We start from the raw sequence: 230,686 nt of genomic DNA, 5'->3' as shown, positions 1-230,686 counted from the left end.
CGTAGTGGACCTTGAACTTTGTCTTGCTTGGCTGATTGGCTGCGAGTGCGGGCGTAGATCGTTGCTGTACTAAAAGTGCGCCAAGTACGAGTGCCACGATGGTCGCGCAAGCGGCGATGGTCCAGGGCAACTTGGCGGTGTTTTTGCGAAGGGTGAAGCCGTGAACGTGGCCATTGGGTGAAGTTGTCATGATCTTCTCGTTTGTTTGAGGGCGCTTAGGGGCGTGCCAGCGCACGGGCGATACGGTCGCCGAGGAATTGGACTATTTGCACGGTCACGATCAGTGCGAGGATGGTCGCAATCATGACGTTCATATCAAAACGCTGGTATCCGTAGGTCACCGCAAGATATCCGATACCACCGGCTCCGATAGTTCCGGCGATCGCCGAGTACTCGACCATGGAGATGGTGTTCAGTGTGATCGCTGAGGCAAGTGCTGGCAACGCCTCGCGTACTTGAGTGGAGCCAATGATTTGCAACGGGGATCCACCGGTCACCAAACCGACTGCAAGGTTTTCCTTGGGCAGGTCGTTCAACGCGTTTTGTACTAAACGGGCGAAGAATGGAATACCCGCAATAGTCATGGGTACAATGGCAGCCCAGATGCCGATGGTAGTTCCCGTGATCCATTTGGTGAAAGGAATAATGGCAGCCATCAAGACTAGGAAGGGCAGCGAGCGGCCCATATTCACGATCCAGCTCAATGTGGCATGGCTCTGCGTGTGCGGGAAGAGGCCTCGCCTGTCGGTGTTGAACAGAGCCAGTCCCATGATGCCGCCAAAAATGATCACTAAGACCATCACGATTCCTACCATGGCCCAGGTCTCTGCGTAGGCAGGGAGCATCAGGGAACCCAGCTCACTCCACGGGGTATCTGTACCCACAGTGACGCTTTCGGTTGGAAGACTCATACCGTCACCTCGATTCGTGTTTCACCATTGATCTTGTCTGTGCGCAACGCCTGCGAATGGGCGGTGGCGTGTAGTCCCCAACCGTCGAGTACCTCGATGGCTCGTGCTTCGCCGATACCAGATAGCCCTATTTCAACGCGGCCCAGCGTGCCTTCTTGGTGGGCTTCTACGGATCCGCCAAGCAGTGCCACCGTGGCACCATATTCGCTGCCTAATTTGGAAATCCATGAAGGATCAATCTGCGTCCCGCGGTAAGCGACGGTCAAGGCAAAGTCGTAACCGGCTGGCACCAGGTCTGGGTGCAAGGGCAAAAGCTTGGAACCAGTTACCGATTCCGGGTTTGCCACCAGTGCGCGCAGTTCGCCGTATTCGGCGATTCGGCCACCATCTAGCTGTGCCACGCGGTCGGCGATATGACGTACCACATCCATCTCGTGGGTAATCAAGATGATTGCCAGCCCGAGGTCGGTACGTAAGGAAGCGAGCAGTTCGAGGATCTGCGCAGTTGCTTCCGGGTCGAGGCCCGAGGTTGCCTCGTCGGAGAGCAGCAGTCGCGGGCGCAGGGCCAGAGCCCTAGCTATACCCACGCGTTGGCGCTGCCCACCGGAGAGTTCGCCCGGATAGGAATTGGCGCGGTCGGCCAACCCGACTCGTTCTAAAAGCTCGGCAACTCGATGTTCCATCTCATGATGGACTACTCCGAGGTTGCGCAGCGGCAACGCCACATTTTCGGCGACTGTCATGCGGCGCAGCAGAGCCGAATTCTGGAAGATCGTGCCAATGGCACGGCGTTCGGCACGCAAGGCCTTGCCTGAGAGGATCGAAAGGTCTTTGCCATCGACCAAGATCTGCCCACTGCTGGGCTTCTCCAAGAGGGAGATGCAGTGGGACAGCGTGGATTTCCCTGCGCCCGAGGGACCAACCACGGCGGTGATGCTGCCCGCTTGGACCTCCAGATCAATTCCTTTGAGGACCTGTACCCGACCCTGGGCCGTGTCGTAGTGCTTGTGTAGCTGACGGATCTCAATCATTTGAGGGCCCGAAGAAAGTTGTTTGCATTTGTTCTCCCTGGTGCTGGCGCCGCGCAGAGCCCGAGTCAAGTTTGAGCTGCAGACTCGCAATGTAGCGGCGTGAGGCAGCTACGGAATCTTGCAGAACAGTGTTGTATCTACGGACCGCTCCATCGGTCCTGGCGGTAGCACCGGCCCCTCTCGGGGTGGTTGCTGCGACGTCTACGAGCCAGGTCTCTCAGTCGCTCTGGATGGTTACCATTCGATGTCTGAATCGAACAGTTTCAGTCTGTCCTCGAGCAGCTTCCATGAACAACCATGACGTTATAAATGCGTCATGTAGTCACCATCGGTGCTCAGCTAGCAGTAAAACGGGCCATAAATGCGGTACTCACTCGTCATATTTCGCTGAGTGACGGCGCAAGGCGTACATCTTGACTTAAGAACTTAATTCAAACGCCATGATGATCCCCTTCAAGGGCGCAAGGCAAAAATCCTGAACAGCAAGGTAGAGAAAATTATGAGCCTTAAATCTGCTTGCGCGGCCAGACTACCTCGAAGCTTTCGCATACGATGCGTTCACCGGGGATGCTGGTGATTGCCGGTTCCCACTGCTTGGCAAAATCTGCTTGCTGCGTCCGCTTCCAGAACTTCTCGTGCTCCCGGCGCCAGCTAGCCAAGCTACGGTCGTCCTCGCCCTCGGCATAGGCGAATTCGGCATCCACCTGGTCGAATGATCTCAGCGTCACCTCGCTGGTCCGCAGGATAACTTGTGGCGTCCCGGTGCCGTCGCAAGCAATCCAGTGCGAGCCGACCTGCGGGAGGGGTTCGTTCTCGGCAAGGTACTCGTTTTCGAGGCTTGAGGTGGCATGTTTCTGCCCGTGGGTTACTTCTCGCAATAACGAGTCGGCCAGCGCAGGGCTGTCTCCGAAGTATTCCACCACGTAGTCACCCGGGTCGCTGGCGCAGCTTTGCCGGTAGTCATCCCACATCTGTGCGGCTGAGGCGAGATCTAGCGGTGGCATCTCGGCGGCGTGTTCGTTGCTCATGCTCTTAGCCTAAGCGCAGTCCGGCCACCGCAGTTGTTGACCTCGGCGATTGTTTGAATGTTCCCGTGTTGGCGTGAGCTTGGGTAGCCAGTCTCATGGCGATCGCGGGGTGATCCGTTGGCCTCTTCGGCCATGCAAACGCAACGCGCCCTCAGCTTGGAAAGCGCAAAGCCCTCGCCGGCTAGAAAGGTTTCCGATAGTGGCAGTAACCGACGAATCAGATGAACTTGATGACTACGCATTCGCGCCGAGAGCGCCCGGCCGTGTTGGCGAAACCTAAGTTAAAGTATGTCCCGACCTGCGCGAAATTGCGGACAAGCTTGCACAGTGACGCGTGTCACGGAACTCGTCTCGGGGGTTTCTCCCGTAAATTGGCGCATACTTCATCCCCACCTTTTCAGGAGATCAAAGAATGTCACGAGCATGTACGAGAGCTATTGCCAGCGTCGCGGCACTCGCACTGGGACTGGGTACTTTCACCGCCCTTCCGGCCAACGCCGATCCCAGGGCAACCGACAAAACTCCAACAGCCAAAGGCAGCGGCGGCGCTGTCTCATCCGTGGACCCCGAAGCGACCGCCGCCGGCATTGAAATCCTACGCAAAGGCGGCAACGCAGTTGATGCGGCTGTCGCAACCGCGGCAGCGCTGGGCGTGACCGAACCTTATAGCGCGGGTATCGGTGGCGGCGGCTATTTCATGTACTACGACTCAAAAACCGGAAAGATCAGCACCATTGACGGCCGCGAGACAGCACCGGCAGCAATACCCCACGATGCCTTTGTCGACCCGGAAACCGGCAAACCCTACAATTTCACGCCCGAACTGGTGACTAGCGGCGTGGCGGTAGGAGTACCGGGAACTCTAGCCACCTGGCAGCGTGCATTGGATAATTGGGGTTCCCAAAGCTTGAAGAAAGTTTTGCGCCCGGCCACCCAGGTGGCCTCACGCGGTTTTGTCGTCGATGAAAACTTCCGTGAACAGACCCTTGATAACAAGGAACGCTTCGCTGCCTTCAGCTCGACGAGCGAACTTTTCCTGCCCGATGGCGATGCACCCCAGGTTGGCAGCATCTTCAAGAACCCGGATCTTGCCCAAACCTACCGGTTACTTGCCAAGCAGGGCCCCTCAGCGTTCTACCAGGGCGAGATGGCCGAGGAAATATCCCAGACGGTGCAAGCTCCACCCAAGGTTGAAGACACCGAGCTCCCGGTTCCAGCCGGGTATGTGAGCACCGCCGACCTGGCAGACTACGAGGTTGCGGAGCAGCAGCCAACCAAGGTGACCTACCGTGGACTGGATGTCTTTGGCATGGCACCATCGTCCAGCGGAGGAACCACCATCGGAGAATCGCTGAACATTCTTGGCGAATTCGACCTCACAGGCATGGAGCGGCCCTCCGCGCTTCACCACTACTTTGAAGCGACGGCCTTGGCTTATGCCGATCGTGGCAAGTTTGTGGGCGACCCGGCATTTGTGGATGTTCCCACCGCAACCCTGACCGACAAGCTGTTCGGCGTCGACCGGGCGTGCGCGATAAACCCCGAACGGGCCGCGGTGAAGCCGGTAGCGCCGGGCGACATTGAGGGCTACGACGGAACGTGCCCGGCGGCAACCAGCGAACCGGTGATTGAGCAGGATACCGAGAATATTTCCACCACCCATCTTTCGGTGGTGGACCGCTGGGGCAACGTCGTTTCCTACACACTAACCATTGAGCAGACCGGCGGTTCGGGAATGGTGGTGCCGGAGCGCGGCTTCCTGCTGAATAACGAGCTGACCGACTTCTCCACGGCGTATGACCCGCAAGACCCAAACCGTATCGAACCTGGCAAGCGTCCGCGCTCGTCGATGGCGCCAACGATTGTGCTGCGCGACGGCGAACCGATGCTCGCCATCGGCTCCCCTGGCGGCTCCACCATCATCACAACGGTGCTGCAGACCTTGGTGAACCGCATCGATTTGGGCATGGACCTCAGCCAGGCAATCGCGGCGCCTCGCGCCTCGCAGCGCAATACCGCGGCAGTGACGGCAGAACCCGAATTCATCGAGGCCTACGGCTCAGCGCTTGAGGCTTTCGGCCACAAGCTCACCGCCGCTGGTGATTCCTTCACTCCACAGGCCGAGATCGGCGCGGTTGAGGCGGTGGAAATCGCCGCTGATGGGTCTCTGATCGCGGCGGCCGAACCAAGCCGCCGCGGCGGTGGTTCGGCCATGGTGGTCACGCCGGCTAAATAGCCGCTAAAACCAGCAAGTCCCCGCGAAATTCAACGTTTCGCGGGGACTTGCTGGTTTTGCGCCACTACTTGATTTTTAAGACCTTAGGCCTTGGCGACCAAGCGGTTGGAGATCTTGTACTGTGCGGCGCGGTGGGTATCCTTCACCCGGTCGCCCTCGCCGAACAGCTTGTGGCGCAGCGAACCTTCGGTGTATTCGGTCTTGTATGCGCCGCGTGTCTGCAACTCTGGGACCACGTACTCGACGATGTCTTCAAAAGTTGCCGGAGTAACCGCGTAGGCCAGGTTGAAGCCGTCTACGTCGGTGTAGTCCACCCAGTCGATGAGCTTCTCGGCAACTTCAGCACCGGAACCGACGGTGATTGGACCGAACCCGCCAACGCCGACCCACTCGGCCAACTGGCGGATGGTCCATGGCTTGCCGGAATCGCCGCTGGCCTTCTGGAAGGTCTCCACGGTGGACTGGATGGCGTTGGACTTTACGTTCTCGCCAATGACGTCATCTGGACCGTATTCGGAGAGGTCAATGCCCATCCAGCCAGACATCAGCACCTGAGCGCCTTCGATATCCGCGTAAGACTTGTAGTCCTGGTACTTGGCTTCCGCCAGCTCGGCGGTCTCATCGGTGATGATGGTCTGCATTGCGAAGATCTTCACGTCGTAGCGGTCACGACCGGCTGCCTGGACCGCATCGCGGATCTTGGCTACGGCAACTTTGAGGGTCTCACGGGTTGGGCAGGTGACGAAGACCGATTCGGCGTTTCCGGCGGCAAATTTGATGCCGCGGCTAGAAGCACCGGCCTGGTAGATCACCGGGGTACGCTGCGTGCTTGGCTCGGTGATGGCGATGCCCGGAACCTTGAAGTACTTTCCTTCATGGTTGATCGAGTGCACCTTAGCCGGGTCGGCATAAACGCCGGTTTCCTTGTTGGCCTGTACTGCGTCGTCTTCCCACGAACCTTCAAGAAGCTTGTAAACAACCTCTAGGTACTCGTCTGCGTGATTGTAACGCTCATCGTGTTCCATCTGGTCTTCCTGGCCCATGTTCCGGGCAGCGGACGGCAGATAACCGGTGACTACGTTCCAGCCCACACGGCCTTCGGTCAGGTGGTCCAGGGTGGCCAAACGGCGGGCGAAAGCATATGGGTGCTCATAGGCGGTGCCAGCGGTGACACCAAAACCGAGGTTCTCGGTGACTGCGGCCATCGCTGAAACCAGCATCATCGGATCGTTGACCGGAGCCTGCGCGCCGGTGCGTAGTGGGCTTTCGTTGGAGCCCTTGTACACGTCGTAGGTGCCCAGCACATCGGCGAGGAACAGTCCGTCGAACTTGCCCTTTTCCAGCACCTTGGCCAGGTGTGTCCAGTAACCCAGGGTCTTGTAGGTCGAGGCCTTGTCAGCCGGGTGACGCCACAGTCCTGGTGACTGGTGAGCCACGCAGTTCATGTCGAAGGCGTTAAAAAGGATTTCGCGCTTGTTCTCGCTCATTGGTGTACCCCTATCCATGGAAATGAAATCTTGTAAATCTAACGGTGCGTTCAAAAAACTTGTTTAGCTTCCAGAAAATTGTGGTGTTCCAGAAACCGTTCCGGTGACCGAGAGCCGTTGGGGTTGCACCCCATTGATCTCGTAGTCCCCTACGATGCGTGCCTTATAAATTGCCGGGTTATGCGTTGCGATGGTGCGTGCGTTGCGCCAATGCCGGTCCATGTTGCAGCTGTTGCGTGTAGCCGATGCCCCGAGCCCGTCAAAGAGTTTGCTCGTCGCCCCGATCACCAAGGGCTGCACAATGGTCTGGGCGCGGTTTGCCGCCAGCTCGCACACGGCGAAGCGTTCCTCGGAGTTCAGGTTCGCATCGGCCATCGCCGATTCGACTTCCAGCACCGCCCCCATGACCACGGAGTCGGCGGCAAAAACTTCGGCGGATACCTCACCGACCAGCTGCAGTACCTGTGGTTCGCGGTGTACCGGAACCCCTGTTCCGGTACTGAAGCTGCGGGTACGTGCCTGAACCGAAGATCGCAGGTCGTTTAGTGCGGCCCGACCAATTCCGGCTTGCACCGCCATGAGTACCAGCTGGAAGATTGCGGCCTCCGGGTCGGTGGGATCTTCGGGCATGAAGGTATCCACCGGAACATTGTGGAATTCGGTACTGCCGGTACCGGTCAGCTGCTGACCAAACCCGTCCCAGTCATCAAGGATCTTCACACCACTGTGTTGCGTTGAAACCACGGCGATCTGGCGACCAGGGATCTCTGGGTGGGCTACCGCAACGGTGGTCCAGTCCGCAAAAATGGTACCGGTGCAATAAAATTTGCGGCCGTTGACCAACCACCGCGAGTCTTGCTCAGTTACCTTCGTGTTCAGTACGCCCAGCGCGTTTCCGCCCTCTTCGGTATAAGCATTGCCAACGATCTGGCCGGCGCTGATTCGCGTAGTCCACTTGCTGCGTAGCACTTGGTCTTCTAAGCGCACCACATTTTCTACGAAGGCAATATGGGCTCTCCAGAGTTGTGCCACGTGCGAATCAGCTTCGGCTAGCTCAATAAGCAACCGAAACACATCGCTTAGCCGTGCGCCATGACCACCTTCGGCAATGGATAGTCGCAACGCGCCGAAGCGTTCACGATTAAGCAGCCCGACCTGTTCGAAGGGGAGTATCCGTTGCCGGTCACGCTCACTAGACCCGGCGGCAATCTGTGCGAAGACGGGACGGAAGATATCTGCAAGTCGTTCATACTGTTCATCTGCGCCAGAACCTGGAGTTATTTTGAGCAATTGTCGTGTGGGTAGCTCTACAGGCAGCTCATCAAGCTCCGCAGCGTTACCGGCCACAGACGGATCGCTAAGCGCATTAAAGTCGCCAGCTAAATCGCCAAATGACATCAAAAGTCCTCTATTCTTTCCATCGGTTCTGGCTGTAGCACCGTCCCGGGCCAAAAAATGGTGGGTGGTTGCTGCGACGTCTTCGAGCCAAATCTCTCGGTCGCTCTGGATGGTTCGTAATCATTTGTAGCCTGAGAATTACGTTGCCTTCAACCCGGCAAGTCATATTTCTTCGTGCTGGCATGACCCTTGAATTGCATCAAGGACTCCACTTATCCGGCATAGTCGAACGCCACACCCAGCGTTTCGCGATTTTTCAGCCAAATACGTTGTTGATGAAATAAAAATCGAAACATCTTGATGATGTGACGTAGTTATCGAATATTTTTCATATTACGACGGATTTGCATTGAATTCGTTCGAAAGCCTGTAATGGTCATATAACCATCCCGAGCGGCCAAGAGATCTGGCTCTGTGACGCCGCAGCAACCACCACACACGATTTGTAAATAGATGTGTGGCCGGTGCTACCGCCAGGAACGATGGAGATGAATCATGGTTTTCATATTGCCCTGCCCCAGCTGGCTTACTCGAAGAAGTTGCTCGATGATGTGCCAGCAACTGGACACCCGCTAGCTAAACAACGCGCACGTAAGCACCGCAGGAACAGCAGCCCCAAACTTTTCAAGGAAACGCAATGACTATCACCAAGTTGCCCACTACAACCTCACCTGCTGGCACCGAGAACCGTCAGGAGTTCTGGGACGAAGCAGCAAACTTGCTCGACTGGGACACCAAATGGCACACCACTAGCCAGATCATTGCCGCGGACCCACAAGCAAAGCGTGGACCACAGATCTCTTGGTACCTCGGTGGCAAGCTCAACGCCGCCGTGAACTGCGCGGACCGCCACGTGGAATCCGGAAATGGCGACAAGGTCGCGCTCTACTTTGAGGGCGAGCCTGGCGATCGCATTGCGGTGACCTACCAAAACCTGCAAGATCGCGTTAGCCAAGCGGCCAACGCGCTATTGGAACTCGGTATTACCAAGGGTGACCGCGTGGTCATCTACCTACCGGTGCTCATCGAAACAATTGTGATCACCCTGGCCTGCGCCCGTATCGGCGCGATCCATTCACTGGTCTTCGGAGGTTTCTCCGCGGAGGCACTCAAATTTCGTGTGGAAGACACCAAAGCGAAGCTGCTGGTGACCACCGACGGTCAATTCCGTCGTGGGATCTCGGTTCCCGTCAAAACCAATGCCGATATTGCGGTCTCCGGAGAAAATGACATTGAAAAGGTGCTGGTTATTCAGCGCACCGGGGACGACATTCCTTGGACCGAAGGACGCGACCTGTGGTGGCACGAAACGGTAGAGAACCAGCCCACGCACCACAAAGCCGAAGCCTTCGACTCTGAGACGCCGCTGTTCATCATGTACACCTCGGGAACTACCGGACAGCCTAAGGGGCTGGTGCACACCACCGGCGGTTACCTCACTCAGGCTGCTTATAGCCACAATCTTTTGTTCGGCAATCCTGATGAGTCTCAGCGCTCCGATGACGTGCACTGGTGCACCGCGGATTTGGCTTGGGTTACCGCACATACTTATGAAATTTATGGGCCACTAGCCAACGGTGTCACCCAGGTGATCTACGAGGGTGTGCCTAACGCACCGCATCCCGGACGCCACTTTGAAATTATCGAGCGCTACAAGGTCACCAGTTACTACACTGCACCCACACTGGTCCGCTCGCTGATGGGTTGGTTCCCCGACGGCATTCCGGACAATTACGATTTGTCCTCACTTCGTGTGGGCGGCACCGTGGGCGAAGCGGTCAATCCCGAAGCGTGGCGTTGGCTACGCGCCCAGGTGGGACGAGACACCGAGCACGGGATCCCGATGGTTGACACCTGGTGGCAGTCCGAGTCAGGAGCTACAGTACTTTCGCCGTTGCCTACCGATGCGCACTTCAAGCCAGGCTGTGCCTCGCGCGCCCTACCGGGTGTATCGGTGGACATTGTTGATGCTGCGGGAAATACCGTGGCTGCAAACGAACAAGGAAATATCGTAATTACCCAGACCGGCCCATCGATGGCCCGGACGGTCTGGGGAAATCCGGAACGTTATTACACCAGCTACTGGGAGCAATATGTTGCTCAGGGTTGGTTCCTTGCCGGTGATGGTGCCCGCTTTGATGAGGACGGGGATATCTATATCCTGGGCCGCACCGATGACGTAATCAATATTTCCGGGCACCGGCTGTCAACCATTGAGATTGAGTCGGCTTTAGTGACCCATGCAGGTGTCGTCGAGGCCGGAGTCTGCCCCACCCCGGATGCGAAGACCGGCCACGCGGCCACCGCCTTTGTGGTTCCGCTGGATAAGACACTGATCTCAGCAAACCCTGATGCGCAAACGCTTGCACGTCAGCAAGAGTTCATCACCATCCTGCGCGCAACGGTCACCGAGCAGATCGGCCCAATCGCTAAACCACGCGATATCGTATTGGTCCCAGATGTTCCTAAGACCCGTTCGGGCAAGATCATGCGCCGCCTGCTGACCCAGCTCTTCGAAGGAACCAAGCTCGGCGACACCACCAGCTTGCAAAATGAGCCGTGCATCGCCGAGCTAGAGGAGATTTGCCGGGCACGGAGCTAAACAGTTTCAGCTACAAATCTGCCCCGCAGTTCGTTGAACTGCGGGGCAGATTTGTAGCGTTTTACATCATTACTCGTCGATACGCTCAGGCTTGGCCGACCCAGTTGAGCCGGAGTCTTCCGTCGCGGAGGACGAATCGGCTGCCTTCGTCTTGAGCACAAATTCTTTGCCCTCTATCAACGGGATTTCCGTGGTCATCAAGCTGAACTGGCTTCCATCGTGGCGTTCTACGCCCTCGGTGACCGATTGCTCCAAGACCTGACGAGCTACCTTGTCGCTTAGCACCAGAGGGTCCTTACTCAGATCCTTCCAGATGGCCACGCAGAGCAGGAGCATCACTAGGACAAACGGCAGCGCGGAAACGATTGTAATATTCTTCAGACCGTTCAACGCTTCGGCTGGCTTGTCGCCACCGGCAAGTAGCATCACCGCAGCTACCGCGCCTACGGCAACGCCCCAGAAGATAATGGACTTCTTTGATGGTTCCGCGGCTCCGCGTTCGCTGAGCGCACCCATCACGATGGATGCAGAGTCAGCGCCGGTGACGAAGAAGATCGCAATCAGCAACACAGTCACGATCATGAGCAGCACCGCAATCCAACCCGGCAATGGTAGCGCTTCAAGCAGATCAAAGAGGATCAAGTCAAAGTTGAGGTCCGGGACTCCGTCCACCATGTTCACCAGGGCAGCACCGGTATCCCCAGATTGTTCGGCACGTTCCTGCAAGCCTATGGCGCCGCCGCCAAAGATCGAGAACCAGATGAGGGTAACGCTCGAAGGTACCAGCAGGACACCGGTCACGAACTGACGAATGGTGCGACCACGCGAAATTCGGGCGATAAACAAGCCAACGAATGGGGCCCATGAAACCCACCAAGCCCAGTAGAACACGGTCCAGGAGGACAGCCAAGCAGACATTGCTTCGCCGCCGGAACCGGCGGTACGCGATGCCATCTGCGGAAGGTCACCAATGAAGGCACCCACGGCATTTGGAATTACGTTAAGAATGAACAGCGTTGGTCCGCCGATGAAGACGATCAATGCAATGACGAGAGCCAAGACCATGTTGATATTTGAAAGCCACTGAATTCCGCGTTCAATGCCGGATACGGCCGAAGCGACGAACAGCGCAGTCAAAATGGCAATGATAACAACCAAGACACCGGACCCAACCTTGGCCATTACACCGCTGGCCTGTATGCCGCCACCGATCTGCAGCGCACCAAGACCCAAAGAACACGCGGAGCCGAACAGCGTGGCCAAAATGGCCAAGATGTTAATGGTGCGGCCACCCCAACTATGGGTGACCCGTTCGCCGAAGATTGAGGAGAACATCGCGGAGAACAGCTGTGGGCGTCCGAGCCGGAAGCTACCGTAAGCCATTCCTAGACCAACAATTGCGTACATGGCCCATGGGAACAAGGTCCAGTGGAAGAGCGTCGTGCCCATCGCGGTGCTCAATGCAGCAGGAGTTTGCCCGTCTACGGTTCCTGGTGGAGGTGACATGTAGAAGTACAGCGGCTCGCCGACACCGTAGAACACCAACCCGATGCCCATACCGGTAGCAAACATCATGGAGATCCAAGAGACGGTGCTAAATTGTGGCTTCTCACCGTCTTTCCCGAGTGGGATGCGACCGAAATTTTTGGCAGCAACAACGAGGACAAATACGGTAAATACCGAGGCTGCGATCACAAATAGCCAGCCGGTATTCGTTATCACCCAGTTGAGTGCGGCATCAGAAGCGACGCCTAGCCCTTTGGGAGTAACGAATCCCCACACGATAAACGCCAAGGCCAAGCATCCGGCAATGCCGAACACCCAGTAATCCATTCCGGACTTGTCATATTTTTTAGGTCGTCGTTGACGAGCCGTATGCAGCTCGCCGACTAAATCTTCGAATGATTGTTCATTCTGCGTCATTTGTTCTTCCTTCACCAGCGGAATTCATTTCGCCTAAACGTCATGAGTTCCGGCGGCAACCATCCCGGTGAAGGGTCGGTTGCCAGATCGTGGACTCGGTTGAGCATTGCTTTGAGGGCATCGTGCACTGGCTTCTTTTTCAACAGCGGAAGGCGCTGAAATAATAGCCCTCGGGTGCCAGCTTCTGCGGAGGTTGACTAAATCAACTCAGTAGAGCGGGGAAACATATTTGCTCCTTGACCTCTTCAAAGGCCTTATCCATCATGGTCCCACCCCGAATAAGGGTCAAACCTAGCAGGATTTGACCTGCTGTTTTAAGTGCCGCCTCGGGGCTTACGTCCCTTGTGAGACACAGTTAACGGTGGGCTCATGTGAATTTCCTCGCCAAGCAAGATTTTCTGCATTAGTCAGCAAAACCGACCAGATCAGAGGTTCTTTTCCCAGTTCAAAAAAATTTGAGCAGAAAAATTTAGGACAAACCTCGCGCTTTATCTTGACCGATTCAAAATAAATAGGGCAAGCTAGTGTTATGACAACATCCGGGGGAATCGAGAAGGTGCTACGCGAAGCATCCATGCGGGTCACTCGTCCGCGCGTTGCGGTGCTTGCAGCGGTCACCGCTCACCCCCATGCGGATACCGAGACAATTATTGACGCGGTCCGCCAAGAACACCCTACGATTTCCCATCAAGCGGTGTACGACTCATTAAAACTCCTCACCAGCCTGGGGCTGCTCCGTCAGATTCAACCCCACGGACATATCGCCCGCTACGAGGCCCGCGTGGGAGATAACCATCACCACGTGGTCTGTCGTAGCTGCGGAGCATTGGCCGATGTTGACTGCGCTATTGGAGCCTCACCGTGTCTACACGCCTCCGATGATCACGGTTTCAGCATCGATGAGGCCGAAGTTATCTACTGGGGGCTCTGCCCAGAGTGCCAGTCAGCCAAAACAGCCTAACCAGCTAAACATTTTATTTAAAAAGAAGTACCGCAAGGAACTAACCTTCATCTTCGCGGGCCATTGCCCTGCGGACGTGAAAAATCACGCCCAATTCAGTACCAGAAGGAAAACTATATGTCAGAAACGACTGCAGGCCAGTGCCCAGTAGTAGGAGCCGGACGCGTTCACCCTACCCGGGGCAATGCGAACACCGAATGGTGGCCAAATAAGCTCAATCTGAAGGTTCTATCCAAGAACCAGGAAGCCACCAACCCGCTTGATGCCGACTTCGACTACCCAGCAGCATTCGAAGCACTGGATTTCGCAGCCGTTAAGGCCGATATCGCCGAGCTGATGACCAAGTCCTACGACTGGTGGCCGGCAGACTTCGGTCACTACGGTCCATTCTTCATCCGCATGGCCTGGCACGCGGCAGGCACCTACCGCTCCCACGACGGTCGCGGTGGCGCAGGCGCCGGTCAGCAGCGTTTTGCACCGCTGAACTCCTGGCCGGATAACGTGAACCTGGATAAGGCACGTCGTCTGCTCTGGCCAGTAAAGAAGAAGTACGGCCAGTCGCTGTCCTGGGCCGACCTCATCATCTTGGCCGGTAACGTTTCCCTCGAAGACATGGGATTCGAAACCTTCGGTTACGGTGGCGGCCGCAAGGACGTCTGGGAAGCGGATGATGACGTGTACTGGGGCCCGGAAAAGGTCTGGCTGGAAAGCGAACGCTATACCGGCGCACGCAACCTCGAAGCTCCGCTGGCAGCCGTCCAGATGGGCCTGATCTACGTGAACCCTGAGGGTCCAGATGGTGTTGCAGATCCTTTGGCCTCGGCCATCGACATCCGCGAAACCTTCCGCCGCATGGGCATGAACGACGAAGAAACCGTCGCACTGATCGCCGGTGGCCACACCTTCGGCAAGACCCACGGCGCCAGCGCCGAAACCCACAAGGGCGAAGACCCGGAGTCCGCTCCGCTGGAAATGCAGGGACTGGGCTGGAAGTCCGGCCACGGTACCGGCCACGGCGATGACACCATCGGCTCAGGTCTGGAAGTGACCTGGACCTACCACCCAACCCGTTGGGACAACGAGTTCTTCCACATCCTCTTCGCGTACGAGTGGGAACTGTTCCACTCCGAGGCCGGAGCACAGCAGTGGCGTCCAAAGAACGGCGCCGGCGCCGATATGGTGCCGATGGCTCATGACCCAGCCGTGCGTCGCGAACCACGCATGCTGACCAGTGACCTGGCCCTGCGTTTTGACCCGGTTTACGGTCCAATCTCGGAGGACTTCAAGAACAACCCAGAGAAGTTCGCGGACGCTTTCGGGCGTGCGTGGTTCAAACTGACCCACCGCGACATGGGCCCGAAGTCCCGTTACTTCGGACCAGAAATCCCGGCAGAAGACCTAGCTTGGCAAGATCCCCTACCGGCAGCCCCTGCAGTAACCTTGGGCGCTACCGAGGTTGCGGCATTGAAGGCTCTCATCGCGCAGTCCGGCCTTTCGGTACAGCAGTTGGTTTCTACCGCATGGAAGGCAGCTGCAAGCTTCCGTTCCTCTGATAAGCGTGGTGGCGTTAACGGTGGCCGTATCCGTTTGGAACCACAGGTCTCCTGGAGTGTGAACCAGCCTGAACAGCTCAAGGTAGTAATCACAGTTCTTGAGCAGATCGTGGAAGAGTTTAACGCTACTTCTGCCATCAAGGCTTCCTTCGCAGACGTTGTAGTTTTGGCTGGCAACGTCGGTGTTGAGCAGGCAGCATTGGCTGCTGGCCAGCAGATTGAGGTTCCATTCACTCCGGGTCGCGTTGACGCTACCCAGGAACAGACCGACGTGGAGCAGTTCGCTTGGTTGGAGCCAGTGTCCGACGGTTTCCGCAACTACGATTCCGAGTTCTTGAATTTGCCTCCGGAATACCTGCTCATTGACCGCGCTAACCTATTGGGCCTCAACGCACCGGAGATGACCGTATTGCTCGGTGGTCTACGTGTATTAGGCAACAACTGGGATGGTTCGAACCACGGTGTCTTCACCGACACCCCGGGCGCATTGACCAATGACTTCTTCGCGAACCTGATGGAATTGGGCCTTGAGTGGACCCCTGACGCCGAAGAGAAGACCTATGCAACCACCGACGGCCGCTGGGTTGGTAGCCGTGTGGACTTGGTCTTCGGCTCAAACTCCGAGCTACGTGCATTGGCCGAGGTTTACGCCGCGGATGATGCGAAGGAGACATTTGCTACGGACTTCGCCGCAGCCTGGGCCAAGCTCATGGATGCTGACCGGTTCGACCTGCTTAAGTAAGTAGTTTCTTCGCTCATAGTTGTGGCTGTCACCCCCATGGGGTGACAGCCACATCTATGTGTTTCTACAACTTAAAACAGCACTGGGTCCGACTGCGTCTGTCGTTGCGGGTTTTCAAGTTCTAGTAGCTGCAGCTTGGTGGGTAATCCGCCAAGGTATCCGCCGAGCGCACCATCGGTGCGCAGGACTCTGTGGCATGGCAAGACAATCGGTAGTGGATTGGTCGCGCAGGCGGTGCCCACCGCGCGTACTGCTTTTGGTTTACCAATCTTCGCTGCCACCTGTGCGTAGCTCAGGGTCTGCCCGTAGCCGATCTGTCCCAGTTCTAATTGCACGGTTCGGCGAAATTCTGTAGATAGTCTTAGATCCAGCGGGAGCTGGAATTCGTGCCGTGTGCCAGCAAAGTATTCATCGAGCTGACGCGCTACCCCATCGAGTTTCGCAGGTGCTTGAAGGATTCGTGGGCTCACCTTAGTCGCAAGACTTTCAAGGATATGGTCATAGCCTTCGCTTTCAAAAGCAACTCTGACCAGTCCGGCCTCGGTGCTCGCCAGCAGCAGTTTTCCAATCGGCGTATCAAACACACGGTAGGAAATGTCGGTCAGCTGTGACTTATCAGCTTCTGTTTCCAGACGCGAATGCAGTTGGGCCAGCATTGTTGTTTCCTCGGTGGTGGGGCCGGAATTCACCTTGTCAATATTCATCTTTTGGCTCCCGGGGTTTGTGCCTCATTCAGCTTGCTTCGTAAGTTTTTGATGCCGTCGGCCGCAGCTCTCCGGGCGGCTTCCGGCGTACCCGACAGCACCTCGGCAATTTGCGCATAACTTAATCCGCCAAGATACCTGTAGGCGATTACTAGCCGTTGTTTTTCTGGCAGCGTTTTGACCACTTGCCAAAGTTCCAGATTTTCAAGGTTCTGTGCCGGAGTTGAAGCATGGACGCCGTCGCCATTTTCGACCTCGGCTTGCACGGTTTCGGGGCGATGCTTGCGCAGTTCGTCGATTGCTTTGCGGTGGGCAATGCGTACCAGCCAGGCCTGCACATTGGCTTCCTGGTCTAACTGCGGATAGGCCTTGAGCGCCGAGAGGAAGGTTTCGGACCAAGCATCTTGAGCGCGATGCTCATCGAGTAGCGCGCGGCACACTCGCAGGACACTGAGCCCATGGGTCTGCACGACCCGTTCGAATGGTTGCTTCATGTGGCTCCTCGTTGGCGGCTGTCACTAGGTAAACGTACCGTGTGGCCATTATGTGAGGTGCGTGAGCTAACTATTTCAAAAACTTTTTACGTCGTTGCATTTTAGTGAGCGGTGACGAGGCCTAGTTCTTCGCGCAGTTCATGCATCCGCTCAAGATCAATTTTCAGTAGCTCCCCGTTAGTCACGCCGTCGTGGATACGTACCCCGGCGAGCGCGTCACGCACAATCCGCATGGCAGCTCCATGACTAATGACCAAGATCTTTCGTCCAGGGTTTTCCTGCACTAAAACAGACAAGGCACCAAGCATGCGGTGTAAGACGGTTTCTCTGTCTTCAGTCTCAGCAGCAAGCGTCGCTGCTTCGGCTTCGCTGACTTCAGCCATAATCCGGCCTTCAAGTGGGCCAAAACCTCGCTCAATCACGTCCGCCACCGGCGCTGCATGTTCAACGTCAAGTTCTGCTGCGATCAGCAAGGCTGTTTCTTGAGCCCGCGACAGCGGAGAAGCGACAACCAGATCCCAATTCTGGCCGTTCAGTTCCCTACCAAGCTCCCGCGCTTGCGCTCGACCGGTGTCATTCAAATCGATATCGGTACGTCCTTGCATGCGCCCGGCAAGGTTCCAATCGGTCTGCCCATGCCTGACCAAAGCTAACGCTGTATCCATAGCTCGAGCATAAGCTAACCCCTGAACCACGCCCGAATCGGATTCCTCCTTCAAGAACCGAAACTTTAGGACTCATAGTTGGGTCATTCAAGGACATATTGACAGACTGTTACTAACCATCCCGAGCGGCCGAGAGATCTGGTTTGATGACGCCGCAGCAACCTGCCACAGCCGGTGGACTAGGTGCTACCGCCAGAACCGATGGAGCTGCTTTCCACTGAATTCCAGGGGTTAAGCGACATTGATCCGGGATTCCTGCCGAAGCATCAATCGACAAGGAGTCGTACGCCACCATGGCTGACCACAAGTTTGGATTTCGCACCCGCGCTCTACACGCCGGCGGCACACCCGACGCGGAGCACGGCGCACGCGCCGTGCCGATCTACCAGAGCACTTCATTTGTTTTTAAAGACACCGATGACGCGGCTAATCTCTTCGCACTGCAAAAGTACGGGAACATTTATTCGCGCATTGGTAACCCCACGGTGGCAGCTTTCGAGGAGCGCATGGCGTCACTCGAAGGCGGCATCGGTGCGGTAGCTACCGCCTCAGGCATGGCAGCTGAGTTCGTCACCTTCGCGGCACTGGCTCAGGCCGGGGACCACATTGTTGCTTCCTCCAAACTCTATGGAGGCACCATCACCCAGCTGGACGTGTCCTTGCGCCGTTTCGGGATCGAGACTACCTTCATCGATTCTAATGACGCCGCAGATTTTGAAGCAGCAATCCAAGAGAACACCAAGGCCGTTTACACCGAGATCGTGGCAAACCCTTCGGGCGACATCGCTGACCTCAAGGGTCTGGCAGAGGTCGCCCACCGCCACAACATCCCGCTGGTGGTTGACTCGACGCTGACCCCGCCGTATCTGTTGCGCCCCATTGAACATGGCGCGGACATCGTGATCCACTCAGCCACCAAGTTCATCGGAGGGCACGGCACCACCTTGGGCGGTGTAGTCATCGAGGCTGGCACGTTCAACTGGGGCAACGGCAAGTTCCCCACCATGACTGAACCCGTACCAAGCTACGGCAACGTGTCTTGGTGGGATAACTTCGGCGAATACGGATTCCTGACCAAATTGCGTAGCGAACAGCTACGAGACTTTGGCCCCTCCCTGCCTGCGCAGTCTGCATTCCAGTTGTTGCAGGGCTTGGAAACCCTGCCACAGCGCATGGATAACCACCTGACCAATGCGAAGCAGGTCGCCGCGTGGCTCGAAGCCGATGACCGCGTCACCTACGTCAATTACGCGGGTCTCGAATCCCACCCACAATATGCCCGTGCCGCCGAGTTACTGCCAATGGGCGTTGGTTCGGTCTTCAGTTTCGGAGTAAAGGGTGGACGCGAGGCTGGCACCAAGTTCATCGAAGCTTTGCAGCTGGCAAGCCACTTGGCCAATATTGGTGATGCTCGCACCTTGGTACTACATCCTGGGTCTACCACCCACCAGCAACTGAACGCCGAACAGATGGTTGCCGCAGGAGTTCCTGAAGATCTGATCCGTCTCTCCGTCGGTTTGGAAGATGTTGAAGATATTCTCTGGGATCTAGATCAGGCACTGACTGCTTCCCAGAAAATCGCAGCCAAGCTGGATGAGGCTCCCACCTATGACGGCGCTGCCTGCGCCGTGCCAGCAGCTTCGAAGGGAGCAAACTAATGAGCACTCAGCAACGTACTTGGCAGGGCCCTGGCGCCGCAGAGCGCCTGAATATTCTGCATGAAACAAAGTCTATTGCTATCGTTGGTGCCTCAAATAAGCCATCCCGCGCCAGCTACTTTGTTGCCACTTATCTCTTGTCTTCCTCGAAGTACAAGGTATATTTCATCAACCCCGTGCTGGACGAGATTCTCGGGCAGCCGGTCTACAAGTCATTGGCTGATCTGCCGGAGACCCCTGATCTGGTCGAGGTTTTCCGTAAACATGATGACCTTCCCACCGTGCTAGATGAAGCGCTGGCCGTGGGCGCGAAAACCCTATGGTTGCAGCTTGGTTCGTGGCACGAGGAGGTTGCCGCGCGCGCCGAGGCTGCCGGGATGAATGTGGTCATGGACCGCTGCGTCAAGATTGAGCATGCCCGCTTCCATGGTGGATTGCGTCTTGCCGGGTTCAACACCGGAGTGATCTCCTCTAAGCGCCAGCTACTGGCATAAAGTTCTGCATCTTTTCATTCTCGCCGGAGCCTATGGTGACCTCACCACAGGCTCCGGCCATTTGAGCTTGCATCCTCACCATTCCAATCCCCCGGCCTGAAACATCACATGATGCTAGGGTGTGAAATCACGTTTTACATAACGATTCAGCCGATTTTTCCTGCCTATCGGATGGTCGAATTGATTTCAGCCGGTGAAGGCGAAATGGTAAATACATGCCTTCCCGTTCCCGCGTCAACGCGGTTATTTCCGTACTTTGCTGTGTCCTTTTCCTCACCAGCTGCGGTTCTCCAATAACCCAACAGGCCTCCCGGGCGGGCCATGCAGTTGCAGGTTTCTTTGCCAATACATCCTCTACCCGAAGCGAAGGCTCTATGCAGGTCGCACGGGTTGCTGATTACGGTGCAGTTCCTGCAGTCCAGGCTCCTGTCACCGCGATGGTGCTCAAACCACAACCTCGCGTTAATTGCGAAAAGACCAAATGCGTAGCCTTGACCTTTGATGATGGTCCAGGGAAGTACACCGCATCATTACTGGACATGTTGGCCAGGGAAAACGTCCCCGCAACTTTCTACATGCTCGGGCAGAACGTTGCCAATTTTCATGGCGCGGTAAATCGCATGGCGTACGAGGGACACCAGCTGGGCAATCATACTTTTGACCACCGAAGTCTGACCGGTTTGTCCGCAGAAGAAATCAAGAATGAAATCTCCGCAACCGAATCGGCCATCCGCAAGGCGACCGGATTGACGCCGGATACTTTACGCCCGCCGTATGGGGCTCATAATTCTGCCGTTGACCAACTGGTGAATACACCGATGGTGCTCTGGGATGTTGACACCTTAGATTGGCAGCATCATGATCCGAAGAAAACCGTAGATCTTGCGTTGGCGCAGGCACACCCCGGGTCGATCATCTTGATGCACGACATCCATGACAGCTCGGTCAAAGCAGTGCCGGAACTGGTCAAGCGGCTCAAACATGAAAACTACACCTTGGTGACGGTCAATGAACTATTCGAGGGAACGAATTTTGGCGGCAAAACCGCCTACACTCGGCGCTAGCGTTTTACACATTCAGCGCCATCTTACGTAAAAAAACCCACTCAAAAACAGATAAACCCAAAAGTTCTTCACAAATTCGCTTGACGACCCCACACAATCGGACATAAAGTCATGGAAACACAGATTCGTGTGTTGCATGTCATGACTTTATGGAGGCGTAGATGTTTGCCGAGGAAAGACATCGGCTAATCACCGATCAGCTTGCCGCCGAGGGGAAAGTAACCGTCGCGCAACTGGCTGAACGCTTTGAGATTACTGCGGAGACCGTTCGCCGTGATCTAGCCCAGCTAGAGTCTGAAAATCTCTTGCGTCGTGTACATGGTGGAGCGGTCTCCATCAGTGAGGCAAGCACCCGCGAAGAAAGCTATATGGCACGCACCGCCATCCATGCCGAAGCCAAGGCGCGTATCGCGCAACGTGCACTCAGCCTGCTACCGGTCTCCGACGCTTCGGTCATCTTAGATGCCGGAACCACCACAGAATTCCTCGCCGAACGCATGGTCAAAACCAATGCAGGGTCCGGACTCGTGGTGATCACCCACGCACTGCCCATCGCCACGGCACTGGTGCAAAGCCCAGAGATTGCCTTGGAACTGATTGGCGGACGAGTTCGCGGAATTACCGGTGCCACCAGTGGTGCACGCACTGCGCAGGAATACTCCAACTATCGCGCCGACATTGCTTTTATAGGAACCAATGCCCTGCATGCCGATTTTGCCTTGAGCACGCCTGACCCCTTGGAAGCCGCCGTTAAAACTGCCTTGATCGCGAGCGCACGCCGTGTTGTGCTCCTCGCCGACAGCTCAAAATTTGACCAAGAAACCCTGGTTCGCTTCGCCCGCCTGGATGCCATAGACACCCTAGTGACCGACAGTGCACCGCAAGACGATCTCGCTGCTGCCTTGGAACTGGCCGAAGTGGAGGTAGTTGTCGCATGATCATCACACTGACCTGCAACCCGGCCTTGGATAAGACCATTGAATTACAAGAGCCTCTGGCTCACGGAGCTGTCCAACGCGCCGCAACCAGTCATACTCAGGCCGCCGGCAAAGGAGTAAACGTGAGCCGGGCGCTTTCCGTGGCTGGAGCCAAGACTCACGCGCTGCTACCCGGCGGAACTAATGATCCGCTCATCGCCGCGCTACGTGGTGACGGACTGAATTTCACTTCACTGCCCATCGATGAATCGTTGCGCACCAACATCACCTTGACCGACCCGGATGGCACCACCACCAAAATCAACGAGTTAGGCCCGACGTTGAGCGCCGAGGCAGTGTCTGCATTGAGTGCGTTAGTACTTGAGGCAAGCGCCGAAGCCACTTGGCTGGTGATGGCCGGATCCCTGCCCCCAGGAGTACCTGCAGACTTCTATGCGCAGCTCACCGCCACGCTTCGCGATTCGCTGGGCACCAAATGTCCGAAGATCGCAGTGGACACCTCCGGAGAACCGTTGCGCCAGCTTTACGCCCACACCGCACACCACATCCCAGACCTCATCAAGCCAAACGCCGAGGAGTTGGCAGATCTTGTCGGTGCCAGACTCAGCGAAAAACAGCTTGAAACTTCCGCGCAGCTGACCGCAGAGACCTGCCAAGCTCTGCTTGAGCGCGGGACCGGTGCCGTGTTGGCAACGCTCGGAGCCCACGGTGCGGTGCTGGCCACAAGCCAAGGGGCATGGCATGGCTGGCATGAACCCATCGCCGCCCGGAGCACCGTGGGAGCTGGAGATTCTTCGCTGGCAGGATTCCTGTTGGCAGCCATTTCTCAGGGCTCATCAGAACAATGTCTTAAGTCAGCCATCGCCTACGGGGCGGCGGCAACTTCGCTCCCCGGTTCGACTATCCCCTCACCATCTGACCTCACCGCGGACGCCGTCACCGTCGTCTCACTCAACCCAAGGCAAGGATCATAGCAATGAGCGACCTGATCACCACCCAGCTCGTCACCCTCGACGCACACTTGGGCACCTCAACCACCGAGGTGATCAATCACCTGGCGAACCTGGTGGCCAAGGCCTCCCGCGCTACCGATGCATCGGCCCTCGCCGAACACGCATTGGCCCGTGAAGCAAAAACCGCCACGGGAGTACCCGGCGGCATCGCGATTCCGCACTGTCGCTCGGCCGCCGTCACCACCCCCACCCTGGCCATGGCACGACTGGCTACCCCGGTAGATTTCGGGGCCAAAGATGGTCCAGCAGATCTGATCTTCTTTATCGCTGCCCCAGAGGGCGCCGATAAAGAGCATTTGAAGCTGCTCTCCAAATTGGCTCGCGCGTTGGTGAAGAAGACCTTCACCGCAGCACTTCGCGAGGCAACCAGCGCCAGTGAAATCGTCGCGTTAGTCTCCGCGGTTATCTCCGATAATCCAACGGTTCCTGCCGCCGCCCCGGTAGCCGCGCCGGCACCAACCACCGACCCCTCACGCGCAAGGGTCTCCAAGATCGTGGCGGTCACCGCCTGCCCCACCGGCATTGCCCACACCTATATGGCAGCCGACTCGTTGGCACAAACCGCCGAAGAGCTTGGCATTGATTTTGCGGTGGAAACTCAGGGCTCTTCCGGTTCCACCGCGTTGGATCCTGCAATTATTGAAGCTGCCGACGCGGTGATCTTCGCCGTCGACGTTGATGTGCGTGACCGTGCACGTTTTGCCGGCAAGCCGTTGATTCAGGTTCCGGTTAAACGCGGTATCGACGAGCCTGAGAAACTTCTCAAGGATGCCATCGCGGCAGCGAGCGATCCGCAAGCGCGCCGGGTGCCTTCCGCTACGGCATCGGCCGAATCGGAACAGACCAGTGACAAGCAAGGCTTCGGCGCACAGCTCAAGCGCGCGCTGCTGACCGGTGTTTCCTACATGATTCCGTTCGTGGCCGGCGGCGGCTTGCTGATTGCATTGGGCTTCCTGCTCGGCGGTTACGCGATCACCGACGTGGCAGACAAGTATTTGACCGATAACACGCTGTTCAACCTGCCAGATGCAGGACTCATGGCCTACCTTGGAGCCGTCGCATATAAGATCGGTGGCCTCTCCATGGGCTTCCTGGTTCCCGCTTTGGCCGGTTACATCGCTTATGCGTACGCAGACCGCCCAGGTATTGCCCCGGGCTTCACCGCAGGTGCGGTGGCGGGCTTCATGGGTGCCGGGTTCCTTGGCGGTATCGTCGGTGGTTTGATTGCCGGTTTGGCCGCTCGCTGGGTCAGCTCCTGGAAGGTTCCACGCTGGTTGCGTGGTCTGATGCCAGTGGTGATCGTGCCGCTGCTCGCGTCCATCATCGCCTCGGGTCTGATGATCCTCTTCTTGGGCGGACCGATTGCGAAACTCACCGAAGCACTCAATTCATGGCTCTCGGGTATGTCTGGTACCGCTGCTGCGATTCTTGGTTTGATCCTTGGACTCATGATGGCCATCGACTTGGGCGGTCCGGTTAATAAGGTCGCCTACGCATTCGCGGTGGCAGGACTGGGCGCAGGTTCACTTACGGAAAACCCTGCCCCACTGATGATCATGGCAGCTGTCATGGCCGCGGGCATGGTGCCACCATTGGCTATGGCCTTGGCTACGACGGTTTCCCCGAAGCTATTCACCGGAGCCGAACGCGAAAACGGCAAGGCTGCCTGGTTGCTCGGTGCCGCGTTCATCTCCGAAGGTGCTATCCCCTTCGCCGCGGCGGACCCACTGCGTGTCATCCCTGCCTCGATGGTGGGCGCCGGAGTGACCGGTTCGTTGATTATGACCTTTGATGTGGTCAGTCAGGCACCGCACGGCGGAGCTTTTGTCTTCTTCGCGATGAATAACACCTGGCCAATGTTCCTGTTAGCCACCGTCATTGGTACGCTCATCTCCGCTGCACTGGTGATTATTCTGAAGAAGTTTGTTCGTAAGGCTGCAGCGCCAAACGTTGAAAGCGTCAAGGTTGCAGCATGAGTACGCACAAGGTAGAAAAGTTTTCCGGGGTAGGCGTCAGTGCAGGCCGGGTCATCGGTACCGTACGTCGCATGCCCGATGCGATCCAAGCCCCCGCCGACGGTGCGCCGCTTCCTGCCGGTGCCACTATCGACAGTGAAACCGCCCGTTTGGCCGAGGCCACCCAAGCGGTTGCCGCGCAGCTCAAGGCACGCGCCGCACTGGCTACCGGAGACGCGCAAGCGGTGCTCAAGGCCACCGCACTCATGGCCAGCGACAAAAGCTTACTGAAGTCGGCGACGAAGCTGGTGTCCTCGGGCACCTGTGCGGAGTCGGCTCTCTGGGAAGCCGCCGATGCGGTAGCCACCCAGCTGTCCGCACTCGGTGGCTACATGGCCGAACGCGCGGGAGACGTACTTGATGTTCGCGCCCGTATCGTGGCCGAGCTACGTGGGGTTCCTGCCCCGGGTATCCCCGATTCGGAAACCCCCTTTGTACTCGTGGCCGTTGACCTGGCCCCGGCAGATACCGCTACCCTGGATCCGGCGAAGGTCTTGGCCCTGGTAACCAGCGATGGCGGGCCACAGTCCCACACCGCGATTATTGCCCGCTCCTTGGGATTGCCTGCCATCGTGGCGGCCAGTGATACCACCGCCCTAGCTGATGGCGACGTAGTCTACGTGGACGGAATCGACGGCCTCGTGGTGCGCAACCCAACCGAGGTTGAGTCCGCGACCGCACGTACCTACGCAAATCGTGAGCAGCTTCCGGAATTTGATGGCCGTGGAGTACTGGCTGATGGTCACCGCGTTCCTCTGCTAGCCAATGTGGGTAGCGGCACCGACGCGCAGGCTGCGGCCAAGGCAGGCGCCGAAGGTGTAGGCCTATTGCGCACCGAGTTCTGTTTCTTAGGACGAGAGAAGGAACCGTCCCATGAGGAACAGGTAGCCGCCTATGGTGCGGTCTTTGAGGCCTTCGCGCAGAAGAAGGTCGTGGTCCGCACGCTGGATGCCGGGGCTGACAAGCCGTTGCCGTTCCTCAGTGATTCGACGGAGCCGAATCCGGCGCTCGGTGTTCGCGGCTACCGCACGGACACCACTAGCCCCGGAGTCCTCGCCCGTCAGCTCACGGCGATCTCCGAGGCCGCCGCTGACCACCAGGCCGAGGTCTGGACCATGGCACCAATGATCTCTACGCCTGCTGAGGCCCAAGATTTTGCGGCACTGGTCAGCACGGCGAACCTCGCAACCGCTGGAGTGATGATTGAGGTTCCCTCGGCCGCACTGATGGCCGAGCGGATCTTGGAACGCTGCGATTTTGTGTCTATTGGAACCAACGATCTCACGCAATACACGATGGCCGCGGATAGGCAGCTGGGGTCATTGGCTGAACTGAATGACCCTTGGCAGCCGGCCGTGTTGCACATGATCGCGGCCACCAGTGCCGGGGCACAGGGCGCCGGCGCTAAACCGGTGGGAGTATGCGGTGAAGCCGCGGCAGATCCTGCGCTCGCGGTGGTGCTGGTAGGACTGGGTGTCAATACCTTGTCCATGAATAAGCGCGCGCTTTCACCGGTCGCCGCGGTGCTGCGCACCGTGGACTTGGCTACCGCTCAAAAATTGGCGCAGCTTGCCTTGCGGGCAGCATCAGCAGAGGAAGCCCGAAGCTTGGTGCGCGCCCAGCTGCCCGAATTGGATCGCTTCGGACTCTAACAACTCCAAGGTCATCTGCCTTAGGATTTTGAATTACCACCTATGTTAAAAGGAGCCGTCATGGCAGAACGTACAGCAATCATTGGAAGTCGAGTTGGCCTTCACGCCCGTCCGGCTGCAATCTTCGCCGAAGCCGCCGGCGAGCTTCCGGTTGAGGTCACCATCGCGTTGGAAACAGAACCCGCCGAGGACGCATTGGATGCTTCAAGCATTCTGTCGCTCATGGGCTTGGGTGCCGAATACGGCACCAAGGTTGTGTTGCGCGCCGAGGGCGAAGGCGCCGAAGAGGCGCTGGATCAACTGGTGAAAATTCTGGAGATTGACCACGACTCCGAGTAAACAATGTGTTCCATGCTGCCCCGCGCTTGACCCTTAAGGGTGAAGCGCGGGTTTTGCATTAAATCCCGAATTACTGATTGACAAAATTCAATCAGTAGATGGATGATTGATTCTACGCGCAAGTTGTAGGAGCTTCTCATGAGTAGGTTGCAGGACTCAATGCTGCGCCTCGTTAAGCCATTCACCCACAGGGACTATGCGCTACTAGCGAGCGCATTAATTATTTCTACCTTCGCCGCAGGCATGTGGGCGGTGGCAATGGTTTATCAGGTACGTCGCTTAGGCGGCGGGCCCTTAGAGCTATCCATGGTGGCCACCTCAAACGCCGTGGGGCTACTTGCCCTAGTGTTGCTCGGCGGCATCATGGCCGACAGGTACTCCTGTCGAAAAATAGTCATCTTGGTACAGCTGCTATCGGTGCTCATCATGAGCGCCACGGCCATACTCGCGCTGACTGGTGCCATCACGCTGTGGCATCTCATCCTCACCAGTTTCCTTGCAGGTGCCGGATCAGCATTCTTCTTCCCCGCATATTCCGCACTGCTGCCTCGCATCTTGCCGCCGAAGGATCTACTAGCCGCCAACGGGCTGGAAGGCACGGTCCGGCCGGTAGTGCACACTGCACTGGGACCGATGGTGGCAGGTTTTCTTGTCGCCGCGATTTCCCCGGCACACGCAATTGCCGCAATCGCACTGTGCCATTTCATCGCCATTTTTGTCCTGCGCCGCATAACGCACCGCAAAGAATACGACGCACCAGGACATGATGACTCGGCGACTGTTGCGCCGAGCGTACTGCGCCAATTACGTGAAGGCGTGGGCTATACGATGCGTACCAGCTGGTTGCGTTGGACGTTGTTCTTTTCGGTGATTTCCGTATTCACCTTTATCGGACCTTTTGAGGTATTGCTGCCATTTATCGTCAGCGATCATTTGGGCGGGGATGCAAAGCTCTTTGGCTACACGCTAGCCTTCTTCGGAGCCGGCTCGGCGATCGGTTCGCTGCTGATCGCCTCGGCGAAATTCCCACGTCGATATTTGACTCTCATGACCGCTTGCTGGTGTTTAGGCACGTTGCCGCTGGCAATGGTGGGATACGTGGATGCCGCGTGGATGTTGTTCGCGATTCTCTTACTTTTCGGGATCACCGATTCAGCGGGAATGGTCATCTGGGGAACGTTGTTACAGCGCCGGGTGCCGAAACATTTATTAGGTCGTATCTCCAGCCTTGATTTCTTCGTTTCCTTGGCATTGATGCCCTTGTCCATGGCTGTCGCCGGGCCGCTAAGCCAGGTGTTGAGCCTGCAGAGTATTTTTATAATCGCAGGAACCGCCTCGCCAATATTCGGGCTTCTGGCTTGGTGGGCTGGACGCTTTGCTCGTGATGAAATTGAGCATCCGTTGCACTCACCATCGGAAACCCCAGCTAGTTTATAGCCAGCCCATTGGCTCTCACCGCGCTCCCTATGCACTGGCTACGAAATCACTGAGCGAAGGCGTGGCAGTTTTGCGCTGCCACCGAATGGGCGAGAAGCTGAAGAGATGAGAATGTCTTTCCGCCTCACCCCTCGGCTAAGCGCACTGCTTCTTGGCATTCTCTTGCTCGGAGGTTGCGCCTCCCAGACCACCGAACCGCAGCCAGAGACCGTTGCGACACCACCAGCAGTGGACTGCGCAACAACCAAATGTGTTGCGCTAACCTTCGACGATGGTCCCGGAGAATACACAAATCGATTACTCGATGAATTGTCTAAGCAGCGGGCGCCTGCCACATTTTTTGTACTGGGTAAGAACGTGAAGAAATACCCCCAGACGCTACAGCGCATGGTCGCCGAGGGGCACCAGATCGGCAGTCACACCTTTGATCACAAAGACATCACTAAGTTAACCGCGGAGGGTATCCAACACGAAGTGCAGTGGACCGACGAGGCGATTGAGGAAGCCTCCGGCGTTCGACCGCAGATTCTTCGGCCACCCTATGGTTCCCATGGTGCGGTGTACGACCGGCTTATTCCGTACCCACTGGTGCTGTGGAACGTTGACACGCTGGATTGGAAACACCACGACCCTCAAAAGACCGTGAAGATCGCCTTAGAAGAAGCCAAGCCCGGCTCGATCATTTTGATGCATGACATCCATGAAAGCTCGGTCAAGGCGGTACCCCAACTGGTGAGCAAACTTCACGACGCCGGATACACCTTGGTGACCGTGGATCAGCTATTTGCCGGAACAGATTTCAAGGCGTCCAAGGCCTACGCTCATCGGAGCCAATCTTCGACGAACTAAGACGATCCCCTAGGGGGCCTGCTCGGCATAAAACCTAAGTTGATCAAGCATGTCCCCTTCGGCTTCACGCACCGAATTCGCGAGCTGTTCGCACTCTCGAACGCTTAAATCAGGGTTGATCACCGCGACTTGAAGCACCACTTCGGTGTACCCTGCATCGTCTTTGAGATCAAAACGATAAGACAATCCATCCGGGTTTTCGGAGGTGTGTGCAATTAGCAAACGATTCTCGATCAGATCATGGATTTCATAACGTCGCTCGTGTCCACCCACCCGATAGATCAGGTTTGTCCCCACGCGCAGCTGCACGTCATCCGAATGCATGGTGGCGATACCCGGCATCCACAAGGGGGTCGCGGTCCAATCGGTCAACAACTCCCAGACACGGTGCACCGGCAGGTGAATCACCGCGGTGCTTTCAAAAACACTGAACTGGCTCATATTCGAATCGTCCCACTCCCGTGGAAATAAAGGAATAGCAAGGCCTATTTAGCTTCGACTTCGCCCCTTCAAAAACCAAAAACCGACCCTCCCACGGTTTCGCGGATAGGTCGGTTTTGCAGGTGGGAGGCTGGGTTTACCAGTCTTCTTCGTCGTCGGCCTCGGAGGTACCCAATTCGGGTTCCTGCTCCTGATCGAAGTTGTACCAAGCTTCGGTGAAGCCAACCATCTCATCCAGTGCTTCTTGCTGATCTTCGTCGAGGGCTTCTAGCGCCTCGGCATTGTTCAGGATTGCGCTGATTGCCACAAAAGGGTGACGTTCAAAGTAGTCCAGTGGAGTCGCTTCACGAGTGAAGGTCAGGTTTTCACTTTGCGCAAAGAGATCAATGTATTGCGCAACGGCAGCCGGCATACGGGTCAGACTAATACCGGAAAGGGACTCGTTGTAAATTTCGGCAGTGGCATCAGCCCACTGCTCAATGAGCTCTTCGCTCATTTGTGCCATCAGATTCTCCGCCTTGGTGCGTAGGTTTGGGAATGCTCACATCTTGGGTAAGAATTCAGCTTAAACCTTCAGAACGAGCATGCCAAGACGATCAAGGTGTGATTTATCCTTGGTCGGCCTACTACCATCGGCGAACAGCGAGTCGCTACTGGCCGACGGTAGTACGACGCAGCAGGCCTTAGTAGGCTTTCACTCCTTGCTCAACGATCAGGTGGATCAGGGCAAAGGTCTTGTCATTGTCGATTGCGGCGAGCGCCGCGTCCACGGCGGCAGGAACATCAGCATCGTTCTCCACGCGCACTCCGTAGCCACCAAAGGACTGTGCCATCAAAGCGAAGTCCGGGTTTTTCAGCTGGGTACCGGAGACGCGATCCGGGTACTGGCGTTCCTGGTGGGTACGGATAGTGCCGTACTGCTGATTATCCATGACAACCACCAGCGGGGTGGCACCGTACTGGGCTGCGGTAGCTAGCTCTTGGCCGTTCATCATGAACTCACCATCACCGGCAATACTCACCACGCGGCGCTGTGGGTAGGACAATGACGCGGCCACCGCCGAAGGGATCGAGTAACCCATCGAGCCGTTACGTGCCGAAAGCATCGAGGCGTAGCCATTGGTTGGGAAATAGCGGTGCGCCCAGTTGGTGTGTTCGCCGGCGCCGAAGGTGACCATGGCATCTTCGGGAAGCGCGGTAACCAGATTCGCCATCAAGGTATCCATCTTTGCTTGGCCTGTTGTAGGCGTTGCTGGAGGCAACTGGGCAAACTTTTCTTGTTCGCCGCGCATGCGCCCGGTCCATTCACGCCATGAATCTTTCACCGGCAGGTCCATCAGCAACAGGTCACGAACGAAGACGTCAGGTTTAGCCACGATCTGATGAGAGACCGGACCGGAACGGCCCCGTAGTGAAGGGTCGATGGTGACCAGGAAGTTCTTCTTGTCCCAGTTTTGACGGACGTTAAATCCATCGGTGATCACGTCTCCCGGCACGGTACCGACGAAGATCAATAGGTCTGTTTCTTCCAGCAGGTCGTAGGTTGGCTTGGGCCGGCCGTACCCAATTGGCCCAACATAGGACGGGGAGTTAAACGGTACGGTGCCTTCGCAACGCCACTCGGCTGCCGCCGGCAGGTCATGCTCTTCGAGCCAGCGGGTAAAGTCAGCGGCACCTTCGTGGGTCCAGTCATTACCGCCGAAGATAAACAGTGGCTTATCCGCTTCCTGCAGTGCGCCGTGCAGCGCCTTCCAATCGGTGACGGTCATGCCACCGGTGGCCACCGGAATTTCCGGGTGCACCGCGGCAGAAACCTCGCGGGTGATGATGTCTTCGGGCAGACCAACAACTACCGGACCAGGACGGCCGGACATCGCAGCGAACATTGCTTCGGCGACGACTTCGGAGGCTCGATCTGGGTGATCCAAAACCATCACACGTTTAGCCCCGGTACCGAACCAGGCCCGCGGATCAAATTCCTGGAAGGCTTCCTTGCCTCGGTGCTCAAAAGGAATCAGACCTACAAACAGCACCAACGGAGTGGAGTCCTGCCATGCGGTGTGCAATCCTACGTGGGCATTGGCGGCGCCTGGACCACGGGTGACCATCGCAATGCCCGGGCGCTGGTGCATTTTTCCTTCAGCCTCGGCCATATAGGTGGCTCCGCCTTCGTGGCGGCAAACAACTGTGTCAATAGTCGAATTATGCAGCCCATCAAGGACGTCCAGGTAGCTTTCCCCTGGGACAACGTAGGCGCGCTCCACGCCATGGGCTACAAGGGTGTCAACAATGACGTGCCCGGCCGACTTCTTTGTCGACGGCTGACCATTTTCACTCATCTTTTTGGCGTCTTTCTATCGAATAAAAGTCTTGGTTCACAGATACGAAAAAAGGTGCCACAAGGCACCAGATGCAACGTTGCGTCGTCGTGAAACAGTACTAGAGGCCGGTGAGCAATGCACGAAGTTACGCATTTACTACGTAAATATGACATCTTGCCTAGAAACAATGCATATCGTCAGGCAAATTGTCCATGAATTTCCCACAAGCAAGTCAGTGTGTTGCATCACAGGAAAAATCGCGGTCAGCTCTGGCACGAAACGTTCCGCGTTGCGTTGGGGTCGCGCGACACCGGATCCCTTCATGAAAGCGGCAATGTGCGTTACGTGTTTGACGACACATCTACCCAGCTAATAGCCTATTGAACAACTAAAGTTTCCTTCCGGTAATCTTCGGCTTTCCGACCTCATAGAACACGGGCCCAATTCATGGAATACATCAACGGAGTAATCGTTGCAGCGTATCTGGCGGCAATGCTGCTGTTCGGCTGGTGGGGCAAGTCCCGCACCAAAAACAGTAGTGACTACCTCGTCGCCGGACGCCGGCTCGGCCCGTTCCTCTACACCGGCACCATGGCGGCAGTAGTATTGGGCGGCGCTTCGACAGTGGGTGGCGTAGGGCTGGGATATAAATGGGGCATCTCAGGCATGTGGCTAGTAGTTGCCATCGGGGCCGGAGTGATCTTATTGTCCCTGGCTTTTGCCCCTACCTTGCAGCGGCTCAAGGTCTTCACCGTTTCGCAAATGCTCACGCTACGCTATGGCAGCAAGTCCGCCACCAACACTTCGGGCATTGTCATGCTCGCTTACACCTTGATGCTCTGCGCGACATCAACCAGCGCGTATGCGACGATCTTTGTGGTTCTCTTCGGCTGGGAGAAGTGGCTTGCCATCGCTATTGGCGGCGCCATTGTGGTGGTCTATTCCACCATCGGCGGCATGTGGTCCATTACCCTGGCAGATCAGGTGCAGTTCGTCATTAAAACGGTAGGCATCTTCTGCCTCATGCTGCCTTTTGCATTAAACGCCGCAGGTGGCATGGACGGCATCCGTGAGCGCGTGGATGCCGAGTTCTTCAGCTTCACCGGCATCGGACTGCAATCCATCATCACGTACTTTGTCGTTTACACTCTGGGCCTGCTGATCGGTCAGGATATCTGGCAGCGCGTATTCACTGCGAAGAGCCCCAAGGTCGCCCGCTGGGGCGGAACTACCGCCGGGTTTTACTGCATCATCTATGGTGCTGCGGGAGCCGTTATCGGTATGGCCGCCAAGGTCGCACTGCCAGACATTATCGGGGCAGATATGAATAAGGACGTCGTCTACGCGGAGGTCGCCACCGAGCTGCTACCCGTAGCCGTCGGTGGCTTGGTGATGGCTGCGGCGGTGGCCGCAATGATGTCCACCGCCTCCGGAGCATTGATCGCTGCGGCCACGGTGGCTCGCACCGATGTCACTCCATTTGTTGCCAGCTGGTTTGGCAAGTCCATCAGCGTCAATTCCGATGAGAACCCAGAACATGATGTGCGGGCGAACCGCATCTGGGTACTGGTACTTGGAATCGTGACCGTATCACTGGCAATCCTTGTTGATGATGTGGTCGCCGCGCTCACGATCGCCTATGACATCTTGGTCGGTGGCCTGCTGGTGGCCATCATTGGCGGATTGCTGTGGAAGCGTGGCAATGGCATTGGCGCAGCAGCGTCAATGGCCGCCGGTACGCTCGTCACATTGGGCACCATGATCATTCTAGAGATCCAGGCCGAACAAAAGTTCGACGGCGTGTACGCCAACGAACCGATTTACTTTGGTCTCATTGCCTCCGCGGTCACCTTCATTGTCATTTCATCGCTCACCAGGCCCACCCCCACGCAGGTCATTGAACATTGGAATCAACGTGTCGCAGGTACCGCCGCAGTTGAAGGCGTCGAAGCAGGCGTCAAGTAATAACTAGTCTCGACCCGTAGGTGAGAAGACAATGCAGGCCCGGCGAAATATTCCGCCGGGCCTGCATTGTTCTTCCCAGAAATTCTCTGGGACGAAAGAGTTAGTCGTTGATCAGATCGTGGCGCACAATGGTCTGATCGCGGTCTGGACCTACGCCAATGGCGGAGATCCGGGTGCCGCTAATCTTCTCGAGAGCCAGAATGTAGTTACGTGCATTTTCTGGCAAATCTTCCATGGTCCGCGCCGCGGAGATATCCTCGGTCCAGCCCGGGAAGTACTCGAAGATCGGCTTCGCGTGGTGGAACTCGGTCTGCGTCATCGGCATCTCGTCGTGGCGCACACCGTCAACGTCGTAGGCCACGCACACTGGGATCTGCTCAATGTTGGTCAACACATCGAGCTTGGTTACGAAGTAATCGGTGAAACCGTTCACGCGCGAGGCGTGGCGGGCCAGCACCGCGTCGTACCAACCACAACGACGTGGGCGTCCGGTGTTCACACCGAATTCTCCGCCGGTGGTCTGCAGGTAGATACCCATATCGTCGAACAGTTCGGTAGGGAACGGTCCGGCACCCACACGGGTGGTGTAAGCCTTGATGATACCGATCGAACGGCTGATCCGGGTCGGGCCAATGCCAGAACCGACCGAGGCGCCGCCGGCGGTAGGGTTCGAGGAAGTCACAAACGGGTAAGTGCCGTGATCAACGTCCAGGAAGGTTGCTTGGCCGCCCTCCATGAGGACCACCTTGCCCTCATCCAAGGCGTTGTTCAGTTCGAAGGTGGAATCAATCATCAACGGGCGCAACCGGTCCGCATAGGACAGGAAGTACTGCACAATGTCCTCGACGATTACGGTGCGACGGTTGTAGATCTTCACCAGTAGTTCGTTCTTCTGGCGCAGTGCACCTTCAACCTTCTGGCGCAGGATTGATTCGTCAAAGACGTCCTGTACGCGGATGCCTAGGCGTCCCACCTTGTCCATGTAGGCCGGGCCGATGCCGCGTCCGGTGGTGCCAATGGCACGCTTACCCAAGAAACGTTCGGTGACCTTGTCCATGGTCTGGTGGTACGGAGCTACCAGGTGAGCGTTAGCCGAGACGCGCAGTTTCGAGGTGTCGGCGCCGCGAGCTTCCAACCCTTCGATTTCTTCGAAGAGGGCCTCAAGGTTCACCACACAACCGTTACCGATAATCGGAATGGCGTTGGGCGACAGAATGCCGGCCGGAAGGAGCTTTAGCTCGTACTTCTCACCGCCGACAACCACGGTGTGCCCGGCGTTGTTACCGCCGTTTGGCTTGACTACATAGTCGACCTGCCCACCGAGTAGATCGGTAGCCTTGCCTTTACCTTCATCGCCCCACTGGGCTCCGACGATCACGATTGCTGGCATGGGATCCTCCCCCTTGCATAAAGCAGCGGTTGCGGCGCTCTTCACGCCGTCCCGGCACGGTGCCGGGCAAAAAATATGCCCCTGTACTTCTCACTTGGCCCAAAGGGCGCAATGTAAGAGTTAGGGGCTCTTACGACCAAAGTTTACCGAAACGATTAGTGAATCTCGAGTTGCACGTCACGGTGTCGCCCACGCAGGCCATAAGCGACAACCAGAAACGCTATTCCGGCGAAGACCACGGCAATGGAAACAACGTACAGGGCAATGACTCGGTATCCCTGATCCGGATTGAGGAACGGGTACGGAACCCATCCATCGGACGCTCCGCGAACCAGCACGACTCCGGTCCAGAGCATTGGATAAATCAGCAGCAGCGGCACCGCCCGGTAAGACAAAAAAGTACGGTCCCTGGCCAAGAGCCAATCGGCCAGAACTAGCAGTGGCCCAAAAATATGCATAACCCAGTTCGCCCATGGAAGGGGCACCCCTCCTGCAGCGCCTAAGGGGGCCAGCAAGGTGATGTAGATCAGTCCGACGACAACCATGCATACGCTCGCCAAAGCACGCAGGCCCACAACCCAGCGAGGCGTCGAAGCACCTTTGGCAAGGCCCAGCAACCCTGCGATGAGCCCGACAATGACCACCACCAGATTCGACTGGATGGTGAAGTAGCCAAAGAAATTCAGCGGTAGCACCGGGCCCCGTGAGGCAGTGTCGGCGTAGGTCGCCACGATAGCGCTTAGGGTGACCAGTGCCCACAGTATTCGAGCCAGGTTGAGATAGCGCATGGTGATTTGAGGGGTCTTCACCCTCAAAGACTATAACCAGCGGCTACCGCATCCAATGGTTTATTCGTAGCGGCCCGGAGATTCCTGAACATTGCCGGTCATCAAAAACCGCCCAGGAGAACCCTCACAATGCAATAATTGTCCCAAAATCAGTCAAGAACTTGACTCTGACACAGTGTGAGAGCGGAGAACTAAAGCATGTTATCCATCGGGGCGTTTGCACAGATCGGTCAGGTAACCCACCGCATGCTGCGGCATTGGGACACCGCCGGCCTGCTCAGACCCGCCCATGTAGACCCGTTCAGCAACTACCGCTCCTATGACCCCTCCCAGCTTCAGCGCTTGCATCAGATTGTTGCGCTGCGTGATTTGGGATTCGGGCTCGAAGAAATTTCTTTGATCTTGGATCAGGGAGCAAGCGCAGGAAAAATAGCCGAACTTCTACACATTCGCCAGGCTCAGGTTGAGGCCGAGCACCATCTAGCCACGCAGCGCTTGGCCGATGTGCAGCGGCGTCTGCAACTGATCTCCAAGGAGAAGCTCATGTCACGCATTGAAATCATCCACAAGCCACTGCCCGCGGTGCGCTTGGCAGCAGGCCGCTTCACGGTGGCCGAGCAACCTGAAATCGCCGGTCGAGTCGGCCCGCTCTTCGACAAAATCGCGCAATCCCTTCACGGCCAAAGCCTTTCCACGCCGATTGCGCAGTACAACGGAACCGAGGATGGAGTAGAGGTCATTGCTGGATACGCCACGAGCGCTCCGAGCCTGACCGGTGTCGAGATCGTCGAGCTTCCTGCTGTGCCCGAGGCCATCTGCGGGGTGCACCTCGGAGCCATGGACAGCATCCATGAAAGCTGGCAGGCCGTGCACGAAGAAGTCTTGGCCCGCGGCTTGGTTCCGACCGGTCCGTGCCGCGAAGTCTACGTGCGTGCTGTGTCCGAAGACCAAGGCGATTGGGTGACCGAACTGCAGCAGCCGGTCAGCGTAGCTTAGCCAACCAGCTGGTGCGGTGATTCTAGTAAATCACCCACCACGCTGTGCGCGGCACCGATCAGGGCCCCGGTCTGCCCCAGCGGAGAAAATCTCAGCTTTGCTTGGCCGGCAATGCTTGGTGCATAGGTTCTGAGGCTGCTCGTCGTAGCCGGCAGTAGCCACCGCTCTAGCGCGGCGAAATGCCCGCCGAAGACCACGGTGGATACGTTGAATAGGCGCATCGCCGATGCCACGGCAACCCCCAGTGACTTACCGGCGTCTGCCACGGCAATGTTGGCCGGCTCCTGCCCGGATTCCAACGCTTGGTAGAGACGCTCAATGCGCTGCTGACGCGAGACGCCACGGGCAGCCACCCCAAGGTTTGCCGCGGTCAGGATGGCTTCCTGTCCGGCAACCGTTTCTAGGCATCCGCGGCCACCGCAGCTGCATGACTTGCCTTCTGGTTGGACCACCACGTGTCCCAGCTCGCCGGCATGGCCCTGCGGGCCGGCAAAGAGTTCGGCATCGATAATCAGACCGCCGCCAATGCCCACCTCGCCGGAGACGAAGAGGAAATCGCGTTCGGCTGGTTCCATCAGCTGTTGCTGGGCCAGCGCCGAGGCGTTGGCCTCGTTAAAGAGGCGGAAGCGGGTCTTCGTTTCGCTCAGTAGTTTTCGGACGTCCAAGGTTTGAGCTTCCCAGCCAAGGTTTGGCGCCTGGAGCACAGTGTAGCTCTTCTCATCGACCAGACCTGGCACTGCGAGCCCACCGCCAAGGATCTTCAGATCCTGGGCCTCGGCCGCCTGCTGCATTTGGCTGCTTAGCTCACTCAGTGCATCGATGACTTGTTCAGCGTTAACCGCACGGTTCAAGCGCGGAACAATCTGGTGTGTCAGCAGTTTTCCAGATAAATCTACTAGCCCGGCGGAGATGTAGTCGACGTTGATTTCCATGCCGATCACACAGCGTGCGGGGTTTAATATCAGGCCCACCGAGGGCCGTCCACGTTCTCCGTCTCGGTGCACTCCGATTTCAATGATCAATCCGCTTTCCAGCAGGTCAGCGACCAGACTGGAGACTGAGGCCTTGGTGAGTTTACTGCGCGTTGCAATGTCCGCACGAGAGAGTCGATGCTCGCTGTGGGCACCGGCAATGACCGCTAAAACCCTTGCCAGGTTCGCCTTGCGCACATCCCCCACATTTCCGGGCGCATTCGAAGGTGCAGGCTGGGCTTCAGCCGTTGTTCTGCGCATGCCTGCTCCTTAGAAAATCTTGGCCGGCTTGTTGCCGTTTCCTATTGACTCTAACTCATCGCTAACCATATAGTTCAGGATATAAACTAAATAGTGAAAGCCACACTCTCTCGATCCAAGGATGTATCTAATGACTCTCCAACCAACCGCCGCCGACCGCTTCACTTTTGGTCTGTGGACCGTGGGATGGACCGGCGCCGATCCATTCGGTGTCGCCACCCGCAAGAACCTGGATCCAATCGAAGCCGTCCACCGGCTCGCCGAATTCGGCGCCTACGGCGTCACCTTCCACGACAATGACCTGATTCCTTTTGACGCCACCGCTTCCCAGCGCGAGCAAATCTTGACCGACTTCCGTGCAGCGCTAAAGGAAACCGGCCTGAAGGTCCCCATGGTGACCACCAACCTGTTCAGCCACCCGGTATTCAAGGACGGCGGATTCACCTCGAACGACCGCTCGATCCGCCGTTTCGCGCTGGCCAAGGTGTTGCACAACATTGATCTGGCTGCAGAGATGGGCGCCGAGACCTTCGTCATGTGGGGCGGCCGTGAAGGTTCCGAGTACGACGGTTCCAAGGACCTGGCTGCGGCACTGGATCGTATGCGCGAAGGCGTAGACACCACTGCTAGCTACATCAAGGAAAAGGGCTACAACATGCGTCTCGCGTTGGAGCCAAAGCCAAACGAACCACGCGGCGACATCTTCTTGCCAACCGTCGGTCACGGCCTGGCCTTCATCGAAAAGCTGGAACACGGCGACATCGTTGGGCTTAACCCTGAGACCGGCCACGAGCAGATGGCTGGCCTGAACTTCACCCACGGCATCGCTCAGGCACTCTGGGCAGGCAAACTGTTCCACATTGACCTCAACGGCCAGCGTGGCATCAAGTACGACCAGGACCTGGTCTTCGGTCACGGCGATCTGACCAGCGCATTCTTCACCGTTGACCTGCTGGAAAATGGCTTCCCAACCGGTGGCCCGAAGTACGACGGCCCGCGCCACTTCGACTACAAGCCATCACGCACCGACGGCTACGACGGCGTGTGGGACTCGGCGAAGGCCAATATGTCCATGTACCTGATGCTCAAGGAACGTACCCAGGCCTTCCGCGCAGACCCAGAAGTCCAGGAAGCTATGAAGCTCTCCGGCGTCTTCGAGTTGGGCGAGAGCACCCTGAACGCTGGCGAAACCGCGGCGCAGCTGATGAGCGACGCAGCAAGCTTCGCTGACTTCGACGCCAATGCGGCCGCGCAGCGTAACTTCGCGTTCATCCGCCTGAACCAGCTGGCTATCGAGCACCTGCTCAACGCCCGCTAAATCACTCACCCCACCCACCGCAGAAAGCAGCCGAAAATAATGACGCTCGTTGCCGGCATCGACTCGTCCACTCAATCATGCAAGGTGGTCATTCGCGACGCCGCAACGGGCGCTCTAATCCGCTCTGGACGCGCCTCACACCCCGAGGGCACCGAAATTGACCCGGAGTTCTGGTTCAGCGCACTGCAAGAAGCGATCGCTCAGGCCGGTGGCCTGGACGACGTGGAGGCGGTCTCGGTGGGTGGGCAACAGCATGGCATGGTGGTACTCGATGAGTCTGCCACCGTGATCCGTCCTGCGCTGCTGTGGAATGATACCCGCAGCGCGCAGGCGGCTATCAACATCATTAATGACGCGGGCCAGGGCGATGTGGAAGCGGGCGCCAAATACTGGGCGCAGCGCACCGGCACCGTTCCGGTCTCCTCCATCACGCTGACCAAGTTGCGCTGGCTGAAGGATCACGAACCAGAAAATGCGGCGAAGGTCGCCGCCGTCTGTCTGCCACATGATTGGCTGTCCTGGCGTCTGGCCGGTTACGGTCCGGGTAGCGGAGCCGAAGGTCTGGCCGCCCTGCGCACCGACCGTTCGGATGCCTCGGGCACCGGTTACTACCGTGCCGCCGAAAACACTTATGACCAACAAGCGCTAGAGCAGCATCTGGGCCACGCCCCAATCCTGCCTAGCGTTGTGGGACCACTAGATTCCATCGGCCGCACCGAGACAGGCACCCTTATCGGCCCGGGCGCTGGCGATAACGCCGCCGCTGGACTGGGCGTCGGCGCCAAGCTAGGAGACGTAGTCATGTCGCTGGGCACCTCCGGTACGGTGTTCGCCGTGACCGATGCTCCGTCGGCAGATGCCTCCGGGCTGGTGGCCGGCTTCGCCGATGCCACCGGAAACTACCTACCTTTGGTATGCACGCTCAATGCCACCCGCATCTTCGATGCCACCGCCAACCTATTGCAGGTGACTCTGGAAGAAGTCAACGACCTGGCCCTAGCCGCCAGCCCTGGGGCGGACGGGCTAACCTTGCTGCCGTACTTTGACGGCGAGCGCACCCCCAACCTGCCAGAGGCCACAGGTTCCTTGCACGGAATTACCCGCGCCAACTACACCGCGGCCAACTTGGCCCGCAGTGCCGTGGAGGCAGTGATCTGCTCACTGGCCGACGGCCTGCATGCTTTAGAAGCCCAGGGGGTGCGCGCACAGCGCATCATCCTGATCGGTGGTGGCGCGCAGTCCCGAGCCGTGCAGCAGATCGCTTCGCAGGTCCTAGGATTGCCCATCATGGTTCCGACCCCGGGCGAATATGTGGCAGATGGCGCTGCGCGCCAGGCCGCCGGTGTACTGGCCGGAGCATTCCCGAAGTGGACTCAGGACACCGTCCAGGTAGCGGCGTTAGAACCAACACCGCAGGTACTTGAACGCTACCGCGCACTGGTTTCCAGCCAGTGGCTGAATAAGTAAGGACTAACTGTGCAGTTACGTGAGAAGGAACGGAACTGGGCAGGGAATCTTGCATACGGGGCCAAGGAACTGCTCTACCCCACCAGCATCGAACAGTTGCGGGAGCACGTGCATGTAGCAAAATCTGTGAAGGTTTTGGGCTCGCGTCATTCTTTTAATGACATCGTCGATACCGGGGAGCTGATGATTTCTCTGGCCAAGATGCCAGCAGAGATCAAAATTGATCCGCAGGCAATGTCCGTGCGAGTCAGTGCCGGCATCACCTATGGCGCGCTGGCCGACGTGTTGCAGGAAGCAGGTTTCGCCCTGCATAATCTCGCCTCACTGCCACATATCTCGGTGGCTGGCGCGGTGTCTACCGGCACCCACGGTTCCGGAGAAACCCACGGTAACCTCGCGACCGCCGTCAGCGCAGTAGAACTGGTACTGGCCGATGGTTCGCTGATGACCGTGCAGCGTGGCGACGAAGATTTCAATGGCATGGTTGTCGGATTAGGTGCGCTGGGCGTATTGACCCACCTCACCTTGGATATCCTGCCAGCCTTCGAAGTGCAACAGACCGTCTTTGAGGATTTGTCATGGGACAAGGTCCTCAACGACTTCGATGCCGTCCAGGCTTCGGCCTATAGCGTCAGCCTGTTCACCGATTGGAGCGGGGACCATGTAGGACAGACCTGGCTCAAGCGACGCGTGGGTGATGCACTGGTTGACGATATTGATCAAGGCAAATTTGATGGCCTGCCGGCAATTGCTGCAGTGCACCCGCTGCCTGGAGCCGATGGGGCGATCTGCAGCATCCAGTTGGGTGAGACAGGGCCTTGGTCGGACCGACTAGCCCATTTCCGCATGGATTTTATGCCCAGTGCCGGTGATGAACTACAGAGCGAATATTTGGTTCCGCGCGAACACGCGGTGGCAGCCATACAAACAATTCGTAAGCTCTCACCGGTCATCACGCCCCTACTGCTGATCTCCGAGGTGCGTACCATTGCCGCCGATGAGCTCTGGCTCAGTGGAAACTACGACCGTGATGGCATCGCCCTGCACTTTACCTGGAAGCCGCAACAGAAAGCTGTCGAGGCGATCCTTCCGCAGATCGAAGAAGCCCTGGCGTCGTTTGCTGCTCGACCGCACTGGGGCAAGCTCTTTGCTGCCCAAGTTTCCGAGCTCGGCAGCCTGTATCCGAAGTTTAATAACTTCATTGCGCTGGCTGACCGGCTAGATCCTGCGGGCAAGTTCCGCAACGAATACCTGCGTCGTACGGTGTTCGGAACCTAAGCGCACGCTGGTCTTGCCCGGCTCTTGAAAGTGGTCATGTGGCGCTGGGCAGGCTCACCGGTTTTTGCTTTAGATCCATCCACGTTCTTCGGCGAGCAACACCGCTTGTTGGCGGGTAGCAACGTTCAACTTGGCCAGAATTGCGGAGATGTAATTGCGTACGGTTCCGGGGGCAAGGCTCAGCGAGCGAGCGATTTGGCTTGTGGATTCACCACGTCTCCCCGCGCGCAATACGTCCAGTTCCCGCTCGGTCAGCGGGCTTCGTTCATCACTGAGCGCATCGGCGGCAATCTCGGGGTCTACGTAGCGTGCCCCCGCCATGACACGGCGGATAACCTCGGCTATCTCGTTGGCGCTTCGCGACTTTGGCAAGAACCCACTAACCCCGGAAGCCAGAGCCCTGCGCAACACTCCGGGGCGGGCATGCCTGGTCACCACAACACAGCGTGTGGCGGTCAGCGTGGTGCGCAGCCGGTCGGCCACCTGAACACCGTCAAGTTCTGGCATCTCCAAATCAAGCAGACAGATATCTGGCTTTAGTTTCTCTGCCATGACAACAGCTTGCGCACCGTCGGCGCATTCGGCAACCACCTCGATGTCGTCCTCTAAAGACAACAGGGCCGCCACCGCCGAACGAATCATTACTTCGTCATCTGCGATTAAAACTCGGATCATTATTGTTCTTCCTTAGAGTTCAAAGCTGGCACCAGCACCACGATCGAGAACTCATGTTTTCCACGGTGTACCTGAACCGAACCATTAGCCTCGGCCACACGGCGGCCGATCCCTTGTAAACCGGACCCCTCAACGTTGCCTGCAGTCTCGGCGGCCCGATCATTAGTGATCTCGTAGCGCCACTGTTCTGCCTCACGTTGTAATGACAGGTGCGCGCGTTTCCCGGCGCCGTGACGCAGTACGTTAGTTGTTGTTTCGCGAATGATCGGTCCGAGAGTGGCAGCGGGCGCCAGGTTCGCCTCGGCAGACACCGTGGCGTTAACCGAGGTGCCGGCGGCGCGGAGTAGATCAACCGCATTATCAATCTCGTCGCGCAGCGGAACACCACGGAAGCGCATGGCCAGATCTCGGGTGCCCTGCTGGGCTTCGGCGACACTGGACCTGGCCAGCCGCAGCTGCTTCAGCGCCGCTTCCGGGTCACGCGCCAGCAGCCGTTCGGAGAGTTCGAGCTGTAACGCGATCACCTGAAGGTGATGTCCTTGTAAATCATGAACATCGGTGGCAACCCGCAGTCGCTCTTGGGTGGCCCCTAACCGTGATTCCGCCGCCCTGGCGCGGTCAAGCGTGGCCAGCACGTCCCACCACCATAGCGAGCTGGCGGTCATGGCAGGCAGCAAAATGGACAGGAATCCCAGGGTCCACCAACTTTCGCCGCTCCCCCCTTCAACGGAAGTCACCGCTCTCAGGTCGATGAACCACAGTCCGCCTAGCAGCACCAGCGCCACGATCACTAGACGCAGGCGCACCCCGCGAGGCCAGTTGAGCAGCATCAGAGATTGCACGAGAGGCACCGCGCCAACCACCCAGAGCCCGCTGAGCAGGCCCGCCGTGAGCGCAAAGGCCACGGAAATAATCAGCGGAAGAAGCATGGCGCGCCACTGCGCAGCGGCTCCGGCCGTTTCATCTCGACGCCGGTACTGCACCATCAGCGGCACGGTGGCGGCGCACCACACCACTCCTCCGATAGCCATGATTACGACGGAGGATGGGCTCTTACCCAGGTTGGCTTGCGCCCCGATCCATAGGGATACGACCATGAGCTGAAATACCAGCAAGCCTGCCACCGTGTACCACCAGGTGACGGTGATTCCCGTTCTCAGCCTGCGCGAACCAATCGATCCGGGGCCGAAGTTCTCCGTCGAATCGGCAGGTAAAGGAGCACTCATTTCTTCAGTATACGGGGATGACATTTGTCATTACCTAAACATGCAAAGCTCCCTGTCACAAGTGACATTTAGGCACTTACCGTGACGCTGAAAACGCGATGAAATTGTATTACACACACATCCAACAACTCACGACAGGAACAATAATGAACCTCATCGAATCCTTCCAGGACCTCATCTCCCAAGTCCCAGAACTCGCACAGCCACTGATCGTCGCCCTCGCCGGCGCAGTTCCCTTCATCGAAGGCGAAGGTGCGGCAACCATCGGCATTCTTGGCGGAATTAACCCGGTGGCCGCCGCCATAGCCGCCATCATCGGCAACTTCATCTGTGTGGCGTTGCTTGTGCTACTGGGTTCCGGTGCCCGCACCGCACTGGTCAACCGCAAACGAGCCAAAGAACCTATCGCAGTAAATGGTGCCAACCGCACCGAAGACGCACAGCTCCGCGGAAGTATTGCGCCGGTAGCCGCGGACAGCGAACGCAAAGCCAACCGCCGCATGAAATTCCAGCGCGCATTCGAACGCTACGGCGTGCCAGGGGTGAGCTTGCTCGGCCCACTGCTACTACCCACGCACTTCACCGCCACCATGCTCGCTGCCGCCGGCATCAACAAGGCACGCATCCTCATCTGGCAGGCAGTCGCAATCGTCGGCTGGACCGCCGTGCTGTCCATCTTTGTGGCCAGCGTCGTCAACGTCGCAGCCTAGGAAAACCCGGCAAGGTCAGCGCGCATGGGTAGTCGGTGACACTACGTCTAGACTAGAAGGCATGGCATTAACTCAGCTGACCGTCGTGGATACCGCGGTCGATATCCTGCAACAGTTTGGGTTAGCTGACCTCTCCATGCGGCGTTTAGCCAAAGAACTCGAAGTTCAGGTTGGCGCGCTGTACTGGCATGTAAAGAACAAACAAGAGCTACTGGCTGCCGTTGCCGCAAAATTATTGAACACCGAGCAGCTACGTGTCATCCCAGAAAATTTTGCAACACCCGCCGACGCTGTTTTGCAGCTATGCCGCAAGTTGTACTTGGCTCTGCTTCCCATCCAGGACAGCCCAGAGGTGATCGAAGTAGCCAGCGCATTGCAAGTTGAGCAGCTCAACCCGGTTCTGCAGCTACGCGACTTGCTTCACTCTGCAGGTTTGTCCACAGAGGATGCCCGTTTTGGTCAGCAGCTACTGCTCAACCACATTTTAGGTTCGGTGGCCTACCGTCAAAACCTTGTGCAGTTGGACGTTGATGCACCACAAAGTGACGGTTTTGATTGGGGACTGCAGCGCGCAGTTTCTGGTCTTTTCTCACGCGACTAACCCCACTAGAAGAACCTAGCTCAGTCGCCCGCCGGAGACCTCTAGGTAGCACGAGGCACACAGAGACTCGTACCAGACGTCTTCCCCGTCGATAGCCACCTGGTCGCCGTCAAAAACAACCTGGTCCCCCACCCGGCGTGTGTTAAACATTGCCTTGCGTCCGCAACGGCAAATGGTTTTTAGCTCTTCCAAGGAGTGCGCAAGCTCCATTAGTCGCGCGGAGCCCGGGAAAGCATGGGTTCTAAAGTCCGTGCGGATTCCGTAGGCAAGGACCGGAACATTGTCCAGCACGGCAATGCGCAGCAGGTCATCAACCTGCTCTCGGGTCAAGAACTGCGCCTCGTCGACTAGCAGGCAAGCGACCGGGGGTGAATCAACGTGGGTGAGAAGGGCTTCGGGGTCCTCGCCGGAAGCTATCGCAGCGAACTGCTGACGCACATCGCCTTGTGGGCTAATCACGAAGTCAACCTCGCGTTCAAGCCCTAACCGGGAAACTATCGAGGCCTCCCCCTTGGTGTCGACGCCGGGCTTGGCCAACAAGATCCGCTGGCCGCGTTCCTCATAGTTGAAGGCAGCCTGCAATAAGCTCGTTGATTTGCCCGAGTTCATTGCCCCGTATCGGAAATACAGCTTGGCCACCATTGCTCCTCGAAGGTTGCTGTGCCTGCTATCTAGCAAGCCCTTTATGATCTTAGTGCCCGCAACAGAATTCTCCAGTGAACTGGCTCCGCGGGCCACGACTTGCCCAGGCTAGGCCGAAGGTTGCTTCTTGCCGGCAAAGACCAGCTTGTAGAGCACCGACATGACGATGACGAACGGCACTCCGAAGATCAACGTGTACTTGAATTCCGGTACGACGAACGAGGTCACCAGCAGTCCTGCCAGTAATACCGCACCAAATAGTGAGGCGGCCGGGTATCCGGGGAGTTTGTATTCCAAGACAACCTGCTCTCTGTGCACCTTGCGGCGGAAAGCCACATGGGTCACCAAGATCATGAACCAGGTAGCCAAGGCACCAAAGGTAGCCAGTGACATCATGATGCCAAATCCACCCTCTGGAACCATGGCGTAGACCAGTGCAGCCACGGCAATTCCGCCAGCAGACATCCACACCGCGTGGATCGGGGCACCGTTGCTGCTGGTTTTATGGGCTAGGCGTGGTGCATGACCGGAGTCAGCCAATGAGTGCAACATGCGAGTAGCGGCGTAGAGCTGCGCGTTCATCGCCGACAGTGCGGCAATGATCAGCACGAAGTTCAGCACCGAGTCGGCAAAAGGAATTCCAACCTGGGACATCACGGTGACAAACGGAGAACCACCGGAAATGAGTTCACTGGTGGGCGCCACCGCGAGGATCAACGCCATGGTGAATACGTAGAAGAGCAGTAGGCGCAGGAAGGAAACTTTGAAGGCCTTGCGCACCGCAATTTTTGGGTTGCGGGCCTCGGCCGCGGCAATCGAGATAGCTTCGATGCCCATGTAGGAGAAGATCGCCACGATCACCGCACTCCACATACCGGAGAGCCCATTGGCGAAGAAGCCGCCCTCGGCGGTGTAGTTCTGGAAGCCGAACTGGTCATTAGAATCATGGAAGACCAACCACAGAGCAATGATGATGAAAGCGACCACGGCGAAGACCTTGATCGCGGAGAACCAGTATTCGGTGGTGCCGAAGGTTTTCACGCTGGCGAAGTTCACCGCAAGCAACACTACGGAAAAGAGGATCACCCAGAGCAGTCCGGGAATTTCGGGGAACCAGTACTGCATGTATTCACCCACGGCGCTGACCTCGGTACCCACCGCGAAGATTAGCGCGGACCAGTAAAGGTATTTCGTCAGGTACCCGGCGAACCGTCCCAGGTAGCGTTCGGCATAGACTCCGAAGGATCCAGCCACCGGCTGCTTAACCGTCATTTCGGCGAGAGCACCCATGACCAGCAGCGCTACGACTCCACCAATCAAGTAGCTGACGATCACCGATGGGCCGGCCATGGAGATGGCCAATTTGCTGCCGGCAAACAGTCCCGTGCCGATCGCGCTACCCAGGGCGATCATCGACATCTGGGCCGGTGTTAATGACTTCTTTAGACCCGACCCGGAATCAGTGACGTGTACCGGTTGCTTGCCCAACGATGCTCCCTTAGACCTATGCGAACAGCGCGACATTGATGGATGCCACGCTGTTATTAAGGGTACGCTGGCGTAAAATCGCTGGATTCTCGGGTCGCTGACCCAAAGGTCAGTGAATTTTGCGCTATGTCACGGCATTTCGTACGGTAAACTCCTCGCGCTGCCATGCCCCAGTGTGCAGAACTTCACGCAGGATCTCTACCGCATCCCAGATATCGGTGCGACTCAGGTAGAGCGGCGTAACCCCAAAACGCAAAACTGCAGGCTCTCGATAGTCACCGATGACCCCTCGGGAAATGAGCGCAGCGATAATTTCATAGCCGTTGGGATGGCTGAAACTGACGTGGCTCCCGCGGCGAGCATGATCCCGTGGGGTGATCAGTTCCAGCCCGTACCCGGCACAGCGGGTTTCAACAAGTTCGATAAATAAGTCCGTCAGTTCTAGCGAGTTCGCCCGGACCTTGTCCATTTCCGCTTCAACACTGATATCTAGACCAACCTCAATCATGGCCATTGAGGTCACCGGCTGGGTGCCGCACATGAAGCGACGCACGTCATTGGCTGGCGTGTAACTCTCCGCCATTGCGAATGGCGCCTGGTGGGACCACCAGCCGGACAGTGGCTGCCAAAAACGTTCGTGATGGCGCGCGTTGACCCAAATGAATGCCGGCGATCCGGGGCCACCGTTGAGGTATTTATAGGTGCAACCTACCGCGTAGTCAGCGTTTGCGGCGTTCAGCGCAACGGGCACTGCACCGGCAGCATGTGCCAGATCCCAAATCGCCAACCCGCCGGCCTGGTGAACCGCCTCGGTAATAGCAGCCATATCCCACATGGCGCCGGTTCGATAGTTCACGTGCGACAGGGACACGAGCGCGGTGTCGTCTCCTAAGGCTGCAAGCAGCTCGGTTTCGCTATCAATCAGTTTCACTTCGTAGCTGACGCCAGTTTCAGCGCCGACAGAGTTGAGCAGGTCTGCCAGTCCCTCTGCGATGTAAATGTCTGTGGGGAAGTTGTCGCGTTCGGTGATCAGCACCCGGCGGTCTGGGCCATCAACCTGCTGAATGCGAAGTGCCGAGGCTAAAGCCTTAAAGAGGTTAAGGCTGGTGGTGTCGGTAACCACGGTTTCACCCGGATTTGCGCCGAGTAGCTGGGCCAGCTTGTCGCCTAAACGCGTAGGAAGTTCAAACCAACCGGCATCGTTCCACGAGCGGATTAGGCCTTGGCCCCATTGCTGGGTGACGACTTGCGCGGCACGCTCTGCGGCTCCATGCGGTAACGCTCCGAGAGAGTTTCCATCCAGGTAGATGACGCCTTCGGGGAGTTGAAAGCGCTCATGGAACCGGATCAGCGGATCGTTGGCATCTAGCTGCGCTAGGGAAGCTCGGCTCAGTTCAGTTTGCACGGTTTCTCAGTTCTTCTAGGAATACTTCTTATCTCTTATCGTAGAATCAGTGACGAAATACTTCGATTGATTTCGAAGAATAGCCAAGAAATGAGAAATATTTTCGTGAAAAGTTCACTTTGGTCGGTCCAGGGCGAAGCCGTACCGCATCCTATTCGCGTCGATGAGATCGATTTGGCGATTCTTTCCGAACTTCGAACCGACGCCCGCATTGCCAATAATGTGCTCGCGGCCAAGATTGGTCTGGCGCCTTCGACCTGTTTGGGTCGAGTCAAGGCGTTGCACCGCGCCGGGGTCATCCGCGGATACACCGCGCTTATCGACGAAAAGCTTCTCGGTGTCACCGTCAATGCCATGATCTCTGTGGTGGTTGCTCCGGCGGCACGTGACCGGCTACTTGCCTCAGCACGGACCCTGCAAGAGCTAACGGAAGTCAAAGATGTTTTTGTGCTCGGCGGTACACCGGATCTCTTGGTGCGAGTTGCCGCCCGCAGCATTGATGACCTGCGCACCTTCGTGGCGACGCATCTTGGCGCCAACCGAGCTTTTTCTTCCACGCAGACGGCAATCATCTTTGAGCATTTAAGCTAAGCACCCACCGCGACAGGGACCGGTAGCACGCTAACGACCACCCGATCACCGGGTAAAAACTCTTCAGAAGCTTCGTGCTGTACTGCAATTTCGGATTTTGGGGCCGTGAGGCGCACCAGGGTGCGCCGAAGGGATCCAAGGAATCCTGAAGAAATCACCACACCGTCCAATGCTGGTCCGATATTTTCACCGGCACGGAGAATTCGCAAATGTTCGGGACGTACAAAGGCGGTGACCGCTTGCCCGACCTTTGCATTCCCCATCTTGGCAACCGGAATACTCTGCCCGTGGACCAGCACGTGCTGGTCATCTTCAATTAGACCCGGAAGTTTGTTTGAAATTCCCACAAAGTCAGCCACAAAGGCGGAGACGGGGTGGCGGTAAATCTCTTGAGGGGTGTCGAATTGCTCAATTCTTCCCTGATTCATCACCGCCACACGGTCCGAGATCGCGAGTGCTTCTTCCTGATCGTGAGTCACGAATACCGTGGTGATGCCCAGATCGGTGACGATTGCGCGAATTTGTTCACGAAGTCGCACCCGCACTTTAGCGTCCAACGCGGACAGCGGTTCGTCCAGCAATAGCGCGCGCGGTCGGGTAACCAGCGCACGAGCTAGAGCCACACGCTGTTGTTGACCTCCAGAAAGCTGCGCGGCAAAGCGATCGTCAAAACCGCTCAGCCCCACAAGTTCCAGGGATTCTGCCACTCGCTGTCGGCGAACGGACGCCGAAATCTTGCGCATCCGTAAACCAAACTCCACATTCTTCTGTACTGTCATGTGCGGAAATAGAGAGTAGGCCTGAAAAACCATCCCAATATCGCGTTTGTTGACCGGAATTCCCGAAACGTCCTGCCCATCAATGAGTACACTGCCCGAAGTGACGTCTTCAAGGCCAGCCAAACAGCGCAACGCAGTGGTTTTCCCACAACCCGAAGGCCCTAGGAGACAAACTAGTTCACCGGGTTTCAAGCTCAGGTCCACCGAGTGTAGAACCGTTGCCTGCCCGTAATCCTTGCGAACTTGCAACAGCGCAATACCACTGGGAGCTGCCGGCGTGGGAGTTGGACTCGGAACAGCGAAACTATGCGACATAAGATTTTTCCTTGGCTGAAGGCGTGCGTACTTTACTGTTCCGGATTCTGGAGCCGGCTCCAGAAACTGTAGCGAGCAAAACGAACATGATGATCAATGACAACAGTGAAACGAGCACGGCGATGAACGGGTTCGTTTGAGAGATCTGGAGCAACCCCGTCTGAAAGGTCATCCGGCTAAGCAACGAAGACACCGTAAATTCGCCCATCACGATCGCAATCGTCAATAGTGAGGCCGAAAGTAGACCACGGCGTAGCCCCGGAATAAGTACTCTGGTGAACACCGCAAACCAAGTTGCTCCTAAAGACCTCGCAGCCTCGCTTAGTACCCGTGCGTCCATTCCCTGCAGATCTGCCATGATCGCCCGATAGGTGAAGGGCAACACCAAAACACCATAGGCAAGAAACAGCGTCCATTCCCCAGAACCTAAACTTTTGCCTAACAGCCGATAAATCGGCGCAAAGCCCACAACTAATGCAATCGCCGGAATGGCGATGGGTAGCACCGTGAGCAGATCAAGGATTCGTTCAAACTTTGGGAAGCGAAGATGAACCCAGATAATAGTTGGGGCAAAAACTCCAAGCACTAACACCAACGTGAGCCCACTGAGCACCGCTGAATTGCTCAGCCCGTTGGCTAGCACACGATACTGACGGCTATCGCCGATTTCTCCCAACGCAAGCCAGTGCTCAAAGCTATAGCCTCCACCCGGTGAGCGCAGCGTAAATTCGGTCATGGCAAACAGCGGAATCAAAAAGATCAGGGTGACGCCCCAGAGAATCACGCGACGCAGCCATTTCTGCGGTGGAGTTGCTACACGACTCATTGTTGCCACCTTGCCGCTCGTTTCATCAACGCGCTGTAAAGCACCATCGCAACCGCCATGACGACGATCATGCCCAAAGCCAGCACACCGGCAGAATTTGCGTTCGAGGCGCCGGTTTCACCAATCAAGGCTGCCCTGATCTGCAATGGCACAATTTGTGCACCCTGGCTGATCAGCGCTGCAGCTGTGGCATACGAGGAGAAAGAATTCGCAAACAAGAGCAACAGGGCACCCAAGAACGAGGGCGCAAGCACCGGGAAGCCGATGTGCCGCCAGTATTGGAATTTATTGGCACCCAAGGTGGCGCTCGCCTCCACCCATTGCGGACGAAGCCGTTCAATAGCTGGAAAGAAGGTAATGACCATCAAAGGAATCTGGAAGTACAGGTACGGACCAATCAGGCCCGGCAGCTGATATAACCAGACACCGTTGGCATAAATATCAAAGTTCAACGTTTCCTGCATCCACAGGCGAAGAATGCTTTGCGCACCCATGGTCGCAATGAATGCGAATGCAAGCATCACACCGCCAAACTGGGCCAGTACCGAGGAAGCGGCGTCCACCATCCGGCGTACCGCACTGTCCTGATTCACCCCGGTTAGCGCCCAGCACACCAGTGCCCCGGCCACTGCGCCAACCACAGCGGTTAGTGCGCTGAGCCCGGCCGAGGCCCCGAAGGTGTCCCAGACGGCAGGGTTTGAATACACCGAGAAGTTGGCGAGCGTAAATTTTCCTTGCCCGTCTCTAAACCCGCTACCCACCGCCAAGACCGTGGGTAACCCGAGGAACGCGAGGATGTAGACGCTGAACGGGGCCAGCCCCAGCCATGCGAATTTTCGTTTCAGTGAGAACCATTGCTCCTTGGATCCATGAATTTTTCTGTTTGGCAACGACTACTTTGTCAGCGCCGACCAGCGCTCGGTCAGCAATTTATTTGCAGCGTCGGTGTCATCCACGGTTGGGGTGATCCAATCAGCGGAAGTTGTGCCGAAGGTTGCACCATCAAGCAGAGCCTGGTCAACGGCGCCCGATTCCTTCAGCGCATCCACACGCACAGGAACCGAATTGCCCTCGAGGAACAACTGCTGGGCTTCGTCCGAGAAAATCCATTCCTGCCACAGTCGCGCAGCGGCTGGATGCGGGGCATCATTGCTGATCGCCTCGTTGTAAAAGGAGACGTAAGCAGCTCCGGGGACGATAGTGGTCTTAAAATCAGACTTCCCTGAGGCAGCTGCGATGTTGTTGAAGGACCAGTCGAAGACAACCGGGGTTTCACCCGACGCGATGGTGGCCGGGGTTGGGTCAACGGTGAGGAAGTTTCCTGCATCCTTCAACTTCTGCATCCAGTCAATACCCGCTCCAAAGTCTGCAACGCTTCCACCTGAGAGTGCCGAGATATTACCCACGGCAGCGAATGCCGCGCCAGCTTGGGTAGGGTCACCGTTCAGGGCCACGGCCCCGCGGTACATTTCGCCAAGCAGGTCATCAAGCTTCTTTGGCTCTTCGATGCGTGAGGAGTCATAGCCAACGGACATAATGCCCGTGTAGTTATTCACCCAAAGCCCTTCGGTGTCTTTATTGCCTTCAGGAATCGAGTCCCAGGTTTCGACCTTGTATGGGGCAAACTTATCGGTATTCGCCAAAGCCACAGCGGCACCCAGATCAAAAACGTCCGGGGCGGTGTCTTGACCGGCCTGGTTTTCGGCTGCCTGAATTTCCTCGGCAGAAGAAGCATTCGGGTTGGCCGAGTTGACGGTGATGTCGTATTTGTCTTCAAATCCGGTGATGATTGCCCCGTAGTTCGCCCAATCTTCAGGTAGAGCGATGACGTTGAGCTCTCCTTCTTCTTGAGCTGCGGAAACAAGGGCATCGAGCCCACCAAAGTCGGCGGCACTGGTCGCGGTGCTCGCATCAACGCCGTTGCCCGCTACAGCGGTTGCCGGTGGTTCAGCAGAGCAGGCGGCGAGCGTTGCAGATAAAGAAAGCACTACCGACGCTGAAAGCAATGAACGAAACTTCATAAGAATGGATCTCCTCAAGAGACGCACTTGTTTTAGGTGCGCGATTACTAGCAAAAGTTGGACAGATTTGCCCGGAAACCTTGATACAAGTTGACCGTAGCCATCGAACCTTGCTATTCAGAGTGCCCATGTTGAACTACCTGCTACGAGAAGGTAACGAGGAGAAAAACAATCCGAATGGATGAACCTTCAAGTTCAGCGAGGCGAGTCGCTAATGCCGAACTTGCAACGCGCGCCGGTTCTCATCTTCGTCTCATTTGCCTCGGACACAATGGTGGTATGGGTTTGGAAACGTTGCGTCGTATCGCACTTCTGGTCATTGTGATCGTGGTGGTGCTCTTGGGAATTCTCGGCATCCGGCAGGTCGTCGCGGATCCTTCGGATAAAGACTTAGGAAACGGCTTCATCATCCAGGACACGCACCCCTCTCCTTCGGGCGGTGGGCCAGGTATCCCCTCACCATCACCCACCCCCTCGACAACCCGGTCGGACAAACCCTCAAAAACTTCGATACCAACTCAAAGCCCGAAAACTAGTGCGCCTCCGGTGAAAAAATCGCCTACGGCCAAGCCGAGCAAGGCCCCTACGGTCAAACCAAAACCGAGCAAAAAACCAGTCGTCCCACTGCCACCATCGGCAAACAGCTACGATGACGATGACGATGACGATGACGATGACGATGATGACCTAGAGGGCGATGATGACGACTAAACGCTCATGGTCCATCCGTGCGCGGGTGCTCACCGGAATGCTGCTGGTTGTGGGACTGGCGTTGCTCTGCGCGGGGGCCGCCAGTTTCGCGGTTCAACGTCATGAATTGAACGAGCGAATCGATGACTCGTTATCACGCACCGTGCAGGAATTTGGGGTGCTCACCGAAACCGGGGTGGATCCTCGAACGCTGAAACGCTTTGAAAAAGCCGAAGATCTGCTCTACACCGCCATGCAACGCACGTTGCCATCCCGGCATCAAGGCATGCTGGGACTAGCCGATGGTGACGTCCGCTGGACCGCACCCGAAGTAGTGGAATTACGGCTCGAAGATGACCCTGAATTTCTCCAGTGGGCGCAACAGAGCAAAACAGATAGCCATATCCACCTAGGCACCGTCACCACCGAAATCACTACCTATCGGGCGGTGGTAGTTCCCGTGCAGCTTCCGGAAGACCCCAAATCGAGCGCCTTCGTCCTCGCCTATGATTATCACGCCGAGGCACGCGCCAATGACCGTAATATCTCGATATTTACGGCCGTAGGGTTCCTCGTCATGGCGCTGGCGGCGGGCGCCTCTTGGTTGGTCGTCAACCGGACACTGGAACCGATCCGACGACTGCAAACCACCGCACACCAGATCTCGGAAAGTGACCTGTCTCGGCGTATTGAAGTCACCGGAAACGATGAATTCGCCGAGTTGACGGTGACCATCAATGAGATGCTCGACCGTTTAGAAGACTCGCTCAAGTCACAACGACAGCTACTGGACGATGTTGGACATGAGCTACGTACACCGGTAACCATCGTCAGTGGACATCTTGAACTAATGGATGAAAATGATCCAGAAGACGTCACGCAGAGCAAAGACATTGCCTTGGACGAGATGAGTCGCATGTCCCTACTCATTAACGACTTAGTAATGCTCGCTAAATCAAACCGGACTGACTTCATCCAGCCAGCACCCACGGAAGTGGGCGCTCTACTAGATGAGATTTTGGACAAAGCCCGTGGCTTAGGTGACCGGCACTGGCGCATAGATTACCGCTGCGAATCTACCGTCACCCTCGACCAGACCCGCATTACCCAGGCGATGTTACAGCTCTGCGCTAACGCCATGAAGTTTTCCTCCGCTGGCACTCGCATCGGTTTGGGCAACGAAATACTGAGAGACGGACACGGTGAGACGTTGTTGCGTTGGTGGGTCTCGGATAACGGCGTAGGAATCCAGCCCGAAGATATCGAACGAATCTTTGAGCGCTTTGGGCGTGGAAAGAACTCGGTGCGCTCGGACGGTTCCGGTCTGGGGTTAAACATTGTTTCGGCCATAGCCACGGCCCATGGCGGTAGCGTCTGGGTAGATGCTGAGCCGGGGAAGGGCTCCACCTTCTATATCGATATCCCACTGACAAAACGAGGTACCGAAGTATGAGTCGTATCCTGATCATTGAAGATGAGCCACGTATTAGTTCATTTGTTGCCAAAGGCCTGCGCGCAGCGGGACTGACTTCTGCTGTGGCCGGTACCGGCCGTGACGGATTTGATTTGGCCCTCAAAGGCGACTTTGAGCTGATCATCTTGGATCTTGGGCTACCTGATGAAGACGGTTTCTCGGTGCTCCGACGAATGCGTGCGGCACATATTGATTCCCCAGTCATTATTTTGACCGCGCGAGGCAGCGTGGAAGACACCGTCACCGGACTGCAAAATGGCGCCGATGACTATATGGCCAAGCCTTTCCATTTTGACGAATTACTAGCCCGCGTGAGGTTACGTCTGCGCACAGAAGATAATGCGAGCGAAACCTCGGTGCTCAGTCACGAGGATCTCGAAATGGATTTGTTGCGACGCCGGGTACTCGTGGCAGGAAAGGAAATTGAACTCTCAGCCCGCGAATTTGTGCTGGCCGAAGCCTTCCTGCGCAACCCAGGCCAGGTGCTCAGCCGCGAACAACTGCTCTCCAGAGTGTGGGGTTACGACTTTGATCCTGGCTCAAATGTGGTGGACGTGTATGTGCGCTACCTACGAAACAAACTTGGCGGGGAACGCTTCGAAACCGTTCGAGGTGTGGGCTACCGCCTAGCTAGCGCGCGTTAAACAAGCATTTCCCCGAGATATTCTCGGGGAAATGCTTGCCTAGGAGATCTAACTACGGACCATCGACCAGGGGCGCGTCGGGTGTGACACCGGGCCATGGCGCGTTCCGAAGCGTTGGGCCAAGAGTCGACTCCAGCGGTTGGCTGGGAGCTGAGGATGTAGCAATGCTATCCCGATACAGTACTTGGACATGCTGACCTCACGAATACCTAGTTCAGCAAGCGCCCGGTCGGAGACCCCACGGCCGTCTGCGGATTTGGTTTCCACCACTATCAGGTCCGGTCCTGCGATCTGTTTTTCATCGTTTGCGTAGTTCAATTCCACGTCGCAGGTGACTCGTTCACCGTCAATGGGATTCACGAATGTCGCTCGGGTGTAGGTGCTATCAAGGACCGCTGACAACGGTGGCGCTTCTTCGCCATATTCGCTGGCCAATACCTGGTCTAGGAATTCACGATTCTCTTCGCTGAGTTCACCGGCTTGCTCTGGCGCTTGTTCCACACGGTGTTTCACCGTTGCTCCACGGAGTCCTTTAGTTTTTATTTCAAACATCGACAGTCCGGTATCCGCGTATGTGCGGGAGCGGACCTTATAGCGTCGGCGACGCCCTTGGCGGTGGGCACGATACTGTTCAAAATCCTCGGTATCGAAGTACACAGACTCATAACGAAAGGTTCGTAGTCCGTCGATTTCCATGATTTTAAACTGATCCCCCAGCCGTTCAGACAATGCGGTGAACTCTTCTGGCGTCAGCAAAAATTTACGGTCCACACGAGTTTGCAATGCGGCTTCCGAGATCACCTCGGCTAGTCCGATTGGTGCTCGATCTACAACAGCATCTTCTAAAACCTCACGGGATAGCGAAGCCATCGCTTGCGCGGTCATTTCGACCACGACTCCTGTTTAGCCTCAGTTGCCGAAATTGGCGAGGCTTTTGCTAGCTCATAGGTACCACCGGACTCCACCGGCTGCTGCTGTGGTTTGATGTGCTTATTGGTCCGGAAGCGGACATCCACAATAGTCAGGTCACGGACCATGTCCAGTTCAACAACCACGGTGCGCAGTACCTTCGCGTTGAGCAGATCTTCTAGCGCAGCCACCAGATCTGGCTTTTGCGCATAAGCTTTCTCTAAAGTCACCGTCTGGCGTTCGGTGCGCGGTGCAAAACTTGGGTGGTCTGCCACATACATTACGAGCACCAAGGCGGCGGTAGCCGACGGCGCCAACCAGGCCGGGTCCGGATGCAGTCCATTAACCAGACCAATGGCAAGAGAGATGAAGTAGTAAGCGACTTCTTCTTGCGTCAGAGTATCGGAACGTAGTCGAATAATCGACAAAATACCGAAGAGACCCAGCCCAAGCCCCATCCCCGCTCCACTGCCTGAAAGCAACATGGTGACCGCAAAAATACCCATGCTCAGCGCAACGTAAGCCAATACCAAATCACGCCTGAAATGCCTGCGAAAATACACGAAGTAAACCAAGATGGTGATGCCGACGATGTTTGAACCTAGAGCCAGCCAGAACGAAAGCACGGTGGACTCCCTTCATTGTGATGAGGTGATGATTTGTTCTCTCAAATGAACTCTAGGTAAACAATATGAAACTAAAAGTAGAACCTCATGAGAACGCCCTCATATTTCAATCATCGGCGCTAAACGGTCCGAACACTGATGTTAATGGTTCAAAGCTCAGCGAGACACAGGTTGGTCAGATGTTTATGCTCGACCCCAAGTGGGCCCTGAACGCCGAAAAGTCATGAGGATTGGAGAGTCTTCCACGCACAGCTCTATGGGTCGCGTGCTTTTGGACAAAAAATGCGGACGAAAACTTGTAAGTTTTCGTCCGCATCTTTTGTCAGTTGTTACTCGGCTTCGATAGCTGCCTTTGCGCTGGAATCCGAATCGTTGAGGAACTTCTCAATGCGATCCACTTCTTCGCTTTCACCAATCGCTGCAGCCGCACGGCCCAGCGCGTAGAGCGAACGCAGAAAGCCGCGGTTTGGCTCATGGCGCCAAGGCACTGGGCCCTGTCCGCGCCATCCAGCCTTTCGCAGCGAATCCAGGCCACGGTGATAACCCACGCGAGCGAACGCGTAAGAATCCACGGTGCGACCCTCGGCATGAGCCTCGTTGGCGAGCAGAGCCCAGACCAGCGATGACGATGGGAACTTAGCCGCCAAGTCGATAGCTTCGTCTCCGGCGTCCAGACGCGCAAGCACGTCGGTTTCCTCCGGCAATAGTGTTTCTGGAATCCCCAGTAGGTTCTCTCCGACCATGTTTACTTCAGCGACTTTCCGGCGGAGCCTAGCTGACGCGATGCTTCGACGATGCGAGCAGCCATGGACTCTTCAGCCTTGGCGCCCCAAACGCGAGGGTCATAGGTCTTCTTGTTGCCGACTTCGCCGTCAACCTTCAGCACGCCGTCGTAGTTAGCGAACATGTGGCCGGCAACTGGGCGGGTGAACGCGTACTGGGTGTCGGTATCAATGTTCATCTTGATCACGCCGTAGGAAACAGCATCTGCGATTTCCTGCTGGGAGGAGCCCGAACCACCGTGGAAGACTAGGTCAAAGGGGTTAGCCTTGCCCAGCTTCGTACCGATCTGAGCCTGAATGTCCTTCAGGATCTCTGGACGGAGCTTCACGCCGCCTGGCTTATACACGCCGTGCACGTTACCGAAGGTCAAGGCCGTGATGTAACGACCCTTTTCGCCGGTGCCCAAGGCTTCGATGGTCGCCATGGCGTCTTCAACGGTGGTGTACAGCTTTTCGTTGATTTCGTTCTCTACGCCATCTTCTTCGCCACCTACGGTGCCGATTTCAACTTCGAGGATCTGCTTGGCAGCAGCGGTGCGTGGTAGCAATTCTGCTGCGATGCGTAGGTTTTCTTCTAGAGTCTCTGCCGAGCCGTCCCACATGTGGGAGTTGAAGAAAGGATCTCGGCCAGCGGCGACCTCTGCTTCAGACGCAGCAAGCAGTGGCAGGACAAAGCTGTCCAGCTTGTCCGCTGGGCAGTGGTCGGTGTGTAGCGCAATATTCACGCCGTAGCTCTTAGCTACCTGACGTGCAAAGGCGGCAAAGCCGAGCGAGCCGGTGACCATGTCCTTGACGGAGGCACCGGACCAGTAGGCTGCGCCACCGGTGGAAACCTGGATGATGCCATCTGACTCAGCTTCTGCGAAGCCGCGGATTGCGGCATTCAGGGTCTGCGAGCTGGTGACGTTGACCGCCGGGAAGGCGTAACCGCCAGCCTTGGCGGCATCGATCATTGCATTGTACTTATCGGGGGTTGCGATAGGCATGCTTCACTCCTTGTGATTAGCGAGGGTGGACGCGTCGCCGTTGACGGCGTTTCTCACCCCATCCTATCGGCAGCAGGCCCTGACGTGGCATAGATCTCTGAACGTGACACGAGTTGCCACCGATTTAACGAACAAACCGCGGATGTTACCCGGACCAGAAGCCGGCTAACACCCGCGGTATACGTTCACTTGCTACTTACTTTCAGACTCCGAGGTCTGAACATTGTTGCTTGCAGATCCAGACTGCTTTGGAGCCACAGGGCTCTGAGACCCACCGGAATTCGAGTCTGAAGGCGGCTGCGGAGTATTGGACTCAGGCTTCTCCGGCTGAGGTGCCGAAGGTTTTGGCTTTGGCGAAGTTGGAGGTGCTTCCGTCTCCGGTACCGAAGGCTTCGGCGACGGTGTGTCCTTACCGTCCGTTGGAGACTCCGAGCCTTCCGGCGGCGAAGGATCCTTAGTGCCATCGGTCGGTGACGGAGTTTTTGTGTCCGTCGGCGATGGCGACTTGGTATCGGTCGGTGAAGGAGTGTTCGAATCGCTCGGTGACGGAGATTTGGACTCAGTAGGCGACGGCGAGTTTGAATCACTCGGGCTTGGCTTAGGTTTTGGTTTAGGTTTCGGCACCACTGGGGTGTCGTTCTCCGGTACCACCACGTCAGGGTTCGCGCCCTGGTCACGGTTTGGAGCCTGAGACTGTGGACCGTTTGATCCGTTGCCCTTAGGCGCACTGTTCGAATTGACCGTCAGACGGGTCGAATCGATCATTGCGTTTGGCTGTCCAGAAATATTTGGAAGGTAGTTACGTGGATCGTGCCAACGGCCATCAACAATGACCTCGAAGTGCACGTGGCAGCCGGTCGAGTTCCCGGTAGTACCGGCGAGCGCGATCAGTTCACCCTGCTTGACCTCTTGGCCAATCTTGGCGACTAGCTTTGAGTTGTGACTGTAGCCGGTCTGCACGTTGTTTCCGTGATCAATGGTCACGCGCATACCCGAGTGCCCGTGCCAACCGGAGACAATAACCCGTCCGGCTTCACTGGCGTAAACAGGGGAACCGCAAGAAATTGGGTAGTCCTGACCGATGTGGATCTGATTTCCAGCACCGGTAGGGTTGCTGCGCCAGCCGTAAGGGCTGGAGATACGGCGGGTTGGGACCGGATGCATGAGTTGCAAGCCACCGGGTAGCTGACCAATGGCGCCTACGGCTCCGGCCAACAATGCCGTCTCAGTTTCGGATTCTGCTTCTTCGGAAGATTCCGCCGCTCCCTCAACCACGCCTAGCGGGCGACCATCAATGGCAAGCGCATGTCCCGATCCGCCGAAAGCGTTCAAAGGTGCATCTTGACTGACATAAACCGAATTGCTGAAATTTGCCTGTTCGGCGTTTGCGTCGATTGCAATGGGCATATTGCCCTGACGGTTATCTGCTGTCTGCGCAACGATAGGAATTGCGAGCGCTCCGGTGAGTCCTATAGCGGCCACCACAGAGGTAGCCCATACGACCAGACGTTTCCTTTTTCGGGGTAATCCGATAAGTAGTAGGTCGTGGTTTACCTGATGTCGCCGTTTCACTACAAGCCGCTCCCAGATCACGAATGCATAACCAAGGCCTAGCCTAAGCTGAATTCGGCAACTAATCCAGATGCTCGAGTAAACTTCTGCTTAAAAATCAGATGTTTAGACTTTTGTTAACTTATACGTTGCCCAAAGACGTGCCGGCGAACCCACGCGTGCATAGCTATCCCAGCTGCTGAGGCAGCATTTATCGAACGAGTTGAACCGAACTGCTCTATTGAAAGTGTGTCTTTTGCTGCCGCGTGCACCTCGGGGCTAAGCCCTGGACCTTCTTGACCGAAGACCAGAACGCAGTTTCGCGGCAGATCATAGGTTTCTAGCGGGACAGAGTCGGGGAAGATGTCAATCCCGATAATTGTCAGCCCTTCTCCCTCGGCCCAGGTTACAAATTCATCCACGGTGGCATGGTGGCGTACGTGTTGGTAACGATCGGTGACCATCGCTCCGCGGCGGTTCCAGCGTCGACGGCCAATAATATGCACTTCCTTGGCGAGGAACGCATTAGCCGAGCGCACCACGGTGCCAATGTTCATATCGTGTTGCCAGTTTTCGATAGCGATATGAAAATCGTGGCGGCGTTCGTCAAGATCTGCAATGATCGCGTCCATTGACCAGTACCGGTACTTGTCGGCAACGTTGCGCTTATCGCCCTCCGCCAATAGCTCGGGGTCGTAGTGCGTTTCGGTGGGTAGCTCTCCTTCCCAGGGGCCGACACCAATGATGTGTGCAGCTGCTGGGTCTACCATGGGTTCAACAGATTCTTCGTTCACCCTTTAAGGGTAGTTGTTCTGCGAGGTGTCCACGTTCACGGCGTTCTTGTTGTTTGCTGTGTAGGCTTTAAACATCAGGGAAGTTGATCGATGACGATACGTCCCACCATCACTGCCCAAGGAGGAATAACACCTCGTGACGACCGTAACTCGTGCCGCACGCACTATTCACGACATCAAAACCTGGCTGACCGACATGGACGGCGTATTAGTCCACGAAAATCAGGCCATCAAGGGTGCCGCCGAGCTCATGAAGTACTGGCGCGATAATGACTTGCGCTTCTTGGTGCTGACAAACAACTCCATCTACACCCCACGTGACCTGCGTGCTCGCCTACTGGCCTCCGGACTAGACGTTCCGGAGCAGAACATCTGGACCTCGGCATTAGCAACGGCAGAATTCCTTGCTCGCCAGCGTCCCGGTGGACGCGCGTTCGTTATCGGTGAAGCCGGACTGACCACCGCCTTGCACGACGCCGGGTTCATCATGACGGACCAGAAGCCGGACTACGTGGTTCTTGGTGAAACTCGCACCTACTCCTTCGAGGCCATCACCAAAGCAATTCGGTTAATCGAAGGTGGAGCGCGCTTTATCGCCACCAACCCGGATGCGACTGGCCCCTCGGCTGAGGGCCTCTTACCAGCAACAGGTGCCGTGGCCGCACTAATCACCCGCGCAACCAACCGCGAGCCATATGTGGTGGGCAAGCCAAACCCTATGATGTTCCGTTCGGCGTTGAACCGAATCGACGCACATTCGGAAACCACTGCGATGATCGGTGACCGTATGGATACCGACATTATCGCGGGCATGGAAGCAGGCCTGTTGACCGCACTGGTTCACACCGGCATTACCTCGGCCAGTGACGTTGATACCTTCCCATTCCGTCCAGACCTCCAGTTCTCATCGGTGGCGAACATTCACGCTGAACTGGTTGCCGACGGAGGCAATGGCTCAACGAAGGACGCGAAGCCTTCCAAGGACTAAGCACAAAATCTAAGCCGTATTAGAAACTGAGAATTTGGCCCTCTGTATCGAGATACCCCGATACAGAGGGTCGTCTTCTCCAGTTGACCTTGCAGAATTCGAGTCTGCGCCCTGATACAGGCCTGTCGCCGCTTCAAGGGGTGCGCCGTTTTAGTTATCTCTGCCTCGATGAAGAGCAGCAATAATCACGTCATCGATATTTTCTAACGGAATCAGACGCTCGGCCGGTGACCGTCAAATCACTTCTTATGAAGTTCAAAATCTAAGACTCCACCAGTACGACCGCGCACGGAGCTCGGCTACGGGCTACGCCGATATATACGGTCAAGATTTACTGACATTTTCTTTATACCGGCGAAAAGTTGAATTCATTTGAGACGAATTGAGCTGTCGGCAATACTCTCTTTCACCTCTGATATGGTTCCAACTTTCAAGAGAAGTCGCTACCAAATCAGACTTTGTAGTCAAAACCGTCGAACGCACCTGCGCTTCAAACGGTGCAACAGCGGGCTCAAAACATCACGCTACCTGTTATTGATCACGTTTTTCGCATCGTTCCAGACATGTTCAAGCGGGTTTTGGTCCGATGCGTACGCCACAAAACTGATCAAATAAATATCTTGCAAGGTTGGTTCTTGCGCCATCTCTGCACGAATCAGCTTGTATCTATGTCATGAAATGTAGTCCCAGACAATCTCGATCATCTTTCCCTGACTCATGCCCACCTAAGCCTGTACCGCATCCAAAATGGTGGTGCAGTTTCCTCGAACATCTCGCTGACATGCATTCCCAAGTGTCCCGGTTTAGAAAGCCGATAAATACTAGCAAGGCCACGTTCCACCCAACGCAGAGACACTGGGTGGGACGTGGCCTTCACATATGAATGGACACAGCGGAAGTGCTCTTATTTAACCCTGACCGGGGTATCCATTACTCGACCTTCGGGGACCTCGCGCAATGGCCCAGTAATTCGGAATTCTGCTGCCAACGGCAGGTCCTCACTGCTGGAACCGACGCGCACGCCGAACACTCCTGGTTCCACCACACGCTGCCCGGATACTCCGGTAAAGGATGTACGTTCCGCGTGTAGTTCAAATTCCACCCGCTTCGATTCCCCGGCAGCCACTCGGACCTTGGCGAAGCCGGCGAGCCAGAGCCGTGGGCGAACTACTTGTGACACCTTGTCATCAAGATAAAGTTGCACTACTTCGGCACCATCTCGATCACCAATGTTGGAGACTGTTGCGCTGATGAGTACTGCGGCATCCGAGGAAATTTCGGTGGTTGATAATTCCAGATCTTTGAGCTCAAAGTTCGTATATGAACTTCCATGTCCAAACGGGTAGAGCGGCCGCGGATCAAGGTTCGATACGCCGTCGTTATTCCAGCCGAGCTGTCCGGTGAGATATGTTCCGGGCTGGCCACCGAGGTGGTCCGGTATCTGCACAGGCAGCTTCCCCGACGGGTTAACCGCGCCGCTGAGTACAGATGCGAGAGCCGGGCCGCCTTCAACACCAGGCATAAATGCCTGCACGACGGCCTTAACCCGAGACTCGAACTGCCCTAAGGAATAGGGGCGGCCAGTGACCAGCACCAGTACCGTCGGTGTTCCGGTGGCAAGTACCGCTTCGACTAGCTCGACTTGTTTGCCGGGCAGAGCTAGATCCACCACGTCGCAACCTTCGCCGGAAGTTCCCCGGCCAAAGAGTCCAGCCAGATCTCCCACCGTCACTACCGCAATGTCTGCAGCGCGGGCTGCTTCTACCGCAGCGTCGATGCCGCTAACATCTGGATGCGTAAAATCGACGCCACGCTCATAGTTGAAGCGACTATCGCTGAGAGCCGGTTCGTCGCGGAGCGCTTCGAGGATAGATTGCATCGCAATTCCATGATCATCATCTGCGGCATACCGTGAGTGCACATGATTCGTAAAGGAGTAACAGCCTAGATGAGTTCGCGGTTGGCTGGCCGATGGCCCAATGACGGCTACCGATGCGTGGTTTTTCAAGGGAAGAACTCCCTCGTTTTTCAGCAGCACGATGGACTCTTCGGCCATTTTTCGTGCGTGGGCTCGATTCTCTGATGAGTCCAAGTCAACGTCGGACCCAGCCCACTGTGCTTCGGGGGACCACTCGGAGTCCAACAGTCCCAGCTGAGCTTTCTGCGTGAGTACTCGACGTACGGCTTCATCGAGGATGCTGGGCTCTAGTTTTCCTTCGGCAACTGCGCGGCCCAGATTACGGAAGGCGTTGGTTTCGGGAAGTTCCACATCCATCCCGGCAGATAGCGAAATGATTCCGGCATCATTCAAGGTTTCGGCAACCTGATGCATTCCCTGCAAGAAGCTGATCGACCAGTAATCGGAAACTACAGTACCTTCAAAACCCCACCGTTCGCGCAGGATCTGCGTCAATAAGCGATGACTCGCTGCCGGCGCTTCGCCATCAAGATCCGAGTAGGAGTTCATTACCGAATGAACTTTTCCTTCTCGGATGGCTCGTTCGAAGGGTGGAAAGACAACGTCTTCCTGTTCACGCACTCCCATGGAAACCGGTGCGTGATTGCGACCGGCTTTGGATGCTGCGTATCCGGCAAAATGTTTCAGCGTCGCATGGACGCCGCCAGACTGTAGCCCCCGCACATAGGCAGTTCCCAACTCGGCGACCAGGTGTGGGTCCTCCCCCATGGTTTCCTCCACACGGCCCCATCGGTAGTCCCTGACCACGTCTAAGACCGGAGACAGACCGAGATGAACACCCATTTTTTTCATATCTTGGCCAATAAGATGCGCCATCTTATTCACTAGAGCCGGGTCAAAGCTTGCACCCCAAGCGATCGACGCTGGGTAGCAGGTTGCCGCCATGGTGGTGAACCCGGTCAGGCATTCTTCATGCGCTAAAGCTGGAATACCGAAGCGGTTGGCTGCGGTCACCTCGCGCTGCATCTGTGCCAGCTTGTCGCGTCCTTCAGCCGGGGTCACTGGAAACGATCCGAAGGCCCTAGTGATCTGTCCCAGACCATCCTGAATTTCTTCGGTGAAACTCACCCCATCAACGAAGGTGTCTTCCATGGGTGCAACGTTTCCCTCGCCAGAGTCGTTGTCTTCTTGGGGGCGAATCCAATAGGAACCAAGTTGGCTCACTTTTTCTTCGATGGTCATTTCGCCCATCAGCGCGGCGACTCGTTCTGCGATGGACAGTGCAGCGTTACGCCACGTGCTTTCTGCGATGTTCATTTTGGTCCTTAGTACTGGGCATTAGCCCGAAAAGTGTTTCCGCGAGGCCTTAGCCTTTGACTGCTCCTTGCAGGCCGCTGACAATGCGGCGCTGCATGGCGAGGAAGAAAATCAGCGCGGGGATCATGGCCAAGGTGGTGAAGGCAAAGACTCCTGCGGTATCTGCAGAGTGCTCGGTCGAGAAGTCTGCGACGCCCAACGGGAGGGTGCGCATCTCACCTTGGAGTAGCAACAGCGGTAGCAGGTAGGCATTCCACGAGCCCACGAAGGCGAGTACGCCTACGGTGACCATGCCCGGGCCAGATAGCGGCAATAAGATGCGCCAGAAAAAACCGATGCGACTGGTTCCATCCAGCTGGGCCGCTTCTTCTAGTTCTTGAGGCAACGCGATCAAGAAGGGGCGCAGGATGACTACCGTCATCGGTAGTGCGAACGCTGCCTGCGGCAAGGCGACGCCCCACCAGGTATTGCCTAGGTTCAAATCTCGGGAGATCAGGATAAATAACGGAACGATTGCCACCGTGGCGGGAAAGAGCAGGCCCAGCACGAAGACCATGAAGATCGGTTCGCGAAGCCTGAACTGGTACCGCGCCAATGGGTAGGCCGCCATGATTCCAAAAACCACCACAATCACCGTGGTGAGCACCGCGATCATCGTAGAGTTCAGGGCATAACGCCAGAATTCTGGGTTGTTTAGTACCCCGGTGTAATTGCTCAGTACCCATGGTTCCGGTAGTGCCGCGGGCGCTTGGGCTAGCTGCGCATTGGTACGAAACCCACCAAGTACCCCATAAAGCACCGGCCCTAGGGTCAGTGCTACCACTGCTAGGGAAAGCGCGTACACAAGTACGTTTCCACCATATTTACCCTGAGATTTTTTGGTCTTCATAGCGGGTTTTATTGAGGTTGTTGCAGTGCTCATCGACGCACCTTCTTTCGCTTACGCGAAGTATCGGGCTGAGTATCGCGTTTGAGGATGAACTGCTGATAAGAGACGGCGAGAATCAGCGCAACGATAAACAAGATCACCGATGCAGCCGAAGCGACGCCGAAGTTCTGTCGTTTGGTTCCCTCAGATACGAGGAATGTGGCCATCGTTGTCGTGGAATTTGCTGGCCCGCCGCCGGTAAGAATCCAGACCATGTCAAAGAGCTGCAAGGAACCGACCATCGAGAGGAAACCCCAGGTGCGCAGGGTTGGCCCCAGCAATGGGATGGTGATTTTGCGTTGGATTTGCCACCATGAGGCTCCATCAATTTGCGCAGCCTCATAGAGTTCATCCGGCACCCCTTGCAGTCCAGCAAGGAACAGAATCACCGCGAGACCTAGATATTTCCAGGTCAACACGATGAGCACAGTCCACAGCGCCAGGTCTGGCGTACCTAGCCAACCTTGCGCAGGACCCTGAATGCCGAGTTTAGCCAATACGGTATCGATCAACCCGTACTGTGGCTGCAAGAGCTGGAACCATACGACGCCGGCGATTACTTCGGACAATACGTAAGGTACGAAGATGATGGTGCGCAGCAACCCTTGAATCTTCATCTTGCGGTTGAGCAACAACGCGATCGCCAACCCCAGCGGCAGCTGGATGATGATCGATCCGGCAATGATGACCAGGTTATGCACTAAAGCGTCGGTGAAGACCTCGTTTTGTAGCACCCTGACGTAGTTCTGCAGGCCGACGAAGTCTACAAGCGGTCCGAATCCTTTCCAGTTATAGACGGAGAACCGCACCGCTTGAATGATCGGCACCAACATAAACATCGCGATGAGCAACAACGCTGGAGTGACGAAGAACAGGATCTCCAGGTTTTTTCGCTTATCCGCCGGCGCGCGTAGTTTTCGTTTTGGCGATCGGCTCCCACGCTCGGCCGCGGTGTTCCGCGGCCGAGCTTCGGCAGCCGTGCTCTGCCTGGCCGGTACGGTGGCAGAAACGACTTTGACCCCTTCTGTCACCGAGAATCACTTCTCCATATTTGCGGCGTCTTGGCTCTTAGCGACGATGTCTGCTGGTGAGGACTGTCCGGCAAAGAGCAACGCGATTTCGTCATTCATCGCTCCACCAACGGAGGCGCCGAAAGCGGTGTCGAAGTACAGCTGAACGTAAGGGGATTCATCGCGGGCCTTGAGCAGCGAGGCGAGGGCCGGGTCTGCCACTGAGTCATTGGCCGCCGGGTTAGTAGGCAGTCCCATATCTAGCTTCGCGAAGCCTTGCTGCACGCTATCGGAGAGCAGGTACTTGACGAAGTCGACTGCTTCGTCCGGAGCGTCTTGCGAAACACCCCATGCGTCGCCGCCGCCGAGCTGTGCATCCTGCGCTCCGGCACCGCCGTCAATTGTTGGGAATGGGAACCATCCGGTGTCATCGCCCAGACCTTTACCGTCTTCGGTGAGTCCCTGCATAATGCCCGGTTCCCAGTGGCCCGCCAATTCCATGGCTACTCGTTCGGTAGCTAGCAGGCCTGAGGCTGAGGTTGGGCCGGACTGGGCCGGAGTGGAAAGGAATCCGGGATTAAATGGCTCTGCATCAATGACCTTTTTGACATCTTCGCCGGCCTTGACGAAGCACTGGTCATCAAATTCCAGGTTCTTGACCGAGGCGTTGAGTACCTCTTGGGAGCATTCACGAAGTACCGAGTAGTACCAGTAGTGGGCGGCCGGCCACTTATCTCCCGCACCGACCGATACCGGATCAATTCCCTCTGCTTTCAGCTTTTTGACCGCGTCCATCCATTCATCCATGGTCTGTGGTGGGTTAGAAATTCCCGCTTCTTTGAACAGTGCCTTGTTGTACCAGAATCCGGCCAGGCCCACCGAGTATGGCAGCGCGTAGGTTTTCCCGTCGACCTGCCAGCCGGCAATGTTTCCACCAATCATGGAAATCTCGTCCGTGGCCAGCTCGCTGAGGTCACGGGTTAGGCCTGCTTCAACGTGGCCCGCCAGCTCACCGCCGCCGCGTTCCATGTAGACGTCCGGAGCATCACCACTTTGGAATGCCGCATCGAGCTTGGTGAGCATGTCTTCGTGCTGCATCGCGCTGACCTCGACGGTTACTCCCTCATGGGCGGCTTCGAAATCGTCGGCTACCTTCTCGTAGTAGGCCTTGCCTTCACCATTATTGGAGTTGTGCCACCAGGTGATGGTCTTGTCTTCACCGGCAGCAGCGGCGTCGTTGGTTCCCCCTCCGCCCGAACAACCGCTGGCCAACAGTGCGGTGCTGGCGAGCAACGCAAGAATTCCTAATCCTCTTTTTCCAAGATCCATAGTGGACTCCTCAAGTGTGTTGGGCGACCCGCTCCATGCGGTGTCGGACGGTCTGGCTCACCCAAGAATGTCACCGTGACGCAAGTCATGTCAATCGTTTTCGATAACGTTTTCGAAAACGATGTCGAAATATAAGTTTTTATAACTCCAGACCGAGTTTCCTAGTGGGAATCGCGCCTTAGCGTGAGGTAGCGTAGGCCGAGTGATAACCCCATCGGCTGAAGTCTCCGGCATCCCTGAACAATCGCCTGGCTCTGCCCTGTCTCAAAGTACAACGAACCGCGTGACCATTAATGATGTTGCGCAGGCGGCCGGGGTCTCTGTCTCCACCGTGTCTAAAGTAGTCAACGCACGTTATGGCGTAGCACCGAGCACCATGGAGCGTGTTCTGCAGGTCATTGCCGAGCTGGGCTATGAAACTTCTCTTGTTGCTTCGTCTTTGCGCAGCAGTCGAACTAACATCATCGGGATCTTGGTCGCCGAATTTGAGCCATTCGCATTGGAATTACTCAACGGAATTTCGGCAACACTTCGCGGCACCCAGTACGACCTCATGGCCTACGCTGGCAACCTCGCTCCGGGCGGCCGAGCCGGCTGGGAACACCGCTCACTATCCCGACTCGGCGGGACGCTCATCGACGGCGCCATTATCGTCACGCCCACCGTCGAGATCCCACATAGTTCGGTTCCGGTGATCGCTATTGACCCACACGCCGGCACGAGTGGTCCGGCGGCCATCGATGTAGATAACTTCGGCGGAGCCAAAACTGCGACCGAGCATCTGATCTCCCTTGGACACCGGCGCATTGGTCATATCAAGGGACGTTCAGACCTTAAATCTGCACACTTGCGCGAGTCCGGATACCGCCAAGCACTACAGGATGCGGGAATATCCTATGACCCACAACTGGTCCATGACGGCGACTATCAACGAGATCTGGCGGCAATAGCCGCCACCGATTTATTGACGCTTCCGCAACCGCCCACCGCAATCTTTGCCGCCAATGACCTCTCGGCACTTTCGGCTATTGAAACGGCCAAAAGCCTGGGACTAAATGTTCCCAATGATTTATCGGTCATCGGTTTTGACGACATTCCCGAGGCAGCCCAATCAATGCCCACACTGAGCACGGTACGTCAGCCTATGCATGAGATGGGAGCCACCGCGGTGACCCTACTGTTGAGCATGTTGGCCGGCGAAGAAGTCACGCAACCAGCGCAGATGCCCGCATCCCTGATCCCACGCGAGTCGACGGCCACTGCGCCACAACCCTAAACTCGATATTAAACGTCTGGCCTCGTCCTAAGCTGGTGAGCTTCGGACGAGGCCAGATGATTAGTAGGCTCTAGAGCCCCAACTCGGTCTTCCCATAGGCGAACAGGTAAGGCACGCCAGCTTCGGCTTCGATACGTTCTTTCGCGCCGGTGTCACGGTCAACGATTACCGCGACGGCAATGACGTTTCCGCCGGCTTTGCGTACACCCTCAACGGCGGTCAATGCGGATCCGCCGGTGGTTGAAGTATCTTCCAGCACGATCACGTCCTGACCATCAACGCTGGGACCTTCAACCTGACGGCCCATGCCGTAGGACTTCTGTGCCTTGCGCACCACGAACGCGTCGAGTTTACGTCCCTGATTGCGTGCGGTATGCATGATGGCGGTTCCTACCGGATCCGCTCCCATGGTCAAGCCACCGACGTTGGTGAATTCAAGCTTTGCCTCGTCGAGCAGGTCTAACATCACCTCGCCAATCAGCCCGGAAGCTTCCTGTTGCAAGGAGACCCGACGCAGATCGATGTAGTAGTCCGCTTCCTTCCCGGAAGACAGAGTCACCTTGCCACGTACGATGGCAAGTTCTTGGATCAGTTCTTTTAGTCGCTCACGGGCGCTGGTTTCGCTCATGGACATAATTCTAGTCGCCTGCGCATGCCGGGCGTCGCAATCGACATCCCATGTGACGCTTCCTCCAGCACACTATCCTCAGCCGTCCCCGCGTGATGGGTCGCCGCGGCATAGCTGAGTCATCTCGGCGCTTTTTCTAACGCCAGACCTAGACACAGGCTGATTTCGGTGAACCGTAATTGAGTTGGCGTAACTGAGTAAAAATAGCCCCTAGCCCCAGCGGGAACTCCCGGATAAGGTGGGATCATGAACGCGACTCGCCCCTTGGGTTTCTGGTTGAAATTGGTAGATTCGCTGATTGACGAGCAGTTTGCAGCGACCTTAGAAGAACACGGCGTCACCCGCCGACAGTGGCAGGTGCTAAACCTGTTGGAGCAAAACCCGGCGTCTGAAGCCAAACTTATTTCTGGCCTTTCTCCGTTTTTTGCCTCGCCGGATGAGCCTCAAAACGTCACCGAGCATTTGGCAGAATTGGTTGAATCCGGCTGGATTTCACACCTAGACGGTGAATACACAATTACCGAACGCGGTCACGTTTCACTGGTGAAGCTCAGCGAACTAGTGGACCGGATCCGCTCACAGTTCGGTGAAGGACTAACCGAAGAGGAATATGCCACGACCGTGAGCTCGCTGGAGCAGATGGCGCGGAACTTTGGCTGGAGCGACGCCGAAACCGATTAATGGTGAATCGCCAAATGTTGAATACAGATTAACTTTCTGTTCCGACTCCGATTAAAAGCCCAAGCTCCTTGTTCTCTTGCCTAGGATGGTAGGCATGCGTGAACTGCAAGCAGAGATCATTGAAGAACTAGGCGTCATGCCTGAAATCATTCCTACACAGGAGATCACCCGCCGTGTGGGATTCCTGAAGGACTATCTAGCCGCGACGCGGGCCAAGGGCTTCGTACTGGGTATTTCTGGGGGAATCGATTCCACCCTGGCTGGTCGCTTGGCGCAATTAGCCGTCCAGGAAATTCGTGAGGCCGGCGGAGAAGCACGCTTTATTGCGGTTCGGTTGCCTCATGGGGTGCAAAGCGATGCCGATGATGCGATGAAAGCTATGGCTTTTGTCGCCGCGGATGAAGAATTTGAAGTCAACATCGAAAAGCCGGTCAGTGCCTTGGATGTGGCATTAGACGATGCCGGGCACCCTCGCCTGACCGATTTCAATCGGGGTAACGCCAAGGCCCGGATGCGCATGATTGTCCAGTATGCCTTAGCCGGCGACCGCCGCTTCTTGGTGCTCGGAACCGACCATGCCGCCGAATCCGTGACCGGATTTTTCACTAAATTTGGTGATGGTGGAGCAGACTTGCTGCCGCTAGCCGGGCTAAACAAACGTCAAAATCAGGCATTGTTGCGTCAGTTGGACGCTCCCGAATTGCTCTGGGCTAAGGAGCCAACGGCTGACCTATTAGGTGGGCAACCTTTACGTAGTGATGAAGACGAGCTCGGGCTGACGTACGCCAATATTGACGACTATCTTGAAGGTCGGGAGGTAGATTCCGCGGTGGCCGAAGTCATCGAGTCCCGTTTCCTGGGTTCGCGCCACAAACGCGCCGTTCCAGCTACCTACCGCGATACCTGGTGGCAGTCTTAGCCGGTTACAGTCCGCTGGTGATAGCTCGCAACGCCTGAATATGCTCGGTGAGGCTGGAACGCCCGTGCGCAGAAAGTTTAACCCAAGTGCGCGGGCGTTTACCGACAAAACCTTTGCGGACTTTGAGGTAACTTTTTTCTTCAAGGCCCGTGATATGCCGGGAAAGGACCGAGTCGGAGACTCCGAGAGTCTCCCGCAGAGTCTTAAAATCGATTTCTTCTACTCCCTGCAGTGCAGCCATCAAGGACAGTCGCACAGGGTTAGTGAAGTCATCGTTCATCTGGGTGCGTGGGTGCTCGCTCATCGTTTCATCATCCAAACACCGCCGAGAAGCAACGGCAGCGCCACCGCCAGTCCGAGCAATACGACCAGAAATGCAGCCATCGGCGTGGTGATCAGGGTAAGCGTCACTGCGTAAATACCGAGGCTGGCAAAGAGGCTTAGCAAGTATGCCTTACTCATTCCGCGAGGAAGCACACTACGGACCTTGAGATAGCCAAAGCTCAAAGCGAAGATTGCCAGTATGGCCGCTCCGACAAGTATAAAAAATGCGGTCAGGCTACGTTCCGGGTGATACACGTGAAGCAACCCGTGCAGCACGCCGAGCACTAGCCCGAGGGATACACAAAGCATTCCTAATTGCTTGGCACCTCGTTTGGCCACCGGGGTCATCTCACGTTGCGCATTTTCGAAAGCGGCTAGTTGTTCCGCCGCGCTGAGTTCTGGTTCGCGGTTCATGCCAGAGCCTTACGATTTTGCTTCTGCTGCTGAACGTAGGCGCTAATTGAAGCTCCAATGGCTGCGAACCCTGACATTCCCGCAATAACCAACGCCGGAGCTTCAGTGGCCATTCCGGACACTGCCATGAACAGGCATCCGAGGGTCATGACGGACCATAGTGCGACGAACCAAAATTTCTTTGAAACAAACATTGTCTTCTCCGTTGTTGGTGGGGCTTGTGTTCTAAGACTAACAAGTACTTTCCATATTGGAAAGTACTTTCACGAAAATCTTTCTGAAGCCCCACCAACTAGCCAAGCCAGCACCACATTTATGGGTTAGACGAAGGCGCTCACCCCGGTCAACGCTCGTCCGACAATCAATGAATTGATCTCGTAAGTTCCTTCGTAGGTATGGATAATTTCAACATCGCAGAAGACTTTAGCCATCTCATAGTCGGTCACAACGCCGTTGCCGCCCAGCAATGCCCGTCCCAGGGAAGCCGACCGTCGAGCCAGCCGCGTAGCAGTCGACTTCGCCAACGCGGCATCAACCATTTCTAGCTCACCGCGTTCTTGCTTGCGCGCAACATCCACCATCATCGACAGGCAAGCCGTAGCGTTGCCCGCTATCTCGGCCAAAGGTTCTTGCACCAGTTGAAAAGCAGCAATGGGTTGCCCGAATTGCTGACGTTCCTTCGCGTAGGCGGTACAAATATCCAAAGTTGCTAACATCGCTCCGACCGCTTGCCACCCGACCCATGCACGGGATTGCATTAGCAAGGCGTTAGCCGAGGCGAAGTCGACAGCACCAGGAAGCTTGTTTTCTAAAGGAACCCGTACGTTATCCATGACAATGTCGGCATTCTGCATAATGCGCAGGCCAATCTTGTTCTCAATTTTTGTAGCGCTATAACCGGGACGGTCACTCTCTACGAGAAATGCCCCAACCGCACCACTGTCAGGGCATTTTGCCCAGATTAACGCGAAATCGGCAAGAGTTCCCATGCCGATCCAACGCTTGGCGCCGTTGAGCACATACTCCTCACCTTCACGGGTCACCGTGGTGTGAATGCCACCGGCGATATCCGAGCCATGGTCAGGCTCGGTCAAGGCGAAGGCGCCAAAAGCTTGAAATTTGGTAAGTTTCGGGAGCCAGAGTTCACGTTGTTCGGCAGATCCGAGAGCGTCGATCATACCCACCACCAGCTCGTTGTGAATACCAACAATCGATGACAGTGAAACGTCTGCACGCGCGATTTCCGCATGAAGCAGCCCGCGCAAAAGATGCGAGGAGCCGTCTAGCTGGAGCCCGGCTAGCCCTTGACCAGCTAACCCTTGGACAAGTTCTGCAGGAAATTCCTCGCGATTCCAGAATTCAATCGACTGCCGGCGAATATGTTCCTGTAGGAATTCACGCACCTGATCTAGTCGTTTTTGATCGGCCTCGTGTAGTTGGTGTGCCACACCCAATAGGTCCATCAGTTTTCTCCTTCCAAACCCTTGGAAGTCCAAGTATATTGTTGGACTAAGACTTCTTCAGGGGGTAAATGTTGAATTCTCCGTTGCCACGCGACCCGATTGCCGAGGCCCGAGAACAGTGGGTTTCCCATGGCTGGGCTTCCGAAGCTGATGCCATGGCGGCGATCACCGCGGTAATGCGCACCGCGTCGATCTATTTGCAGCGAGCCGATGCGATCCTCAAACCGCATGGGCTCACCTTTGCGCGCTTTGAGGTTCTTGCCTTACTTGGGTTTTCCAAGCGTGGTTCGCTTCCCATGAGTCGCGCCAGCGAACTACTTCAGGTTCATGCAACTAGCCTGACCAATTCCGTAGATCGCCTTGAAGCCACCGGCTTAGTGCAACGCATTGCACATCCCACCGATGGGCGAACCCGGCTTTTAGAGCTAAACCCTCAAGGCTTAGAAGTGCTCAACGCAGCACGGGAGGACCTTAACAAGATGCTCTTCGCCCAAAGCAACTTGGCCCCTAAAGACGCGACGGAACTTTTCGAAATTCTCTCGCGCTTCCGCCGCGCCTCCTGTGATTTTTTATAATGACCCGTCGCGGATCGCATTGATAACACCCGAGAAATCCGTGCCAGCATTGCCCTCGTCACTGAATTTCCGGTAGAGGGCCGCCGCGAGGCTCCCGAGTTTGGCATCGGTCTGAGTATTATCTAAAGCGCTGGATGCTAACCCAAGATCCTTGGCCATCAAGGCTGCGGCAAACCCTGGCTGATAGTCACGATTAGCCGGCGATGTGGGGACTGGCCCCGGTACCGGGCAGTTGGTAGTTACTGCCCAGCATTGCCCCGAGGCCGAGGAGATCACGTCATACAAGGCTTGATGCTCCAGCCCCAAGCGCTCACCTAGGACAAAGGCCTCCGCGGCGCCGATCATGGAAATCCCTAAGAGCATGTTGTTGCAGACCTTGGCAGCTTGACCTGCTCCATGCCCGCCGCAGTGCACGATTTTTTTGCCCATTACTTCAAGCACCGGGTTAATCTGCGCCAAATCTGACTGATCCGCACCAAGCATGAAAGTCAGACTTCCCGCTTCGGCGCCAACAACTCCCCCGGATACCGGTGCATCCGCACTGCGGTGACCGGCGTCCACCGCGAGCTGCGCCGCTTCCCGGGCTTGGGCTACGTCGATGGTGGAGCATTCCAAGAACAGCGTATTGTCCTTGGCCGTTTCCAGCAGGTACCCCCGGTAAGCATCTAATACATGCTGACCGGTAGGGAACATGGTGAGCACTATATCTACGTCCTGCGCGGCATCGGCGCCAGCCGACACGGTTTCTATGCCAGCAGCTTGGGCTGCCTCAAGCGCGGCCGGGACAACATCAAAAGCTTTTAATCGATAGCCTGCGCGATGCAAATTGATCGCCATAGGTAGGCCCATATGGCCTAGTCCTAGAAATCCAATGACTGGCTTCTCGCTCATTTTCCGCTCTTCTCTCGTATCCCCTGCTCCAACAGTGCAAAATTCAGTTCTGCTCCCGGCAACGGAGCAAAGTGGCGAGCCGTGCGCTGCGCCGAAGTCAGATCTCCCACCTGCTCACGCCACTGTGGGTTGCGGTCCTTATCGATCACCGCCGCGCGGATTCCTTCAGCGAAGTCAGGATCATCTAGGCGGTTGACGGCTGCCCTAAATTCTCGGCGCAGGTCTTCGCGCAGGTCATCTCCGGCACTAGATAACAGCTGATCAACGAGCCGAACCGAGCTCGGACAGGCAGCACGAAGCGCCTTGGCCGCAATTTGGCTCTGCGACTGATCGCTCGCATTTAGCGCCGCGAGAATCCCGGGGATGCTCGGCTCGGCGAAGGCCTCTACCCGCTGACCATCGAGCATGCCTGGTTCTGGCTCGGACTTATATCGAGCAATAACTTCCTCGACTTCTGCGCCCTCTAGCTCCGTCAAGAGCTGGGCCAAATTTTCTTGGGGTACATAGGTGTCGGCCAGACCTAGAGCTATCGTATCCGCAGCCTGAAATTTCAATCCCGTCAGCGCTGCAAGACGCCCTGCGGCCTTGTCACCCTGAGCAAGCAGGTGGGTGCCTCCGACATCGGGGAAAAATCCGATTTCCACCTCAGGCATACCGCAACGACTTGTTTCGGTCACGATGCGGTGACTACCGTGAGCCGACACTCCGATGCCCCCACCGAGCACAATCCCGTCCATCAGCGCCACGAATGGCTTGGGATACTCATCTATGAGCACGTTGAGCTGATATTCAATACGCCAGAACTCTTCGGTGGACCCGTCGCGGTTCAAAATATCGCGGTAAATGGCCACGATGTCTCCACCGGCACACAAGCCTCGTTCCCCTGCCCCGGTGATCGCTACATGGTGCACCTGCGGGTCTTCACGCCACGCAAGCAGGGCATGAAGCATCTCCCGGCACATCTGTGTGGTCAGTGCGTTAAGCGCGGCTGGCCGGTTCAGAGTAATGAGTCCCAAATGTCCCCGGCGTTCGGTCAGAATGTCGGTCAAAATACCCACCCCTCGGTGATCGCTGTCACAGTTCAATCTCGAATATACTCGGACTTCCAAGTAAATTGAAGTGGCGCATGACAGCAAACTTGATAGGTTGAACTAGTGAAGATTGCAACCTGGAATGTGAACTCCCTGCGGGCCCGGGCTGACCGCGTCGAAGACTGGCTGCGCCGATCCGACGTTGATGTCCTGGCAATTCAGGAAACGAAATGTAAAGACGATAACTTCCCCTGGGAACTTTTCGAGAATAACGATTACGAGGTGGCGCATTTTGGCGTCAACCAGTGGAATGGCGTAGCCATTGCCTCCCGCGTTGGACTTGACGACGTGCAACGCACCTTTCCCAACCAGCCCGAGTTTGGTAAAGGTGGGAAAGATCCTATCCAGGAGCCGCGAGCCATTGCGGCCACTTGCGGCGGGGTCCGCGTTTGGAGCTTGTACGTACCCAACGGACGCGCTTTAGATGACGAACATATGGGCTATAAGCTCAACTGGCTCGAAGGCCTGAAGGAAAATTCCGCTCAGTGGCTCGACGCCGACCCGAAAGCTCAAATCGCGTTGCTCGGTGACTGGAATATTGCACCTAAGGATGAAGATGTCTGGGACATCCAATTTTTCTTGGACAACCAGCTAACCCACGTCTCTGCCCCCGAGCGAGCAGCTTTCACTACTTTTGAAAATGCTGGTTTTTCAGATGTGGTGCGACCGTATACCGAAGGTGAATACACCTACTGGGATTACACGCAGCTGCGCTTCCCGAAGGGTGAGGGCATGCGTATCGACTTCGCACTGACCTCTCCCGCGCTGACTGAGCGCGTAGTGGGCGCAACTATCGACCGCGAAGAACGCAAGGGTAAGGGCGCCAGTGACCACGCACCAGTCATTGTGGAGTTGAACGACTAACAATGACAAAAAAATTGATTGGGCCCCTCGAAGAACTTACAGCCGCCACCGCACATCTGCGCGTCTACGAGCCTTTGGATACCTTCGAAGATTGGGCCCAATCAATTATTCTTCGCAACGGACAACGCAGTGCGAGTCATTGGGATAATTACGAAAATCAGAACCTCTGGGAGCGCACGTTACGAGACGTCTCAGACCCGTTCCCGCATAACGAGATTGAGCATTTCCGTTCGCTAAAGGTTCTTGATTATGAGGGCAACGAGCACACTCGCTACTGCCCTGGACAGCTAAAGGCGCGTAGCCTTTTAGCAGCAGAACAAGCCGAGGAAGCGATCCGGTCCGAAGTCTTCGATCTTCTTGTACCGCCGGCGGCGCGCAGCGCCAATGCCGAGCGAGTGACTCCAGAGCAACTTGCAGCAGACCTGACGCATTTACATACCCGCACTTCAACGTGGGGAATCCCGCTGAGCTGGTTTGCGCTCTTCCGCGAAGATGATGAGTTCGAGCAGATCCATCAAGATGACCGCCTCATGACGGTGCGCCTCATCGTACCTTTTGAGCAGGCTGTAGAACGCCTTGCCTGGGCAGTCCAGACACTAGTGACCTATGCTCCGCAGGCTCCGCTATTTGAAGAGCTAGGGGCTCTAGGAAGCTGGCTAGAATCCTTCGATAGGCGTTCCGTCATCGAGCTAGATTATGGATTACTTGCTGAAATTGTGTGGCCAGACGAGTCGGCCAATGATTTGATGCACGGAATCCAGGCCATCGAGGATGGTGACTTCTCCACTGCGGCAGCCGCTTACCGCCGGCTGACTAATCGCTGGCTAGGCCCTCGTCACTTGGGACGGGCTAACTAAAAGCTCGATACCCAACACCGCAACACCAACCATGGCGGGTAGAGAAGATCTTTAAAGTAAAAAGCTCCGGAAAACCGGAGCTTTTTTTGTTGGCGACCCTGACGGGACTTGAACCCGCGACCTCCGCCGTGACAGGGCGGCGCGCTAACCAACTGCGCTACAGGGCCATGCATTTTGAAAAACTTTCAAATCACATAGTAAAGCCCTCGGTAAACCGAGGGCTACGTGGCTCCGACCGGCGTCGATCCGGTGACCTTTCGATTTTCAGTCGAACGCTCTACCAACTGAGCTACAGAGCCTGGTACCACTAAGTGGACACCAGATTTATTGCCTAAACAATAAACCGAGCGACCCTGACGGGACTTGAACCCGCGACCTCCGCCGTGACAGGGCGGCGCGCTAACCAACTGCGCTACAGGGCCTTGCTTTCGCAAGCCAATGAATTTCTTCATCTGACAACCAACAAGTTGGTTGTTTGTACCCCCAACGGGATTCGAACCCGTGCCGCTGCCGTGAAAGGGCAGTGTCCTAGGCCGCTAGACGATGGGGGCCTATATCTGCTTCGGTTTCTTGCGTCTCCGTAGCGGACTTCAACAACTATACGTGGCCTTTTTACCTTTTGCAAAATCGGCCTTTGCGGCAATTTTTTCAAGCTCAAAGCGACGCTGAACAGTAGGGTTGAAATATGAATTTGGAGATGAGTGACGACGAGTTTGACGACCTAGTCCAGTCGGCTGTCGACAGCATTCCGCAGAGCGCTATCGACATGATGGACAACGTCATTTTCTTTATCGAAGACGAATACGAGCCACTCCCTGGAGAACCAAAAAACACCGAGATTCTGGGCTTATACGAGGGTGTTGCACTCACTGAACGTGATCTCGGTTGGGCATCAGGCGCCCTGCCAGACCGGATTACAATTTTCAAAAACCCGACTCTAAGAGCCTGCGAAACACGAGAAGATGTCATCCGTGAAGTGCGCGTTACAGTCATGCATGAGGTGGCGCACCACTTCGGAATCGACGACGATAAATTGCACGATTTGGGCTGGGGATAGCAAAATTTCGTAAAAACTTATATTGAGATGTGCGTCACGAATTTTGCTCAAAATGGTGCAAAACTTGTCTTGCCAGCGCTTCTCATATTGTTGACCTCGGCGCCGCGGGTGGGAAAACCGACCTCTGTCGGTGTTTCAGGGCCGGCATGCCGATATTTTATTTATCTGCGACTGAAGCGAATCGCACCATGGATGCGCTGCATGCACATGCTTAGTCCGCGACGGGCAAAGCTTCGCCCTGACGAAGCCGACTTCCCGCTCAGTGATCATTACTTTCTGGTTCCATCACCTTTAGCCGTTGGGCGCGCTGAGCATCATGGCCAAACACGCTCAATTGGCACTTTCCTAAGCCAAGAACGTTTTAGCCTGCCTATACCTACATAAGGACGCAATAACAGCGCATTTCAGCCCTCATCTTGCTTAGTCGCGCGACAAAGTAACGAACGTGGACCCAGTTCCAACATTTTTGCGTTGCCGCACAGTCAAGATAACGAATCAAACGTGATCAAGCTTGGCACTTATAGGACTTTTACTTCCCGCCAAAAACCCTAAAACCATACCTTTTAATCCACCTTCGTCCATATCACTCCGTAATTAGGGGCAGAAATCCCATCGATGTAATTCTTGTGACTGGTGTGACTAGTGTTGCCAAGCACCTCTTTTTTGGCCTAGTGTGCTATTTGGGACCTTGACCAAATTGCAACATTTCGATCTCGAAAAATTACGATTGGTCCTTTTCCCAACTGTCATCACCTGAATCTAGTGAGGAACGATATGGCGAACCGCCACTCGCTCGGCGTTGCCGCGTGCACCCTGGCCCTAGCAGTCTCATGTCTTGCTGGCGCCGTCCCGGCATCTGCCGCACCGTCGGCGAAGTTTCCCACGGCTATTTCGGTCGCCGCTGCACCGTCAAACACCTCTTTGCCCTCAGCGGCAGAGGTAGCGGCTGCCAAGTCGGACAAGAACGCCACTAACAACATGATTGCCCGCCTCGAAGCATCGCTTGCCTCAAGCCGTGCTGATCTACAGCGTGTTGAGACCGCCGCTCTAGAAGCACAGGAATCGTTGCTGACTGCCGGGCAGGAACGCGATTTGCGTTCAGCCGAGGCTGACAAAGCAGTTGAGCAGGTCAAATATGCGAAGCAGTACCTAGCCCAGAGTCGCAATGACCTTGGCGCTATCGCTTCGGATATGTACCGCAACGGTGCCAGCAACTCCAGCATTGGCATCCTGCTACAGGATGATGAATCAAACGACATCTTCTACAAGGCCGCCACCATGAGCGCCTTGAGCGAGAATCGCTCCCAGACGGTCAACACGGCCTCTGAAGCCGAAGCCCTCGTCACTGCTTGGGAAGAGTACGCAGACACCGCTCAGAAGGCCGCTAAGGCTGCTGCAGCGAACTATGACGAGGCTGCGACTACCGCTACCTCCACTCTGAACACCTACGAATCGTCGATCACTCCTCAGAAGGAACTTCGCGACGAACTTATTGGTCATCTTTCGGTCCTCAAGGAAAAAGAAGAAGCAGTAGTTCGTAAGCAGATCGCCGAGCAAGAAGAAAAAGCTCAGGAAGCGGCCCTGAAGGAAGTCATCGAGACTCCGCAGGCCGATGAGCCGGTCTCGAAAGATGACTTGGCCACTGCGCAACCACTTGCTGTAGAAACTCCCCAGGAATTCGAAGCTCTTGATTCCGAAGATGGCGACAACTCAAAGCTAAGAACTTTAACTCCAAAGGTGATCGAGCTCGAGAAGAACGAGCCGAAGGAAACTGAGAAGCCAAAGGAAACCGAGGCTCCAAAGGAAACTGAAAAGCCTAAGGAAACCCAGGCCCCAAAGGAAACCCAGAAGCCAAAGGAAACCGAGAAGCCGAAGGAAACTCAGGCTCCAAAGGAAACCGAAAAGCCAAAGGAAACCCAGGCTCCAAAGGAAACTCAGAAGCCAAAGGCTAAACCCAAGCCTAAGGAAACCGAGAAGCCAAAGGTCATGCCACAGGCTCCTGAAAAGCCAAAGGTTATCGAAGCTCCGAAGCCAGAACCTAAGAAGGTTCAGCCAAAGGCCCCCGAAAAGCCCAAGGTGACTCCGAAGCCAAAGCCTGAACCTGAGGTGAAGAAAGAAGAGCCTAAGCAGGAGAGCAATAACAGCAACTATTCTGCTGCGATCTCTTGGGCCTTGAAAACCGCTGCTGATCCGAGCAAGGGTTACGTCTACGGCGCCAACGGACCAAATGTTTTTGACTGCTCCAGCTTCTCCAAGAAGGCGTTCGCCCAATCTGGCATCAACCTTCCACGTAGTTCCAGCCAGCAGTACGCGAGTGCTCCTCAGTATGTCTCGCTGAACGAGCTACGCCCGGGTGACTTGGTGTTCTCGTCCTCTAATGGTGGCGCTTCGTTCTACCACGTGGCTATCTACATCGGTAACGGCCAAGTAGTTCACGCTCGTAACCCAGGTGCCGGTATCTCGACGACCCCACTGAGCTGGGTCAACAACCTACATTCGAAGGCAGCACGCTACTAAGCCCGCTCACCTCCGAAAAAAATGCTTCCGTAGTCTGCTGACTGCGGAAGCATTTTTCTTGTCCGTTGCTAGTTAACTAGCCAACGAGCTATTGATCCATGGCAAGAAGTTGGCCTGGAAAGATTTCTCTTTCCGGGCCAACAAGGTTTTTATTCGGCGTTAGTGTCGAAATTCTTTCGGTCAGCCAAACGAGGGTCATCACTGTCTGGTACCACCATGACCGGCCCCTTCGAATGGTGCAATACTCCCTGGCTGGTAGAGCCAAGCAACATACCGGCGAAGCCACCTCGACCACGCGAGCCCGTTACGGTAAGTACCGCATGCTCAGATTCGCGGATCAATACCTCCACCGGAGGTCCTGAAATCACATCAGTTTCCACTTCAACATTCGGATAGTGCGACTTAATCCAACGCTCGCCCACGTCCATTTGGTAGCGGACATCTTCAAGTACCGCTTCTTGATCAACGGTGGCTGGCATCCAGGCCAACGCCGCGGAGACCGGAGAAACAGCGCAAACCACACGAAGTTTGAGGTTTCGTGCTTGCGCCGCATCGGCTGCGGCTAGTACGGCAGACCTGGCTCGTTCCGATCCGTCAACACCAACAACAATGGTCTGGCGTTCCGGAGCGTCTTCCTGAGCCTGTTCCTGCTCTTTAGCCATAGACAACGGCACAACAACCGTTGGGCATTTGGCGTGCGCTGGCAATGCGGACGAAACCGACCCCAATAGCCGGCCCACGAAACCGCCACGGCCACGCGTTCCAACTACTACCAGTTCGGCATCTGCACTGAGGTCCAGCAGAACACCGGACGGGTCTCCAGACTCAATGTAGGTGCGGATCGTAGCTTCGCTACCTTCAAGTTCTGCGCGTGCCTGACGCACGATGTCCTCGGCGCCTCCACGGATTAAATCATCATCCAAAGTTGAATAACCTGCGTCCATGGACGAGGCAGCAAAAACTGGAATTGTGTAGGCGGATACGATATTTAACACGCTGCCCCGGCGAACCGCTTCGCGTTCGGCCCACCGCAAAGCGCACTTGCTTTGCTGGGACCCGTCGGCACCGACGACAATACCTTCGATTTTTTCAGTTCCGACTGGTGCTTCGTCACTCATCAGACTCGCTCCTCATTGACCTGTGATGGCATTGGGTGTGACCCCTCTTACAACCAATGTACTTCCAATCTTGTCTCACAGTGTGAGTTGGGTCTAATGATTTCACGCTAAGCCTACTCAGCTGTGAGATCAGTATGATTCCATGCCCAAAACGTCATAGAATTTTTACCATGCCCTCCCCCACCAAAACTGTGACCGAGACATCCTTCCCGGCGCGCGTTGATCGATATTTCAAAATTTCGGAACGCCGCTCAACTTTTGCTACCGAAGTTCGAGGCGGCATCGCCACCTTCTTCGCGATGAGCTACATTGTTGTACTCAACCCGCTGGTGCTCTCCGGCGTCGACTCTTCCGGTGGTGAACTCGGGATCCAACGCGTAGCCGCGGTGACCGCCTTCGTTGCTGGCATCCTGACCATCCTGATGGGCATCTGGGCCAGGCACCCATTCGCCATGGCTACCGGACTGGGCGTCAACGCCTTCGTAGCGATCACGGTGACAACAAATCCGGAACTTACCTGGGCAGATGTCATGGGCCTGGTGGTAGTTGCCGGTATCGTCATGTTCTTGCTGGTCCTCACCGGCTTTAGAACGGCAGTATTCCGCGCCGTTCCTGCGGGACTAAAGACCGCCATCGTGGTCGGCATCGGTATGTTTATCGCACTCATCGGTCTGGTCAATGCGGGCTTCGTTCAGCGCATCCCAGATGCCGCAAACACCACCGTACCGGTGGGTCTAGGCTTTGATGGCAAGCTCATGGGCTGGCCAATCGTAGTCTTCGTCGTTGGTTTGCTGTTGACCATGGCGCTGGTAGTTCGCAAGGTTAAAGGTGCCATCCTCATCGGGATTGTTGCCGCCGCAGCACTAGCGAATATTTTCGAAGCGGTCTTCAACGTTGGCGACCAGGAGACGAACAGCTGGTCACTGGTTGTTCCTTCGCTTCCAAGCTGGACCCTGCCAGATCTGAGTCTCATCGGTCAGGTCCATCTCTTTGGTGCCTTCGACAAGTTGGGCGTCACCGCGGCGTCACTACTTGCCTTCGTGATCCTACTATCGATTTTCTTCGACGCCATGGGCACCATGGTGGGTCTAGCTTCCGAGGCCGGCGTAATGGACAAGGACGGCAACATCCCGAACGTCGACAAGGTTCTGCTTGTTGACGCCGCAGGCGCCATCGTCGGTGGTGGTACCTCGAGTTCTTCGGCGCAGATCTTCGTGGAGTCCGGCGCCGGTATCGGCGAAGGCGCACGTACCGGTCTAGCCTCCGTGGTGACCGGTCTGCTACTTATCGTGGCGATGTTCCTGACCCCGTTGATCCACCTTGTTCCTTTTGAAGCGGTCGCACCGGCGCTGGTAGTCGTAGGCTTCATGATGGTTTCGCAGGTCTCCAAGATTGACTGGAGCGACTGGGGCATTGCACTTCCAGCGTTCCTCACCTTCATCCTGATGCCATTCACCTTCTCTATTGCCAACGGCATTGGAGCGGGCTTCATCTCGTACGTCTTCATCCGCACAGCGCAGGGACGTGCGAAGGAGATCCACCCATTGATGTGGGCTGTCGCGGCAGCCTTCGTGCTCTTCTTTGGTATCGGACTGATCGAGAATGCCATCGGCATGTAAGTAAAAGTACGACTCATCGGCTCGGCTCGTTTCCACGAGCCGAGCCGATTTTTCTTTGCTCAAAGCATGTTCTTCGCTTACCGACCGAACCGCAAAGACTCAGCCTTCTCCCCATATTTCGAAGCCATTACCGTGAGTTGAAATTCAGCCATTTCTACGCCCGGTGAATCACACTGGGTAGCATGAGAAATATCCAGATGATCTGAACGTTGAAGGAAGAACATGTCTCAACACAACAAGTGGGTCGAAATCGCTGCGGGATTAAAGAACCAGAATATGCGCAAGGCACTGGGTTTGGTCCTAGCCGGAGAGGGAGCCAGACTCGGCAGCTCTACCCAGAGCCTCAAAGACCTACGTCGTTGGGCCAAGATTGGCTTGTTAGTTGATACAGACCAGGGTTGGACGCTCAATGAAGAGCTTTTGAATGACACCCTGGCGACTGCCTCAGCAACCAATACCCAGCGCACCGGAATACTGCGCTTTTTTACTGGCACCCGGCTAAACGCTTTACCTGCACGTCCTACAGCCCGCCATGAAGTAATGGTCCATATTCGAGACCAGGTTCTGACCGCCCAAGAATCCTTACGGGAAAATCAGCTCAATGAGCGCTTAGCGGTCATCCATGAGGATGTGGCCTTACTGCGTCGTTACATGGTGGACCATAATTTGGTTCAGCGCGACACGGACGGCACCGCTTACCGAATGCCAGTTAGTTAATTGGCGTGGCTCCCGCAGCAAATTTGGTAACCCCAGAACCGGCAACCAGTTGCGCTGGCAGCGGGGCAATTCGCAGGTTTCGTTCAAAGCTCGCGCCGAGTGTTAACGGCTCGTCGCTAGCTAGGAATACAATATTTCCGTAACGGCGGCCCTTGAGCATTGGCGCATCAGCAATCATGGCCACGTGGGAAAATACGGAAAGTAGCGTAGCAGCTTCTGCTCGCGCGCCGGCAAGGTCCGCAGAGTCACCGCAGTTCAATAAGTAAACTCCGCCTTGATCCAGTACCCGCTGAGCTTCCTGGGCGTACCCCACGGTAGTGAGCTCGCGCGGAGTAATGCTGCCTGCGAATACATCTCGGATAATGATGTCCCGACTGTCGTCACTGAGCGTGGGGAGCACCTGCCCGGCGTCACCCACACGTAGCCGGACCAAGGGTGCACGCGGGACGTCGAAACGAGTACGCACTAATTCGGCGAGTTTTGCATCTAGTTCAACAACAACCTGGCGCGCGTTCTCATAGGTCGCTGCAACCCAACGAGCCATTGAGCAGCCGCCGCCACCTAGGTGTAACACGCGAAGTTTACGCGTGCGGCCATCAAATTCTTCGGTGGGAAAACCAATGGTGAATACAGGTTCCATCCAACGCATGTATTCAAAATCCAGGTAGCCGGGGTCATCAAGATCAATATGCGAAGAAGGCACACCATTGACCTTCAGAATGTAACGGTTAGCGCCGTAAGGGTCAGGTTCAATTTCAGCAAGCCCGGTGGCGATCTCGTAGCTTCCGACCATAACATTACTTTCGGTCTTAGCCATGTTTACGTACCATCCGTTGCTCACGAAGACCTGCCCAAGATCCGACCAGCTCTTCGCTAGTGCCATCCGGAACAAAACCATGTTTGGTATAGAAGTTTATTGCTCGCGCATTTCCTTCCAGCACCCAGAGCAACGCGTCACGCCGTGACAGCACGGTGTCCATCAAATGGGCTGCCAGCCCGGTGCCGTAATACTCTTTGAGCACATAAAGTACGCCGAGTTCGATATCGACGCCGGTATCTTGGTCTTCTTCAATGGTGGGGGTTCCGCCGGCTAAGCCGACAATTTTTCCGTCCCCGGTTTCGGCAATCCAGAACTGCGCTCCCCCAGCCAAGCCACGTTCCCACCATGCAAGCTGCTGGTCCAGTTGACTTTCATGGTGAGCAAAAAATCCTTCGTCACGGAAGGACGAGTAGGCTTCACGCCAAGCTTGCAACTTCATTTCAAGAGCTGCCCGGAGATCTTGTTCCTGGGCCAGACGGATTCGATATTCGTTCAAAAGTGACACACTCCTACATTACGTCAGCATCAGGTTCTGCGTCGCGAGGCACCACTGCCCTCCTACTTAAGGACTATTGCTACGGCGGATGGAATTTGGAAAACTAAGTAGATAGTTATTTAAACGTCCGAACCGAAGGGAAGGTCACGGGTGGATCGTAACGAGAAGTTCGCGACCTTCAGCGGCAGCGTCGTGACAGGTCTAACGCTGGTCTTCTGTTTATCCCCGACTTTCTGGATCATCTGTTTCGGTTCATTGCTACTAATCGTTAGTTTTAGCCTCTTAGCAAAATTTGAAGGGCTCTGGGGGCCAACCACTGCCAAACATTGGTTCTATATTCTGCCCATGGTGCTCGCCCCAACTCTGGGAGGGCTACTTCGCGAAACGAATTATGCACTGTGGCTCGGAGCTCTCGTGGCATTAGCCGGTGGTTTTGCAACGAATTTCCTCGTGCGCCGTTACCCTCCGTTTATGTCTCCACCTCAGGAGACGGAGACAGCAGAGACCGCAAACTCTATTTCGCGTTAGAACACTTAGCCGAGCTCAAATCCATCCCAATCACTTGGAACCATTGGTTTGTGACCCCGCGAAGAATCACGATATCCAAGATAATCACCGTTTGCTGCGCGCTCCCGACCGGCAGAATGATGAATCATGCCGTTTAGTCTTCAGAATCTTCAATTGCGCGCTCTAGACGCTGAATTTTTCCGTCAAGTTCACCGGTATATCCCGGGCGAATATCGGCCTTGAGCACCAGTGAAACCCGTGAACCATAGTTACTCACAGCCATTGTGGCAGCCTTAACGACAGCCATGACTTCATCCCATTCGCCTTCAAGCTCGGTAAACATTGAACTTGTACGGTTCGGCAACCCGGAGGCTCGAACGATTCGTACCGCTTCTGCTACGGCCTCATGAACCGAGGCATCGGGGTTGTCGGTGCTTGGGGCAACTGAAAAAGCTACAATCATGATTCCACTGTGCCACCGACGCCCACGCTTGTCAGCCTTTATGTTCTGTATGCGCAATATATTGTGGCTTAACTACAATGAGTTGCATGACCTATAGCGCACTGACTAGATACTTATCGTTGGGTGCGACTGCTAACCCAACACCGCCCGCAATCCGGGCAGAGGAACAAAACAGCGACTACGAATCAGCCATAGTTCAGGTAGAGAACCAATATTGGAGAATTCGTACCGCACGCATCACCCCGACCAAACCCGGAGCGTTCCTCGCCTGTTGGACACGCGACGTTGACGGTCGAACCGTACCGTTTAGTGCGGGCGAGAAAATTGCAGGACTGTTGGTTTTTGTACAAGATGGGGAACGTTTCGGAGTCTTCAGGTTCACCCAAGAACATTTACGAGAGCTTGGAATCACTACCAGTGATTCCAGTCCCGGAAAACGTGGATTCCGGGTTTACCCAAGTTGGTGCACACAACTCAATCCGCAAGCACAACGCACTCAACGCGCCCAAAGTTCGGCCTTCAGCTCTTTAATTTAAGCGCCTCGGCGCGCCCAGCGGCGTCTACGCCGCTAATCCAGTGGCGCGTAGCGCTACCGCAGCCAGCGCTCCGACCAGCACCACGACTAAGTAGGGAGCTTTGAAGATCAAAGCAATCGTTGCTGCCGCCAACGCTCCGATCCGCGCGTCGATGATAAGTTCTTGTCCACTAGTTACCGCATTCATGGTGACCAGTGAAGCCAGCAACGCGACGGTGAGGGTTGCTGCCACATGGCTCATCAACGGGGAATCGAGTACCCGACGAGGCACAAAGTAGCCACTAATTTTCAGTGCAAAGGCCGCCGCGCAAGCGCCCAGAAGCCACCAGCTCAATTCGCTCATGTCTTCTCCTGATCTACCTGTTGCAGCTGCCCGTGTTCGGTAGCCGGCTTGGTGTGACGCCCGGTGAGCACCGCAAAAAGCACTGCGCAGCCAGCGGTGATCAGAATAGGTACGCCAGGAACCGTCAAGGGCACAGCGAACGCGGTGACAGTCGCCGCAGCACAAGCGACGACGATCGGTTGCGCGGATTTTAATCGTGGCCACAACAGTCCAAGGAACGCAGCTACCGCAGCCCCATCCAACCCCCAGGCCGCAGGATCTCCCATCCGTTCGCCAAGTAGCGCGCCCATGAGGGTAAAGAGGTTCCAGAGAACATAAACGCCAAGGCCCGCGGTCCAAAATCCACGATGGCGCTCACTGAGACTGGCTTGGCCTAAGCTCGTTGCGGTGGACTCGTCGATGGTCACCTGTGCCATGAAGGGAACCGCCCGAGGGCTAGGGCGAAGCGACTGCTTAATCTGCATTCCATAGACGGCGTTGCGCACCCCAAGCAGGGTTGCCGCGGAAAAGGCAGCCGAGGCTGCGCCGCCTCCGGAGAGCACCCCGATAAAAGCGAACTGCGAACCACCAGTGAACATTAACGCGCTCAAGGCCACCGTTTGCCACAAGTTAAGACCCGCGGCTATAGACAAAGCACCGAAGGAGATCCCGTAGAGTCCAGTCGCAAGCGCGATGGACAGACCCATTTTGGTAGCCGGCGTCAACCAATTACTCTTTGTGCTGGGCATCGTACCGCACCTTGTAAACACCACGTTTGACTCGTGCCTGGCCGATTTTTACTGCGTCTAACTGGTTCACGTGATTCACATGAGTGCCACCGCAGGCCTCGGAATTGATCCCCTCGATGGTGACCGTGCGGTGGCCATGCTCATCTATTTGAGTGCTGATTGACCCGCCGTGTGAGATCAGCTCGTCAACGCGTTGCTGTAACCAAGCTTCAGCTGCTGCCTTTTCGGTTTCATCATTAAGCGGCAAGTCGATACTGGCTGGATCAAAATCTAGGCGTGCTTGCCCGGGGAAGTGTGAGTGGCCACGGTGTTCCCATCCGCGATTTTCGCCGGCAAAGCCGATGATATGCCCGGCGGTATGTAAGGCGGCGTTGCTACGTCGCTGCGCTTCGTCGATAGCTGCGGTGACGACCTGCCCGTCGGTGAAGGTGGAAGTTGTGTAAAGAACAACCAGCCCGTCATCGGTGCGTCCAACGGTCACCGGCTGCTCATTGACCGTTCCGTGGTCTTCTTGCTGGCCTCCGCCCCGTGGGTGGAAGATATTCGGGCTCAGCGCAATCCAATAACCGGCTTCATCGTTACCTGAAGTGATGACAGTAGCTTGCGTGCTGAAGACATAGCTATCGCGCAGGTAGAGATTATCTTGGGTCGCGGTGTTCTTGGTGCTCATTCTTGGTCCAATTCTTGACGCAGTGCTGCCGGGCGGTTGCTAGTAATTTGGGTGACTCCCATGTCGATCAAATATTGTGCGTCAGCGGGGCGGTCTACGGTCCAGATTCGTGCGGTGAGTCCCTGTTCTAGCCATTGACGCACTAAGTGTTCGTTGGCGCGGACCCAGGCCACACCTGGGCCAATAATGCCGGCACCTCCGGCATTGATTAGCTCCCGTCCTTCCGCCACTGAACGGCGCATCACTTCATATACTCCGGCGCGTATAGTTTCACCCTCGCTGAGAAAGTCCGCTACCCGCCGTGGATCAATCTCGGTCATCAGCTGGCAAAGCAATGCTCGATTCACGGTCTGGGCGAGGAAACGAATTGAGTCAGGCTCAAAACTCATCAAAGTCACCTGAATCTGGCTTCGGCGACCTGCCAGTCCCGTCTGTGGATCAAAATTAAATCCAGCTAAGACCTTCAGTGTTTCTTCTTCGAGCAGGTGCCCGTACGGGCTGGGATGCTTGATTTCTATCGCTAAACCAATGTTGGTCCCACGCTCGTCGATCAATTCAAGCAGCTCCACTAGGCTAAGTAGCTGGTCGCTGATGCTTCCGTATTCTTCCGGTACAGCCACCGGCATATAAGAGGAGAAATCCATCTTCTTGAGCTCGTCGAGCGTAAATCCAGCCACTTCTCCGGTGGTATCGCTGGTACGGTCAACGGTTGGATCATGATGGCAGATCACTACACCGTCGCTACTCAGGTGCACATCACATTCAATTCCATCGGCGCCCTCATCGATGGCTTGCAGATAGGCTGCGCGAGTATTTTCGGCGAATTTTTGCGAACTACCGCGATGTGCGTAAAAGAGCGTGTCCATGTCTCCAACGCTACTGGTTTATGCGCGGTACGCGCGTCATTAATGGCGTGCCATCACAAGTAAAGTGGTGCGCATGCCAGAACTTCTTGATCAGCGCGCCGAAGGCCTTCGCAGTATGAAGCGGGTAGCTACCCTGCTGTTCTTACTAATGTGCGCGCTATTTGTCTTCAGCGTGCTGTTCCAAGAGCGAATTCCTGCTTTGAGTTATCTGAAGTCAGCCGCTGAGGGCGGGATGGTCGGCGCGGTGGCCGACTGGTTTGCGGTGACTGCGCTATTTCGACATCCTCTGGGCCTGAAAATCCCTCACACGAATTTGATTCAACGTAAAAAAGATGAACTTGGCGCCTCTTTAGGTGATTTTGTACAGCAGAATTTCCTCACCCCTCAAGTCATCACCACAAAGCTTCGTCAAGCACAATTGGGGCTTCGTGCCGGTAGCTATCTTGCTAGCGAGAAGGGTTCTACTGCCGCGGCCACCCAGATTTCGACTCTGGCCGTAGGCGCATTAAATTCCCTGGATGATGAGCAGGTACTCACCGTCTTGCAGGTATTAGCCAATGATTATGTGGTCGCCCCAGAATGGTCCACAACTCTCGGAGCACTAGGCCAGAAACTCATCGACGATAGCCATCATGAAGTCGCCGTAGAACTGATCGCACAGCGGGCCGGAACCTGGGTGTCCGAGCATCCTGAGGTGTTCTTAGATGTGGTTTCTGGTCGATCCCCTTCATGGGTCCCACAGATGGTCGATCAGCTGCTGGCGCAGAAAGTGCATCAAGAATTACGCGGATTGCTCTTCGCAGTGGCAAATAATGTTCAGCATCCATTGCGTCTGGCGCTGACCGATTGGCTGGCGGATTTCACTGTGGCCATGCAGCACGACCCGGAAACCATCAACAAGGTCGAGGCGTTTAAGCACTCACTGCTAGGCGATCAGCAGCTACGTGAGCTAGCTGTTCGTGGCTGGGATTCTTTGAAGACGGGGTTGATTCAGTCCTTGCAGGATGCCGGATCTCCACTAAATATTGCGCTTCGTTCAGCTTTGGGTACTTTTGGCGAACGTCTGCAAAATGACCATCAGCTACGTGAGAATTTGGAGGAGCGCTTAGTTTCCGGCGTTGCTTCACTGACCGAACAACATGGAGCGGCTTTGGCCGGATTGGTCAGCGATACTGTTCAGGCCTGGAATCCAGTGGAAACCAGTGAAAAGCTTGAGCTTCAGGTGGGCCGTGATCTGCAGTTCATTCGGATCAATGGCACCGTGATCGGCGCGCTAGCCGGCGTTGTGATTTTCTCCGTGGGCGAGCTCATCATGGCCATTTCTGGCTGACCTGCCAGAATACGTTTCCAGGGTTGCCTAGCAACACCTCTTCCCTGCAAGCCATCGAAAGATTAGTATTTATTCAGTCTCAATAACTATTGAATAAGTATTTCTCACTATCGAACCGGCTGACTAGAGTTGCCATGAACGTCGCTACAGCTTTAAGCGCGGGTCGACGATCGGAGCATCCATGGAAACTAGACTTTTACGTTATTTCGTCGCGGTAGCCGAAGAACGGCATTTCGGCCGCGCTGCCGAACGCCTGCATATGGCTCAGCCACCGCTCTCTCAGCAGATCAAGCAGCTCGAAGAACAGCTCGGTACGAAGCTTTTCATCCGCACTACCCGCAAAGTGGATCTCACCCCTGCCGGCGAATTGCTGTTGACACGAGCCCGCGCGCTCCTCGAAGAACACACCCAACTTGCACGCGATGTACGCACCGTCGGGGACGGTGCCAGTGGAGTGCTCCGCTTGGGTTCCACTGGCAGTGCCACCTACCGCATCATGCCCAAGGTGATCGCCGCGACCACCGAGCATATGCCGGGACTTCAACTCAACGTCCAAGGCGAAATGCTTACTCCGGAAATGGAAGAAGCGCTGGCTGAAGGCCGTCTTGATATCGCGATCTTGCGCCCGCCAGTACACAATGACGAGGTCGAATATTCGTTATTGGAGAAAGACTTGCTCGCTGTCGCGTTACCCGCCGGGCATCGTCTGGCTTCACACGAAGTTGTCGACATCCACGAGTTGCGTACCGAAAATTTCATTTGTTACCCCGCAACCTCTGCGGTAAACACGATCTTCGTTGAAACCTGTCGCAGCGCCGGATTCATTCCGCACACCGCGCAGATCGCCCGCGAAACCTCTACCTTGCTGACCTTTGTGGCCGCCGGCTTAGGTATCGGGATGGTTCCTACTTCCAATTACCTGCCACACAGTGAGCGGATCATTTTCCGTCCACTGCGCAACGCACCGTCGGTCGACCTTGCGGTCGCATGGAAGCTGGGCAATCAGTCACCGCTCGTACAAAACTTTCTAAAACTCTGCACCAACTTGGCTCCTGAGGAAGGACACTCTGAATGAAAATTGCTCGCATTGAAGCGATCCCTTACGCCATCCCGTACACGCACCCATTGCGTTTTGCCAGTGGCGAAGTGCACACGGCAGACCACGTACTGATCCGTGTACACACCGACGACGGAATCATCGGCACCGCCGACGCCCCACCACGTCCGTACACCTATGGTGAAACCCAGACCTCCATCCGCACCATAGTGCAGGACATCTTTGGTCCACAGGTGATTGGATTAGATATCTTTGACCGCGAAAAGGTTCGTCAGGTCATGGACCGCACGATTCACAACCAAGTCGCCAAGGGCGCCCTGGACATCGCCATCTGGGATGCTATCGGCCAGGCGGTGAAGACCCCGGTACACAAGCTTCTCGGCGGATTCACCGATTCCATGCGAGTTTCACACATGCTTGGCTTCCGTCCGGCCGAAGAACTTCTCGAAGAAGCACTGCGCTTTGGCGAGCAGTACGGCATCACCACCTTCAAGTTGAAGGTGGGCCGCCGACCTCTAGCGCTGGATATCGAGGCATGCCGAGTGTTGCGCGAGGGCCTAGGTGAAAACGTCGAGATTTACCTAGACGCGAACCGTGGTTGGACCGCCAACGAAGCCATGGAAGTTCTACGTCAGACCGAGGACCTTGGCCTCACGATGCTCGAAGAGCCGTGTGATGCCAAGGAAACTCTGAGCCGTAAGCGACTCGTTGAACGCTCACCAATTCCAATTGTTGCCGACGAGTCCGTCCCAACTGCTGGCGATGTCTCACGCGAACTGCTTTCCGGTGGCGCCAACGCCATCTGCATCAAGACCGCGCGTTCGGGGTTCACCGAAGCCACCGAAATTCTGGGCTTGTGCACCGGGCTGGGAGTAGACGTCACCATGGGCAACCAGATAGATACGCAGATCGGCTCGCTAGCCACCGTCACCTTCGGCGCAGCCCATCAGGCCACCACCCGAAAGGCCGGAGAACTGTCCAACTTCCTCGATATGACCGATGACCTGCTGGCGGATCCATTGGTGATCAAGGACGGGCGCATCTTCGTGCGCAACGTTCCAGGCGTTGGCGCTGGAATTGATGAAACAAAACTGGCGCATTACCGCCAAGACTAGCATTATCCCCACTTACCCTAGGAGAACCCATGTTGTTCCTTGCACGTATGGACGTATCGTTCCCAGCCCACCTCACTGCAGAGCAGGTTGCAGATTTTCAGGTCCGCGAGAAGGCCTACTCGGCTCAGCTGCAGGAAAGCGGCAAAATGCAGGGCATCTGGCGCATTGTCGGAGAGTACGCGAATCACTCGATTTATGATGTTGAATCAAATGATGAACTGCACGAAATCCTCAGTGGCTTTCCGATGTACGCGCACATGAAGATCAAGGTGACCCCGCTCGCTAAGCACCCGAATTCGATACGCTAAAAAGATTTTTAGCATCCCATCGCCAACTGTGCGCCAACCCACATGGATTGATACTCAAATCATCTCATTTGACGGTAAATAAGTATTTTACTCGTCATAGACACTGCACTACATTGAATATCAATCGCACGAGATGATGGGGATCACAATATAGATCCGCGTCAGTCACACCACACATGATTAGGGGAGTCATTATGACCATCGAAACTCCACAGGATGCAACCGCAGCAAAGTCGGGCAACGCCGCCACCGACCGTTTCCGCAGCTCCGGAAAACTTGGCTCAATTGAAACCTCAGTCGAGCGCGTGAACCTGCTAGCCAGCAAGCTGGTCAAGGCCGCAAATGACATCATCCTCGAAGAGCGCGTGAGCTATGACGAGTTCAACGCGCTGAAGGCGTGGCTGATCAAGGTTGGCGAAGATGGCGAATGGCCACTGTTCCTCGACGTCTGGCTGGAGCACTCCGTGGAAGAGGTCGCTACCGACCACCGCGAAGGCAACAAGGGCTCGATCGAGGGCCCTTACTACGTGCCGGAAGCACCTACCCAGGACTCCCCTGCCACCATCTCGATGCGCGAAGACGAGAAGGGCACCAACCTGCTCTTCCAAGGTCAGGTCCGCTCCACCGATGGCTCGGCACTGAAGAACGCCAAGATTGAGCTATGGCACGCAGATGAAGAAGGTTTCTACTCGCAGTTCGCCCCTGGCATCCCGGAGTGGAACCTGCGCGGCACCTTCATCGCTGATGAAGAAGGCAACTTCGCGATCAACACCATGCAGCCAGCTCCGTACCAGATCCCTACCGACGGCGCCTGCGGTCAGCTGATCGCCGCTGCCGGGTGGCACGCATGGCGTCCGGCCCACCTGCACCTGAAGGTCTCAGCCGAGGGCCACGAGCTGCTCACCGCGCAGCTGTACTTCCCGGGAGATGCACACAATGACGATGATATCGCCACTGCGGTAAAGCCCGAACTGCTGCTGGACATCCAGCCAGCAGAATCCGGTAACGGCAAGCAGGTCACCTACGACTTCGTACTTGACCCAGTAAAGTAAAGCAGAACTTAGAAGCACCGTCTGACGCTGTATGGGAGCGTTAGGCGGTGCTTTTTTGTCTCCAGCTCAGGGGTTTCAAACCTGTTCGGCCCGATGGTCAAAGGCCAATGGCAAGAGGTCCTGGCAAGCACCGGGCCCGCCGGTGAAATACTGGATGCCTACCCCCGCAAATACCCTGCCGTCCGCGGCCCGCACCGCGGCGCCCAGCGTATGAATACCGTCTTGGCCCACACCTGCATTGGTGGTCGAATCAATCGTTACGCGTGCAAAATTAATGAGCTCAAGGTCACTGACTGTCAACGGAAGCGCGGAGGCAGGAATGCTCAACGGCAAACTTCAGCGTAGGCGCTTGCCCCTTCCTTAGCTTCGGATACCTTCGTAGACTCAACCTTGAATTAGCAAACGTTTCCCCCCACCGGAGGTTTGACCTATGCCGCGTATTTTGAGGTTTGATCATGTTGGTATCACCGTTCAAAATCTTGAGAAAGCCACGGAGTTTTTTGTGCGTCTCGGTCTTGAAATCGAAGGGAGCACCTTCGTTGAAGGCGATTTCATTAACACCGTCACTGCGCTGCCCAACGCGCGTTCCGAAATTGTGATGTTGCGTATCCCGGGTGGTGATACCGCGGTAGAGCTTTCCAGCTTCATTCGTCCCGCGCACCTGAGCGGATCTCCGCAGAACATGGCCAACGAGCTGGGTATTCGAAGCCTGTCTTTTGAAGTTGATGATCTGCAAGGCCAGGTCGAGCGCCTAAAAGCCCAAGGTTATGGACTAGTGGGTGGCATTGGCACATATGAGGGTTCTTGGAAAATGGCTTATATCCGCGGCCCCGAGGGAATTCTTGTGGCCCTGGCGCAGCGTCTGGGCTAAAAAACTTCCCATGAATTGCTTCAGTTGCTAGGATTCGAGAAAGGCAGCAAAACACCTTGTGAGAAGTTCTTTACACAACCTTTGCCACCATCTAATTTCTAGTAAAGGCATCTACAACATGGCAGCAGATGGGTCATTTCAAAAGCGTTTGCAATCGCACAAGGCCACTCTCACCTCAGGTGCCGGGATACTTGGGCTTGCGCTCTGCGCGGGGCTTATCTCGGGCTGTACTGCCATTGACAACTATTCAGGCGACACCTGCGATGGAGAAAAACCTGTGGCCTCCCTCGAAGAAGCTGGCCGAGCATTGGTCACCGCCGTCTACGCCGGCGATCTCGACGGCGTATGTCGTGTCACTGCCGCGCCTGCCGACGGTCATCCGCCCAGCGATCAAATGGTCGCGGCAACAAAAGTCATCTTGCAGGAACAAGGGATCACCCCGGACGATCTGAAGATTACCGTGGGCGAACAACTCGGCAGTGGCATCTTGGTAATGCTCAGCGATGGGTCAGCTGATCCTGCACAATCCATAGAACTATTTGGCACGGCCGTGCGTGCCGAAGGGTTTACTATCGGCCTCCCACCGCAGGTATATCCCACGGAACCTTCCCATCCAGCTTCTCAATCGGCAAGCGTAACGGACTAGGTTTGGTGCCGTGAACGCAGCCGATGAATCGCGAATAATCTTCGAGAAAAACAACCAACGATAAGAAATAGCGGCTAGACTCAGGCAGACATCGTTGCCCCTTAGGAGGCCACATCATGTCAAAGGTCTATTACAGCGCCCCGCTCATCTTGCTGATTGCAGTCTTGATAATTTTCGCTTTCACCCAGTGGTTACCATTGCTCTTAGTGATCCCTGGCACAGCTGCGGCGATGCTCGTCGGCAGGCAACATTTCACGACCGGCCCGACGCAGAACTCCTTGAAAACAGACCGGGAATAGTCCACTTCTCGTGCGTTAGTAGTGCGCACTGTTACTCAGCGAACCCCTCACGGGTCAGTGCAGCAAGTTCGGTACGAGTTGAAACGGCCAGCTTCGCGTAGATTTTTGTCAGGTGGTACTGCACGGTTTTGGTGCTGATAAATAGTTCTTCGGCTACGCGGCGGTTGCTGGCGCCGTCACACACAAGTTTGGCAACGGTCTGTTCTTGCGCCGTGAGGGTGGACCAGTCGGTCACATTTCGGCGCGACATGCCGGTACCACTAGCTTGCAGCTCGCGGGTGCAACGCTCAATGTAGGCGGTCGCATCAAGATGCGTGAAAGTGGCCAACGCCCGAGTTAACGGGGCAACGCATTCGGCGCGTTTTCCGGCTCGGCGTAAGCACTGCCCATATGAGAGATCAATTCGCGCTCGATAATACGCGGCGCCGATGCCCTCCAAATGCCTTAAAGCCTCTTCAAAGATCTCCCGCGCACCATCAATATCTCCGCGAGCCGCTGACAGCCTTGCTTTCACACTCAGATACCGTGCGCTACTGCTGTGATGACCGGTTGCTAGGGAAACATCTAACAGCGGTCGGATAAACTCTTCGGCCTCAGCTAGCCTTTCGGCTCGAATCAAGGCACCCGCATAGGTGTCCTGCCATGTCCAGAAACCTGGCTCATCAATACCCTGGGTACGATCAAGTTTGAGTAATGGTTCCAAGGCCAAGAGGACGTCTTCATGATTTGCTTGCGCTCTGGCGACCTCCGCACGGGCAATTCGGTAAGGCAATTCCATCACCGGATAGCTACCAATTTTGGCCCATGATTTGGCTAGGTGGACCTCGACTAGTTCCCAATTTCCGCGCAACGCGTGGATCATTACCGCGGTGGCTTGGATCAGCGGTCGAAGTACCTGAATTTCAGAGCGTTCCTGAAGCGCCTGCGCCGCCCGCACGGTCTCTAGCGCTTGGTCCCAATCTCCCATTAAGAACTCCGCACGCGCTAACCACGCCTTAGCCCACAGGGCAATACGCAGTGACCCCTCGCTGAAATCGGTGGAGCTGGCAGCAGTCAGCTCATGACGAGCAAGTTCCACCCGGTCAGAGGCTAAGTACACCCACCCCAAAGACATTTCTGCGCGTTGGCGTTGAGCCCCGGTAGGCAGCTTTGCGAGCAAACCAAGAAGTACCTGTTCACCTTCGTCGCGGCGTCCCATCATTGCCAGCCCCAGGCCCTGAATAGCTGCGCTTTCAATAGCCAGTGGACTATCAACCTCCGCTAAATCCAGAGACTGCTCGGCCCAATCTAGAAGTTTTTGACCTTCCAATTGGCAGAGGGAATGTAATACCCGGCGCTGCGAGATGACAGCCATGGCATCACTAGCCTGAGCTTGAACAGCATTCTGCCAAGCGCTGGTGAGCCACCGATTAGCGGTATTCGCGCGCCCCTGCAAAATGGCGATATAGCCGGAGAGCACATCTCGTTCAGGACTGCTCGCTAAACTTGCAAGCTGGTGTGAAAAAGTTTGGGCTCGACGTAACTCACCGGCAGCAACGATGGCATCTACCGCTTTAAGTAGCAGGGAGTCACGTTCCTGCGGGTTGGGAGTTAAGTGGGTGGCGCGAAAAAAGGCAGTTGCCGCCGAAGACCATTCACCACGTTGCCCTTGGGCCACCGCATATGTGGCTAACGCACGGGAGAGACCAACGTCAGGCAAGAGGCTGGCATCAGCCCGGTGGCCGAGCATGGCACCGTGGCCTTCCACAATTTTCGCCGCGGCGGTGTGCAACCGAATCCGCGTACTCAAAGGAATCTGATGGTAGACCGCCATCCGAGTCAGCTGGCTTTCAAATCCTAGCCGCACCATGCCGCTGTGCCCGTGGGTTTGCACCAGCGAGACATCGACTAACTGTTGCAGCGGGCTTAATGGCTCGGTGACCTGCGCAAGTCTGACAATAAGATCGAGTCTGGCTTGTACGCCTAAAATCGTGGCCGCTTCCAGAATGGCACGGGCCTGTGGCTCAATTTCTTCGAGTAAGCGTTTGATATGTAACGACAGGGCCCGTGGTGCTGGTGGCCACCGATTCCATTGTTCCCAGCTTTGTTCCGGGTTCTCCTGCACTAAATCAAGGATCGTCTGAAGATTGCCTTGCGTGTACTCCACCAGCTGCTCGGCAGCCATCGCCGGCAGCTCAATACCCAAGCGGGTAAAAACAATCTCACCGATTTGTGCCGACGTTGGCAAGGCCAGTCGTATCCGCGTCAATTCACTGTCATCAAGAAATTCCCGGGCTTCGGGCGGCAACATGGCTAGGTCATTATCTCGAATTGCCAAGACGATGAGCACTCGTTCGGTGCGCAATCGCCGCCAGGCGTAGCGCACCGCCGCGAGGCTCTGAGCATCGACCCACTGCACGTTTTCAATCACCAATACCCGGGCGCGCTCTGGTTCCGCACGAAGGTAATGCAACAAGGCGGGGCCCAGATCCGCTGGTGCTCCAATACCGATAGGTTCCAGCAATGGCCCAAGTGCAGCCGCTGGTTCGTCCGCCTCCCAGCGAGAAGCGGTCACCATGCTGACGGTCGCCGCACGAGATCGAGTGTGCATCCGTCGGATGACGGTACTCTTACCGCTACCTTGTGGCCCTTGCAGCACGGCGAGGGCACTGCGTCCTTGCTCCGCGCCGCGCAAAAGGGTGGCGAGTGCGTCTTGAGCTTCCTGCTGGCTCAATTTCAAACCCACCACCCCCTTGTTAATATTTTTCACCGAATAGATGGTGCAACTACTTTTCCGTGCCAGTCACCACGAGCTCACGCGCAGGCTGCAGCGCGTTGGACCGAGACATGGGTACAAAGGTGGTGACCAATGTTCCAACGATAGCAACACCGGCAAAAACGTAGAACGCAGTTCCAGGGGTTGCTCCTGCGCTGAGCAGCATGCCCCCGGCCAGCGGGCCGAAAATACCGCCGAGGCGGCCGAACCCGGCGCACCACGCAACGCCGGCTCCACGAGCGGCACTGTGGTAATAATTCGAGACGAATCCATAGATCAGCACCTGAGTACCGATGGTTCCCACACCAGCCACCGCTACTAGTGCTAAGAGCAACAGCAGCGGCAACTTCAGTGTCATCAACACCATCGCGAGGGCAGCTAGGAAGAAGGTCACCGCGATGACCTGTTTGGGGCCGGTACGGTCTGCTGCGACCGAGGCAAGCAATCCGCCAAATACCGCTGCAAGGTTGAGTACCAAGAGGAATAACAACGAGTGGGATTTACCGTAACCGGCTTGCAACATAATTTCCGGCATCCAGGTGTTCAAACCGTAAGTGAGCAACAATCCTGCAAAACTCATCATGCCCAGCAGGGCTGTTGGCAAGGCGTAGCGTTTGGTAGCCAGGGCCGCGAAACCCACTGCTTCTGATTTAGAGCTCTCGGCTTTAGCATCGATTGGTAGCTCAAGAACAATTCCGGTGCGTGCCGACATTTCTTGTGCTTCGGCTACCCGACCACGTGACAACAGCCATTGAGGGGATTCCGGAAGCTTGAACCAGGCCAATGGCAGTAGGAAGAGCAACGGTAAAGCACCGATCATGAATAGCCCACGCCATCCGATGAGGTCGCTCAGTAGCATCGCCAGGAGCGAGGCGAGCACACCACCCATTGGCACGCCGGAATAAACGATGGCGTTGTAGTAGTTACGACGGTTTTTCGGTGCAAATTCAGCCACAATGGCACCAGCGGTGGCCACCAATGCACCCACTCCCATGCCCGTGAGGAAGCGCAAGATCCCGAACCAGAACGAGTCTGGAGCAAAAGCGGTGAGCGCCATGCCAATGGAGAACCAAATGATGCCGGTGAGCATCACCTTGCGGCGGCCTAGATAATCACCGATGGCACCCGTAGTCAGCGCACCAACCATCACGCCTAGCAAGGCGTAGCTTCCCAGAAGTCCTGCGGCAGCGGCATCAAGCTGTCCCAGCTGGCTGGGATCTGCGAGCAGGGTGGAAACGATAGTTCCGAAAACTACCAGGTCATAACCGTCAAAGATCAGTGCGATGGCGGCGATAGTGACCACCCAACGTACCGTGTTCACTTGCTTGGAACTGTTTATTGTAGGGCTGGTCATCACGTGATTTCCGTTCATTTGCGGTATCTGGGGGCACCTCGTTGTGCCCCAGAAAATACGTGCCCGGCGGGTACAGCTACTGCACCGGGATCAAGATGATTAACGAAACGGCCCGTCGCAACGGGCCGCTTCATTCGATAATCAGTCGAACTATCCGAGGTCTCCGCCGGCCACCGCGAGGGTTGCGCCGGTAATATAAGAGGCTTCATCTGAGGCTAGGAACACGATCGGAGCGGACTGCTCGTCCAGGGTTCCATACCGTTTGAGCAAAGTTGAGTCCACGGTCTGGTCAACAATTGCCTGGTACCAGGCCTGCTCCTGCTCGCCTTGTGGGGCGGGGCCGCGCTTGACCTGACGTTCTGGCGCTTCGGTACCACCTGGGGCGGTAGCCACCACACGAATTCCGTGCGGTGCTCCTTCCATGGCCAACGCCGAGGTAATTGCTTTCACCCCACCCTTCGCTGCCGCGTAGGGCACCCGGTTCATGCCACGAGTGGCCACCGAGGAGACGTTAACAATGGTGCCGCCACCGGCGGTAATCATCATTTCGAAGGCTGCACGGCACATCCACAGGGTGGGGAACAGCGAACGCTGGATCTCCTTTTGAATTTCCTGTGGTGTGTAATGCTCATATGGCTTGGCCCAGATGGTTCCGCCCACGTTATTGATCAGCACATCAATCCGGCCGAATTCATCTTTGGCGGCGGCAACCGCCGCCAAGGCGCCCTCGTAAGTTTCCAGATCCGCGGTAACACTCAACGCATGCGCCGAGTGAGCTCGCAAACCCTCTGCCACTTCATGGATCAATGGGGCTCGGTCAACCAGCACCAGGTCTCCGCCCTCGGCAGCAATACGCCGAGCTACTGACCAGCCGATTCCCTGTGCGGCACCGGTGACCATCACTACCTTGCCGGCAAAACGTCCGGCATGGAATGACTCGGGCAAGCCTGCAGCTTTGGTCAGATTGCTCGTGGTGTCGGCGCCGTTCACTTGTTCAGTTCCTTGGATGCGGCAGCCATGGTGGCCTTGGCATGCTCGTTGTGCGCGATGATCGCGGTACGTGCCGCGGTGATGTCCTGCTGTTCAAAAGCTGCCACGATGTCCAGATGGTCTTTATCCACCGCTCCATCGATCCAATGTTCTTGTCGCAAGACCTTGGCCATAATTGCCGGTACTTCGAGTCGGGTATAAGCCTGCAGCAGGTGTTCGTTGCCCACACAGGTGAACAAGAACTCGTGGAATGCGTCGTTGGTGACGGTAAATTCGTCGGCATTGACGAACTTTTCTCCATCGAGTGTCTTTCCTGCGATTTCTGCCAGGATCTTAAACTCTCCCAGCTGCTGCTCGGTCAACCTGCCCATGGTCAGTTCCACAATCGCCAGTTCCAGCGCCATCCGAGCATCAAACTGCGCCTGGAAAGTTGCGTGTTCCTCACCGATTTCATATTCGGTGACTGCCCTCGCAACCACTGCCTCGGCTTGCTCCACAGGGGCTGCAACCTCGGTAGCCGGCGCCGCATCTGGCAGTACCGCGAGCGCGAATTTCTCGAAGTAGAAGTTCTGTGGCTTGATGCCTTCGCCTTCGAGGTGGCGGCGGACGCCTTCGACCATTGGAGGTGGACCGCAGAGGTAGATATCCACGTCGCCCTCGGCCAGATGCTGTGGTTCGAAGTGGTTGGTGACGTAACCCTTCTTTGCCGCGGCACTATTTGGGTCGCCCACCACGGTGTCAAAGCTGAAGCCTTCGATACGCGCGGTGTAGTTTTCAAGCACGTCCAGCTCAACCAGGTCGGTGTCGGTGTTCACGCCATAGATCAGGTGGACCGGGTGTGCGTTGTCCATGCCGACAAGCTTTTCCAAGATGGACAGCAGTGGGGCCAGACCGGTGCCGCCGGCAAGCAGCAGCGACTGGCGCTTTGGTTCGCGCAAGAAGAAGCTGCCCATTGGGCCGGTGAAGTTTAGTCGGTCCCCGACCTGTGCCACGTCACGCATGTAGGTGGACATTAGTCCCCCATCGGTGATGCGGATCAGGAAGGACACCGTGCTCACCTCGGGGCCCGAGCTGAAGGAGTAGGAGCGCGTCTGTCCCTCGGAGCCGGGAACTTCGATGTTCACGTACTGGCCGGGCAGGAAGTTCAGCTCTTCGCGGTTGTCCACTTCGAGGCTGAAGGCGTAGGTCGTTTCGGAAATGCGGCGGATCTCGGTCAGCGTTGACTCGTAGACGCTCGCCGCGGTTTTAGCCACATCCGAGGTGGTGGGGATCTGCAGGACCAGGTCCGATTCCGGAACCATCTGGCAGGGAAGGCAGAAGCCGGCCTCGGCTTCGTCATCGGTCAGCGCCTCTTCGATGTAATCGCCACCGTCAAACTTGCCCGATTCACAGAACGACTTGCAGGTGCCGCAGGCGCCGTCACGGCAGTCCAGCGGGATGTTGATCCTTGCCTTGTAGGAGGCGTCGGCGACGGTTTCGCGGGGGCCAACTTTGATGAAGCGGGTGATCCCGTCCTCGAAGGCTAGGGCGACCTGATAAGTCATAATGGGGCTCTTTTCAAAATGATGCTGACAGCGCAGCAGGAAGTTCTTGGCCGTGATGCGCCGAGCTAAAGGCTCGACGCATCACGGGCTGACCGGGGTGTTCTCGGCCGAATTAGATGTGGTAGATATCCACTACGTGGTGGATATAGTCGTTCTTCAGCACTACCTTCTTTGCGGTGATCACAGGCTGAGTGCCGGAGTAATCAATCGTGTAGAACGAGGTTCCAAAGTAGGTGTCCACGTTCTGGTAGCGGTAGTACAGGGTGAACCAGTTGAAGCGCACCTCAACCTTGTCCCCGTCAACTGAAACGATCTCAATGTTGTTGATGTTGTGTCCGGTGCGTGGTTCAGGCAACGAGGTGGCCGAGGAACGGTCGGTCTTGATACGGAAAACACGGTCTTCCAGACCGCCACGGTTTGCGTAGTAGATCAACGAGATCTCGCGCTGCGGGTCTTCGGTGAGCTTGTCGTCATCGGCCCATGCTGGCATCCAGAAGGTGGCTTCCGGGTGGTAGCAATCAATCCAGCGATCGAAGTCACGGTCATCGAGGAAGCGGGCTTCCTGGTAGAGGAACTGTGCGACATCGGCGGTGGTGATGGTGCCGTTGGACGTCGCTGCCTCGGTTAATGCAATGGTGCTCATGTGAATTTTCCCTTCGGCCTTAGTTCTGTGCTTCGCGTTCGGCTGCCAGCGCGTTGCGCATAGCCGAAAGCCAGTAGCCGTGCTGGATGGGGTACAGTCCCTCGTCTTCGGTGCGTGCACCGGAGGCGATTGGTTCCAGGCCAATGGCTTTGGCACGTTCGTCGGCACCGGTGATCTGGTGTGCCGCGCCTCGGCTCATGTCATTCCACTTCGCCGCGGTAGCCATGTAGGTCTTCTGGCAGGAGCGGAACTCCTCCAGGTCATCCGGGGTAGCCATACCCGAGGCGTTGAAGAAGTCCTCATACTGGCGGATGCGGTTGGCACGGGCAGAGTCTGATTCGCCCTTGGGAGCGATGCAATAGATGGTGACCTCGGTCTTATCTACGGCGACCGGGCGGAACACGCGGATCTGCGAAGAGAATTGGTCCATCAGGTACACGTTCGGGTACAGGCACAGGTTGCGCGAGACACCGATCATCCAGTCGGCCTTAGCTTCGCCGTACTTGGCAACCAGCGCGTCGCGCTGTTCGGCCAAGGGACGGTTTGCGGCGTCCAGCCATTCGGTCCAGAGTAGCAGGTGGCCGTTGTCGAAGGAGTAGAAGCCGCCTTCCTGCTTGTCCCAGCCGCCGGCATCCATGGTCTTGGTGTCGTTGCTCGACTCACCGGAGGCACGGCGTGCCTGAGTGGCCGCGTAGTTCCAGTGGGTTGCCGACACGTGGTAACCATCGGCGCCGTTCTCGGCCTGTAGCTTCCAGTTACCGTCATAGGTGTAGGTCGAGGAGCCACGCAGGACTTCTAGGCCTTCTTCGGACTGGTCAACGATCATGTCGATGATCTTTGCCGCTTCGCCCAGGTGCTCTTCCAGCGATGGAACGTCGGGGTTCAGCGAGCCGAAGAGGAAGCCGCGGTAGTTCTCGAAGCGGGCAACCTTGGTCAGGTCGTGCGAACCATCTTGCTTGAACTGCTCCGGGTAACCGGCTCCGCGGGAATCCTTAACCTTGAGCAGCTTGCCCGAGTTGTTGAAGGTCCATCCGTGGAATGGGCAGGTGAAGGTGGTGCGGTTATCGGTCTTGCGACGGCACAGCATTGCGCCGCGGTGGCTACAAGCGTTGATGATGGCGTTGAGCTCATCCTGCTTGTTGCGCGAGATGATGATCGGCTGACGGCCGATGTTGGTGGTGAAGTAGTCACCAATGTTGGGGATCTGCGATTCGTGGGCCAGGTAAACCCAGTTGCCCTCCCAGATGTGCTTCATTTCCAGCTCGAAAACTTCTTCGTCGGTGAAAATGTTTCGGTTGGTGCGGTATTCGCCGGTTTCGGGGCTGTCAACAAGCGCGTTGTCGAGCACCTCGGATACGGCGTTTAGAGTCTCAGTCATGATGTGGTTTGCTCCATCCTTCATATGGGGCCCGACAGGGCGCAACCGCTGCTTGGCGGCCATTGATGGATTCAACCTTGACAGGTTGTGCGCGCCATCACACTAGGCATCTGCCTAGCCTTGGCCTAGGCATTTTTACTAGAAGTTTGCGCATATCAAACACAATTTTTAAAGTATTTGTTGTTTGCTTGGCACCTGCGTACCTTAGACGGACGAAGTGCCGATCAAGGGACGGGCACGCCCTGATTCCCCACGTATCAAAGGTCAATAACCGCGCTCCCCACTGACTCGAACGCGAGACTTTCCGCTCAGAAATTTGTGCTGGATTTACCGCCGGCAAGTTGGCAGGCGGCCTAGCACGCCGGGTCCGCTGCGCGGCTCTTAGTCCGCGCCCGGTACCGCACTGTTGTCGACGGCGCTTGATATTTGCAGTGGTGCTGAACCTTTCACTCTGCGCCATCCTAGGCATTGCGTTGCCATTGCTGGTCGCCGGCCTCTTCGAAGTCCTACGTGACGTTATATTGAAGGAATCCGTCGCAACTTTTCGTTTTTCATTGGCCTAATTCAGCCAACTATTCATACAACTTTTTACTTCGGCAACGGCCAAGCCGTTCATCTCGGTTGCCGATGGAGGCCCATGCTGGCACCGCGGGGATTCTCCTCCCCCAGCCCTAGGGTATTCTCGGCGGCCCTGCACTACTTAGTCCCGCGTTAACCGCTCCCTGCTGGCGGTACCGACCGCCGCGAGCTGATTAGTTCCAGCCGGCGGTGGCATCCCGTGTATGCACATAACGTTCATAGATTTCCGGGCGCGCTTCGCCTTCATATCTAGTGGAATCCGCAACGTTCCACGTCGGTGGCTCGCTGGCGCCGCTTAGCGCCCACGCGGCTTGCCTCGCAGCACCCAAGGCGACATATTCGGCAGTTTGTGGCACGTCTACCGCCACACCAAAGATCTGCGGCGCAATGCGGCGTACCGCCTCGGACTGCGCGCCACCGCCGATCAGCAAGATACGGCGCGTTTCAACTCCCGTCGCATCTTCCAACGCAGCCACTGCATCCCTCATGGAGCACAAGAGGCCTTCTACATAGGCTCGAGCGATCTGCTCGCGCGTTGTACTGGTGCGTAAACCATGCATCATTCCAGTGGCATCGGGCCGGTTGGGAGTGCGTTCCCCGCCAAAGTAGGGAAGCAGGACCGCGCCGCCGGAACCAGGTTCAGCAGCTAGCGCCAGGTCGGAGAATTCTTTCTGACTCACGCCTAGCATCCGTGCCCCAAAGTCAAGAACCGGTGCACCATTTAGCGTGCAAGCCAGTGGCAGGTACCTGTCGGTGGCATCAACAAATCCGCTGACCAAGCCACTCCCATCATGTACGCTGCGATCCACCACCGCAGAGGCTACCCCAGAGGTACCCATGGACACGCAGACGTCTCCGGGTTGCAGATCCAAGCCCAGAGCGGCAGCCATATTATCTCCGGTACCGGCAGCGATCTTAAGACCGGTGGAACTGCGTCCAACCATCTCGTTTGCTTCGGCCAAGCGCGGAAGAGCCACCTGCTTGCCGAGCGCCTTCGCGGCCACTTCGGGCAGGAACCGACGTTGCGCTGTCGAATAGTATCCGGTGCCCGAAGCGTCCCCGTGGTCGGTAGTCATTTCTTTGCGCCCGCCCAGATACCAGGTCAGGTAGTCGTGGGGCAAAAGGACTGCCGCCGTGCGTTCGGCATTCTCCGGCTCATTTTCACGAAGCCAACGCAGTTTCGAGGCGGTCAGCGACGCAACCATCACGCTACCGATTTGTTGCGCACAATCGTGCGCACCGCCTAACTCTGCAATTAGCTCTTCGGCCTGCTTTGCGGAGGAAATGTCATTCCACAGCATGGCGTCGCGGACGGGGATGCCCTGTGCATCGAGAGCCACCATTCCATGCTGCTGACCAGCCACCGATACCGCAGAGGCCCGCTCGAGAAGCCCCGCGACGCTTAGCTCCAATGCCTCAATCCACTGTTTTGGATCAACTTGAGTCCCGCCTGGATGCCCGGCGCGACCAGAAGCTACCACCTGCCCGGTCTCAGCGTCGACTAGCAGGGCTTTGCACGATTGAGTCGACGAGTCGATCCCTAAGACATAAGTCGGTGACATGGCTAGTCCTTCGGTGAGGTATCGGCGAGGTGAACGTTTAGCTGCAACGACTCTAGGTTCGCTAATAGCTCTGGGGCCAGTTGTTTGTCGATGACGATGTCATCGAATTCTTCCAAACCCATCACATGATAGAGCCCGGATCCCTCAAACTTACTGGAGTCAATGATCAGAATTTTTCGTCCCCCGGTTTTCAGCAGCGCCTGCTTAGTGAGCGCTGCCTCGGCGTCCGGGTGTAATAGGGACTGATTTTTGATCGCCGTGGTGGAGACAAAAACCGCATCCGCGGTTAGCCGCTGAGCCTGCTCGACGACCACGGATCCGAGGAAGGAGTCCGTTTCGGCATAGTATTGGCCACCCAGCCCCACCAGCGCGATGCCCGGATGCGTAGCCACGGAATTCATCAATGCCAACGAGTGAGTAATTACGGTCGAGGGCCGACGGCTTTCTAGGTGTGGGCCTAGTTCCCCAACGGTGGTGGAATCATCAAGCGCAATCACCGAGCCGGGTTCGATAAGTTGGGCTGCGGTGTTGGCTAGTTGCTTTTTGATGTGTGCGTTCAGGTGTCGACGTAGTCTTACATCGCGTTCGGCCAAGCGCGCGGTGATCGCCCGAGCGCCGCCACGGATGCGTTCCAGACGCCCTTCGCTAGCTAGCACGTCAAGGTCGCGATGGATGGTCATGGAACTGACACCAAAGACATCAGCCAGATCTTCGACGCGCGCAGTGTGCGAGTGGTTCACATAGCGGGTTAATTCATCCCGCCGGCTCTCCGGAGGTAGCCCATTGATTCTCATCGACACGACAATCTCCTCACTCAGCTCATCATTTCTCACATATTCGATGATAGATGCTGCGCCCACACTCTCAAAACATCACAATCCAGCAATAAATTTAACAAAAAAGATGTTGAGTTTGTTTATTTGGTGTTAGATTAGTTTCGTCACGAGCGACAGTTATGTCCCACGCAAAGGAGCGCCATGATCTCGGAACCTTCAAACCTCGATTCACCCCCGGCTGCTGGGGGTCGCTCAGGGCTGCTCGAGCGCATGGGCCTGCCTCGACCGCTACTTTGGGGTTTCATTGGACTGACCCTCTTCATGATCGGCGACGGGGTAGAAACAAACATCCTCACCCCGTATTTGACTGGCGAACACGGCTTCTCCATTCCTCTCGCCGGCACCCTCATCACCGTTTACGGCGTCGCAGTGGCAATCGCAGCTTTCCTTTCGGCATCGCTCTCAGATCTGTGGGGGCCACGCAAGGTGATGTTGATTGGCGCATCCATCTGGGTCGTCTTCGAACTTTTTTTCCTGCTTGTCGCACTGAACTCTTCAAATGTCGTGTTGGTCTTCATTGCCTACGGCCTACGCGGCTTCGGCTATCCGTTCTTCGCGTACGGATTCCTCGTATGGATCTCCGCCACTGCAAATGCTAAGCGTTTAGCGGTGGCCATTGGTTGGTTCTATGTGGCATTCAGTGCCGGACTGCCAACCTTGGGCGCGTTGACGGCCACCGCTTCACTGGAAATTTTCGGGTTGAACTACTACCAGACGCTGTGGATCTCCTTGGCCTTGGTCATACTTGGCGCAGCTGTGGCGTTACTTGGGGTCAAGGAAAAAACCGGTCGCGCGCCACTAGTGAACAATCCAGAGCAGGTCTGGAAGACCATGAGCTTTGGACTTCGCTTGCTAACAAGCAACCGCAAGGCATTGATGGTGATGCTCACTCGGACCATCAACTCTGTACCGACTTACGGTATGGCGGTATTCTTCCCCGCCTTATTTGTGGATCGTTTCAACTGGAGCGTGGGGCAGTTCCTGATTCTCACCACGGTAATTTACGCGGTGAACATCCCGTTCAACCTCTTCTTCGGAGCGTTGGGCGACAAGCTTGGATGGTCCAAGACCGTGGTCTGGTTTGGAGCGATTCTCTGCGCTATCTCCATGGCGGGCCTCTACCTGGTCCCGGCCTGGGCTATTGATCACGGCCTAAGTTATGCCTACCCACTAACGCTGCTCATCGGTGCGGTTTTCGGAATTGGCCTCGCCGGCTTTGTTCCCCTGTCGGCCATCGCAGTGTCATTGGCACCGGAGCACCCAGGAGCGGCCATGGCCTCCTACAATTTGGGCATTGGCGCCGCGGTCTTCGCCGGCCCACTGCTGGTCGCTCTGCTCTACACAACCTTGGGCGCGGCCGGAATGGTGTATCTCTTCGCCGCGCTTTATCTGGTTGCCGCATTGATGTCGCACTCACTGCGTGGAACCCAACCCGGATTTAATGGCGTCTCAGCCCCTGCCACCGAGCACGTCGGCTAAGCAGAAAGCCACCCAAAAATTTCTCATTTTACTAAGGAGACCAGGAGCTCATGAAACTTTCGAACGCAACATTGGCCCAGATCCCGTCCGAGGTAGCAGTACCAGCCTATGACCGAAGCAAGGTCACCGCCGGAATCGTTCACTTCGGCGTGGGCGGATTCCACCGCGCCCATCAAGCCATGTATTTGGACCGTCTCATGAATCAGGGTCAAGCCTTGGAATGGGGAATCTGTGGCATGGGCATTATGCCTTCCGACGCCCGCATGCGCGATACGTTGCGTGACAGCGACGGAATGTACACACTGGTCGTGAAGAACCCGGATGGTAGCCGAGAGGTGCGGGTCATTGGATCAATCATCGATTACGTGTATGCGCCAGATGATTCGCATGCCGCGGTGGAGAAACTTGCTGATCCCGCCATTCGAATTGTCTCGCTGACCGTCACCGAAGGCGGTTACAACGTCAATCCGGTCACCGGAGAATTTGACCTAGGAAACCCGGGAATCGTCGCGGATCTGAACGACCCCGCGCAACCAAAAACTACTTTTGGGCTGATCAGCGCCGGGCTGAAGCTCCGTCGCGAACGCGGGCTCGACCCCTTCACCATCATGAGCTGCGACAACATTCAGGGCAACGGCGAGGTGGCGCAAAAGATGTTTGGCGCTTTCGCAACTGCGTTGGACGAAGAATTCGGCACGTGGGTGCAAGCCAACGTTCCGTTCCCCAACTCGATGGTTGACCGCATCACCCCCGTCACCACCGAAGCCGATCGCCAAGACGTTACCGATAGTTATGGCATCGAAGACGCATGGCCCGTGGTCTGCGAAGACTTTGTGCAGTGGGTTCTGGAAGACAAATTCGTCTCCGGCCGTCCAGAATTCGAACAGGTCGGCGTCCAAATAGTTGCCGATGTAGTGCCCTATGAGCTGATGAAGCTGCGTCTGCTCAACGCTACTCATCAGGGGCTATGCTACTTTGGCCATCTGGCCGGCTACAGTGCAGTCCATGATGTGGCACGCAATGAACTATTCGCGCAGTTCCTCCTTCGCTATATGCGGACCGAGGCGGAACCAACCTTAGAAGCTCTTCCCGGAGTGGATCTGGCAGCCTATCAGGACAAACTGATCGAACGGTACAGCAACGAGTACGTTGCGGACACGATTGCACGTCTCTGCGCAGATTCGTCAGACCGCATTCCGAAGTGGCTGATGCCGGTGGTCCGCGAAAACCTTGCCGCAGATCGTGATGTGAGCCTTTCTGCCGCCATCGTAGCCAGCTGGGCTCGTTATGCCGAAGGCACCGACGAGGTCGGAGAGCCTATCCAGATCGTTGATCGTCTGGCCTCCGAGGTACGCACCGCCGCGGCGAAACATGCCGAAGATCCTTTGGCGTTCCTGCGTCAGCAGGATCTGTTTGGCGATGTCGTCAACGACGAGAGATTCACCAAACCCTACCTAGAGGCTTTGGAGTCCTTACATATCAACGGTGCAATCGCCACATTGGAACTCATCATGTCGCAGGCCTCAACTCGGTAACTTTTATTGCCGATGCCTAACGGCCGGGCGTTCCCCTGTTGCAGGGGGAACGCCCGGCCGTTTTGATATCCGGAGTCACGGCTTTCGGATGATTATTGCTAAACTAAAGTGACACTTTAGTTTTGAGGATTACCGTGAATCAGGAAATTTGGCCGGTCAGCACCCGCCCACGCAGTGTGGCAACCCATCAAAAAGTCCTGAAGGCTACAGCTGAACTACTACGCGAGGTCGGATTCCGAGGAATTTCAGTTGAACGCATCTCTGAATATTCGGGGGTCAGCTCGGCGACGTTATATAAGCATTGGCCCACCAAAAATGCGATAGTTGCCGAAGCTTTTGGACTTGTCACAAGTGAGTCGCTGCAATTCCCCACAACTGGTGACCCACTGACAAATCTCGTCAATTCCACGGTCGCATCACTCACTTTTCGCAGTGTGCAGAGCGGCCGAGTATTTTTCCAGCTTTTAGCCGCTTGTTCCTTGGAACCACAAAGCGCAGCGTACATCGATCAGTTCTATTTGGCACCCCGGCGAGAAGCCCTCAAACCACTTTTCGCTCGCGCCCTAGCCTCGGGTCAGCTGGCGCCGGGGCTGAATATAGAGATGGCCATCGACGTGGTTTATGGAGCTGCGGTCTTTCGACTGATGCGCGATGCCGACAATGTAGCTGTCGCAGACATCGAAGAAACTGTGCGTTGGTCCGTCCGCGGCCTCTTGGCTGAACAACCCTAGGCATTTGCCTCCCAGTCCCCCATCACTTCAACATAGAACGAGATCTCGTGGCACACGCCAATAACTTCGTCACCGATAAATTCGGCTTCACCACCGCACTGATCGGCCTTTGCCTCATCGCGGCACACTCCGGCACTCCCTCGCCACTCTTTCCGCTCTACTCCGAGCAATGGGGATTATCCCCGCTAGAAGTCAGTAGCGTTTTCGCCGTATACATCCTCGGCCTGCTGGTCACCTTACTGACCTGTGGCGCACTGTCGGATCATATTGGTCGGCGCCCCGTAGCTTTTTGCGCATTGCTGATCGCTGCCGCATCGATGCTGGTCATGGCGTTCGCCGATTCGCTTAACGCCCTCTTGATTGCTCGAGTTCTGCAAGGTATCGCCTCGGGTCTTGGATTTGGCACCTTGGGTGCCGCGCTTTTGGATTACTCTCCCGCATCACGCCACGGCACAGTCGCAATGCTCAACGGCGCGGTGCCACCGGCGGCTATTGGGTTCGGCGCATTACTTAGTGGAATTCTTGTCCAGTTCGCACCACACCCATTTCAGGTTCCTTACCTAGTGGTGGCCTCGCTTCTGATCCTTGCCCTCATCCCTGCGTGCTTACTTAAGGAACGCCACCCTCGCCGTCCAGGCGTACTTCGTTCGTTGGTCCCCTCGGTGCTGATCCCCAAAGAAGTACGCCGCGAATTCTTCGTTGCTGTGGGCGCACTGCTTGCCAGTTGGGCACTGGTCGGAATGAATTTGGGGCTCGGCGCGAGCATCAGCAAAACCTTGCTGAATATTCAGTCGCCCACACTTGGCGCTTTAGCCATAATGGCGGTGACCGGTACCAGTTCAATACTCGGTGTACTCACCTTCCGGTTCAATGCACTCAAGGTCATGGTCCTTGGCTGTGCGGCCTTGATCGTAGGTTCTGCTTGCCTCGTGCTCGCGGTTTATACGGAAGGTGTCGCTGTATATTTCATCGCAAGCATTATTGGTGGCATCGGCTTGGGTGGTGCCTTCCAGGGTGGCTTACGCACCATTGTGGAGCGCGTTCCAGCACTACAACGCGGAGGTACGCTTTCTTCGGTATATCTGGTTAGCTATCTAGCATTTGGGCTACCAACGCTCATCGCCGGGCTGCTGATCCCGAGCTTCGGATTGAAGAATGTCACTTACGGTTATGCCGGTTTTGTCATGCTCTTATCTCTGATTGCCTTGGCGTTAATCGCAGGGACTTCGAGGCAGAACCGTCGCACTTCAAAGGGCTAGTAGCGCAAAAACAAGCGTAAGTGTTTCATGTGAAACACTTACGCTTGTTTTTCAGCGTAAAACTATTTGCGCTTTCGCTTCTTCTCCACGATCTCGGTATCGAGACTATCTGGGTCATCTAACTCCAGTTGTCCCGCTGAGATGGTATCGATTCCTTCGAAGGCCACCGCTGCGTTTTCAATGACCTTCTTGGCAAGATAACGGTTGCCTGCTCCGCCGATTACCGCTCCGATGCCAAAGGGAACCAGACGTCCGAGCATACTCGCGCCCTGGGTACCGACCATCTTGCGGATGAATTTTTTCTGCAGGCTCTTCTGCGCCGTCGCCACCAGACTAGCGGGTTTATGAGATCCAAAAGATCGCGCCCAGCCCTGCACCGGTCCAGAGCCTCGTCCCGCCGCTTGACTTGTCAATGCGGAGATCATCGAGCTGCCTTCTTCACCCATCAGTACGCCCATGACCAGCAAACGAGACCTGTCGGGGTCATCAATGGCGATACCGTGCAGCTCTGCCAAAGACTGCGCATAGAGCGCAGAGGCTTCTAAGAACCCAAGGGTGGCAGCCAAAGAAAGCCCAAGCGCCACCGCGGTACCAACCGCTGGTACGGCAGCTGTACCGCCGACGGCAGCACCTGAACCTGTAACCACTACTAGATAGTCGCGCTCAACGGTCTTTGCCAGCTCCGCGGCTGAGGCCTGCGGATTTTTGGCGCGTAGCCGCTTGAGGTATGCCAGCACCAAGGGTCTTTGCACACCAACGCCCCGCATGATGGCGTCTTGAACGGCCGAGCGCGGTTTGCCGCTCGAATCAATAAATGTCATCGAAATGGGATCTTTGCTCATGATGTACCCAGACTAATGGCTCGAGCCTGATAGTTCCCGAGAAAATGCCGGATTTTCACCGCAAAATTATTGAATCTCTAATCCTGCAGATTTTTCCCTTGAATCGTCTGGACCGCGGTGCAAGAGTTGGTTTATGAAGAATGCACAGGCCAAACGCTACAATCAGGCACTAGATAAGGCTGGAATGGGTGAACGCCCGTTGGCCTTGCTCGATTTAGAAGCGTTTGATAATAACCTGATCGCCCTACGCGAACGGGCGCAAAACCTACCTATCCGGGTGGCTTCCAAGTCCCTCAGGGTGCGTTGTGCACTAGACCGAGTTCTGGAGCAACCTGGATTTAAAGGTATTTTATGCTTCACGCTTGCCGAGGCCCTCTGGTTAGCAAGCCACGGCTACAAGGACTTGGTTGTGGCCTACCCGCAGGCAGACCCAGCGGCCATCAGCAGATGGGCAACTAGCGAACAAGCACGACAAGAGATCACGGTAATGATCGACGATACCGACCAATTAGACTTGATCGACAAGATCGCCGTGGGGCATCAGGAATTGAAGGTAGCTCTAGAACTTGATGCTTCCTACTACCCAACAGCTACTTTCCGATTGGGCGCTGCTCGTTCGCCGTTACACGATCCCCAGGACGTGGCAGCGTTGGCTCAGCAGGTAGTTAAGCGTAAGGGTTTTAAAGTTGATGGACTCATGGGCTACGAATCGCAGATCGCTTCGGTTCCCGATGGCGGTTTGGGACTCAAAGCTCTGCTCGCTCGCAACATCCGTAAACGCAGCGCTGCTGAACTGGCCGAACGTCGAGGGGAAACGATCAGGCTGGTCAACGAGGTGACGAACCTCCGGTTCGTTAACGCCGGGGGCACCGGTTCCCTTGAAACTACCGCGCGAGAGAACGCGATTACCGAAGTGGCTGCCGGCTCTGGACTCTTCGCCCCGGCGCTGTTTGATTCCTTTAGATACTTTCGGCCCACCCCCGCCCTATATTTAGGCTTTAGTGTCGTACGTCGTCCCGAACCCGATGTCGTCACCATTCTTGGTGGCGGCTGGGTTGCTTCCGGGCCAGCGGGCAAGAGCCGGTTGCCACAGATTGCCTGGCCTAAGAAACTGAAGTATCTGCAGATGGAAGCCGCTGGCGAGGTGCAGACCCCCTTGAAGGGAGCGGCCGCCAGCAAACTCAAGATTGGCGACACGATCTGGTTACGTCACGCCAAAGCCGGGGAACCGGCCGAACGGGTCAATCGGCTAGCGGTGTATTCAAAGGGACAGATAGTCGATGACTGGCCTACCTACCGTGGCGAGGGAAAGGCTTTCTTGTGAGGCGCTTCGCCAACTTTTCACGGACCGTCACCGCGACTCCGGCCCAGTGGCATAGCATCTCAGATCCGGGGCAGCTTCCGCAGATTTTTAGCGCTGCCGCGGATCAAGGATTGACGGTGCGTACCGTCGGCGCCGGGCATTCTTTTACTCCATTGGTGCAAACCAACGGAGTACTAGTGAGTCTTGACGGTTTTCAAGGAATCGAAGAAGTCGACGCATTCACCCATGAAGTCACCTTCCGGGCTGGTACCCGTTTATGGCAGATTCCTCGGCTACTTGAACCATTTAATCTGGCTCTCGAAAACATGGGCGACATCGATCGGCAATCCGTTGCTGGTGCTATTAGCACCTCAACGCACGGGACTGGTCTTGGTTTCACTGGTTTTAGTGGTGCCGTCACCGGGATTCGTATCATGCTCGCCGATGGGACTCATCAGCGAGCATCGGCGACGGAAAACCCCGAACTTTTTCACGCCACCAGAGTAAGCCTTGGCGCGCTGGGTGTGATCACACATGTCAGGTTGCGTTGTGTCCCGCATTTCTTATTGCACGCGGTAGAGCGGGTGGAAGACATCGAGCAGATAGCACAAAACTTTATCGACCGTTCCAAACAGAACGACCACGTGGAATTTTTCTGGTTCCCCGGCACCAAGCGGGCGATTGTCAAAACTAATACACGGTTAGCAGCGGGCAGTAGCCTACCAAGAATGAATTCGTTCTCCAGATGGGTCAACGATGAGCTGGTCTCAAATGGTGCCTTGCAAGGAATTAGCACCCTCGGCGCATTACGCCCGCAGTGGATCCCGAAGCTGAACCGCCTAGCTACCTCTGTACTTTCAAATAGGGAGTACACCGACCGCTGGGACAAGGTGTTCACCTCGCCCCGACGCGTTCGTTTCACCGAAATGGAATACGCTATTCCACTGGAGAACTTCACCTCGGCTTTCGCTCAACTGCGCTCGTATTTGGATAGTGTTCCCGCTCAGGTGGTGTTTCCCGTAGAGGTTCGAACAGCGGCCGCAGACGACACCTGGTTAGGCACCGCCAGCGGACGAAACAGCGTATACATTGCAGTGCATCAATATATCCATGATGACGTTCCACAGTACTTTCCTGAGGTGGAGAAGATACTGCGCGAGTTTGACGGGCGCCCCCACTGGGGCAAAGAACATTCTCTGGGCGCAGCAGATTTATCAGCGTGCTATCCGCGTTTTGGTGATTTTCAAACTGTACGTACTGCAGTTGACCCTAGAGGTTTATTCCTCAACAAGTATCTTAGACGCCTGCTAATGCGCGAAGCCTAGAACTGAACGTCGGTCCAAATTAGTGCAGGGTCAGGATTATTAAGCTGAGGTGGGCCGTCCACGGATTGAGCCTGTGCCGGCTCCCGGTCGCCAATATGCCCCTGCCCAAGTACTTGCCAAGCAGAGCTTGGAACAAGGTAATTTCCCGAATCGCTGATGGCGTCCGGACGGTTTATCTGTTTCAGTAAACCATCACGAGCAGTCAATGAGAATGGCTGCTGACCTAGTGCTCCGGCGACAATGTACGGGGCATTCCCAACACCATCGATTTTCTTGGACTGGTCGTCGCGCAGGTACTTTTTGCCATTTAGGTAATCGTCAACCACACGCAGTTGGTCCAGTTCTCGTGATTCGGCGAATGAGTATCCAGCGAAGTTGTCGTCGGTTTGGACCGCGATCAGATGTACCTGTTTTCCACGATACTCAATGGGAATATCCCAGAGCCCGCTACTCATTACAGGAATTGATGCTGCCAACGCCCCGCTGAGCCCAGAGTCATCAAGACGACTCTCGGGCATTTGGTCCCATTTGAATTCCGAGACGCTGGTGACCTGGTCAGGGGTGATCTGATATTTGGAGAGCACTACGACGGATCCTTGGCCCTCAAAATCCGCTTGCCCCCAAGCATCCTCGGGGCCACCAACAATTCGATCCCCATTCAGGTCTGCTCCGCTGGGCTTACCCTTGGACCCCACACCTAAGTACACGTAGTCGTACTCGACATCCGCACGCGCATCATCCGGGTTATTAAGATAGCGATCTTGGAATACTTCGACGGCCTGCTCATTTGCGTCCATACCGGTCAAGACCACAACATCAGCATTGGCTGCGGTGATATTATCCGCCGCTAGCGCCGCTTGCCTATCATCGCCTTGTAAGAGGTCGGTGGCTAGTTGCCCGTCAATTTCGCGGGAAATCTGCGTATCGACGGTCGCGACGCGCAGCGATGTCTCTGAGGGTTCTTGACTCGGCGCAGGGCGCGGATCTTGCGCTTCCCAGGGGGCGGCAATTGCGCCAGCGGCGGGAAGCATTAAAAGCGCTCCCAAACCTAGGCTTACCGTTCCTGCTAAAACTTTGCGCACTCTGCCACCCTACGCCGGATCAGTACTACTTTTCCAGCATCTTAATCGGATTGTGATGACTGCGCCGCGGCGGCTTTGGCGTTAGCCTCCAGCACTTCTTCCATATAAGGTGCCCGAACGTTCGGTGAGATGCGCGCATCCACCAGACAAATGCCCTTCGATCCGTGCTGTACCCACTGCTGAACCTTTGCAAGATCAGCCACGGATTGCACCCGGATACCAGTGGCTCCTACCGCGCTAGCCAGTGCCGCAAAGTCGACGGTTGGAATGAGCATGGGGTCCTCGTGAAGACCAATTGAGCCATACTGGTGAACTTCTGCACCATAGGCGGAATCGTTGTAGATGACGATGACGCCACTGCTAATAGTGCGGACTATCGACTCCAGATCTGCCAGTCCCATCAAGAATCCCCCGTCCCCGGCGGCCAGCACTACGGTACGTCCCTCGGCCGCGACTCCGGCTCCCACCATCGAAGCAATGCCTAGACCAATTGACTGATAAGCGGTACCAACACAGGTCAACGACCTAGCGCCCGTAGTTGACCAGTACATGGGTCCCCAACCAATGAAGTGTCCCCCATCTTGCACCAGCACCCGGTTTGGGGGAAGAATTTTCTCCAGTTCACTAGCTACGCGGCGTGGATCAAGTAGGCCATCGGCGGCAAGCTCATCACCTAGAGGGCGGGCGCGCACCAAGCTAAGGTCTACCGAGGAAGCCCATGCAGATTTCTGGCCGTCGTAGCAATCAAGCAAGCCACGGATTGCTGCCCTGATATCCCCTGTGGCGAAGTAATCCACGCGGGAATTTGTTGCGGTGGCTGCTAAATCAATTTGCACCACCTTCGCCTGCGCATTAATTAGCTCTCCAAAGCGCATGGTGAATTGGTTCAGTCCCGCGCCAAGTACCAGCACGGCATCAGACTGCGCAATGATTTGCGCGTTTCGTTCCGTGGAAAAACCTCCGGTAATACCCAGATCATAGGGGTAGTCCAGCAGATCTCGGGCCAGCAAGGTTCCGGAGGTCGTAGCGCCCAGACACTTGGCAAGTTCAGTGATCTCGGCGGCAGCCTCGATGGCTCCGCGACCATAAAGAATGTGCGGACGCTGGGCTCCAGCCAAGATTTCGGTGATGGCGCTGATCTGCGAGATGTTCAGTTCTGGTGCTGGAGGGGTGCTACGCAGGGATGCAAAATCTGGCAATTCACCTTCGAGGCTTGATACCGGTGCGAGATCATACGGGATGGCAAGAACCACGGGAATTTGCTCGCGTAGTGCGTGAGCGGCGGCCTTTAGTGCGGTGGCACCCGGAGTATGGCGATCCACCACGTAGCGTACTGCTCGGACTCCTGCGTCGATGGCCGCCTGATCAATATCCCACGCGCGCAGACCCGTGGTTGGCGCATCTCCGGTGACAAGCAGCAACGGGGTGCGCGCTGCGGCGGCCTCCGCTAGCGCGGTGACGGCATTGCTGTAGCCCGCGCCGTAGGTGGTCGAAGCAATCGCCAGACGATTGGAAATTCGGAAGTAGGCGTCTGCCGCGGAAACCGTTGCAGATTCGTGGCGTACCGCGGTGTAATCAAAGCCGGCACGAACTGCGGCGTCGAGGAAGTGTGCGTTGCCGTTGCCCATGAGACCAAAAATCTGTGGCGCAATTGGCTTAAGGGCATGGGCGATGGCAGCTGAAACGCTGGACATAATGGACTCTTTTCCTAAAAAGGAGTTGAAGAAAATTCCATATATGTCTGCCGTTACCGGTTGTTATTAGCAACGGGTATCGCCCCTTTTGAGAGCGCCGGAACCTTTTTGAGGCGGTCCCTGACAGGTATAAGAATAAGGTACAAATCCTTGATCGCGCTAGCTCGAGATCATTTTGAGAGTTCCTCATCTTTAAGCCGACGTGAAATATCGGCTTCCAAATCAACAATGTTCGAACCGTTTACCCAACGTCTTAGCCGTACCAAGACCATCACGAGCAGAAAGGCGGTTAGCATTTTATCGGCTAGGGAATATAGGAAATTCGACGCAAATACGGTCACAATCAACGGCATTCCATAGGAATCCAAATTTGCCCGGGTTAATTCTGAGGCATGACCAGTTCCACCATGAAAAACAACGACCAATAGAATCGTCGCAATCACGCTGCAAGATAGTGCGACCAAAAACGTCAACAGATAGTACCGTTTCAGACTTCTTTCACGGCGCACCCACCGAATTCCGTATCCCCAAACTAGGGCACCGGTGACATTGACCAGAATGAATGCCAGCGAAGAAGAATCTGTAATCGAACTCCCCAAGAGGTTCGTGGCGATAGCCACGGCAACTCCCGCCCAAGGCCCTAAAACCATCGCGACGATCGCAGTTCCCAGCATGTCTAGGTAAAGCGGTATCCCCAGTGTTGCTACCAGCCAGAATCCTAATAAGTTGAGCGCAGTACTGCTAACAATCAGCAGCATTCTCCTTCCTAGCCGCCGAGATTTATTAGATTCATTTCTTTGTGTACTGTCCTCGATCTGCGTAATGGTCGAGTCTTCAACCATGTCTAGACTTTGAGAATTCGGATGAATTTCAGGCTCCGGCACATAAGTGACTCGGTCAGCTCTGGCCCGTAGACATCGGTTGCGCCAGTTTTCAACGTCCTCTTCCGTGCCACCTAAAGCACAGACAATTTCAGAAATAAGTTCCACGTTGAGTCGGGTACGCCCAACTCGAAAGGCATCGTACACCGTTGATCTCGCTGGTCGAGACGCCCCAGGATCAACGCCTTGCGAAATACGATGGCTAGAAATACGTCGAACGATTTCAGCGTAGGGAACGTCTCCGGCGTCAAGACGCAAACGTTGCAGATCTTCGGCAATGAGATCAAAAGCCGACAGTGTCGAGTGCGACTGTTCCTCAGATTTCGACACCGTTGCTTCCTTTTCTTATGGCGCCCGATGATGTTCCGCGCTTTGATTTAATTCTACGACGGAAGATTTAATAAACAGCACCGATTACAACTATCTATCGCCAAGTACCCACCTATGGGCAGAACAATAATTCATGCCTAGATTCGCATATACATACTTATTGCCCCTGGGGCTGTTGAGTACACAGTTATTGTTGTTCGGACTTGTATGGAGATGAGATTTTGTTCGTTTGTAGAACAATTTCATAGATAAGATTTTTGTAACTTGAGGTTTTCGACCGTGAGAGGTGTACCGCTTACGGTCCGATCTCGCACTGTGGCTAAAGTTATCATCTGCAAAAACTTGGGGGCAGATGCTGACTGGTCACGGAAACATCAGCACCCTTTAGCGCTAAAGGATAATAGTTAGGCACCTTCGAAGAATTTCGAAGGTGCCTAACTATTTAATTGCCTGTCGAGATACGCAGGGTCAACTAACGCGGGAGCCTTGGCTAGTGCGCTGCGGTTGCCTGAGCCAGCAGTTCAATTACATGACGGTAATCCTTGCCGGTAGCTCGGCTCATGCCCAACTCGCAGGTGCGGTTACACGAGGCGTGAGCGCTAGCGTCTAACTCAAGCACCTCCTCAGCTTCGCGAGCAGTGGCGGATTCGGTCAGTTCCGGGTGCAACATGCCGCGATCTCCGGCGAAGGCACAGCAACCCCAATTCATCGGGATGTTGACCTTCTGCGCCACTGCCTCGGCGACCTTCTGCAGGTCCCCATTAAGTCCCATCTGAGTCGAAGAGCAAGTGGGATGCAAAGTTAGCGAATCAATCTGCGTGACCGGCGGAAGTTTGCCCAACAGGTGACGGGAAGTGAAGGCCAAAAGGTCCACAACTTCAAAGCCGTGCTCCTCTAATGTGTGAGCAAAGCCTTCGGTGCAGCTGGTGGCGTCAGAAATGACCGGCAAGCGAAAACCTGGCTGGGCTGCATGAACTTGAGCGCGCACTCGTTCTGCCATAAGTACATGACCATCCTCATATCCTTTAGAGGTCCATGGGGTGCCACAGCACATCGATTCGATCCCTTGCGGAACCAGCACAGAGACGCCTGCCTGCTTCAGCAGTTGTTCAAAGGCTGGAGCTACGCCTTGCCCCTCAGTGCCAGGCCCAAACATCGAATTCACACAAGCGGGCAGGTAGATAGCAATTGGCTCCACGCCGGGGGCACCAAGGTTTCCCGTCAGCGGCTTACGTGCCTTACCGCCTTTAGGCAGATCTGCGTCATAACGAGGCACGGTGTCTTCCCCCACCACCTTGCGGGCAATCTCGGTAGCTCCGCGGACCAGCGGGGTAGGGAATTTATCTGCCATGCTCAGTGCCACCGAGCCAACTCGGGTTGCCGCACCCCAGCCCTTGGCAGCAGCCTTGAACCCAGCAGCCATGGCTGGCTTGGCATCCTCGCGGCGTAACCGTTTAACCAACAGTCCCGTGTTGATCTGCACTGGGCAAGCGGTGACACACATACCGTCTACCGCGCAGGTTTCCACCGCCGAGTATTCATAGTCGCGTTCGAGCTCCGCGACGAGTTCTTCATTCCCCTCGGCTTCTGCCTTCGCAATAGCCCTGCGCACGGCGATACGTTGACGAGGCGTAAGCGTCAGATCTTTGGACGGGCATACCGGCTCGCAGTAACCACATTCAACGCAGCGGTCCGCCTCAACCTCAATGGTCTCGTTGAGCTTGATGTTGCGGATGTGTGCGGCATGATCTTCATCGATAATAACGCCCGGATTGAGCATCATTCGTGGATCACAGGCGGTCTTGAGTTGGACCATCACCTCGTAGAGTTCGTCGCCGTATTGGCGACGCACAAATGGTGCCATCGCACGACCCGTGCCGTGTTCAGCCTTGAGGTTTCCGCCCTTGGAAAGTACCAGCTCAACCATCTTGTCGTTGAATGCGTTGTAGCGGTTCAGCGCAGTGTCACCCTCAAAGCGGTCAGTCAACATGAAGTGGATATTTCCGTCCTTGGCGTGACCAAAGATTACCGAGTTCTGATACTCATACTCGTCAAAGAGCTCCTGCAGGGTGCTACAGGTTTCGGCCAGCGTATCGACGGGGACTGCTACGTCTTCGAGTAGTGCGGTTGTGCCTGAGACACGCGCCCCGGCCACGGAAGCGTAGAGTCCTTTACGGAATTTCCAAGCGGCTTGACGGTTTTTAGCGTCTTGGGAAAGGATCGCTGGCGCACGCAGAGCGGCGGAATCTATCAGACGCTGACCGGCACTTTGCAGTCCGGCAAGTTCTTCGTCATGGTCTGCATGGTATTCAATGAGCAGTGCTGCTTGTTCTTTGACTTCAAACCCCATGATTGCCTCAGGAACCCCGGGTAGATTTTGGCCTACGCGAAGTGAGGTGGAATCCATGAGTTCCAGCGTTGCCGCGCCAGAATCCAGCAGGTCCGGAAGCGCCCGGGTGGCCTGATCTAAGGAATCAAATACCGCCAAGGTTGCAATTGCGAGCTTACGGATGGGAACTGTTCTGAAGATCGCTTCGGCGACAAAGGCCAAGGTGCCCTCGGAACCAATGATCAGATGGGCTAGCAACTCCGCCGGCGAATCGTGATCGAGGAATGAATTAATGCCGTAGCCCATGGTGTTCTTTAGCGCGAAATGCTTCTCGATAAGAGCTACCGAATTCTTATTTGCACGTACTCGATCACGCAGTCGGGTCAGCGTCTGCACAAGCTGCGGCTCGGCGGCGGCGAGTTTGGCATCTGCGTCGGGGGCCGCGGAATCGATCATGGTCCCGCTAGGCAGCACAAAGGTCATCGATTCCAACGTGCGGTAAGTGTTAAATTCGGTGCCGCATGCCATACCCGATGAGTTATTCGCGATCACTCCGCCAATCGTGCAGGCAGCTTCACTGGCGGGGTCAGGGCCTAGCTTGTAACCGTAGACCGAGAGCCTCGCATTGACCTGACGCACCGTCGCACCGGGCTGCACACGCACACGCTTTCCCTGATCCAGCACGGTAATGCCACGGAAGTTTCTACGCACATCGAGCATCAGCCCGTCGCCGCTGGCTTGGCCGGCCAAGGAGGTTCCACCCGAACGCAAGGTAACCGGTTGTCCGGCGCGCATGCTGGCTGACAGCAACTGCGAGACTTCCTGCGCATCCTTGGCGATCACCACGGCTTCTGGGGTGTAGAGGTAATGCGAGGCGTCCGAGGCATAGGCCACCCGGTCGATGGACGTGGTTTTGACGCGGTCGGGCTCGGCGACCAGATCAAGAATGCTTCGGGAAACCTTGGTTTCTCCGAGTGCCGGCGTGCTCAATGCCATGATGCGCTCCTGTGCGTTGGTAGGCCCAGCCTACCTAAGGTCAATATTGTCTAACAAGTACACATGCTATATTAGTGCTCTTTATGGGATAATCAATGGGTTAGCAAGTATCTTGAAGGGGAATTCATGTCCGCAAGACTAGGTGTCGTCTCGGTAGTCCAGGCGATGATCAATGATTTGCGAAGCAGAATTTTCGACGGTGAACTCCCTCCCGGCACCCCGCTAGGTGAGGTAGACGTGGCCGCACACTATGGAGTCGCGCGTCCCACGGCGAAGGCAGCATTGGAAAATCTGGTAGCCAGTGGACTGCTGACCCGAAACGCGCATCAGAGCGCGCGCGTCACCGTCCTCGATTCGGCCGATGCTCAGGATATCTACCAAACGCGCGCAATTATCGAAGCCGAGGCCGTGCGCCTACTGGCAAGCACCGGCCATGTCCCGCAGGCCGCGCATGAAGCCAACGCGCAGATCACTGCTCTGGCCGACGCTTCGCCCGCGCAGATCATCGAGCCGGACCTGAAGTTCCACGCGGCACTGGTCAACGCCCTCGATTCGGCGCGAACTAGCGCAATCTATGCACAGCTCAGTGACGAGATCCGCCTATGTATGACGCATGTCCAGGATGCCACCCTGCTCAGTACCGAAAACATTGCCGCAGAGCATCAAAGGCTGCTGGACCAGATCAATTCCCGCGACGCGCAAGGCGCCGCCAGTACCCTAGCTGACCATCTCGGACGCGCAAGCAAGAAGCTCGAAGCTCATTTAGACCTGATCCAGCAGAACGGCAAATAGTGACCGGACCGTGCCGGCCGGCGAGCGCAGGAACTCCCGGCGATTAGGCCCAGCGCGTGTTGCTTGGCCTAGCGCTTCCCGGCAAGACGAGAATAATTCTCCAGGATGAGCCGAGCTCAGCATTTGATCCTCACAGCCAGCAACTGCTTGCGGAGGCACCACCGGCATGATCGCCCATGACCGGGAAGTGGCCGCGGAGCTGGCAGACGAGATAAGCGCGGCGCAAGACGGTCGGATGGTCGCAGTCGGTGGATGCCGCTCGTGCAGTACTCATAGCTTCAACATTTGCAGGATCTGTGTCCGGCTATTGGATTTCCACGATTTCCTCGCCCCATCTGCAATTAGCAGTTCTGGCGCGCCAGCCACAGTGAACACCCAGGGCAGGGCTCTGATGGATTTCCCGGTGTCCAAGGGTTTCGGTTCACCAGTGTGGCAATTAATATAGACGCAAGGTATTCACGCTTCGGTGTGATTCTTTGGAATACTCCATAGTTGGCGCGAAGTGACCGGCGCCTTTCGCCCCTTCTTCTCCGGCACGGCTAATTGCCCGCTGCCAACTATCGACCGAGGCTCTTATGCCAGATCAAAAGGATCGTGAATCAAATGACTTCAAAAATCCGCATCGGTATTGCCGGATATGGAAACCTAGGCCGCGGCGTGCAAGCCGCAATTGCCAAAAATTCGGATATGGAACTGGTGGGCGTCTACAGCCGCCGCGATCCGGATACCCTTCAGCTGGCTCAGCCTGCACCACGCTACTCGGTGGATGTCCTGGGGGACCACGTTGACGATATCGACGTGCTGATCCTCTGCGGTGGCTCAAAATCAGACCTACCCGAACAAGGCCCCCGCATGGCTGCCCTATTCAACACCGTGGATAGCTTCGATACCCACGCGCGCATCCCGGAATATTATGAGACGGTCAACGCACCGGCGAAAGCGGCCGGCAAGACCGCGCTAATCTCCGCAGGTTGGGACCCGGGCATGTTCTCAATTAACCGCGTCTACGGTGAAGCGCTGCTTCCCGACGGGGAAACATACACCTTCTGGGGCCGCGGGCTGAGCCAAGGCCACTCCGATGCGGTACGCCGCGTGCCCGGTGTTGCCGGCGGCGTGCAGTACACCATCCCTAGCCCGGAAGCGATTGAGCAGGTACGTGCGGGACTACGCCCCACACTGAGCACTCGTGAGAAGCACCAGCGCGAATGCTACGTTGTTCTCGAAGACGGTGCGGATGAAAACACCGTGCGCGAATTGATTGTGAATATGGAACACTACTTCGACCAGTACGACACCACCGTGAACTTCATCGACGCGCAGACCCTCGCCGCCGAGCACTCGGACATGCCGCATGGCGGTTTCGTGATCCGTTCGGGCAACACCAGCGAGAGCCAGAAACAGGTCATCGAGTATTCGCTGGCCCTTGGCTCCAACCCGGAATTCACTTCCAGCGTGCTGGTAGCTTACGCCCGGGCCGCCTTCCGGATGAACCAGCGCGGCATCACCGGTGCGCAGACCGTTTACGATGTGGCCCCGGGGCTGCTCTCGCCCAAGTCCCCCGCACAGTTGCGCGCGGAGCTGCTCTAGGATTTTGCCGGGCCAGCAGCTCATCCGCTGGCGAGCGCATCCTTCTCCCAGGCCTCCACTGGCCCCGGGACCTGCACGAACAGCGGATGCAGGGCCACCTGCCCTGCCGGTTCCAAGCGGGCGATGCGCGCGGGATCCCGGACGGAGAGCTTGCGCAGCAGGTGCTCGCGCTCGAAGTGCACCTGCCCCTGGGTGACCGGGATCTTTTCCAGCTGCGCGGCGGCTGCCGGATGCAGGATCTTCGCGGCGTCGAAGCGATAGCCCCGGACAGCCGCTTCGTCCCACAAGCCCTGCAGGTAGCCGCCCATATGCACCAGCGGGGCGGGCTGCGCCTTGAACCGGAGAAGCTGCGGGTGCCCGGTATAGCCCTTGGTCTGGCCTGCGAGCACCTTCTGGGCCAGCAGTGTTTCACGCCAGCAGGCAACGAGCCCTTTGGCGTCGAGCAATGAGGGGTGCAGGGACCACAGTCGCATGGGCCAAGCCTAGTCGGGGTTCGGGCCAGCCGGGAACTCGATGATCTCGCTGCGGATCAAGAAGCGCTTGCCCTCCGGGGCTTCGACGGAGAAACCGGATCCCCGCCCGTTGACCACGTCCACGGTGAGCTTGGTGTGCTTCCAGTATTCGAATTGCTCCTTGGACATCCAGAAATCGATGTCGCCCAGAGCGGTGCCATCAGCGCCGTCCAGGGAAAGCACGCCGAGCCGGATGTCCGATCCCCCGGTGCGGAACTCGCCGGCCGGGTAGCACATCGGCGAGGACCCGTCGCAGCACCCTCCGGACTGGTGGAACATCAGCGGGCCGTGGATCCCCCACAGCTTGCGCAGCAGGTCCAGGGCTTCGGAGGTGAAGGCCACCCGCGAGAACTCTTCGCCCTCGATTGCGGCGCGCGTTTCGGTTACGGTGCTCATGTCCTGCTCCTGCCTCGTTGTCCACGTCCGGATTTATCTCGTTGTGGCCAGTGTCCTCTTTTTGGGCCGCACCGTCCATCGCTCGGCCAGGGCGGCCAGGACACCGGTACCGGATGCCGCTTCGAAAAGCCGCATCCGGTACCGTGCCATCAACCGTTGCGGATCCGGCTACGCCCTGCCGGCGTAGTCGATGACAACGCGCCCATCGATCTTGCCATGGCGCATTTCGTCGAATACGGCGTTGATGTCTTCCAGCGGGCGGGTATGGAAGGTCGGCTTGATCTTCCCTGCCGCATAGAATTCCAGCGCCTCGATCATGTCCTGCCGTGTTCCCACGATCGATCCGCGGATGGTCAGGCCCTTGAGCACGATGTCGAAAATGGGTGCGGGGAAATCACCGGCGGGCAGCCCGTTGAACACGATCGTTCCGCCGCGCCGGGTCATGCCGATCGCTTGCCCGAACGCCTTTGGATGCACCGCCGTAACCAGCACGCCGTGCGTTCCGCCAACCTTCTGCTGGATGATCTCGGCCGGGTCCTGGGCGAAGGCATTGACGGTGATTTCCGCTCCATGCTTCGAAGCCAGCGCCAGCTTGTCATCGGCCACGTCAATGGCGATCACCCGCATGCCCATGGCCACCGCGTACTGCACCGCGATATGGCCCAGTCCGCCGATACCCGAAATAGCCACCCACTGGCCGGGCTTGACCTCAGTCATCTTCAGGCCCTTGTAGACGGTCACTCCCGCGCACAGCACCGGCGCGATTTCATGGGGATCCGAGCCCTCCGGGATGTGCGCGGCATAGCGGGAATCCACCAGCATGTACTGGCCGAAGGAACCGTCCACGGAGTATCCGCCATTGGACTGGGCTTCGCACAGCGTCTCCCAGCCGGTGCGGCAGTACTGGCAGTGCCCGCAGGCGCTGGCCAGCCACGCGTTGCCGATCATGTCCCCGAGCGCGACCTCGGTGACTCCTTCGCCGAGCTTTTCCACGATGCCCACGCCTTCATGCCCGGGAATCAGCGGAAGCTTCGGCTTGACCGGCCAATCGCCCTCGGCGGCGTGCAGGTCGGTGTGGCAGACGCCCGAGGCGATCAGCTTCACCAGCACCTGGCCGGGGCCGGGCTCGGGGATCTCGGCGTCCTTCACCTGGAACTCTTCGCCGAAGCCTTCGACTATTGCAGCTTTCATCTTGCTCATGTACTTTGTCCTTTGCATGGCATTCGAAGGTGCGGGGTGCCGGCTGGCGTGCGGGGGATGAGGCCAATCGATCCCCGGACGCTGTCCCGGCTGGCCCCGCACCTTCGAGGTCTGTTGTCATCTCATGCTGCTCGTGGCAGCTACTGCTCCTAGAAGAAGCCCAGCTTGTCTTCCGAGTAGGAAACCAGCAGGTTCTTGGTCTGCTGGTAGTGGTCCAGCATCATCAGGTGGTTCTCGCGGCCGATACCCGAGGACTTGTATCCGCCGAAGGCCGAGTGCGCCGGGTAGGCGTGGTACTGGTTGACCCACACGCGTCCGGCCTGGATGGCGCGGCCGGCACGGTAGGCCACGTTGCCATTGCGGCTCCACACCCCCGAACCCAACCCGTACAGGGTGTCGTTGGCGATGGAGATCGCGTCGTCGTAGTCCTTGAACTTGGTCACCGCTACCACCGGCCCGAAGATCTCCTCCTGGAAGATGCGCATGTCGTTGGTGCCCTCGAAGATGGTCGGCTGCACGTAGTAGCCGCCGGAGAGCTCTCCGCCCAGATCCGCACGTCCCCCGCCGAGCAGCACCTTGGCGCCCTCGGACTTGCCGATGTCCATGTAGGAGAGGATCTTCTCCAGCTGGTCGTTGGATGCCTGGGCACCCATCATGGTGTCGGTATCCAGCGGGTGTCCCTGCTTGATGGCCTTGGTGCGGGCCACCACATCGCCCATGAAGCGGTCATAGATGCTTTCCTGGATCAGCGCACGCGATGGGCAGGTGCAGACTTCGCCCTGGTTCAGCGCGAACAGCGTGAATCCTTCCTGCGCCTTGTCGTAGAAGGCGTCATCCTTGGCAGCGATGTCCTCGAAGAAGATGTTCGGGGACTTGCCGCCCAGTTCCAGGGTGACCGGGATCAGGTTTTCCGACGCGTACTGCATGATCAGCCGGCCGGTAGTGGTTTCGCCGGTGAAGGCGATCTTGCGGATGCGCTTGTTGCTGGCCAGCGGCTTGCCGCACTCCACACCGAAGCCGTTGACGACATTCAGGACGCCGGCAGGCAGCAGGTCACCAATCAGTTCCATGAGTACCAGGATCGAGACAGGTGTCTGCTCTGCAGGCTTGAGCACAATGGCGTTACCGGCTGCCAAGGCGGGCGCGAGCTTCCACACGGCCATCAGGATAGGGAAATTCCAAGGGATAATTTGGCCTACTACGCCCAGTGGTTCGTGATAGTGGTACGCGGTGGTATCTTCATCCAGCTGGGAAAGGCTTCCTTCTTGGGCGCGAATAGCGCCAGCGAAGTAACGGAAGTGGTCCACTGCCAAAGGCAGATCGGCATTGATGCATTCGCGGATGGCTTTGCCGTTGTCCCAGGTTTCGGCCACTGCCATCATTTCGAGGTTTTCCTCGATGCGGTCCGCAATCTTGTTTAGGATGACTGCGCGTTCAGCCGGGCTTGTCTTGCCCCAAGCTGGAGCCGCCGCGTGGGCTGCATCCAGTGCTACCTCGATGTCTTCTGCAGTGGAGCGCGCCACTTCGCAGAAGACCTTACCGGTTACCGGGGTGACATTTTCAAAGTACATACCCTTAACCGGAGCAACCCATTCGCCACCAATGTAGTTCTCGTAACGTGGTTTAAAATTGACCAATGCCCCATCGGTGTTTGGATTTGCATAAACGCCCATTGCTGCACGACTCCTTAGTCAGTCATCCTGGCCACGATGTCTTCACCGCGGAACCTTGAATGTGACTCTAGTCACGTAAAGGTTGCAAGTAGGTTGCAGCTGAAGTCCGCTATTCGTCCAGCCCTTGAACCTCGGCAACGATCAGCGAACGAGCCGGTGAATCAGCTGGCAGTTCCCGCAAGGCCGCACGCAACAAATCCGAGTCAGCCAGCTGGCGGCCCAAGTTCAATAGCTGATGGGCGGTGCCTCGATCCAGAACCATTTCACGCAAGGCCGCCTCGGCACGGTAGCGCAGCAGTATGATTCCTGGAGCCTGCGACCGTGCGAGCATCCCTGGCGAATATATCTGCAAGGCAGCGCCGAGATCGCCTTCCTCCAAGGCCTTCCATAGCCGGCCAATTGTTGTTTGCAAACCCCATTGCAATCGATAGGGTCGCGAGGTCAATGTTCTCCCCGGGACCGTCCCAAGCACTTTGCGTAACCTGACGATTTCGGCTCGAGCGGTGCCTTCTGCCGCCGCATCAGGCCTTTCGAATAGCTCCTCGACAAGTTGAGCCGTATTCAGCCCTTCTCGATATTGTGCTAGCAACGTCAGGATTTCAGCGTGGCGCAGGGAGATCGGAACGGAACCTAGGTGAGCACCGTCGGAGCGGCCAAGATCCAGATAGTCCGGGTCTGCCACTACTCCAGCGCCAGGCAGGAGTAATTGAGTTTCCGCAGCCATCACCGCCGCTTGCAGTAGCGGCAGTGAATGCGTTGCGATGGCATCTGGCCCGCCAGTCAGATCAATTGCGCCTATTACTTGCCCGGTGCGTGGATCTCGGATGGGAACCGCGGAGCAGCTGTATTGGTGAGCTCTTTCGTAAAGATGCTCCGCACCTGAGACTTGGGATCCAGCACCGGTGGCTAGTGCCATTCCCGGTGCAGACGTTCCAACCGTCCTTTCCGCCCAGTCGGCGCCGGCCATGAAGCCTACGCCTTCCGCTTGAGTCAGGGCGCCATTGCTGCCTGCGACCCACAACAAGGTGCCGCCGGTGTCAGCCAATGCGACTAAGAGGTTGGCGTCAGTTGCTGCGGGAACCAAGAGTTTTTCAAAAACCGGCCAAATCCGCTGCAGCTCACTACGTTCGCGAGCAAGCCTCAGATGATCATCACTGAGCACTGAGGGGACTTGAACGGCAGTGAGAGATGCCAGCGAGCGCTTCCATGATTCACGCACATCACTTCGCAGTGGAAGTTCTGCCACCCCTGCCTCTCGCGTCTCCAAAAGCTCATGCGCGTGCTGGGCGCGACGCGATGCGCCGGACCAATCTATGGCGGACTCGCCCATAACTCTCCTCTATCCAGCAACCTGGATTTCTGCAGTGCTCACCAGCCTAGGCGACTACGTGGGACTTGAGAAGAGCTATCTTCTTCTCAACATACGGGTTCACTTTCAGGGGCCTTGCCCCCACAAACAGGGTCCTATCCGAGGTTGAGCCTGCTACGTCTAAACCCATTAAAACAAATAGATAAGTCACCTATAAATTGCCAACATTTAGGGATAAGTTCACCAAGGTCATTTCTTAGAATTTCATCCTTGATCCCCTTCCATTTCTTCGTCGTTGAGAGTATCGTACAACCAAATGGTTGTATATGAATTGAGCGAAGAACAGACAAACAAGGTCTTCCGCGCCTTGGCAGACGCCACACGAAGAGACATCGTGGCGCGAACCTTGCACGCCGAGGTCAGTATTTCCACACTGGCCGCCGACTACGACATGTCTTTTGCCGCAGTCCAGAAGCATGTGGCATTTTTGGAGTCCGCTGGTCTGGTCAGCAAAATCGCACGTGGCCGCGAACGTATTGTTCGAGGTCAGCCGGACACGATCCGGCACGCCCAGCAGTTACTTTCATCCCTCGAAGAAATCTGGCGCCAGCGCATCAACCGGCTCGACGATTTCCTCGCCGACGAGGCAACTTAAGGAGTAATCTCATGCCCGTCACTTCAGTTATCCAAGATGCCCAAGCCCTCACGCTCACGGTACACGCCGAGTTTGGCGTGAAGGTTTCCCGTCTCTGGGACGCCTACCTCGATCCGCGCCAGATTGAAAAGTTCTGGGGACCGGTTGAGTACCCCGCGACTTTCACCCGGCACGATGCAGTGTCAGGTGGTCGCACCAATTACCATATGACCTCTCCCGAAGGAGAAGAGTTCCACGGCTACTGGGACTGGAACGAAATCGTCGAGCAGAAGTTCTTCGAAGTCACCGACGGTTTCGCGCATTCCGATGGCTCCCCGAACACCGAGTTGCCCACCACGCGCACCACCTTTTCCTTTGACCCGCAAGATTCGGGAAGCAAGCTGACCATCACTTCAAACTTCGATTCCATGGAGGCCTTAGAACAAGTTGTAGCCATGGGCATGATCGATGGGACTCGTTCGGCTATGAGCCAGATCGAACAGGTGCTCAGCGATCTGCGTGACTACTCAAAGAATTTCACCACCGAGGCCCAGCTCCTCTCCGATACCCAGGTTCGCGTCAGCCGGATTATCCGAGGAACCCGCGAACAGGTGTGGCTGGCGCACCACGATGCACAGCTTATGAAACGCTGGCTGCTCGGCCCCGACGGCTGGAGAATGACTGAATGTGCCCTACCCGAGGCTGTTGGCGACAGCTACCGTTACCACTGGGAACCGGAATCCGGCACCGCAGAGCAGGGGTTCGGTTTCACCGGCACACTGCTAGAACAGTTGCCGCAGTCCTACGAACGGACCACCGAGCAAATGATCGATACCGATTACCCAGCAACCATCAACGAATCAACGTTCACCGAAACTACCGCGGGTACGCTGCTGTCCATCGTCATCACCTATCCGGATGCCCAGACCAGAGACATGGTGCTAGCCACCGGAATGACTAACGGGATGGAGGCCAGCTACGCACGGCTCGAATCGCTGCTCTAAGCGCGATTCGCCCCACATCCGGCACGCGGGCGCGCGCAAATATGAAACACTTGGAAGCATGACTTCCCACAATTCACGCGCAGGCCTGGATAAGCAGGCCACCCAGGTTCAGGACATGTTCGACAAGTTGGCGCCACGTTATGACTTGCTCAACACCTTGATGACCGGCGGCATTGTGAACTACTGGCGCAAGATCACTACCGAGGCGATTGCCCCGAAGCCCGGCGAGCGCATTCTTGACCTTGCCGCGGGTACCGGAACTTCCTCGGTGCCGCTGGCCAAGGCCGGCGCCAAGGTGACCGCTTGCGACATGTCCCACGGCATGCTCGCCGAGGGTCGCAAGCGCTACCCGCAGCTTGAATTCGTCTACGGCGACGGTACCGATCTGCCATTCGAGGACAACTCCTTTGACGCGGTCACCATCTCCTACGGACTGCGCAACATCTCCGACACCGAGAAGGCTCTGTCGGAGATGCACCGCGTGACCAAGCCGGGCGGTCGCATTGTGGTGGCAGAGTTCTCCACCCCCACAATGACTCCGGTCAAGCAGGCTTACAAGCAGTTCTTGCCTCGCGTGATCCCAGCCTTGGGATACATCGTTTCGCCAAACCCGACGGCCTACGCCTACCTGGCTGAGTCCATCGCTGCCTGGCCAAACCAGCAAGACCTAGGACAGAAGTTCATCAACGTCGGTTGGAAGAACGTCGAGTTCCGTAACCTGACCGGCGGCATTGTCGCCGTACACCGCGCTTGGAAGTAGCCCTTCCGCAGAATTGATCTTTCGGTTCGCATCCAACGCTGGATGCGAACCGAAAGTTTTTAACGATGTTTTTTCGTTTGTGTTGCTGGCATGCTTGGGTGCATGAGCCTGCTCGCTAGTGAAGCACCACGCACCGCCCTGAGTTGGAAACTACTGCCAGCGGCCTTACTCGCGGTATCCGGCGTGCTACTTTTCGGCGTTGAAAACGATCTGTTGGGCTATGGTCTGCTTGTGTTGAGCCTGCTTACGGCTGCCTTTATCGACCGCAGGCTCGCATGCCACCTGGCGCTCATAGCCGCAGGGCTGGCCATCATCAGCTTGGTCCCGTTAAACGCCGACTTAAGCTTGGGACATATGGCACTGATGGGCGGCGCGCTGGCACTGGCCGTAGTGGTTCCCTGGCTGGTATCGAGATTCGTATACCGCGAAAAGATCATCAAATTTCCGGTGAATACCGGACGTAAATGGCCATTAGTTGCCAAACTTTATCTACTGGGCGTCGTAGCCTTGGGCTACTTCATTCTGCCGGTGTATTTGATAAGTACCGGCGTTTACCAGAATTGGCCAGATGCCTCGGATCCAACCATCTTCTGGCGACTCTTCCTCGGCGTTAACTCCGTAGGGATCTGGGACGAGCTATTCTTCATCTGCACCACCTTCACGTTATTGCGCCAGCACTTCCCTGACTGGCTAGCGAATCTTTTGCAGGCGGTGATCTTCTCCTCGTTCTTATGGGAGATCGGCTACCAATCTTGGGGTCCTCTACTCACTTTCCCCTTTGCGCTATTGCAGGGCTACACCTTCAAACTGACCAAGTCACTGACCTACGTCATCTCGGTGCACCTAATCTTCGACTTCGTGCTGTTTCTCGCGCTGGTCCATGCCCACAATCCAGCATGGCTTCCAATTTTCTTGTACTGACTGCTCAACCGCTCACGCTGCGCTGTTAGGGGTGGCTTGTGAAAAAGTAAAATATCCGACGGTAGCGCGATTCTCCGCTATAAGTAGGACTTTTTCTGACCCGTGACCCGTTCCATTCACAGCAAGCATCTGATGTACGCGGGCGAAGGATATTCTAATGGTCAAAAACCATTACATTGGTTCGCACGTAGCAACTGACAAGGATTCTCACCCGAAGAGTTCGGGTCTTGCGGAAGCTTCGCCATCGCCTTGCGGACGCACGTTACGGACATCGAGTTCCCTAGCGTCGCATATTCAACGAATTCACAAGCCACCCCCTGTTACACTCAAATACATGGATACCCGCTAAGCTCGCCAATGACCTCGCACCGCACTTCGGTGCACATCGTTCATTTTGGCTACCGGCTTCGGTATCCCTTTTTTGTTGGTTCCCCCAGGGGTTGAGCCAACTTCGCGGTCCCCAGGTTCGGCAGCCTCTTCACACCCGTGGGAGGACCAAATATGCCTTTGACTCCACCAATAAAACTACACAACCTCAGTTTCTGCTGGCCTACCGGCGAGCGTGCCGTGACCGATCTTGAAGGTGTCTTCCCATCCGGGCGCACTGGCCTGACCGGCATCAACGGCAGTGGAAAGTCGATTCTCTTGCAGCTCATTGCTGGCCGGTTGACGCCCACTGCCGGATCCGTGGAAGTCTCTAGCGATCTCGCCTATCTGCCACAAACTCTCACCCTGCACCAGGACACCACCGTGGCCGAGCTGTTAGGAATTGATAGCACTTACCGTGCCTTGAAAGCTATCGAATCCGGAAGTATAGACCCCTCGGATTTTGACGCCGTCGGCGACAATTGGGATCTCGAAGCCCGACTGGAAGCCGAACTTAGTCCACTGGGGCTGGAAACTCTAAGCCTCGAACGTCAGATCAGCACACTTTCCGGAGGGGAAGCAATGTTGCTGGCAGTAATCGGTCTGCGCCTAGCGGCCTTACCAATAACGCTGCTCGATGAGCCAACGAATAATCTCGACGCACCGACTAGAGAATTGCTCTATGGACTCGTGCGTTCATGGAAGGGAACAATAATCGTAGTCAGTCATGACATCGAGCTTCTGGAACTTATGGACCACACGGTAGAGCTGTATGCGGGAAAACTACGTCTTTTCGGAGGACCGTACAGCGTGTACCGCGAACAGCTGGCTACCGAGCAGCACGCTGCCGAACAGGCCGCTAAAACGGCGAATGCTTCGCTGAAGGTAGAAAAGCGTCAACGGGTAGAAGCCGAAACAAAACTCGCCCGCGCCAAACGCAAGGGGCGAGCTGAACAGTTAGGTGGTGGGCTGCCGAAAATCCTGGCCAATCACCTGCGCCAAAAGTCCGAGGCGAATGCGGGAAAAATGCGTTCGAATCTGGACGGAAAGGTAGAGCAGGCGCAGAGCAAACTTGAGCAGGCTGAAATTCGTGTCAGATCGGAGGAGCACATCAATGTGGAGTTGCCAGATCCAAAACTTCCCGCCAGCAAACAAGTAGCTCAGTTTAGCTACCCTAGCGGACACCACATCATCCAAGGTCCCGAGCGGGTGGCTCTTACTGGACCCAACGGTTCGGGTAAAACCACCTTGCTAAACCAACTACTGAGCACCGAACCGTCCGAGGCTGAACTCTCGGGCAAGCTTTTCCTCGAACGCGTTGGGTACTTGCCGCAGCGTTTAGTGGGCCTCGACGAAAGCCGCAGTGCGGTCGAGAATATTGGTCAGGTAGCGCCCTCAGCCACATCGGGGCAGATTCGAAATATGCTCGCGAGGTTGTTATTGCGTGGCACTAATGCAGACCGCCCATTATCTGCATTGTCCGGCGGAGAGCGTTTCCGCGTCTATTTAGGTTCGCTACTCTTGGCTGAGCCCACGGCTCAGTTGCTGATCCTTGATGAACCAACAAATAATTTGGATATCGATAGTGTGCGTCAACTCTGTGAGGCGTTAGGGGCCTACCGTGGCGCGTTGCTGGTAGTCAGCCACGACCAAAAGTTCTTGAACCAGCTGGGACTTGATTACTTATTGGAGCTGAGGGCAGATGGATCCTTGACGAAGTCCTACCCCACAGCGGTTTGCTAACCCGATGGCGGTGTGTTGCCGGTTTACACTAGATCAAAGCACACCGCCGAGGACCCCGAAAGCAAGTTGAACATGTCCTACCCCCAGCGCACCGTCGAAGTAGTCACTACCGGCCTGGTTATCGATCAGTCTGCAACCCTGCTCTGGACCGACATTCGACGTGCCTTCATTTATGAAACAGGCTCCGGCCACGAAGCACTAACCTGCGCCGAGTTCATGCTCACCGAGGGCTACAGCGTAGAAATTAATAGCCAAATGCCCGGCTGGGATCTGGCAATCGAGCACCTGCCTCAGCGCATCGAGAATCTAGTCGACGAACGCTAGCAACTACGAGGAGTAATCCATGGCCACGATAGTTCTTTTCCACCACGTCCAGGGGCTCACCCCCGGAGTTCAAGCTATGGCCGCCGAATTACGCGCAGCTGGCCACAGCGTACACACTTTGGACCTGTTTGCAGGAAAGCTTCCTAAAGATATCGACGCCGGAATTCGCATGGCCAACAAGCTAGGCGAAGATAAAATCCAGGAGCGCGTCGACAAGTTTTTCTCGAAGCTTCCCGAGGAATTGGTTTATATCGGCAGCTCATGGGGTGCCGCTCTGGCGCAACAGTGCGCCCAGCAACGGCCAGGGGCTCTCGCAGCGGTCCTCTTAGAATCCTTCGTGGACGTAGAAGCAGACTGGAGCTTCGGCCCATGGCCCGAAAACGTCCCGGTACAAATTCATGGCATGGATGAAGACCCATTTTTCGCCAAGGAAGGCGATTTAGAAGCTGCTCAACGCTTCGTCGAAGGCGAAGGATATGAGCTCGCACAGCTGTTTACCTATCCGGGCAACAAACACCTGTTCACCGACTCCTCACTGCGTTCCCATGATCCTGAAGCGCGCGCTGTGGTCATGGAACGAGTGATCAAATTTTTGGAACCTTTCGCCTAAAGCAGGCGCATGCCGAACTGGTTATCCACATATTTTGCTAAGTGACCCCAGATTCTTTGAGGTACTCCTAGGCTGAGCTGACTAACACCACCTCTCTCAGCTCTGAGGAGCAGACCATGTCTGTCAGTAAAAAACGACATTCGCGTAGCGCGCAGCAACGTCACCGCGAAAGAGAACGACTCGAAATAAAGGATCGAGCCACTTTTCGTCAGCACCGGTTCAGTCAGGCCATCGATAAGCTCTGCGAAGCCGATGGGACCATAGAATTGGAAGCGGCTATACGCTGCGTGCAGAAGATTGTTCCGGACAAAACGGGACTGCTTTCGACTTTTCTCTACGCCACGCCTACAGACATTCTTGCCGATCGCCGGGGTTGGAAGTCCATCACCAATGCTTCTGACGATGACGACGCAGAACTGTGGATCTACACTCCATCTATTCCCAAGGATTGGGATGAGCGCTCGGTCGACCAACCCACGGAGCTAGCTTGGGACGGTGACTATTACACACTAACTCCCGCGATTCGAGGCGGTACACGGTCAAGCAGAATCGTTTACTACGACAACCCGTTTCGGCTAATTCGAGAAATAAACGATATCGAAAGCTGGTGAGGATCAATTCGCCGCAGTGCCGGGCTCAAATAAAAGAAGAATCCCATCACCCCTAGTCAATCAAGGGTAATGGGATTCTTATATGGTGCGCCCTGCGGGGTTCGAACCCGCGACCAATGGATTAAAAGTCCAGTGCTCTACCAACTGAGCTAAAGGCGCACGGCCTAAGCCAAAGTCCATAATACCCGAAGTATCGTTTCATGTTTAATCGAGTGAAATTTGGCAGTGTCGCGGCCACATCCAGTACCGCGTAAACGTCGAAATAATGAGTGCCTGAGCCCTGTGAAATATGAGTATTTTGCAACGTCATCCACTTTGTTCTAGTGCCCAGATTCACTCGCCATAGTGGAGCAGAGTGAGCTAAATGCGAGTAGTCTCGAAGCCATGAAAGGTGCACGCGCAGGTTCCACAGTTGGTCAGGTCTCCGGATTTCGCCATCACAAACCACGTCCATTCGCTCCGCAGGATTTTAATCCTTATGAGGGCGGCGCCGATCCTGCTCGCATCTCTGAAGCAGCTCACCTTTCGGCTCAGGCTTTTGTGCGTAAAGGTATTGCCAACGAGGACCCTGACATTTCAAACAGATTGGTCCAGGTCGCAGAGACCGAAGGACTAGAGGTTCTTGCAGAGCTTTGGTCCGCAGCTCCGGCACGTTCGCTTCCTGGAGCACTGTGGCGTCTTTACGCCGTACGCACGGCGACGCTTGATAACGCCGAGACCATGTCAGCACGTTTTCGTGCCGGTGCTCATCGCGCAGAAGTTGAACGTCTGGTAGCGGGCGTTGCCGAGCCGCCCACGGCCGAAGAACTTAAAAACATGGCAACTTCTATCCTCACCGGCGCCTTCGAAGGCGACTTCGCCCATGCCCTGGAGCGTACGGCCGCCTACTGCAGGGTACTGGCCCTGGGCATGACAGAGCATGCAGATGCCGCGGATCTTGCGAATGAAACTCGGGGCACGAAGCTTACCGCGCGGGCCAAATCAATGGTAAACACCGCCGAGGATCTCGAAGCCTGCGCAAGGTTGTGGCGTCAGGATTTATTGGACTGATCACGACTCGGACTACACAAGACATCTTGGGCTCTAGCGGTTAGGTTGGAACCAAACCATGTCTTAGCACTAGAGATCGGTAAGTATGCAGACTCCAGTTCCCGACTACCTTCACGAAGTTCTCGATTCCCTGCGTGAGGACAATTCCGGCGAAACCGCCCAATACATTCCGGAACTGGCCAATGCTGACCCAACACCATTTGCGCTGTCAATCACCACCGCGACGGGCAGCACCTACTGTGCCGGTGACAGCGATACGCCATTTAGCATTCAATCCATCTCCAAGCCTTTTGCCTACGCGGCGGCCATTATGGACCGGGGGCTAGACCATGTTTTGAAGACAATTAGTGTGGAAGCCTCAGGCGAAGCCTTTAACGAGCTTTCCCTGGAAGATGGCACCCACCGTCCAAAGAATCCGATGATCAATGCCGGCGCTATTGCCGCGCATTCATTGCTCGTCGGGAAAGATGCGACCGCGGCAGCTAGGAACCAACGAGTATTAGACATGTTTTCATCCCTTGCTGGACGAGAACTATCCGTAGATGAAGATGTCTATCGTTCGGAACTGACCACCGCTGACCATAATTTCGCTATGGCGCATATGCTTCGAAAATTCGGAATACTCACCGATGACGTGCACGAAGTAGTCGCTGGATACACCCGACAGTGTTCAATCTTGGTGACGGTCAATGACCTGTCCATGATGGCCGCAACATTGGCCAATGGTGGAGTTCAACCGGTGACTCGCGAGAGAATTATCGATGCCGATACTGCGCGACAGGTTATGTCGGTTATGGCGGTAGCCGGCATGTACGACGGTGCTGGAGACTGGCTCACGCGTGTGGGAATCCCCGCTAAAAGCGGGGTTTCCGGAGGACTTGTGGGCGTCTTACCTGACCAAGTGGGTGTTGCTGCGTTCTCACCACGTTTGGACTCTCATGGTAATAGTCAGAGGTCGCGCCGGATCTTTGAAAGATTGTCCTCAGATATGGACATGCACCTCTTCGCACCAAGCCACGGTCGACTTGACGTTGTCGGGGTAACTCAAGAAGGAAGTCGGGAGATTTTTTATCTCCAAGGCAACGTACGATTCCCTGCAGCCGCCGAATTACTGGATCTGCTCTCCGAATCAGACTTTGACGGTGCCGTTCATTTGGATATTTCTCGGGTGTATTCCTTCACCAAAGTTGCCCGGCGAATGGTGCTTGAAGCCCTGCGCAGGTTGCGCAATGAAGGCCGCAGGATTTTTCTCCATGATCCACTACAGTCCTTGGCCAATCCCGACTTGGGCGATGGAACCTTTCCAGAAACTCCCTAACGTACGAGTTCGCTAAACAGTTAGCCATACTCGTGCGCAAGAGGGTGCCGGTGACACTTGCTCGCTCAAGAGCACCTAAACTTGAGCTTGGATAGCAGCACCAAAAGAAAGTAGGCACAGTGGGCGCGGAAGCAAACAATTCGGCTTCCGGAACACTGCGGTGGTTACTTATTTTGATCGCTACCGCACTGTTGTCGCAAACCACGCTCAACTTGGTTCGACCGGTCACCACTTACAAACTAATTTCCTTAGACGCTGGCCCGGTAACCGTTGGTGTCACCACCGCTGCCTTCGCACTGCTACCGATGGTCACGGCTGTATGGCTTGGGCGCATTAGTTCACGAATTCCAAAGATTCGTTTTTTGATGCTCGCCGGCGCCGGGCTCATGGGACTAGGCTCCTTAGGCGTCGCGGCAGCCAACGGCTTTGTCATGGTTGCCGTTGCCAGCGCCGTACTAGGTATGGGGCACTTACTGTTCACCATTGGTGGTCAGTCATCTATCGCGCGTTATTTCCCAGATGACCAGCTCGATAAGGGTTTCGGTTGGTTCACCGCGGCGTACGCCGCAGGACAGTTCCTCGGCCCGCTGATTGCTGGAGCCATCCTTGGGACCACTTCCTCTGCTGATTCTCCCGAACGTGTTGCCGACATCTCTCTTTCCTTATGGATCGGTGCCGGCTGCGCCTTGCTAGCCATCCCCTTGCTCTTGCCAAATCTTCAGCCTCGGCTGTCTAAGAGCGCTGCGGCTACACCGGCCCCCAAATCCGAAGCGTCAATCATTTCGATTCTTCGCATCAAATCCATTCCTTCGCACATGCTCGCTTCGCTGGCGTTGCTTTCAATCATCGATATTCTCACCGCTTTCTTGCCCTTGGTTGCCGAAAAACATGGCGTTGCCCCAGCCATGGTGGGTATTTTGCTGGCCCTGCGCGGCGGCGCCTCGGTTATTTCCAGGCTCTTCCTGCCATGGATTTCGACTCACTTCTCCCGTGAGTCAATGTTGCTGACCAGCCTGTTTGCCGCCGGAGTCTCCATTGCACTTGCCCCGCTCTTCATTGACGTACTTTGGTTAGCGGCTTTAGCCCTAATCGTGGGCGGTTTCTTCCTAGGCATGGGACAGCCGGTGACGATGACCATGGTGTCAACCTCCGTGCCCGCACAGGACCGTGGAGCTGCCTTAGCCGTCCGCTTGATGGGAAACAGGCTAGGGCAGGTACTCCTGCCTATTGCGGCCAGTACGGTAGCTGTGGGGACGGGGCCAGCGGGCGCCATTTGGTTCTGTTGCGGACTGTTATGTGTAAGTGGTGTCGAGAAATCTTTGCGTAAAGAACGTGAGAATTAGCACCAGTCACCCGGTGTGGTTGACAGCAAGCGCTTAGTACGAGAAAACTAGTAGACGGTGCCGGGCCGCTGGTAACCCCGGGCTCCAATATTCTGCCGCTTCGAGCGGCCTTCCGCCGAGAGGCGTTCCCGGTCCGGCATCACTAACATTTCGTCGTTAACCTTCGCGACGTAAACTGTTCAGCGTCAGTACCAAAACGATGGCCTAAGACGAATGGTGCGCCGAACAACGTGAAGTTCCAAATTTTTCCTTCAGCCACGCGTGGCATTGAATTGCTCAGTGACCTGGCGAGCACAATCCGTATCTCGGTGGCAAGTGTCTCCGAGATGATCGGCAACCCGGATGGTCGTGCAATACAGCTCAAGGATCTTGCCAATGCGGAAGCTCAGGCCACGGACCTGCTCCACGCCTTGCTCACGCATCTGCGGACCAGCTACATCAGCCCGCTACCGCGTGAAGACATGTACACGTTTTCCCGCTTGCTCCACGAAACCATGGAGCACCTGCGCGGCATTGGCGAACTGATCAACACCTTAGGTTCCACTCCGCTCTCTGAGCGCGCTGCCGAACAACTAGAGTTAATCTCGCAGCTCGCCGAGCTCGCCGCGCACTCGGTTCGGACATTAAACAAGCTTGATGATTTGGAAGATAACTGGTTGCAGATGATGCAGTACTCAAAGCGTGCTGCGCGCACACATTTAGTCTGGATCGATGAAATTTCGAATTTCTCCAAGGCCTCCACAATTCATAAACATCAGCGTGTAGCGGACCATTTACTGCTGACCGCTAATTCCTTGCGTCAGTTCTCCGACCACCTCGGCCGCGTGCTGGTCAAGGAATCCTAGAATCCGATGGACTTACTGCCCTTATTCACCATCATTGCTATCGTCCTAACACTGGGTTACGCGGTCCTCAATGGTTTCAGGGACTCTTCCACAGCAGTTGCAGCAGCGGTGCGTACCCGTGCGTTGCGCCCCGCCGTCGCAGTAGTTGTCGCCGCACTATTCGCTTTTATCGGCACCATGGCAACCACCACCCTGAGTACCGTGCTGATCAGCCGACTGAACCTGCAATTGCCCGAGGGGGCCGTGGGGATGAAGTTGCTCATTGCCGCGTTGTTAGCCGCCGGAGCATGGCTAATACTGTGCTGGTGGCGTGGCATACCTGTTTCGTCCACTCACGCCTTGATGTCTGCATTAGTTGGTGCTGGCGCGGCTAACTCGTGGCTCGGCAATGAATCACTTGGCGGTGCAGTTCAGCTGTTCACTGGCTCGGTACTGCTGCCCTTACTCATCACTCCGGTCATCGCCTACTTCGCCTCATTCTTGCTGGTAGTTCCGGCCACGTGGTTGATGCGCCACGATACCGCGAGAGACGTGAACGCTCGTTCGCGCGCCGGACAGGCCATCGCCGCCTGTGCCGTGGCGCTTGGCCTCGGTTTGCAGGACGGCCAGCGCACCGCTGCAATGATCTCCCTGGTGCTCATCACCGGTGGGCTGATGGACCCTGGGCCGGTAGCAGTGGCCATCCAGCTGGTGGCTGCTAGCGCCTTGTCCTTCGGCGTGCTCCTGGGCGGCTGGCGAATCACGTACACACTCTCACGTCGCTTGGTGAACTTTGATCCGCTGCGCGGCATGGTCGCGCAGGGAGTAGCGGCCACCATGCTTTACGTCGGGTCGCTAGTGTTGCACCTACCGCTTTCCACCACTCAGGCGGTGACCAGTTCGATTGTGGGCGCCGGCGCTAACCAGCCCTTCGAATCGGTTGTCTGGTACCGCGTAGTCAAAGTGTTTGGACATTGGCTGCTCACTCCGGTCGTTTGCATTTTGGCCGCAGCGGTCTTAGCCCTTGCCATGGACCCGGTGGGTTAACTATCTAGCGTCGCGCCAGGTTGCTGGGTGTGCGGAACAAAACGCACGCTCATTGCCTTGAAGCCCGGAGTATTGGACTCGCGAGCCACCAAACCTCGGTGTACTAACGCGTTAGCTTCCGGGAAGTAGGCAGCAGCACAGCCCTTCGCCGTAGGGTAGGACACCAGCCTGAAACGGTTCGCCCGACGCTCGGTACCACCGAAGGTCGAAATCACATCCACCAGATCGCGGTCTGCAAAGCCCATTTCTTGCAGATCGTCAGGGTGGATGAGGATCACTCGCCGCCCGTCTTTAATGCCGCGGTAGCGGTCATCAAGCCCGTAGAACGTGGTGTTGTATTGGTCGTGACTGCGCATGGTCTGCAAGATCAGGTGACCGGCTGGGGGCTTGAGCGCTTCAAATGGTGAGACCGTGAACCGGCCCTTGCCGATATCCGTGGCGAAAGAACGTGAGTCACGTGGTGCGTTCGGCAATACAAAGCCGTTGCGTTCTCGAACCCGCCGGTTAAAGTCTTCAAAACCGGGCAAGACTCGTGCGATATGGTCACGGACCACGTCATAGTCATCGGCCATGGCACGCCAGTCGATGACATGGTCATCACCCAAGATGGCCTGGGCCATGCGTGCCACGATGACAGGTTCGGCTAGTAGGTGCTCGGAGACTGGGGTGAGCCGCCCCTGGGTCGAGTGGATCACCGACATCGAGTCCTCCACGGACAAGAACTGAGCGCCCTTAGGGTGCTTATCATCCTTGTCGGTGCGGCCAAGGGTGGGCAGAATCAATGAGGTCTGTCCGTGCACCACGTGCGAGCGGTTTGGTTTAGTGGAGATATGCACGGTCAGCTTGGCGCGCTGCATACCTGCTTCCAACAATTCTGTTTCCGAGTTCGCTAGGGCAAAGTTGCCGCCCATGGAGACGAACACGTCCACGTCATTATTTTCGAACGCATCTAAGGCTTCGGTGGAATCATAACCATGAGCACGCGGTGAATCGATACCAAACTCTGCGTCTAGGGCCTCAAGTAGTTGCTCGGTTGGTTTCTCCCAGATCCCCATGGTGCGGTCGCCCTGAACATTGGAGTGTCCGCGGACCGGGCACGCGCCGGCGCCCGGCTTACCGAAGTTGCCCTGCAGGAGCAAGAGATTGATGATCTCCTTGAGCGTGGGCACCGAGTGCGGTTGCTGGGTTAGACCCAGCGCCCAACAGAAGATGGAGGCCTTAGATTCAATGAGCAATCTAGCCACTTCGGTGATCTGCGTGCGCGTCAGTCCGGTGGCTTCCTCGGTAGCATCCCAGTCAATTTCGGCGCGAGCACTCTTGTAGGCCGCAAAACCGTCGGTGACTTCGTTGATGAACGCCTGGTCCACTACGGTTCCGGGGTTCTTCTCTTCCTCAGCTAGCAAGAGATGCCCAAATGCCTGGAATAGCGCTAAGTCTCCGCCAACCTTGATCTGCAGGAAGTGGGTGCTGATATCGCTAGACTTGCCGAGCATCCCGCCGATGGTCTGTGGGTCCTTAAAACCAAAGAATCCGGCCTCTGGCAATGGATTGACCGCCACGATCTTGGCTCCGCGCTTGCGCGCGTCGGCCAGCGCGGACAGCATCCGAGGGTGGTTGGTTCCTGGGTTTTGCCCCACGACGAAGATCAGTTCGGCATGGTCAAAGTCTTCCAGCGACACCGTGCCCTTGCCGATTCCAATGGTGGGGTTCAGCGCCGACCCCGAAGACTCATGACACATATTTGAGCAGTCTGGCAGGTTGTTGGTTCCCAGCGAGCGAGCGAGGAGCTGGTACATGAACGCAGTCTCGTTGGCGGTGCGTCCCGAGGTGTAGAAGACACACTTATCCGGGGTGCTGGCGTTAACGTGTTCCCCGATGGTGGCGAACGCCTCCGCCCAACTGATTGGTTTGTAGTGGGCATCTCCGGGACGGATGATCATTGGCGCGGTGATGCGCCCCTGGGAACCTAGCCAGTATTCGGTCTTTTCGCGCAGCACACTGATTGGGTGTTGCTCCCACCATTGCGGGGTGACGGTGCGGGCGCTGGCTTCTTCGGCCACGGCCTTGGCGCCGTTTTCGCAGAATTCTGCAGGCTTGCGGGCACCGGTAATCGATTCGGGCCAGGCGCAGCCCGGGCAGTCGAATCCACCGCGCTGGTTAATCCGCAGCATGGAGCGCAAGGTACGGCTCGGTCCGGCTTCCGAAAATCCGCGTTCCATGGAGACCATCACGGCCTTTAGCCCGGCGGCGCTATGTTTCGGTTCACCGACCTTAAGGTCATCTTCGTTGATGTCATCTTTGGGTGCTGGACGATGCATGGTGTTCCTCCGCCTGAGCTACTTGGTGCCTAATATGCGTTGTGCATGAGTGTATAAGTTGATACTTTGCCCGCGAGAGAATCCGGCCAAGGTAAGCCCACATTCATCCGCTAACTCTACGGCTAAGGAGGAAGGCGCACTGACCGCGCTAAGTACTGGTATTCCCGCCATGGCGGCCTTCTGTACCAATTCGAATGAGGCCCTGCCGGAGACCTGCAAAATGCTCTGCCGAAGAGGTAAGTCGTTTGCCCGCAGGGCGGCTCCGATGACCTTGTCCACGGCGTTATGCCGTCCCACGTCTTCGCGCAGGATCAACAGCTCCCCATCGGCATTAAACAGGCCCGCCGCGTGTACTCCACCGGTGGAATCAAAGAGTCGCTGCGCATCACGCAGTGTGTCCGGCATTTTTAGCAGTGCTTCGAGCTGAACCTGCCCATCGTCGGGGTTCAGCACGTAGTTGGACTTCTTGTGCACCTCATCGATCGAGTTGGTCCCGCAGATCCCACAGGCCGAACTTGTCACCACGTTGCGGGCGGCGGACAGATCCGGAACCTGTGCACCGAAGCCCAGCTGCGCTTCAATCACGTTATAGGTCTGGTTGCCGTCCTCGTCAGTTCCTGAGCAGTACCGCATCGAGGTCAGCTGTTCGGCGCGGGCAATGATCCCTTCGGCATGCAAGAAGCCTGCTACTAGGTCAAAATCATCTCCGGGGGTGCGCATCGAGGTAGTAAAAGCGGTGGAGCCAAAACGGATCTCCAGCGGCTCCTCGCCTGCCAGTTTTTCTTCGCGCACGAAGCTACTGCCGCCCAACGTGGCGCGAATGATGCGCCGTCGCAATATTTTGCGTCCCATTGCGAATTTCCTATTCTTGCAAGTGCTCCGAGTCACTTAACAACGTATCCCAGAATCCTAGTGCCGCGGGCACTTGTGACCTTATTAATTATTCGGCTTCAGGCTGAAAAAGGTCCTCTATTTGGCATCCAAAGAGCGCACTGAGTTTAAACGCCAGCGGCAGTGAGGGATCATAGCGTCCCTTCTCCAAGGAAATGATCGTCTGGCGCGAGACCCCCAGTGCGTCGGCGAGCGCCTGCTGGGACAGTCCCCGCGCTTTACGGTGATCAGGAAGGTTGTTTTCCACTATCCTTCAGCTCGCTTGATCAGCCAGTAGCGCACGCCGAAGTCGGCCATCGCCAACCCCACCACGCCAGCCAAGATTAAACCTATGGAGGCTTGGACTTCGATAAACGAAAGGACCGCGGCACCCAGACCGCAGACGAGCAAGACATCTTGAAAGACGCCCACCGCAGCCTTGTCATACCATTGGGATTCCACTGAGATCTCAGGATTCTTGGTAGCACCACGTAAGGTGGAGCGATCTAGCAGCAGGGCCCAGCAGCCGACCGAGAGTACCGGCAGTAGTCCGGCAGCCATGATGAGCGTTGCTAGGACAAAGTTTCCCGGAAAGTTTAACGTGGCGAAGAGCAGGCCTGCGGCTATTGAAAGCACTGCGCCGGCAAGCAGTGAAACGCTGATCAGCGTTGCCTGGCTGCCACCGAAGCGCGAGCGTCCCCAACGGGCTTTGGTTTCTTGTTCCGTGTTCACAACATCCTCCTCGTAATGTAAACCAGACTTTACAGACAAGGGAGCTTTACAGTCAAGCGACCTTTACAAAGAGGCTTAAAAACCAGCGGCGCCGTGCTTTCGCATGGCGCCGCTGGCGGTGATCCCCTCCAGGATCCCCGGAAGACCCCCCTTCCGGTCCGTCTACCGCCCCATCGCAATAGGGGCAGCATCCGAAATCTTTATCCGAAGCGTCCTGAGACGTAATCTTCGGTAGCCTTCTGCTCCGGGTTGGAGAAGATGGCTGCGGTGTCGTTGTACTCGATAAGCTTGCCTGGCTTGCCGGTGCCGGCAATGTTGAAGAACGCGGTCTTATCCGACACGCGTGCGGCTTGCTGCATATTGTGAGTCACGATCACCACGGTGTAGTCGCTCTTAAGCTCGTTGATCAAGTCTTCGATAGCCAGCGTAGAGATTGGGTCCAGGGCCGAGCACGGCTCATCCATCAAGATGACGTCCGGCTTCACCGCAATGGTTCGAGCGATGCACAGACGTTGCTGCTGCCCACCGGAAAGGCCCGAGCCTGGCTTATCCAGGCGGTCCTTGACCTCATTCCACAGGTTTGCGCCGCGCAACGACTTCTCCACCAGCGAGTCGGCATCCGAGCGGGAAATCTTTTTACCGTTGAGCTTCACACCCGCCAGCACGTTGTCCTTGATGGACATGGTGGGGAACGGGTTCGGACGCTGGAAAACCATGCCAATTTGGCTGCGCACGGTCACCGGGTCAACGCCCGGGCCATACAGGTCATCTCCGTCCAGCAATACTTCACCCTCGACGCGGCCGCCGGGGATCACCTCGTGCATACGGTTCAGCGTGCGCAGGAAGGTGGACTTGCCGCAGCCCGAGGGACCGATGAATGCGGTGACTGACTTTGGTTCGATGTTGATCGAGATATCTTCAACGGCGAGGAACTTGGAGTAGTAGACGTTCAGCGCGTTGACGTCGATGCGTTTTGCCATGGTGTATTCCTTGGAAATCTAGTGTGGATAAGCGCCGGAGCCTTGAGGCTCAACGGCCCTTCTTCGGGGCGAACAGCGAAGCGATCAAGCGGGCGCCGAGGTTCAGTGCCATCACCATCAGGATCAGCAGCAAGGCCGCAGCCCAAGCACGCTGTACCGACGGATCAATATTTGTCGGGCTGGTCGGGGTGAGGATTTGGTAGTAGATGAAGGTCGGCAGCGTGGACATCCAGTTTGCGAACACGTTCGTGTTGATCTGGCTTGCGATACCGGCCGTCACCAGAATTGGTGCGGTTTCACCGATCACACGGGCGATAGCCAAGGTGACACCGGAAGCGATACCGGAGATCGCGGTCGGGATGACCACCTTCAAGATGGTGCGCCAGCGGCGCACGCCCAAGGCGTAGGCGGCTTCACGCAATTCGTTAGGCACAATCTTGAGCATTTCCTCGGTAGAACGCACCACCGTAGGAATCATCAGTACACTCAACGCGACCGCGGCGACAATACCCATGCGGGCGTTAGGACCAAGGATCAACCCGAAGAAGGCTGCGGCAAACAAACCGGCAACGATCGATGGGATACCTGTCATCACATCAACGAAGAAGGTGATCGCCTTGGATAGCGGACCGTTCTTGCCGTATTCCACCAGGTAGATCGCGGTGAGCATGCCCACCGGAACCGAGATGACCGTAGCCCAGAGGGTGATCAGCAGCGTGCCCATCAGCGCGTGGTAAGCACCACCAAGAACCGGGGTTCCATCGGCTACCGTTTGGTTATCTACCGCACCGGTAACACCATTCATGGAAGTGAACAGGAAGTGGCTGCTCATCCCCGGAAGTCCCTTTTCCAGCACCGTGAAGAGTACCGAGGCCAGCGGGATCAGCGCCAACAAGAAGGAGCCGTAGATCAGGTAGGTCCACATCGCGTTGCGCCCTTGGCGCTTGCCCTCAACCGCCGAGGTCAGCACGGTCGCGGCGATAACAAAAAGTACCGCAGAGTAAATCGCGAAGGTTGCCACACTGAACCCGGTCAGCGTGGATAGCGCCGCACCGATGATAATCGCACCGGCAGCGGTAGCTGGCACGGCCCAACGTGGAAGCTTGCCCTTGGACAAGGAGTTGCGTTTGCGGCTTGGCGGGGTCGGCGTGGCCGAGTGCTTATTGCTAGTCATGACACTCATCAGTTAGCTCCCGAGAATTCCTTGTGGCGGGCGATGATGCCACGGGCGATCATGTTCACGATCAGCGTGATCAAGAACAGCACCAGGCCGGCGGCGATCAGTTCTGCCAGACGCAACCCGAAAGCCTCGGGGAAGTTCAACGCGATTTCCGCAGCGATCGTCTGGTTACCGGATTTGATCAGCGATGGGATCAGGTTGCCGGTGGACAACACCAGAGCCACTGCCATGGTTTCGCCCAGTGCACGGCCCAGACCCAGCATGACCGCCGAGATAATACCCGGACGCGCGAAGGGGATGACCGCGGTGGTGATCATTTCCCAGCGGGTAGCGCCCAATGCCAGCGCGGCTTCCTCATGGAGCTTAGGGGTTTGCAAGAATATTTCACGGCTCAGCGAGGTGATGATCGGCAAGACCATCACCGCGAGCACAATGCCTGCGGTAAACATGGTTTTACCGGTCTGCGAGGCAGGACCGGCGAAGATTGGGATGAAGCCCAGGTTTGCTGCCAACCATTCAAAGATTGGAACCAGCGCCGGGGCGAGCACCATATAACCCCACGCGCCGTAGATCACCGAAGGGATCGCGGCTAGCAGGTCGATGACGTAGCCCAGTGGGCCGGCGACCTTACGTGGAGCAAAGTGCGAAATAAACAGGGCCACACCGATACCTACCGGGGTGGCAATCAGGAGCGCGATCGCCGCAGCGATCACGGTACCGATAACAATCGGCCAGATGTAGGCGAAGAAGCCTTCGCCGCCGGAAATGTCGGCCGGGTCGGCGACAAACGTCGGCAGGGCCTGGATGAGCAAGAAGATCGCAACGGCGAACAGCGTGACTAGGATCAGCACGCCGGCAGCCAATGCGGTGCCGGAGAAGATCTTGTCGCCCGCTTGACCCGAGGTCGATGACTTGCTCTTCAAAGCATTAGTCGTCATGGCAGGAGCCTTTACAAGGAGGGGGTTACGACTGCGAGGTCGTGGGGGTGGAGGGGTTTTGCGTGGGCGGATCACTTTAATCCGCCCACGCGGTCATGCTTGGATACTACTTGGCTACGGTGATGCCGTCGATCGACTTGGCAGCCTTCTCGGAAATTGCGGCCGAGATTGGGGCGTTACCGGCAGATTCCTGTGCGGTCTTCTGGCCTGCGTCGGAGATGACGTAGTTGCCGAAGGCCTTGACCAGGTCAACGGTTGCCTGATCCTTGTAGGAGCTGCAGAAGATGTGGTACGAAACCAACACGATTGGGTAGGTGCCAGCCTCGGTGGTGTCACGCTCAAGGTCCAGTGCCAGATCGTTCTCGGCTGCGTCCTTGACCGGGGTTGCGGTTTCTAGAGCCTTGGCTGCAGCCTCGGCCGAAATCTTGGTGTATTCCTCGCCAACCTTGACGTTCACGGTGGACAGCTTGCCCACTGCGGAGAAGTCAGCGTAGGTGATAGCGCCGTCGGTGGAGGTGGTGGTGGAGACCACGCCGGAGGTGCCCTTAGCGTTTTCCGACTGGATGTCACTTGGCCAGTCACCGGAAACATCGTAGTCCCAGACGTCGCCAGCTGCTGCCTTCAGGTATTCAACGAAGTTCTCGGTGGTGCCGGACTCATCGTTGCGGTGTACCACGGTGATCGCGGTGTCTGGCAGTTCCACCTCTGGGTTCTGCTTGGCGATAGCCTCATCGTTCCACTTGGTGATTTCTTTCTTGAACACCTTGGCGATGGTTGCTGCGTCCATGTTGATCTCTTCGACGCCTTCAAGGTTGAAAGCGATCGCGATCGGGGAGACGTAGGCAGGAATGTTGAATGCGCCCTCTGGGCCGCAAACTTCCTTAGCCTTTGTGGCTTCTTCTGGCTTCAGGTAAGCATCCGAACCGGCGAACTGTGCGCCGCCTGCCAAGAATGCTTCGCGGCCAGCGCCGGAACCATCTGGGGAGTACTGCACATTGGCGTCCGCATTCTCGGCCTTGAAGCCGGTAATCCAGGCTTCCATTGCCGAGTTCTGGCTGGAAGCGCCGATGCCGGTTAGCGTGCCGGTCACGCCGGATGCAGCCGAGCTGCTGGCCGACTCCGAGCCGGCGGCTGCGGTTGGGTTATCTGATCCACAGGCGGTCAGTGCGAGCGCGGCGACGGAAAGAACTGCAGCAGCGCTGCCAAAACGATTGAGCTTCACGAGTATTACTCCCCATTTATAGATGATCTGAGTGTGACCAACAGCGGACATCTGCCACGCTTCGTATACGACGTTAAACGCCGTAGGTAACCAGATCACCCAGCCAAGGTGAACGGAAGGTTAACAACCCGCAGAATCTCACGTGACCTCGATCACCTGGTTTATTTCTGGAGTTTTTTGGCGCCCGCATCACAAATGGGCGCAACATCGCCGACGCGAGGCTCGCTCTTGGAGCGTGTCATGGAACACTAGTGACATGTCCCAAGCAGGAATAGCGCAGCGCGCGTGGAAGTTTCTGAGCCAACGCAACCGCTCCGGACTGGTGCGCACCCGAAACTCACTACCGCGCATCTCGCGCATGACACTGGGCGCAATAGGCGCATTCTGGATCGCTTCGGCCATCTGGGGACATACCGACCCGATCTTTGCCGCCACCAGCGCGCTGGTATCTCTAGGCTTCGGATCGGCGACCACCACCCGCCGCACCGCAGAGGTCGCACTAGGCTGCACCCTGGGCGTAGCCCTGGGCGACATGCTGATGCACTGGTGGGGGCAGGGCATTTGGCAGGCAGCCGCGGTGATGTCGCTGTCTCTGGTGGTAGCCCGCTATCTGGATTCTGGCGCAATTTTCTCGACTCAACTCGGCATGCAGTCGGCGCTTGTTGTTTTGCTGCCGATTAGTGCCGACGGACCTTTTGCCCGTTCCATTGACGCGATGACCGGCTCGCTGCTGGCGTTGCTCATCGTGATCCTGTGGCCCAGCGACCCACGGCGCACCCCGGTGGGCGGCCTCTCTGATCTACTCAAGGAGTTATCCGAGGTGATGATCGAATGCTCCTGGGCGGTCCGCGACGATGACCACCGCGCAGCATTCCACGCACTGATCAAGGCTCGCGCCACCCAACGCCATCTCGATTCCCTTCCCGGAGCCTTCCGCACGGCCCGCGAAGTCGCAACGCTCTCCCCTACCGGACGCAGACATCGCCACGAGTTAAGCCGGTTATCCTCACGCTTTGAACACTTTGATCGTGCCACCCGTAACTGCCGCGTTTTTGCACGCCGGCTGGCCTCGGTGCTGAGTAATAGCGCGCTGACCGAGCAGGGCGCGCAAAGCCTGGCACCACTGCTGCGTGACGTATCCGAAGCGGTAAATACGATGGCCCATTCGGTGCGCGAACCTACCGTGGCCGGACAAAGAAAATTTGAGAAAGCCGCCAGGCACCAGCTCGAAGCGGTAGCAGCCCAACTTGACCCGCGTGAACTTGGCGTCGAAGGGTTGCAAGGTGAAGGCCTGGTCTTGCTGCTTCGCCCGATGGTTGTCGACCTATTGCAGGCCGCCGGCCGAGATCACGAAGAAGCTGTGGGGCCACTGCCTCGCCTGAGCTGAATTGTCCGTTTAGCTAGATAACATTGAGCTATGGCCAAGACCTCCACACGCAGTAAGCCTTCCGCAAGCTACAAATGCGCCGAATGCGGCTGGACAACGGTTAAATGGGTGGGCCGTTGCGGCGAATGCCAAGCTTGGGGTTCGGTCGACGAGGTTGGCGCTGTCACCGCGCGCACCGCACCGGCCGCCAAGGTGGCACATATTGCCCAACCTATTGCGCAAATTGATGGTTCGGCAGCGGCATTCCGCACCAGCGGGGTCTCCGAGCTGGACCGCGTACTCGGTGGCGGGCTCGTCCCGGCCGCGGCGATCTTGCTAGCCGGGGAGCCCGGGGTAGGAAAATCCACCTTGCTGCTTGATGTAGCTGCAAAGGCGGCGGCAACCGGCCTGCGCGTACTTTATCTGACCGGCGAGGAATCCGCGGCGCAGGTTAAATCACGTGCCGAACGGATTAATGCGGTGGCAGATAATCTGTACCTGGCCGCGGAAACCGACCTGTCGCTCGCACTGGGTCAGATTCGCGAAATTGACCCCCAGCTGCTGGTGTTAGATTCCGTGCAGACCTTCTCTTCGGCTGAAATCGACGGGTCCGCCGGCGGCGTGTCACAGGTGCGTGAGGTCGCAGCCTCAATTATTAATGCCGCAAAAACCCGTGCGATGACCACCATTATGGTCGGTCACGTCACTAAGGAAGGCTCGGTTGCCGGCCCGCGACTCCTCGAACACCTAGTCGATGTGGTCTGCCAGTTCGACGGCGAGAAACACTCCCGACTACGCATCCTACGTGCGCTAAAAAACCGCTACGGTGCCACCGATGAGGTGGGCTGCTTTGATTTGAATGAAGATGGCATTCATTCACTGACCGACCCTTCAAAGCTTTTTGTCACCCGCACCCGCAACCCGGTGCCAGGCACTTGCATTACCGTGACGCTGGAGGGCCGTCGCCCCTTGGTCGCCGAGGTGCAAACCCTACTTTCACGCTCCAGCGCTCCGGCTCCGCGCCGCGCTACCAGTGGCTTAGACCCGGCGCGCGCGCAAATGGTGCTGGCTGTACTGCAGGCGCGAGCCCGCATGGACCTGTCCGCGATGGACTCCTACATCGCTACTGTCGGTGGGGTAAAAATTACCGAACCCGCAGCGGACCTTGCCTGCGCCCTAGCGATCGCCTCGTCAATGAACGATTTTCCGCTTCCCCAAGACTTTGTCGCATTCGGCGAGGTGGGGTTGGCCGGTGAGGTGCGCCAGGTGCCAGAAATTTCCCGACGAATTACCGAGGCTGCACGGCTGGGATTCTCTTTTGCCATGGCACCTTCTACCCCAGAACCGCTAAAAAATATCCCGGACGGTATTCGCGTCTTTCAGGTCGAGTCGATCACCGAGGCACTAGACGTCGCCTTTACCCAGCGAAAGAATCCAACAGGATAAAATGGTGGTTGCTGCCCGCTGAAAGGACGCACGGTGAAACTGCACCCCACCCCCGCACTGTTAACCACTCTGGCCCGGATCGCACCGGGAACCGAACTAGCTCAAGGGCTTGAACGCATCCAGCGTGGACGTACCGGAGCGTTGATAGTTCTAGGTCACGATCGGGTAGTTGAATCCATCTGCTCCGGCGGTTTTCGGATTAACACCGAATACACCCCCACCCGGATTCGCGAACTAGCGAAGATGGACGGCGCAATTATTCTTGATGCAACGGGAAAACAGGTATTGCAAGCAGGGGTACAGCTCATGCCTGATGCTGCAATCGAAACCCAAGAATCCGGAACCCGGCACCGCACCGCCGAGCGTGTGGCAGTACAGACCGGTTTCCCGGTCATCTCGGTCTCCCAATCGATGCATACCATCACGCTATATGCAGCCGGCGAGCGCCATGTGCTGGAAACTAGTGAGCGCCTGCTGGCGCGCGGTAACCAAGCGGTAGCCACCCTGGAGCGGTACCGGCACCGGTTGGACCAGGTCACCAGCGCCCTGTCTGCCGCGGAGATTGAAGATGTGGCCACGGTTCGTGAGGTCCTCGCGGTACTGCAACGCACCGAAATGTTGCGCCGAACCAGCGAGGAGATCTCCCGCCATGTCCTAGAACTAGGCGTAGACGGTCGCCTGCTCGCGGCCCAGCACGCGGAACTGCTCGCCGGCGTGCAGGCCGATAACCAGCTGATCCTGCGCGATTATTCAAATGCGGAGGGTGTGGAGCTGGATATTGACGCGGCGCTGAAGAAGCTCGCCGAGATCACCGACGCACAATTGGTCGAGCTGGAAGCGCTCACCAAGATCCTGTTCCCGAATTCGACCGTGAGCCAAGATGACCAACTCACCCCCAAGGGTTACCGGTTGCTCTCACAGATCCGCACGGTGCCCAAGGCTATCGGCGAGCGGCTGGTGGCAGCCTTCGATAATTTGCAGCACCTGATGGCGGCGTCCACCACCTCGCTGATGGAAATCGAAGGCGTCGGTGAACAGCGCGCGCGTTCGATCCGCGAAGGTCTGGCCCGTATGGCCGAGTCCTCACTTTTGGACCGGTACATCTAGTCCAGCTGGAAGGTCACCGGCTCCGAATTGTTTTCGCCTAAGGCTGCGGTGAATTTGTAGGTTCCCGGACGTGGTTTCACGTTGACTGACTTGCAGCCCGGGGCCGAGCGTTGCCGGGACCAGGTGAAGCGGGCAGATTCTTTTTGTCCCGGCTTCATTTTCATTGCCACATCTTCACCATCGGTCAGACAGTCGAGTGTGGAGAAGATGCGGTCGTTGCCGCTGGTGATCAAGAATTCTTGTTGGGTGGTACCCACGTTTAATTCGCACTCACGCTCTGAGCTGTTCTCAATGCCTAGGATCAGCACCGGTTGCTTATCGGTGGGGTACGAGCCGGTATCGGTGCTGGCGGTAATTTTTACCTCATCCGAAGAGCATTTGTCCCCCGTGTCCGGTGTAGCGGACTCATTAGGGCTTGGCGAAGTGCTCGGCACCGCTTGCGGTTTGTTCTCGACTGGCGTGCTGGCTCCAAGAATTCCGGCCAGCGCTACGCCGCCCCAAACCAGCAAGCCAACGATCGCTAAAGCGATCATGGCCACGGCAATGCGCCGGAGGCGATAGACGCTGGCCGCTGATTTTCCCCCCGATGCATTACTCATGGCTTAAGGCTAGTTCATCGCTGAGCCTCAGCCCGGTAATGCCAGCCGATTCCACACCGTGAATCGGCTCGCTTAGAGTGGATACGTGCAAGAAATCCACCAACAAATTAATCACTGGTACCAGCGCAATGCCCGCGACCTTCCGTGGCGTCGTCCTGGCGTCAGCGGCTGGGCCGTCATGGTCAGTGAATTCATGCTGCAGCAAACTCCGGTGGTGCGCGTGCTACCGGTCTGGGAACAGTGGATGCACCGTTGGCCACGGCCTCAAGACCTGGCCGCCGAGCCCTTGTCCGAGGCGTTAAAGGCCTGGGGCCGTTTAGGCTATCCGCGCCGCGCCATGCGCTTGCATGCGGCCGCCATTGAAATCACCACCCAGTACAACGGTGAAGTGCCGGAAACCGAACAGCAGCTGCGTGCACTTCCAGGGGTCGGCGAGTACACCGCCGCGGCCATTGCCTGTTTCGCCTACGGGCAACGCACCGTAGTCGTTGATACCAATATCCGCCGGGTGCACGCCCGGTTATTTGGTGGGATGGCGTTACCCGAACCAAATCCGCGCGCCAGCGAGTTCGCACGTGCCAAGCAGGTTCAACCCGAAGAGCACTCAAGCGCAAATCTGTGGAATATCTCGGTCATGGAGCTCGGCGCGCTGATCTGCACGGCACGCTCACCAAAATGTGATGCCTGCCCGGTCTATGAACACTGCGCGTGGATTAAAGCAGGGCAACCCGCACCGCACTACGCGCCCAAAGGACAAGCGTGGAAGGGCACCGACCGCCAGGTTCGTGGGGCGATGATGGCGATCTTGCGGGCCCACGAAGAACCCGTGCTCCGCGAAACCTTCCTGACGGATCTAGCGCTTCAAAACCACGGCGACTATATAGCCCTGCACAAGCTTGACGCGCCGCTTGAGCAACGTGAACGCGCACTGGCCGGGCTACTGAGCGACGGATTAGCGCTTGCTGAAGAAGCAGGTATCCGACTGCCAAGCTAGGCTTCGCGCGCCACTTATCGTATTTGGGGCAGTACCGCCCTATGCTATGGCTATGAATGCAAGCGCAGACGCGGCTAATGCCGCCCGCAGGGCAGCCGATCACCCTTGGTTTGAGCGATTGGCCAGGTCCGGTTACGTGGCCAATGGAATATTGCACGGAGTATTAGGCGCGTTGGCCTTGGTGCTCGCCACCGGTGGATCCGCTCAGGCAGATCAAAGCGGGGCCATCCAGGCACTTGCGTCGCAACCATTTGGTGAACTGTTGCTGTGGGTCTGTGCCGCCGGATCCCTGCTTTTGGGTTTATGGAATATTTCTCAGGCGTTGCTCCACAGCGACAAACTTCGTACGCGCATAAAATTTGTGTCCACCGGGTTAGTTTTTCTGCTCACCGGGGGCGCTTTTGGCCGTTACGCCATCGGCAGTGGTAGCGATTCCAAGAAGACCGCTACCAGCCTCAGCGGTGAGCTGATGGGACATCCGGCCGGGCAGATCACATTGATTATTATTGGCGCCGCAGTGATCTGCGTAGGTGGGTTTTTCGTCTTCCGCGGCGTGACCCGCAGGTTCTTAAAAGACCTAAAAACCACTGGTGGCACCGCGGTCTCCCCCGCCGTGAAAATCACCGGAACAATTGGCTACATCGCCAAGGGCCTGGTGCTTGGAGCTCTCGGCTTACTCTTTATTGTCGCCACAATTCAGCATGATCCCGAAGAAGCAACGGGAATTGATGGGGCGCTCAAGGCCATCCGAGACCAGAGCTTCGGTTCTGTCGCGCTAGCGGCCATCGGTGTCGGATTGCTGGCCTACGCGGTATATCTGCTTTTCCGCGCACGCTACGATTCGATGGACTAGAAGGTCAAGATCATTCGGGTATTTCCCAAGGTATTTGGCTTCACCCGAGCTAGGTCCAGGAACTCTGCCACGCCCTCATCACGCGAGTGCAGTAGTTCCTGATACACCTCTTGGTCGACCGCGGATTGATCGGCCATCACGGTGAACCCATGGCGTTCAAAAAATTCCACTTCGAAGGTCAGGCAAAAGACCCGGGACACTCCGACTTCTTTAGCCCGACGCAGTAATTCTTCAATCAGCACATGCCCAACACCCTGACCGCGGTATTTGTTGCTGGAGGCAAGCGTGCGGATCTCTGCGATATCTTCCCAGATCACGTGTAGACCACCACAGCCGACTACTTCGCCACCGCTAGCGTCTTCGGCGATGACGAACTCTTGAATGGACTCGTAGTAGGTTACCGCTTCCTTATCCAGCAAGATTCGGTCTACCGCGAGCGGGCGCACAAGGTCCCTAATTTTCGCGACATCGCTGGTACGGGCTGAACGGACGGTAAAAGTATTCACCTGCCACATACTATTCCCGTAACCAAGCCCACCCAAGCGCTGAAGTCTTTTTTGTGACATATCAGCCAAGCAATATGCAACACTAAGGACGGACAACCACAAATCAGGGAGCACGATGCAACAGCATATGGCCAAACCCGGAGCCGGCTTGCTGCTGGTGCTCCTGGCCTCAGTGGGTATCGCCCCGTTGTTTACCTACGGGCTCAGTGCCACCAGCGACCTGGTTATTTCGGACCTGCAAATCAGCGAGACGCAGTTCGGTTTACTTGCCACCGTATGTTTTGGTTGCGCGGCTATAGGTAACGCCGCCTTCAGTAAGTTTGCGGATCGGCGTACCGATGCCAGCTTATTCATCATCGTCTTTGGACTATCGGCTGCCGCACTTGCCTTGGCTGCTATTCCCAGTGGCTACGCGTTGCTTCTCGTGGCCGCGATGTTCGCTGGCTTCGCGCAGTCCTTCCCCAACGGGGTAACCAATCGAGTGTTGGTCCAACGCGTGCCAGGGGCACAACGCATCACGTGGACGGGTGTCAAACAATCTGGTGTGCAGGTAAGCCAGCTGGTGGGCAGCCTCGGATTCCCGTTGCTGGCCGCCTGGATTGGCTGGCGCGGAGCTTCACTGGTCGGAGCGCTACTTGCCGCGGTACTCGGGGTGCTGACGGTCAGGCTGATCAACGCCACCGCCCTACTTCCAGTCCCGGCGAGCAAGCCACGGAAAAATACGGCAACCACCACCGGCCCTTCCACCCGTTTTATCGTTATCACGTTGACCGCTTTTGGCTTCATTAACGGTATGGGGGTGCAGGCAACCAACGTGTACCTTCCCTTGTTTGCGGTGCGCGAGTTGCACTTTTCATTGCTTTTAGGCGGCCTGACCGCTGCCGTGGCAGGAGCCTTCGGCGTGGCCGCACGTATCGGCTGGGGAGCACTGATGTCTAAGGGAGTCTCTGCACCCAAACTGTTGCTCGCCTTAGCCCTGTTAGCCACCAGTGGTGCGTTGACCTTCTGGCAAGCCCAGGTACAGCATTCTGCGCCTCTGTTATGGCTTGCGGTGCTCTTACATGGTGCTGCGGCCCTTGGAGTTTCGGTGGTGTTGATGGCCGCGTTGTTACGCGCGGTTCCAGCAGCTTCGCTAGGTAGTTCCACCGGCATTGTCTCGGCCGGGCAGTTTGCCGGGTTTACTTTTGGACCACTAGCTATGGGTGCGTTAATCTCCTCACCTGGCGGGTTCACTACCGGCTGGCTGGCGGTAACCGGGGTGTACCTGTGCTGTGTGGGTCTCGGCCTGTACTTAGTATTGCGAAAACGCAGCTAATGGATCTGGCCACCTTGGCTCATCTGCGCCGGGCACGAGACCTCATGGATCGGCATTTTGCGGATCCGTTAGATGTTCCTGCAATGGCGGGGCGTGCACTGATGTCCCCCGCACATTTTTCTCGGGAGTTTAAGCGCGCTTACGACGAGACACCCTACTCATACCTGTTGACCCGCCGGATCGAACGAGCCATGGTGCTCTTACGCGCCGGAGTTTCGGTAACCGACGCTGCCATGGCTGTCGGGTGGAGTTCGCTTGGTTCCTTTAGCAGCCGATTCACCGAGATAGTTGGTGAATCCCCTTCGGCTTATGCGGCACGTGAGCATTTAGCGACCGAGGAGATCCCAGCGTGCATTGCCAAGGTCCTGATGCGCCCTCCACGATTTTGAGCAGTTTTGAAGAAGCTCAGAATTTTCCCTGACGCTAGGCTGAATTCATGACAAATATTAGTGTGCAATATATTCCGGTCACCGTACTTGATGTTGATGAAGCCTTAGTTTTTTACCGCGACGCGTTGGGTCTTGAGGTGGTCTCGGATGTAGCTCACGGCGGGTTCCGCTGGGTATCGCTAGCAATATCTGGGCAGCCCGGTCTGAACTTGGTACTCTCTGCGCCAGGCGCTGGACGCTCTGAGCAAGACGCGGCCGCTCTCGCGGAACTCGTTGCCAAGGGAGCGCTAGGTGGCCTGGTGCTTTCCGTCAATGATTTGGACTCGGTGTTCCAAACCATCAGCGCCAGTGGGGCAGAAGTCCTGCAGGAACCTATCGAGCAACCGTGGGGACCTCGTGATTGTGCCTTCCGCGATCCGTCGGGAAATATGATTCGCATCAATCAAAGCGCTTAGGAGTTTATGAACATGTCGGACACTCAGGGATTCAGCGCGGCAGAAAAAGCCGCAATGAAGGAACGTGCGGCCGAGCTAAAGGCTCCGAAGAAGCGCATGAGCAAGGCCGAGAAGCAGCAGGCCGCGCGAGCGGATCTGGAAGCAAAAATCGATTCCTTCGAAGGAAGCGACAAGGAACTAGCTCAGCGACTGCACCAGCTGATCACCAGCACGGCACCACAGTTGGAGCCAAAGCTCTGGTACGGGATGCCTGCTTATGCTCTTGATGGCAAGGTTTTGTGCTTCATTCAAGATGCTAAGAAGTTTGAGGCACGCTATCTAACTTTCGGCTTCAACGATGTGGCGCGGCTAGATGAGGGCACCTTGTGGCCAACTTCTTTTGCGATCACCGCGCTGGAAGAAACACATCTCAAAATGCTCACCGATTTGGTGGCCAAGGCAGTGAAAAACTAGGTTAAAAGCACCGCGGGTGAGGTAGTCGGAAGTTATCCGAATACCTCACCCGTGGTTTTTATTGCCTAAGCTTTAGCTTTCCAACGCAGCTGGTGCCGGTTCGCCTTCCAGCTCACCGGTTCCACCTTCTGCGTGGAAGACAAACTTGCGTGTCTCCGCTTCGCCTTCGACGTCAACAGTGATCTTCTGCCCTGAGACGATCTGCCCGAAGAGGATCTTCTCAGAGAGTTGATCTTCAATATCGCGCTGGATCGTGCGACGCAATGGACGAGCACCCATGGCTGGATCGTAGCCACGCTCGGCCAAAAGCTTGCGTGCGGCCGGAGTCAGTTCGATGGTCATACCGCGATCATCTAGTCGCTTGGCCAGACGTCCGACGAACAGATCAACGATCTCTTCGATCTCGTCCTGGTCCAGCTGTGGGAAGACCACGATGTCATCAACGCGGTTCAAGAATTCCGGACGGAAATGCTGACGCAGTTCTTCCTGAACCTTTGCCTGCATCCGCTCGTACCCGGTACGAGTATCGGCCGATGCCTGGAAACCTGTCATGACACCCTTGGAGATATCTCGGGTACCAAGGTTGGTGGTCATGATGATGATGGTGTTCTTGAAGTCGACCACGCGACCCTGCGAGTCGGTCAAACGACCGTCTTCCAAGATCTGCAGCAACGAGTTGAACAGGTCCGAGTGGGCCTTCTCCACCTCGTCAAAGAGCACTACGGCGAATGGACGACGGCGAACCTTCTCGGTCAGCTGTCCGCCTTCTTCGTAACCGACGTAACCCGGAGGGGCACCGAAGAGTCGCGAAACGGTGTGCTTCTCGGAGTACTCGGACATGTCCAAAGTAATCAGCGCGTCTTCTTCACCGAAGAGGAATTCGGCCAAAGCCTTTGCCAGCTCGGTTTTACCTACACCGGTTGGACCGGCGAAGATGAACGAGCCGCCTGGGCGGTTTGGATCCTTCAGACCTGCACGGGTACGGCGGATCGCCTGGCTAATCACCTTGATTGCCGAATCCTGGCCGACCACACGCTTGTGCAGCTCGTCTTCCATGTTCATCAGACGCGTGGACTCTTCCTCGGTCAGCTTCACCACTGGGATACCTGTGGAGTTAGCCAAAACTTCGGCGATGAGTTCCTCGGTGACCTCGGAGATTTCGTCGAGGTCGCCATTGCGCCAGGACTTTTCCTTCTCGTTACGGGCCTCGATGAGCTTGGATTCCTTATCGCGCAGCGATGCGGCACCTTCGAAGTCCTGCGCATCAATCGCAGCTTCCTTCTCCAGTCGCACGGTGGCGATTTCCTCGTCCATTTCCTTCAACGCCGGAGGTGCGGTCATGCGCTGAATGCGCAGTCGAGCACCGGCCTCGTCGATCAAGTCAACGGCCTTATCGGGCAGGAAACGATCCGAGATGTAACGGTGCGCCAGCGTGGCAGCTGCCTGCAGTGCACCGTCGGTGATGGTCACGCGGTGGTGCGCTTCGTAGCGGTCACGCAGGCCACGCAGAATCTGCGTGGTCAGCTCGACCGAAGGCTCCTTGACCTGAATCGGCTGGAAACGACGCTCAAGAGCCGCGTCCTTCTCGATGTTCTTGCGGTACTCATCCAAGGTGGTTGCACCGACGGTCTGCAGCTCGCCACGAGCCAGCATTGGCTTGAGGATCGAGGCAGCGTCGATAGCGCCCTCGGCGGCACCTGCACCCACGAGGGTGTGGATCTCGTCGATGAACAAGATAATGTCTCCGCGGGTACGGATTTCCTTGAGCACCTTCTTCAGGCGCTCTTCGAAGTCACCGCGGTAACGTGAGCCGGCCACCAGTGAACCGAGGTCCAGGGTGTACAGCTGCTTGTCCTTGATGGTTTCCGGGACGTCTCCACGCACGATCGCCTGGGCTAGGCCCTCAACTACCGCGGTCTTACCGACGCCTGGCTCACCAATGAGTACCGGGTTGTTCTTGGTACGACGCGAGAGGACCTGCATAACGCGTTCCATCTCGTGTTCGCGACCGATCACCGGGTCCAGCTTGCCTTCGCGGGCTGCTGCGGTGAGGTTGCGACCGAACTGGTCCAGTACTGCAGATCCCGCAGGGGTTCCCTCGGACTGTCCACCAGGGCTAACACCAGCCGAGGCGGTGTCCTTACTTCCCTGGTAGCCCGAGAGCAGCTGGATGACCTGCTGGCGCACGCGACCAAGGTCGGCACCCAGCTTCACCAGCACCTGGGCTGCGACGCCCTCGCCTTCGCGGATCAAGCCGAGCAGAATGTGCTCGGTTCCAATGTAGTTATGACCCAGCTGCAACGCTTCGCGTAGCGAAAGCTCCAAAACCTTTTTGGCGCGTGGAGTGAAGGGGATATGACCGGAAGGGGCCTGCTGGCCCTTACCGATAATCTCCTGCACCTGCTCACGCACGGCACCCAACGAAATATTCAGCGATTCGAGCGCCTTTGCGGCCACCCCATCACCTTCGTGGATAAGACCGAGCAGCAGGTGCTCGGTGCCGATGTAGTTGTGGTTGAGCATGCGCGCCTCTTCTTGGGCGAGCACGACAACTCGACGGGCACGGTCAGTAAATCTCTCAAACATCTTCGGCACACTCCTTGCTTACCAATAGTTCGATGCTACGCACCAGACGGCCACAATGCGCCCTTGTTCGCCATAGGGATAACCGGAAGACGTAGATTTCCCCATAATTGAATGGCAGGCCAATATTTGGTGCGCTAATTAGTTCATTAAATTTCAGACTTATTTCAACAAGCATGTACATTCATTGGTACACCAAACAAATGGACCGTGATGTACCCGTTATACAAGCAAGGGGCCGAAGTATCTTTCGATACTTCGGCCCCTTGTAGAGACTTATTGAACACCCAGTAAATTACTTGGCGCGACCTCGGCCACCCTTACGCATTGCTGCGTTGTAGGCATCCACAACATCAGCATTCAAACGCCCGCGAGCGTTGACCTTGATGTTGTTTTCTTTAGCCCATGCGCGAATTGCAGGGGCTTCACTCGTGCTGCTCTGCTTGGCTGAACGTGCAGCATCGATATATGGCTCTAAGGCCGCACGGAATTCGTCGGCGTGCTCCGCATTCAAATCCATTTCGAAGTGCTGACCAGCAACACTAAATGAAATGGACTCAACGGCTTCGCTACCATCAATGTCGTCAATCAGGGCAATCTGAACCTGACGTGCCATTATTCTATTTCCTCCATGCGTGGATTTGCTGAACTAAGCTCCAAAGAACTCAATGTTCATTGCAGAAATCAAGTATAGTCAAATTTCGCAATAAATCCGAACGCAACAAAGAATTAAGAGGGAATTACTAGACTTATCTTATTTCCCAGGCGTTCCAGATTCTGAATTACCACGATCGATGAATTTTGCCTCGGCTTCAGCCTGAGCCTTACGTTCATTTCTATCAGCGTTTGTAATCGCTTTCATCGCGTACCAAAAAATGAGCGCCAAAGCGATAGTCGGAACAATAGCCTCTACATATGGCATGGGCTTTAGGCCTCCGGCTTGAGCAGTGGGAACAAAATAGTTTCGCGAATACCTAGATCGGTAAAGAGCATCACAAGGCGGTCAATGCCCAGGCCGATACCACCCATTGGTGGGGCGCCATATTCCAGTGCACGCAGGAAGTCTTCATCAAGCTGCATCGCTTCGGGGTCTCCGCCGGCAGCCATCAGCGACTGTTCGGTGAGGCGTTCGCGCTGGATGACCGGGTCAATGAGCTCGGAGAAGGCGGTACCACGCTCCATGCCACCAATAATCAGGTCCCAGGCTTCGATCACTCCAGGCTTCGAGCGGTGCGGACGAGCCAGTGGCTGTGCCAGCGGCGGGTAATCACACACGAAGGTTGGATCGATCAAGTTTGGCTCGACGATCTCACCGAAGAGTTCAATAACCAGTTTCTGCGCGCTCCACGACGGATCAATCTTAACTTCGTGTTTTGCGGCGACTTCGCGTAGTACCGAGGCATCCGTCTCCGGGGTGATTTCCACACCCACGGCTTCCGAGAGTCCCGGGTAGACGCTCAACCAGCGCCACTCACCATCAAGATTGATGGTTCCCTTGGCGGTCTCCAAGGTTCGGCCAGCACCGATGGCGTCCGCCGCGTTGAGGATAATCTCCTGCATGCGCTGCGCCATTACGTACTGATCTGCATAGGCTTCATAGCATTCGAGCATGGTGAACTCTGGCGAGTGCGTGGAGTCCACGCCCTCGTTACGGAAGATTCGGCCAATTTCGAAGACTCGATCCACGCCGCCAACCACAGCGCGCTTCAGGTATAGCTCAAGCGCGATGCGCATGGTCATTTCCTGATCGAAGGCGTTCAGGTGGGTTTTGAACGGGCGGGCCGAGGCGCCACCGTGCACCAGCTGCAACATCGGGGTTTCCACCTCGACGTACTCGTGGTTCTCTAGGGTGTTACGCACGGCGCGGATGATCGCTGCACGCTTGTAAACCATCTCGCGGGCTTCGTTACGCACGATCAGATCTGCGTAACGCTGACGCACACGCGTTTCTTCGTTCAGGTCTGCGTGCAGCACTGGAAGCGGGCGTAAGGCCTTGGAAGCCATTTCGAAGCCCTCGGCCATGACCGAAAGCTCGCCACGGCGCGAGGAAATAACCTCACCGGTGATAAACACATGGTCCCCGAGGTCTACCAGGGACTTCCACTGAGCTAAGCGCTCCTCGCCGACATTGGCCAGCGAGAGCATTACCTGCAGACGTGTTCCGGCGCCCTTTGGGCCGCCTTCCTGCAAGGTGGCGAAGCAAAGCTTGCCGGTATTGCGCATGAAGACGATACGTCCTGCAACGCCGACGCTCTGACCGGTTGCTTGGTCCGGCTCCAGATCTGGGAACAGCTCACGGACCTGCTGCAAAGTATGAGTGCGTGCCACCCCAACCGGGAAGGCTTCCTCGCCGTTTGCCAGCAGGACGTTGCGCTTATCGATGCGGACCTGACGCTGGTCGTTTGGATCGGTGCTATCTACGGAATTATTTTGGGAAGTCACAATAGTCCATTCTACGTGTCATTCATTGCTCTGTGGCCTGATCATGATGCGACTTACATGGTGATCTTTATGCCTTAACGAAAACAAGGTGCCGGGATCGCTCCCTGCACCTTGTTTCGGTACTACCAGATGGTTACGCGGTCAGCCGGGTCTAGCCACATACCGTCGCCGGGCTTCGTGTCAAATGCCTCGTGGAAGGCTGCCAAGTTTTTTGGCACCTGATTACAGCGGAATTCGCCCGGAGCATGTGGGTCGGTGGTTACCCGGACAACTGCCGTTTCCGGGCGGATCAGCGTACGCCAGCATTCTGCCCAAGCGTAGAAGAAGCGCTGATCACCGGTAACACCGTCGATCACTTCATCTTCTGCGATACCCCGTGCTGTCAGCTCTAACTTATAGGCCTGGTACGCGATACCTAGCCCACCAAGGTCGCCAATGTTTTCACCGAGAGTCAGTTGGCCGTTGACCTGGTGATCTGGTGCTTCCGTAGGGCTCAGCGCGTTGTACTGCTCGATGAGCTTTCCGGTGAGCTTTTCAAAGGCAGCTCGGTCTTCTTCGGTCCACCAGTTTGTTAGCTGCCCGGTGCCGTCATACTGCGATCCCTGATCGTCAAAGCCGTGACCGATTTCGTGTCCAATGACCGCGCCGATAGCGCCGAAGTTCGAGGCGATGTCGCGATCTTTGTCGAAGAATGGCAGGCGCAGGATAGCAGCCGGGAAGGCGATCTCGTTAAGCAGTGGGTGGTAGTAAGCGTTGACGGTCTGCGGGTACATGAACCACAGCTCTCGATCCACCCCGTCATCAATCTTCTTTAGCTCACGCTTAAATTCGAATTCGTTGGCCGCTGCAAGATTAGCGATAACGTCCAACGGGTCCGTCGTGATCGATGAGTAGTCAATCCATTCATCGGGGTACCCGATCTTTGGCCGGAACATCGACAGCTTTTCCAACGCCTTCTCAATGGTTGCAGCGCCCATCCACGGCAGATTGGAGATGGAAATACGATAGGCCTCAGTGAGTCGCTCAACTAAAGCATCCATCGCGGTCTTAGCTTCTTGCGGGAAGTGCTTGGCTACGTAAAGCTGACCGATGTCTTCACCTACACCACCCTCGGTGAACGAAACGCCGCGCTTCCAACGCTCCTTGAGGGTTTCCACTCCTCCCAGCTTCGCTGAGTAGAAGGAGAAGTTTTCGTTAACAAAAGCGCTAGACAGATACGGCGCGAACGACCGCAGGACCTGCACAGTGAGCCAGTTCTTCCAGTTCTCTAGTGGCTCAGAGTTTAGTAGTTCAGACAGTGCCTTGAAGTAGCTTGGCTGCCAGAGGACTACCTCAGCGCTGTACTTCGAATCGATACCGGCGCCCTGCAACCAGGAACGCAACTCAGGGAACAGAGCAAGAACTTCGTCTTGGTTCATCAAGTTGTAGCGTGCTTGTGCGTCGCGGACCTTAACTCGGTCCCAATGGTGACTGGCAATCCTAGTTTCCAAGTCCACCACTGAGCTCGCCGCGTTCTTCGGAGATTCAATGCCACCGAGTTCCAGCAATCGGCCCAGGTGCAACTGATAGTCCTCGACCGTCTGGGAGAACTGCTCTTCACGGTAGTAAGACTCATCTGGTAGCCCAAGGCCGGCCTGTAAGAAGGTTAGAAGGTTGCGCTCTGGATTTCCTGCGTCGTTCATCGCACCGGAGGCGAGGAATCCGCTGATGCCCTTGCGGTAGAAAGATCCAGAGAGCTCAATTAGCTGATCTACGGTCGAAAGTTGTGCAATTTCGCGTAGGTACTGCGCGACAGGCTCAGCGCCACGTGCTTCAATCACTTCTTCATTCATAAAGCTGCCGTAGAGCTCTGCGATACGCTTGGTGGGACCCTCAGTCTGGGTGCCCGACTCGTAGGACTGGACCACTTCGGTGATGATCGCGTGAACCGCGTCTTCTGCGTCATCACGCAGTTCCATGAATGATCCGTAGAGCCCCTGATCGCTTGGAATCGATGCCGAGTCGAACCACTTGCCGTTCGAGTGGCGATACAGGTCATCCTGAGGGCGGATGGAATCATCGAGATATTTCAGCGCATCAGATGTCAACGAGGGGCTCCCTATATAGCAGATCTAGTAGTATCTACTATTCACTGTAGCTATTAGTTCTTTGCCCTGAACGAGCTGAGCCATATATGCGCCGACGGCTTAAACAGGTGAGGCCCCGAACACCATAAGTGTCCAGGGCCTCAAACCATCATCATTACTGACATAACTACTTCAAGTTAAGTCCGGCGGTGACCTACTCTCCCACACCCTCACGAGTGCAGTACCATCGGCGCAGTGGGCCTTAGCTTCCGGGTTCGGTATGGGACCGGGCGTTTCCCCCACGCTATGACCGCCGTAACAGTCTCGAAACAACATCAGGCATCCCAATGCTCATCCAAAAAATGTGTACCAACCCCGTCACAGGTACCAACACCAAACCACCACACCCCACAAGGTGCAACAATCCAGTATTGACCCGACAGGTCAGTGTGTTACAAGGTTGTTGTCTCGTAACCGTATAGTGAACGCGAACAATAATTGTCTCAAATAATTGCTTTACAGTGTGTTGTAAGTCATCGGCCTATTAGTACAGGTCAGCTACACAAGTCTTTAGTCCTTGCTTCCACATCCTGCCTATCAACCCAGTGGTCTAGCTGGGGGCCTCTCACACTCAAGGTGCATGGAAATCTCATCTCGAAGCAGGCTTCCCGCTTAGATGCTTTCAGCGGTTATCCCTTCCAAACGTAGCTAATCAGCGGTGCACTTGGCAGTACAACTGACACACCAGAGGTTTGTCCGTCCCGGTCCTCTCGTACTAAGGACAGCCCTTCTCAAATTTCCAACGCGCGCAGCGGATAGGGACCGAACTGTCTCACGACGTTCTAAACCCAGCTCGCGTACCGCTTTAATGGGCGAACAGCCCAACCCTTGGGACCTACTCCAGCCCCAGGATGCGACGAGCCGACATCGAGGTGCCAAACCATGCCGTCGATATGGACTCTTGGGCAAGATCAGCCTGTTATCCCCGAGGTACCTTTTATCCGTTGAGCGACGGCCCTTCCACGAGGTGCCGCCGGATCACTAGTCCCGACTTTCGTCCCTGCTCGAGCTGTCACTCTCACAGTCAAGCTCCCTTGTGCACTTACACTCGACACCTGATTGCCAACCAGGCTGAGGGAACCTTTGGGCGCCTCCGTTACATTTTAGGAGGCAACCGCCCCAGTTAAACTACCCATCAGGCACTGTCCCTGAACCAGATCATGGTCCGAAGTTAGGTGACCGGTACAGCCAGAGTGGTATTTCAACGATGACTCCACCCGAACTAGCGTCCGAGCTTCACAGTCTCCCACCTATCCTACACAAGCTGCACCGAACACCAATACCAAACTATAGTAAAGGTCTCGGGGTCTTTCCGTCCTGCTGCGCGTAACGAGCATCTTTACTCGTACTGCAATTTCGCCGAGTTCATGGTTGAGACAGCGGGGAAGTCGTTACTCCATTCGTGCAGGTCGGAACTTACCCGACAAGGAATTTCGCTACCTTAGGATGGTTATAGTTACCACCGCCGTTTACTGGGGCTTAAATTCTCAGCTTCGCAACAAGTTGCTAACCGGTCCTCTTAACCTTCCAGCACCGGGCAGGAGTCAGTCCGTATACATCGTCTTGCGACTTCGCACGGACCTGTGTTTTTAGTAAACAGTCGCTTCCCCCTGGTCTCTGCGGCCCACACCCGCAAAAGAAGAGCAAGTCTTCTCCACGGGGCAGGCCCCCCTTCTTCCGAAGTTACGGGGGCATTTTGCCGAGTTCCTTAACCATGATTCTCTCGATCGCCTTAGTATTCTCTACCTGATCACCTGTGTCGGTTTGGGGTACGGGCGACTAGAACCTCGCGCCGATGCTTTTCTAGGCAGCATAGGATCACCAAATCACCCACCAAAGTGGGCGCCTATCAGGTCTCAGGCTATATGAGTCACGGATTTGCCTATGACTCGCCCTACACCCTTGGACCAGGTCAATTCCATTGCCTGGCTCGGCTACCTTCCTGCGTCACACCTGTTAATACGCTGACCTCACAACATCGGTTCCCAACACCTCACACAACAAACAACCCGAAGGTCGCAACAGTCATGCTCAACACTGGTTAGCATCAATCGCTCAGTATGGGCGGTTCTTCGCCGGTACGGGAATATCAACCCGTTGTCCATCGACTACGCCTGTCGGCCTCGCCTTAGGTCCCGACTCACCCAGGGCAGATTAGCTTGACCCTGGAACCCTTGATCATTCGGCGGACGGGTTTCTCACCCGTCATTCGCTACTCATGCCTGCATTCTCACTCGTGTGGTCTCCACCGCTGGTTTACACCGCGACTTCACCGTCCACACGACGCTCCCCTACCCATCCAAACACCCAATCGAAACCGGGTAAATATCTGAATGACGCAACTTCGGCGGTGTGCTTGAGCCCCGCTACATTATCGGCGCGGAATCACTTGACCAGTGAGCTATTACGCACTCTTTCAAGGGTGGCTGCTTCTAAGCCAACCTCCTGGTTGTCACAGCAACTCCACATCCTTTTCCACTTAGCACACGCTTAGGGGCCTTAGTTGGCGTTCTGGGCTGTTTCCCTCTCGACTATGAAGCTTATCCCCCACAGTCTCACTGCTACGCTCTCACTTACCGGCATTCGGAGTTTGGCTAACGTCAGTAACCTTTTAGGGCCCATTAGCTATCCAGTAGCTCTACCTCCGGTAAGAAACACATAACGCTGCACCTAAATGCATTTCGGGGAGAACCAGCTATCACGAAGTTTGATTGGCCTTTCACCCCTACCCACAGCTCATCCCCTCCATTTTCAACTGAAGTGGGTTCGGTCCTCCACGCGCTCTTACACACGCTTCAACCTGGCCATGGGTAGATCACTTCGCTTCGGGTCTAGACCGTGCCACTCAAACGCCCTATTCAGACTCGCTTTCGCTACGGCTTCCCCACACGGGTTAACCTCGCGACACAGCACTAACTCGCAGGCTCATTCTTCAAAAGGCACGCCATCACACAACCACAAGGGTCATGCTCTAACGGATTGTAAGCGCACGGTTTCAGGTACTATTTCACTCCCCTCCCGGGGTACTTTTCACCATTCCCTCACGGTACTGATTCACTATCGGTCATCAGGTAGTATTCAGGCTTACCAGGTGGTCCTGGCAGATTCACACAAGATTTCTCGAGCCCCGTGCTACTCGGGTACCCACACTAGAACGGCAGACACGCATTACACCTACGGGACTATCACCCTCTCTGGTCCGGCATTCCAACCGATTCACCTATACGCCTGCACCTCATCCCGCCAACCAGATAGGGTTGGCACATGTGGGCCCCACAACCCCGGTGATGCAACGCCTATCCGCTATCACACACCAACCGGTTTAGCCCCATCCGCGTTCGCTCGCCACTACTAACGGAATCACTATTGTTTTCTCTTCCTGCGGGTACTGAGATGTTTCACTTCCCCGCGTTCCCTCCACGCAACCTATACATTCAGCTGCGGGTCATACGGCATGACACCGTACGGGGTTTCCCCATTCGGAAATCCTGGTCTCAACGTCAGGTTATCGACTCCACCAGGCTTATCGCAGATTCCCACGTCCTTCATCGGCTCCTGATGCCAAGGCATCCACCGTGCGCCCTTAAAAACTTCAACACAAAACAAGTTCTCAAGTTTGAGCTATAAAACAATCAACAAAATCACAAAACAACCACACCAAAAAACCCCAAAAGGCTCTCTAACATGGTCATCTTATAAGATGCTCGCGTTCACTATACAGTTCCCAAACAACAACCCCACACCCCCACACAAACCACCAACAACCCACCCCCTAAAGAGCGAACCATCACGATGACCGTGCAAAGACACAGGACAAACACTGAAACACCAAACCCCTCAACAAAAGGGGGCTTGTTGCCTCAAAACCCAACAGCATGCCAAACCATACAAACCACCTGGCCCCCACACCCTCATTCCAACACCCACAACCCCCAAAGGAGAAGCAAACGCGTACTAAGAAAGCATGAACACCATGCAGCCACAGCCAATACCACCAAACACAACATGAGCTGCATCTGTTTTTCCGGTATTGAGTTCATTGATATTCCACCCATGAGCAACCCGCCTGCCAACACTCGTGACAGAAACGGGCAACCAATAATTGGTTAGCTCCTTAGAAAGGAGGTGATCCAGCCGCACCTTCCGGTACGGCTACCTTGTTACGACTTAGTCCCAATCGCCAGTCCCACCTTCGACGACTCCCTCCACACAAGGTGGTTAGGCCATCGGCTTCGGGTGTTACCAACTTTCGTGACTTGACGGGCGGTGTGTACAAGGCCCGGGAACGTATTCACCGCAGCGTTGCTGATCTGCGATTACTAGCGACTCCGACTTCATGGGGTCGAGTTGCAGACCCCAATCCGAACTGAGACCGGCTTTTAGGGATTAGCTCCACCTCACAGTATCGCAACCCATTGTACCGGCCATTGTAGCATGCGTGAAGCCCAAGACATAAGGGGCATGATGATTTGACGTCATCCCCACCTTCCTCCGAGTTGACCCCGGCAGTCTCCCATGAGTCCCCACCTTTACGTGCTGGCAACATGGAACGAGGGTTGCGCTCGTTGCGGGACTTAACCCAACATCTCACGACACGAGCTGACGACAACCATGCACCACCTGTGAACCAGCCCCGAAGGGAAACCCCATCTCTGAGGCGGTCTGGAACATGTCAAGCCTTGGTAAGGTTCTTCGCGTTGCATCGAATTAATCCGCATGCTCCGCCGCTTGTGCGGGCCCCCGTCAATTCCTTTGAGTTTTAGCCTTGCGGCCGTACTCCCCAGGCGGGGCACTTAATGCGTTAGCTACGGCGCGGAAAACGTGGAATGTTCCCCACACCTAGTGCCCAACGTTTACGGCATGGACTACCAGGGTATCTAATCCTGTTCGCTCCCCATGCTTTCGCTCCTCAGCGTCAGTAGATGCCCAGAGACCTGCCTTCGCCATCGGTGTTCCTCCTGATATCTGCGCATTTCACCGCTACACCAGGAATTCCAGTCTCCCCTACATCACTCTAGTCTGCCCGTACCCACCGCAGATCCGAGGTTGAGCCTCGGACTTTCACGGCAGACGCGACAAACCGCCTACGAGCTCTTTACGCCCAATAAATCCGGATAACGCTTGCGCCCTACGTATTACCGCGGCTGCTGGCACGTAGTTAGCCGGCGCTTCTTCTGCAGGTACCGTCACTTTCGCTTCTTCCCTACTGAAAGAGGTTTACAACCCGAAGGCCGTCATCCCTCACGCGGCGTCGCTGCATCAGGCTTTCGCCCATTGTGCAATATTCCCCACTGCTGCCTCCCGTAGGAGTCTGGGCCGTGTCTCAGTCCCAGTGTGGCCGGTCACCCTCTCAGGCCGGCTACCCGTCGTCGCCTTGGTGAGCCATTACCTCACCAACAAGCTGATAGGCCGCGAGTCCATCCCCAACCGATAAATCTTTCCACCAAAAACCATGCGGTTAAAGGTCATATCCAGTATTAGACCCAGTTTCCCGGGCTTATCCCAGAGTCAGGGGCAGGTTACTCACGTGTTACTCACCCGTTCGCCACTAATCACCCGTGCAAGCACGGGGTCATCGTTCGACTTGCATGTGTTAAGCACGCCGCCAGCGTTCATCCTGAGCCAGGATCAAACTCTCCATAAAAAACAAAAAGCCACCGAAACCCCTTGGAAAATAAGGGAAGAATCGATGATAAAATCCTGGCGAATAAAAACACTTGAAACAACACACGGGGGTGCATCATTCCAAGCAAATGTTATATATCCACCAAATTAAAAATAATTCGGTATCAACAAACTTGGCACACTATTGAGTTCTCAAACAACAAACACTTACCGGTTCTTTACCAGCCTTATTCAAGCGGTAATATCGTCCAGCGTTATATTCATATTCTATAACTTTGAATTCCTGAAAGTCAAATCAATTCAATGTGATTTGAAACGGTATTCTCAGTTCCCATTGATCTTCGTTTATCCACAGTGACCTGTGTAAAACTCTTGATTTTCTGGGGATTATCCCCGAATTTTGTACCGGTTTTTGTTCCGGCCTTGTTTCGGCGACAGATAAAAACTATACACAGTTTTGGGGGATGTTTCAAATCGGTGGCCTCTTTTCCACCGTGACCGTGCACACAAAGAATTAGAGTAAATTATTACTGCCCTAATTCGGTAATTTATGCACCTTCTGCCAGGCCCCACGATTGCGGGTACATGTCGCGAGAAACTACCCGGCACCATATAGAGCTAGACGACTATGAGACGCGATGACTGTCCCGTTTATGGAGATCGCCTCTACTGGCCAACGAGAAAAACTTCGCCTAATAGTGCGACCGATCTTTCGACGGCTTACCAAGGGGCAAATGCAATTCCCCAAATGCTGGCACTGACCTAATGCTAGATGCCGGCATGAAGCCAAATCATTGAAGAAGGCTACGCCACTTCCATACGCCTAAAACGTAGTTCGCGCACTGTACCGCGTAACGGCGAACCATCGATCGGCAGTGTCTCCAACCTGGCCAAGCTAGCTGCCTTCAAAGCTAATTGATTCGCTGACAAGACCGCTCTTTCCGTCAACCCCAAGTACCGGCCGAACTCCAGCCAATGCTTACTCTTTAGGTTCTTAGTTTTGCCCGATAGAGACAGCGCCATGGTGTCATCTCCGTAAATAAGCGTGCAAGGGACGTCATACATCGGGGCCATCGTAAACTTCCCTGAAGAGTCCGCAAGTATTGAAAGATTCTTTCCGTGCAGATCTCCGTTACCTGTCAACCAAGCGAAGAGGAACTGAAGATACAAACTTCGTTTCGCTATCACCGGCGCTTGGCAATATCCAGCCAAACCGTCAGCGACTTGCTCGGCACTGACCGAGTACTTAACGGCTGGCGGTAAGTCGAGCACCTGCAGCCCGTCTTCTAATGCATACCGCGTAACTTCAGCTTGGCCTGGAACGTACTTCCGGTCAAAGCGTTCAACAAGTAGTCCAGGAACATTCTGTCCATCATGTACTACCTTGTTTTTAGCAACCGGCAGTTTCAGCGATTTGGCCGCCTGCAGGTGCAGAGCTTCGTTGGCAACGAGGTACGGGTGATCTCGCGGATCCAGCTTAAGGAGATACGCTCCTTCCCCCATTGCTAAAGGCGTCGTCAGCATGGTGGCACTAATCTTTTCCTGAACACCCGGAATCGAATGCAGATCAAGAGTTCTTGTCAGCAATGTAAAGTCCAAAGTCGCAGGATCATCGATCGTCGCGACCGCCGCTGGCATCATCAGTTTCGAACCGCTAGGCACGATACGAACGTTGCCCGGAGTATCGGAACCGACTGCCATCAATAAAGTCATTTCATCAGCGAGGCTGGTTTTAGTGGCGTTCTTCAAGACTGTGAGACGGTGACCTTCTGGTAAGAGTCCAGAAAAGAACGCAGGCACCCCACCACCAGGAGCAACTAGGGGTGCTGCGGAAGAAGGTAGGGACGTAGCAATGCCCGGCATACCTGATTGTAAAAACTCGTCGGTATAACTGAATTGGATATAACCGTCACCACGACGTTCCAAACGCCCCGCCAATATACGGTTCTGATAAACATCTGCCTTATCGACCCGCTTCAGATCTGCTAGATCCCCATTCACTTCTGAACAACAATCTTGAGCCCAAGGACGCTAGCAACGGAAAGCACAGCTCCTATAGAAGGGTTACCCGTACCGGTTTCGATGGCCCGCACGGTGCGCTCGGAGATGTTAGCTAGGTCAGCCAGCTGCTCCTGAGTCAAGGCATTCTCTTTTCGAGAAAGCTGCAGCGCAGCGCCAATTTCCAATAAAGAATTCAACGTAAACTCCGAACCGGCAATATGCCGCCGTTTATGATCCTGTATCCAGTGTAGCGCCTGATTAACTATCATCCGGCAATATACTGCCGTATTCTTTTTACCTCAGCCACCGTGAACCAAAAGCGCGTGGACCTAACCGATCAGTGCTCTCGTGGATCAGTGTCCTTAAACAGAAAAAGGGTCCCACCCTTCCAGGCAGAACCCCACACCACAACCACCCACGCAACCGGCAATCCAACCGGCAGCCGGCAACACCCCACCCAGCCGGCAACCAGCAACCAGTTACTGGTTAAACAGGTGAGGCCCCGAACACCATAAGTGTCCAGGGCCTCAAACCATCATCATTACTGACATAACTACTTCAAGTTAAGTCCGGCGGTGACCTACTCTCCCACACCCTCACGAGTGCAGTACCATCGGCGCAGTGGGCCTTAGCTTCCGGGTTCGGTATGGGACCGGGCGTTTCCCCCACGCTATGACCGCCGTAACAGTCTCGAAACAACATCAGGCATCCCAATGCTCATCCAAAAAATGTGTACCAACCCCGTCACAGGTACCAACACCAAACCACCACACCCCACAAGGTGCAACAATCCAGTATTGACCCGACAGGTCAGTGTGTTACAAGGTTGTTGTCTCGTAACCGTATAGTGAACGCGAACAATAATTGTCTCAAATAATTGCTTTACAGTGTGTTGTAAGTCATCGGCCTATTAGTACAGGTCAGCTACACAAGTCTTTAGTCCTTGCTTCCACATCCTGCCTATCAACCCAGTGGTCTAGCTGGGGGCCTCTCACACTCAAGGTGCATGGAAATCTCATCTCGAAGCAGGCTTCCCGCTTAGATGCTTTCAGCGGTTATCCCTTCCAAACGTAGCTAATCAGCGGTGCACTTGGCAGTACAACTGACACACCAGAGGTTTGTCCGTCCCGGTCCTCTCGTACTAAGGACAGCCCTTCTCAAATTTCCAACGCGCGCAGCGGATAGGGACCGAACTGTCTCACGACGTTCTAAACCCAGCTCGCGTACCGCTTTAATGGGCGAACAGCCCAACCCTTGGGACCTACTCCAGCCCCAGGATGCGACGAGCCGACATCGAGGTGCCAAACCATGCCGTCGATATGGACTCTTGGGCAAGATCAGCCTGTTATCCCCGAGGTACCTTTTATCCGTTGAGCGACGGCCCTTCCACGAGGTGCCGCCGGATCACTAGTCCCGACTTTCGTCCCTGCTCGAGCTGTCACTCTCACAGTCAAGCTCCCTTGTGCACTTACACTCGACACCTGATTGCCAACCAGGCTGAGGGAACCTTTGGGCGCCTCCGTTACATTTTAGGAGGCAACCGCCCCAGTTAAACTACCCATCAGGCACTGTCCCTGAACCAGATCATGGTCCGAAGTTAGGTGACCGGTACAGCCAGAGTGGTATTTCAACGATGACTCCACCCGAACTAGCGTCCGAGCTTCACAGTCTCCCACCTATCCTACACAAGCTGCACCGAACACCAATACCAAACTATAGTAAAGGTCTCGGGGTCTTTCCGTCCTGCTGCGCGTAACGAGCATCTTTACTCGTACTGCAATTTCGCCGAGTTCATGGTTGAGACAGCGGGGAAGTCGTTACTCCATTCGTGCAGGTCGGAACTTACCCGACAAGGAATTTCGCTACCTTAGGATGGTTATAGTTACCACCGCCGTTTACTGGGGCTTAAATTCTCAGCTTCGCAACAAGTTGCTAACCGGTCCTCTTAACCTTCCAGCACCGGGCAGGAGTCAGTCCGTATACATCGTCTTGCGACTTCGCACGGACCTGTGTTTTTAGTAAACAGTCGCTTCCCCCTGGTCTCTGCGGCCCACACCCGCAAAAGAAGAGCAAGTCTTCTCCACGGGGCAGGCCCCCCTTCTTCCGAAGTTACGGGGGCATTTTGCCGAGTTCCTTAACCATGATTCTCTCGATCGCCTTAGTATTCTCTACCTGATCACCTGTGTCGGTTTGGGGTACGGGCGACTAGAACCTCGCGCCGATGCTTTTCTAGGCAGCATAGGATCACCAAATCACCCACCAAAGTGGGCGCCTATCAGGTCTCAGGCTATATGAGTCACGGATTTGCCTATGACTCGCCCTACACCCTTGGACCAGGTCAATTCCATTGCCTGGCTCGGCTACCTTCCTGCGTCACACCTGTTAATACGCTGACCTCACAACATCGGTTCCCAACACCTCACACAACAAACAACCCGAAGGTCGCAACAGTCATGCTCAACACTGGTTAGCATCAATCGCTCAGTATGGGCGGTTCTTCGCCGGTACGGGAATATCAACCCGTTGTCCATCGACTACGCCTGTCGGCCTCGCCTTAGGTCCCGACTCACCCAGGGCAGATTAGCTTGACCCTGGAACCCTTGATCATTCGGCGGACGGGTTTCTCACCCGTCATTCGCTACTCATGCCTGCATTCTCACTCGTGTGGTCTCCACCGCTGGTTTACACCGCGACTTCACCGTCCACACGACGCTCCCCTACCCATCCAAACACCCAATCGAAACCGGGTAAATATCTGAATGACGCAACTTCGGCGGTGTGCTTGAGCCCCGCTACATTATCGGCGCGGAATCACTTGACCAGTGAGCTATTACGCACTCTTTCAAGGGTGGCTGCTTCTAAGCCAACCTCCTGGTTGTCACAGCAACTCCACATCCTTTTCCACTTAGCACACGCTTAGGGGCCTTAGTTGGCGTTCTGGGCTGTTTCCCTCTCGACTATGAAGCTTATCCCCCACAGTCTCACTGCTACGCTCTCACTTACCGGCATTCGGAGTTTGGCTAACGTCAGTAACCTTTTAGGGCCCATTAGCTATCCAGTAGCTCTACCTCCGGTAAGAAACACATAACGCTGCACCTAAATGCATTTCGGGGAGAACCAGCTATCACGAAGTTTGATTGGCCTTTCACCCCTACCCACAGCTCATCCCCTCCATTTTCAACTGAAGTGGGTTCGGTCCTCCACGCGCTCTTACACACGCTTCAACCTGGCCATGGGTAGATCACTTCGCTTCGGGTCTAGACCGTGCCACTCAAACGCCCTATTCAGACTCGCTTTCGCTACGGCTTCCCCACACGGGTTAACCTCGCGACACAGCACTAACTCGCAGGCTCATTCTTCAAAAGGCACGCCATCACACAACCACAAGGGTCATGCTCTAACGGATTGTAAGCGCACGGTTTCAGGTACTATTTCACTCCCCTCCCGGGGTACTTTTCACCATTCCCTCACGGTACTGATTCACTATCGGTCATCAGGTAGTATTCAGGCTTACCAGGTGGTCCTGGCAGATTCACACAAGATTTCTCGAGCCCCGTGCTACTCGGGTACCCACACTAGAACGGCAGACACGCATTACACCTACGGGACTATCACCCTCTCTGGTCCGGCATTCCAACCGATTCACCTATACGCCTGCACCTCATCCCGCCAACCAGATAGGGTTGGCACATGTGGGCCCCACAACCCCGGTGATGCAACGCCTATCCGCTATCACACACCAACCGGTTTAGCCCCATCCGCGTTCGCTCGCCACTACTAACGGAATCACTATTGTTTTCTCTTCCTGCGGGTACTGAGATGTTTCACTTCCCCGCGTTCCCTCCACGCAACCTATACATTCAGCTGCGGGTCATACGGCATGACACCGTACGGGGTTTCCCCATTCGGAAATCCTGGTCTCAACGTCAGGTTATCGACTCCACCAGGCTTATCGCAGATTCCCACGTCCTTCATCGGCTCCTGATGCCAAGGCATCCACCGTGCGCCCTTAAAAACTTCAACACAAAACAAGTTCTCAAGTTTGAGCTATAAAACAATCAACAAAATCACAAAACAACCACACCAAAAAACCCCAAAAGGCTCTCTAACATGGTCATCTTATAAGATGCTCGCGTTCACTATACAGTTCCCAAACAACAACCCCACACCCCCACACAAACCACCAACAACCCACCCCCTAAAGAGCGAACCATCACGATGACCGTGCAAAGACACAGGACAAACACTGAAACACCAAACCCCTCAACAAAAGGGGGCTTGTTGCCTCAAAACCCAACAGCATGCCAAACCATACAAACCACCTGGCCCCCACACCCTCATTCCAACACCCACAACCCCCAAAGGAGAAGCAAACGCGTACTAAGAAAGCATGAACACCATGCAGCCACAGCCAATACCACCAAACACAACATGAGCTGCATCTGTTTTTCCGGTATTGAGTTCATTGATATTCCACCCATGAGCAACCCGCCTGCCAACACTCGTGACAGAAACGGGCAACCAATAATTGGTTAGCTCCTTAGAAAGGAGGTGATCCAGCCGCACCTTCCGGTACGGCTACCTTGTTACGACTTAGTCCCAATCGCCAGTCCCACCTTCGACGACTCCCTCCACACAAGGTGGTTAGGCCATCGGCTTCGGGTGTTACCAACTTTCGTGACTTGACGGGCGGTGTGTACAAGGCCCGGGAACGTATTCACCGCAGCGTTGCTGATCTGCGATTACTAGCGACTCCGACTTCATGGGGTCGAGTTGCAGACCCCAATCCGAACTGAGACCGGCTTTTAGGGATTAGCTCCACCTCACAGTATCGCAACCCATTGTACCGGCCATTGTAGCATGCGTGAAGCCCAAGACATAAGGGGCATGATGATTTGACGTCATCCCCACCTTCCTCCGAGTTGACCCCGGCAGTCTCCCATGAGTCCCCACCTTTACGTGCTGGCAACATGGAACGAGGGTTGCGCTCGTTGCGGGACTTAACCCAACATCTCACGACACGAGCTGACGACAACCATGCACCACCTGTGAACCAGCCCCGAAGGGAAACCCCATCTCTGAGGCGGTCTGGAACATGTCAAGCCTTGGTAAGGTTCTTCGCGTTGCATCGAATTAATCCGCATGCTCCGCCGCTTGTGCGGGCCCCCGTCAATTCCTTTGAGTTTTAGCCTTGCGGCCGTACTCCCCAGGCGGGGCACTTAATGCGTTAGCTACGGCGCGGAAAACGTGGAATGTTCCCCACACCTAGTGCCCAACGTTTACGGCATGGACTACCAGGGTATCTAATCCTGTTCGCTCCCCATGCTTTCGCTCCTCAGCGTCAGTAGATGCCCAGAGACCTGCCTTCGCCATCGGTGTTCCTCCTGATATCTGCGCATTTCACCGCTACACCAGGAATTCCAGTCTCCCCTACATCACTCTAGTCTGCCCGTACCCACCGCAGATCCGAGGTTGAGCCTCGGACTTTCACGGCAGACGCGACAAACCGCCTACGAGCTCTTTACGCCCAATAAATCCGGATAACGCTTGCGCCCTACGTATTACCGCGGCTGCTGGCACGTAGTTAGCCGGCGCTTCTTCTGCAGGTACCGTCACTTTCGCTTCTTCCCTACTGAAAGAGGTTTACAACCCGAAGGCCGTCATCCCTCACGCGGCGTCGCTGCATCAGGCTTTCGCCCATTGTGCAATATTCCCCACTGCTGCCTCCCGTAGGAGTCTGGGCCGTGTCTCAGTCCCAGTGTGGCCGGTCACCCTCTCAGGCCGGCTACCCGTCGTCGCCTTGGTGAGCCATTACCTCACCAACAAGCTGATAGGCCGCGAGTCCATCCCCAACCGATAAATCTTTCCACCAAAAACCATGCGGTTAAAGGTCATATCCAGTATTAGACCCAGTTTCCCGGGCTTATCCCAGAGTCAGGGGCAGGTTACTCACGTGTTACTCACCCGTTCGCCACTAATCACCCGTGCAAGCACGGGGTCATCGTTCGACTTGCATGTGTTAAGCACGCCGCCAGCGTTCATCCTGAGCCAGGATCAAACTCTCCATAAAAAACAAAAAGCCACCGAAACCCCTTGGAAAATAAGGGAAGAATCGATGATAAAATCCTGGCGAATAAAAACACTTGAAACAACACACGGGGGTGCATCATTCCAAGCAAATGTTATATATCCACCAAATTAAAAATAATTCGGTATCAACAAACTTGGCACACTATTGAGTTCTCAAACAACAAACACTTACCGGTTCTTTACCAGCCTTATTCAAGCGGTAATATCGTCCAGCGTTATATTCATATTCTATAACTTTGAATTCCTGAAAGTCAAATCAATTCAATGTGATTTGAAACGGTATTCTCAGTTCCCATTGATCTTCGTTTATCCACAGTGACCTGTGTAAAACTCTTGATTTTCTGGGGATTATCTCCGAATTTTGTACCGGTTTTTGTTCCGGCCTTGTTTCGGCGACAGATAAAAACTATACACAGTTTTGGGGGATGTTTCAAATCGGTGGCCTCTTTTCCACCGTGACCGTGCACACCTATTTTTTTCTAGGGTTTAAAGTCCGAGCCCCGCACGGATTTTCCGTACGGGGCTCGGTGAATTATTTATGAATCAAGCACTGCCGGTTTGAGGTCAAGTCGCTTGGGACCATACTCGGCCAAGAACTGACCCGGCCCAGGATTGGTAGCCGCATCCATTCCTCCCAGATGCTCAACTACGCCCCACACGGCGTTCAGTCCGGTGGTAACTGCGCCTTCGGCCCAGCCCGCGGTCCACGAAACATCGTCGCCGGCAAGGAAGATGCCACGGTGCTCCGTAGCCATCTCCTGCTGGTCGAAGTGCGTGTACAAACGTTCCTGGTAACGGTAGTGACCGGGCAGGTTGGCTTTGAAGGCGCCCATGAAGTTTGGGTCCGACTCCCACGACACGGTGATCGGCTGGCCCACTATGTGGCTGCGAATATCCAAACCAGGATAAATTTTCTCCAGCGAGTGCAGCATCAACTCCATGCGACGCTCCGCAGAAAGCGACAGCCATTTGAGCGCATCGTCATTCCAGGTGTAGGACAGCAAGATCACCGCCGGCTGGTCATCGCCGTTGTCCAGCAGGTAGGTGGCCCGGTTCAAACGGTCTGTCAGCGTCATCGACATCAGATACTCGCCGGTCACCGGGTCGCGGTCTTTCCAGAACGGACGATCAACCATCACAAAAGTCTTCGACGACTGCATGTAGTGACTGCGCTCGATCGCGGTCCACAATTCGGCCGGGAATAGCGCCTCGTCGGTATCAATGCCGGTGGATAGCAGCCAGGACTGCACGGTGGAGACCACCGCACCAAATTCCGCGGTCCGGCCAAAGCGCTCGGTGACCTCGATGGTATTCGAACCGTTGAAACCAGCATTGCCGGTGCGGTACACCTTGGCCACCGCCCCACGCGGTGCGCCACCGTGCAGCGAAGCCAACGAGGTGCCTGCCGGCCAATGTGCCAGGTTTTCCGGTGCATGGTTCCACAGCGCCTTGGGAAGTTGCGCGGCGCCACCGGTGATGCCTCGGTGATGGTCGTCGGCGTCGGTGTAGACCACCCGCAGGATCTCCAGAATAGAGTTGGGGAAGTCGGTGTCCCAACCGCCAGAGCCAAAACCTACTTGGCCGAAGGCCTCGCGGTGCTCGAACCCAGCCTGCGTGAAGGCCTGAGAGTTCGAAATGAACCCATAGAAGCTTTCCTCATCGAACTCCTCAAGAATAGAGTTCCACAATTCCTTAATGGTTTTGGTATCGCGGGTCTTGATGGCCTGCTGCATCTGTTCGAAATGCGCGTCGTCGTGCAGTGCCTGCTTCCAGGCGTCTGCTACCTCACGATAGAACTCGGGCAGGTCTTCCTCTTTTTCTACGTAGATCTTCTGGCCCTTAAGCTCGATCACCGTAGAGTCGGTGGGCTCTGCCAGCGGATTCGGGAAGGCGTAGGTGTCAAGGCCCAGCAGATCGATGTAGTAGTACAGCGCCTTGCTGGAGACCGGGAAGCGCATACCGCCCAGGTCGCAGGTGATCTGCGGGACCGCGAGGAAGCTGGCGGTACGCAGCCGACCGCCGATCTGATCGGCCTCGTAGACTACTGGCTTCAGCCCCAGTTTCATCAGCTCATAGGCGGTCACCAGGCCCGAGAGTCCCGCTCCGATCACCGCCACCTCGGTGCCGTACAACTCTTCTGGGACGCTGCCCAGCCCGGCCGGGTTGGCCAGGTAGTAGTCGTAGCTGAAGGGGAAGTCCGGGTTGAGCATGTTGATGCTGTTCATTGCTAGTCCTGTAAGTCCTTTGTTTTTGTTAATGCAGCCGTGCTGTTTAGTGGTTTTCGACCACGTGGCTGGCGATGTAATCCTGTTTGCTCAGCTGACCTAAGCGCGAACGGCGTCGACCGTAGCCCAGGTAGATAACAATGCCCACCAGCATCCAGATAAGAAAGACCACCCAAGTGTGCCAGCCCAGCTGGCTCATCAGGAACAGGCAGGCGAAAATTCCAAGAATCGGGGTGATTGGGTACAGCGGCACGCGGAAGGTGCGCGGTGCCAGCGGTTGGCGTTGACGCAGGTACATCACCGAAACGCCCACCAATGCGAAGGCAAACAGGGTACCGATGCTGGTGGCGTCGGCTAGCGCACCGAGCGGGATGAACCCGGCGGTGATAGCCACCACGATGCCGGTGATCAACGTGCCTGCAACCGGAGTTCCGGTCCATTTGGAGACCTTGCCGAAAACCGCGGGCACCAAGCCATCGCGGGACATGCTCATCAAGATACGGGTCTGTCCGTAGAGCACCGTCAGCACCACCGAGGCGATGGCCAGCACGGAGGCGAGCGCGAAGATCAGCACGAAGATCGGCTGTCCGGTCAGTTCGCCGACGATCTGCACCAGTGCCGCTTCGGTGCCCACAAACCAGGTCCACTCGCGCGCACCGATGGCCGACACGGCTACCAGCACGTAGGTGATGGTCACGATCAGCATCGAAAGCATGATCGCCCGCGGCAGATCGCGCTTCGGATTTTTGGCTTCTTCACCGGCGGTTGAGGCCGCGTCGAAACCGATGTAGGAGAAGAAGACGCTGGAGGCTGCGGCAGTGACGCCAGCGGCGCCCATCGGCAGCAGCGGCTCGAAGTTTCCGGCATTAAAGGCACTGAAGGCGACGATCGAGAAGAAGACCAGGATGCCGGCCTTGATGATTACCACGACCGTGTTCACGATGGCCGATTCGCGCGCTCCACGCACCAGCAGCAAGGTAGCCAGTACGACGACGATCAGCGCCGGCAGATTCACCACGCCACCCTCGGCGGGGCCTCCGGCCAACGACACCGGAAGTTCCAGGTTAAAGGCGCGCAGCGTCTGATTAACATATTCGCCTGCGCCTACGGCCACCGCGGCTACCGAAACCACATATTCCAGCACTAGGCACCAGCCACAGATCCAGGCGATACCCTCTCCCATGGTCGCGTAAGAATAGGAGTAGCTAGAACCAGAGACCGGGACCATGCCGGCCATTTCCGCATAGGACACCGCCGAAAGCAACGCGGTGACACCGGCAATCACAAATGAGATCCAAATAGCCGGACCGGCGATCGGGACCGCGGCACCGAGAATCACCAGGATGCCGGTGCCCATCGTGGCGCCCACACTGATCATGGTCAATTGCCACATGCCCAAGGTGCGGCGCAGCTGCCCGGAGTTGCTTTCCGCTTCGCCGACCATATTCTTGATTGATTTACGGCGGCGCAACTGCGGGCCGAGTGCGGTGACGGTTCTTGAGGTCACGTCGCTGTTACTGTTCATCGCAGGTCCTTGCTGGGAAATGGTTTTGCTGCCGTGTTCCAGCCTAAATCTGTGACGGCGCTCTCAACGTGGAACTTTTGAACTAAAATATTGTTGCATGGGACATTTCGCACCGCAATTGCAACCCACCTGGGAGTCCATCACGCTGGCCCGCTTCTTGCGCCAGCTGCCACCTGCGATCGAACTCGTCCACGACGCCGGCGATCGCCCAGTGCGCTGGGTAGAACCCAGCGATATGGATGACCCAACCGACTACCTCATGGCCGATGAGCTGATCCTTACCAGCGGTTTCCCATTCCTCGAGCACGTTGCGGACCAAGAATGGATCGACCGGTTTATCGCCAAGCTGGTGCAAGCTAAGGCCAGCGCCCTTGGCTTCGGCTTGGAACCTTATTTCTCCAGCATTCCAGAGACGGTCCGTATAGCCTGTGCGCGTCACGGACTCACCCTGCTACAAATTCCCACTTCCGTCCCTTTCGCCGCGATCGGCATTGCCTTCGCCAAGCTCATGGAGGCCGACGGCGCCGCCCAGCTACGCTCCAACGCGGAAGCTAATCGCGCGCTGATGCGCTGCATTTCTCACCTGGATCCCGAACGCCAACTGGTCGCTACGCTGTCCCAACGCCTCAAAGGCTCGGTCAGGCTCACCAATGCATCGGGCCAGACACGTTTCAACACCACAATTGCCTCGATCGCTACACTGGATACCGCCACCGAGGCGCAGATGATCCAAGATGCTTTCCAGGCCACTGGTCCACAACCTTTTGCACTGCACCGACAGGACTCCCAGGTACACCTGACCTTCCCGATCCGAGCCGCCTTCTCACCCAGTGGCCAGTCCCCACTACTTGGCGCGCTCAGCGTCGGATTCTCACGCACGCCCTCCGCCTTCGACCACCACCTCATCACCTCAGCACTAGGCCTACTAGAAGTGCTTGCCCGCGAACGCGCCGCCAGTTCGGCCGCTTCTTCGCAGCTTGCCACGTCCCTGCTCTTCCGCTCGCACACAGCCCTCGACTCCGAGACGTTGAACTACTTAACCGAGAGCATCGGCAGCAATACTCATCAGGCACTGCGAGTCGCCGTCATTTCACCCCTAGGTACAGCGCGCACCACAGAAACTAACTTCCACCTCGCGCATGTTCATGCATTATTCGACACCCGCTTGGCAATGCGGCGCGACGATCACCTCATCGCACTAACAAGCGCCGAACCCGCGACAGATTTATTTGAACGCCTCAAATCCAACGGTTATTTGGCAGCGTTCAGCACCCCTGCCAAATTGGAATCCCAGCTAGGTGAAAGGCTGGGAGATCTACTCGCCCAGGCCAGCGGGTTGCTCCCCCAAATGCTAGAACGCCAACAATGCCTAGACGCCGCGTCTATCCCTCGCACCTTCGCTTCACTGCTACCAGCACAGGCCGGAAGGCAGTTGGCGGAAGAAGAGCTGGCGAAAATCCTTGAATTACCAGAGGCCCGCCGTGACCTCTACTTAGACGTGCTTCACGGATGGTTGGAAGCCAACGGCTCCTGGGATCAGGCTTCGAAAAATATCAATTTGCATCGCAACTCGGTTCGCCGACATATTGCGACTATCGCTGAGATTCTTGGCAAAGATTTAAACCAGGCGCAAGTCCGCCACGATCTGTATCTTGCGCTGAAGTTCCTAACGGCGACCTAACCCGCACTACCAAAGGTATCCACAGTTTTTTACAGTATTAGAAGACATGTTCGAACTAACGAAGTATAATTAGAATATGTCCGAAGCAATGGCGCAACGACAAGGCCAAGACGAACCGGCGCTTCATGAGGATTTCGAAGTCCAAATGAAGCAGCTGCAGAATAAGCTGGCGTGGATTGAAGAACACGGCAGTAAAGCCGACTGCGTTCAAGCAATAGAAGGACTCGAAGGGCTCGTCTCTTCTTTTCGCTATCACCAGGCAGGTCTCGCTCATCAGCTAGAGAAGCAAGTTGTACGGGAGCATGAAGACCGTGGCACATCCATCGATGATCAAACTCGTGGGGCCGCTAGTACCTTCGCTCTCGCTCGTAAACAGTCACCTCAAGGTGTACGAAACTTCTTGGTCAATTGCCGCATCCTCTTCGAAGACACCCCTAACTTTGCTGCAGCCTGCTCTCGGGGCGAATTCACCGAAGCACAGGCCCAAGCTATCCTCACCCCGTTACAGGATGTCAGGGCAGTGCGTCGCGTTGAATTTGATGAAATCTACGCGTCGACCCCCGACATGTTTGATTCCATGGGGCCAAAACAAATCAAGGAAACCGTTCAACAGTTCGTTCTGGGTTACACCTCGGATCCCGAGTCCAAAAAGCAAAAGAGCTCCGAAGAGAACCGGCACGTCCGTTTTCACGTTGATGAGGACGCGGGGTGTGTGAAGCTCAGTGGCGAGCTCCCGCTCATTGCCGGCCTTGCACTGAAAATGTACTTACGTGAAGAGGCTCGTAAGCTCAAGAAGCAAGGTGACCCCAGGACCCTCGCTCAGATCAAAGCCGATCTACTAACCAGCTATATGATCGCTGGCGAAGCGACGAATATGCGCATTGCTTTGAACGTCGGGGTGATTATGACCGACAGAGCGCTGTTCCTCGGTGAGCGAGAACCGGCATTCCTCGAAGGCTACGGTTTCATTTCAGCCCAGACCGCCCGAGAATGGATCGGTGGCCACCAAATTCCCAATCAGCAGACTTTCGAGGAAATGGAAGCAAAGCTCACACCAGAGTTTATTGAGCAGATTGAAGTGATGACTGAGCTGACCCGGTTGTATACGGCTCCGGGAAACCAAGAATTAATCTCTATGGATTCCAAAGCCCGGATCTTCCCGGAGAAGCTCAAGAAGTTCATTCGGATTCGCGACCGTCACTGCCGCACCCCGTTCTGCGATGGAATGGTCGAAGAAATAGACCACGTAGTCCAGCATGCTAGGGGTGGACCAACCAGTGTTTTCAACGGAGACGGTCGCTGCAGCCTATGCAACAAGGCTAAAGAATTAGCTGGCTGGTATGAGTACGTGACATTGAAGGGCCCGCATTCGATGGTGATCTGCCCTGGCTCCTCAATGTCATACCACTCAACTGCTCCACCAGCGGCAGGGTATGCGCATAAGCCCTTCCCACAAATGATGTGCGATTCGAATTGGATCTCACGAGTTAAAGAACAACTCAAGAACCAGCGTGGCCCTGACCTCTGAGCGAGCTGAAGCAGATCGATGGGATGTTAGGCGAATGCAAACTAGTCTTCCAGCGCGTTGGTTCGCTCGGCAGCCCATTGGGCATAAAGCTCAGGACGAGCTTCTGATAGATATGGAACTTCAGTCTTAGCCCGCTCATAGGGACCAAGGTCAGCGTATAGAACTTCAGGTTCGTGGCCCGCTTGGGCAAGAACAGATCCATCGGGTCCCGCAATTACGCTGGTGCCAGCTAGCTCAAAGCCAGCTTGGCTGCCGCTGTGGTTGGAATAGGCAATGAAAAGTTGACTCTCCATTGCCCTCGTTGGAACTAGATGCGTGCAAACCCGTTCATACCCACGTCCCATGGCCGTCGGGACCAGTAACAGTTCAACAGAACGTCGGGCAGCCTCACGAACGATCTCGGGAAATTCAACATCGAAACAGATCACCATGCCAAGCATCATTTCTTTGTACTCGAATGAGGCAGGCGGATTGACCCCGGGCACGAACACGGCTTGTTCTTCAGAACCGAAGAGCTGAACTTTTTGATAGTGGGCTAGTTCGGTTCCCTTGTGGTCAACAAAGGTCGACGTAATCAGCCAACCACTATCCGTTACTTCAGGAAGTGAGTATGCAAGAGCGATTACATGCTCCGATGCAATTTCCGAAAGACGACGGTGGACGTCTGGAATTTGTGTTGCGTCTAAAGACTCACGTAGTGCATACGGCGCATATCCCACGGCAAACAATTCTGGTGTCAGCAAGATTTCAGCCCCTTCGGAAGCGGCTTGCCGCGCGGCACGCTGAATCACTTCAATGTTGCTCTGAATATCCAAGACCTCAGCCTGGGCCTGCATCACCGCGATGCGCATGTATTTCCTTCCACGAAATCTTGTTGTCTCGGATTAACACTACGTCGAGATAACTACGGGGTAGCTAGGCGGTTTGACACCGAAGTTTCGTATTCAAGTACTTTTCGCACCACCGATAGACAAGGCCATTAGGAATGGGTTTTTAAACAGAAAAAAGGGTCCCACCCTTCCAGGCAGAACCCCACACCACAACCACCCACGCAACCGGCAATCCAACCGGCAGCCGGCAACACCCCACCCAGCCGGCAACCAGCAACCAGTTACTGGTTAAACAGGTGAGGCCCCGAACACCATAAGTGTCCAGGGCCTCAAACCATCATCATTACTGACATAACTACTTCAAGTTAAGTCCGGCGGTGACCTACTCTCCCACACCCTCACGAGTGCAGTACCATCGGCGCAGTGGGCCTTAGCTTCCGGGTTCGGTATGGGACCGGGCGTTTCCCCCACGCTATGACCGCCGTAACAGTCTCGAAACAACATCAGGCATCCCAATGCTCATCCAAAAAATATTATGTACCAACACCCCGTCAAAGCAAGCCAACCACACACCAAACCCACCAAGAGTGGATCCAATGAACAGCCAACCCCCTTCTACAAGGAATCAGTGTGTTACAAGGTTGTTGTCTCGTAACCGTATAGTGAACGCGAACAATAATTGTCTCAAATAATTGCTTTACAGTGTGTTGTAAGTCATCGGCCTATTAGTACAGGTCAGCTACACAAGTCTTTAGTCCTTGCTTCCACATCCTGCCTATCAACCCAGTGGTCTAGCTGGGGGCCTCTCACACTCAAGGTGCATGGAAATCTCATCTCGAAGCAGGCTTCCCGCTTAGATGCTTTCAGCGGTTATCCCTTCCAAACGTAGCTAATCAGCGGTGCACTTGGCAGTACAACTGACACACCAGAGGTTTGTCCGTCCCGGTCCTCTCGTACTAAGGACAGCCCTTCTCAAATTTCCAACGCGCGCAGCGGATAGGGACCGAACTGTCTCACGACGTTCTAAACCCAGCTCGCGTACCGCTTTAATGGGCGAACAGCCCAACCCTTGGGACCTACTCCAGCCCCAGGATGCGACGAGCCGACATCGAGGTGCCAAACCATGCCGTCGATATGGACTCTTGGGCAAGATCAGCCTGTTATCCCCGAGGTACCTTTTATCCGTTGAGCGACGGCCCTTCCACGAGGTGCCGCCGGATCACTAGTCCCGACTTTCGTCCCTGCTCGAGCTGTCACTCTCACAGTCAAGCTCCCTTGTGCACTTACACTCGACACCTGATTGCCAACCAGGCTGAGGGAACCTTTGGGCGCCTCCGTTACATTTTAGGAGGCAACCGCCCCAGTTAAACTACCCATCAGGCACTGTCCCTGAACCAGATCATGGTCCGAAGTTAGGTGACCGGTACAGCCAGAGTGGTATTTCAACGATGACTCCACCCGAACTAGCGTCCGAGCTTCACAGTCTCCCACCTATCCTACACAAGCTGCACCGAACACCAATACCAAACTATAGTAAAGGTCTCGGGGTCTTTCCGTCCTGCTGCGCGTAACGAGCATCTTTACTCGTACTGCAATTTCGCCGAGTTCATGGTTGAGACAGCGGGGAAGTCGTTACTCCATTCGTGCAGGTCGGAACTTACCCGACAAGGAATTTCGCTACCTTAGGATGGTTATAGTTACCACCGCCGTTTACTGGGGCTTAAATTCTCAGCTTCGCAACAAGTTGCTAACCGGTCCTCTTAACCTTCCAGCACCGGGCAGGAGTCAGTCCGTATACATCGTCTTGCGACTTCGCACGGACCTGTGTTTTTAGTAAACAGTCGCTTCCCCCTGGTCTCTGCGGCCCACACCCGCAAAAGAAGAGCAAGTCTTCTCCACGGGGCAGGCCCCCCTTCTTCCGAAGTTACGGGGGCATTTTGCCGAGTTCCTTAACCATGATTCTCTCGATCGCCTTAGTATTCTCTACCTGATCACCTGTGTCGGTTTGGGGTACGGGCGACTAGAACCTCGCGCCGATGCTTTTCTAGGCAGCATAGGATCACCAAATCACCCACCAAAGTGGGCGCCTATCAGGTCTCAGGCTATATGAGTCACGGATTTGCCTATGACTCGCCCTACACCCTTGGACCAGGTCAATTCCATTGCCTGGCTCGGCTACCTTCCTGCGTCACACCTGTTAATACGCTGACCTCACAACATCGGTTCCCAACACCTCACACAACAAACAACCCGAAGGTCGCAACAGTCATGCTCAACACTGGTTAGCATCAATCGCTCAGTATGGGCGGTTCTTCGCCGGTACGGGAATATCAACCCGTTGTCCATCGACTACGCCTGTCGGCCTCGCCTTAGGTCCCGACTCACCCAGGGCAGATTAGCTTGACCCTGGAACCCTTGATCATTCGGCGGACGGGTTTCTCACCCGTCATTCGCTACTCATGCCTGCATTCTCACTCGTGTGGTCTCCACCGCTGGTTTACACCGCGACTTCACCGTCCACACGACGCTCCCCTACCCATCCAAACACCCAATCGAAACCGGGTAAATATCTGAATGACGCAACTTCGGCGGTGTGCTTGAGCCCCGCTACATTATCGGCGCGGAATCACTTGACCAGTGAGCTATTACGCACTCTTTCAAGGGTGGCTGCTTCTAAGCCAACCTCCTGGTTGTCACAGCAACTCCACATCCTTTTCCACTTAGCACACGCTTAGGGGCCTTAGTTGGCGTTCTGGGCTGTTTCCCTCTCGACTATGAAGCTTATCCCCCACAGTCTCACTGCTACGCTCTCACTTACCGGCATTCGGAGTTTGGCTAACGTCAGTAACCTTTTAGGGCCCATTAGCTATCCAGTAGCTCTACCTCCGGTAAGAAACACATAACGCTGCACCTAAATGCATTTCGGGGAGAACCAGCTATCACGAAGTTTGATTGGCCTTTCACCCCTACCCACAGCTCATCCCCTCCATTTTCAACTGAAGTGGGTTCGGTCCTCCACGCGCTCTTACACACGCTTCAACCTGGCCATGGGTAGATCACTTCGCTTCGGGTCTAGACCGTGCCACTCAAACGCCCTATTCAGACTCGCTTTCGCTACGGCTTCCCCACACGGGTTAACCTCGCGACACAGCACTAACTCGCAGGCTCATTCTTCAAAAGGCACGCCATCACACAACCACAAGGGTCATGCTCTAACGGATTGTAAGCGCACGGTTTCAGGTACTATTTCACTCCCCTCCCGGGGTACTTTTCACCATTCCCTCACGGTACTGATTCACTATCGGTCATCAGGTAGTATTCAGGCTTACCAGGTGGTCCTGGCAGATTCACACAAGATTTCTCGAGCCCCGTGCTACTCGGGTACCCACACTAGAACGGCAGACACGCATTACACCTACGGGACTATCACCCTCTCTGGTCCGGCATTCCAACCGATTCACCTATACGCCTGCACCTCATCCCGCCAACCAGATAGGGTTGGCACATGTGGGCCCCACAACCCCGGTGATGCAACGCCTATCCGCTATCACACACCAACCGGTTTAGCCCCATCCGCGTTCGCTCGCCACTACTAACGGAATCACTATTGTTTTCTCTTCCTGCGGGTACTGAGATGTTTCACTTCCCCGCGTTCCCTCCACGCAACCTATACATTCAGCTGCGGGTCATACGGCATGACACCGTACGGGGTTTCCCCATTCGGAAATCCTGGTCTCAACGTCAGGTTATCGACTCCACCAGGCTTATCGCAGATTCCCACGTCCTTCATCGGCTCCTGATGCCAAGGCATCCACCGTGCGCCCTTAAAAACTTCAACACAAAACAAGTTCTCAAGTTTGAGCTATAAAACAATCAACAAAATCACAAAACAACCACACCAAAAAACCCCAAAAGGCTCTCTAACATGGTCATCTTATAAGATGCTCGCGTTCACTATACAGTTCCCAAACAACAACCCCACACCCCCACACAAACCACCAACAACCCACCCCCTAAAGAGCGAACCATCACGATGACCGTGCAAAGACACAGGACAAACACTGAAACACCAAACCCCTCAACAAAAGGGGGCTTGTTGCCTCAAAACCCAACAGCATGCCAAACCATACAAACCACCTGGCCCCCACACCCTCATTCCAACACCCACAACCCCCAAAGGAGAAGCAAACGCGTACTAAGAAAGCATGAACACCATGCAGCCACAGCCAATACCACCAAACACAACATGAGCTGCATCTGTTTTTCCGGTATTGAGTTCATTGATATTCCACCCATGAGCAACCCGCCTGCCAACACTCGTGACAGAAACGGGCAACCAATAATTGGTTAGCTCCTTAGAAAGGAGGTGATCCAGCCGCACCTTCCGGTACGGCTACCTTGTTACGACTTAGTCCCAATCGCCAGTCCCACCTTCGACGACTCCCTCCACACAAGGTGGTTAGGCCATCGGCTTCGGGTGTTACCAACTTTCGTGACTTGACGGGCGGTGTGTACAAGGCCCGGGAACGTATTCACCGCAGCGTTGCTGATCTGCGATTACTAGCGACTCCGACTTCATGGGGTCGAGTTGCAGACCCCAATCCGAACTGAGACCGGCTTTTAGGGATTAGCTCCACCTCACAGTATCGCAACCCATTGTACCGGCCATTGTAGCATGCGTGAAGCCCAAGACATAAGGGGCATGATGATTTGACGTCATCCCCACCTTCCTCCGAGTTGACCCCGGCAGTCTCCCATGAGTCCCCACCTTTACGTGCTGGCAACATGGAACGAGGGTTGCGCTCGTTGCGGGACTTAACCCAACATCTCACGACACGAGCTGACGACAACCATGCACCACCTGTGAACCAGCCCCGAAGGGAAACCCCATCTCTGAGGCGGTCTGGAACATGTCAAGCCTTGGTAAGGTTCTTCGCGTTGCATCGAATTAATCCGCATGCTCCGCCGCTTGTGCGGGCCCCCGTCAATTCCTTTGAGTTTTAGCCTTGCGGCCGTACTCCCCAGGCGGGGCACTTAATGCGTTAGCTACGGCGCGGAAAACGTGGAATGTTCCCCACACCTAGTGCCCAACGTTTACGGCATGGACTACCAGGGTATCTAATCCTGTTCGCTCCCCATGCTTTCGCTCCTCAGCGTCAGTAGATGCCCAGAGACCTGCCTTCGCCATCGGTGTTCCTCCTGATATCTGCGCATTTCACCGCTACACCAGGAATTCCAGTCTCCCCTACATCACTCTAGTCTGCCCGTACCCACCGCAGATCCGAGGTTGAGCCTCGGACTTTCACGGCAGACGCGACAAACCGCCTACGAGCTCTTTACGCCCAATAAATCCGGATAACGCTTGCGCCCTACGTATTACCGCGGCTGCTGGCACGTAGTTAGCCGGCGCTTCTTCTGCAGGTACCGTCACTTTCGCTTCTTCCCTACTGAAAGAGGTTTACAACCCGAAGGCCGTCATCCCTCACGCGGCGTCGCTGCATCAGGCTTTCGCCCATTGTGCAATATTCCCCACTGCTGCCTCCCGTAGGAGTCTGGGCCGTGTCTCAGTCCCAGTGTGGCCGGTCACCCTCTCAGGCCGGCTACCCGTCGTCGCCTTGGTGAGCCATTACCTCACCAACAAGCTGATAGGCCGCGAGTCCATCCCCAACCGATAAATCTTTCCACCAAAAACCATGCGGTTAAAGGTCATATCCAGTATTAGACCCAGTTTCCCGGGCTTATCCCAGAGTCAGGGGCAGGTTACTCACGTGTTACTCACCCGTTCGCCACTAATCACCCGTGCAAGCACGGGGTCATCGTTCGACTTGCATGTGTTAAGCACGCCGCCAGCGTTCATCCTGAGCCAGGATCAAACTCTCCATAAAAAACAAAAAGCCACCGAAACCCCTTGGAAAATAAGGGAAGAATCGATGATAAAATCCTGGCGAATAAAAACACTTGAAACAACACACGGGGGTGCATCATTCCAAGCAAATGTTATATATCCACCAAATTAAAAATAATTCGGTATCAACAAACTTGGCACACTATTGAGTTCTCAAACAACAAACACTCTCGACACCACAACCACCAAAACTCGGTGACTGCTTCGCTCCGGAGCAACTTTTCAACTTTAGCATGTTTCGTGAACCGGTCATAACCAGTCGAAACGCCTTGTGAAAAGCTCTTTGCTACCGAATGAATTCTTCGTGTATTCCACGTTGTTTTCGTTTCGGCAACAGAGAATAACTATACATAGGTTTTCAGGTTCGCACAAATCGGGTGGCCACGTTCTAGGTCACATTCAGATCCCTGTTCTAATCTGGGCTTATGAGCGACCTTCAAACACTCCTTGGATACCGTGAACCAATCTTTAACGCATCGATGGCCGGAGCCGCTGGCGGTAAGCTTGCCGCCTCAGTGAGCGCAGCCGGCGGGGTTGGGATGATCGGCTGCCCTGCTTCACCTACCGAAGAATGGATCTCTACTCAGGCAGCACATCTTGCCTCAACTGATTCTCCCTGGGGTGTTGGTTTCATGGCTTGGTCATTAGAAAACGATCTAAGTCCATTAGAAGCGTTCCTTAACTACGACCCCTCGTTGGTCGTGCTGAGTTTCGGAGATCCCACGAGAAGTGCCGCGCTAGCCCACGAGGCGGGGGTACTAACCGCCATGCAGGTTGGAAACGCCACGGATTTAGCTCGCGCGATGCACGATGATATCGATATTGTCATCGCCCGCGGCGGTGAGGGAGGCGGACATGGCCGAAACGAAGCAGGAACACTTTCACTACTTCAGCTAGCTACCGCGCAGAATCGTAAGCCCGTCATTGCAGCTGGTGGCATCGGCACCGCGCGGGGTGTTGCCGCTGTCCTATCGGCAGGAGCCGAGGCAGCTTGGATAGGGACACGCTTTTTGGCATGTACGGAATCCACCGGGCATCAGAACGTCAAGGCTGCGGTACTGGCAGCCGGGCTAGATGACACCGTCTACACCCGAGCATTTGATATCGCCCAGCAACTGCCTTGGGCAGAGGAATTTGGCGGTCGGGCATTAGACAACGATTTCAGTCAACGCTGGGCCGGGGATATCGCTGGGCTTCAAGCCGCTGCCGGTGATCCCCTGCGTGAACAGATGCTCACTGCCCGCGCGCAGGCGCAGGTTTCCATGGCCCCCGTGTATGCCGGCGAAGCGGTGGCGTTCGTCCACGGCGAGCAAAGCGCTGCACAGATCATAGAGGAACTAGCGCAATTCCGGCAGATCTTGGCACAGACCGCCCGGCGCTTCGGCTAATTAGATCGGCTGGTTGTCGATCAACCGCACGCCGCCAACCTTTGCCGCCACCAAGATGAGGGCTTCACCGGTAAAGGGCGTGTCTTGGCAGATGAATGCCAGCTCTTGGAGGGTATTGGGATCCACCACTACAAAGTAGTCGAGCTCTACAGACGGTTCCATTTGGAACAGGCCCAAAGCATCGTCGATATTGAGCGGTTCATGGCGTGCCGCGCGTGAAGCAATTAGTTCGATCGCGCGATGCAGTACTAATGCTGCTTCCAACTGTTCGGCGTTAAGCAATGCGTTGCGGCTAGAGAGAGCCAGACCCTTGGCGCTACGTACGATGGGCACCGAACATAATTCCACTTGGTAATCCAGGTCTGCCACCATCCGCCGAATCAGCGCCAGTTGCTGTGCGTCCTTCTGCCCAAAGTAAGCGCGATATTCGCCCTGCCGAGGGTCCGCTAGATGTAAAAGTTTTGCAACGACGGCGAGCATGCCATCAAAATGTCCGGGGCGTGAGGCACCTTCATACATTTCACCCAATATGCCGCTGTGTAACTGAATGAGCGGTTTGCCAGCATGGTAGATTTCCTCGGCCGGTGGCGCAAAGACAATATCAACCCCGGCACGCGTGGCCATGACAAGATCGGTATCCAGGTCTCGCGGATAGTTGGCGTAATCCTGCGCATCATTAAACTGCAGCTCGTTAACAAAAATCGAGATGACAACCAGCTCGTTTTCGGCACGCGCCTTGTCAAAAAGACGCTCGTGGCCTTCGTGCAACGCCCCCATCGTTGGGACAAAGCCCAAGGACTTCGGGTTGGCGTGCGCAATCGCAGACTTCAGCTCTTCGCGAGTATGAACAATCATCGGGGTCATCACGGACTCTATTCTAGAACCTGCAACAATTCTTGAAGAGTCGCCTGAGAAATTCGGCCAAGCGCCGCGGCCCGCATGGCGGTAGCCCGGGACAAACTACGGTAGCTGTCTTGGGTATCTTGTTGGTCTTTAGCCATCGACGTCAGATGCGCCTGCACGGTACCCACATCGCCTCGGGCCACAGGTCCGGTCAACGCTAAAGCCCCGGAGCGTAAGGCGTTGTCCAGGCTCGCACTCATCAGAGCACGCAAGGTGGCTGAGGGATCTTCCACGCCAATGCGGCGCAGCATATCCGCCGATTGCGCGGTAATAGTATTTAGATGATTTGCCGCATGCGCCAGCGCCGCATGGTAGCTAACGCGATCTTGCTCGGCAATCACCACCGGCTCCCCACGCATCTCCACTACCAGCGCCTGCGCGACCGGGAGCATGATTTCATCTGCGGTGACCGCAAAAACACAGTCGGTCAGTCGGTGCAGGTCCATAGACATCCCGGTGAAGGTCATCGCCGGGTGGATCGCCAGGCCGAAGGCACCGGCGGCTATTGCAGGTTCCAGAATCCCAATGCCATAGCGTCCCGCGGTGTGCGCCACCAGCTGCCCGGTGACAAAGTGGCCACCTGCGGCTAGCCCCTGGACGAGTTCGCCCAGCACGTCATCTGGGACCGCAAAGATCACCAGCTCGCTGCGTCGCAAGATTTCGGCCGGATCGAGGATTTGAACGCCCGGAAGCAGTGCATCAGCACGCTCGCGTGAGGTTTCGGAGACCGCGTGGACCCCGGTGATTCGGTGCCCAGAGGCCGCCAGTGCGGCTCCAAGAACAACTCCCACCTTCCCGGCGGAGATGATTCCAATACCTAAGCGTGGTGCGTCCATGGTGTTACCTTTCAACCTGGCGCTTCGCTTGCACCGCAAAAAATTCGCTGGCTACCGACGCGTCTAGCTGATGCAGGTATCCAATAATCGTGCCACCGGCGCTATAAAGCCTCACCCCGGCAAGATCGTGGCGACGCTCCCACGGACCCTGTTGCCAACCCATCCCTTGGATTCTGTTGTGCGGCACAAAGGCTGCACTGCGCGAAAGCCAGCCGAAGCGGGTGATGACACAATTTTGTGTTGCAAGAAATGCCTGATGTTTCCAAGCTCCCGGGGAGAGCGTTCTAGCTCGCACCGGTGAATTGATAAAACCGTGTGTGGTGCCGGTGGTGATGGCAGTCAACAGGACCTCACGCTGATTCTCCGCGCCGAGGTCCGGCAACAAGATCCCCATCACCTGGGTGACGGCGTTAAAGTCGCCGACCGGAAGCACCAAGAGGTTTGAAAATTCCTCATCACCCACGCCCAGCGCATTGACCTCTACCCGGTACCAACCAAGTAGACGCCAGAAGGCCGGCGAGCTGACCTGGATCGACTGCACGCGCCCGGCGGGCAATGACTGTTGTTTGGTATCGGCCAGCCCATGACTGATCCGCAATCCGGTATCTGTGGCGCTGGCGCTGAAATTCCAGGAGTTGTTCAGTTCTTTGTAGAACCAACCGCCGAAGCCGAGCAGAATCGGCAGCAAACCGGCAACAAATGCACCGTTGCCGGTGATGCTCACGATCCCCACGCTTAGCGCTCCGAGCAACCCGATGATCGTTGGCACGCGCAACAGCAAGGAAGCAAGCAGGCGCCCGGCCGGCACCTTGGCCATCAGCGGAACTGGTTCCGCGGCCGGAGGCTGCTCCACATCTTCGCTCGGCGCGGCTACTTCTCCCTGGGCCAAGGCCAGGATTTCGGTACGCAACTGGTGCGCGTGGGCCTTGCGTAAAAACGACAGGCGCATCACCGAGGCTGAACCGTCGGCCACATCAAAGCGCAGCTCGGCTAATCCCAGCAGGCGCGCCACCAAAGGCTGGGCGATATCGATACCCTGCACCTTGTCGATGCGTGCCTGTTTTTGACTGCGGAAGATCATTCCGGAATTCACGTAGACATGAGTTTCGCTGATCTTATAGCGGGTGAAATACCACGACAGCGCATAAAAAATGAGCACCAATAGCAGCGCTGCCGAGCCGATGGCCACGGTCCAGGTCAGCCGGCTACCAGAGAACCGGTCCGCCCAGGACAGCTCATCGGTATTTTGCCAGTACACCCACAACAACCCGACGATGGCCAGCCAGCCGTGCACGAAGGGACTTGCCGGGTGTACTCGCTGCCACTGATTCATAGCTGGTTCGCCTCGCCGGCCGCGACCAATCGTTCACGAAGCTCTTCACCGGTTTCCGCCCGCAGCCCCGGGATAACCGCGGTGGCCGCGCCGGCTGCGGTATTCAGCGTCAGCTTACACAGACCGTAACGGCGTTCCACCGGGCCAGAGGTCACTTCCACATATTGCATCCGCCCATAGGGAATGACCAGTTGTTTGCGCCACAGCACTCCGGAGCGCACCACTAGATCCTCGGTTCGTTCTTGGTAACCGAGGGCGCGAACCTGACGGCGCAGGATGCGCAAAACCAGCAGGGCAATTCCGATGACGAGTACCGGGGGCACGATCACCAGCCACCAGGGCGCTGGGAGGCCGAACAGTCGCAGGATTAGCGGCAGTAGCGCGACCAACAGGTAGCAGCTGCTCTGGATCGACCAGTTGACCAGCTTGACCTTAAAGTAGTCGGGGTCTACCGCAGTGAAATTATTCGGTAACGATTCCATCGGTGTTTTCATCGGTGTCCTCGGGCGGTAGTTTGCAAAGGTGCTGAACGATGTAGCCGATGATCACCATCAGTATCCCCGATCCGGCGAGCACCAGCGCACGAGTCAGCGTGGGGCTAGGTCCGGAAACGAATACTAAGGTAATCAGCGGGGCCAGGTGCCAGCCTGTTATTAATGCGCCGGCATAGGCTGCGGCCTGTGCGAGCACTAGGGTACGTGCGGCGGCTATCGGATCAATATGTGATCGGCCCAGCGTTGAGCGTTTGACCCGAATACCCAGAAAAAGAATGACCGCGCACACCGCCCCGAGGGAAAACAGTGCCGTGTAGTCCAGCACCGGGGAGAATCTGCCCGCGGCCGTGAGCAGGCGTAACGTTACCCAGCCCAGCACGCCGCCAAGCAGCATGCACCAGATCAGCGTGCGCAACTTAAGCCGGTTCATAGCCTGATGATGTCCTTGGTATCAGCGGCTGACTGCGCGAGCCGGGAAACCAGCTGTCCGTGCAGTACCGCATCGGCGTCCATCCAGCTCCACGGGGCCAGCACAAATCCGCGAATATGCGCCCGCGGGTGAGGTAAGGTCAAGCGCTCATCATCTAGTTCAAGCTGATCGTAGGTGATCAAGTCCAAATCCAAGGTGCGCGCTTCCCAGCGCACCTGGCGGGTACGGTGATGATTCGCTTCGATACGCTGAGCTAAATCCAGTAGTTCGTGAGGCCCCAGGGTGGTGCGCACCTTGATGACCTGATTGGTGTAATCGGGCTGATCCGGTGGTCCACCCACGGGTTTGGTGATCGCCACCGGGGAGGTTTGCAACACCTGAACATGCTCGGCAAGTTCGGCGATCGCCGCGCGCAGGGTGCCTTGGCTATCGCCGAGGTTAGCGCCCAGCGCAATAATCGCGGTGTGCAACTGCTGGTGGCGAGTCAAGGCGATGGACACGTCTGAGAAAGGCACCGGGATCGGCGCTTGTGGTTTGTGCACCACCACATCCACGGTTGCCACCGTGGGCCAGGTGCCCAAAATTGCATCTGCGATCTGCAATCCGAGCTTTTCAATGAGATCCCAGGGCCCGGCCTTAATCTGCTCGACAACCAGCTGGCTCACCGCCCCGTAGTCCACGGTGTCAACAACATTGTCGCTGAGCGCGGCGCGGGTGATGTCCACGTGGAGCACGACGTCGATGCGGAATTCTTGACCCTCGCGCTTCTCGAAGTCGAAGACTCCGTGATAGCCGGTGGCGCAAATTCCGTCGATACTAATTCGATCCATAAGCCTTCACGACTTCCAGCGCGTCGCGGCTGCCCGCCACATCGTGCACGCGCACCGCCCAGACGCCGTCGCGGGCTGCCAGTGCGGTGGTAGCCGCGGTGGCTCCATCGCGTCCTAGTGGTTCGCGCGGGGTGCCACCGTCGGCCAGCAGTTCGCCGAGGAAACGCTTGCGGCTGGTGCCCACCAGCACGCGGTGACCTAGTTCTTCGACCGCCGCCAGATTCGCCAGCAACGCCCAGTTATGCGCCGCATCCTTGGCGAAGCCCAGTCCGGGATCGATGATCAGCTGTTCTGGCTTGACGCCCTTGGCCACAAATTCGTCGCGCAGGGTACGTAGTTCGGCCACCACCTCGGTGACCACGTCGGTGTAGTTCGCCTGGCGCACCATATCCGCGGCGGTACCGCGACGGTGCATGAGTACGTAGGGGACACCGGTTTCTGCGATCAGTTCGGCCATACCCGCTTCATAGGTCAGCCCGGAAACGTCGTTAATCAGGTGTGCGCCGGCCGTAATTGCCGCGCGGGCGGTAGATACGTGCATGGTGTCCACGGAAATCACCGCACCGGCTTTGGCCAACGCCTCGATGACCGGAATGATCCGCGCCTGCTCCAGAGCTGGATCAACATCCTTGGCTCCGGGGCGGGTGGATTCACCGCCGACGTCGATAATGTCCGCTCCGGCGTAGAGCAGCTTCAGACCGTGATCCAGCGCCTTGTCGATGGCCAGATACTGCCCGCCATCGGAGAAAGAATCCTCGGTGACATTTAAGATTCCCATCACCAAGGTACGCCCGGTGGGCAGCTCGGCGAAGGTTTTGCGCTTCGACTTACGGACCACGGACAACGGGCTGGTGTTCGGGCCGGTGCCCGGGATAGCTCCAAGTGACATAGGTTTTACCTTCCGAGGATTAGGCTCATGGCTTCGGCACGCGTCGCGGTTTCACGCAGCTGGCCGCGCACCGCACTGGTGACCGTCTTCGCACCGGGCTTGCGTACCCCGCGCATCGACATGCACATATGCTCACATTCGATCACGACGATCGCGCCGGAGGGTTCCAGATGTTCTACCAGCGCGTCAACGATTTGTGTGGTCAAACGTTCTTGGACCTGTGGGCGGCGGGCGAAGACCTCGACCAGGCGCGCCAACTTACTGAGCCCGGTGACCTTGCCACCCTTGCCCGGAATGTAACCAATATGCGCGGTCCCGTAAAACGGCACCAGGTGGTGCTCGCAGGTGGAGTAGAACGCGATGTCCTTCACCAACACCATCTCATCATGTTCGATGTCAAAGGTGGTGGACAGGTGCTCGGCGGCGTCCTGATGCAAACCGGCAAAAAATTCTGCGTAGGCCTTCGCTACCCGCTTGGGGGTATCGAGCAAACCGTCACGGTCCGGATCTTCGCCAATGGCTTCAAGGATTTCGCGGACCGCGGCGGCAATACGCGGCTGGTCGATCTTCGTCTCTTCAATCACGACTTCGATACTAGTCGGTTGACTGCGCCGCGCGCTCCTTTGGGCTTAATATCGGTCCTTCTTCGTGGACCGGACGCGCATCATTGCTCAACCAAACCTCACGCTTATCGCGCTTAACCAGGTCGACGAACAGATCCGCGATTTCTTTCTGGTTCAGCGTTTCGCGCTCCAGCAAAGCCAAGGCCAAACGGTCCAGCACGTGACGGTTGGCGGTCAACGCCGCGTATGCGTCGTCGTGCGCCTGCTCGATGAGTGCACGCACCTCCTCGTCCACCAGGTGGGCCATCTCGTCGGAGAACTCGCGGGTGGCCGTACCCATGCCCTGTGCGGCCGCCGAGGAAGCCAAGCGCACCGCGCCAACCTTCTCGCTCATGCCGTACTCGGTGACCATCTTGCGGGCGGTATCGGTAGCCTTCTCGATATCGTTGGACGCACCGGTGGATGGATCGTGGAAGACGATCTCCTCGGCGACGCGGCCACCCATGGCGTAAGCCATCTGGTCCAGCAGTTCGTTACGGGTCACCGAATACTTATCGGATTCCGGAACCACCATGGTGTAACCCAGTGCGCGGCCACGCGGCAAGATGGTGATCTTGGTGACCGGCGCGGTCTGGTTCATCGCCGCGGCGACGAGCGCGTGGCCACCCTCGTGATAGGCGGTGACCTTACGTTCGTGCTCGTCCATCAGGCGGGTACGCTTCTGCGGTCCGGCCATGACGCGGTCGATCGCTTCGTCCAGCGCGCGGTCATCAATCAAGTTTGCGTTCGAACGGGCGGTCAACAGCGCCGCTTCGTTCAGTACGTTGGCCAAGTCGGCACCGGTGTAGCCCGGGGTCTTCTTCGCTACCGCATGCATGTCCACGGTCTCATCCATTGGCTTGCCCGCCGAGTGAACCTTCAGAATCTGCTCACGGCCGGCCAAGTCAGGTGCTTCCACCGGGATCTGACGGTCAAAACGTCCCGGGCGCAGCAGCGCCGGATCAAGCACGTCCGGACGGTTGGTCGCGGCGATCAGGATGACGTTGGTGGAGGCATCAAAGCCGTCCATCTCGACCAGCAGCTGGTTCAGCGTCTGTTCGCGTTCGTCGTTGCCGCCGCCGATGCCAGCACCACGGTGCCGACCCACGGCGTCGATCTCATCGACGAAGATAATTGCCGGAGAGTTGGTCTTAGCCTGTTCAAACAGGTCACGCACGCGTGAGGCGCCAACGCCGACGAACATTTCAACAAAGTCGGAACCCGAAATTGAGTAGAACGGGACCTGCGCTTCGCCGGCTACAGCCTTGGCGAGCAGGGTTTTACCGGTACCCGGAGGACCGTAGAGCAGCACGCCCTTAGGGATCTTCGCGCCCAGGGCCAGGAACTTCGCAGGCTCTTGGAGGAACTCCTTAATTTCGTGAAGTTCTTCCACCGCCTCGTCCGCGCCGGCCACGTCCACGAAGGTCACCTGTGGCATGTCCTTGGTGATGAGTTTCGCCTTGGACTTGCCGAACTGCATCACCTTCGAGCCGCCACCCTGGCTACGCGCCAGAATGAACCAGAAGATGCCTGCGATCAGGATAAAGGGGATGATAATGCCGAGCATCGACAGCAGCCAGTTGTTTTCTACCGGCTGATCGGTGAACTTGGCAAGCTTGGCTTCGTTCATCGCGTCGACCACTTGATCGGCGCGGGGAATGGAGTAGTAGAAGGAAACTTTCTTTCCCTTGTCCACCCCGTCGACGTTTAGCGCGTCGCGCAGGGTCAGGTCTACTCGCTGATCTCCGTCGAAGATCTTCGCTTCGGTGGCGTTACCGCTGGTAAGTTGGTTCAGCCCTACCGAGGTATCCACGCTTGCCGAACCGTTGCCAAATACCATCGGCAGGAACAACACCATTGCGGTCACACCGACCAGGACCCAAATGATCCAGCTGTTAAAAATCTTCTTAGTTTTCATCGATCCGAAAGGTCCCGTACCTTCCGCATCCCCCTCACGCGTTCTGCCGGCGTCCGGGCAACGCCACCTTCGATACAGTTCAACGCCCAAGTGGCGTTAAAAGTTCCCTACTCGTAGATGTGCGGAGCCAAGGTGCCCACGCAGTCAAGGTTGCGGTACTTTTCCGCGTAGTCCAGACCGTAACCAACCACAAATTCGTTCGGGATGTTCATGCCGACGTACTTCACGTCGATTTCTACCTTTGCGGCTTCCGGCTTACGAAGCAGGGTGCAAATTTCTACCGAGGCTGGGCCACGGGATTCCAGGTTCGCCTTCAACCACGACAGGGTCAGACCCGAGTCGATGATGTCTTCAACGATCAGCACGTGCTTACCCATCAGGTCGGTGTCCAGATCCTTAAGGATGCGAACTACGCCGGAGGACTGGGTGCCCGAACCGTAGGAGGAGACCGCCATCCAGTCCATGGACAGGTGGGACTTCAGCGCGCGGACGAGGTCAGCCATGACCATCACCGCACCCTTAAGCACGCCGACCACGAGGATGTCGCGTCCCTCGTAATCCGTATCAATCTGTGCTGCCAGCTCTTCGATACGAGCCTGGATTTCTTCCTTGGTATAAAGGACATGCGCCAGATCGGCCTTGACAGTGTTCGAATCCACGAGGGTTCTCCTGATTCTTGAAAGGTGGGGTACTCAACTAGAGTGCCACATTTAGTTTAGTGTTGTTCATCTGGTGGTGGTGAAAACTATCACCGACGAGCGCCGAAACGCACTAATTTTCCCGTCCAACTGCACCGGACCGGCGGAACGTGACTTATTCGTACCCACCCCGGCCAGCGCGCAGAGAGCCGAAGTTCGTTCGCTGCTCAGGTTCCGCGCCCCGGCCTCGGCAGCCGCCAGGCGCAGTACCCGCGAGCCAATAGCCGGCGGAAAACTCTGAAGAACCTGCAGGTTTATACCCTGTGTTCCGCGGGACTGTTCCCAGGCTTGATGCGCCCACGCCTCCAGCGCCTCGGCATCCGCGGCCGCCAGCCGCGCGGTGCGAGCCAGTGATTCGGTCAGCTGCCCACCAAGCTGCTCACGCAGAAATGGGAGCACTTTGTGGCGGATGTGATTACGTCGATAGGCGGTGTCTGTATTACTTGGATCTTCCCAATAATCGACTCCAGCCCGCTGACAGATCGATTCGGTGTCGGCTCGGGTCAGTTCCAGTAGCGGCCTGGCGTACCGGCCGCGGATCGGCGGAATACCGGCCAGAGTCCGAGTACCGGATCCGCGCAGAATTCCTAAGAGCACCTGTTCGGCTTGGTCGTCCTTGGTGTGTGCCAGCAGTAAGCGTTGCGCCCCGGATTCGCTCAGGGCTTGTTCGAAGGCGGCATAACGCGCGGTTCGCGCCGAGGCCTCGTCACCGCTGGTACTCACGGTTTTGATCTGTACCTGCGTAAAACCTAGTTCGGCGCATTGGCTCGCGGCATGCTGCGCTACCCGATCGCTGCCGGCTTGCAGGCCGTGATCCACGATCACCACCCCGAAGCGGGTATCGCGCAGTAGTTGACTAGCGGTAATCGCCAGGGCCATCGAGTCGGCACCACCGGAGATGCCCAGCAACGTATGCGGCGCCGCGAGTCGGATGATCTGGTTGCGGGCCAGATCGATGGGTCGACTCATCGAGTACGGGCCAGCCAGAGCGCCGGGTTATCGAGCTCCTCGGAGCTGGGGAAAAGTTCCCGGGCGCTGAAAATAGTGTTAAATTCCGCGTACCCGATCTCATCGACCAGATGGCGCACGAACTTGGCGCCGCGCTCATACTGGCGCGCCTTGGCGTCCATGCCCAGCAGCTTGCCAATCCAGGTGGCCCACGGTGAACGATTTTTACCGCGGGCGGTAAAACGATTTTGAATGGTCTTGATGCTTGCGATGCTGGAGACATCATTCATCACGACCATGGCATGGCCCTCAAGCACCGACATGATGCTGGTCAGTTCCCCGACCTCGCTACGCATGGATTTCACCCGTGCACCGATGTCATTCATTGAGTTGGTTTTCTCACCCAGGGGTTCAAAAACCTCGGCGAGGATCTGCTTCATGACTACGGGAATCCACGGGGCGTGTTCAAACTGCAGTCGGTGAGTCTGTTCGTGGGTGGCGATCCAGAGGTAAAAATCGCGTGCATTAAGGTTCAGTTCGCCGCGGATTTGTGTGATCGTTGGGGCGTTGAGCAGCAATCTCGGGCCAGCGAAAGGATCAAACTGGCCAAGCACCCGGGTGCCCAGAATTGAGAGCACCGCGCCAAGCTCGGCGCCGGCGATCAGCGGTAACGCGCTGGGGGTGTGCGGCAGCTCGGGAAGCATCGCTGCGAAGTTCTGGCTGACCGCCTTAGCCCAACCGCCACGGTCTACCACCAGGGTTTGTGAGGGCGCGGTGCTGGTCAGCTTCGAGATTTTCTCCGCCTCGCGCAACCCCTGCCCGGCTGCGATACGCAGCTCCTCGACGATGCGCGCCGCTTGCTTAGCACTGAGCGCTGGTCCGGCGGGCATCAAGGTTTTAGCCGTGCCGACCGCAAGGTCCCAATCGATGAACTGGCTCATGAATTTCTCCTACCGGCAACCGCATCCGCGCAGGGCGGTGACTGCCTGGTCGATAGTTTGCTTATGTGGTGCCAACGCTCCGTCAGGTTGCGCGGCAAAAATGCTAAAGGCGATGAGCCGCCCGTCCTCGGTGAGTGTCATTCCGGTCAGTGTGGCAACTCCAGATAGGGATCCGGTTTTGGCACGGACCAGACCTAGAGTTTGATCCGAAGCCAGCCGGGTCATCAGCGTTCCGTTGTAGCCGGCTACCGGTAAGGAGTACACCAATTCACGCAGTTCGGCCTTGCCACTGGTGGCCGCTGCACGCAATAAGGTGGTCAACGCTGCCGGTGAAATTTTGTTGCTGGCCGCTAGCCCGCTGGCATCCACCAAAGATATGCCGGTTGCGCCATATGCCTCGGCGACCTGTTGCACCGCCAAGCCGGCCTGCTTCGGGTCTAGCCCTTTTTTCACCGCAACAAGTCGGCCCATGGTTTCGGTGAGGTAATTATCCGAAACCAGCAGCATGTGCTTGATCTGATCACGTAGCGGTGCGGAGAGAACTTGCGTGATTTGCTCCCCGCCGCCATAGGCTCCCCGGCCGCCCTCGCTGACCCCAACCTCTTTGCTCAGTGCGGCGCTAAACACCTTGCGCACCTGCTGGGCAGCATCTGATTGGTACGCCGAGCGGGTACTCTCGGTGGCGCGGCCAGCATAGTGCGCGATCGGGTACACGTCACCAATATTGTTCGAGGTGAACAAGGACTTGTCCCAGGCCGGATTAACCTGCGCGTCGCCGAACAGTGAATCGTCTAACCAAAGTTTTACCTCGCTTACCCCACGCGCTTTGAGCTCCTTAGCGGTCTGCTCCGCCAAGGTTGCCAGCCCCGCATAGCCTTTGGGATGTGCCGGATTCGATTGACCATCGCCGAGCAGCACGTCGCCACCGCCGCGCAGCACCAAGGTGTCCCCGTCTAACCAGACGCTGGTCGCTAACCGATGATCCCCGCCGAAGGTATCCAAGGCCGCCACCGCGGTGGCAACCTTCAGGCTTGAGGCCGGAGTTCCGGGGGTCTGCGAATTCTTGTCGTAGAGCACCTGGCCGCTAGCAACGTCGACCACTTGTGCGTTAAACGAGGTTTTATCGGGCTTGGTAGCAAGGATCGCGTCCAGTTGCGCGGTGAGTTTGGCCTGGTCCGGCATTGGCGCTTCGGGGTTCAGATCCTTCACGGTGACCGGTGCGGCCTCGGGGGTCGTGGCACTCGCGCTCAGGTAATGTGCGGCGGGCTCACCAGTGAAGGTGCGCGGCGAGAGGAACATCGCCGTCGCCATGCCCAGCACTGCTAACAGTGCCACTCCAAGCGTCATGACGCGTCGGAAGGCAATGTTCATGTGAGCAGGTTCCTCTCGAAAGTTTAGCTACTTAATCCCTTGGGGGCGCTACGCTTATTAGCGGATATCCCTAAGACTAGTTTAGGAGTGTGCTTTTTATGCGCCACGACGTGACCATCGAGATCCCAACGGGATCACGCGTCAAGTACGAAATCGACCACGAGACCCACCGCTTGCGCCTGGATCGTGTGCTCTTTACTGCCATGCAGTACCCAACCCACTACGGTTACTTCGACGAAACCCTCGGCGAAGATGGCGATCCTTTGGATGCCATGGTCTTCATCCCGGGCGTCGATTTGATCCCTGGTGTCATCGTTGAGTCGCGCCCTATCGGCGTCTTCAACATGACCGATGATGGCGGTGGAGACGCGAAGCTGCTGTGCGTCCCGACCGACAAGCGCTTTGATCACATCAAGGAACTTGAAGACATGGATGAGTGGTTGATCAAGGAGATCGAGCACTTCTTCACCCGTTACAAGGACCTGGAACCGGGCAAGTGGGTTAAGGCTGAGGGCTGGGAAGGTCGCGAGGCCGCCGAGGCCGAGCTGGCACGCTCCATCGAGCGTTTTAAGGCTTAAGTACGATCAGAGGGCGGGGACCATTATGGTGCCCGCCCTTTGCTGTCCCCCACGAAAGGTTGCTGATGCTCGACGCACTCACATTGCCCGCACCCCTGAACGCGCTGGTGCAGCTGCGCCGCGCCGCACCGGGCGACCTGGCTCAGCTGCTGGAACTACTCAGCGATGATCCGCTCAGCGCTAGCCGGGAGGCGCCCTATTCGCGCGATGCCGGCCATGCGCGCGCACTGGCACAGATCATCGCGGATGGTGGAAATGAGCTCATTGTTGGTGTGCAAGGTACCCAAATCATCGCCATGCTTCAGCTGACTCGCATTCCCGGAATTTCTCGGGGCGGCTCCACCCGGCTCAATGTTGAGGCGGTGCGCGTGCGCGCGGAGCATCGCTCGCGCGGACTTGGCAAGGCACTGCTGCGCTGGGTCATCGATCAGGCCGCACCTGCCTGCGACGCCGACCTGATCCAACTGACCTCGGATAACTCGCGGGCCGACGCACATCGTTTTTATGAGCGGCTGGGGTTCACCGCCTCGCACGTGGGATATAAGCTACGCCGCTAGCGGCCAAGCGCGGTTTCCAGCACCGTCTCATCTGGCAAATTTTCGACTTCGCGCAGCGTCCGCTCCACCGCGCGGGTGCGCGTCCCAGCGCTTTGCACGGTATTTTGCGCCGCAGATAGCTGCTTGCCCAGCTTGTCCCACACATCTCCATACTTGCGGAATTCCGCTTTGGCCGCAGCAAGCACCTGCCATACCTCGCTGCTGCGCGCTTCGATTGCCAGGGTTCTGAAACCCATCTGCAGCGAGTTGAGCAGACTCATCAGCGTGGTGGGTCCGGTGACCAGCACCCGGTGTTCGGTCTGCAGTTTACTGGCCAGCCCCGGGCGACGCACCACCTCGGCAAAGAGCCCCTCGGTGGGCAGATACATGATCGCAAAATCTGTGCTGTACGGCGGGGCGATGTACTTGGCCGAGATCAATTTGGCCTGCTCGATAATTGCCCGATCCAGCGCCTTGCTGGCCTTTACGATGGCTTCCTTGTCACCCGATTCCTGGGCGTCCAAGAGCCGCTCATAGTCTTCTTGCGGCAGCTTCGAGTCGATCGGCAGGTACACCGGCGTTTCATCATGCCCAGGCATCTTCACCGCAAATTCGACGCTATCCCTGGTCTCGGGTTTGATCACCACGTTCTGCGCATACTGCTCCGCGGTGAGAATATCTTCGAGCTGGCGTGCCAGCTGTACCTCGCCCCAGGTGCCACGGCTCTTCACGTTGGTCAGCACCCGCTTAAGCCCGCCGACATCGGCTGCGAGGTTCTGCATTTCGCCCAGACCCTGCTGCACCATTTCGAGCCGTTTGCTCACTAGTTCGAAGCTTTCACCGAGCCGTTTCTCCAAGGTGCCCTGCAGTTTCTCGTCGACGGTTTCACGCATTTTTTCCAGCTTTGCCTCGTTGCCGACGCGCAGCAATTCCAGTTCTTCGCGCAATGCCGCCTGCAGCTGGCTGTGCATCTGCCGATTGGACTGGCTCAGCGAACTGATCTTGCCATCCACGGTGGCGCGGATCATCTCCAAGCGCGCCTCATTATCGCGGCGGACCTCGCCCAAGGATTCACGCAGTTCTCCACGCTGCGCCCCCAGATCCTGACGCAACTCACCGTGGGTGGCGCGCACGCTGGCGGCGATCGAGTCCGGATCCACGGATCCGGTGCGGCGAACCAGCAGCGCCATGGTGCAAAGCACGAGGAGGATGTTGATGAGCAAGAGGACAATATTCATGTACCCATCACTACCAGCGTCCTGGGACATAATAGGTCCATGCGCATTCTTGTCACCGGGTTTGAGCCCTTCGGCGCCGACACCAGCAATGCCAGCGAGCAAACGCTGAAGCTCTTGCCGCAGTCCTTGGGCGAACACCAGATCCACACCGGAGTTCTGCCGGTCTCTTTCCGGCGCAGCACCCGGGTACTCGATGACCTGATCGCCACGCACGTGCCCGATGCGCTGGTGCTTCTAGGTGAGGCCGGGGGCCGCCGGCAGATCAACCTGGAGCGCTTTGCGGTCAACCGGATGAGCGCGCGCATCGCCGATAACGACGGCGCCCAACCGGCCGGCGAGCGCATCGAGCCAGCCGGCCCGGCCCGGCGCGAGGCCACCATGGCGGTCCCCAGCGAGCTAGCGGCAAGTGAGGATGCCGGCGGTTTTGTCTGCAATCGAATCGCCTACCATGCCTATGGATTGCCCATCCCCGCCCAGTTCATCCACCTGCCTGCGGTACGCCCGGACCGGCAGCGGGCACTGGTCGGCGCGGAGACCGATGGCAGCGCCCCGGTGGCCAGCGAACTGAGTCTGGCGCAGCTGGCGGATTCGCTGACCCGGTATCTTCAGGACATTTTTTTCACCACAAGCCGCGCGGCTAGCTACGGTTAACCCATGAGCCTGACCAACCTGTCCCCGCGCCAGCAGTTTGCCGCCGGCCGAGTCCCGCTGCGTTTAGCAAGTTTGTTCATCGGGCTGCTGCTCTTCGCGTTGGCGATGGCGTTGATGGTGCGCGCAAATCTAGGTGTAGACCCGTGGAACGTGTTCCACCTGGGCTTGTCGCACCATCTGCCGCTGTCGCTGGGCACCATCGTGGTCATCGTCGGAATCATCATGCTGCTGACCTGGATTCCGATGAAGCAGTGGCCCGGGGTCGGCACCATCGCCAACGTCTTTGTCATCGGTGTGGCGCTGGACGTTTTCCTGCTGGTCCTGCCCGAGTTTTCCGGGCTGGGCTGGCAAATTCTGTGCCTCATCGCGGCGATCTTGATCAATGGCCTGGGCGGCGCCATGTACATCGGCAGCCACTTCGGCGCCGGCCCGCGCGACGGGCTGATGACCGGGCTGCACCTGCGCACCGGGCTGAGCATCCGGCTGGTGCGCACCAGCATCGAACTGCTGGTGCTGGGCATCGGCTGGCTGCTGGGCGGTCCAGTAGGTTTGGGCACCGTGGCCTACGCACTGCTGATCGGCCCCTCCACGCAATTCTTCTTTCGCTTCACCATCATCAAGCTGGCCGCCTAAGCACCGATCGATGGTGTTGCCGGAACCTCGTTTCCTGTTTTCTGCTTTTCGCGTGGCACGGTGACCATAATCGAAATGATCGCGATCACCACCATCAGCAGGTTGAACAGCACACCCACCGCCCCGCCGAAGCGCAAACCAACATTCTCTTGGTTGCCGATGAACAACCCCCACGAACGAATCATGTCCGGGTTTGCCGCCTGCGCGGCGACATACAACGCGGCGGAGACCGCCACACCGATGGCATTGCCCAGCGAGGAGGCCATCTTGTAGATGCCGGCGGCGGCCCCTGCCTGGTTGTCCGGCACGCTGGACAGCGCCGCGTCGGTGGACGGGGTCGCATAGAATCCCAGCCCCACGCCAAAGAGCGTAAAGCCGATCACCGCGAGCACGATGTACTGTTCGACCAGCACGAAGGTCATCGAGGTCAGCAAGATGCCCAGTCCCGCGATGGCGCTGCCCCAGATCATCGGGCGGCGCGGGCCGAAGCGCTGCAGCAATTTCTCACCCACACGGATCGTGGCGATGACCGAGATCAGGTAGCCCAGAGTCAGCAGCCCGGATTGCAGCGAGCTGAGCCCGGCGGCCACCTGCACCAGTCCCAGGGCCACGATCAGCGTGCCGGCGGCCCCGTTGAGCAGGAAGTTGGAAAGGGTCGCCCCGGTAAATGACATGTTGCCAAAGAGCCTCAGGTCCAAGAACGCATGCTCTTTGCGCGACTCGATCGAGAAGAATGCCAGCGCGGAAACTACGGAGATGGCCACCAGCCCCACACCGGTTAGCGACAGCCATCCAAGGCTCGGCCCCTGGGAGATGTACACATTGATCGCCACCAGCGCGATAATGAACGCGGCCAGCCCGCCGAAGTCGAACCGGGCGGCCGGGCCAGCGGATTCGGCTTTGGATTCCGGCGTGCCGCGCAGCAGGAAGAGCGCCAGGATCGAAAGCACGATCGAAATCCAGAAGATTGAACGCCAGCCGAAAACCGAGGTGGCCATCAGACCGCCAAAGAGTGCGCAGAATCCCGAGCCGCCCCAGGAACCGATGGACCAGAAGGACAGCGCCCGCTGCCGCTCCTTGCCCGCATAGTAGGTTTTCACCAATGCCATCGTCGAGGGCATGATGCACGCCGCGGACAGCCCCTGGACGATGCGTCCGCCCAGCAGCAGCGCGCTGGTCAGCCCGCCCAGGTTCTCCGGAGTCAGCGCAATGAGCAGCGAACCGAGAATGGACAGGTAGATGCCCGCGTACATCAGCTTCACCCGGCCCAGCCGGTCCGCCAGCCCGCCGGCAACGACGATGAAGATCCCGGAGAACAGCGAGGTGATCGACACCGCCAGGTTGCCGATGGTGCGCTCGATGCCCAGCTCCCCCTGGATGCCCGGGATCACGTTGAGCAGCGTCTGGGCGAAGAGCCAGAAGTTGATCACCGCCAGCACGATGCCGATCAGCCACTTGTCGTTCGGCTTCCAGGCGGCAGAGGTTTGGGCGTTGCTCACGCTTGCTCCAGTTCGCTCAGCGCGGCGAGCACCATCGCCTGCACGCCGCGGGACAGGGTCGGTTCAAGTACCGGGGCGAACAGCGGCGAGTGGTTTCCCACCGTGGTCCCTCCGCCCAGCAGCCAGAAGGTATACGGAATCCCGAAGGCATCCGGGATTCTGCTGAAATCCTCCGACGCGCTTTGCCGGCTGGCGGTGCCCACCTGCCCGAAGTAGTTTTTAAACGCCTCGCTGACCTGTTTGGTCACCGCGGGATCGTTGGTGGTCAGCGGGAACTGGTCATAGTATTCGAACTCGGGTTCCTTCGGCGACCCGGCGGCCGCGCATTCTCCGCGCACGATCCTTTGGACCGCGTTGATCAGCGTGTCGCGCACCGCGTTGTCATAGGTGCGCAAGTTCAGCAGCAGCGTGGCCCGGTCGGCGATGATATTGGACTTCGTGCCCGCCTGCAGCGAACCAATGGTCAGCACCGCAAAATCTCCCGGAGCCACCTCGCGGGAGACCACCGCCTGCAAGCGCATCACGATCGAGGCGGCCAGCACCACCGGGTCCACCGACAACTGCGGCGTCGACCCATGGGAGCCGGCGCCATGCACGGTAATGCGGATCGAGTCTCCGGCCGAAAGCACCGGGCCGGTGACCGTTTGCAGCTCCCCGGCCGGCAGCTGCATCACATGCTGCGCAAAAGCGACGTCGGGTGCGGGGATCTTCTGGGCCAGTGAGTCGGCAATCATCGCCGCCGAGCCCTGCGCGGTTTCCTCGGCCGGCTGGAAGAGCGCTATATATGTTCCGGACCATTCGGCGCGGTGATCGGCCATCAGTTTTGCCGCGCCGAGCAGCGCAGCCACATGCACGTCATGCCCGCAGGCGTGCATCACCGCATCATTTTGCGAGCTGTAGTCCAGCCCGGTGGCCTCAGTTACCGGCAGTCCGTCCATGTCCGCGCGGGCCAGCACGGTGCGCCCGGGACCATTGCCCAACACGCCAACCACCCCGGTACCGCCTATGCGCTGCACCTGGTAGCCAAATTCTTCGAGCTTGCCGGCCACCAGCGCGCCGGTCCTGGTTTCTTGCAGACTGAGTTCCGGATGCCGATGCAGCTGTCGATACGTTTCGTGAATCCATTCAAGTTCGGTATCGAGTTCGGCCAGGACCTTCCGCGCGGTTTCCATGCACTTCCCTTTCAGCAGACAGTTCTCAATATATGCCCGATGCCTTGTGCGCGAAAGAGAACACGGTATGTTGCGAGATTGCAAGACAAAACGAGTACCTCGGGCAATACTTAAACCATGTTTGTCCTCGCGCTCAGCCCGAAGCCGCGCTCCGTCACCGACGTGCAGGCGGCCGCCGAACTTTTGTGGGACCAGCTAGATCAGGTGCACACCCACGCGCCATTTATGGCACTCAGCGGTCAGTTACTGCTCGGAGTCCCGCACGATGCTCACGGCGCCATCGATGCGATCATGCGGTGCGCCAGGCTCAACTTCTGCCACATCGGGCTCGGCGTAGGCACGCTCTACGAGCCCGTACCGGCGCAGGCAGACCTGGTCGAGGGCAGGGCGCAACGCCGTGCTCTGGGTGCCTTAGAAGCGGCTACACACCGCGGAGAGCGCGTACCCATCTCCGTGTCCTGCGGGGATCCAGACCTCGATCTTGAGCTCGAAGGCTTACTGCGCCTGCTCGGCCAGTCCGTGCGCACGCGTAGCGCCGCCGAATGGGCCGTAGTGGATCTGCTGACCCCCGGGGTGCGCGGCCAGCAGAAGGCCATTGCGCAGGTTCTAGACGTCACTCCCCAAGCGGTCTCGGCCGCCATCGTACGCTCCGGATATCACGATGAGATCGACGCCCGTGGCGGAATCGCACGACTGCTGGAGCTAGCCGACCAGCCTTAAAGCCTCAAAAATTCGAAGACATTTTCGAACAAGAGGCGTATAATAGAGGTATGTCCGAAGCAATGGCGCCAAGACATCGCCCGCCCCAAGCAGAGTTTTACCAGGTCGCAGATGACCTGGTAACTTCAACGCGACGCGAGCCAACTCAAAGCAACGCGCAGCGTGCGGCCGCAAAACATTTCCAGAAAATTGCGAACTACGAAAAGGAAATCGCTCGCCTTCGTAGCAAACAAGCAGCGGAAAGCTATCAGGCCGAAAAAGAAATCGTGCGCGAGAACGAGTACCTTGGAACCTCCTGCAACGACCTCACCCGCGGCGCAGCAAGCGCCGTGGCATTAGCCCGGCATCAGGCACCCAACGGATTTCGAAACTACTTGGTCAACTGTCGAATCTTGGCTGAAGACACTCCTTACCTCCAACAGCAGTTTGCACAAGGTGAATTCACCGAGCAGCAAATATTGGCGATCCTCACGCCACTGCAAAAAGTCAAAGCCGAACGTCGCGCCGAATTCGATGCTATTTTCCGGGACAACCCGGAGATGTTCGAATCTCAGGGGCCAAAGCAGATTGGCGAAACCGTAAAGCGTTTCACCTTAGACTTCGCCTCCGATGAGCAATGTCTACAAATGAAACAGCAAGATTCCAAGCGCTACGTTCACCTCAAAAGGGGCAAAGACTGCGTTCTCATCAACGGTAGCCTGCCCGTTGTCTCCGGCACAGCGTTACAGATGCACCTGCAGCAGGAATCTTACCGCTTGAAGCAACTGGGAGATCCCCGCACTAGGGACCAGATCAAAGCGGACCTTCTATGCACTTACCTACTCGCAGGTCGTCCGGAAAAACTACCGATACAGTTGCATGTTGGCCTGATCATGACCGACAAAACGCTATTCCTCGGCGACCGGGAACCAGCTTATATGGAAGGTTATGGATACGTTCCGCCGCAGTACGCGCGGGAGCTCATAGCCGGAACCCCTATCGCAAACGAGCTAAGTTTCGCCCAAATGGAAGCTGGTCAGGCCGACGAACACTTGGATCGGCTGGAGACGCTACCCGATCTGATTCGGCTCTATACGGCACCCGGCGATAAAGAATTAGTCGCCATGGACTCCAAGGCTCGCATCTTCCCGGAAAAGCTTCGCCGCTTCGTAAAAATTCGCGACCGGCATTGCCGTACCCCATTTTGCGATGGCAAGATCACAGAAATTGACCACGTATTGCAGCATCATTTGGGCGGACCCACAGATGTAGACAATGCAGATGGTCGATGTTCATCGTGCAATAAGGCCAAGGAAAGTCCGGGTTGGATTGAAATCGTGGCGCTCAAAGGACCTCACACTATGCGTGTGAACCCCGGCTCGTCGATGACCTATCGCTCCACCGCACCACCGGCAACGGGATACGCACATCAACCATTTCCGCAGTTGATCTGTGATTCACAATGGATACGCGGCGTGAAGCGCAGACTGCATACCCAGCAAGATTCAAACAGCCCAGGGCCCTGGTTAGCCCTGCAAGAGTCCTTCTAGGACGATCGCCAGACCGTCCTCATCCACCGAAGCAGTCACCTCATCAGCAACAACCTTGACCTCTTCAGGAGCTTGGCCCATGGCGACACCACGCCCGGCCCACTGCAACATCTCAATATCGTTTCGTCCATCACCCACGGCAAGGGTCTGCGCCGATTCGAACTCTAATTCGGTGCGCAAACGCTCCAGTCCGCTGGCCTTGGTAATACCTTCGGCAGCAATATCCAACCATGCGGTCCAACCCACTGAGTAGGTCACCCCAGAAAGCCCCAGCCCATGCACTGCTTGACCAAAGTCTTCGGCGGTGGCATCGGTGGAGAAGACCACCACACGCACCGCCTTGCTACGCAGTAACTCGTCAAATTCGACAACCTTGGAGGTGGCGCCAAAGCTCGCATCGGTGAATACATCACTGGAGAGGAACTCGCCGCGTTCATTTTCCACTGCATATTTAGCATTAGGAAGCTGACGCATCAAGGCAGCTAGGGCCAACGAGGGATCAAAAACTTCACGATGCAAAATCTCAATATCTTCGCCGCGCATTCGGGCCAGCACGCCACCGTTACTTGCCACCACATAACCGTGGTCGATACCTAGTTCGGTCATCAGCGGCACAGCCGCACCGAGCGAGCGGCCAGTAGAAATCACTACCTCATGCCCGGCCTTCACTACCGCGCGGGCAACTTCACGCACACGTGCACTCATCAGTCCCTGATGATTGACGATCGTCCCGTCAACATCTAGGCAAATCATCAACTTTTCGTCATCTAGCCGGTCGTCGTTGCCGGCCTTAGTCAAAATTGTCATAGTTCCAGTGAACCACTGCTACGTAAATATTACGATGAGCCACAGCACAACGGCAGGTGAACGGCTGGTTAAAAGAAAATCGACCGGCCCTTGTGGGGCCGGTCGACGTTCGCTTTACTTCATGATTTTGAGTCCACCAAGATAAGGCTGCAGCGCCTTGGGCACGTTGACCGTGCCGTCCGCGTTCTGGTGGTTTTCCAGAATCGCAACGATCCAGCGGGTGGTGGCAAGCGTTCCGTTCAAGGTAGCTACCGCGCGCGTTTTGCCCGGCTTGCCGTCAACAACTTCACGTTCACGAATGTTAAGTCGACGCGACTGGAAGGTCGTGCAGTTCGAGGTCGAGGTCAGTTCGCGGAAGGTTTCCTGTGTTGGCACCCAAGCCTCGCAGTCGAACTTGCGTGCGGCACTCATGCCGAGGTCACCCGCGGCGGTATCGATGACCCGGTAAGGAAGTTCCATGCGTCCAAGCATTTCTTCTTCCATAGCCAGCAAGCGTTCGTGTTCTCCGGCGGCCTCTTCGACCGTGGTGTAGATGAACATTTCGAGCTTGTTGAACTGGTGCACGCGAATAATGCCCCGAGTATCCTTACCCGCGGAGCCAGCCTCACGGCGGTAGCAGGAGGACCACCCGGCATAGCGGATCGGGCCATCAGTTAGGTCCATGATCTCGTTGGCGTGGTAACCGGCCAACGCCACCTCGGAGGTGCCGACCAGGTAAAGGTCGTCGCGCTCCAGCTTGTAGATCTCGTCGTCGTGTTCAACGTCGAAACCGGTGCCCTGCATAGTTTCTGGTCGGACCAATGTCGGAGTGATCATCGGAATGAAGCCACGCTCGACCGCAAGATCCAGCGCCATGTTCATCATCGCTATTTCCAGGCGGGCACCGATGCCCTTGAGGAAGTAAAAGCGTGAACCGGAGACCTTTGCGCCGCGTTCCATGTCGATCGCGCCGAGTTTCTCGGCGATCTGCAGGTGGTCCAGCGGTTCAAAACCCTCGGCGGCAAAGTCGCGCGGGGTGCCGACGGTCTTCACCAGCGCGAAGTCGTCTTCACCGCCGGACGGGATGCCATCGGCGATCAGGTTCGGGATGGAGCGCTGCAACGAGGTGCACTTAGCAGCCGCTTCGTCGGAAGCTGCTTGGGCAGCCTTCACGGAAGCCGCCAGTTCCTTGACCTCCGCCAGCAGTGCTGCACGTTCCTCGCCCTTAGCGGCGCCAACCTTCTTGGAGAAGGCATTCTGCTCCGCGCGCAGGCGCTCGTAGGTGCTTATGGTCTCGCGACGCGCCGAATCAGCCTCAATAAGCTGGTCGATTAGCGCTTCGTCGGCACCGCGCGCGCGTTGCGAGGCGCGGTACATTTCCGGATTATCGGTGAGCATTTTCAGGTCGATCACATCTTAAGCGTAGCAATCTTGAGTACGATGAGAGCACTATGCAGACAAACCGCGTGATCTTAATTTCTGTAGCCGGCGCCGCGGCAGTGCTTGCGGGCGTTACTGGGTACTCCGTGCGTAAGCTTTCGCACACGAGCAAACCGATCAGCAAAGAGCCTTCGATCAAGGAGCAATCCGAGTCTAAGAAGGTCGGACTAGTCATTAATCCGTCCAAGTCAGGTGCCGACAAGGCACGTGACGCGGTCAAACACGTATGCGCAGAAGCGGGGCTGGAAGAGCCACTGGTTTTTGAAACCACCCCCGATAACGCGGGCCAAGAAGCTGCTCAAAAGGCGATCGATGCCGGATGCGACACAATTATCGCGGCCGGTGGCGACGGCACGATTCGCGCCGTCGGAGAAGTGCTCGAAGGCACCGATTGCACCCTGGGACTGCTTCCCTTAGGCACCGGCAACCTGCTGGCGCGCAATATTGAGGTGCCGCTTGATGACTTGCACACCGCCGCGTTAGTCGCCGTGCGGGGCATGGTGCGACGCATTGATGTGGGCCATATGAAACTGAACCTGCTCGATGGCACGAAGGCGGATCATGCGTTCCTGGTGATCGCCGGCGTCGGCACCGACGCGGACCTCTTTGACGATACCGATGAAGAGTTGAAATCCAAGGTGGGCTGGTTGGCATATTCGGAGGCCGGGTTGCGCCAGCTTCCCGGACAACGCAAAAAGGTCGAATTTAAGCTTTCCGACGATGAGGCCTGGCAGACTCGTAAGGTTCGCTCCGTGCTTTTCGCCAACTGTGGCAAGTTGCAGGGCGTGGACTTTGTCCCGGACGCGAAGATCGACGACGGAATTCTCGATGCGGTAGTGCTCTCCCCGCGGTCGGCGGCCGGCTGGGGTTGGATCTTGTTGAAGACCGCTTTCCGCTCGCGCAACAAGATCCCGGTGATGAGTTTCTACCAAACCACCGAGGTCTCATTGCGCTGCGCGGAACCTATGAATACACAGATCGACGGCGACCCAACAGGTCAGGTCAACGAGCTGAAAGTTACCATCAGCCCTTCGGCGTTGCGTATTCGCACCCCTTAGAGGCGCGATTTGAGCGACTGCACCCACGCCCGGGATTCGACAAACGCACTATCTGAATTGTGCGTATCGATGAACGGGCGGGTGCCCTGCGCCGCCGGGTAAGATCCCAAGAAGCGCAGTTCCGGGCACAATCTGTGTAATCCGGCGAGCGCCGCGGAGACACGTTCTTCAGCAATATGACCTTCAACGTCTACGGAGAAGAAGTAGTGCCCGAGCCCCGCGCCGGTAGGGCGTGACTCAATCCGTGAAAGGTTCACCGCACGAGCGGTGAACTGCTCCAGAAATTCCATCAACGCTCCGGGCCGGTCCTCGGACAACGGCAGGATCAGCGTTGACTTATCCACACCGCTTGGCGCCGGAATGGCTCCGGGCCGGGTGACAAGGATAAAGCGAGTTACCGCCCCGGCGTGATCTTCCACCTCGCGCACCAACACCTTGAGGTTTTTCTCCTTCGCCACCAAGGGTGAGCAAATCGCGGCGTCGTGGTGGGTCTCTGGGTCCAATAGACCCAACGCACCGGAAGCAGTGGATGAGGCCGGGGTGAAGCTGGCAGCGGGTATGTTGGTTTCCGCCCAATGCCGGCACTGTGCCCAAGCGTGTCCGTGAGTGGAAATCTCCCGGATCTGTTCGAGTGAAGTAATTCCCTCGCGCACCGCCAACACAAAACTAATCGGGACCAGCACTTCGGCGACAATCTGTAACGATTCCCCGGCAGCAATGGCATCCAATGTGGCCGAGACTCCGCCCTCTACCGAGTTTTCGATCGGGACCATCGCGGCATCTGCCTGTCCTAAGCGGACCATCTCCAGTGCGCTATTAACGCTGCTGGCAGCAATCCGCTCACAATCCCCGGCTCCGGGGACCTGCAGCAAAGCCGCCTCGGTGAAGGTGCCCGCCGGGCCTAGATAGGCATATTTCATCGAACGGTAGGTTCCGCACCGTTGTCGGCATCCATCGGAAGCTTGGCTTCCAGCCAGGCATCGGAACCACCGGCGATATTAAACGCGGTATAGCCTAGGCCGGTCAACCACGCGGCAGCCTGTGCCGAACGGCCACCGGTGCGGCAGATAACGTAGGTATCAACGTCGGGGTCCAGTTCCTCGACACGGGTAGGCAGTTCACCGAGCACGATGTGCTTGGCTCCGGTCGCGCGGCCCGCTTCCCATTCGAAGTCCTCACGGACGTCAAGAATCAATGCGTCCTTAGGTACGTCGGTGACCTGAACAGTCTCAAAGTTGCTCATGGTTGGCTTTCCTCTCTGGTTGGGTGTTTGCTTATAAGACTATCCATTCCCCGCCTCGAAAGCCGACATGAAGACAAGAAGCGCCCTGAAATTGCGTGATGAGCTGGCCAGTGGAGAACGTTCTAGCCGCGAGGTCACCGAACACTATCTGCGTCGCATCGACGAGCTGAGCTCGCTGGGCGCCTTTGTGTACGTATCCCCCGATGCGATGGATGCCGCGGCTGCGGCAGACGAGCGGCAGGTGCGCGGGCAGATCGGGCGCTTACATGGTCTTCCCACGGCATTCAAGGACCTCAATGAGGTCACCGGCATGCCCACCACCTATGGGACCGCGGCAATGAAGCATCATGTGGCGCGAGCAGATCATCCGCTGGTGGCACGCTTACGGTCCGAAGGTGTGGTGATTACCGGCAAAACGCAGGTTCCGGAATTTGGTTTGAGCAGTTATTCAGAGAACCTTGTCGCCCCACCGTCGCGCAACCCGCTTGACCCACGATTGACCTCGGGGGGTTCCTCGGGTGGACAGGCGGCGGCGATCGCCGCGGGGATGATTCCCGTTGGGCCAGGATCCGATGGGGGCGGTTCGGTGCGCATACCTGCCGCGTCTTGTGGCCTGGTGGGACTCAAGCCCTCCCTGGGTCGGATCCCCAGTGATGTGGTTGATGGTTACCTAGATAGCTTTGGTGCGCCGAAATTGACGGTTTCCGGCCCGCTGGCCCACGATTCCTTGGACGCCGCGATGTTGCTCGACGCGATGCGCGGCTCCGACCATTACCTACCACTGCTGCGTGGCAGCTATCCGGAGCGGCTCAAGGGGTTGCGGATCGGTTACAGCACGCATTCTCCTTTCGAAAGCGCCTATTCGATTTCCTTGCAGCCCGCTGCGCTGCAGGCTTTTGAGCGCGCCAAGCAGCTATTGTCTGAGCGCCACCGGGTGGAGCCAGCGGATCTGCGCTACGCCAGCGACTACCCCGAGTCCTTTCTCCGGGTGTGGAGCAATGGGCTGCGCCATATTCAGCTCGAAGACGAGGGGCTGCTCGGTGACTTGGCAAGGGATTTCCGGCAACGCTCCGCAGCGCGCAGCATGGAGGTCAGCCTGCAGGCGGCCGCTAGGCTCAAACAAATTTCGGCAGACTTTGTGCGACAATGGTCCGCTCATGACGTGATCCTCACTCCGGCAATGGCCTCGACGCCACCTGAGGTCGGCTACTTTACTGACTCGGATGCGGATACCGATTACATGCGACAGTGTCAGTACACCCCCTACACCTCGATGGTGAACGTTTCTTCGGTAGCCGCCATCACCGTTCCAATCAGCAATTCCAGCTCCGGGATGCCGATGAGCGTGCAACTCATTTCGCCACGTGCCGATGAGGGGCTGCTTTTGGCGTTGGCCAAACAATTGGGCAAGTGAACCGGGAATTTAGCCGATACCAGCGGTATATGAAACATGTGAAATAGATCGCTAAAGTAGGCACTTGCTCCTAAAAGCGCGAAAAATGTAACGTATGTCTACTGTTACTTCGAGCACCACGGGCACGGATAAAACCTTCTTCGGTCACCCGCGCGCGCTCGCAAACCTCTTTAGTGTCGAGATGTGGGAGCGTTTCTCCTTCTACGGCATGCAGGCCCTACTGGCCTATTACATGTACTACGAAGTCACCGCCGGTGGCCTCGGGATGGATCAGGGCTTAGCACTGTCACTGGTCGGCGCCTACGGCGGCGCCGTATACCTGTCCACCATTTTGGGCGCTTGGCTCTCGGACCGACTCTTCGGTTCCGAACGAGTACTCTTCTTCTCCGCGATCGGCATCATGGCCGGCCACGTCGCGCTGGCATTATTGCCGGGCTACGTTGGACTCACCATTGGTCTGATCCTGGTGGCCATCGGCTCCGGTGGCCTGAAAGCCAACGCAGTGGCCTTGGTCGGTTCGCTGTACTCCAAGGAAGACTCACGCATTGACGCGGGCTTCTCACTGTTCTACATGGGCGTGAACGTTGGCGGTCTACTCGGCCCGCTACTGACCGGCCTGTTGCACAAGCAGTTCGGCTTCCATGTGGGCTTCGGCGCCGCTGCCGTAGGTATGGCCATTGGCCTGTTGATCTACTCCAAGGGTCGCAAAAATCTTCCGGAGACCGCGGGACTAATAGCAAACCCACTGCCTGTCGGCGAACGCAAACGCTACATCGGGATCTTCGCAGCCATCGTGGTTCTGATCGTATTGGTCTTCGCGCTGAAGATCGTCACCCCGGCAAACCTTGCAAGCACCATCGCCTACGTAGTCATCGCCGCCTCGGTGGTGTACTTCGTATTGATCTTGCGCAGCAAGAAAATTGATGCCACCGAGCGGAAGCATGTCTGGGCTTTTATCCCGTTCTACATCGGCTCGGCAGCCTTCTGGGCATTGTTCCAGCAACAGTTCACCTTCATCGCGGCCTACTCCGACACCCGTTTGGATCGTCACCTCGGTGGCTGGGAAATGCCTGCCAGCTGGGTCCAGTCGATTAACCCGGTCTTCATTATCTTGTTGGCCAGTGTTTTCGCAGGATTGTGGACCAAGTTGGGCAACCGCCAGCCGCGCACCTCGGTGAAGTTCGGCTTGGCTTTGGTAGTCGTGGGTGCGGCATTCTTGTGCTTCATTCCGCTCGAATCGCTGGAAATGACACCGCTGTTGGCGCTAGTTGGCATCTTGTTGCTGTGCACCATCGCCGAGTTGCTACTTTCCCCGATCGGCCAGGCGGTGGCCACCAAGCTGGCTCCGGCGGCTTTCGGTACGCAGATGATCGCACTGTTCTTCCTGTCCGTATCGCTGGGCACCACGCTGTCTGGCGTGTTGGCCGGTTACTACGTTGCAGGCAATGAAATCCCTTACTTCATCGCGATGGGCGGTACCGCCATCGTGCTGGGTCTGGCAATGATTGCAGCTACCCCGGCTTTGAAGAAGCTCATGGGCTCCGTGCTCTAAGGGCTCAAAGCTTCAAAGGCAGGCTTCACCCTCGGGTGGGGCCTGTTTTTTTATTTAAGTACTAGTAGCTCGCCGATTTCGCAATCAAGCGCCTGGCATATGGCTACCAACGTGGAAAAGCGGATTGCCTTTGCGCGGTCATTTTTCAAGATCGAAAGATTGACCACCGAGACATCAACAAGTTCGCTTAGGTGCACTAGGGTCATGTCACGTTCGGCCAACAAATCCCCAAGCCTGCAATGTACGTGCTCCATCGCTAGACCAGTCCCTCGGTATCGGCCGTGAGTCGATTGTTTTGCTCGGTTAGTCGCAGCCCGGCGGTCACCAGCTCGGCGACCACAAAGATCCCCAAGGCGATGAACAGCGAATTAAATTCGAAGTAAATCGCGAAGGTGGGTTCGGGCCACGGAGAGGATGCCTCGAAACTCTGTGCGGTGCTGACAAAACTATCGATATGTAACGACTCCTCGCCGGCGAAGCTGGCGCCGAATCCATTGAGGATCTGTCCCAACGTGGTGCCGAAACCAAGTATTGTCGCTACGACCCGTGCGGTTTTACGCAGGCTCGCGGTGAAGGGTTTGCCTACGCGCAACTTGTTGCATAACAAGATCACCGAGAGAATCACCGCGCATACCGCCAGACCTTCGCAGAGTGCACCGGTTGCGAGCAGAACTCTGGTTCCGGCGCTGAGCGAACCGCTGGTAATCAGTACCTCGTTGATCTGCGCGGTGACATTCCCGCCATGATCTGGAGAGACGTCGGTGACGTGCGGATATTCCGGCCAGTAAGGCTCGACAGGAACTTCGAGTTGCACCTGCGGATCCGACAGCGCCGACACCACCTGAGCAATGATGGCGAAACCAACGCTCACAAGTGCAACGATCGCGATGCGACGCGTGAAGTCTACGACGGCCTGCACTCGTCCGGAGCCAAAGACTGCGTAAAGCACTAAAGCCAAAACCACGATGACAAGCACGGCGCTTATTCCAAAGGAGAAGCCAGACATCACAAACCTAACGATAGTCGTTATTAACGATAATCGTTATGTTAGTCCCAAATGTCAGGAAAAACTACACGATTACGCGAAATCGTTGAGCCCGGAATAGTCGAAGTTTTCAGCATATCCAACCGAAAACCAGATGGCCCAGATGATAAACGCATAGAACAGGACACCAATAGCTAGCCCTACCCACGAGGTAATCAAGCCCGCCAGACTCAGCCCCCGGACGGTCGGTTCGCGCCGATACCCCATATGGCCGGTAATAACGCCGGCCAAGGGAACTAAGATAAGTAGACATAGGCCGAGCATCGATAAGATGCCCAGCACAAGCGACGCCGTCGAAAGCCCTACTGGCTGACGTGGCTGCTGATACGGATTGCTCGGGTAGTAAGTCATCACTTTTGATTATTCTATGAACCCGGGCAGAAGCACAAAGATAAGAGAGAACATGGCCCACGAACGCGCCGGGACACCTGCCCGCGAAGCAGATCTCATCGACCTAGATGCTGTCCTTGAATCTTACTCATCGATCCGCCCAGCGGCCGACAACCCAGACCAGGCAGTCATTTTCGGCACCTCCGGTCACCGCGGCAGCTCGCTGAACGGAACCTTCAACGAACTTCATATCGCGGCCATTACCCAAGCCGTGGTGGATTACCGCAAGGGCGCGGGAATCACCGGGCCAATGTACGTGGGCAAGGACAGCCATGCGCTATCCGAGCCGGCCTACCGGACCGTCCTAGAGGTCTTATCCGGCAATGATGTAGCGGTGTTTGCCGACTCAGGCCTGACGCCAACTCCTGCGGTCAGCCACGCCATCTTGGTGCACAATGCGGGTGGTGGAGACCAAGCCGATGGGCTGATTATCACGCCTTCGCACAACCCTCCGGCGGACGGTGGTATCAAATACAACCCACCACACGGCGGTCCAGCAGAATCCGAAATCACCGCACCAATCGCAGCACGCGCCAATGAACTCATGGTCACCGGGGAAATTCTTCGCGGAACCGCTCATGCCCAAGATTTTGATTTCCGTGAACTGTACATCACCGATTTGGCCACGGTGATCGACTTTAAAGCGATTGCCGATTCTGGTATTTCGATTGGCGCCGATCCACTAGGTGGCGCCTCGGTACATTACTGGGCCGAGATTGGCCGGCGCTACGGGTTGAACTTGACCGTGGTCAACGAACAGGTGGATCCGCGCTTTGGATTCATGACCTTAGATAAAGATGGCAAGATCCGGATGGACTGTTCCTCGGCACATGCGATGGCTTCGCTGGTAGCCAACCGCGACAAATTCGACATCTCCACGGGCAATGATGCGGATGCCGACCGCCACGGTATTGTCACCCCGGATGCCGGGCTGATGAACCCGAACCACTTTTTGGCGGTAGCGATCGATTACCTACTGACCCACCGCCCTCAGTGGCCCGCAGATGCACAAATCGGCAAGACGCTGGTCTCCTCGGTGCTGATCGACAAGGTAGTTGCCGCACACAGCCGTGTACTGCGCGAGGTGCCAGTAGGTTTCAAATACTTCGTCGAACCGCTGGCCTCAGGCAAGGTGGCGTTCTGCGGAGAGGAAT

At 56.5% G+C, this 230,686-nt stretch carries 203 protein-coding genes, 5 tRNA genes, 9 rRNA genes and 4 riboswitches (2 of these 221 only partly in view); of the genes, 90 read left to right on the top strand and 127 right to left on the bottom strand.

What is annotated here, in order from left to right; translation table 11 throughout:
• From ACX5K5_RS01365 to ACX5K5_RS01350, 4 genes are all read right to left on the bottom strand, one after another.
• Window positions 1-190, bottom strand: the beginning of a protein-coding gene (locus ACX5K5_RS01365) for a MetQ/NlpA family ABC transporter substrate-binding protein (protein WP_096256249.1). Its footprint begins 722 nt before the window's first position; only the first 190 of its 912 coding nucleotides appear in the window; its start codon is at window positions 188-190; its stop codon lies off the left edge, out of view.
• 25 nt (window positions 191-215) lie between these two features.
• Complete coding sequence (locus ACX5K5_RS01360) at window positions 216-911, bottom strand: methionine ABC transporter permease (protein ID WP_459174896.1); 696 nt, start codon at window positions 909-911, stop codon at window positions 216-218.
• Entirely contained in the window at window positions 908-1,942 is a 1,035-nt protein-coding gene (locus ACX5K5_RS01355) for a methionine ABC transporter ATP-binding protein (RefSeq protein WP_096256251.1), read from the bottom strand. The genes ACX5K5_RS01360 and ACX5K5_RS01355 overlap by 4 nt, the downstream gene beginning before the upstream one ends.
• A gap of 146 nt (window positions 1,943-2,088) precedes the next feature.
• A riboswitch (SAM riboswitch) is annotated at window positions 2,089-2,179 on the bottom strand.
• A gap of 269 nt (window positions 2,180-2,448) precedes the next feature.
• Window positions 2,449-2,970, bottom strand: coding sequence for an ASCH domain-containing protein (locus tag ACX5K5_RS01350; RefSeq protein ID WP_096256252.1), 522 nt, complete (start codon window positions 2,968-2,970; stop codon window positions 2,449-2,451).
• A gap of 412 nt (window positions 2,971-3,382) precedes the next feature.
• Between ACX5K5_RS01350 and ggt the strand changes: the two genes are divergently transcribed.
• On the top strand, window positions 3,383-5,206 hold the full coding sequence (gene ggt, locus ACX5K5_RS01345) for a gamma-glutamyltransferase (RefSeq protein ID WP_459174895.1): 1,824 nt from the start codon (window positions 3,383-3,385) through the stop codon (window positions 5,204-5,206).
• An 83-nt stretch (window positions 5,207-5,289) separates the two neighbouring features.
• Here ggt and ACX5K5_RS01340 read toward each other — a convergent pair whose 3' ends face one another.
• Complete coding sequence (locus tag ACX5K5_RS01340) at window positions 5,290-6,693, bottom strand: LLM class flavin-dependent oxidoreductase (protein ID WP_096256254.1); 1,404 nt, start codon at window positions 6,691-6,693, stop codon at window positions 5,290-5,292.
• 63 nt (window positions 6,694-6,756) lie between these two features.
• Window positions 6,757-8,091, bottom strand: a complete 1,335-nt coding sequence (locus ACX5K5_RS01335; RefSeq protein WP_096256255.1) for an acyl-CoA dehydrogenase family protein — start codon at window positions 8,089-8,091, stop codon at window positions 6,757-6,759.
• Window positions 8,092-8,107: 16 nt separating this feature from the next.
• Window positions 8,108-8,207: riboswitch (SAM riboswitch) on the bottom strand.
• 265 nt (window positions 8,208-8,472) lie between these two features.
• Window positions 8,473-8,580: riboswitch (SAM riboswitch) on the top strand.
• Between ACX5K5_RS01335 and ACX5K5_RS01330 the strand changes: the two genes are divergently transcribed.
• Window positions 8,580-8,732 carry a hypothetical protein gene (locus ACX5K5_RS01330; RefSeq protein WP_188686195.1) on the top strand — a complete coding sequence of 51 codons (153 nt, stop codon included), beginning with the start codon at window positions 8,580-8,582 and terminating at the stop codon, window positions 8,730-8,732. (Overlaps the previous riboswitch by 1 nt.)
• The gene (acs, locus tag ACX5K5_RS01325) at window positions 8,729-10,693 is read left to right on the top strand and encodes an acetate--CoA ligase (protein WP_459174894.1); all 1,965 of its coding nucleotides are present in this window, start codon (window positions 8,729-8,731) and stop codon (window positions 10,691-10,693) included. Before ACX5K5_RS01330 ends, acs begins: the two co-directional genes overlap by 4 nt.
• Window positions 10,694-10,762: 69 nt before the next feature.
• On the opposite strand, the gene ACX5K5_RS01320 is transcribed toward acs, so the two are convergent.
• Entirely contained in the window at window positions 10,763-12,616 is a 1,854-nt protein-coding gene (locus ACX5K5_RS01320; protein WP_096256257.1) for a BCCT family transporter, read from the bottom strand.
• A gap of 529 nt (window positions 12,617-13,145) precedes the next feature.
• On the opposite strand from ACX5K5_RS01320, the gene ACX5K5_RS01315 reads away from it, so the two are divergent.
• Both ACX5K5_RS01315 and katG read left to right on the top strand, forming a co-directional pair.
• Window positions 13,146-13,577 carry a Fur family transcriptional regulator gene (locus ACX5K5_RS01315; RefSeq protein WP_459174893.1) on the top strand — a complete coding sequence of 144 codons (432 nt, stop codon included), beginning with the start codon at window positions 13,146-13,148 and terminating at the stop codon, window positions 13,575-13,577.
• Between the two features lie 117 nt (window positions 13,578-13,694).
• Window positions 13,695-15,872, top strand: a complete 2,178-nt coding sequence (gene katG, locus ACX5K5_RS01310) for a catalase/peroxidase HPI (RefSeq protein WP_459174892.1) — start codon at window positions 13,695-13,697, stop codon at window positions 15,870-15,872.
• A 71-nt stretch (window positions 15,873-15,943) separates the two neighbouring features.
• Here the strand turns inward: katG and ACX5K5_RS01305 are convergent, their stop codons facing one another.
• The 3 genes from ACX5K5_RS01305 to ACX5K5_RS01295 all read right to left on the bottom strand — a co-directional run bounded on the left by ACX5K5_RS01305 (window position 15,944) and on the right by ACX5K5_RS01295 (window position 17,789).
• Entirely contained in the window at window positions 15,944-16,576 is a 633-nt protein-coding gene (locus tag ACX5K5_RS01305) for a methylated-DNA--[protein]-cysteine S-methyltransferase (RefSeq protein WP_096256260.1), read from the bottom strand.
• Window positions 16,573-17,070 carry an RNA polymerase sigma factor gene (locus ACX5K5_RS01300; RefSeq protein WP_096256261.1) on the bottom strand — a complete coding sequence of 166 codons (498 nt, stop codon included), beginning with the start codon at window positions 17,068-17,070 and terminating at the stop codon, window positions 16,573-16,575. Before ACX5K5_RS01300 ends, ACX5K5_RS01305 begins: the two co-directional genes overlap by 4 nt.
• Window positions 17,071-17,171: 101 nt before the next feature.
• Window positions 17,172-17,789: a histidine phosphatase family protein gene (locus tag ACX5K5_RS01295; RefSeq protein ID WP_382411586.1), complete on the bottom strand. Its 618-nt coding sequence runs from the start codon at window positions 17,787-17,789 to the stop codon at window positions 17,172-17,174.
• Between the two features lie 59 nt (window positions 17,790-17,848).
• Window positions 17,849-17,943, top strand: a riboswitch (SAM riboswitch).
• 85 nt (window positions 17,944-18,028) lie between these two features.
• Here ACX5K5_RS01295 and ACX5K5_RS01290 point away from each other — a divergent pair.
• The 10 genes from ACX5K5_RS01290 (at window position 18,029) to ACX5K5_RS01245 (ending at window position 29,194) form a co-directional block, all read left to right on the top strand.
• Window positions 18,029-19,393 carry an O-acetylhomoserine aminocarboxypropyltransferase/cysteine synthase family protein gene (locus ACX5K5_RS01290; RefSeq protein WP_096256263.1) on the top strand — a complete coding sequence of 455 codons (1,365 nt, stop codon included), beginning with the start codon at window positions 18,029-18,031 and terminating at the stop codon, window positions 19,391-19,393.
• Window positions 19,393-19,887: a CoA-binding protein gene (locus ACX5K5_RS01285; protein ID WP_105677764.1), complete on the top strand. Its 495-nt coding sequence runs from the start codon at window positions 19,393-19,395 to the stop codon at window positions 19,885-19,887. The genes ACX5K5_RS01290 and ACX5K5_RS01285 overlap by 1 nt, the downstream gene beginning before the upstream one ends.
• A 374-nt stretch (window positions 19,888-20,261) precedes the next feature.
• Window positions 20,262-20,951, top strand: coding sequence for a polysaccharide deacetylase family protein (locus tag ACX5K5_RS01280; RefSeq protein ID WP_459174891.1), 690 nt, complete (start codon window positions 20,262-20,264; stop codon window positions 20,949-20,951).
• A 161-nt stretch (window positions 20,952-21,112) separates the two neighbouring features.
• Window positions 21,113-21,889, top strand: a complete 777-nt coding sequence (locus tag ACX5K5_RS01275) for a DeoR/GlpR family DNA-binding transcription regulator (protein WP_459174890.1) — start codon at window positions 21,113-21,115, stop codon at window positions 21,887-21,889.
• Window positions 21,886-22,863, top strand: coding sequence for a 1-phosphofructokinase family hexose kinase (locus ACX5K5_RS01270; RefSeq protein ID WP_188686210.1), 978 nt, complete (start codon window positions 21,886-21,888; stop codon window positions 22,861-22,863). Before ACX5K5_RS01275 ends, ACX5K5_RS01270 begins: the two co-directional genes overlap by 4 nt.
• 2 nt (window positions 22,864-22,865) lie before the next feature.
• On the top strand, window positions 22,866-24,878 hold the full coding sequence (locus ACX5K5_RS01265) for a PTS fructose transporter subunit IIABC (RefSeq protein WP_443458672.1): 2,013 nt from the start codon (window positions 22,866-22,868) through the stop codon (window positions 24,876-24,878).
• Window positions 24,875-26,569, top strand: a complete 1,695-nt coding sequence (ptsP, locus tag ACX5K5_RS01260) for a phosphoenolpyruvate--protein phosphotransferase (protein ID WP_188686214.1) — start codon at window positions 24,875-24,877, stop codon at window positions 26,567-26,569. The genes ACX5K5_RS01265 and ptsP overlap by 4 nt, the downstream gene beginning before the upstream one ends.
• A 60-nt stretch (window positions 26,570-26,629) precedes the next feature.
• Window positions 26,630-26,908, top strand: coding sequence for an HPr family phosphocarrier protein (locus tag ACX5K5_RS01255; RefSeq protein WP_096256270.1), 279 nt, complete (start codon window positions 26,630-26,632; stop codon window positions 26,906-26,908).
• A gap of 138 nt (window positions 26,909-27,046) precedes the next feature.
• A complete protein-coding gene (locus ACX5K5_RS01250; RefSeq protein ID WP_459174889.1) occupies window positions 27,047-28,345 on the top strand; it encodes an MFS transporter in 1,299 nt (432 codons plus the stop codon).
• Between the two features lie 111 nt (window positions 28,346-28,456).
• Entirely contained in the window at window positions 28,457-29,194 is a 738-nt protein-coding gene (locus ACX5K5_RS01245) for a polysaccharide deacetylase family protein (RefSeq protein ID WP_459174888.1), read from the top strand.
• Between the two features lie 9 nt (window positions 29,195-29,203).
• Here the strand turns inward: ACX5K5_RS01245 and ACX5K5_RS01240 are convergent, their stop codons facing one another.
• The 3 genes from ACX5K5_RS01240 to ACX5K5_RS01230 all read right to left on the bottom strand — a co-directional run bounded on the left by ACX5K5_RS01240 (window position 29,204) and on the right by ACX5K5_RS01230 (window position 31,974).
• Window positions 29,204-29,635: an SRPBCC family protein gene (locus ACX5K5_RS01240; protein ID WP_459174887.1), complete on the bottom strand. Its 432-nt coding sequence runs from the start codon at window positions 29,633-29,635 to the stop codon at window positions 29,204-29,206.
• 136 nt (window positions 29,636-29,771) lie between these two features.
• Window positions 29,772-30,140: a hypothetical protein gene (locus ACX5K5_RS01235; protein WP_443446864.1), complete on the bottom strand. Its 369-nt coding sequence runs from the start codon at window positions 30,138-30,140 to the stop codon at window positions 29,772-29,774.
• Window positions 30,141-30,318: 178 nt separating this feature from the next.
• Entirely contained in the window at window positions 30,319-31,974 is a 1,656-nt protein-coding gene (locus tag ACX5K5_RS01230) for a thiamine pyrophosphate-dependent enzyme (protein ID WP_443458673.1), read from the bottom strand.
• 429 nt (window positions 31,975-32,403) lie between these two features.
• Between ACX5K5_RS01230 and ACX5K5_RS01225 the strand changes: the two genes are divergently transcribed.
• Window positions 32,404-33,921, top strand: coding sequence for a sodium:solute symporter family protein (locus ACX5K5_RS01225; protein WP_096256276.1), 1,518 nt, complete (start codon window positions 32,404-32,406; stop codon window positions 33,919-33,921).
• Between the two features lie 100 nt (window positions 33,922-34,021).
• Here the strand turns inward: ACX5K5_RS01225 and ACX5K5_RS01220 are convergent, their stop codons facing one another.
• Together ACX5K5_RS01220 and ACX5K5_RS01215 are read right to left on the bottom strand one after the other, a co-directional pair.
• Complete coding sequence (locus ACX5K5_RS01220) at window positions 34,022-35,311, bottom strand: adenylosuccinate synthase (protein WP_096256277.1); 1,290 nt, start codon at window positions 35,309-35,311, stop codon at window positions 34,022-34,024.
• A gap of 155 nt (window positions 35,312-35,466) precedes the next feature.
• The gene (locus ACX5K5_RS01215) at window positions 35,467-36,120 is read right to left on the bottom strand and encodes a Pr6Pr family membrane protein (protein WP_442346785.1); all 654 of its coding nucleotides are present in this window, start codon (window positions 36,118-36,120) and stop codon (window positions 35,467-35,469) included.
• Between the two features lie 177 nt (window positions 36,121-36,297).
• Between ACX5K5_RS01215 and ACX5K5_RS01210 the strand changes: the two genes are divergently transcribed.
• The gene (locus tag ACX5K5_RS01210) at window positions 36,298-37,095 is read left to right on the top strand and encodes a MerR family transcriptional regulator (protein ID WP_443449803.1); all 798 of its coding nucleotides are present in this window, start codon (window positions 36,298-36,300) and stop codon (window positions 37,093-37,095) included.
• Here the strand turns inward: ACX5K5_RS01210 and ACX5K5_RS01205 are convergent.
• Window positions 37,092-38,327 (bottom strand): ROK family transcriptional regulator, encoded by a 1,236-nt coding sequence (locus tag ACX5K5_RS01205; RefSeq protein ID WP_346060178.1) that lies wholly within the window; start codon window positions 38,325-38,327, stop codon window positions 37,092-37,094. The genes ACX5K5_RS01210 and ACX5K5_RS01205 overlap by 4 nt on opposite strands.
• Before the next feature lie 130 nt (window positions 38,328-38,457).
• On the opposite strand from ACX5K5_RS01205, the gene xylA reads away from it, so the two are divergent.
• Genes xylA through ACX5K5_RS01190 form a run of 3 tightly spaced genes read left to right on the top strand, consistent with a single transcriptional unit; the run spans window position 38,458 to window position 42,390 of the window.
• Window positions 38,458-39,645, top strand: a complete 1,188-nt coding sequence (xylA, locus tag ACX5K5_RS01200; RefSeq protein ID WP_096256281.1) for a xylose isomerase — start codon at window positions 38,458-38,460, stop codon at window positions 39,643-39,645.
• Between the two features lie 39 nt (window positions 39,646-39,684).
• Entirely contained in the window at window positions 39,685-41,112 is a 1,428-nt protein-coding gene (gene xylB / locus ACX5K5_RS01195; RefSeq protein ID WP_459174886.1) for a xylulokinase, read from the top strand.
• A 9-nt stretch (window positions 41,113-41,121) separates the two neighbouring features.
• Window positions 41,122-42,390: an FAD-binding protein gene (locus ACX5K5_RS01190; protein ID WP_443449801.1), complete on the top strand. Its 1,269-nt coding sequence runs from the start codon at window positions 41,122-41,124 to the stop codon at window positions 42,388-42,390.
• Window positions 42,391-42,459: 69 nt separating this feature from the next.
• On the opposite strand, the gene ACX5K5_RS01185 is transcribed toward ACX5K5_RS01190, so the two are convergent.
• On the bottom strand, window positions 42,460-43,065 hold the full coding sequence (locus ACX5K5_RS01185) for a response regulator transcription factor (RefSeq protein ID WP_096256284.1): 606 nt from the start codon (window positions 43,063-43,065) through the stop codon (window positions 42,460-42,462).
• Window positions 43,065-44,315 carry a sensor histidine kinase gene (locus tag ACX5K5_RS01180; RefSeq protein ID WP_382411590.1) on the bottom strand — a complete coding sequence of 417 codons (1,251 nt, stop codon included), beginning with the start codon at window positions 44,313-44,315 and terminating at the stop codon, window positions 43,065-43,067. The genes ACX5K5_RS01185 and ACX5K5_RS01180 overlap by 1 nt, the downstream gene beginning before the upstream one ends.
• Window positions 44,316-44,437: 122 nt before the next feature.
• Between ACX5K5_RS01180 and ACX5K5_RS01175 the strand changes: the two genes are divergently transcribed.
• Window positions 44,438-45,001: a small multidrug efflux protein gene (locus ACX5K5_RS01175; protein ID WP_096256285.1), complete on the top strand. Its 564-nt coding sequence runs from the start codon at window positions 44,438-44,440 to the stop codon at window positions 44,999-45,001.
• Between the two features lie 61 nt (window positions 45,002-45,062).
• The gene (locus ACX5K5_RS01170) at window positions 45,063-45,602 is read left to right on the top strand and encodes a TetR family transcriptional regulator (protein ID WP_096256286.1); all 540 of its coding nucleotides are present in this window, start codon (window positions 45,063-45,065) and stop codon (window positions 45,600-45,602) included.
• A 15-nt stretch (window positions 45,603-45,617) separates the two neighbouring features.
• Here ACX5K5_RS01170 and ACX5K5_RS01165 read toward each other — a convergent pair whose 3' ends face one another.
• From ACX5K5_RS01165 to kynU, 3 genes are all read right to left on the bottom strand, one after another.
• On the bottom strand, window positions 45,618-46,241 hold the full coding sequence (locus tag ACX5K5_RS01165; RefSeq protein WP_096256307.1) for a thymidine kinase: 624 nt from the start codon (window positions 46,239-46,241) through the stop codon (window positions 45,618-45,620).
• 111 nt (window positions 46,242-46,352) lie between these two features.
• The gene (locus ACX5K5_RS01160; protein ID WP_096256287.1) at window positions 46,353-47,732 is read right to left on the bottom strand and encodes an amino acid permease; all 1,380 of its coding nucleotides are present in this window, start codon (window positions 47,730-47,732) and stop codon (window positions 46,353-46,355) included.
• Between the two features lie 124 nt (window positions 47,733-47,856).
• Window positions 47,857-49,137, bottom strand: coding sequence for a kynureninase (kynU, locus tag ACX5K5_RS01155; RefSeq protein ID WP_459174885.1), 1,281 nt, complete (start codon window positions 49,135-49,137; stop codon window positions 47,857-47,859).
• A gap of 105 nt (window positions 49,138-49,242) precedes the next feature.
• On the opposite strand from kynU, the gene ACX5K5_RS01150 reads away from it, so the two are divergent.
• The gene (locus ACX5K5_RS01150) at window positions 49,243-49,728 is read left to right on the top strand and encodes an Lrp/AsnC family transcriptional regulator (protein ID WP_229677147.1); all 486 of its coding nucleotides are present in this window, start codon (window positions 49,243-49,245) and stop codon (window positions 49,726-49,728) included.
• On the opposite strand, the gene ACX5K5_RS01145 is transcribed toward ACX5K5_RS01150, so the two are convergent.
• Genes ACX5K5_RS01145 through ACX5K5_RS01130 form a run of 4 tightly spaced genes read right to left on the bottom strand, consistent with a single transcriptional unit; the run spans window position 49,725 to window position 53,669 of the window.
• Window positions 49,725-50,822: an ABC transporter ATP-binding protein gene (locus ACX5K5_RS01145; protein WP_096256290.1), complete on the bottom strand. Its 1,098-nt coding sequence runs from the start codon at window positions 50,820-50,822 to the stop codon at window positions 49,725-49,727. The two genes, ACX5K5_RS01150 and ACX5K5_RS01145, sit on opposite strands and share 4 nt — an antisense overlap.
• Complete coding sequence (locus ACX5K5_RS01140) at window positions 50,812-51,648, bottom strand: ABC transporter permease (RefSeq protein ID WP_096256291.1); 837 nt, start codon at window positions 51,646-51,648, stop codon at window positions 50,812-50,814. Before ACX5K5_RS01140 ends, ACX5K5_RS01145 begins: the two co-directional genes overlap by 11 nt.
• On the bottom strand, window positions 51,645-52,538 hold the full coding sequence (locus ACX5K5_RS01135) for an ABC transporter permease (protein ID WP_240520530.1): 894 nt from the start codon (window positions 52,536-52,538) through the stop codon (window positions 51,645-51,647). Before ACX5K5_RS01135 ends, ACX5K5_RS01140 begins: the two co-directional genes overlap by 4 nt.
• Window positions 52,539-52,541: 3 nt before the next feature.
• A complete protein-coding gene (locus tag ACX5K5_RS01130; protein ID WP_459174884.1) occupies window positions 52,542-53,669 on the bottom strand; it encodes an ABC transporter substrate-binding protein in 1,128 nt (375 codons plus the stop codon).
• Window positions 53,670-53,846: 177 nt separating this feature from the next.
• Here ACX5K5_RS01130 and ACX5K5_RS01125 point away from each other — a divergent pair, with 177 nt between their 5' ends.
• Genes ACX5K5_RS01125 through ACX5K5_RS01115 form a run of 3 tightly spaced genes read left to right on the top strand, consistent with a single transcriptional unit; the run spans window position 53,847 to window position 56,477 of the window.
• On the top strand, window positions 53,847-54,380 hold the full coding sequence (locus ACX5K5_RS01125; protein ID WP_459174883.1) for a hypothetical protein: 534 nt from the start codon (window positions 53,847-53,849) through the stop codon (window positions 54,378-54,380).
• Window positions 54,367-55,812, top strand: coding sequence for a sensor histidine kinase (locus ACX5K5_RS01120; protein ID WP_229677149.1), 1,446 nt, complete (start codon window positions 54,367-54,369; stop codon window positions 55,810-55,812). Before ACX5K5_RS01125 ends, ACX5K5_RS01120 begins: the two co-directional genes overlap by 14 nt.
• Window positions 55,809-56,477, top strand: coding sequence for a response regulator transcription factor (locus ACX5K5_RS01115; RefSeq protein ID WP_459174882.1), 669 nt, complete (start codon window positions 55,809-55,811; stop codon window positions 56,475-56,477). The genes ACX5K5_RS01120 and ACX5K5_RS01115 overlap by 4 nt, the downstream gene beginning before the upstream one ends.
• A gap of 48 nt (window positions 56,478-56,525) precedes the next feature.
• Here ACX5K5_RS01115 and ACX5K5_RS01110 read toward each other — a convergent pair whose 3' ends face one another.
• The 6 genes from ACX5K5_RS01110 to ACX5K5_RS01085 all read right to left on the bottom strand — a co-directional run bounded on the left by ACX5K5_RS01110 (window position 56,526) and on the right by ACX5K5_RS01085 (window position 62,101).
• A complete protein-coding gene (locus ACX5K5_RS01110) occupies window positions 56,526-57,362 on the bottom strand; it encodes a polyphosphate polymerase domain-containing protein (protein WP_096256295.1) in 837 nt (278 codons plus the stop codon).
• The gene (locus tag ACX5K5_RS01105; protein WP_188686239.1) at window positions 57,359-58,012 is read right to left on the bottom strand and encodes a DUF4956 domain-containing protein; all 654 of its coding nucleotides are present in this window, start codon (window positions 58,010-58,012) and stop codon (window positions 57,359-57,361) included. Before ACX5K5_RS01105 ends, ACX5K5_RS01110 begins: the two co-directional genes overlap by 4 nt.
• Before the next feature lie 329 nt (window positions 58,013-58,341).
• The gene (locus tag ACX5K5_RS01100) at window positions 58,342-58,755 is read right to left on the bottom strand and encodes a DUF3151 domain-containing protein (RefSeq protein ID WP_096256297.1); all 414 of its coding nucleotides are present in this window, start codon (window positions 58,753-58,755) and stop codon (window positions 58,342-58,344) included.
• A 2-nt stretch (window positions 58,756-58,757) separates the two neighbouring features.
• Window positions 58,758-59,780 carry a class II fructose-bisphosphate aldolase gene (gene fbaA / locus ACX5K5_RS01095; RefSeq protein ID WP_096256298.1) on the bottom strand — a complete coding sequence of 341 codons (1,023 nt, stop codon included), beginning with the start codon at window positions 59,778-59,780 and terminating at the stop codon, window positions 58,758-58,760.
• 192 nt (window positions 59,781-59,972) lie between these two features.
• Entirely contained in the window at window positions 59,973-61,352 is a 1,380-nt protein-coding gene (locus tag ACX5K5_RS01090; RefSeq protein WP_459174881.1) for a M23 family metallopeptidase, read from the bottom strand.
• Between the two features lie 116 nt (window positions 61,353-61,468).
• Window positions 61,469-62,101, bottom strand: a complete 633-nt coding sequence (locus ACX5K5_RS01085) for a TrmH family RNA methyltransferase (RefSeq protein ID WP_096256300.1) — start codon at window positions 62,099-62,101, stop codon at window positions 61,469-61,471.
• A gap of 220 nt (window positions 62,102-62,321) precedes the next feature.
• Here ACX5K5_RS01085 and ACX5K5_RS01080 point away from each other — a divergent pair, with 220 nt between their 5' ends.
• Window positions 62,322-63,113 (top strand): HAD-IIA family hydrolase, encoded by a 792-nt coding sequence (locus ACX5K5_RS01080; RefSeq protein ID WP_229677156.1) that lies wholly within the window; start codon window positions 62,322-62,324, stop codon window positions 63,111-63,113.
• A gap of 904 nt (window positions 63,114-64,017) precedes the next feature.
• Here ACX5K5_RS01080 and ACX5K5_RS01075 read toward each other — a convergent pair.
• The 4 genes from ACX5K5_RS01075 to ACX5K5_RS01060 are packed head-to-tail and all read right to left on the bottom strand — an operon-like array spanning window position 64,018 to window position 69,615.
• Entirely contained in the window at window positions 64,018-66,348 is a 2,331-nt protein-coding gene (locus tag ACX5K5_RS01075; RefSeq protein WP_443443163.1) for a glycoside hydrolase family 3 N-terminal domain-containing protein, read from the bottom strand.
• 49 nt (window positions 66,349-66,397) lie between these two features.
• Window positions 66,398-67,270 carry a carbohydrate ABC transporter permease gene (locus ACX5K5_RS01070; RefSeq protein WP_205738278.1) on the bottom strand — a complete coding sequence of 291 codons (873 nt, stop codon included), beginning with the start codon at window positions 67,268-67,270 and terminating at the stop codon, window positions 66,398-66,400.
• The gene (locus ACX5K5_RS01065; protein WP_096256303.1) at window positions 67,267-68,307 is read right to left on the bottom strand and encodes a carbohydrate ABC transporter permease; all 1,041 of its coding nucleotides are present in this window, start codon (window positions 68,305-68,307) and stop codon (window positions 67,267-67,269) included. The genes ACX5K5_RS01070 and ACX5K5_RS01065 overlap by 4 nt, the downstream gene beginning before the upstream one ends.
• A 6-nt stretch (window positions 68,308-68,313) precedes the next feature.
• On the bottom strand, window positions 68,314-69,615 hold the full coding sequence (locus tag ACX5K5_RS01060) for an extracellular solute-binding protein (protein ID WP_443438147.1): 1,302 nt from the start codon (window positions 69,613-69,615) through the stop codon (window positions 68,314-68,316).
• Between the two features lie 283 nt (window positions 69,616-69,898).
• Between ACX5K5_RS01060 and ACX5K5_RS01055 the strand changes: the two genes are divergently transcribed.
• The gene (locus tag ACX5K5_RS01055; RefSeq protein ID WP_443438146.1) at window positions 69,899-70,891 is read left to right on the top strand and encodes a LacI family DNA-binding transcriptional regulator; all 993 of its coding nucleotides are present in this window, start codon (window positions 69,899-69,901) and stop codon (window positions 70,889-70,891) included.
• A gap of 70 nt (window positions 70,892-70,961) precedes the next feature.
• Here ACX5K5_RS01055 and pyrE read toward each other — a convergent pair whose 3' ends face one another.
• On the bottom strand, window positions 70,962-71,519 hold the full coding sequence (gene pyrE / locus ACX5K5_RS01050) for an orotate phosphoribosyltransferase (RefSeq protein WP_170947861.1): 558 nt from the start codon (window positions 71,517-71,519) through the stop codon (window positions 70,962-70,964).
• Window positions 71,520-71,765: 246 nt separating this feature from the next.
• Between pyrE and ACX5K5_RS01045 the strand changes: the two genes are divergently transcribed.
• Together ACX5K5_RS01045 and nadE are read left to right on the top strand one after the other, a co-directional pair.
• On the top strand, window positions 71,766-72,200 hold the full coding sequence (locus ACX5K5_RS01045) for a MarR family winged helix-turn-helix transcriptional regulator (protein WP_096256467.1): 435 nt from the start codon (window positions 71,766-71,768) through the stop codon (window positions 72,198-72,200).
• 94 nt (window positions 72,201-72,294) lie between these two features.
• Window positions 72,295-73,119 (top strand): NAD(+) synthase, encoded by an 825-nt coding sequence (gene nadE, locus ACX5K5_RS01040; protein ID WP_096256468.1) that lies wholly within the window; start codon window positions 72,295-72,297, stop codon window positions 73,117-73,119.
• Between the two features lie 4 nt (window positions 73,120-73,123).
• On the opposite strand, the gene ACX5K5_RS01035 is transcribed toward nadE, so the two are convergent.
• The 4 genes from ACX5K5_RS01035 to ACX5K5_RS01020 all read right to left on the bottom strand — a co-directional run bounded on the left by ACX5K5_RS01035 (window position 73,124) and on the right by ACX5K5_RS01020 (window position 75,320).
• A complete protein-coding gene (locus ACX5K5_RS01035; protein ID WP_096256469.1) occupies window positions 73,124-73,423 on the bottom strand; it encodes a winged helix-turn-helix domain-containing protein in 300 nt (99 codons plus the stop codon).
• The gene (locus ACX5K5_RS01030) at window positions 73,420-73,857 is read right to left on the bottom strand and encodes a hypothetical protein (protein ID WP_188686269.1); all 438 of its coding nucleotides are present in this window, start codon (window positions 73,855-73,857) and stop codon (window positions 73,420-73,422) included. The genes ACX5K5_RS01035 and ACX5K5_RS01030 overlap by 4 nt, the downstream gene beginning before the upstream one ends.
• Entirely contained in the window at window positions 73,854-74,051 is a 198-nt protein-coding gene (locus tag ACX5K5_RS01025; protein WP_096256471.1) for a hypothetical protein, read from the bottom strand. The genes ACX5K5_RS01030 and ACX5K5_RS01025 overlap by 4 nt, the downstream gene beginning before the upstream one ends.
• 126 nt (window positions 74,052-74,177) lie before the next feature.
• Window positions 74,178-75,320, bottom strand: coding sequence for an acyl-CoA dehydrogenase family protein (locus ACX5K5_RS01020; protein WP_096256472.1), 1,143 nt, complete (start codon window positions 75,318-75,320; stop codon window positions 74,178-74,180).
• A gap of 71 nt (window positions 75,321-75,391) precedes the next feature.
• Between ACX5K5_RS01020 and ACX5K5_RS01015 the strand changes: the two genes are divergently transcribed.
• Window positions 75,392-75,895 carry a MarR family winged helix-turn-helix transcriptional regulator gene (locus tag ACX5K5_RS01015; protein ID WP_096256510.1) on the top strand — a complete coding sequence of 168 codons (504 nt, stop codon included), beginning with the start codon at window positions 75,392-75,394 and terminating at the stop codon, window positions 75,893-75,895.
• On the opposite strand, the gene mmsB is transcribed toward ACX5K5_RS01015, so the two are convergent.
• Both mmsB and ACX5K5_RS01005 read right to left on the bottom strand, forming a co-directional pair.
• Window positions 75,890-76,786: a 3-hydroxyisobutyrate dehydrogenase gene (gene mmsB / locus ACX5K5_RS01010; RefSeq protein WP_096256473.1), complete on the bottom strand. Its 897-nt coding sequence runs from the start codon at window positions 76,784-76,786 to the stop codon at window positions 75,890-75,892. The genes ACX5K5_RS01015 and mmsB overlap by 6 nt on opposite strands.
• Entirely contained in the window at window positions 76,783-77,835 is a 1,053-nt protein-coding gene (locus tag ACX5K5_RS01005; protein ID WP_459174880.1) for a 3-hydroxyisobutyryl-CoA hydrolase, read from the bottom strand. Before ACX5K5_RS01005 ends, mmsB begins: the two co-directional genes overlap by 4 nt.
• 105 nt (window positions 77,836-77,940) lie before the next feature.
• Here ACX5K5_RS01005 and ACX5K5_RS01000 point away from each other — a divergent pair, with 105 nt between their 5' ends.
• Together ACX5K5_RS01000 and ACX5K5_RS00995 are read left to right on the top strand one after the other, a co-directional pair.
• Complete coding sequence (locus tag ACX5K5_RS01000) at window positions 77,941-78,741, top strand: exodeoxyribonuclease III (protein WP_188686289.1); 801 nt, start codon at window positions 77,941-77,943, stop codon at window positions 78,739-78,741.
• A 2-nt stretch (window positions 78,742-78,743) separates the two neighbouring features.
• The gene (locus ACX5K5_RS00995) at window positions 78,744-79,598 is read left to right on the top strand and encodes a DUF8083 family protein (RefSeq protein WP_105677718.1); all 855 of its coding nucleotides are present in this window, start codon (window positions 78,744-78,746) and stop codon (window positions 79,596-79,598) included.
• Window positions 79,599-79,688: 90 nt separating this feature from the next.
• Here the strand turns inward: ACX5K5_RS00995 and ACX5K5_RS00990 are convergent.
• The 4 genes from ACX5K5_RS00990 to ACX5K5_RS00975 all read right to left on the bottom strand — a co-directional run bounded on the left by ACX5K5_RS00990 (window position 79,689) and on the right by ACX5K5_RS00975 (window position 80,149).
• Window positions 79,689-79,765, bottom strand: a tRNA-Asp gene (locus ACX5K5_RS00990).
• 59 nt (window positions 79,766-79,824) lie between these two features.
• A tRNA-Phe gene (locus ACX5K5_RS00985) sits at window positions 79,825-79,897 on the bottom strand.
• Between the two features lie 49 nt (window positions 79,898-79,946).
• Window positions 79,947-80,020: transfer RNA gene (locus ACX5K5_RS00980), tRNA-Asp, on the bottom strand.
• Window positions 80,021-80,076: 56 nt separating this feature from the next.
• Window positions 80,077-80,149, bottom strand: a tRNA-Glu gene (locus tag ACX5K5_RS00975).
• A 134-nt stretch (window positions 80,150-80,283) separates the two neighbouring features.
• Between ACX5K5_RS00975 and ACX5K5_RS00970 the strand changes: the two genes are divergently transcribed.
• Complete coding sequence (locus ACX5K5_RS00970) at window positions 80,284-80,655, top strand: metallopeptidase family protein (RefSeq protein ID WP_096256476.1); 372 nt, start codon at window positions 80,284-80,286, stop codon at window positions 80,653-80,655.
• A 774-nt stretch (window positions 80,656-81,429) separates the two neighbouring features.
• Window positions 81,430-83,172, top strand: a complete 1,743-nt coding sequence (locus ACX5K5_RS00965) for a C40 family peptidase (RefSeq protein WP_459174879.1) — start codon at window positions 81,430-81,432, stop codon at window positions 83,170-83,172.
• 149 nt (window positions 83,173-83,321) lie between these two features.
• On the opposite strand, the gene ACX5K5_RS00960 is transcribed toward ACX5K5_RS00965, so the two are convergent.
• Complete coding sequence (locus ACX5K5_RS00960; RefSeq protein ID WP_096256478.1) at window positions 83,322-84,290, bottom strand: universal stress protein; 969 nt, start codon at window positions 84,288-84,290, stop codon at window positions 83,322-83,324.
• Between the two features lie 170 nt (window positions 84,291-84,460).
• Between ACX5K5_RS00960 and ACX5K5_RS00955 the strand changes: the two genes are divergently transcribed.
• Complete coding sequence (locus ACX5K5_RS00955; protein ID WP_096256479.1) at window positions 84,461-85,909, top strand: NCS2 family permease; 1,449 nt, start codon at window positions 84,461-84,463, stop codon at window positions 85,907-85,909.
• A gap of 222 nt (window positions 85,910-86,131) precedes the next feature.
• Window positions 86,132-86,626, top strand: a complete 495-nt coding sequence (locus ACX5K5_RS00950; RefSeq protein WP_096256480.1) for a DUF2087 domain-containing protein — start codon at window positions 86,132-86,134, stop codon at window positions 86,624-86,626.
• Here the strand turns inward: ACX5K5_RS00950 and ACX5K5_RS00945 are convergent.
• A complete protein-coding gene (locus tag ACX5K5_RS00945; protein WP_229677150.1) occupies window positions 86,619-87,443 on the bottom strand; it encodes a spermidine synthase in 825 nt (274 codons plus the stop codon). The genes ACX5K5_RS00950 and ACX5K5_RS00945 overlap by 8 nt on opposite strands.
• Window positions 87,436-87,951 carry a GNAT family N-acetyltransferase gene (locus tag ACX5K5_RS00940; RefSeq protein WP_096256481.1) on the bottom strand — a complete coding sequence of 172 codons (516 nt, stop codon included), beginning with the start codon at window positions 87,949-87,951 and terminating at the stop codon, window positions 87,436-87,438. Before ACX5K5_RS00940 ends, ACX5K5_RS00945 begins: the two co-directional genes overlap by 8 nt.
• A 141-nt stretch (window positions 87,952-88,092) precedes the next feature.
• On the opposite strand from ACX5K5_RS00940, the gene ACX5K5_RS00935 reads away from it, so the two are divergent.
• Entirely contained in the window at window positions 88,093-88,470 is a 378-nt protein-coding gene (locus tag ACX5K5_RS00935; protein WP_096256482.1) for a hypothetical protein, read from the top strand.
• A gap of 133 nt (window positions 88,471-88,603) precedes the next feature.
• Here ACX5K5_RS00935 and ACX5K5_RS00930 read toward each other — a convergent pair whose 3' ends face one another.
• Window positions 88,604-88,912 (bottom strand): thiamine-binding protein, encoded by a 309-nt coding sequence (locus tag ACX5K5_RS00930; RefSeq protein WP_096256483.1) that lies wholly within the window; start codon window positions 88,910-88,912, stop codon window positions 88,604-88,606.
• Window positions 88,913-88,989: 77 nt separating this feature from the next.
• On the opposite strand from ACX5K5_RS00930, the gene ACX5K5_RS00925 reads away from it, so the two are divergent.
• Entirely contained in the window at window positions 88,990-89,448 is a 459-nt protein-coding gene (locus tag ACX5K5_RS00925) for a MepB family protein (protein WP_443460034.1), read from the top strand.
• 24 nt (window positions 89,449-89,472) lie between these two features.
• Here ACX5K5_RS00925 and ACX5K5_RS00920 read toward each other — a convergent pair whose 3' ends face one another.
• Genes ACX5K5_RS00920 through ACX5K5_RS00905 form a run of 4 tightly spaced genes read right to left on the bottom strand, consistent with a single transcriptional unit; the run spans window position 89,473 to window position 92,054 of the window.
• A complete protein-coding gene (locus ACX5K5_RS00920) occupies window positions 89,473-89,790 on the bottom strand; it encodes an AzlD domain-containing protein (RefSeq protein ID WP_096256485.1) in 318 nt (105 codons plus the stop codon).
• The gene (locus ACX5K5_RS00915) at window positions 89,787-90,518 is read right to left on the bottom strand and encodes an AzlC family ABC transporter permease (protein WP_229677151.1); all 732 of its coding nucleotides are present in this window, start codon (window positions 90,516-90,518) and stop codon (window positions 89,787-89,789) included. Before ACX5K5_RS00915 ends, ACX5K5_RS00920 begins: the two co-directional genes overlap by 4 nt.
• A complete protein-coding gene (locus tag ACX5K5_RS00910; protein WP_188686297.1) occupies window positions 90,499-91,188 on the bottom strand; it encodes an alanyl-tRNA editing protein in 690 nt (229 codons plus the stop codon). Before ACX5K5_RS00910 ends, ACX5K5_RS00915 begins: the two co-directional genes overlap by 20 nt.
• A complete protein-coding gene (locus tag ACX5K5_RS00905; RefSeq protein ID WP_188686299.1) occupies window positions 91,185-92,054 on the bottom strand; it encodes a glycerophosphodiester phosphodiesterase in 870 nt (289 codons plus the stop codon). The genes ACX5K5_RS00910 and ACX5K5_RS00905 overlap by 4 nt, the downstream gene beginning before the upstream one ends.
• 73 nt (window positions 92,055-92,127) lie before the next feature.
• Between ACX5K5_RS00905 and ACX5K5_RS00900 the strand changes: the two genes are divergently transcribed.
• The 5 genes from ACX5K5_RS00900 (at window position 92,128) to catA (ending at window position 96,916) form a co-directional block, all read left to right on the top strand.
• Entirely contained in the window at window positions 92,128-93,384 is a 1,257-nt protein-coding gene (locus tag ACX5K5_RS00900; protein ID WP_459174878.1) for a DUF445 domain-containing protein, read from the top strand.
• Between the two features lie 181 nt (window positions 93,385-93,565).
• Complete coding sequence (locus ACX5K5_RS00895; protein WP_096256490.1) at window positions 93,566-94,459, top strand: LysR substrate-binding domain-containing protein; 894 nt, start codon at window positions 93,566-93,568, stop codon at window positions 94,457-94,459.
• Complete coding sequence (locus tag ACX5K5_RS00890; protein ID WP_096256491.1) at window positions 94,456-95,556, top strand: enolase C-terminal domain-like protein; 1,101 nt, start codon at window positions 94,456-94,458, stop codon at window positions 95,554-95,556. The genes ACX5K5_RS00895 and ACX5K5_RS00890 overlap by 4 nt, the downstream gene beginning before the upstream one ends.
• A 29-nt stretch (window positions 95,557-95,585) precedes the next feature.
• Window positions 95,586-95,864: a muconolactone Delta-isomerase gene (gene catC / locus ACX5K5_RS00885; RefSeq protein ID WP_096256492.1), complete on the top strand. Its 279-nt coding sequence runs from the start codon at window positions 95,586-95,588 to the stop codon at window positions 95,862-95,864.
• A 194-nt stretch (window positions 95,865-96,058) separates the two neighbouring features.
• Window positions 96,059-96,916, top strand: coding sequence for a catechol 1,2-dioxygenase (gene catA, locus ACX5K5_RS00880; RefSeq protein WP_096256493.1), 858 nt, complete (start codon window positions 96,059-96,061; stop codon window positions 96,914-96,916).
• Between the two features lie 75 nt (window positions 96,917-96,991).
• Here the strand turns inward: catA and ACX5K5_RS00875 are convergent, their stop codons facing one another.
• Complete coding sequence (locus tag ACX5K5_RS00875; protein WP_346060185.1) at window positions 96,992-97,243, bottom strand: cytidine/deoxycytidylate deaminase family protein; 252 nt, start codon at window positions 97,241-97,243, stop codon at window positions 96,992-96,994.
• A gap of 103 nt (window positions 97,244-97,346) precedes the next feature.
• Here ACX5K5_RS00875 and ACX5K5_RS00870 point away from each other — a divergent pair, with 103 nt between their 5' ends.
• The 3 genes from ACX5K5_RS00870 (at window position 97,347) to ACX5K5_RS00860 (ending at window position 98,732) form a co-directional block, all read left to right on the top strand.
• On the top strand, window positions 97,347-97,787 hold the full coding sequence (locus tag ACX5K5_RS00870) for a VOC family protein (protein WP_096256495.1): 441 nt from the start codon (window positions 97,347-97,349) through the stop codon (window positions 97,785-97,787).
• 118 nt (window positions 97,788-97,905) lie between these two features.
• Window positions 97,906-98,433, top strand: a complete 528-nt coding sequence (locus ACX5K5_RS00865; RefSeq protein WP_188686308.1) for a hypothetical protein — start codon at window positions 97,906-97,908, stop codon at window positions 98,431-98,433.
• 116 nt (window positions 98,434-98,549) lie between these two features.
• The gene (locus ACX5K5_RS00860) at window positions 98,550-98,732 is read left to right on the top strand and encodes a hypothetical protein (RefSeq protein ID WP_096256497.1); all 183 of its coding nucleotides are present in this window, start codon (window positions 98,550-98,552) and stop codon (window positions 98,730-98,732) included.
• Window positions 98,733-98,763: 31 nt separating this feature from the next.
• Here ACX5K5_RS00860 and ACX5K5_RS00855 read toward each other — a convergent pair whose 3' ends face one another.
• From ACX5K5_RS00855 to ACX5K5_RS00820, 8 genes are all read right to left on the bottom strand, one after another.
• Window positions 98,764-101,451 carry a helix-turn-helix transcriptional regulator gene (locus ACX5K5_RS00855; RefSeq protein ID WP_459174877.1) on the bottom strand — a complete coding sequence of 896 codons (2,688 nt, stop codon included), beginning with the start codon at window positions 101,449-101,451 and terminating at the stop codon, window positions 98,764-98,766.
• A 46-nt stretch (window positions 101,452-101,497) separates the two neighbouring features.
• On the bottom strand, window positions 101,498-102,859 hold the full coding sequence (locus ACX5K5_RS00850) for an MFS transporter (protein WP_346060188.1): 1,362 nt from the start codon (window positions 102,857-102,859) through the stop codon (window positions 101,498-101,500).
• Window positions 102,860-102,991: 132 nt separating this feature from the next.
• Complete coding sequence (locus ACX5K5_RS00845) at window positions 102,992-103,831, bottom strand: 1,6-dihydroxycyclohexa-2,4-diene-1-carboxylate dehydrogenase (RefSeq protein WP_459174876.1); 840 nt, start codon at window positions 103,829-103,831, stop codon at window positions 102,992-102,994.
• Window positions 103,828-105,375, bottom strand: coding sequence for a benzoate 1,2-dioxygenase electron transfer component BenC (gene benC / locus ACX5K5_RS00840; protein WP_096256500.1), 1,548 nt, complete (start codon window positions 105,373-105,375; stop codon window positions 103,828-103,830). Before benC ends, ACX5K5_RS00845 begins: the two co-directional genes overlap by 4 nt.
• A gap of 112 nt (window positions 105,376-105,487) precedes the next feature.
• Entirely contained in the window at window positions 105,488-106,018 is a 531-nt protein-coding gene (gene benB / locus ACX5K5_RS00835) for a benzoate 1,2-dioxygenase small subunit (RefSeq protein WP_096256501.1), read from the bottom strand.
• Between the two features lie 19 nt (window positions 106,019-106,037).
• Entirely contained in the window at window positions 106,038-107,396 is a 1,359-nt protein-coding gene (gene benA, locus ACX5K5_RS00830) for a benzoate 1,2-dioxygenase large subunit (protein WP_459174875.1), read from the bottom strand.
• 752 nt (window positions 107,397-108,148) lie between these two features.
• The gene (gene xylB, locus ACX5K5_RS00825) at window positions 108,149-109,537 is read right to left on the bottom strand and encodes a xylulokinase (RefSeq protein ID WP_443446883.1); all 1,389 of its coding nucleotides are present in this window, start codon (window positions 109,535-109,537) and stop codon (window positions 108,149-108,151) included.
• A gap of 2 nt (window positions 109,538-109,539) precedes the next feature.
• A complete protein-coding gene (locus ACX5K5_RS00820) occupies window positions 109,540-110,331 on the bottom strand; it encodes a DeoR/GlpR family DNA-binding transcription regulator (protein WP_459175414.1) in 792 nt (263 codons plus the stop codon).
• A 183-nt stretch (window positions 110,332-110,514) separates the two neighbouring features.
• Between ACX5K5_RS00820 and ACX5K5_RS00815 the strand changes: the two genes are divergently transcribed.
• The 4 genes from ACX5K5_RS00815 to ACX5K5_RS00800 all read left to right on the top strand — a co-directional run bounded on the left by ACX5K5_RS00815 (window position 110,515) and on the right by ACX5K5_RS00800 (window position 115,377).
• A complete protein-coding gene (locus tag ACX5K5_RS00815) occupies window positions 110,515-111,852 on the top strand; it encodes an MFS transporter (RefSeq protein ID WP_188686326.1) in 1,338 nt (445 codons plus the stop codon).
• A 50-nt stretch (window positions 111,853-111,902) separates the two neighbouring features.
• The gene (locus tag ACX5K5_RS00810; RefSeq protein ID WP_188686329.1) at window positions 111,903-113,387 is read left to right on the top strand and encodes a mannitol dehydrogenase family protein; all 1,485 of its coding nucleotides are present in this window, start codon (window positions 111,903-111,905) and stop codon (window positions 113,385-113,387) included.
• 134 nt (window positions 113,388-113,521) lie between these two features.
• A complete protein-coding gene (locus tag ACX5K5_RS00805) occupies window positions 113,522-114,118 on the top strand; it encodes a TetR/AcrR family transcriptional regulator (protein ID WP_188686332.1) in 597 nt (198 codons plus the stop codon).
• 47 nt (window positions 114,119-114,165) lie between these two features.
• Entirely contained in the window at window positions 114,166-115,377 is a 1,212-nt protein-coding gene (locus ACX5K5_RS00800) for an MFS transporter (RefSeq protein ID WP_346060193.1), read from the top strand.
• A 62-nt stretch (window positions 115,378-115,439) separates the two neighbouring features.
• Here the strand turns inward: ACX5K5_RS00800 and ACX5K5_RS00795 are convergent, their stop codons facing one another.
• The gene (locus ACX5K5_RS00795) at window positions 115,440-116,219 is read right to left on the bottom strand and encodes a hypothetical protein (RefSeq protein WP_188686337.1); all 780 of its coding nucleotides are present in this window, start codon (window positions 116,217-116,219) and stop codon (window positions 115,440-115,442) included.
• Window positions 116,220-116,352: 133 nt separating this feature from the next.
• Here ACX5K5_RS00795 and ACX5K5_RS00790 point away from each other — a divergent pair, with 133 nt between their 5' ends.
• Window positions 116,353-117,543, top strand: a complete 1,191-nt coding sequence (locus ACX5K5_RS00790) for an alanine racemase (RefSeq protein WP_096256506.1) — start codon at window positions 116,353-116,355, stop codon at window positions 117,541-117,543.
• Complete coding sequence (locus ACX5K5_RS00785; protein ID WP_346060194.1) at window positions 117,540-118,847, top strand: FAD-linked oxidoreductase, L-gulonolactone oxidase family; 1,308 nt, start codon at window positions 117,540-117,542, stop codon at window positions 118,845-118,847. The genes ACX5K5_RS00790 and ACX5K5_RS00785 overlap by 4 nt, the downstream gene beginning before the upstream one ends.
• Here ACX5K5_RS00785 and ACX5K5_RS00780 read toward each other — a convergent pair.
• The 4 genes from ACX5K5_RS00780 to ACX5K5_RS00765 form a co-directional block, all read right to left on the bottom strand.
• The gene (locus tag ACX5K5_RS00780) at window positions 118,844-119,929 is read right to left on the bottom strand and encodes an endonuclease/exonuclease/phosphatase family protein (RefSeq protein WP_459174874.1); all 1,086 of its coding nucleotides are present in this window, start codon (window positions 119,927-119,929) and stop codon (window positions 118,844-118,846) included. The genes ACX5K5_RS00785 and ACX5K5_RS00780 overlap by 4 nt on opposite strands.
• Window positions 119,930-119,970: 41 nt before the next feature.
• On the bottom strand, window positions 119,971-121,623 hold the full coding sequence (locus ACX5K5_RS00775; RefSeq protein ID WP_096256509.1) for a thiamine pyrophosphate-binding protein: 1,653 nt from the start codon (window positions 121,621-121,623) through the stop codon (window positions 119,971-119,973).
• A 170-nt stretch (window positions 121,624-121,793) separates the two neighbouring features.
• Entirely contained in the window at window positions 121,794-122,834 is a 1,041-nt protein-coding gene (locus ACX5K5_RS00770; RefSeq protein WP_188686350.1) for an ECF transporter S component, read from the bottom strand.
• A gap of 490 nt (window positions 122,835-123,324) precedes the next feature.
• Window positions 123,325-126,159, bottom strand: coding sequence for an FAD-binding and (Fe-S)-binding domain-containing protein (locus ACX5K5_RS00765; RefSeq protein ID WP_443458694.1), 2,835 nt, complete (start codon window positions 126,157-126,159; stop codon window positions 123,325-123,327).
• A 126-nt stretch (window positions 126,160-126,285) separates the two neighbouring features.
• Between ACX5K5_RS00765 and ACX5K5_RS00760 the strand changes: the two genes are divergently transcribed.
• Window positions 126,286-126,951, top strand: a complete 666-nt coding sequence (locus ACX5K5_RS00760) for a GntR family transcriptional regulator (RefSeq protein ID WP_459174873.1) — start codon at window positions 126,286-126,288, stop codon at window positions 126,949-126,951.
• 130 nt (window positions 126,952-127,081) lie between these two features.
• Here the strand turns inward: ACX5K5_RS00760 and ACX5K5_RS00755 are convergent, their stop codons facing one another.
• Window positions 127,082-127,225, bottom strand: a complete 144-nt coding sequence (locus ACX5K5_RS00755) for a hypothetical protein (protein WP_443446890.1) — start codon at window positions 127,223-127,225, stop codon at window positions 127,082-127,084.
• Between the two features lie 329 nt (window positions 127,226-127,554).
• Here ACX5K5_RS00755 and ACX5K5_RS00750 point away from each other — a divergent pair, with 329 nt between their 5' ends.
• Window positions 127,555-128,538 carry a diaminopimelate dehydrogenase gene (locus ACX5K5_RS00750; protein ID WP_096256805.1) on the top strand — a complete coding sequence of 328 codons (984 nt, stop codon included), beginning with the start codon at window positions 127,555-127,557 and terminating at the stop codon, window positions 128,536-128,538.
• A 20-nt stretch (window positions 128,539-128,558) separates the two neighbouring features.
• Here ACX5K5_RS00750 and ACX5K5_RS00745 read toward each other — a convergent pair whose 3' ends face one another.
• The 5 genes from ACX5K5_RS00745 to ACX5K5_RS00725 all read right to left on the bottom strand — a co-directional run bounded on the left by ACX5K5_RS00745 (window position 128,559) and on the right by ACX5K5_RS00725 (window position 133,649).
• Complete coding sequence (locus tag ACX5K5_RS00745; RefSeq protein WP_105658982.1) at window positions 128,559-129,011, bottom strand: pyrimidine dimer DNA glycosylase/endonuclease V; 453 nt, start codon at window positions 129,009-129,011, stop codon at window positions 128,559-128,561.
• Between the two features lie 9 nt (window positions 129,012-129,020).
• Complete coding sequence (locus ACX5K5_RS00740) at window positions 129,021-129,446, bottom strand: DUF779 domain-containing protein (RefSeq protein WP_013347532.1); 426 nt, start codon at window positions 129,444-129,446, stop codon at window positions 129,021-129,023.
• Window positions 129,447-129,614: 168 nt separating this feature from the next.
• Window positions 129,615-130,646 (bottom strand): alcohol dehydrogenase AdhP, encoded by a 1,032-nt coding sequence (gene adhP, locus ACX5K5_RS00735; RefSeq protein ID WP_013347531.1) that lies wholly within the window; start codon window positions 130,644-130,646, stop codon window positions 129,615-129,617.
• A 149-nt stretch (window positions 130,647-130,795) separates the two neighbouring features.
• Entirely contained in the window at window positions 130,796-132,319 is a 1,524-nt protein-coding gene (adh, locus tag ACX5K5_RS00730) for an aldehyde dehydrogenase (RefSeq protein ID WP_443445349.1), read from the bottom strand.
• Between the two features lie 109 nt (window positions 132,320-132,428).
• Window positions 132,429-133,649, bottom strand: coding sequence for a GAF domain-containing protein (locus ACX5K5_RS00725; protein ID WP_188686360.1), 1,221 nt, complete (start codon window positions 133,647-133,649; stop codon window positions 132,429-132,431).
• A gap of 295 nt (window positions 133,650-133,944) precedes the next feature.
• On the opposite strand from ACX5K5_RS00725, the gene ACX5K5_RS00720 reads away from it, so the two are divergent.
• From ACX5K5_RS00720 to ACX5K5_RS00685, 8 genes are all read left to right on the top strand, one after another.
• Window positions 133,945-134,283, top strand: coding sequence for an ArsR/SmtB family transcription factor (locus ACX5K5_RS00720; protein ID WP_096256810.1), 339 nt, complete (start codon window positions 133,945-133,947; stop codon window positions 134,281-134,283).
• Window positions 134,284-134,294: 11 nt separating this feature from the next.
• Window positions 134,295-135,266 carry an SRPBCC family protein gene (locus tag ACX5K5_RS00715; RefSeq protein ID WP_459174872.1) on the top strand — a complete coding sequence of 324 codons (972 nt, stop codon included), beginning with the start codon at window positions 134,295-134,297 and terminating at the stop codon, window positions 135,264-135,266.
• Window positions 135,267-135,324: 58 nt separating this feature from the next.
• Complete coding sequence (locus tag ACX5K5_RS00710) at window positions 135,325-136,026, top strand: demethylmenaquinone methyltransferase (RefSeq protein ID WP_459174871.1); 702 nt, start codon at window positions 135,325-135,327, stop codon at window positions 136,024-136,026.
• A gap of 102 nt (window positions 136,027-136,128) precedes the next feature.
• Window positions 136,129-136,947 (top strand): CPBP family intramembrane glutamic endopeptidase, encoded by an 819-nt coding sequence (locus ACX5K5_RS00705; protein WP_096256813.1) that lies wholly within the window; start codon window positions 136,129-136,131, stop codon window positions 136,945-136,947.
• 501 nt (window positions 136,948-137,448) lie between these two features.
• Window positions 137,449-139,056, top strand: a complete 1,608-nt coding sequence (locus ACX5K5_RS00700) for an ABC-F family ATP-binding cassette domain-containing protein (protein WP_188686368.1) — start codon at window positions 137,449-137,451, stop codon at window positions 139,054-139,056.
• Window positions 139,057-139,128: 72 nt separating this feature from the next.
• A complete protein-coding gene (locus ACX5K5_RS00695; protein ID WP_096256816.1) occupies window positions 139,129-139,380 on the top strand; it encodes a hypothetical protein in 252 nt (83 codons plus the stop codon).
• 19 nt (window positions 139,381-139,399) lie between these two features.
• Entirely contained in the window at window positions 139,400-139,990 is a 591-nt protein-coding gene (locus tag ACX5K5_RS00690) for a dienelactone hydrolase family protein (protein WP_096256817.1), read from the top strand.
• 116 nt (window positions 139,991-140,106) lie between these two features.
• Complete coding sequence (locus ACX5K5_RS00685) at window positions 140,107-140,601, top strand: hypothetical protein (protein WP_096256818.1); 495 nt, start codon at window positions 140,107-140,109, stop codon at window positions 140,599-140,601.
• Window positions 140,602-140,684: 83 nt separating this feature from the next.
• Here the strand turns inward: ACX5K5_RS00685 and ACX5K5_RS00680 are convergent.
• Window positions 140,685-140,760: transfer RNA gene (locus ACX5K5_RS00680), tRNA-Lys, on the bottom strand.
• A 225-nt stretch (window positions 140,761-140,985) separates the two neighbouring features.
• Here ACX5K5_RS00680 and ACX5K5_RS00675 point away from each other — a divergent pair.
• The 5 genes from ACX5K5_RS00675 to ACX5K5_RS00655 all read left to right on the top strand — a co-directional run bounded on the left by ACX5K5_RS00675 (window position 140,986) and on the right by ACX5K5_RS00655 (window position 146,183).
• Complete coding sequence (locus ACX5K5_RS00675; RefSeq protein ID WP_096256819.1) at window positions 140,986-141,651, top strand: hypothetical protein; 666 nt, start codon at window positions 140,986-140,988, stop codon at window positions 141,649-141,651.
• Between the two features lie 85 nt (window positions 141,652-141,736).
• Window positions 141,737-142,969, top strand: a complete 1,233-nt coding sequence (locus ACX5K5_RS00670) for a glutaminase (RefSeq protein WP_459174870.1) — start codon at window positions 141,737-141,739, stop codon at window positions 142,967-142,969.
• Between the two features lie 119 nt (window positions 142,970-143,088).
• A complete protein-coding gene (locus tag ACX5K5_RS00665; RefSeq protein ID WP_459174869.1) occupies window positions 143,089-144,312 on the top strand; it encodes an MFS transporter in 1,224 nt (407 codons plus the stop codon).
• A 230-nt stretch (window positions 144,313-144,542) separates the two neighbouring features.
• Window positions 144,543-145,157, top strand: coding sequence for a hypothetical protein (locus tag ACX5K5_RS00660; protein ID WP_096256821.1), 615 nt, complete (start codon window positions 144,543-144,545; stop codon window positions 145,155-145,157).
• Window positions 145,158-145,163: 6 nt separating this feature from the next.
• A complete protein-coding gene (locus ACX5K5_RS00655; RefSeq protein ID WP_459174868.1) occupies window positions 145,164-146,183 on the top strand; it encodes an inorganic phosphate transporter in 1,020 nt (339 codons plus the stop codon).
• Here ACX5K5_RS00655 and ACX5K5_RS00650 read toward each other — a convergent pair.
• The 8 genes from ACX5K5_RS00650 to pstS form a co-directional block, all read right to left on the bottom strand.
• Entirely contained in the window at window positions 146,180-148,501 is a 2,322-nt protein-coding gene (locus ACX5K5_RS00650; RefSeq protein WP_459174867.1) for an FdhF/YdeP family oxidoreductase, read from the bottom strand. The two genes, ACX5K5_RS00655 and ACX5K5_RS00650, sit on opposite strands and share 4 nt — an antisense overlap.
• Window positions 148,502-148,519: 18 nt before the next feature.
• The gene (gene fdhD / locus ACX5K5_RS00645; protein ID WP_443438122.1) at window positions 148,520-149,353 is read right to left on the bottom strand and encodes a formate dehydrogenase accessory sulfurtransferase FdhD; all 834 of its coding nucleotides are present in this window, start codon (window positions 149,351-149,353) and stop codon (window positions 148,520-148,522) included.
• 88 nt (window positions 149,354-149,441) lie between these two features.
• A complete protein-coding gene (locus ACX5K5_RS00640) occupies window positions 149,442-149,639 on the bottom strand; it encodes a type II toxin-antitoxin system RelB family anti-toxin (protein ID WP_188686390.1) in 198 nt (65 codons plus the stop codon).
• On the bottom strand, window positions 149,639-150,103 hold the full coding sequence (locus tag ACX5K5_RS00635; RefSeq protein ID WP_188686391.1) for a hypothetical protein: 465 nt from the start codon (window positions 150,101-150,103) through the stop codon (window positions 149,639-149,641). Before ACX5K5_RS00635 ends, ACX5K5_RS00640 begins: the two co-directional genes overlap by 1 nt.
• 200 nt (window positions 150,104-150,303) lie before the next feature.
• Window positions 150,304-151,083 (bottom strand): phosphate ABC transporter ATP-binding protein PstB, encoded by a 780-nt coding sequence (gene pstB / locus ACX5K5_RS00630; protein ID WP_105677655.1) that lies wholly within the window; start codon window positions 151,081-151,083, stop codon window positions 150,304-150,306.
• Window positions 151,084-151,132: 49 nt separating this feature from the next.
• On the bottom strand, window positions 151,133-152,266 hold the full coding sequence (pstA, locus tag ACX5K5_RS00625; RefSeq protein ID WP_096256829.1) for a phosphate ABC transporter permease PstA: 1,134 nt from the start codon (window positions 152,264-152,266) through the stop codon (window positions 151,133-151,135).
• Window positions 152,266-153,201: a phosphate ABC transporter permease subunit PstC gene (gene pstC / locus ACX5K5_RS00620; RefSeq protein ID WP_096256830.1), complete on the bottom strand. Its 936-nt coding sequence runs from the start codon at window positions 153,199-153,201 to the stop codon at window positions 152,266-152,268. Before pstC ends, pstA begins: the two co-directional genes overlap by 1 nt.
• Before the next feature lie 106 nt (window positions 153,202-153,307).
• Window positions 153,308-154,423 carry a phosphate ABC transporter substrate-binding protein PstS gene (gene pstS, locus ACX5K5_RS00615; protein WP_459175413.1) on the bottom strand — a complete coding sequence of 372 codons (1,116 nt, stop codon included), beginning with the start codon at window positions 154,421-154,423 and terminating at the stop codon, window positions 153,308-153,310.
• Between the two features lie 256 nt (window positions 154,424-154,679).
• Here pstS and ACX5K5_RS00610 point away from each other — a divergent pair, with 256 nt between their 5' ends.
• Genes ACX5K5_RS00610 through disA form a run of 3 tightly spaced genes read left to right on the top strand, consistent with a single transcriptional unit; the run spans window position 154,680 to window position 158,342 of the window.
• Window positions 154,680-155,810: an FUSC family protein gene (locus ACX5K5_RS00610; RefSeq protein WP_096256832.1), complete on the top strand. Its 1,131-nt coding sequence runs from the start codon at window positions 154,680-154,682 to the stop codon at window positions 155,808-155,810.
• A 30-nt stretch (window positions 155,811-155,840) separates the two neighbouring features.
• On the top strand, window positions 155,841-157,235 hold the full coding sequence (gene radA / locus ACX5K5_RS00605; RefSeq protein WP_096256833.1) for a DNA repair protein RadA: 1,395 nt from the start codon (window positions 155,841-155,843) through the stop codon (window positions 157,233-157,235).
• 33 nt (window positions 157,236-157,268) lie between these two features.
• Entirely contained in the window at window positions 157,269-158,342 is a 1,074-nt protein-coding gene (disA, locus tag ACX5K5_RS00600) for a DNA integrity scanning diadenylate cyclase DisA (RefSeq protein ID WP_096256834.1), read from the top strand.
• On the opposite strand, the gene ACX5K5_RS00595 is transcribed toward disA, so the two are convergent.
• Window positions 158,339-158,941, bottom strand: coding sequence for a hypothetical protein (locus ACX5K5_RS00595; RefSeq protein WP_459174866.1), 603 nt, complete (start codon window positions 158,939-158,941; stop codon window positions 158,339-158,341). The genes disA and ACX5K5_RS00595 overlap by 4 nt on opposite strands.
• Before the next feature lie 85 nt (window positions 158,942-159,026).
• On the opposite strand from ACX5K5_RS00595, the gene ACX5K5_RS00590 reads away from it, so the two are divergent.
• A complete protein-coding gene (locus ACX5K5_RS00590) occupies window positions 159,027-159,935 on the top strand; it encodes an iron-sulfur binding domain-containing protein (protein WP_459174865.1) in 909 nt (302 codons plus the stop codon).
• Window positions 159,936-159,987: 52 nt separating this feature from the next.
• Window positions 159,988-160,788 carry a DUF1206 domain-containing protein gene (locus tag ACX5K5_RS00585; protein ID WP_459174864.1) on the top strand — a complete coding sequence of 267 codons (801 nt, stop codon included), beginning with the start codon at window positions 159,988-159,990 and terminating at the stop codon, window positions 160,786-160,788.
• Here ACX5K5_RS00585 and ACX5K5_RS00580 read toward each other — a convergent pair.
• The gene (locus ACX5K5_RS00580) at window positions 160,785-161,303 is read right to left on the bottom strand and encodes an amino-acid N-acetyltransferase (RefSeq protein ID WP_443451833.1); all 519 of its coding nucleotides are present in this window, start codon (window positions 161,301-161,303) and stop codon (window positions 160,785-160,787) included. The genes ACX5K5_RS00585 and ACX5K5_RS00580 overlap by 4 nt on opposite strands.
• A 106-nt stretch (window positions 161,304-161,409) precedes the next feature.
• Between ACX5K5_RS00580 and ACX5K5_RS00575 the strand changes: the two genes are divergently transcribed.
• Genes ACX5K5_RS00575 through ACX5K5_RS00560 form a run of 4 tightly spaced genes read left to right on the top strand, consistent with a single transcriptional unit; the run spans window position 161,410 to window position 163,906 of the window.
• A complete protein-coding gene (locus tag ACX5K5_RS00575; RefSeq protein ID WP_459174863.1) occupies window positions 161,410-162,609 on the top strand; it encodes an MFS transporter in 1,200 nt (399 codons plus the stop codon).
• Complete coding sequence (locus ACX5K5_RS00570) at window positions 162,609-162,998, top strand: helix-turn-helix transcriptional regulator (protein WP_459174862.1); 390 nt, start codon at window positions 162,609-162,611, stop codon at window positions 162,996-162,998. The genes ACX5K5_RS00575 and ACX5K5_RS00570 overlap by 1 nt, the downstream gene beginning before the upstream one ends.
• A 47-nt stretch (window positions 162,999-163,045) precedes the next feature.
• Window positions 163,046-163,453 carry a VOC family protein gene (locus ACX5K5_RS00565; RefSeq protein ID WP_459174861.1) on the top strand — a complete coding sequence of 136 codons (408 nt, stop codon included), beginning with the start codon at window positions 163,046-163,048 and terminating at the stop codon, window positions 163,451-163,453.
• Between the two features lie 12 nt (window positions 163,454-163,465).
• On the top strand, window positions 163,466-163,906 hold the full coding sequence (locus ACX5K5_RS00560) for an iron chaperone (RefSeq protein ID WP_170947894.1): 441 nt from the start codon (window positions 163,466-163,468) through the stop codon (window positions 163,904-163,906).
• Between the two features lie 72 nt (window positions 163,907-163,978).
• Here the strand turns inward: ACX5K5_RS00560 and ACX5K5_RS00555 are convergent, their stop codons facing one another.
• The 15 genes from ACX5K5_RS00555 to ACX5K5_RS00485 form a co-directional block, all read right to left on the bottom strand.
• Window positions 163,979-166,492, bottom strand: coding sequence for an ATP-dependent Clp protease ATP-binding subunit (locus ACX5K5_RS00555; RefSeq protein ID WP_459174860.1), 2,514 nt, complete (start codon window positions 166,490-166,492; stop codon window positions 163,979-163,981).
• A gap of 292 nt (window positions 166,493-166,784) precedes the next feature.
• A complete protein-coding gene (locus ACX5K5_RS00550; protein WP_105677644.1) occupies window positions 166,785-167,105 on the bottom strand; it encodes a histone-like nucleoid-structuring protein Lsr2 in 321 nt (106 codons plus the stop codon).
• 138 nt (window positions 167,106-167,243) lie between these two features.
• On the bottom strand, window positions 167,244-167,411 hold the full coding sequence (locus ACX5K5_RS00545) for a hypothetical protein (RefSeq protein ID WP_181148077.1): 168 nt from the start codon (window positions 167,409-167,411) through the stop codon (window positions 167,244-167,246).
• 5 nt (window positions 167,412-167,416) lie between these two features.
• Complete coding sequence (gene lysS, locus ACX5K5_RS00540) at window positions 167,417-168,931, bottom strand: lysine--tRNA ligase (RefSeq protein WP_459174859.1); 1,515 nt, start codon at window positions 168,929-168,931, stop codon at window positions 167,417-167,419.
• 122 nt (window positions 168,932-169,053) lie between these two features.
• Window positions 169,054-171,018: a M13 family metallopeptidase gene (locus tag ACX5K5_RS00535; protein ID WP_188686407.1), complete on the bottom strand. Its 1,965-nt coding sequence runs from the start codon at window positions 171,016-171,018 to the stop codon at window positions 169,054-169,056.
• Window positions 171,019-171,198: 180 nt separating this feature from the next.
• Window positions 171,199-171,315: ribosomal RNA gene (gene rrf, locus ACX5K5_RS00530) — 5S ribosomal RNA — on the bottom strand.
• Window positions 171,316-171,520: 205 nt separating this feature from the next.
• Window positions 171,521-174,654, bottom strand: a 23S ribosomal RNA gene (locus ACX5K5_RS00525).
• Between the two features lie 521 nt (window positions 174,655-175,175).
• A 16S ribosomal RNA gene (locus tag ACX5K5_RS00520) occupies window positions 175,176-176,701 on the bottom strand.
• The 16S, 23S and 5S rRNA genes sit together here, the layout of an rRNA operon.
• 785 nt (window positions 176,702-177,486) lie before the next feature.
• Window positions 177,487-178,683: a type II toxin-antitoxin system HipA family toxin gene (locus tag ACX5K5_RS00515; protein WP_188687520.1), complete on the bottom strand. Its 1,197-nt coding sequence runs from the start codon at window positions 178,681-178,683 to the stop codon at window positions 177,487-177,489.
• The gene (locus ACX5K5_RS00510) at window positions 178,680-178,880 is read right to left on the bottom strand and encodes a helix-turn-helix transcriptional regulator (protein ID WP_096253988.1); all 201 of its coding nucleotides are present in this window, start codon (window positions 178,878-178,880) and stop codon (window positions 178,680-178,682) included. The genes ACX5K5_RS00515 and ACX5K5_RS00510 overlap by 4 nt, the downstream gene beginning before the upstream one ends.
• A 370-nt stretch (window positions 178,881-179,250) precedes the next feature.
• Window positions 179,251-179,367 (bottom strand): 5S ribosomal RNA (rrf, locus tag ACX5K5_RS00505).
• A gap of 205 nt (window positions 179,368-179,572) precedes the next feature.
• Window positions 179,573-182,706, bottom strand: a 23S ribosomal RNA gene (locus ACX5K5_RS00500).
• Window positions 182,707-183,227: 521 nt separating this feature from the next.
• A 16S ribosomal RNA gene (locus tag ACX5K5_RS00495) occupies window positions 183,228-184,753 on the bottom strand.
• Window positions 184,754-185,309: 556 nt separating this feature from the next.
• Window positions 185,310-186,998, bottom strand: coding sequence for a flavin monoamine oxidase family protein (locus ACX5K5_RS00490; RefSeq protein WP_459174858.1), 1,689 nt, complete (start codon window positions 186,996-186,998; stop codon window positions 185,310-185,312).
• A 46-nt stretch (window positions 186,999-187,044) separates the two neighbouring features.
• Complete coding sequence (locus ACX5K5_RS00485) at window positions 187,045-188,523, bottom strand: amino acid permease (protein WP_459174857.1); 1,479 nt, start codon at window positions 188,521-188,523, stop codon at window positions 187,045-187,047.
• 97 nt (window positions 188,524-188,620) lie between these two features.
• Here ACX5K5_RS00485 and ACX5K5_RS00480 point away from each other — a divergent pair, with 97 nt between their 5' ends.
• Both ACX5K5_RS00480 and ACX5K5_RS00475 read left to right on the top strand, forming a co-directional pair.
• Window positions 188,621-190,204, top strand: a complete 1,584-nt coding sequence (locus tag ACX5K5_RS00480; RefSeq protein ID WP_188687512.1) for a PucR family transcriptional regulator — start codon at window positions 188,621-188,623, stop codon at window positions 190,202-190,204.
• Window positions 190,205-190,280: 76 nt separating this feature from the next.
• Complete coding sequence (locus tag ACX5K5_RS00475; protein ID WP_096254768.1) at window positions 190,281-191,732, top strand: HNH endonuclease; 1,452 nt, start codon at window positions 190,281-190,283, stop codon at window positions 191,730-191,732.
• A gap of 41 nt (window positions 191,733-191,773) precedes the next feature.
• Here the strand turns inward: ACX5K5_RS00475 and ACX5K5_RS00470 are convergent, their stop codons facing one another.
• From ACX5K5_RS00470 to ACX5K5_RS00455, 4 genes are all read right to left on the bottom strand, one after another.
• Entirely contained in the window at window positions 191,774-192,547 is a 774-nt protein-coding gene (locus ACX5K5_RS00470) for a nitrilase-related carbon-nitrogen hydrolase (RefSeq protein WP_229677254.1), read from the bottom strand.
• 384 nt (window positions 192,548-192,931) lie between these two features.
• Window positions 192,932-193,048: ribosomal RNA gene (gene rrf, locus ACX5K5_RS00465) — 5S ribosomal RNA — on the bottom strand.
• 218 nt (window positions 193,049-193,266) lie between these two features.
• Window positions 193,267-196,400: ribosomal RNA gene (locus ACX5K5_RS00460) — 23S ribosomal RNA — on the bottom strand.
• A gap of 521 nt (window positions 196,401-196,921) precedes the next feature.
• Window positions 196,922-198,447: ribosomal RNA gene (locus ACX5K5_RS00455) — 16S ribosomal RNA — on the bottom strand.
• Between the two features lie 445 nt (window positions 198,448-198,892).
• Here ACX5K5_RS00455 and ACX5K5_RS00450 point away from each other — a divergent pair.
• Window positions 198,893-199,855 carry an NAD(P)H-dependent flavin oxidoreductase gene (locus tag ACX5K5_RS00450; RefSeq protein WP_096254294.1) on the top strand — a complete coding sequence of 321 codons (963 nt, stop codon included), beginning with the start codon at window positions 198,893-198,895 and terminating at the stop codon, window positions 199,853-199,855.
• Here ACX5K5_RS00450 and panC read toward each other — a convergent pair whose 3' ends face one another.
• The 13 genes from panC to ACX5K5_RS00385 form a co-directional block, all read right to left on the bottom strand.
• Complete coding sequence (panC, locus tag ACX5K5_RS00445) at window positions 199,856-200,719, bottom strand: pantoate--beta-alanine ligase (protein ID WP_096254295.1); 864 nt, start codon at window positions 200,717-200,719, stop codon at window positions 199,856-199,858.
• Between the two features lie 8 nt (window positions 200,720-200,727).
• A complete protein-coding gene (locus ACX5K5_RS00440) occupies window positions 200,728-201,594 on the bottom strand; it encodes a Rossmann-like and DUF2520 domain-containing protein (RefSeq protein WP_096254296.1) in 867 nt (288 codons plus the stop codon).
• A gap of 4 nt (window positions 201,595-201,598) precedes the next feature.
• Window positions 201,599-202,927 carry a PH domain-containing protein gene (locus ACX5K5_RS00435; RefSeq protein WP_459174856.1) on the bottom strand — a complete coding sequence of 443 codons (1,329 nt, stop codon included), beginning with the start codon at window positions 202,925-202,927 and terminating at the stop codon, window positions 201,599-201,601.
• A complete protein-coding gene (locus tag ACX5K5_RS00430) occupies window positions 202,924-203,421 on the bottom strand; it encodes a PH domain-containing protein (RefSeq protein ID WP_096254298.1) in 498 nt (165 codons plus the stop codon). The genes ACX5K5_RS00435 and ACX5K5_RS00430 overlap by 4 nt, the downstream gene beginning before the upstream one ends.
• Window positions 203,390-203,851: a DUF3180 domain-containing protein gene (locus ACX5K5_RS00425; protein WP_096254299.1), complete on the bottom strand. Its 462-nt coding sequence runs from the start codon at window positions 203,849-203,851 to the stop codon at window positions 203,390-203,392. Before ACX5K5_RS00425 ends, ACX5K5_RS00430 begins: the two co-directional genes overlap by 32 nt.
• Window positions 203,848-204,681, bottom strand: coding sequence for a 2-amino-4-hydroxy-6-hydroxymethyldihydropteridine diphosphokinase (gene folK / locus ACX5K5_RS00420; protein WP_096254300.1), 834 nt, complete (start codon window positions 204,679-204,681; stop codon window positions 203,848-203,850). Before folK ends, ACX5K5_RS00425 begins: the two co-directional genes overlap by 4 nt.
• Window positions 204,668-205,570: a dihydropteroate synthase gene (gene folP, locus ACX5K5_RS00415; protein ID WP_188683992.1), complete on the bottom strand. Its 903-nt coding sequence runs from the start codon at window positions 205,568-205,570 to the stop codon at window positions 204,668-204,670. The genes folK and folP overlap by 14 nt, the downstream gene beginning before the upstream one ends.
• 5 nt (window positions 205,571-205,575) lie before the next feature.
• Window positions 205,576-206,154 (bottom strand): GTP cyclohydrolase I FolE, encoded by a 579-nt coding sequence (folE, locus tag ACX5K5_RS00410; RefSeq protein WP_096254302.1) that lies wholly within the window; start codon window positions 206,152-206,154, stop codon window positions 205,576-205,578.
• Window positions 206,155-206,164: 10 nt separating this feature from the next.
• The gene (gene ftsH / locus ACX5K5_RS00405) at window positions 206,165-208,090 is read right to left on the bottom strand and encodes an ATP-dependent zinc metalloprotease FtsH (protein ID WP_096254303.1); all 1,926 of its coding nucleotides are present in this window, start codon (window positions 208,088-208,090) and stop codon (window positions 206,165-206,167) included.
• 107 nt (window positions 208,091-208,197) lie between these two features.
• Window positions 208,198-208,749: a hypoxanthine phosphoribosyltransferase gene (gene hpt, locus ACX5K5_RS00400; protein WP_096254304.1), complete on the bottom strand. Its 552-nt coding sequence runs from the start codon at window positions 208,747-208,749 to the stop codon at window positions 208,198-208,200.
• 66 nt (window positions 208,750-208,815) lie between these two features.
• The gene (gene tilS / locus ACX5K5_RS00395; protein WP_096254305.1) at window positions 208,816-209,757 is read right to left on the bottom strand and encodes a tRNA lysidine(34) synthetase TilS; all 942 of its coding nucleotides are present in this window, start codon (window positions 209,755-209,757) and stop codon (window positions 208,816-208,818) included.
• Complete coding sequence (locus ACX5K5_RS00390) at window positions 209,754-210,677, bottom strand: Rv3626c family coenzyme F420 biosynthesis-associated protein (protein ID WP_096254306.1); 924 nt, start codon at window positions 210,675-210,677, stop codon at window positions 209,754-209,756. The genes tilS and ACX5K5_RS00390 overlap by 4 nt, the downstream gene beginning before the upstream one ends.
• 9 nt (window positions 210,678-210,686) lie before the next feature.
• Complete coding sequence (locus tag ACX5K5_RS00385) at window positions 210,687-212,048, bottom strand: D-alanyl-D-alanine carboxypeptidase/D-alanyl-D-alanine-endopeptidase (protein ID WP_346059965.1); 1,362 nt, start codon at window positions 212,046-212,048, stop codon at window positions 210,687-210,689.
• Between the two features lie 98 nt (window positions 212,049-212,146).
• On the opposite strand from ACX5K5_RS00385, the gene ACX5K5_RS00380 reads away from it, so the two are divergent.
• The gene (locus ACX5K5_RS00380) at window positions 212,147-212,626 is read left to right on the top strand and encodes an inorganic diphosphatase (RefSeq protein WP_096254308.1); all 480 of its coding nucleotides are present in this window, start codon (window positions 212,147-212,149) and stop codon (window positions 212,624-212,626) included.
• A gap of 65 nt (window positions 212,627-212,691) precedes the next feature.
• On the top strand, window positions 212,692-213,183 hold the full coding sequence (locus tag ACX5K5_RS00375) for a GNAT family N-acetyltransferase (RefSeq protein ID WP_188683981.1): 492 nt from the start codon (window positions 212,692-212,694) through the stop codon (window positions 213,181-213,183).
• On the opposite strand, the gene ACX5K5_RS00370 is transcribed toward ACX5K5_RS00375, so the two are convergent.
• Window positions 213,180-214,430 carry a DNA recombination protein RmuC gene (locus ACX5K5_RS00370; RefSeq protein WP_382412020.1) on the bottom strand — a complete coding sequence of 417 codons (1,251 nt, stop codon included), beginning with the start codon at window positions 214,428-214,430 and terminating at the stop codon, window positions 213,180-213,182. The genes ACX5K5_RS00375 and ACX5K5_RS00370 overlap by 4 nt on opposite strands.
• Before the next feature lie 9 nt (window positions 214,431-214,439).
• Here ACX5K5_RS00370 and ACX5K5_RS00365 point away from each other — a divergent pair, with 9 nt between their 5' ends.
• On the top strand, window positions 214,440-215,051 hold the full coding sequence (locus tag ACX5K5_RS00365) for a pyroglutamyl-peptidase I (protein WP_459174855.1): 612 nt from the start codon (window positions 214,440-214,442) through the stop codon (window positions 215,049-215,051).
• Window positions 215,052-215,054: 3 nt separating this feature from the next.
• A complete protein-coding gene (yczE, locus tag ACX5K5_RS00360; protein ID WP_443450100.1) occupies window positions 215,055-215,684 on the top strand; it encodes a membrane protein YczE in 630 nt (209 codons plus the stop codon).
• Here the strand turns inward: yczE and ACX5K5_RS00355 are convergent.
• Complete coding sequence (locus tag ACX5K5_RS00355; protein ID WP_443450101.1) at window positions 215,681-217,183, bottom strand: MFS transporter; 1,503 nt, start codon at window positions 217,181-217,183, stop codon at window positions 215,681-215,683. The two genes, yczE and ACX5K5_RS00355, sit on opposite strands and share 4 nt — an antisense overlap.
• Window positions 217,180-218,355 carry an amidohydrolase gene (locus ACX5K5_RS00350; RefSeq protein ID WP_459174854.1) on the bottom strand — a complete coding sequence of 392 codons (1,176 nt, stop codon included), beginning with the start codon at window positions 218,353-218,355 and terminating at the stop codon, window positions 217,180-217,182. Before ACX5K5_RS00350 ends, ACX5K5_RS00355 begins: the two co-directional genes overlap by 4 nt.
• 117 nt (window positions 218,356-218,472) lie before the next feature.
• Between ACX5K5_RS00350 and ACX5K5_RS00345 the strand changes: the two genes are divergently transcribed.
• Window positions 218,473-219,075 (top strand): hypothetical protein, encoded by a 603-nt coding sequence (locus tag ACX5K5_RS00345; RefSeq protein WP_188683967.1) that lies wholly within the window; start codon window positions 218,473-218,475, stop codon window positions 219,073-219,075.
• Window positions 219,076-219,125: 50 nt separating this feature from the next.
• Window positions 219,126-220,604 carry an HNH endonuclease family protein gene (locus ACX5K5_RS00340; RefSeq protein ID WP_459174853.1) on the top strand — a complete coding sequence of 493 codons (1,479 nt, stop codon included), beginning with the start codon at window positions 219,126-219,128 and terminating at the stop codon, window positions 220,602-220,604.
• On the opposite strand, the gene ACX5K5_RS00335 is transcribed toward ACX5K5_RS00340, so the two are convergent.
• On the bottom strand, window positions 220,581-221,411 hold the full coding sequence (locus ACX5K5_RS00335) for an HAD family hydrolase (RefSeq protein WP_459174852.1): 831 nt from the start codon (window positions 221,409-221,411) through the stop codon (window positions 220,581-220,583). The genes ACX5K5_RS00340 and ACX5K5_RS00335 overlap by 24 nt on opposite strands.
• A gap of 114 nt (window positions 221,412-221,525) precedes the next feature.
• A complete protein-coding gene (gene serS, locus ACX5K5_RS00330; RefSeq protein ID WP_188683961.1) occupies window positions 221,526-222,803 on the bottom strand; it encodes a serine--tRNA ligase in 1,278 nt (425 codons plus the stop codon).
• A 38-nt stretch (window positions 222,804-222,841) separates the two neighbouring features.
• Between serS and ACX5K5_RS00325 the strand changes: the two genes are divergently transcribed.
• Complete coding sequence (locus ACX5K5_RS00325) at window positions 222,842-223,888, top strand: diacylglycerol/lipid kinase family protein (RefSeq protein WP_188683959.1); 1,047 nt, start codon at window positions 222,842-222,844, stop codon at window positions 223,886-223,888.
• Here the strand turns inward: ACX5K5_RS00325 and pheA are convergent.
• Window positions 223,885-224,808, bottom strand: coding sequence for a prephenate dehydratase (gene pheA, locus ACX5K5_RS00320; RefSeq protein WP_096257288.1), 924 nt, complete (start codon window positions 224,806-224,808; stop codon window positions 223,885-223,887). The two genes, ACX5K5_RS00325 and pheA, sit on opposite strands and share 4 nt — an antisense overlap.
• Window positions 224,805-225,131, bottom strand: coding sequence for a rhodanese-like domain-containing protein (locus ACX5K5_RS00315; RefSeq protein ID WP_096257286.1), 327 nt, complete (start codon window positions 225,129-225,131; stop codon window positions 224,805-224,807). Before ACX5K5_RS00315 ends, pheA begins: the two co-directional genes overlap by 4 nt.
• A 67-nt stretch (window positions 225,132-225,198) precedes the next feature.
• On the opposite strand from ACX5K5_RS00315, the gene ACX5K5_RS00310 reads away from it, so the two are divergent.
• Together ACX5K5_RS00310 and ACX5K5_RS00305 are read left to right on the top strand one after the other, a co-directional pair.
• Window positions 225,199-226,545: an amidase gene (locus tag ACX5K5_RS00310; protein WP_096257285.1), complete on the top strand. Its 1,347-nt coding sequence runs from the start codon at window positions 225,199-225,201 to the stop codon at window positions 226,543-226,545.
• Between the two features lie 94 nt (window positions 226,546-226,639).
• A complete protein-coding gene (locus ACX5K5_RS00305) occupies window positions 226,640-228,097 on the top strand; it encodes a peptide MFS transporter (RefSeq protein WP_188683957.1) in 1,458 nt (485 codons plus the stop codon).
• Window positions 228,098-228,147: 50 nt separating this feature from the next.
• Here ACX5K5_RS00305 and ACX5K5_RS00300 read toward each other — a convergent pair whose 3' ends face one another.
• The 3 genes from ACX5K5_RS00300 to ACX5K5_RS00290 all read right to left on the bottom strand — a co-directional run bounded on the left by ACX5K5_RS00300 (window position 228,148) and on the right by ACX5K5_RS00290 (window position 229,493).
• Window positions 228,148-228,351, bottom strand: coding sequence for a helix-turn-helix domain-containing protein (locus ACX5K5_RS00300; RefSeq protein WP_096257281.1), 204 nt, complete (start codon window positions 228,349-228,351; stop codon window positions 228,148-228,150).
• Window positions 228,352-228,353: 2 nt separating this feature from the next.
• Window positions 228,354-229,103 (bottom strand): hypothetical protein, encoded by a 750-nt coding sequence (locus tag ACX5K5_RS00295; RefSeq protein ID WP_141392976.1) that lies wholly within the window; start codon window positions 229,101-229,103, stop codon window positions 228,354-228,356.
• A 72-nt stretch (window positions 229,104-229,175) separates the two neighbouring features.
• The gene (locus tag ACX5K5_RS00290) at window positions 229,176-229,493 is read right to left on the bottom strand and encodes a DUF4190 domain-containing protein (RefSeq protein ID WP_096257277.1); all 318 of its coding nucleotides are present in this window, start codon (window positions 229,491-229,493) and stop codon (window positions 229,176-229,178) included.
• A gap of 52 nt (window positions 229,494-229,545) precedes the next feature.
• On the opposite strand from ACX5K5_RS00290, the gene pgm reads away from it, so the two are divergent.
• On the top strand, window positions 229,546-230,686 hold the 5' portion of the coding sequence (pgm, locus tag ACX5K5_RS00285) for a phosphoglucomutase (alpha-D-glucose-1,6-bisphosphate-dependent) (protein ID WP_188683955.1). 476 nt of this gene lie beyond the right edge of the window; the window shows 1,141 of its 1,617 coding nt (coding positions 1-1,141); its start codon is at window positions 229,546-229,548; its stop codon lies beyond the right edge, outside the window.

This window comes from Glutamicibacter bergerei, assembly GCF_054495185.1.
The sequence above is the reverse complement of the archived record's forward strand: the minus strand, read 5'-3'. Positions and strand labels throughout refer to the sequence as shown.

Coding starts and splice junctions, on each gene's coding strand:
- ACX5K5_RS01030 (WP_188686269.1), bottom strand. CDS start 73,857: ATGAACCGCGAACCAGAACTCAGCGCGGCGGAACAACTAGCCGCTTTC.
- ACX5K5_RS00480 (WP_188687512.1), top strand. CDS start 188,621: ATGGGACATTTCGCACCGCAATTGCAACCCACCTGGGAGTCCATCACG.
- ACX5K5_RS01220 (WP_096256277.1), bottom strand. CDS start 35,311: ATGCCAGCAATCGTGATCGTCGGAGCCCAGTGGGGCGATGAAGGTAAA.
- ACX5K5_RS00450 (WP_096254294.1), top strand. CDS start 198,893: ATGAGCGACCTTCAAACACTCCTTGGATACCGTGAACCAATCTTTAAC.
- ACX5K5_RS00905 (WP_188686299.1), bottom strand. CDS start 92,054: ATGGACACGCTCTTTTACGCACATCGCGGTAGTTCGCAAAAATTCGCC.
- ACX5K5_RS01280 (WP_459174891.1), top strand. CDS start 20,262: ATGCAGGTCGCACGGGTTGCTGATTACGGTGCAGTTCCTGCAGTCCAG.
- ACX5K5_RS01025 (WP_096256471.1), bottom strand. CDS start 74,051: ATGTTTGTTTCAAAGAAATTTTGGTTCGTCGCACTATGGTCCGTCATG.
- ACX5K5_RS00740 (WP_013347532.1), bottom strand. CDS start 129,446: ATGAGCACCGTAACCGAAACGCGCGCCGCAATCGAGGGCGAAGAGTTC.
- ACX5K5_RS00295 (WP_141392976.1), bottom strand. CDS start 229,103: ATGTCTGGCTTCTCCTTTGGAATAAGCGCCGTGCTTGTCATCGTGGTT.
- ACX5K5_RS01355 (WP_096256251.1), bottom strand. CDS start 1,942: ATGATTGAGATCCGTCAGCTACACAAGCACTACGACACGGCCCAGGGT.
- ACX5K5_RS01035 (WP_096256469.1), bottom strand. CDS start 73,423: ATGAGCGAGCACCCACGCACCCAGATGAACGATGACTTCACTAACCCT.
- yczE (WP_443450100.1), top strand. CDS start 215,055: ATGAGCCTGACCAACCTGTCCCCGCGCCAGCAGTTTGCCGCCGGCCGA.
- katG (WP_459174892.1), top strand. CDS start 13,695: ATGTCAGAAACGACTGCAGGCCAGTGCCCAGTAGTAGGAGCCGGACGC.
- ACX5K5_RS01335 (WP_096256255.1), bottom strand. CDS start 8,091: ATGTCATTTGGCGATTTAGCTGGCGACTTTAATGCGCTTAGCGATCCG.
- ACX5K5_RS00815 (WP_188686326.1), top strand. CDS start 110,515: ATGATCTCGGAACCTTCAAACCTCGATTCACCCCCGGCTGCTGGGGGT.
- ACX5K5_RS01045 (WP_096256467.1), top strand. CDS start 71,766: ATGAACGCGACTCGCCCCTTGGGTTTCTGGTTGAAATTGGTAGATTCG.
- ACX5K5_RS00920 (WP_096256485.1), bottom strand. CDS start 89,790: ATGAGCGAATTGAGCTGGTGGCTTCTGGGCGCTTGCGCGGCGGCCTTT.
- catC (WP_096256492.1), top strand. CDS start 95,586: ATGTTGTTCCTTGCACGTATGGACGTATCGTTCCCAGCCCACCTCACT.
- fbaA (WP_096256298.1), bottom strand. CDS start 59,780: ATGCCTATCGCAACCCCCGATAAGTACAATGCAATGATCGATGCCGCC.
- xylA (WP_096256281.1), top strand. CDS start 38,458: ATGACTCTCCAACCAACCGCCGCCGACCGCTTCACTTTTGGTCTGTGG.
- ACX5K5_RS00755 (WP_443446890.1), bottom strand. CDS start 127,225: ATGAGTACTGCACGAGCGGCATCCACCGACTGCGACCATCCGACCGTC.
- pstB (WP_105677655.1), bottom strand. CDS start 151,083: ATGGCAAAACGCATCGACGTCAACGCGCTGAACGTCTACTACTCCAAG.
- ACX5K5_RS00290 (WP_096257277.1), bottom strand. CDS start 229,493: ATGACTTACTACCCGAGCAATCCGTATCAGCAGCCACGTCAGCCAGTA.
- ACX5K5_RS00325 (WP_188683959.1), top strand. CDS start 222,842: ATGCAGACAAACCGCGTGATCTTAATTTCTGTAGCCGGCGCCGCGGCA.
- ACX5K5_RS00745 (WP_105658982.1), bottom strand. CDS start 129,011: ATGCGACTGTGGTCCCTGCACCCCTCATTGCTCGACGCCAAAGGGCTC.
- ACX5K5_RS00690 (WP_096256817.1), top strand. CDS start 139,400: ATGGCCACGATAGTTCTTTTCCACCACGTCCAGGGGCTCACCCCCGGA.
- pstA (WP_096256829.1), bottom strand. CDS start 152,266: ATGAGTGTCATGACTAGCAATAAGCACTCGGCCACGCCGACCCCGCCA.
- ACX5K5_RS00555 (WP_459174860.1), bottom strand. CDS start 166,492: ATGTTTGAGAGATTTACTGACCGTGCCCGTCGAGTTGTCGTGCTCGCC.
- benB (WP_096256501.1), bottom strand. CDS start 106,018: ATGAGCACCATTGCATTAACCGAGGCAGCGACGTCCAACGGCACCATC.
- ACX5K5_RS00820 (WP_459175414.1), bottom strand. CDS start 110,331: ATGAGAATCAATGGGCTACCTCCGGAGAGCCGGCGGGATGAATTAACC.
- ACX5K5_RS00810 (WP_188686329.1), top strand. CDS start 111,903: ATGAAACTTTCGAACGCAACATTGGCCCAGATCCCGTCCGAGGTAGCA.
- ACX5K5_RS00790 (WP_096256506.1), top strand. CDS start 116,353: ATGAAGAATGCACAGGCCAAACGCTACAATCAGGCACTAGATAAGGCT.
- ACX5K5_RS01230 (WP_443458673.1), bottom strand. CDS start 31,974: ATGAGTGAAAATGGTCAGCCGTCGACAAAGAAGTCGGCCGGGCACGTC.
- ACX5K5_RS00765 (WP_443458694.1), bottom strand. CDS start 126,159: ATGGCATTGAGCACGCCGGCACTCGGAGAAACCAAGGTTTCCCGAAGC.
- ACX5K5_RS00440 (WP_096254296.1), bottom strand. CDS start 201,594: ATGGACGCACCACGCTTAGGTATTGGAATCATCTCCGCCGGGAAGGTG.
- ACX5K5_RS00750 (WP_096256805.1), top strand. CDS start 127,555: ATGACTTCAAAAATCCGCATCGGTATTGCCGGATATGGAAACCTAGGC.
- ACX5K5_RS00725 (WP_188686360.1), bottom strand. CDS start 133,649: ATGGGCGAGTCCGCCATAGATTGGTCCGGCGCATCGCGTCGCGCCCAG.
- ACX5K5_RS01120 (WP_229677149.1), top strand. CDS start 54,367: ATGATGACGACTAAACGCTCATGGTCCATCCGTGCGCGGGTGCTCACC.
- ptsP (WP_188686214.1), top strand. CDS start 24,875: ATGAGTACGCACAAGGTAGAAAAGTTTTCCGGGGTAGGCGTCAGTGCA.
- ACX5K5_RS01170 (WP_096256286.1), top strand. CDS start 45,063: ATGGCATTAACTCAGCTGACCGTCGTGGATACCGCGGTCGATATCCTG.
- ACX5K5_RS01085 (WP_096256300.1), bottom strand. CDS start 62,101: ATGGTAGACCCAGCAGCTGCACACATCATTGGTGTCGGCCCCTGGGAA.
- ACX5K5_RS01340 (WP_096256254.1), bottom strand. CDS start 6,693: ATGAGCGAGAACAAGCGCGAAATCCTTTTTAACGCCTTCGACATGAAC.
- ftsH (WP_096254303.1), bottom strand. CDS start 208,090: ATGAAAACTAAGAAGATTTTTAACAGCTGGATCATTTGGGTCCTGGTC.
- ACX5K5_RS01270 (WP_188686210.1), top strand. CDS start 21,886: ATGATCATCACACTGACCTGCAACCCGGCCTTGGATAAGACCATTGAA.
- ACX5K5_RS00580 (WP_443451833.1), bottom strand. CDS start 161,303: ATGTGGCAGGTGAATACTTTTACCGTCCGTTCAGCCCGTACCAGCGAT.
- ACX5K5_RS00895 (WP_096256490.1), top strand. CDS start 93,566: ATGGAAACTAGACTTTTACGTTATTTCGTCGCGGTAGCCGAAGAACGG.
- ACX5K5_RS00550 (WP_105677644.1), bottom strand. CDS start 167,105: ATGGCACGTCAGGTTCAGATTGCCCTGATTGACGACATTGATGGTAGC.
- adh (WP_443445349.1), bottom strand. CDS start 132,319: ATGGGCGTTTATGCAAATCCAAACACCGATGGGGCATTGGTCAATTTT.
- ACX5K5_RS00370 (WP_382412020.1), bottom strand. CDS start 214,430: ATGTCCCAGGACGCTGGTAGTGATGGGTACATGAATATTGTCCTCTTG.
- ACX5K5_RS00560 (WP_170947894.1), top strand. CDS start 163,466: ATGTCGGACACTCAGGGATTCAGCGCGGCAGAAAAAGCCGCAATGAAG.
- ACX5K5_RS00760 (WP_459174873.1), top strand. CDS start 126,286: ATGTCCGCAAGACTAGGTGTCGTCTCGGTAGTCCAGGCGATGATCAAT.
- ACX5K5_RS01070 (WP_205738278.1), bottom strand. CDS start 67,270: ATGAGCACTGCAACAACCTCAATAAAACCCGCTATGAAGACCAAAAAA.
- xylB (WP_459174886.1), top strand. CDS start 39,685: ATGACGCTCGTTGCCGGCATCGACTCGTCCACTCAATCATGCAAGGTG.
- pyrE (WP_170947861.1), bottom strand. CDS start 71,519: ATGAGCGAAACCAGCGCCCGTGAGCGACTAAAAGAACTGATCCAAGAA.
- ACX5K5_RS01205 (WP_346060178.1), bottom strand. CDS start 38,327: ATGCGCAGAACAACGGCTGAAGCCCAGCCTGCACCTTCGAATGCGCCC.
- ACX5K5_RS01125 (WP_459174883.1), top strand. CDS start 53,847: ATGGATGAACCTTCAAGTTCAGCGAGGCGAGTCGCTAATGCCGAACTT.
- ACX5K5_RS00890 (WP_096256491.1), top strand. CDS start 94,456: ATGAAAATTGCTCGCATTGAAGCGATCCCTTACGCCATCCCGTACACG.
- xylB (WP_443446883.1), bottom strand. CDS start 109,537: ATGTCACCGACTTATGTCTTAGGGATCGACTCGTCGACTCAATCGTGC.
- ACX5K5_RS00490 (WP_459174858.1), bottom strand. CDS start 186,998: ATGAACAGCATCAACATGCTCAACCCGGACTTCCCCTTCAGCTACGAC.
- ACX5K5_RS00565 (WP_459174861.1), top strand. CDS start 163,046: ATGACAAATATTAGTGTGCAATATATTCCGGTCACCGTACTTGATGTT.
- ACX5K5_RS01290 (WP_096256263.1), top strand. CDS start 18,029: ATGGCTGACCACAAGTTTGGATTTCGCACCCGCGCTCTACACGCCGGC.
- ACX5K5_RS01110 (WP_096256295.1), bottom strand. CDS start 57,362: ATGACCGCGCAAGCGATGGCTTCGCTATCCCGTGAGGTTTTAGAAGAT.
- ACX5K5_RS00720 (WP_096256810.1), top strand. CDS start 133,945: ATGGTTGTATATGAATTGAGCGAAGAACAGACAAACAAGGTCTTCCGC.
- ACX5K5_RS00775 (WP_096256509.1), bottom strand. CDS start 121,623: ATGTCCAGCGTTTCAGCTGCCATCGCCCATGCCCTTAAGCCAATTGCG.
- ACX5K5_RS00850 (WP_346060188.1), bottom strand. CDS start 102,859: ATGAACGGAAATCACGTGATGACCAGCCCTACAATAAACAGTTCCAAG.
- ACX5K5_RS01075 (WP_443443163.1), bottom strand. CDS start 66,348: ATGAACATCGCAGAAAGCACGTGGCGTAACGCTGCACTGTCCATCGCA.
- ACX5K5_RS01300 (WP_096256261.1), bottom strand. CDS start 17,070: ATGAAGCAACCATTCGAACGGGTCGTGCAGACCCATGGGCTCAGTGTC.
- ACX5K5_RS01130 (WP_459174884.1), bottom strand. CDS start 53,669: ATGAAGTTTCGTTCATTGCTTTCAGCGTCGGTAGTGCTTTCTTTATCT.
- ACX5K5_RS01180 (WP_382411590.1), bottom strand. CDS start 44,315: ATGTCATCCCCGTATACTGAAGAAATGAGTGCTCCTTTACCTGCCGAT.
- ACX5K5_RS00310 (WP_096257285.1), top strand. CDS start 225,199: ATGAAGACAAGAAGCGCCCTGAAATTGCGTGATGAGCTGGCCAGTGGA.
- ACX5K5_RS00670 (WP_459174870.1), top strand. CDS start 141,737: ATGCAGACTCCAGTTCCCGACTACCTTCACGAAGTTCTCGATTCCCTG.
- ACX5K5_RS01240 (WP_459174887.1), bottom strand. CDS start 29,635: ATGAGCCAGTTCAGTGTTTTTGAAAGCACCGCGGTGATTCACCTGCCG.
- ACX5K5_RS00595 (WP_459174866.1), bottom strand. CDS start 158,941: ATGAGTAATGCATCGGGGGGAAAATCAGCGGCCAGCGTCTATCGCCTC.
- ACX5K5_RS00300 (WP_096257281.1), bottom strand. CDS start 228,351: ATGGAGCACGTACATTGCAGGCTTGGGGATTTGTTGGCCGAACGTGAC.
- ACX5K5_RS01330 (WP_188686195.1), top strand. CDS start 8,580: ATGAATCATGGTTTTCATATTGCCCTGCCCCAGCTGGCTTACTCGAAG.
- ACX5K5_RS01320 (WP_096256257.1), bottom strand. CDS start 12,616: ATGACGCAGAATGAACAATCATTCGAAGATTTAGTCGGCGAGCTGCAT.
- ACX5K5_RS01285 (WP_105677764.1), top strand. CDS start 19,393: ATGAGCACTCAGCAACGTACTTGGCAGGGCCCTGGCGCCGCAGAGCGC.
- radA (WP_096256833.1), top strand. CDS start 155,841: ATGGCCAAGACCTCCACACGCAGTAAGCCTTCCGCAAGCTACAAATGC.
- ACX5K5_RS01210 (WP_443449803.1), top strand. CDS start 36,298: ATGTTATCCATCGGGGCGTTTGCACAGATCGGTCAGGTAACCCACCGC.
- pstC (WP_096256830.1), bottom strand. CDS start 153,201: ATGACGACTAATGCTTTGAAGAGCAAGTCATCGACCTCGGGTCAAGCG.
- ACX5K5_RS01235 (WP_443446864.1), bottom strand. CDS start 30,140: ATGGCACAAATGAGCGAAGAGCTCATTGAGCAGTGGGCTGATGCCACT.
- ACX5K5_RS00655 (WP_459174868.1), top strand. CDS start 145,164: ATGGACTTACTGCCCTTATTCACCATCATTGCTATCGTCCTAACACTG.
- ggt (WP_459174895.1), top strand. CDS start 3,383: ATGTCACGAGCATGTACGAGAGCTATTGCCAGCGTCGCGGCACTCGCA.
- ACX5K5_RS00675 (WP_096256819.1), top strand. CDS start 140,986: ATGAAAGGTGCACGCGCAGGTTCCACAGTTGGTCAGGTCTCCGGATTT.
- benA (WP_459174875.1), bottom strand. CDS start 107,396: ATGACTGAGACTCTAAACGCCGTATCCGAGGTGCTCGACAACGCGCTT.
- ACX5K5_RS01225 (WP_096256276.1), top strand. CDS start 32,404: ATGGAATACATCAACGGAGTAATCGTTGCAGCGTATCTGGCGGCAATG.
- ACX5K5_RS00685 (WP_096256818.1), top strand. CDS start 140,107: ATGTCTGTCAGTAAAAAACGACATTCGCGTAGCGCGCAGCAACGTCAC.
- adhP (WP_013347531.1), bottom strand. CDS start 130,646: ATGAGCAAGATGAAAGCTGCAATAGTCGAAGGCTTCGGCGAAGAGTTC.
- ACX5K5_RS00425 (WP_096254299.1), bottom strand. CDS start 203,851: ATGAACCGGCTTAAGTTGCGCACGCTGATCTGGTGCATGCTGCTTGGC.
- catA (WP_096256493.1), top strand. CDS start 96,059: ATGACCATCGAAACTCCACAGGATGCAACCGCAGCAAAGTCGGGCAAC.
- fdhD (WP_443438122.1), bottom strand. CDS start 149,353: ATGGGACGCAAAATATTGCGACGGCGCATCATTCGCGCCACGTTGGGC.
- ACX5K5_RS00575 (WP_459174863.1), top strand. CDS start 161,410: ATGCAACAGCATATGGCCAAACCCGGAGCCGGCTTGCTGCTGGTGCTC.
- ACX5K5_RS00970 (WP_096256476.1), top strand. CDS start 80,284: ATGAATTTGGAGATGAGTGACGACGAGTTTGACGACCTAGTCCAGTCG.
- ACX5K5_RS01115 (WP_459174882.1), top strand. CDS start 55,809: ATGAGTCGTATCCTGATCATTGAAGATGAGCCACGTATTAGTTCATTT.
- ACX5K5_RS00380 (WP_096254308.1), top strand. CDS start 212,147: ATGCGCCACGACGTGACCATCGAGATCCCAACGGGATCACGCGTCAAG.
- ACX5K5_RS00700 (WP_188686368.1), top strand. CDS start 137,449: ATGCCTTTGACTCCACCAATAAAACTACACAACCTCAGTTTCTGCTGG.
- ACX5K5_RS00960 (WP_096256478.1), bottom strand. CDS start 84,290: ATGAGTGACGAAGCACCAGTCGGAACTGAAAAAATCGAAGGTATTGTC.
- ACX5K5_RS00350 (WP_459174854.1), bottom strand. CDS start 218,355: ATGGAAACCGCGCGGAAGGTCCTGGCCGAACTCGATACCGAACTTGAA.
- ACX5K5_RS01350 (WP_096256252.1), bottom strand. CDS start 2,970: ATGAGCAACGAACACGCCGCCGAGATGCCACCGCTAGATCTCGCCTCA.
- ACX5K5_RS00965 (WP_459174879.1), top strand. CDS start 81,430: ATGGCGAACCGCCACTCGCTCGGCGTTGCCGCGTGCACCCTGGCCCTA.
- ACX5K5_RS01100 (WP_096256297.1), bottom strand. CDS start 58,755: ATGGTCGGAGAGAACCTACTGGGGATTCCAGAAACACTATTGCCGGAG.
- ACX5K5_RS00475 (WP_096254768.1), top strand. CDS start 190,281: ATGTCCGAAGCAATGGCGCAACGACAAGGCCAAGACGAACCGGCGCTT.
- ACX5K5_RS00930 (WP_096256483.1), bottom strand. CDS start 88,912: ATGATTGTAGCTTTTTCAGTTGCCCCAAGCACCGACAACCCCGATGCC.
- mmsB (WP_096256473.1), bottom strand. CDS start 76,786: ATGAGCGAGAAGCCAGTCATTGGATTTCTAGGACTAGGCCATATGGGC.
- ACX5K5_RS00705 (WP_096256813.1), top strand. CDS start 136,129: ATGAGCCTGCTCGCTAGTGAAGCACCACGCACCGCCCTGAGTTGGAAA.
- ACX5K5_RS01360 (WP_459174896.1), bottom strand. CDS start 911: ATGAGTCTTCCAACCGAAAGCGTCACTGTGGGTACAGATACCCCGTGG.
- ACX5K5_RS01080 (WP_229677156.1), top strand. CDS start 62,322: ATGGACGGCGTATTAGTCCACGAAAATCAGGCCATCAAGGGTGCCGCC.
- ACX5K5_RS00945 (WP_229677150.1), bottom strand. CDS start 87,443: ATGGCTAAGACCGAAAGTAATGTTATGGTCGGAAGCTACGAGATCGCC.
- ACX5K5_RS00915 (WP_229677151.1), bottom strand. CDS start 90,518: ATGCCCAGCACAAAGAGTAATTGGTTGACGCCGGCTACCAAAATGGGT.
- ACX5K5_RS00365 (WP_459174855.1), top strand. CDS start 214,440: ATGCGCATTCTTGTCACCGGGTTTGAGCCCTTCGGCGCCGACACCAGC.
- ACX5K5_RS00910 (WP_188686297.1), bottom strand. CDS start 91,188: ATGAGCACCAAGAACACCGCGACCCAAGATAATCTCTACCTGCGCGAT.
- ACX5K5_RS00385 (WP_346059965.1), bottom strand. CDS start 212,048: ATGAACATTGCCTTCCGACGCGTCATGACGCTTGGAGTGGCACTGTTA.
- ACX5K5_RS00715 (WP_459174872.1), top strand. CDS start 134,295: ATGCCCGTCACTTCAGTTATCCAAGATGCCCAAGCCCTCACGCTCACG.
- ACX5K5_RS00390 (WP_096254306.1), bottom strand. CDS start 210,677: ATGAGCCAGTTCATCGATTGGGACCTTGCGGTCGGCACGGCTAAAACC.
- panC (WP_096254295.1), bottom strand. CDS start 200,719: ATGACCCCGATGATTGTTCATACTCGCGAAGAGCTGAAGTCTGCGATT.
- ACX5K5_RS01315 (WP_459174893.1), top strand. CDS start 13,146: ATGACAACATCCGGGGGAATCGAGAAGGTGCTACGCGAAGCATCCATG.
- ACX5K5_RS00950 (WP_096256480.1), top strand. CDS start 86,132: ATGTCTCAACACAACAAGTGGGTCGAAATCGCTGCGGGATTAAAGAAC.
- ACX5K5_RS00710 (WP_459174871.1), top strand. CDS start 135,325: ATGACTTCCCACAATTCACGCGCAGGCCTGGATAAGCAGGCCACCCAG.
- ACX5K5_RS01255 (WP_096256270.1), top strand. CDS start 26,630: ATGGCAGAACGTACAGCAATCATTGGAAGTCGAGTTGGCCTTCACGCC.
- ACX5K5_RS01140 (WP_096256291.1), bottom strand. CDS start 51,648: ATGAGTCGTGTAGCAACTCCACCGCAGAAATGGCTGCGTCGCGTGATT.
- ACX5K5_RS00375 (WP_188683981.1), top strand. CDS start 212,692: ATGCTCGACGCACTCACATTGCCCGCACCCCTGAACGCGCTGGTGCAG.
- ACX5K5_RS00695 (WP_096256816.1), top strand. CDS start 139,129: ATGTCCTACCCCCAGCGCACCGTCGAAGTAGTCACTACCGGCCTGGTT.
- ACX5K5_RS01145 (WP_096256290.1), bottom strand. CDS start 50,822: ATGTCGCATAGTTTCGCTGTTCCGAGTCCAACTCCCACGCCGGCAGCT.
- ACX5K5_RS01275 (WP_459174890.1), top strand. CDS start 21,113: ATGTTTGCCGAGGAAAGACATCGGCTAATCACCGATCAGCTTGCCGCC.
- ACX5K5_RS00860 (WP_096256497.1), top strand. CDS start 98,550: ATGTCAAAGGTCTATTACAGCGCCCCGCTCATCTTGCTGATTGCAGTC.
- ACX5K5_RS01175 (WP_096256285.1), top strand. CDS start 44,438: ATGAACCTCATCGAATCCTTCCAGGACCTCATCTCCCAAGTCCCAGAA.
- ACX5K5_RS00650 (WP_459174867.1), bottom strand. CDS start 148,501: ATGCATCGTCCAGCACCCAAAGATGACATCAACGAAGATGACCTTAAG.
- ACX5K5_RS00865 (WP_188686308.1), top strand. CDS start 97,906: ATGGCAGCAGATGGGTCATTTCAAAAGCGTTTGCAATCGCACAAGGCC.
- ACX5K5_RS00430 (WP_096254298.1), bottom strand. CDS start 203,421: ATGAAAACACCGATGGAATCGTTACCGAATAATTTCACTGCGGTAGAC.
- folK (WP_096254300.1), bottom strand. CDS start 204,681: ATGGATCGAATTAGTATCGACGGAATTTGCGCCACCGGCTATCACGGA.
- pheA (WP_096257288.1), bottom strand. CDS start 224,808: ATGAAATATGCCTATCTAGGCCCGGCGGGCACCTTCACCGAGGCGGCT.
- ACX5K5_RS00585 (WP_459174864.1), top strand. CDS start 159,988: ATGAATGCAAGCGCAGACGCGGCTAATGCCGCCCGCAGGGCAGCCGAT.
- ACX5K5_RS00570 (WP_459174862.1), top strand. CDS start 162,609: ATGGATCTGGCCACCTTGGCTCATCTGCGCCGGGCACGAGACCTCATG.
- ACX5K5_RS00335 (WP_459174852.1), bottom strand. CDS start 221,411: ATGACAATTTTGACTAAGGCCGGCAACGACGACCGGCTAGATGACGAA.
- ACX5K5_RS01265 (WP_443458672.1), top strand. CDS start 22,866: ATGAGCGACCTGATCACCACCCAGCTCGTCACCCTCGACGCACACTTG.
- ACX5K5_RS00795 (WP_188686337.1), bottom strand. CDS start 116,219: ATGAGCAAAGATCCCATTTCGATGACATTTATTGATTCGAGCGGCAAA.
- nadE (WP_096256468.1), top strand. CDS start 72,295: ATGCGTGAACTGCAAGCAGAGATCATTGAAGAACTAGGCGTCATGCCT.
- ACX5K5_RS00435 (WP_459174856.1), bottom strand. CDS start 202,927: ATGAATCAGTGGCAGCGAGTACACCCGGCAAGTCCCTTCGTGCACGGC.
- ACX5K5_RS00485 (WP_459174857.1), bottom strand. CDS start 188,523: ATGAACAGTAACAGCGACGTGACCTCAAGAACCGTCACCGCACTCGGC.
- ACX5K5_RS00345 (WP_188683967.1), top strand. CDS start 218,473: ATGTTTGTCCTCGCGCTCAGCCCGAAGCCGCGCTCCGTCACCGACGTG.
- benC (WP_096256500.1), bottom strand. CDS start 105,375: ATGACTTATCAGGTCGCCCTAGCCTTCGAGGACGGGATCACCCGCTTC.
- acs (WP_459174894.1), top strand. CDS start 8,729: ATGACTATCACCAAGTTGCCCACTACAACCTCACCTGCTGGCACCGAG.
- ACX5K5_RS00545 (WP_181148077.1), bottom strand. CDS start 167,411: ATGCCATATGTAGAGGCTATTGTTCCGACTATCGCTTTGGCGCTCATT.
- ACX5K5_RS00315 (WP_096257286.1), bottom strand. CDS start 225,131: ATGAGCAACTTTGAGACTGTTCAGGTCACCGACGTACCTAAGGACGCA.
- folP (WP_188683992.1), bottom strand. CDS start 205,570: ATGTCACTTGGAGCTATCCCGGGCACCGGCCCGAACACCAGCCCGTTG.
- ACX5K5_RS01060 (WP_443438147.1), bottom strand. CDS start 69,615: ATGGATCTTGGAAAAAGAGGATTAGGAATTCTTGCGTTGCTCGCCAGC.
- ACX5K5_RS00900 (WP_459174878.1), top strand. CDS start 92,128: ATGCCAGAACTTCTTGATCAGCGCGCCGAAGGCCTTCGCAGTATGAAG.
- ACX5K5_RS01185 (WP_096256284.1), bottom strand. CDS start 43,065: ATGATCCGAGTTTTAATCGCAGATGACGAAGTAATGATTCGTTCGGCG.
- ACX5K5_RS01250 (WP_459174889.1), top strand. CDS start 27,047: ATGAGTAGGTTGCAGGACTCAATGCTGCGCCTCGTTAAGCCATTCACC.
- ACX5K5_RS00340 (WP_459174853.1), top strand. CDS start 219,126: ATGTCCGAAGCAATGGCGCCAAGACATCGCCCGCCCCAAGCAGAGTTT.
- ACX5K5_RS01245 (WP_459174888.1), top strand. CDS start 28,457: ATGTCTTTCCGCCTCACCCCTCGGCTAAGCGCACTGCTTCTTGGCATT.
- ACX5K5_RS01305 (WP_096256260.1), bottom strand. CDS start 16,576: ATGAATATTGACAAGGTGAATTCCGGCCCCACCACCGAGGAAACAACA.
- ACX5K5_RS00925 (WP_443460034.1), top strand. CDS start 88,990: ATGAGTTGCATGACCTATAGCGCACTGACTAGATACTTATCGTTGGGT.
- ACX5K5_RS00995 (WP_105677718.1), top strand. CDS start 78,744: ATGACAAAAAAATTGATTGGGCCCCTCGAAGAACTTACAGCCGCCACC.
- ACX5K5_RS00955 (WP_096256479.1), top strand. CDS start 84,461: ATGCCCTCCCCCACCAAAACTGTGACCGAGACATCCTTCCCGGCGCGC.
- ACX5K5_RS00870 (WP_096256495.1), top strand. CDS start 97,347: ATGCCGCGTATTTTGAGGTTTGATCATGTTGGTATCACCGTTCAAAAT.
- tilS (WP_096254305.1), bottom strand. CDS start 209,757: ATGAGTCGACCCATCGATCTGGCCCGCAACCAGATCATCCGACTCGCG.
- ACX5K5_RS01020 (WP_096256472.1), bottom strand. CDS start 75,320: ATGGACCTATTGGGTGTGGCACACCAACTACACGAGGCCGATCAAAAA.
- ACX5K5_RS00305 (WP_188683957.1), top strand. CDS start 226,640: ATGTCTACTGTTACTTCGAGCACCACGGGCACGGATAAAACCTTCTTC.
- ACX5K5_RS00610 (WP_096256832.1), top strand. CDS start 154,680: ATGTCCCAAGCAGGAATAGCGCAGCGCGCGTGGAAGTTTCTGAGCCAA.